168 protein-coding genes, 1 tRNA gene and 2 pseudogenes are annotated in these 180,948 nt (G+C 53.8%); 94 read left to right on the top strand and 77 right to left on the bottom strand.

From position 1 onward, the window contains the following. Positions 1 to 253 precede the first annotated feature (253 nt). Positions 254 to 961 (top strand): GntR family transcriptional regulator, encoded by a 708-nt coding sequence (locus tag HZU72_RS15080; RefSeq protein ID WP_180093503.1) that lies wholly within the window; start codon positions 254 to 256, stop codon positions 959 to 961. A 326-nt stretch (positions 962 to 1,287) separates the two neighbouring features. On the opposite strand, the gene HZU72_RS15085 is transcribed toward HZU72_RS15080, so the two are convergent. From HZU72_RS15085 to HZU72_RS15105, 5 genes are all read right to left on the bottom strand, one after another. Further along, positions 1,288 to 2,565, bottom strand: a complete 1,278-nt coding sequence (locus HZU72_RS15085; RefSeq protein ID WP_180093505.1) for a TRAP transporter large permease — start codon at positions 2,563 to 2,565, stop codon at positions 1,288 to 1,290. Then, positions 2,562 to 3,032, bottom strand: a complete 471-nt coding sequence (locus tag HZU72_RS15090) for a TRAP transporter small permease (RefSeq protein WP_180093507.1) — start codon at positions 3,030 to 3,032, stop codon at positions 2,562 to 2,564. Before HZU72_RS15090 ends, HZU72_RS15085 begins: the two co-directional genes overlap by 4 nt. A 59-nt stretch (positions 3,033 to 3,091) precedes the next feature. Continuing rightward, on the bottom strand, positions 3,092 to 4,066 hold the full coding sequence (locus HZU72_RS15095; protein ID WP_180093509.1) for a TRAP transporter substrate-binding protein: 975 nt from the start codon (positions 4,064 to 4,066) through the stop codon (positions 3,092 to 3,094). A gap of 72 nt (positions 4,067 to 4,138) precedes the next feature. After that, positions 4,139 to 5,065 carry a ketopantoate reductase family protein gene (locus HZU72_RS15100; RefSeq protein ID WP_180093511.1) on the bottom strand — a complete coding sequence of 309 codons (927 nt, stop codon included), beginning with the start codon at positions 5,063 to 5,065 and terminating at the stop codon, positions 4,139 to 4,141. Between the two features lie 13 nt (positions 5,066 to 5,078). Beyond that, positions 5,079 to 6,158: an isocitrate/isopropylmalate dehydrogenase family protein gene (locus tag HZU72_RS15105; protein ID WP_180093513.1), complete on the bottom strand. Its 1,080-nt coding sequence runs from the start codon at positions 6,156 to 6,158 to the stop codon at positions 5,079 to 5,081. A gap of 568 nt (positions 6,159 to 6,726) precedes the next feature. Between HZU72_RS15105 and HZU72_RS15110 the strand changes: the two genes are divergently transcribed. Together HZU72_RS15110 and abiEi are read left to right on the top strand one after the other, a co-directional pair. Further along, the gene (locus HZU72_RS15110; RefSeq protein WP_180093515.1) at positions 6,727 to 7,062 is read left to right on the top strand and encodes an MbcA/ParS/Xre antitoxin family protein; all 336 of its coding nucleotides are present in this window, start codon (positions 6,727 to 6,729) and stop codon (positions 7,060 to 7,062) included. A 457-nt stretch (positions 7,063 to 7,519) separates the two neighbouring features. Further along, a complete protein-coding gene (gene abiEi / locus HZU72_RS15115; RefSeq protein ID WP_180093517.1) occupies positions 7,520 to 8,059 on the top strand; it encodes a type IV toxin-antitoxin system AbiEi family antitoxin in 540 nt (179 codons plus the stop codon). Between the two features lie 39 nt (positions 8,060 to 8,098). Here abiEi and HZU72_RS15120 read toward each other — a convergent pair whose 3' ends face one another. From HZU72_RS15120 to HZU72_RS15130, 3 genes are read right to left on the bottom strand one after another with little or no spacing between them, the layout of a single operon-like run. After that, complete coding sequence (locus tag HZU72_RS15120; RefSeq protein WP_180093519.1) at positions 8,099 to 8,593, bottom strand: hypothetical protein; 495 nt, start codon at positions 8,591 to 8,593, stop codon at positions 8,099 to 8,101. Between the two features lie 2 nt (positions 8,594 to 8,595). Beyond that, the gene (locus HZU72_RS15125) at positions 8,596 to 8,850 is read right to left on the bottom strand and encodes a nucleotidyl transferase AbiEii/AbiGii toxin family protein (protein WP_180093521.1); all 255 of its coding nucleotides are present in this window, start codon (positions 8,848 to 8,850) and stop codon (positions 8,596 to 8,598) included. Then, the gene (locus HZU72_RS15130) at positions 8,843 to 9,052 is read right to left on the bottom strand and encodes a hypothetical protein (protein WP_180093523.1); all 210 of its coding nucleotides are present in this window, start codon (positions 9,050 to 9,052) and stop codon (positions 8,843 to 8,845) included. Before HZU72_RS15130 ends, HZU72_RS15125 begins: the two co-directional genes overlap by 8 nt. Positions 9,053 to 9,301: 249 nt before the next feature. Here HZU72_RS15130 and HZU72_RS15135 point away from each other — a divergent pair, with 249 nt between their 5' ends. The 4 genes from HZU72_RS15135 to HZU72_RS15150 all read left to right on the top strand — a co-directional run bounded on the left by HZU72_RS15135 (position 9,302) and on the right by HZU72_RS15150 (position 16,769). Then, complete coding sequence (locus HZU72_RS15135; RefSeq protein ID WP_180093525.1) at positions 9,302 to 9,613, top strand: hypothetical protein; 312 nt, start codon at positions 9,302 to 9,304, stop codon at positions 9,611 to 9,613. Positions 9,614 to 10,612: 999 nt separating this feature from the next. After that, a complete protein-coding gene (locus HZU72_RS15140; protein ID WP_180093527.1) occupies positions 10,613 to 11,020 on the top strand; it encodes a hypothetical protein in 408 nt (135 codons plus the stop codon). Then, positions 11,017 to 13,413 (top strand): hypothetical protein, encoded by a 2,397-nt coding sequence (locus HZU72_RS15145; protein ID WP_180093528.1) that lies wholly within the window; start codon positions 11,017 to 11,019, stop codon positions 13,411 to 13,413. The genes HZU72_RS15140 and HZU72_RS15145 overlap by 4 nt, the downstream gene beginning before the upstream one ends. Next, the gene (locus HZU72_RS15150; protein ID WP_180093530.1) at positions 13,410 to 16,769 is read left to right on the top strand and encodes a tyrosine-type recombinase/integrase; all 3,360 of its coding nucleotides are present in this window, start codon (positions 13,410 to 13,412) and stop codon (positions 16,767 to 16,769) included. Before HZU72_RS15145 ends, HZU72_RS15150 begins: the two co-directional genes overlap by 4 nt. A 94-nt stretch (positions 16,770 to 16,863) precedes the next feature. Here HZU72_RS15150 and HZU72_RS15155 read toward each other — a convergent pair whose 3' ends face one another. Genes HZU72_RS15155 through HZU72_RS15170 form a run of 4 tightly spaced genes read right to left on the bottom strand, consistent with a single transcriptional unit; the run spans position 16,864 to position 18,864 of the window. After that, a complete protein-coding gene (locus HZU72_RS15155; protein ID WP_180093532.1) occupies positions 16,864 to 17,151 on the bottom strand; it encodes a hypothetical protein in 288 nt (95 codons plus the stop codon). Beyond that, positions 17,142 to 17,462, bottom strand: a complete 321-nt coding sequence (locus HZU72_RS15160) for a hypothetical protein (RefSeq protein WP_180093534.1) — start codon at positions 17,460 to 17,462, stop codon at positions 17,142 to 17,144. The genes HZU72_RS15155 and HZU72_RS15160 overlap by 10 nt, the downstream gene beginning before the upstream one ends. 9 nt (positions 17,463 to 17,471) lie before the next feature. Further along, positions 17,472 to 18,635: a site-specific integrase gene (locus HZU72_RS15165; RefSeq protein WP_180093536.1), complete on the bottom strand. Its 1,164-nt coding sequence runs from the start codon at positions 18,633 to 18,635 to the stop codon at positions 17,472 to 17,474. Continuing rightward, a complete protein-coding gene (locus HZU72_RS15170) occupies positions 18,628 to 18,864 on the bottom strand; it encodes a hypothetical protein (RefSeq protein WP_071694560.1) in 237 nt (78 codons plus the stop codon). Before HZU72_RS15170 ends, HZU72_RS15165 begins: the two co-directional genes overlap by 8 nt. A 148-nt stretch (positions 18,865 to 19,012) precedes the next feature. Here HZU72_RS15170 and HZU72_RS15175 point away from each other — a divergent pair, with 148 nt between their 5' ends. From HZU72_RS15175 to HZU72_RS15185, 3 genes are all read left to right on the top strand, one after another. Then, a complete protein-coding gene (locus HZU72_RS15175) occupies positions 19,013 to 19,228 on the top strand; it encodes a helix-turn-helix domain-containing protein (RefSeq protein ID WP_180093538.1) in 216 nt (71 codons plus the stop codon). A 238-nt stretch (positions 19,229 to 19,466) separates the two neighbouring features. Further along, positions 19,467 to 20,903, top strand: a complete 1,437-nt coding sequence (locus tag HZU72_RS15180; protein WP_180093540.1) for an IS1182 family transposase — start codon at positions 19,467 to 19,469, stop codon at positions 20,901 to 20,903. 378 nt (positions 20,904 to 21,281) lie between these two features. Beyond that, on the top strand, positions 21,282 to 24,098 hold the full coding sequence (locus HZU72_RS15185; RefSeq protein WP_180093542.1) for an AAA family ATPase: 2,817 nt from the start codon (positions 21,282 to 21,284) through the stop codon (positions 24,096 to 24,098). A gap of 339 nt (positions 24,099 to 24,437) precedes the next feature. Here HZU72_RS15185 and HZU72_RS15190 read toward each other — a convergent pair whose 3' ends face one another. Continuing rightward, positions 24,438 to 25,412, bottom strand: a complete 975-nt coding sequence (locus tag HZU72_RS15190) for a chromate resistance protein ChrB domain-containing protein (protein WP_180093544.1) — start codon at positions 25,410 to 25,412, stop codon at positions 24,438 to 24,440. 80 nt (positions 25,413 to 25,492) lie between these two features. Between HZU72_RS15190 and chrA the strand changes: the two genes are divergently transcribed. Together chrA and dmeF are read left to right on the top strand one after the other, a co-directional pair. Beyond that, the gene (gene chrA, locus HZU72_RS15195; protein WP_180093546.1) at positions 25,493 to 26,869 is read left to right on the top strand and encodes a chromate efflux transporter; all 1,377 of its coding nucleotides are present in this window, start codon (positions 25,493 to 25,495) and stop codon (positions 26,867 to 26,869) included. A 200-nt stretch (positions 26,870 to 27,069) separates the two neighbouring features. After that, positions 27,070 to 28,047 carry a CDF family Co(II)/Ni(II) efflux transporter DmeF gene (gene dmeF, locus HZU72_RS15200; protein ID WP_180093555.1) on the top strand — a complete coding sequence of 326 codons (978 nt, stop codon included), beginning with the start codon at positions 27,070 to 27,072 and terminating at the stop codon, positions 28,045 to 28,047. Here dmeF and HZU72_RS15205 read toward each other — a convergent pair. Beyond that, a complete protein-coding gene (locus tag HZU72_RS15205; RefSeq protein ID WP_180093562.1) occupies positions 28,038 to 28,313 on the bottom strand; it encodes a metal-sensing transcriptional repressor in 276 nt (91 codons plus the stop codon). The two genes, dmeF and HZU72_RS15205, sit on opposite strands and share 10 nt — an antisense overlap. 128 nt (positions 28,314 to 28,441) lie before the next feature. On the opposite strand from HZU72_RS15205, the gene HZU72_RS15210 reads away from it, so the two are divergent. The 4 genes from HZU72_RS15210 to HZU72_RS15225 all read left to right on the top strand — a co-directional run bounded on the left by HZU72_RS15210 (position 28,442) and on the right by HZU72_RS15225 (position 32,355). Continuing rightward, entirely contained in the window at positions 28,442 to 28,807 is a 366-nt protein-coding gene (locus tag HZU72_RS15210; RefSeq protein WP_180093564.1) for a hypothetical protein, read from the top strand. 55 nt (positions 28,808 to 28,862) lie between these two features. Continuing rightward, positions 28,863 to 29,597: a HupE/UreJ family protein gene (locus tag HZU72_RS15215; RefSeq protein WP_180093566.1), complete on the top strand. Its 735-nt coding sequence runs from the start codon at positions 28,863 to 28,865 to the stop codon at positions 29,595 to 29,597. Between the two features lie 15 nt (positions 29,598 to 29,612). Then, positions 29,613 to 30,383, top strand: coding sequence for a hypothetical protein (locus HZU72_RS15220; protein WP_180093568.1), 771 nt, complete (start codon positions 29,613 to 29,615; stop codon positions 30,381 to 30,383). 262 nt (positions 30,384 to 30,645) lie between these two features. Next, a complete protein-coding gene (locus tag HZU72_RS15225) occupies positions 30,646 to 32,355 on the top strand; it encodes a class I SAM-dependent methyltransferase (protein WP_180093570.1) in 1,710 nt (569 codons plus the stop codon). A gap of 160 nt (positions 32,356 to 32,515) precedes the next feature. Here HZU72_RS15225 and HZU72_RS15230 read toward each other — a convergent pair. Then, positions 32,516 to 32,592, bottom strand: a tRNA-Arg gene (locus HZU72_RS15230). A gap of 189 nt (positions 32,593 to 32,781) precedes the next feature. On the opposite strand from HZU72_RS15230, the gene HZU72_RS15235 reads away from it, so the two are divergent. The 4 genes from HZU72_RS15235 to HZU72_RS15250 are packed head-to-tail and all read left to right on the top strand — an operon-like array spanning position 32,782 to position 37,828. Further along, positions 32,782 to 33,939: a tyrosine-type recombinase/integrase gene (locus HZU72_RS15235; protein WP_180093572.1), complete on the top strand. Its 1,158-nt coding sequence runs from the start codon at positions 32,782 to 32,784 to the stop codon at positions 33,937 to 33,939. Next, positions 33,932 to 35,548 carry a site-specific integrase gene (locus HZU72_RS15240; protein WP_180093574.1) on the top strand — a complete coding sequence of 539 codons (1,617 nt, stop codon included), beginning with the start codon at positions 33,932 to 33,934 and terminating at the stop codon, positions 35,546 to 35,548. Before HZU72_RS15235 ends, HZU72_RS15240 begins: the two co-directional genes overlap by 8 nt. Next, a complete protein-coding gene (locus tag HZU72_RS24130) occupies positions 35,545 to 37,401 on the top strand; it encodes a tyrosine-type recombinase/integrase (RefSeq protein WP_180093576.1) in 1,857 nt (618 codons plus the stop codon). The genes HZU72_RS15240 and HZU72_RS24130 overlap by 4 nt, the downstream gene beginning before the upstream one ends. Continuing rightward, positions 37,388 to 37,828, top strand: coding sequence for a helix-turn-helix domain-containing protein (locus HZU72_RS15250; RefSeq protein WP_180093578.1), 441 nt, complete (start codon positions 37,388 to 37,390; stop codon positions 37,826 to 37,828). The genes HZU72_RS24130 and HZU72_RS15250 overlap by 14 nt, the downstream gene beginning before the upstream one ends. A 2,440-nt stretch (positions 37,829 to 40,268) precedes the next feature. Here HZU72_RS15250 and HZU72_RS15255 read toward each other — a convergent pair. Next, entirely contained in the window at positions 40,269 to 41,162 is an 894-nt protein-coding gene (locus tag HZU72_RS15255; protein WP_180093580.1) for a LysR family transcriptional regulator, read from the bottom strand. A 134-nt stretch (positions 41,163 to 41,296) separates the two neighbouring features. On the opposite strand from HZU72_RS15255, the gene HZU72_RS15260 reads away from it, so the two are divergent. The 6 genes from HZU72_RS15260 to HZU72_RS15290 all read left to right on the top strand — a co-directional run bounded on the left by HZU72_RS15260 (position 41,297) and on the right by HZU72_RS15290 (position 47,885). Further along, positions 41,297 to 42,517, top strand: a complete 1,221-nt coding sequence (locus tag HZU72_RS15260; RefSeq protein WP_235976134.1) for an MFS transporter — start codon at positions 41,297 to 41,299, stop codon at positions 42,515 to 42,517. A 14-nt stretch (positions 42,518 to 42,531) separates the two neighbouring features. Beyond that, on the top strand, positions 42,532 to 43,566 hold the full coding sequence (locus HZU72_RS15265; RefSeq protein ID WP_180093582.1) for an alpha/beta hydrolase: 1,035 nt from the start codon (positions 42,532 to 42,534) through the stop codon (positions 43,564 to 43,566). 182 nt (positions 43,567 to 43,748) lie between these two features. Further along, positions 43,749 to 44,219, top strand: coding sequence for a (R)-mandelonitrile lyase (locus HZU72_RS15270; protein ID WP_235976135.1), 471 nt, complete (start codon positions 43,749 to 43,751; stop codon positions 44,217 to 44,219). A 139-nt stretch (positions 44,220 to 44,358) separates the two neighbouring features. After that, positions 44,359 to 45,576, top strand: coding sequence for an aldo/keto reductase (locus tag HZU72_RS15275; RefSeq protein WP_180093584.1), 1,218 nt, complete (start codon positions 44,359 to 44,361; stop codon positions 45,574 to 45,576). A gap of 30 nt (positions 45,577 to 45,606) precedes the next feature. Continuing rightward, positions 45,607 to 46,662, top strand: coding sequence for a PQQ-dependent sugar dehydrogenase (locus HZU72_RS15280; protein WP_180093586.1), 1,056 nt, complete (start codon positions 45,607 to 45,609; stop codon positions 46,660 to 46,662). Positions 46,663 to 47,120: 458 nt separating this feature from the next. Further along, entirely contained in the window at positions 47,121 to 47,885 is a 765-nt protein-coding gene (locus HZU72_RS15290; RefSeq protein ID WP_180093588.1) for an SDR family NAD(P)-dependent oxidoreductase, read from the top strand. Positions 47,886 to 47,993: 108 nt separating this feature from the next. Here the strand turns inward: HZU72_RS15290 and HZU72_RS15295 are convergent, their stop codons facing one another. From HZU72_RS15295 to HZU72_RS15305, 3 genes are all read right to left on the bottom strand, one after another. Next, positions 47,994 to 48,446, bottom strand: a complete 453-nt coding sequence (locus tag HZU72_RS15295) for a hypothetical protein (RefSeq protein WP_180093590.1) — start codon at positions 48,444 to 48,446, stop codon at positions 47,994 to 47,996. Next, positions 48,430 to 48,618 carry a hypothetical protein gene (locus tag HZU72_RS15300; protein WP_180093592.1) on the bottom strand — a complete coding sequence of 63 codons (189 nt, stop codon included), beginning with the start codon at positions 48,616 to 48,618 and terminating at the stop codon, positions 48,430 to 48,432. Before HZU72_RS15300 ends, HZU72_RS15295 begins: the two co-directional genes overlap by 17 nt. An 87-nt stretch (positions 48,619 to 48,705) precedes the next feature. After that, entirely contained in the window at positions 48,706 to 50,115 is a 1,410-nt protein-coding gene (locus HZU72_RS15305) for a hypothetical protein (RefSeq protein WP_180093594.1), read from the bottom strand. Between the two features lie 573 nt (positions 50,116 to 50,688). Between HZU72_RS15305 and HZU72_RS15310 the strand changes: the two genes are divergently transcribed. After that, positions 50,689 to 51,684, top strand: coding sequence for a TRAP transporter substrate-binding protein (locus HZU72_RS15310; protein ID WP_180093596.1), 996 nt, complete (start codon positions 50,689 to 50,691; stop codon positions 51,682 to 51,684). A gap of 107 nt (positions 51,685 to 51,791) precedes the next feature. Next, positions 51,792 to 52,757: a LysR family transcriptional regulator gene (locus HZU72_RS15315; protein WP_180093598.1), complete on the top strand. Its 966-nt coding sequence runs from the start codon at positions 51,792 to 51,794 to the stop codon at positions 52,755 to 52,757. A gap of 14 nt (positions 52,758 to 52,771) precedes the next feature. Here HZU72_RS15315 and HZU72_RS15320 read toward each other — a convergent pair whose 3' ends face one another. Further along, positions 52,772 to 54,163 (bottom strand): FAD-binding oxidoreductase, encoded by a 1,392-nt coding sequence (locus HZU72_RS15320; RefSeq protein ID WP_180093600.1) that lies wholly within the window; start codon positions 54,161 to 54,163, stop codon positions 52,772 to 52,774. A 298-nt stretch (positions 54,164 to 54,461) separates the two neighbouring features. Between HZU72_RS15320 and HZU72_RS15325 the strand changes: the two genes are divergently transcribed. The 3 genes from HZU72_RS15325 to HZU72_RS15335 are packed head-to-tail and all read left to right on the top strand — an operon-like array spanning position 54,462 to position 57,283. Continuing rightward, positions 54,462 to 55,499, top strand: coding sequence for a TRAP transporter substrate-binding protein (locus HZU72_RS15325; protein WP_180093602.1), 1,038 nt, complete (start codon positions 54,462 to 54,464; stop codon positions 55,497 to 55,499). A gap of 27 nt (positions 55,500 to 55,526) precedes the next feature. Then, on the top strand, positions 55,527 to 56,024 hold the full coding sequence (locus tag HZU72_RS15330) for a TRAP transporter small permease (protein ID WP_180093806.1): 498 nt from the start codon (positions 55,527 to 55,529) through the stop codon (positions 56,022 to 56,024). After that, entirely contained in the window at positions 56,021 to 57,283 is a 1,263-nt protein-coding gene (locus HZU72_RS15335; RefSeq protein ID WP_180093604.1) for a TRAP transporter large permease, read from the top strand. The genes HZU72_RS15330 and HZU72_RS15335 overlap by 4 nt, the downstream gene beginning before the upstream one ends. Before the next feature lie 99 nt (positions 57,284 to 57,382). On the opposite strand, the gene HZU72_RS15340 is transcribed toward HZU72_RS15335, so the two are convergent. Further along, a complete protein-coding gene (locus HZU72_RS15340) occupies positions 57,383 to 58,435 on the bottom strand; it encodes a GlxA family transcriptional regulator (protein WP_180093606.1) in 1,053 nt (350 codons plus the stop codon). A 554-nt stretch (positions 58,436 to 58,989) separates the two neighbouring features. On the opposite strand from HZU72_RS15340, the gene dctP reads away from it, so the two are divergent. The 3 genes from dctP to HZU72_RS15355 all read left to right on the top strand — a co-directional run bounded on the left by dctP (position 58,990) and on the right by HZU72_RS15355 (position 61,864). Next, positions 58,990 to 60,015: a TRAP transporter substrate-binding protein DctP gene (gene dctP / locus HZU72_RS15345; RefSeq protein WP_180093608.1), complete on the top strand. Its 1,026-nt coding sequence runs from the start codon at positions 58,990 to 58,992 to the stop codon at positions 60,013 to 60,015. A 62-nt stretch (positions 60,016 to 60,077) separates the two neighbouring features. Next, the gene (locus tag HZU72_RS15350) at positions 60,078 to 60,584 is read left to right on the top strand and encodes a TRAP transporter small permease (protein WP_180093808.1); all 507 of its coding nucleotides are present in this window, start codon (positions 60,078 to 60,080) and stop codon (positions 60,582 to 60,584) included. Then, positions 60,581 to 61,864 carry a TRAP transporter large permease gene (locus HZU72_RS15355; protein ID WP_180093610.1) on the top strand — a complete coding sequence of 428 codons (1,284 nt, stop codon included), beginning with the start codon at positions 60,581 to 60,583 and terminating at the stop codon, positions 61,862 to 61,864. Before HZU72_RS15350 ends, HZU72_RS15355 begins: the two co-directional genes overlap by 4 nt. A 279-nt stretch (positions 61,865 to 62,143) precedes the next feature. Here the strand turns inward: HZU72_RS15355 and HZU72_RS15360 are convergent, their stop codons facing one another. Then, the gene (locus tag HZU72_RS15360) at positions 62,144 to 63,928 is read right to left on the bottom strand and encodes a methyl-accepting chemotaxis protein (protein WP_180093612.1); all 1,785 of its coding nucleotides are present in this window, start codon (positions 63,926 to 63,928) and stop codon (positions 62,144 to 62,146) included. Positions 63,929 to 64,415: 487 nt separating this feature from the next. Here HZU72_RS15360 and HZU72_RS15365 point away from each other — a divergent pair, with 487 nt between their 5' ends. Then, positions 64,416 to 65,342, top strand: coding sequence for a YihY/virulence factor BrkB family protein (locus tag HZU72_RS15365; protein ID WP_027957892.1), 927 nt, complete (start codon positions 64,416 to 64,418; stop codon positions 65,340 to 65,342). A 59-nt stretch (positions 65,343 to 65,401) separates the two neighbouring features. On the opposite strand, the gene HZU72_RS15370 is transcribed toward HZU72_RS15365, so the two are convergent. Then, a complete protein-coding gene (locus tag HZU72_RS15370; RefSeq protein ID WP_180093614.1) occupies positions 65,402 to 66,109 on the bottom strand; it encodes a GntR family transcriptional regulator in 708 nt (235 codons plus the stop codon). Between the two features lie 335 nt (positions 66,110 to 66,444). Here HZU72_RS15370 and HZU72_RS15375 point away from each other — a divergent pair, with 335 nt between their 5' ends. The 3 genes from HZU72_RS15375 (at position 66,445) to HZU72_RS15385 (ending at position 70,232) form a co-directional block, all read left to right on the top strand. Continuing rightward, entirely contained in the window at positions 66,445 to 67,209 is a 765-nt protein-coding gene (locus HZU72_RS15375; protein WP_180093616.1) for an SDR family oxidoreductase, read from the top strand. Between the two features lie 83 nt (positions 67,210 to 67,292). Then, positions 67,293 to 68,285 carry a TRAP transporter substrate-binding protein gene (locus HZU72_RS15380; protein ID WP_180093618.1) on the top strand — a complete coding sequence of 331 codons (993 nt, stop codon included), beginning with the start codon at positions 67,293 to 67,295 and terminating at the stop codon, positions 68,283 to 68,285. 81 nt (positions 68,286 to 68,366) lie between these two features. Continuing rightward, positions 68,367 to 70,232: a TRAP transporter large permease gene (locus HZU72_RS15385; RefSeq protein WP_180093620.1), complete on the top strand. Its 1,866-nt coding sequence runs from the start codon at positions 68,367 to 68,369 to the stop codon at positions 70,230 to 70,232. A 60-nt stretch (positions 70,233 to 70,292) separates the two neighbouring features. Here HZU72_RS15385 and ureG read toward each other — a convergent pair whose 3' ends face one another. The 8 genes from ureG to HZU72_RS15425 all read right to left on the bottom strand — a co-directional run bounded on the left by ureG (position 70,293) and on the right by HZU72_RS15425 (position 77,406). After that, positions 70,293 to 70,949, bottom strand: coding sequence for an urease accessory protein UreG (ureG, locus tag HZU72_RS15390; RefSeq protein ID WP_180093622.1), 657 nt, complete (start codon positions 70,947 to 70,949; stop codon positions 70,293 to 70,295). A gap of 58 nt (positions 70,950 to 71,007) precedes the next feature. Further along, entirely contained in the window at positions 71,008 to 71,751 is a 744-nt protein-coding gene (locus HZU72_RS15395; protein ID WP_235976137.1) for an urease accessory protein UreF, read from the bottom strand. Continuing rightward, complete coding sequence (gene ureE / locus HZU72_RS15400) at positions 71,741 to 72,292, bottom strand: urease accessory protein UreE (protein WP_180093626.1); 552 nt, start codon at positions 72,290 to 72,292, stop codon at positions 71,741 to 71,743. Before ureE ends, HZU72_RS15395 begins: the two co-directional genes overlap by 11 nt. A 161-nt stretch (positions 72,293 to 72,453) precedes the next feature. Beyond that, positions 72,454 to 74,169, bottom strand: coding sequence for an urease subunit alpha (ureC, locus tag HZU72_RS15405; RefSeq protein WP_180093628.1), 1,716 nt, complete (start codon positions 74,167 to 74,169; stop codon positions 72,454 to 72,456). Then, entirely contained in the window at positions 74,166 to 74,486 is a 321-nt protein-coding gene (locus tag HZU72_RS15410; RefSeq protein WP_027957896.1) for an urease subunit beta, read from the bottom strand. The genes ureC and HZU72_RS15410 overlap by 4 nt, the downstream gene beginning before the upstream one ends. Before the next feature lie 106 nt (positions 74,487 to 74,592). After that, positions 74,593 to 74,895, bottom strand: coding sequence for an urease subunit gamma (locus HZU72_RS15415; RefSeq protein ID WP_022521353.1), 303 nt, complete (start codon positions 74,893 to 74,895; stop codon positions 74,593 to 74,595). A 37-nt stretch (positions 74,896 to 74,932) separates the two neighbouring features. After that, entirely contained in the window at positions 74,933 to 75,817 is an 885-nt protein-coding gene (locus tag HZU72_RS15420) for an urease accessory protein UreD (protein WP_180093630.1), read from the bottom strand. 227 nt (positions 75,818 to 76,044) lie between these two features. Then, a complete protein-coding gene (locus HZU72_RS15425; RefSeq protein WP_180093632.1) occupies positions 76,045 to 77,406 on the bottom strand; it encodes a diguanylate cyclase in 1,362 nt (453 codons plus the stop codon). 192 nt (positions 77,407 to 77,598) lie between these two features. Between HZU72_RS15425 and HZU72_RS15430 the strand changes: the two genes are divergently transcribed. The 6 genes from HZU72_RS15430 (at position 77,599) to HZU72_RS15455 (ending at position 82,551) form a co-directional block, all read left to right on the top strand. Then, positions 77,599 to 78,048 (top strand): Xre family toxin-antitoxin system antitoxin, encoded by a 450-nt coding sequence (locus tag HZU72_RS15430; protein WP_180093634.1) that lies wholly within the window; start codon positions 77,599 to 77,601, stop codon positions 78,046 to 78,048. Continuing rightward, a complete protein-coding gene (locus tag HZU72_RS15435; RefSeq protein WP_180093636.1) occupies positions 78,045 to 78,509 on the top strand; it encodes an RES family NAD+ phosphorylase in 465 nt (154 codons plus the stop codon). Before HZU72_RS15430 ends, HZU72_RS15435 begins: the two co-directional genes overlap by 4 nt. Positions 78,510 to 78,749: 240 nt before the next feature. Further along, complete coding sequence (locus tag HZU72_RS15440; RefSeq protein WP_180093643.1) at positions 78,750 to 79,718, top strand: metal ABC transporter solute-binding protein, Zn/Mn family; 969 nt, start codon at positions 78,750 to 78,752, stop codon at positions 79,716 to 79,718. Positions 79,719 to 79,741: 23 nt separating this feature from the next. Then, positions 79,742 to 80,524, top strand: coding sequence for a metal ABC transporter ATP-binding protein (locus HZU72_RS15445; protein WP_180093645.1), 783 nt, complete (start codon positions 79,742 to 79,744; stop codon positions 80,522 to 80,524). 3 nt (positions 80,525 to 80,527) lie between these two features. Next, complete coding sequence (locus tag HZU72_RS15450; RefSeq protein WP_180093647.1) at positions 80,528 to 81,634, top strand: metal ABC transporter permease; 1,107 nt, start codon at positions 80,528 to 80,530, stop codon at positions 81,632 to 81,634. Continuing rightward, entirely contained in the window at positions 81,631 to 82,551 is a 921-nt protein-coding gene (locus HZU72_RS15455) for a metal ABC transporter permease (RefSeq protein ID WP_180093649.1), read from the top strand. The genes HZU72_RS15450 and HZU72_RS15455 overlap by 4 nt, the downstream gene beginning before the upstream one ends. 97 nt (positions 82,552 to 82,648) lie before the next feature. Here the strand turns inward: HZU72_RS15455 and urtE are convergent, their stop codons facing one another. The 10 genes from urtE to HZU72_RS15505 form a co-directional block, all read right to left on the bottom strand. Further along, entirely contained in the window at positions 82,649 to 83,359 is a 711-nt protein-coding gene (gene urtE, locus HZU72_RS15460) for an urea ABC transporter ATP-binding subunit UrtE (protein WP_180093651.1), read from the bottom strand. Beyond that, positions 83,359 to 84,195 (bottom strand): urea ABC transporter ATP-binding protein UrtD, encoded by an 837-nt coding sequence (gene urtD, locus HZU72_RS15465; protein WP_180093653.1) that lies wholly within the window; start codon positions 84,193 to 84,195, stop codon positions 83,359 to 83,361. The genes urtE and urtD overlap by 1 nt, the downstream gene beginning before the upstream one ends. Beyond that, on the bottom strand, positions 84,192 to 85,361 hold the full coding sequence (gene urtC, locus HZU72_RS15470) for an urea ABC transporter permease subunit UrtC (protein WP_180093655.1): 1,170 nt from the start codon (positions 85,359 to 85,361) through the stop codon (positions 84,192 to 84,194). The genes urtD and urtC overlap by 4 nt, the downstream gene beginning before the upstream one ends. A 3-nt stretch (positions 85,362 to 85,364) precedes the next feature. After that, positions 85,365 to 86,984 carry an urea ABC transporter permease subunit UrtB gene (gene urtB / locus HZU72_RS15475; RefSeq protein ID WP_180093657.1) on the bottom strand — a complete coding sequence of 540 codons (1,620 nt, stop codon included), beginning with the start codon at positions 86,982 to 86,984 and terminating at the stop codon, positions 85,365 to 85,367. Positions 86,985 to 87,094: 110 nt separating this feature from the next. Continuing rightward, positions 87,095 to 88,456 carry an urea ABC transporter substrate-binding protein gene (gene urtA / locus HZU72_RS15480; RefSeq protein ID WP_180093659.1) on the bottom strand — a complete coding sequence of 454 codons (1,362 nt, stop codon included), beginning with the start codon at positions 88,454 to 88,456 and terminating at the stop codon, positions 87,095 to 87,097. A gap of 415 nt (positions 88,457 to 88,871) precedes the next feature. Further along, on the bottom strand, positions 88,872 to 90,374 hold the full coding sequence (locus tag HZU72_RS15485) for a tripartite tricarboxylate transporter permease (RefSeq protein WP_180093661.1): 1,503 nt from the start codon (positions 90,372 to 90,374) through the stop codon (positions 88,872 to 88,874). 54 nt (positions 90,375 to 90,428) lie between these two features. Then, positions 90,429 to 90,911 (bottom strand): tripartite tricarboxylate transporter TctB family protein, encoded by a 483-nt coding sequence (locus tag HZU72_RS15490; RefSeq protein ID WP_180093663.1) that lies wholly within the window; start codon positions 90,909 to 90,911, stop codon positions 90,429 to 90,431. A 105-nt stretch (positions 90,912 to 91,016) separates the two neighbouring features. Continuing rightward, positions 91,017 to 92,015, bottom strand: coding sequence for a Bug family tripartite tricarboxylate transporter substrate binding protein (locus tag HZU72_RS15495; protein WP_180093665.1), 999 nt, complete (start codon positions 92,013 to 92,015; stop codon positions 91,017 to 91,019). A gap of 191 nt (positions 92,016 to 92,206) precedes the next feature. Continuing rightward, on the bottom strand, positions 92,207 to 92,950 hold the full coding sequence (locus HZU72_RS15500) for a response regulator (protein WP_180093668.1): 744 nt from the start codon (positions 92,948 to 92,950) through the stop codon (positions 92,207 to 92,209). A gap of 45 nt (positions 92,951 to 92,995) precedes the next feature. After that, entirely contained in the window at positions 92,996 to 94,693 is a 1,698-nt protein-coding gene (locus HZU72_RS15505; RefSeq protein WP_180093670.1) for an ATP-binding protein, read from the bottom strand. 101 nt (positions 94,694 to 94,794) lie between these two features. Here HZU72_RS15505 and HZU72_RS15510 point away from each other — a divergent pair, with 101 nt between their 5' ends. Continuing rightward, on the top strand, positions 94,795 to 95,565 hold the full coding sequence (locus HZU72_RS15510; RefSeq protein ID WP_180093672.1) for a DUF481 domain-containing protein: 771 nt from the start codon (positions 94,795 to 94,797) through the stop codon (positions 95,563 to 95,565). A 14-nt stretch (positions 95,566 to 95,579) separates the two neighbouring features. Here HZU72_RS15510 and HZU72_RS15515 read toward each other — a convergent pair whose 3' ends face one another. Genes HZU72_RS15515 through HZU72_RS15525 form a run of 3 tightly spaced genes read right to left on the bottom strand, consistent with a single transcriptional unit; the run spans position 95,580 to position 98,273 of the window. Then, on the bottom strand, positions 95,580 to 96,350 hold the full coding sequence (locus HZU72_RS15515; RefSeq protein ID WP_180093674.1) for an ABC transporter permease: 771 nt from the start codon (positions 96,348 to 96,350) through the stop codon (positions 95,580 to 95,582). Between the two features lie 34 nt (positions 96,351 to 96,384). Then, positions 96,385 to 97,167, bottom strand: a complete 783-nt coding sequence (locus HZU72_RS15520) for an ABC transporter ATP-binding protein (RefSeq protein ID WP_180093676.1) — start codon at positions 97,165 to 97,167, stop codon at positions 96,385 to 96,387. A gap of 2 nt (positions 97,168 to 97,169) precedes the next feature. Next, a complete protein-coding gene (locus HZU72_RS15525; protein ID WP_235976138.1) occupies positions 97,170 to 98,273 on the bottom strand; it encodes an ABC transporter substrate-binding protein in 1,104 nt (367 codons plus the stop codon). A gap of 367 nt (positions 98,274 to 98,640) precedes the next feature. Between HZU72_RS15525 and HZU72_RS15530 the strand changes: the two genes are divergently transcribed. Then, complete coding sequence (locus HZU72_RS15530; protein WP_180093678.1) at positions 98,641 to 100,194, top strand: BCCT family transporter; 1,554 nt, start codon at positions 98,641 to 98,643, stop codon at positions 100,192 to 100,194. A gap of 19 nt (positions 100,195 to 100,213) precedes the next feature. On the opposite strand, the gene HZU72_RS15535 is transcribed toward HZU72_RS15530, so the two are convergent. Both HZU72_RS15535 and folK read right to left on the bottom strand, forming a co-directional pair. Beyond that, positions 100,214 to 101,035, bottom strand: a complete 822-nt coding sequence (locus HZU72_RS15535; RefSeq protein WP_286902443.1) for a flagellin N-terminal helical domain-containing protein — start codon at positions 101,033 to 101,035, stop codon at positions 100,214 to 100,216. A gap of 73 nt (positions 101,036 to 101,108) precedes the next feature. Next, the gene (gene folK, locus HZU72_RS15540) at positions 101,109 to 101,555 is read right to left on the bottom strand and encodes a 2-amino-4-hydroxy-6-hydroxymethyldihydropteridine diphosphokinase (protein ID WP_180093680.1); all 447 of its coding nucleotides are present in this window, start codon (positions 101,553 to 101,555) and stop codon (positions 101,109 to 101,111) included. A gap of 167 nt (positions 101,556 to 101,722) precedes the next feature. Here folK and HZU72_RS15545 point away from each other — a divergent pair, with 167 nt between their 5' ends. After that, the gene (locus tag HZU72_RS15545) at positions 101,723 to 102,469 is read left to right on the top strand and encodes an SDR family NAD(P)-dependent oxidoreductase (RefSeq protein WP_180093682.1); all 747 of its coding nucleotides are present in this window, start codon (positions 101,723 to 101,725) and stop codon (positions 102,467 to 102,469) included. A gap of 97 nt (positions 102,470 to 102,566) precedes the next feature. Here the strand turns inward: HZU72_RS15545 and ybiO are convergent, their stop codons facing one another. The 5 genes from ybiO to trhO all read right to left on the bottom strand — a co-directional run bounded on the left by ybiO (position 102,567) and on the right by trhO (position 108,439). Further along, entirely contained in the window at positions 102,567 to 104,978 is a 2,412-nt protein-coding gene (gene ybiO / locus HZU72_RS15550; RefSeq protein ID WP_180093684.1) for a mechanosensitive channel protein, read from the bottom strand. 158 nt (positions 104,979 to 105,136) lie between these two features. Next, positions 105,137 to 105,568 (bottom strand): YqaA family protein, encoded by a 432-nt coding sequence (locus HZU72_RS15555; RefSeq protein ID WP_180093686.1) that lies wholly within the window; start codon positions 105,566 to 105,568, stop codon positions 105,137 to 105,139. A 17-nt stretch (positions 105,569 to 105,585) separates the two neighbouring features. Further along, entirely contained in the window at positions 105,586 to 106,407 is an 822-nt protein-coding gene (locus HZU72_RS15560; RefSeq protein WP_180093689.1) for an IclR family transcriptional regulator, read from the bottom strand. 176 nt (positions 106,408 to 106,583) lie between these two features. Continuing rightward, entirely contained in the window at positions 106,584 to 107,390 is an 807-nt protein-coding gene (locus HZU72_RS15565; protein WP_180093691.1) for an enoyl-CoA hydratase, read from the bottom strand. Between the two features lie 98 nt (positions 107,391 to 107,488). Then, a complete protein-coding gene (gene trhO, locus HZU72_RS15570) occupies positions 107,489 to 108,439 on the bottom strand; it encodes an oxygen-dependent tRNA uridine(34) hydroxylase TrhO (RefSeq protein WP_180093693.1) in 951 nt (316 codons plus the stop codon). 211 nt (positions 108,440 to 108,650) lie between these two features. Between trhO and HZU72_RS15575 the strand changes: the two genes are divergently transcribed. Next, positions 108,651 to 109,340, top strand: coding sequence for a pirin family protein (locus HZU72_RS15575; RefSeq protein WP_180093695.1), 690 nt, complete (start codon positions 108,651 to 108,653; stop codon positions 109,338 to 109,340). An 85-nt stretch (positions 109,341 to 109,425) separates the two neighbouring features. Here the strand turns inward: HZU72_RS15575 and serA are convergent, their stop codons facing one another. Then, on the bottom strand, positions 109,426 to 110,670 hold the full coding sequence (gene serA, locus HZU72_RS15580) for a phosphoglycerate dehydrogenase (RefSeq protein ID WP_180093697.1): 1,245 nt from the start codon (positions 110,668 to 110,670) through the stop codon (positions 109,426 to 109,428). Positions 110,671 to 110,907: 237 nt separating this feature from the next. Here serA and HZU72_RS15585 point away from each other — a divergent pair, with 237 nt between their 5' ends. From HZU72_RS15585 to HZU72_RS15605, 5 genes are all read left to right on the top strand, one after another. Next, positions 110,908 to 111,198 carry an exodeoxyribonuclease VII small subunit gene (locus HZU72_RS15585; protein WP_180093699.1) on the top strand — a complete coding sequence of 97 codons (291 nt, stop codon included), beginning with the start codon at positions 110,908 to 110,910 and terminating at the stop codon, positions 111,196 to 111,198. Continuing rightward, positions 111,192 to 112,085 carry a (2E,6E)-farnesyl diphosphate synthase gene (ispA, locus tag HZU72_RS15590; RefSeq protein WP_180093701.1) on the top strand — a complete coding sequence of 298 codons (894 nt, stop codon included), beginning with the start codon at positions 111,192 to 111,194 and terminating at the stop codon, positions 112,083 to 112,085. Before HZU72_RS15585 ends, ispA begins: the two co-directional genes overlap by 7 nt. A 2-nt stretch (positions 112,086 to 112,087) precedes the next feature. Next, positions 112,088 to 114,013, top strand: a complete 1,926-nt coding sequence (gene dxs, locus HZU72_RS15595; protein ID WP_180093703.1) for a 1-deoxy-D-xylulose-5-phosphate synthase — start codon at positions 112,088 to 112,090, stop codon at positions 114,011 to 114,013. 32 nt (positions 114,014 to 114,045) lie between these two features. Beyond that, positions 114,046 to 114,810, top strand: coding sequence for a co-chaperone DjlA (djlA, locus tag HZU72_RS15600; protein WP_180093712.1), 765 nt, complete (start codon positions 114,046 to 114,048; stop codon positions 114,808 to 114,810). Positions 114,811 to 114,901: 91 nt separating this feature from the next. Beyond that, positions 114,902 to 115,525 carry a glutathione S-transferase family protein gene (locus tag HZU72_RS15605; RefSeq protein ID WP_180093713.1) on the top strand — a complete coding sequence of 208 codons (624 nt, stop codon included), beginning with the start codon at positions 114,902 to 114,904 and terminating at the stop codon, positions 115,523 to 115,525. Between the two features lie 74 nt (positions 115,526 to 115,599). On the opposite strand, the gene cheZ is transcribed toward HZU72_RS15605, so the two are convergent. From cheZ to ribA, 3 genes are all read right to left on the bottom strand, one after another. After that, on the bottom strand, positions 115,600 to 116,286 hold the full coding sequence (cheZ, locus tag HZU72_RS15610) for a protein phosphatase CheZ (RefSeq protein WP_180093715.1): 687 nt from the start codon (positions 116,284 to 116,286) through the stop codon (positions 115,600 to 115,602). 281 nt (positions 116,287 to 116,567) lie between these two features. Further along, positions 116,568 to 117,278 carry a PAQR family membrane homeostasis protein TrhA gene (gene trhA / locus HZU72_RS15615; RefSeq protein WP_180093724.1) on the bottom strand — a complete coding sequence of 237 codons (711 nt, stop codon included), beginning with the start codon at positions 117,276 to 117,278 and terminating at the stop codon, positions 116,568 to 116,570. A 36-nt stretch (positions 117,279 to 117,314) separates the two neighbouring features. After that, positions 117,315 to 117,950: a GTP cyclohydrolase II gene (ribA, locus tag HZU72_RS15620; RefSeq protein ID WP_009286177.1), complete on the bottom strand. Its 636-nt coding sequence runs from the start codon at positions 117,948 to 117,950 to the stop codon at positions 117,315 to 117,317. Positions 117,951 to 118,226: 276 nt separating this feature from the next. Here ribA and hemE point away from each other — a divergent pair, with 276 nt between their 5' ends. The 7 genes from hemE to HZU72_RS15655 all read left to right on the top strand — a co-directional run bounded on the left by hemE (position 118,227) and on the right by HZU72_RS15655 (position 125,212). Further along, complete coding sequence (gene hemE / locus HZU72_RS15625; RefSeq protein ID WP_180093726.1) at positions 118,227 to 119,339, top strand: uroporphyrinogen decarboxylase; 1,113 nt, start codon at positions 118,227 to 118,229, stop codon at positions 119,337 to 119,339. Further along, positions 119,339 to 120,205, top strand: a complete 867-nt coding sequence (gene speE, locus HZU72_RS15630) for a polyamine aminopropyltransferase (protein ID WP_180093728.1) — start codon at positions 119,339 to 119,341, stop codon at positions 120,203 to 120,205. The genes hemE and speE overlap by 1 nt, the downstream gene beginning before the upstream one ends. A gap of 243 nt (positions 120,206 to 120,448) precedes the next feature. After that, positions 120,449 to 121,474 carry an amino acid ABC transporter substrate-binding protein gene (locus HZU72_RS15635; protein ID WP_180093730.1) on the top strand — a complete coding sequence of 342 codons (1,026 nt, stop codon included), beginning with the start codon at positions 120,449 to 120,451 and terminating at the stop codon, positions 121,472 to 121,474. 101 nt (positions 121,475 to 121,575) lie between these two features. Next, positions 121,576 to 122,766, top strand: coding sequence for an amino acid ABC transporter permease (locus HZU72_RS15640; RefSeq protein WP_180093732.1), 1,191 nt, complete (start codon positions 121,576 to 121,578; stop codon positions 122,764 to 122,766). A gap of 15 nt (positions 122,767 to 122,781) precedes the next feature. Beyond that, the gene (locus HZU72_RS15645) at positions 122,782 to 123,882 is read left to right on the top strand and encodes an amino acid ABC transporter permease (protein WP_180093734.1); all 1,101 of its coding nucleotides are present in this window, start codon (positions 122,782 to 122,784) and stop codon (positions 123,880 to 123,882) included. A 108-nt stretch (positions 123,883 to 123,990) separates the two neighbouring features. Then, positions 123,991 to 124,719 (top strand): amino acid ABC transporter ATP-binding protein, encoded by a 729-nt coding sequence (locus HZU72_RS15650; RefSeq protein WP_035539314.1) that lies wholly within the window; start codon positions 123,991 to 123,993, stop codon positions 124,717 to 124,719. A 100-nt stretch (positions 124,720 to 124,819) separates the two neighbouring features. Next, positions 124,820 to 125,212, top strand: a complete 393-nt coding sequence (locus HZU72_RS15655; protein ID WP_180093738.1) for a RidA family protein — start codon at positions 124,820 to 124,822, stop codon at positions 125,210 to 125,212. 19 nt (positions 125,213 to 125,231) lie between these two features. Here the strand turns inward: HZU72_RS15655 and HZU72_RS15660 are convergent, their stop codons facing one another. Together HZU72_RS15660 and HZU72_RS15665 are read right to left on the bottom strand one after the other, a co-directional pair. Then, the gene (locus HZU72_RS15660) at positions 125,232 to 126,695 is read right to left on the bottom strand and encodes a sensor domain-containing diguanylate cyclase (protein WP_180093747.1); all 1,464 of its coding nucleotides are present in this window, start codon (positions 126,693 to 126,695) and stop codon (positions 125,232 to 125,234) included. Between the two features lie 50 nt (positions 126,696 to 126,745). Beyond that, complete coding sequence (locus tag HZU72_RS15665) at positions 126,746 to 127,345, bottom strand: histidine phosphatase family protein (RefSeq protein ID WP_180093750.1); 600 nt, start codon at positions 127,343 to 127,345, stop codon at positions 126,746 to 126,748. Between the two features lie 173 nt (positions 127,346 to 127,518). On the opposite strand from HZU72_RS15665, the gene phnD reads away from it, so the two are divergent. From phnD to HZU72_RS15695, 6 genes are all read left to right on the top strand, one after another. Then, positions 127,519 to 128,511: a phosphate/phosphite/phosphonate ABC transporter substrate-binding protein gene (gene phnD, locus HZU72_RS15670; protein ID WP_180093752.1), complete on the top strand. Its 993-nt coding sequence runs from the start codon at positions 127,519 to 127,521 to the stop codon at positions 128,509 to 128,511. A gap of 56 nt (positions 128,512 to 128,567) precedes the next feature. Beyond that, positions 128,568 to 129,365, top strand: coding sequence for a phosphonate ABC transporter ATP-binding protein (phnC, locus tag HZU72_RS15675; RefSeq protein ID WP_180093754.1), 798 nt, complete (start codon positions 128,568 to 128,570; stop codon positions 129,363 to 129,365). Beyond that, positions 129,352 to 130,164: a phosphonate ABC transporter, permease protein PhnE gene (gene phnE / locus HZU72_RS15680; protein ID WP_180093756.1), complete on the top strand. Its 813-nt coding sequence runs from the start codon at positions 129,352 to 129,354 to the stop codon at positions 130,162 to 130,164. The genes phnC and phnE (HZU72_RS15680) overlap by 14 nt, the downstream gene beginning before the upstream one ends. Continuing rightward, positions 130,158 to 130,967 (top strand): phosphonate ABC transporter, permease protein PhnE, encoded by an 810-nt coding sequence (phnE, locus tag HZU72_RS15685; RefSeq protein WP_180093758.1) that lies wholly within the window; start codon positions 130,158 to 130,160, stop codon positions 130,965 to 130,967. Before phnE (HZU72_RS15680) ends, phnE (HZU72_RS15685) begins: the two co-directional genes overlap by 7 nt. Before the next feature lie 91 nt (positions 130,968 to 131,058). Then, positions 131,059 to 131,487 carry a host attachment protein gene (locus HZU72_RS15690; protein ID WP_180093760.1) on the top strand — a complete coding sequence of 143 codons (429 nt, stop codon included), beginning with the start codon at positions 131,059 to 131,061 and terminating at the stop codon, positions 131,485 to 131,487. 127 nt (positions 131,488 to 131,614) lie between these two features. Beyond that, positions 131,615 to 133,474, top strand: a complete 1,860-nt coding sequence (locus HZU72_RS15695) for a methyl-accepting chemotaxis protein (RefSeq protein ID WP_180093762.1) — start codon at positions 131,615 to 131,617, stop codon at positions 133,472 to 133,474. A 4-nt stretch (positions 133,475 to 133,478) separates the two neighbouring features. Here the strand turns inward: HZU72_RS15695 and HZU72_RS15700 are convergent, their stop codons facing one another. Then, positions 133,479 to 134,405: a LysR family transcriptional regulator gene (locus tag HZU72_RS15700; protein ID WP_009286188.1), complete on the bottom strand. Its 927-nt coding sequence runs from the start codon at positions 134,403 to 134,405 to the stop codon at positions 133,479 to 133,481. 180 nt (positions 134,406 to 134,585) lie between these two features. On the opposite strand from HZU72_RS15700, the gene HZU72_RS15705 reads away from it, so the two are divergent. Then, positions 134,586 to 135,362, top strand: a complete 777-nt coding sequence (locus HZU72_RS15705) for a ferredoxin--NADP reductase (protein WP_133731876.1) — start codon at positions 134,586 to 134,588, stop codon at positions 135,360 to 135,362. Positions 135,363 to 135,522: 160 nt separating this feature from the next. Here the strand turns inward: HZU72_RS15705 and glnK are convergent, their stop codons facing one another. The 3 genes from glnK to HZU72_RS15720 form a co-directional block, all read right to left on the bottom strand. After that, a complete protein-coding gene (glnK, locus tag HZU72_RS15710; RefSeq protein WP_007112362.1) occupies positions 135,523 to 135,861 on the bottom strand; it encodes a P-II family nitrogen regulator in 339 nt (112 codons plus the stop codon). Between the two features lie 170 nt (positions 135,862 to 136,031). Next, entirely contained in the window at positions 136,032 to 137,279 is a 1,248-nt protein-coding gene (locus tag HZU72_RS15715) for an ammonium transporter AmtB (RefSeq protein WP_180093764.1), read from the bottom strand. Between the two features lie 45 nt (positions 137,280 to 137,324). Then, a complete protein-coding gene (locus HZU72_RS15720) occupies positions 137,325 to 137,663 on the bottom strand; it encodes a P-II family nitrogen regulator (protein WP_007112359.1) in 339 nt (112 codons plus the stop codon). A 344-nt stretch (positions 137,664 to 138,007) separates the two neighbouring features. Between HZU72_RS15720 and HZU72_RS15725 the strand changes: the two genes are divergently transcribed. The 6 genes and pseudogenes from HZU72_RS15725 (at position 138,008) to HZU72_RS15750 (ending at position 145,860) form a co-directional block, all read left to right on the top strand. After that, positions 138,008 to 138,349 carry an accessory factor UbiK family protein gene (locus HZU72_RS15725; protein WP_180093766.1) on the top strand — a complete coding sequence of 114 codons (342 nt, stop codon included), beginning with the start codon at positions 138,008 to 138,010 and terminating at the stop codon, positions 138,347 to 138,349. Between the two features lie 355 nt (positions 138,350 to 138,704). After that, positions 138,705 to 139,703, top strand: coding sequence for a helix-turn-helix domain-containing protein (locus HZU72_RS15730; RefSeq protein ID WP_235976139.1), 999 nt, complete (start codon positions 138,705 to 138,707; stop codon positions 139,701 to 139,703). A 158-nt stretch (positions 139,704 to 139,861) separates the two neighbouring features. Continuing rightward, positions 139,862 to 141,964 carry a TonB-dependent siderophore receptor gene (locus HZU72_RS15735; protein WP_180093768.1) on the top strand — a complete coding sequence of 701 codons (2,103 nt, stop codon included), beginning with the start codon at positions 139,862 to 139,864 and terminating at the stop codon, positions 141,962 to 141,964. Between the two features lie 182 nt (positions 141,965 to 142,146). Then, entirely contained in the window at positions 142,147 to 143,046 is a 900-nt protein-coding gene (locus HZU72_RS15740; RefSeq protein ID WP_180093770.1) for an ABC transporter substrate-binding protein, read from the top strand. Positions 143,047 to 143,161: 115 nt separating this feature from the next. Further along, positions 143,162 to 144,010 (top strand): annotated as a pseudogene (locus HZU72_RS15745) (YifB family Mg chelatase-like AAA ATPase); the annotation flags it as partial. Positions 144,011 to 144,090: 80 nt separating this feature from the next. Then, complete coding sequence (locus HZU72_RS15750; RefSeq protein WP_141440365.1) at positions 144,091 to 145,860, top strand: hypothetical protein; 1,770 nt, start codon at positions 144,091 to 144,093, stop codon at positions 145,858 to 145,860. A 110-nt stretch (positions 145,861 to 145,970) separates the two neighbouring features. On the opposite strand, the gene HZU72_RS15755 is transcribed toward HZU72_RS15750, so the two are convergent. Beyond that, on the bottom strand, positions 145,971 to 146,891 hold the full coding sequence (locus HZU72_RS15755) for a bile acid:sodium symporter family protein (protein ID WP_141440364.1): 921 nt from the start codon (positions 146,889 to 146,891) through the stop codon (positions 145,971 to 145,973). A gap of 253 nt (positions 146,892 to 147,144) precedes the next feature. Next, positions 147,145 to 147,552, bottom strand: coding sequence for a Cd(II)/Pb(II)-responsive transcriptional regulator (gene cadR, locus HZU72_RS15760; protein WP_004364961.1), 408 nt, complete (start codon positions 147,550 to 147,552; stop codon positions 147,145 to 147,147). Positions 147,553 to 147,647: 95 nt separating this feature from the next. Between cadR and HZU72_RS15765 the strand changes: the two genes are divergently transcribed. From HZU72_RS15765 to HZU72_RS15780, 4 genes are all read left to right on the top strand, one after another. After that, positions 147,648 to 148,544 (top strand): cation efflux transmembrane domain-containing protein, encoded by an 897-nt coding sequence (locus tag HZU72_RS15765; protein ID WP_004574643.1) that lies wholly within the window; start codon positions 147,648 to 147,650, stop codon positions 148,542 to 148,544. A gap of 3 nt (positions 148,545 to 148,547) precedes the next feature. Further along, positions 148,548 to 149,045, top strand: coding sequence for a signal peptidase II (gene lspA, locus HZU72_RS15770; protein ID WP_008958331.1), 498 nt, complete (start codon positions 148,548 to 148,550; stop codon positions 149,043 to 149,045). A 4-nt stretch (positions 149,046 to 149,049) separates the two neighbouring features. Then, positions 149,050 to 150,582, top strand: a complete 1,533-nt coding sequence (gene lnt, locus HZU72_RS15775) for an apolipoprotein N-acyltransferase (RefSeq protein WP_008958330.1) — start codon at positions 149,050 to 149,052, stop codon at positions 150,580 to 150,582. An 87-nt stretch (positions 150,583 to 150,669) separates the two neighbouring features. Next, a complete protein-coding gene (locus HZU72_RS15780; RefSeq protein WP_235976140.1) occupies positions 150,670 to 150,891 on the top strand; it encodes a hypothetical protein in 222 nt (73 codons plus the stop codon). Between the two features lie 468 nt (positions 150,892 to 151,359). Here HZU72_RS15780 and HZU72_RS15785 read toward each other — a convergent pair whose 3' ends face one another. Together HZU72_RS15785 and merR are read right to left on the bottom strand one after the other, a co-directional pair. Further along, positions 151,360 to 152,661: an ISL3 family transposase gene (locus HZU72_RS15785; protein WP_033988338.1), complete on the bottom strand. Its 1,302-nt coding sequence runs from the start codon at positions 152,659 to 152,661 to the stop codon at positions 151,360 to 151,362. A 78-nt stretch (positions 152,662 to 152,739) separates the two neighbouring features. Further along, positions 152,740 to 153,186 carry a mercury resistance transcriptional regulator MerR gene (gene merR / locus HZU72_RS15790; protein ID WP_006911920.1) on the bottom strand — a complete coding sequence of 149 codons (447 nt, stop codon included), beginning with the start codon at positions 153,184 to 153,186 and terminating at the stop codon, positions 152,740 to 152,742. 73 nt (positions 153,187 to 153,259) lie between these two features. Here merR and merT point away from each other — a divergent pair, with 73 nt between their 5' ends. The 5 genes from merT (at position 153,260) to merA (ending at position 156,135) form a co-directional block, all read left to right on the top strand. Beyond that, the gene (gene merT, locus HZU72_RS15795; protein WP_027965778.1) at positions 153,260 to 153,610 is read left to right on the top strand and encodes a mercuric ion transporter MerT; all 351 of its coding nucleotides are present in this window, start codon (positions 153,260 to 153,262) and stop codon (positions 153,608 to 153,610) included. Positions 153,611 to 153,623: 13 nt separating this feature from the next. Next, a complete protein-coding gene (gene merP, locus HZU72_RS15800; RefSeq protein WP_022519794.1) occupies positions 153,624 to 153,920 on the top strand; it encodes a mercury resistance system periplasmic binding protein MerP in 297 nt (98 codons plus the stop codon). A 2-nt stretch (positions 153,921 to 153,922) separates the two neighbouring features. After that, positions 153,923 to 154,180, top strand: coding sequence for a mercury resistance system transport protein MerF (gene merF, locus HZU72_RS15805; protein WP_033988342.1), 258 nt, complete (start codon positions 153,923 to 153,925; stop codon positions 154,178 to 154,180). Between the two features lie 73 nt (positions 154,181 to 154,253). Beyond that, positions 154,254 to 154,493, top strand: coding sequence for a mercury resistance system transport protein MerF (gene merF, locus HZU72_RS15810; RefSeq protein ID WP_027965777.1), 240 nt, complete (start codon positions 154,254 to 154,256; stop codon positions 154,491 to 154,493). After that, entirely contained in the window at positions 154,486 to 156,135 is a 1,650-nt protein-coding gene (merA, locus tag HZU72_RS15815; RefSeq protein WP_082051506.1) for a mercury(II) reductase, read from the top strand. Before merF (HZU72_RS15810) ends, merA begins: the two co-directional genes overlap by 8 nt. Before the next feature lie 156 nt (positions 156,136 to 156,291). Here merA and HZU72_RS15820 read toward each other — a convergent pair whose 3' ends face one another. The 5 genes from HZU72_RS15820 to HZU72_RS15840 form a co-directional block, all read right to left on the bottom strand. Beyond that, positions 156,292 to 157,068 carry a hypothetical protein gene (locus HZU72_RS15820; protein ID WP_235976141.1) on the bottom strand — a complete coding sequence of 259 codons (777 nt, stop codon included), beginning with the start codon at positions 157,066 to 157,068 and terminating at the stop codon, positions 156,292 to 156,294. Between the two features lie 518 nt (positions 157,069 to 157,586). Then, positions 157,587 to 158,675, bottom strand: a complete 1,089-nt coding sequence (locus HZU72_RS24230; protein WP_180093772.1) for a TniQ family protein — start codon at positions 158,673 to 158,675, stop codon at positions 157,587 to 157,589. Continuing rightward, positions 158,675 to 159,559, bottom strand: coding sequence for a TniB family NTP-binding protein (locus HZU72_RS15830; protein WP_141440362.1), 885 nt, complete (start codon positions 159,557 to 159,559; stop codon positions 158,675 to 158,677). Before HZU72_RS15830 ends, HZU72_RS24230 begins: the two co-directional genes overlap by 1 nt. Beyond that, complete coding sequence (locus tag HZU72_RS15835) at positions 159,556 to 161,484, bottom strand: TnsB C-terminal domain-containing protein (RefSeq protein ID WP_180093774.1); 1,929 nt, start codon at positions 161,482 to 161,484, stop codon at positions 159,556 to 159,558. Before HZU72_RS15835 ends, HZU72_RS15830 begins: the two co-directional genes overlap by 4 nt. Then, entirely contained in the window at positions 161,477 to 162,157 is a 681-nt protein-coding gene (locus HZU72_RS15840) for a TnsA endonuclease N-terminal domain-containing protein (RefSeq protein WP_141440360.1), read from the bottom strand. The genes HZU72_RS15835 and HZU72_RS15840 overlap by 8 nt, the downstream gene beginning before the upstream one ends. Positions 162,158 to 162,298: 141 nt before the next feature. Here HZU72_RS15840 and HZU72_RS15845 point away from each other — a divergent pair. Beyond that, positions 162,299 to 162,961 (top strand): annotated as a pseudogene (locus HZU72_RS15845) (ATP-binding protein); the annotation flags it as partial. Positions 162,962 to 162,982: 21 nt separating this feature from the next. Here the strand turns inward: HZU72_RS15845 and HZU72_RS15850 are convergent. Next, a complete protein-coding gene (locus HZU72_RS15850; RefSeq protein ID WP_180093776.1) occupies positions 162,983 to 163,561 on the bottom strand; it encodes an NADPH-dependent FMN reductase in 579 nt (192 codons plus the stop codon). A 219-nt stretch (positions 163,562 to 163,780) separates the two neighbouring features. On the opposite strand from HZU72_RS15850, the gene HZU72_RS15855 reads away from it, so the two are divergent. Then, a complete protein-coding gene (locus HZU72_RS15855; RefSeq protein ID WP_208458115.1) occupies positions 163,781 to 165,091 on the top strand; it encodes an esterase-like activity of phytase family protein in 1,311 nt (436 codons plus the stop codon). Positions 165,092 to 165,202: 111 nt separating this feature from the next. Here HZU72_RS15855 and HZU72_RS15860 read toward each other — a convergent pair whose 3' ends face one another. Continuing rightward, a complete protein-coding gene (locus tag HZU72_RS15860) occupies positions 165,203 to 166,186 on the bottom strand; it encodes an alpha/beta hydrolase (RefSeq protein ID WP_180093780.1) in 984 nt (327 codons plus the stop codon). 217 nt (positions 166,187 to 166,403) lie between these two features. On the opposite strand from HZU72_RS15860, the gene HZU72_RS15865 reads away from it, so the two are divergent. Further along, positions 166,404 to 168,590: a malate synthase G gene (locus tag HZU72_RS15865; RefSeq protein WP_180093782.1), complete on the top strand. Its 2,187-nt coding sequence runs from the start codon at positions 166,404 to 166,406 to the stop codon at positions 168,588 to 168,590. A gap of 85 nt (positions 168,591 to 168,675) precedes the next feature. Continuing rightward, positions 168,676 to 169,107: a PaaI family thioesterase gene (locus tag HZU72_RS15870; RefSeq protein WP_180093784.1), complete on the top strand. Its 432-nt coding sequence runs from the start codon at positions 168,676 to 168,678 to the stop codon at positions 169,105 to 169,107. Between the two features lie 19 nt (positions 169,108 to 169,126). Here HZU72_RS15870 and paoC read toward each other — a convergent pair whose 3' ends face one another. The 4 genes from paoC to HZU72_RS15890 all read right to left on the bottom strand — a co-directional run bounded on the left by paoC (position 169,127) and on the right by HZU72_RS15890 (position 173,533). Further along, positions 169,127 to 171,316, bottom strand: a complete 2,190-nt coding sequence (gene paoC, locus HZU72_RS15875; RefSeq protein WP_180093786.1) for an aldehyde oxidoreductase molybdenum-binding subunit PaoC — start codon at positions 171,314 to 171,316, stop codon at positions 169,127 to 169,129. 3 nt (positions 171,317 to 171,319) lie between these two features. Continuing rightward, positions 171,320 to 172,270 (bottom strand): FAD binding domain-containing protein, encoded by a 951-nt coding sequence (locus HZU72_RS15880; RefSeq protein WP_180093788.1) that lies wholly within the window; start codon positions 172,268 to 172,270, stop codon positions 171,320 to 171,322. Beyond that, entirely contained in the window at positions 172,267 to 172,833 is a 567-nt protein-coding gene (locus HZU72_RS15885) for a 2Fe-2S iron-sulfur cluster-binding protein (protein WP_180093790.1), read from the bottom strand. Before HZU72_RS15885 ends, HZU72_RS15880 begins: the two co-directional genes overlap by 4 nt. A gap of 253 nt (positions 172,834 to 173,086) precedes the next feature. Then, positions 173,087 to 173,533 carry a DUF411 domain-containing protein gene (locus HZU72_RS15890; protein ID WP_180093792.1) on the bottom strand — a complete coding sequence of 149 codons (447 nt, stop codon included), beginning with the start codon at positions 173,531 to 173,533 and terminating at the stop codon, positions 173,087 to 173,089. Positions 173,534 to 173,888: 355 nt separating this feature from the next. Here HZU72_RS15890 and HZU72_RS15895 point away from each other — a divergent pair, with 355 nt between their 5' ends. The 5 genes from HZU72_RS15895 to HZU72_RS15915 all read left to right on the top strand — a co-directional run bounded on the left by HZU72_RS15895 (position 173,889) and on the right by HZU72_RS15915 (position 179,052). After that, positions 173,889 to 174,392, top strand: a complete 504-nt coding sequence (locus tag HZU72_RS15895) for a cupredoxin domain-containing protein (RefSeq protein ID WP_235976142.1) — start codon at positions 173,889 to 173,891, stop codon at positions 174,390 to 174,392. Between the two features lie 13 nt (positions 174,393 to 174,405). Continuing rightward, positions 174,406 to 175,071, top strand: coding sequence for a response regulator transcription factor (locus HZU72_RS15900; RefSeq protein ID WP_180093794.1), 666 nt, complete (start codon positions 174,406 to 174,408; stop codon positions 175,069 to 175,071). 85 nt (positions 175,072 to 175,156) lie between these two features. Continuing rightward, positions 175,157 to 176,392, top strand: coding sequence for an ATP-binding protein (locus HZU72_RS15905; RefSeq protein ID WP_286901666.1), 1,236 nt, complete (start codon positions 175,157 to 175,159; stop codon positions 176,390 to 176,392). 68 nt (positions 176,393 to 176,460) lie between these two features. Continuing rightward, positions 176,461 to 178,278: a copper resistance system multicopper oxidase gene (locus tag HZU72_RS15910; RefSeq protein WP_180093798.1), complete on the top strand. Its 1,818-nt coding sequence runs from the start codon at positions 176,461 to 176,463 to the stop codon at positions 178,276 to 178,278. Between the two features lie 9 nt (positions 178,279 to 178,287). After that, positions 178,288 to 179,052, top strand: coding sequence for a copper resistance protein B (locus HZU72_RS15915; RefSeq protein ID WP_180093799.1), 765 nt, complete (start codon positions 178,288 to 178,290; stop codon positions 179,050 to 179,052). A gap of 44 nt (positions 179,053 to 179,096) precedes the next feature. On the opposite strand, the gene HZU72_RS15920 is transcribed toward HZU72_RS15915, so the two are convergent. Continuing rightward, entirely contained in the window at positions 179,097 to 179,273 is a 177-nt protein-coding gene (locus tag HZU72_RS15920) for a hypothetical protein (RefSeq protein ID WP_180093800.1), read from the bottom strand. Between the two features lie 20 nt (positions 179,274 to 179,293). Between HZU72_RS15920 and HZU72_RS15925 the strand changes: the two genes are divergently transcribed. The 3 genes from HZU72_RS15925 to HZU72_RS15935 form a co-directional block, all read left to right on the top strand. After that, positions 179,294 to 180,637: an APC family permease gene (locus HZU72_RS15925; RefSeq protein WP_180093801.1), complete on the top strand. Its 1,344-nt coding sequence runs from the start codon at positions 179,294 to 179,296 to the stop codon at positions 180,635 to 180,637. A 26-nt stretch (positions 180,638 to 180,663) separates the two neighbouring features. After that, positions 180,664 to 180,816: a hypothetical protein gene (locus tag HZU72_RS15930; RefSeq protein ID WP_235976144.1), complete on the top strand. Its 153-nt coding sequence runs from the start codon at positions 180,664 to 180,666 to the stop codon at positions 180,814 to 180,816. Then, the coding region (locus HZU72_RS15935) for a YHS domain-containing protein (RefSeq protein ID WP_180093802.1) at positions 180,809 to 180,948 on the top strand (140 nt) is incomplete at its 3' end. The genes HZU72_RS15930 and HZU72_RS15935, both read left to right, overlap by 8 nt.

The following is a 180,948-nucleotide window of genomic DNA, read 5'->3' on the forward strand; positions in this document are numbered from 1 at the left end:
TTATACACCATAACTTATGCGGATTCACTTATAAAACTAGGTTTTCCGCACCAGTATAATCTATTATTTATGAATAAATACTTCTAGCTCTTACTTACCACATTATATGACATTATAGAAGCAACTATATCAACTGTCACGCTAAGATCTCCTGATGTGCCGTCATAAATTTGTCCATATTCAAGAACCTGTGTTAAAATTGTATACATTTACTGTTGCTTATATCAATTAAGATTCTCAAAAGAACTCATACATGAAAAAATTGAAATCTTCTGAAAACATGCCATTGGCAGAAACTGCGTATCGCAAGATAAAGCAGGCAATAATTGAATGCCATTTCTCACCAGGATTACAAGCTGCGGAGCAGCAAATCGCTACTCAGCTAAACATGAGCAGAACTCCTGTTCATCAGGCTATCGTAATGCTTGAGCAGGAGGGCTGGGTTCGTTTGCTGCCTCGTAAAGGGATACAAATAGCGCCTATAACAACTAATCAAATGAAAAACGTTTATCAGGTACTTATGGCACTTGAAAGTGCGGCGGTACTTCAGTTAGCTTCCAAGGATATCAATGATACTAATGTCGACAAAATGCTTTACCAAGCTAGCCAAAAGGCTGAAATAGCATTCCTCAATGATGACATCAAAGGCTGGGCACAAGCTGACGACGAATTTCATTCAGTTTTAATAGAAGGTTGCGGCAATCCGTACTTATCAAAAATGGCCAGAAGCGTAATGGAACATGCGCACCGAGCACGTCTGTTAACTGTTGCGATTCGCTCAAAGGAAAGTATTGAAAAAGCCAATCAAGATCACAAAGAAATATTAACAGCTATCAAAGAAAGAAATTCTCAAGAAGCCCGCCTGGCACTAGAAAACCATCGTTATCGCGGCATGGAAGTTTTTATACCCATACTTGAAAAGGCTTCATGGTTAAGCTCCAACACCAACTCTCCGTTTTAAAAGGAAAGGTTAATTCTAAAAGTTTTTGTAAGATGCTCTACTTCTATATTCCTTCATTTAGATATTGCATAAAGACAAAAAAATTAATTAAAACTCTTTAATTTTCTAGACAATCGACTATCAGATTAATGGAAGACCTAATCTTTTATTAACATAAATTTAATCCAACTTTTACTGATATATTAAATTCTATCAATATAAAAATCAAATATATATTTATTTTGCTACTTGTTAAAACCTTGGCCTATCTTCAGATAGGCCCTTAGTATTAAAAAATTATCATATGCAAAATTAAGTCTATGTGCTACTACTAATAAAAAGTGATTTTAGTTTAGTAGAAGGTTAGGTAACCATAAAGATAGCTGTGGAAAAATCGTTAAAAGCAATATAACGATTAGGCTCACTAAAAAGAGAGGAAATACTGCTTTTGCTCCTGCCTCTAATGGTATTTCTCCTATCCTACAACCTAAAGCTAAACATAGTCCTATAGGGGGAGTTATCAAACCTAAGCAAAGATTAGCTGTGACTATTACACCGAAGTGGACAGGATCTACTCCTAAAGCAATAGCAGTAGGAAATAGAACTGGCACTAGCATCACCTTAGCAGCGTTAACTTCCATAAAAGAGCCTAAAATTAATAGAACAAAATTCACCATTAATAGAAAAACTAAAGGATTTTCTGAAATACCAGATACCCAAGCTCCTACTATATCGGTGATATTGGCATAAGCAAGTATCCACCCAAACAAGTTAGCGCTACCGAGAATTAACATTACTACAGCCGTCGTGCTAAATGAATCTTTTAAAGAGCCAATAATTTTTGTTATCGATAGCTCTCTATGTATGATGGTCCCTACAAAAAGAGCATAAACTACTGCAAAGGCAGAAGCTTCGGTTACAGTGAATACACCACTAAGTATTCCTGCCAGTACAATTAAAGGCATCAATAAAGATGTTAAAGCTTTGCCAAAACTTTTTGTTAATTCTTTAAAGGACACCTTATCATGTGTGGGAAAGTTATTTCTCCTCGCGGTCCAAATAATCATTGCAATGAGTCCTAGTGCCCATAATAGACCAGGAATAATACCTGCAATGAAAAGGCGGATAATAGAAGTATCTGTTAAAAATGAGTACACTATCCAAGCGATAGACGGTGGGATTAGGGGGGATAATGGTGACGAGGCTATAGTAACAGCCACGCTATATTCTGATGTGTAACCCAGCCTTTTCATTGCAGGTATAAATGTTCCACCTATTGCACTTGTATCTGCTACGGAAGAGCCAGAAATACCACCAAAAAATATAGACGTAATGACATTACTTATTGCTAACCCACCTTTAAACCTCCCTACTAAAGCATTCGCAAAATTAATTATACGATCGCTTAATCCACCTGCTGTCATTAATGAACCAGCAAGAAGAAAAAATGGAATTGCTAGCAGAGAAAAACTATCAATACCTGCGAATATACGTTGCGGGATGATGTACAGGCTAATCCCCCCATCGTACCAAAGTGCAAGGAAACTACTTAAAATGATAGCAAATCCAAGCGGCAAACCAATAACTATAAAAAATATAATCGCCAAAGAAAGGACAATAGTCATGTCTTAGCTCCCTTCTTAGTTAAAAGGTCTAATGTTAAAAAAAATGCGATTAGCGCCCCTCCTATAGGTATTGAGAAATAAGCGTAGTCCATTGTTATATTTAGCCCTGTTGATATTCTTCTTTCGCCTAATAATGCGTGTTGGTACCCATAGTATGTAAGAGCCGCCGCCATAATATAAGTTGATATACAGCGTATAACTGATAGAAAGGTTTGAAATTTTGGAGGAAGCATGTCTGCAAAGAAAGTTACGGCTATATGGCCATTTTTATCATGCATAACGTAAGCACTTCCCAACAAAGTGACCCATACAAGCATGTACCTTGTTAGCTCCTCTGACCAAACAGGAGCACTATCAAGAACAAACCGTGAGAACACTTGCCATATAATTACTATCACCATCAGCCCAAACATCAATAACAATATATTTAATAAACAGCGATGAAAAAAAAGTAATATTGACTGCATTTACCGCCTCCATATCAATAGGCGGGAGAACCGCCTATTGATTTTTTTATTTTTGGCTATTATTGACCTGCACTTTGAAAACGCTCAATCCAATTTTGCATATCCTGTGGATATTCATCTATAAGAGGCTTAAGTTTTTCTTGGAAAGCTTCCTTGTCAGGGTAAATAAATTCTGCCCCTTGCTCCGTTAGCATCTCAATGTAACCATCAATCTTACTTACGATCTGCTCACTCCCCCACTCCATTGCTTTATCACCTTCCTCAATAAGGATTTGTTGTACATCCTCGGGCAAACCATCGAAATAGTTAGCATCGAACAGGAAGGTATAGTAAGCATTGACATGATCAGTCATTATAATATAGGGAACAGCCTCATAATATTTTGACCGAATGTGTGCCTCAAGCGGGTTCTCAGCTGCATCAATAATGCCTTGTTGTAAGCTTGTATATACTTCACTGCTAGACATGGGTACAGGATTGGCTCCAAGCATGCTCCAAGTGTCACGAGCGATCTGATAGCTAGGCACGCGAACTTTCATCCCTTTAAGATCTTCAGGCGTATTGATCTCTTCGTTCGCTGCCATTTCGCGAGGCCCACGGAAACCTGAACCAATCAGTTTAAAGCCAGTCCGAGATTCAAGTTCGTCATGAAATTCTTGACCAACTTCAGTTTCGTGCATAATTTGATTAAAATGCTCATAGTCACGAATCAAGTAAGGATAAGTACCTAGCCCCGCTAAAGGATCATATCCATCAAGTTGAGTTACTTCTTGAATAACAATATTAGTTGTGCCAAAGGCCAAGCCTTCAATGGTCTCTGCTGCCGTGCCCAGTGCACCGGAGTAGGACATATTAATAACTACTTCACCATTGGTTCTTTCCTTAACCGCTTCTGCAAACCTTTCACCCGCGAGTCCCCATACATCTCCAGGAGGTGAGAGTGTTGCTGCACGCAGCTCTATAGTGTCAGCTTGTGCATTAAAAGCGAATAGTAGAGCTAAGCTAGTAGTAGCGGTAGAGATAAGTTTTTTCATATTATACTCCATTTACTTCAGGGTTTTGATTGTATTTGTATTGTTGTATCTACATGCATCACTGCTCTTGCATTAAATTAGATACGAAGATTCTCTTGCTTTAATAATGCTAACTACAGTATCGTTAACGGGTGTGTTTAAACCAATTTCTCTGGCAATCTTAGTAATTCCTCCATTTATATAATCTATTTCTGAACGTTTTTTGTCCAAATGATCTAAAAGCATAGATGGTTTTGCATTTGGAATTTTACTGCCTAATTTCTTCACATGCTCAATTGGATCACCAACATCTATCTTAATATTTAGCCGGTTAGCTACTTCTATAGCCTCGAGCGAGCACTTTCTAGCCAGATCCCAAGCATCTTTATTCGCTATGACCTCACCAATAGTCAACCCCGTACTGCAAGTTGTACCCGAAAAAGCCACATTCATTATTAGCTTTTCCCAAAGCATCTGTTGAACATCAGTAAATAACTGAGTTTTAAACCCAGATGATTCCCAGATGGCTGCTGACTGCTCTAAAAGCTCTCCTGATAGATTTGAATATGCACCAAAACGAATCATTTCCATGCCGTTGTGATGTACATGACCCGGCGCCTTAAATGATGCTCCAAAGCCTCCTACAACTCCAATTGCCAGTTGCTCTTCGCCAATTGTTTCAGCAACTTTTTCCTGCGCGCCAATTCCATTTTGTATCGTTTGCACCACCGTATTTTTACCGATTAGTGTGCGGGCACTATTTGATGCAGCCTTAACGTCAAACGCCTTTGTAGCGATGATGACTAGATCGTAGGTTGGAAGCCCTACGGTAGAATTGGTTGCCTTAATATTAACTGTCCTATTACCGCTAGCCCCCTCAACACGAAGACCATGTTGGTTAATAGCATCGACATGCTCTTGCCATATATCGATTGCGATTACTTCATGCCCAGAGTCAGCCATCAGTCCGGCATATACTGACCCCATGGCGCCGCAGCCTACAATTGCAACGCGAGACATATTGCTGCTCCTTTTAGTTGCTCTGAATTTCTTGGATATACGCTTGCGTAATATCAGTAGAGCTAGCGTTACCACCGATATCTGCGGTTTTAACTCCTTTGGCTAGAAGCTTTTCAGTCACTGCTCTTATCTCGTCGGCAGCAGCCTTGCACTTCTGGTCATCGTTACGCATTTCAAGCCAATCAAGCATCATTGCTGCAGACAGGACAGTCGCTACGGGATTAGCAATATTTTTCCCTTCGATATCTGGCGCAGTGCCGTGGCTGGGCTGGAATACACCGTGCTCTTCACTGACATCTCCCGAAGGCGCCACTCCTAAACCGCCAACGAGACCTGCCCCCAATTCAGAAACTATATCGCCGAATACATTCTCGGTAACAATTACATCGAAACGACTGGGGTCTTGTACCATCATCATTGCGGCTGCATCGATGTAAAGATGATCGGCTTCGATATCACTGTTTTTTTCAGCGACTTCATAAAAAATCTTTCTTAAGAAAGCATTACTGCGCAACACATTAGCTTTATCGAACAACGTTACCCGCCCCTCACTACCACCTTTTTTTCTGGCGCGTGCTTGAGCAAAAGCTAATGTGAAGAGCTTTTCGCTGGTGGCTCGGGTAATAGTTAAACGATCGCTTACAGTTTCATCACTTGGCTCTTGCTTGTCATGACGACCTGCAAATAGTCCTTCGGTAGTTTCACGAATAACAAGCATATTAGCCTTACCGGAGTTCAAGGGTGCTCCAACTCCTTCGAATAGCTTAACTGGTCGTAGGCTAGCAAAAAGTCCGTAATGCTCTCGGATATCAATTTGCGGAGCAATTTCGGTTCCATCAGACTTTCGAATATGAGGCAGCCCCATGGCACCCAATAGAACAGCATGGGCTTTGCCAATTGACTCCATTGTATGCATTGAAATCGATTCACCATTTTTTTCGTAATACTCTGCTCCTGCTTCGTAATGTTGGTAAAGAAGATTAATACCGTGTTTCTCGCTTGCAGCCCCCAACACCTTTAACGCGCTATCGATCACTTCAGGACCAATACCATCGCCAGAAAGCACAGCAATATTGTATGAATTATCAGCCACTTAACCACCCTCAATGTAAGTTTCATCTTGCATGCAAGCTTGCATGCAATAGATTACAAGGTAGTTAATATCTTCCACGATTGGCAATATCGACATTAGTCTAATGCTTGATAAAACATATCACTCATATTTGAGATGAAATATCGGCTGTAACTTAAATCACTTACATTATTCTTAGCTTTCTGGTTTAGCCTTAACAACAGCTCTAGCATGAATTCAGCTTTCTCATGTGGCAACAGGGAGCATTCAGGTGGACTCCATGGAGGGCTGTTTTACGGTTCCCACTATTAGGGCAGCATTAATTCTCAGAATGTCCTTTCCACCTTTGGAGCTGTGCTTAGGCCAGGGGGATTGTGAGATATACTTGATACAAGGGCTGCTAGAAACAAGGAGGGTGGTTTAATGACGTTACCTTATGAAAGGACGCGTGCAATTATACTGACTAAGCCTTTCTCATTGAGCTGAGTAAGGATACTTCCCTTCCTGATGAAAGAGGCCCGACGCTTGCTGCGCCATTACCCAAGCCGTGAAGACGTGCTTTTGGGCTGGCGAGATAGAGGAAATGCTTATGTCAGGCACTATTTTTACTCCTATGCTGTCTAGCAAAGAAGAATACGTAAAAACAACACCTATACCACCTAGTCAAATCGAACATACGGTTTCACAAAAAATTGCTAGGGATGATGAGAAGATGATTAGCGATGATGACTCAAAGCAGGAAATTACAGTCGCCATCTGGAGGGCGGCTATCGAGCTGTTTGGTGGGGATCGAACAGCAGCGGACAAGTGGTTACATAGTGAAGCATTGGCTCTAGGTTGGAAGCGTCCCATTGATGTCATACAGGAGGATGCTCAGCAGGTAATGGATCTGATTACTAGAATAGACAGAGGTGTATATACATAACCTGGCAAGCCAGAAAAACCATCGCTACCAAGCTGGTGAGGAAAACGGCCCCTAGCAAAATCCTCAGCATCGCGTTCATACAACCAACTCTTTTCCTTATTATTATATTTATGGGGCCGAGCCTTCTTACCCCTATTTGGCGCATCCCCCATCGCACAGCCTAATCGCCATTGCTGTTGTTGCTTGCCTAACGACAATATCGCTGCTGGAGGTCGTGTTTCTGAAGGCATTGGGAGTCGCTGTATCCTACGTCATATTCAGATTCCTAAAACGCTCGCTTTAGCGATCGTTGCTGCACTGGGTTCAAAACCTCCGGCCTGAGAGGTTGGTGTGAACCGCTCTCTCGGTACCGGATCGGAGCAATCGCTAAATGACGATAGCTCTGAAATCTTGATCAGTCGTTGCTTGCACATTTCTGTACACCTAGACTATAAATATATAGTCTAGGTGTATACTTGTGAAGAATCTGACAGCTCGGCAGCGACTGGACAGCTGGGACAAAATCGGGCGAAGCGTATTCACGCGAAATGACCTGGCAAAGATATTTCATGAAGACAACCCAAAAACTCTTCAGGAAGGGATCAACCGACTGCGTAAGAATGGCATCCTTGAAGGCGTAGCCCGGGGCATCTATTACTACGCCCTTTCGCGCACCCCCGACTCATACCGACTGGAACGAATTGCTCGGGCCATGCGCCGAGGTGAGTACAGCTACGTCTCACTGGAGTCAGCCTTGTCTGAATATGGGGCCATCTCACAAATCCCCATCGATCGCCTAACCATTATGACAACAGGCCGCAAAGGGACGCACCGCACCCCTTATGGCACCATTGAGTTCACTCATACGAGCAGGCCCATCATCGAGCTGCTGCCGCGCATGCGTGACATTGGACGGCCGCTCAAGATGGCGACGCCTGAGGCTGCCTGGGCAGATCTCAAACGTGTGGGGCGCAATACGTATCTAGTAGATGTGGAGGTGATCCATGGCCAGGATTGAGCCTGAGGGTTTTGCCAAGCTAGCTGTCATGCCCGGGGCTTACATTGATGGACCAGAATGCCCTTGGTCTGGTGGGGAAAATCCTTCTAGACCGAATCCATTTGATAACTGGTCTAGGGTGTTTATTAGTTCAGAGTGAAATGAAGCATCAATCTGTAGCTCATGAAAACATTTCTGGCGATAAGACTCATTGCACAGTAGGCGATTAGCTCCGGACTTAAGCGCATCCAGGGCACTATCGCCATAAGCCATAACCGCTTTGTTTTCGGCTTCTGTCGGGATCGCGCCCCATCCATTAATCATTGCCGCTATATCGAGGATCTCGCGACTTAACACTGCTCTATCACCCCAGCGATCTGCGTTTGCAAGCAGCTTCGCGGCGTAGGCATCATTTCTGGTAATCAAAGGAACGCCGTACAGGTGCTGCGTCGGAGCATCCAGGATAATATTGCCTTCTCTAACGATTTCAAACGTAATTGGTTGGCCCTCTATCTCTAGAACAGCGCGAATGCCATACCCGTCTGCCCGGGTCATCCTCAACTGGGTGCCGTCTCATCGAACAGAGCTGATAGTCCCGTCATGGAATACTGGCCCACGAGACCACGCAACTGGCGATATCCCTCTTGGCTTGAACAAAGGAAGGCGATATCAGTGCTTAGCCGGAAATCATTCATTTGTAACGCAATGGCCGTGCCGCCCGCAAAGACGCAGTGAGTGTCTGCCAACAATGTTCCATTCAGCTTCTGCAAAATGCTGACGATACGCTTATGGTGAGCGGCTTTGCTATGCATTGATCACCCCATTACCGTATGTATTTTTCAAACGTTCAATGAGGGCTTTTTCAGCGTCCGTCAGCATGTCTTGATCAACATAGCGCCAATTGCGTTCGTAGATGGCAAATGCTTCTTCTTCATCCATCGGATGATCGGAAGGCTTATGCCAGCAGATGAGGCGAAGCTCGGGATAGTCGTTTGGTATAAGACGGTCGACCATATAATCTCCTGGTGAGCTTTTTCCTATAACAATTCGTTTCGACTGATTGGGGCAAGGACAGAACTCACTAAGCATATCTCGAGCGTTGCAGCAATTACGGCACTATAGTGACCCATGATTACTGGGGACTCATAGTGAAAAATACGTTCATAATCCCTTTCGATACCTATTCCCTAATGGCACAAATCGAAGTACGGGGCTATTTGCTGGAGAAAGGTGTCAGTTGGTTGGGTCGGTCGGGAGATAGCGATGAAAGTTACTGAAAAGGTTGAAATGGAAACCGTCACCGACGTGCAGTGCGATGTATGTCTCTGTTCTACTCAAGTCACTTCTGGTGGGGTGGAATTCGCTACACTTCAAGCGCATTGGGGCTACGGCACCAAGCATGATGGTGAGCGATACGAACTGCACCTCTGTGAGGATTGTTTTTTCCTCACAATAGCGAACCTAAAACAGGAGCGTCGCATACAAAATTTATTCAGCGAAGATGACGATGTAGCTTCTACCAAGGCGAGAGACGAATTAGGACTAGTGGCACGTGATGACTACTTTCGCGACTAAGAAGGAAATAAACCTCCCTACATATTACGTTGTTCAGCTAGTATCAAGCGTCCGCTCCTGCCCCAGGCTATGTAAAACGTAGCTATCCTCTTTACTTTATCCCCTGTCAGATCGTGGAAAGTATCGAGGTAACGTTTTGTCACAGGTCTACCCCGATCCCAAGCTACGTTGTTTTCTGGGCTTCTGGATGGCTTCGTCTATGAAGTTCGTGCCTTTGATGATTGCGTTGTCGCTCCCGACCACAAATAGCTAGGCTTCAAAGGGATTAATCAAAAGACACAAACAATATTCGAACCGGAGCAGTAAGTGCTTTTCCACTTTTTAACAATAATTGATTACTATGAAAATAAGTCGGCGCACTCTGCACATCGGAGGGTGAACGCCGGACATGACAAACGTTGAATGACCTATTCTGTCTAGCATCGCCCCCGAAAGCACGGAATAGCCGTCATTAGCGTTTTTTTCGGCAAACCTAAATCAGCGCATTTAGTGTCGCAAGAAACTGATTCAAAACAGTTTTTTAGCGCTCTGTGGCGCGCAGCTTGGCACGTATAAAATGAGTGAGCAATTAAGCTGCTTTAAGTAGCATTGTATTTTATATTATTTTATAAAATACAGCGCGACCTAATAAAATAATTGAATACTATAATTATTCAAGAACTTAAATATTTGTATACTATTATATTTTAGTTAAAAAATAATAGTATACAAATTCTATTAGCTACTATAGCCCACCTCTAAAATTATATTAAATTATGCGAAATCAGGGGTTGCACTAATCAAAAAAAATAGTAAAAATAAAGAGAACATATCCTAAAAACTGAATCACTTAGTTAACATAGAGTGACTTTTAAAGCTATTAATAAAGGTATTTTAATGCTCCAGGACCGTGGCTCCAGAAGGGTTCCATTATCTCATATTGAAGTAAGTCACCATTTATCGGCCCCTACTCTACGAGTATTTCTAGCTCGCTCGTCGCTCTTACGAGACGTGCATCGCATGTCTGAAAAGGCGATAAAAATTTATATACTTCAGCATCCTCCGGTAGTTTATGAGAATAAAAGGGGTAAAAATCACACTCAACTCTTATGTATTGCTAACCTGCTAACTTTATATATCGCCAAACGCTGTCTTTCCGAGAGTGATAAAATTCGAGTCACTTTAGTTGATGCACCGCTCAGTAAAAACACAGATTCCCAAGCACTTTCGCTAGCGCTATCAGCAGAAACGTGCCATGCGATTTCTCCAAAAGAGTTATCTCACTACATCATGTCGTTATGGGAAAACCTTGCCTCTTCTGATCCCAAAGCGTTAATTACCCTGTCTGAAAAATTCAACAATAAATCTTCTTTTTGTGAGGCCGTTGGCATCAACAGGCGAAATTTTTATGGAGACGTTAAACCATGATAAACAATGAGGAGCTTAATGCGCTTTTAGAGCAGCTGATTCAACCCCGTAAAGACTATTTTTCTTTTGAAAAAATACAGGCTTTACTGCCGTTGGTGTGCACACAAGTTGCTAATATTGGTAAGGCTTCCTGGGATTCATTGGAGCTTTTAGCGCTAGCAGAGGCGCTCAGCAGTGGTCAATTATCGCTGATATCACAGCCAGGCCATGGCGAGAAAGGGATTCATGGTTCAAACCCTATTCATGGTGTTTTATATCAGTTCATTAAAAAACGCGACGATATAGCACAGCTTAATGAACGCCTGCTCCTGCTCGCCCACATCATTAATGCTGCGCGTCAGTGGCGTAAAGATATGCAAACTGCTGAATCCAGCGATAATTTCTTTGAACAACGCGATAAACGCCTCAAACAAACGACTTACCTTAAAAATCTGGAATCTGCATGCAAAGTGGTCCGCCGCATTGATGACGATTGGCTGTTCTTGTTATCACCGCCAAATCAATCAACGGAAATTCTGTACAAGCGCTGCGATGCTTTTATCGGGGATAATGACAAGAGCCAACAAGAAGGCTATATCAAAGAATTAGCGCTTTTTTTTGCTTATGCTCTTAATCATCGGCAACCATTACGCGGCTATCAAGAAACGAGCCCTAATGAACTCCATAAGAAGCCAATAGCACAGCGAAAGCGTCGCTTCGATGATGACCCTGATGAAAGCTGGCGCGAAACAGCCAACTCAGCTATCTCCCTACCACCCGATATTGACGAAAAAACAAAAGATACCCTGCGTACCTCCGGTTTATGTACCGTGGAAGAAAGTCCCGCGACTGAGCTGATCCAAAATGACGCCCCGATCCAAGCTGCGGCGGGCGACAGCTCGTTACAGGCGGTATTTCGCGCACGCAGCCAACAAATATTTCAAGATAAAGCCGCTCAACTACTACCTGGGCGCTGGGAGCAATTGAGTGCGTTTGACCTTCATCAATTAATGCAGCAATTGGAACAAAAAATACCCTCGCTACGTCCGTGGCTTCAGTGTGTGGTCGGACTGCTGTTAATGACAGGTCGTAGCCTCGACAGTGTGCTGGACACTCAAGTAATCAAACACATTGAAAGGATCCCAAAGCTCATTACAGACCAAGCAATTTACGTTTTACCCAGTGAGCAAGCGTGTTGGGTAACAGGGGTATTTCGACCAGAAAGTAGTCGCCAGTTGACAGGAGAGTGGCCCGCTCACATGCGCATCACAAAAGATCGCCTGACGCTGCCAGTCCCGCCAATGTTTTGGGGGCTCATAAAGCTAAAAGCACTCCACGTCGCATCAAGAGTTAATAAACGCTCTGTACCGCTGTTTCCAAAAGATTATCGGGAAGAGCTAAAAAATGAGTTGAAAGTTCTGCTCTCTGACATTAACCGTAAAACTGGGTCACGGTTAACTGTCCACCGCTTGGGTGCCCATCTTTTTAATACGCTCAACCACGGTGATGCAGATTTAACGGCGTCGTGCTTAATAACAGCGCGAGTGCCCTCATTCGGCCAGCAAGCATCCCTTTATTATTATGCACCGCACATAAAACGCCTGGAACAGCAATATATCCAAGCCATGGAGGCCATCGCACGGCAATGTTCTACTCATCCGTCATCAGAAGCCGAGCCCTCCCATGCTATCGCATGCGCTACTTCTCACTCTGATGCAGCCAACCATGTGGGGTCTAACCTCGTACCCAGAACAGCATACGTAAACGCTCTTGTCACTAATATGCAGCAGCAGATTAAGGAAGCTAAAATGGGGGCAAGGTCGGCCGCACTGTTCAGCATGCACAACGCTTATGTGGCATATACCGTGGCCATGCTGATGTTCTCGACCGGTTATCGAAGCGTTCGTGACCCACTGCCGAGCTGGAACAATATTTCGCTATCGCGGCGCATGATCGTCATTGCGGACAAAACCGATGATCAACAAAGCCATGCGCGTTTTTTGCCGCTGACGAGCCTTATGGTTGAGCAACTACAACACTATCAACGCCATCGCCAAGGTCTACTTGGCCGCTTAGCGTTTTATCTTCAACACCAGTGGGATACGCCGTTTATGTTCTTGGATCACTACGGCAATCCAAAAGAGGTCACACCGACTCGGCTACATGACCAGTTGCACTGGATCGACGCCCCGCCTTTAAATATCAACCGCCACTATCTGCATACGCAATTAAAAGAAAGTCACTTATCGTCGGAAGTTGTCGATGCATTTATGGGCCACTGGGACTCTGGCCAAGAGCCTTGGGCCAGTTACTCGACGTTTTGCCCGCGTGAATATCAGCACCTTATCGCTTCAGTTATACAGCCTCTGATGGTGAAACAGGGTTGGAAAGCACTGAAAGGAGCGGCGCTATGAGTGACCAGCCACTCTGGTCAGGGTGGCGACTGCCACGGCCTCAAAAAATGTCTAGTGATGGCCAAGAAAAACGCCGCTATCAACGCGATCGTGAACGCTATCAATTTCTGATGGGTATTCTCGAAACATTGGAACAAAAGGTTCCGGGTGTCATGGAAGGCAAACCGAACCTCTCTTTTTCAGACGCAGATACCTCTGCCGTGTTTGAGGCACTGCACCAAAACACGCCGCCCAAGGCACTGCGCAAAACGCACAATTTTTTAGTGAGAGGCTTGGAAAATGGCCATGAAAAGCTGAAATGGCGTGTGATGATCCCGAGTCCATTGGTCACTGTCGTCCGTAAGCCTCCAACAGTCACCACCTCTTCGTTCTCAGACCTGCATCGTTGGGATGCCCTCGTAGAAAAACATGACGCAATGTCTGGTGTGGAAAATCTTAGCGGCAATGCGCTGAGTAAATGGATGGTGGGACGATGGTTGTTTCAGTTGATCCGTGAAGGTGCTCTGCTGAATAAGCGCTACCTGGAACAGATGCCTCAAGCGTTTGAGCAAGGCACCTCCTTTGCTTCAGGCACAGGGTTTCTCACGTTAGCGGACTGCATTCAGTCGACTAATGCAGGCGAAGAAGAAAAGGAACAAGATGAAGCATCTGTTAATAACCTGTCTTCGAAATCACCCTCTGAGACACCGATCGAAAAAGAGCTGCGGTTTCATTATCGGCGACTATGTTTAAGCCCGATGAGCCAGTTGCTACTCTTAAACACCTACCAGGATATAGGCAACGCTTGGCCACGATCCGCTTCCAAAAGTATAGTGCCTGTCGAGCAGTGCCTGATGTTTTATATCAAACACATCGCTGTCGAAACACCTCCAGCAAGTATGTCAGCTCTGCTGACGATGGCAAAAACAGCGTCGGCTCTCGATATGCCACCGTTACTGACACACTACGCAAGCAAAGCCGACTCCTCGCTCTCGTTACGTCCATCCTCATGGCAGCGTTTATTTCACCGCAACGTATTAACCGCCACCTCAGTCGAGACTCACGACGAAGACGTCTACTTAGACTTCCAAACAACTCACCAGACCAGTACTACCCCTTCCGACCAGCTAAAACAGCTCCGCCAGTTACAGCAATGTTTTTCCCCTTCTATGGTGGGTCAAACGGGAAGACGTAAAGCAATCGACAATATCAACGCATTTCTAGCGGTTTCAAATAGTAACGGTGTCATCGTGACGATGCTCGCCAACTGGTGTAAAAAGCTGATGCAAAAAGGTGGCCGGGTTAAATCCAAACTCGTCGCAAGCACTGCAGAAACATATTTATCGACCATTGCCCGCCCGCTGGTAGCGCACAGTCAAACCTTTGGTGATGTTCGAGCTGCCAGTGCCGATCAGTGGGAAGCGTTGTATGAAGACGTGTTAAACAGTGCTAAAACCTCCTCTTCCAGAGCGAAAATGCGAAATCGTCTTTATGAATTTCATCATTTTCTCGTTGATTCGTACGCACTCCCGCACATCGACCTCGACAGTGCCAATGCAGAAAAACAGCGCGTTGATGTGAATATCATTACACCCGCCGAATTTCGCCGTGCCTTGGCACTAATTGACACCTCACAGCAGCCCGAGCGATTTCGCACGATGCAAAAGCTTTCTTTAATACTGGGTTACCGCCTTGGGATCCGGCGTAGCGAGTGTGCGGGACTGCAGATAAAAGATGTCACCTACCTATTTGATAACGACGCTTTCGATGGCGAGATCATCATTCGATCTAATGACTACCGAAAAGGTAAAAGCTATTCGGCAACACGACGGTTGCCGCTGTGGTTACTGATGCCAGAAGAGCGAAAGGATCTTATCGACTGGGTTAAACGTCGCAAAGGGGAAATCACTACCCAGCAGGTAACTAAACAACTGCTTTTCTGTCGCAGCGGAACTGGCCGTCTACTTCTGGAAGATAAAGTGCTTTTTAAACCGATACAAACTGCCTTAAAAACGGTCAGTGGCGACCATACTCTTCGCTACCACCACCTACGGCATTCCTTTGTGACCTTTACGCTACTGCGCCTGTTGGAGCGTATGCCTGGTGAACTACTGCCAGACGCCTGGGTACTGGATGACCAACGCAATATCGCAATGCCAAACACCGATGCCGATATTTCGGCCTTAGCCGGTCTTGCGCCGCAAGATAGGCCTTCGCGTAAACGGCTTTGGCAACTCGCACTTTGGGCGGGGCATGCAAGCCCCGATGAGACACTTAGCTCGTACACCCACTCTCTCGACTGGATCCTTGGGCAAGCCTTGCGTGAACGTTTTAACCCCACCCTCAATATCGATCAACAATTCGCACTACTTAATTTTCCGACTAAAACAGCGTTGAGCAGTTGGCGTAACCGTCGCGGGCTCAAAGGACAGACGCAAGCCGGCGTGCTATTGCAATATCTGCAGGATGAGTGGCAGCCATATCTGGCAGATGACCCTCTGGAGCAAGAATGGCAACCCTATCAACCGCCCACCGAGAATCCGCTCGATAACCCCTTGGAAGCCTCATTCGACTGGCCCGAAGCCACGACGATTTATCAAAGCCTGCGGCTTGTCGAACAACAAGAGATGCACGGCATACCGTTTGGCGACGCTATCCACCAGACAGCCAGCCGATTCGTACTCGACCCAGGGCAGCTTTCTCTTTGGTTGGAGCATGGCGAAGCATTAATGCAACGTAAAACGCGAAAAACCAATCAACAGTTTAGTCGCGAAGACAACCGCAATGACCGTTCTCGCCGCGTGGCATCGCAACGTATCTATATGCCAGAACTGCAACGCTGCATGGCACCGCCTATCAAGCCAGAGGTATTGAGAGAGGCCGGGCATTTTTTTCATCGCCTGCTCGACTGGCATCAGTCACAGCCCGATATCGCGGAAGAAAGCCTAATGACGTTACGCAATCATATGCAACGTAGCACCGGACAGATCGAGCTACCCAGTGTTGAGGCCATTAATAGTGTCCGCGAACTATTGCGGCCGCTGCGTTGTTATCAGCATGTTTACCTCGTGGTCGAAGTCGAGATGGCGGCCAAAGAAAAGAGCATCAAACGTTACTGGTCCAATTCGACCGACATTCCCCACGAGCGTATTGAGTTGATTCCAACGCCCTCTCCTTCTGGCCGGACACGCCACTGGCATGGGAATGCCAATCTCAAAATCACGCGGGGGAATTACAAAGACCGTCATCAACCTTTATGGGAAGCCTTGCGATTCGCTGCCTTTATGACAATGCTAGTTTTGGGTCTAGGAGTCGACGAGCAGCTATCAGTGTCATCATCATTAATCAACGGCGGTAAGGAAAACGTCGGTAATTAAAGAGCCCTGCTTAGCGATGACGCTTAAAAACTTATCCCCACCGCTTAGTTTTAAAGGGGTGGGGATAAGTAGGCTTTTAAGCAACGATATTAGCCTAGCTGTTCAGCACCTCGTACGCGTTAATAAAACAAAGCTTCTGGCTAACAAATTGCGCCCACTTGGTCGTCACCTGAACATGTTGGCCCATTTTAGGCACGCCCTGCCCCGTTAAGTGGCGGTCGGTGAGATAGAAGCGATAGTTGCCATTGGGGCCAATCAAGTAGAGCAACCAGACCCGATGCTGCATTAACCACTCGGGGCCTTCAACACCGGCCACATATAGCGCGCCCTCAAACTCACGCCCAGCTTTATTCGATGACACTAGCTGCTGTGTTACTGCCATGCTTGATCCTCCCACGCCCAAAGCGTGCGCTCTAATTCCGCAAGAAGACTCGGGATCGCTTGGCGATTAGCGTCAAGGCCAAGTTGTTGAAGGGTGCGCCCTACCCAGGTCGTTAACGCATCCAGGTTGCTGTTTTCTTGCCCATCACCAAGCCACATCACGAACGCGCAGCCAGAAGCTAAGCTGGTAGCAGCGGCCAAGGACTCTGCCAAGCGCCGTTCAAGGCGGCGCTGTGATTGGTGGGCTGCCGTAACGCGCAGGGAGTGTTCGATATCGTCGCGGTTCAATTTTAGAGTATTGTGCTGTTTCATCGTCATCTCCTAGGCGCGTTTCTGGTTAAGCATGCGCTCAAACGCAGAGCCGTCTTGGCGCGTTAGGTTGGGCACAAAGCGTGAGTAAACACGGAAAAGCATTTCCGTTGTGGTATGGCCCATCTGGCGTGCAATCCACTCGGGGCTCTCGCCTGCCGCCAACCATAATGTCGCCGCGGTATGGCGTGTCTGATAAGGCCGACGCTTATTCATCCCTAGTTCTTCTAGCAACGGATACCAGACGCGCTTAGTGACGTTATGATGCGATAGCGCGGTGCCTTTACGCGTGGTGAATACCAGACCTGTCTTCCCGGTGACTTCAAACTGAGCCTTCAAGGCATCGAAGACAGGCTGCGACATATCAATCGCACGAAAGGACCCATCGTTCTTAGTGGGCACAACCTTGCCGTTCACCACCGCTTGATGCACAAGAATCTGGCGTCGGGAGAAATCCACATGCTCCCAGGTTAAGCCGTCAATCTCACCGGTTCGCATGCCGGTGAAGAAGCGCACGGTGTAATACTGACGAAAATCGTCGCGGACGTTACTGATGATCCGCTGCACCTCATCTAGGGAAAACGGTTCCACATCGGTGCGTGGCACATTGAGCGATTTAATCCCGCGGTACGGTGAGCTAAACTCATAGCGGTCGGCGGCTTCATTCAACATCATGCGCAATGGCGTCATGATGTGGTTAATGCGACTGGCAGAGAGTTTCTTGCCGCTCCGGGTGTTTACTTTGGCGAGTGAGGCCCGGAACTCAAGAATTTCTGCACGGGTGATGCTGCCGACTTCTTTATGCCCTAACGCAGGCAAAATATGTCGATCCAGACATCCCTGCACGGTGACGATCTGTGACTCGCGCCATTCGATCTCTTTCTCCGCAAACCACGTCTCAGCAAAGCCGCGCAGTAATGGCGTCGCTTGATAACCTCCTAAGGTAGTCAGCGCACGTTTGCTTAACGTTTTTGCTCGCGGGCTATCCGGGAAGTAGCGTCCATAATCAAACGAGCCCAGCGTAATCTCCGCTTCAATTTTCTCCAGGATTCGCTCTAGCTTTTTCCGGTTAGCCGCCGTGTTATCTAGTGACGTTTGTTCGCGGCAGCGTTTACCTAGATACCGAAAATCAAAAAATAGCTTATTAGCATTCTCTCTAACTCGTATCTTACCCATAACAAAGACCTCCTCCTGCCATGGGTACGCCAACACTCTCCTCTTTAGAGTGCAGTTGCATATCCCGCTCGATCGGCTCCCACAAATAAAGGATCTTGCGCCCGCCAAACGGTCGGATGTAATGAATCCCCTCTAGCAACACGTTGTCCTTAAGGCGTTCACGAATAGTGCGCGCGTCGTACTTGATGCGGTCAGCAAGTTCAGATGTTGTTAGATAGCAATAAGACATTTTTCCTCTCCTCGTGATAAGGTCTCAGAAGCTCATTAAAACTTTCCAAGGCACTTAATGATCTTCTGAAGATCATATTAGACCAAAATAGGTCTTTTGCAAGCCTTTTAGATCTACAGAAGATCAAATAAACTTACAGAGAGACATTATGATCAAATGCCATCTATCTAAAATCATGGGGGAGAGAAAACTGAAAATCGTTGATGTGGCCCGTGATACCGGTATTAATCGGGGCACCATCACACGGCTCTATCACGAAACAGCAAGCCGGATAGAGCTCGAAGCTGTGGAAGCGTTATGTCGGTATTTTGACTGCCAGGTAGGAGACTTATTTGAACTTCAGGTGGATAACGATACAGATTAAAGTGAATGATAATTGGTTCAACCTAAGTAAAAACGAAATTTACCTCGGCCATGCAGAATGCAACAATTTTTAGGCTTACCAGGTCGGACCTTTTGCTAAGTCATGGTGATCCGAGCGCGCCGATTGAATAACCTTACCATAGCTTTTTCTGGTGGCATGGCTAAGGCAGATAACGACCGAGGCTGTGTGAAAACGTAGTGACCGCTATACTTTGCCCAGGCCCGTAGAGGAAATGGCGATGAAGCGATTCATGGTAGGCGAAGCCCGAGACCAAAGTACGTTATTCCCTGCGCTTTTGGACGACTTCATCGCCGAAGATAACCCAGTTCGTGCTATTGACGCATTTGTTGAGGGACTTGATCTTAAAGATATTGGCTTTAAAGGTGTCGATCCCCACGCCACCGGTAGACCTGCTTATCATCCTGCTGTTCTTCTGAAGCTCTACATCTATGGTTATCTCAATCGTATTCAATCAAGCCGCCGGTTAGAGCGCGAGCCCCAGCGTAATGTCGAGCTAATGTGGCTGACTGAGCGTTTAACGCCGGATTTCAAGACGATTGCCGATTTTCGAAAGAATAATGGCGAGGCCATTCGCCGTGTTTGTCGAGAGTTCATCGTGCTTTGTCGACGCTTAAACCTGTTCTCACAAGCTATTGTGGCGATCGATGGCAGCAAGTTTAAAGCCGTCAATAACCGTAATCGTAATTTCACGGCGACCAAGATGAAGCGTCGCCTTGAGCAAATTGAAGAAAGCTTTGAGCGGTACCTGGGCCAACTTGACGCGGCTGATCGCGAAGAGCCTGCATTGGCAGAGGCAAAGACCAGCCACCTAAAGGATAAAATCAGGAAGCTGAGAGAAGAGACGTCAAGATTACAAGCGGTTGAAGAGAAGCGCTTACAGTCACCCGACCAACAGGTCTCCTTAACGGATCCAGACGCCAGAGCTATGGCCACGAGTGGCAGAGGTACCGGAACGGTGGGATACAACGTGCAAACGGCGGTCGATAGTCAGCACCATCTGATTGTCGCTCATGAAGTTACCAACGTCGGCCATGACCGAGGCCAGCTGTTCAAAATGGCTAAGCACGCTCGGAAAGCCACCGGTAATAAAGAGCTTAAGGTTGTGGCTGATAGAGGCTACTTCAAAGGCGAAGAGATCCTGGCCTGTCATGAGGAAGGTATTACGACTTATCTCCCTAAGCCACTGACATCGCCAAGTCAGGCAAAGGGGCTTTTTCCCAGGTCGGCATTTCGTTATCTACCCGAGCGCAATGAATATTCTTGCCCAGCAGGACAACGGCTTACTTGGCGGTTTGAAACTGAAGAGAAAGGACAAAAGCTGCATGCTTATTGGAGTTCGTCATGTGCAAGTTGCTCCATAAGAGAGAAATGCACGACGGGAAAGCAGCGGCGGATAAAGCGTTGGGAACACGAAGATGTACTTGAAGCCGCGCAATCCCGACTGGATTGGAACCCTGCAATGATGCGGTTAAGGCGCCAAACGGTGGAGCATCCCTTTGGCACGCTGAAAGCTTGGATGGGGGCGACACATTTCATGACCAAACGACTTGAAAATGTGAGTACGGAAATGAGTCTTCATGTGTTGGCCTACAACTTGAAGCGTGTAATAACGATCTTGGGTGTGAATGGTTTAATAAGGGCTGCAAGGGCGTAATGGGCCCTTTTACCTGCGTTTTAAGAAGCCTTAAAAGCCAAGTAGGCACATTATACTGGCTTCATAACGCAAAGAGGCTGCTCCAGAATCAATTATTGAAACAGCGGATCAGTAGGCCCCACTGCGAAAAAGGAGGGGAATGTCGTGGGTCAGGGCATATTTCCTGTTTTCACACGGCCAGGACCCTGAGCGGACATTCCGGGAAATGCAGCAGGCGCGCGAGTTTTGGATATAGGCTTGAGAGAATATGGCAGGCTGCGTTTGCCGGAACAAAATGCCGGCACGTTCATTCAATTATAAAACGCGCAGTTTAATACGCTGTTAGGCATATGAATGGGATAGTTGTTGCTCTATGCCCATCATCAGGGAGAGAAAGGGATGAGCCAATACCTTTTGAGCTTTGCTAAAAGTCATCTTAATGGTAAATCGGACGCCTACCTAGCGCTCTTTTGGTGCCTTTACAAGGCCAACCAAAGTAAAGGTCGTTATTCTGAGCATATAAAAACCTACTTGACCACAGCAGCTGATGAACTTCTTCAGAAGGACTACCAGCGTATCGCATTACGCTTCAAGAGGGTCCTCGATGCTAAGCCTGAGCTTGATTGGGTGGCCCCCTCTGGCTTGAGCCCCTTGGCACATCTGCAGGTAAAAAACTTCAGGGGATTTGGTGAACTTGCTTCTGAGGACAAAGGAAGCCATCTCAGGTTTAGTAAGACCAAAAATATCTTTTATGCCCCTAACGGAGGCGGAAAGTCTTCGCTGTGTGAAGCCTTGGAGTATGGCGCCACGGGACACATAAAAGAGTCGGATCGACGTAAGACCAAGGTTAGGCAATACATCTCAAGAGGGGCGGGTAAGATGTCCCTGTCCCTAGTGGGGGCAGATGGTGCGCCCGTCACTCGCAGCATCGCCTGGGCAAGCTGCTTTATTGATCGAAATCGCTTACAAGAGTTTTCATTGCTTGGCTCCAAGGATACTGGCAGTCACGAGAGTGACGTCATTGCCACGTTGTTTGGTCTCGAAGAGTTCCAAGACGTCGTTGCACGGTTTGTGAAACCAGAAAGTTTCAACCTGAATATGTATCTTCGCCCAGATCAAACCGAGGCCCTGGCTAACGTTGCCAGCGAGAGAGCGACCTTAATTAAGGAGCGGGATTGCCTTGCCGAGAATATAATTGAGCTGAACAATCAAGTATGCACTCATCTTGATTTGACGACGGATCAGCAAGGCGCTGTGCGTGTCAGATTCTTGCGTCTAACGAAGCTGGCGGAGCTAAAAATCCGGAAAGCCGAAAGGCTAAAACTTTCAGAGGCTCCCACCATCATTTTGATGGAGCGAATTCGCCGTGCTGGCTGGATCGCAACTCGCTTACTCTCCAGGAAATCGAAGATTGAGGCTGCGTTTCTCCATAACGTGGCAGCAGTCAATTATCGCGCTATTTATGAAGCCCTCGAAGCTATTGAGAACACGGGAACAGGTGATGTCTGTCCTGCTTGCTCCACACCGTTACATAGTGTGACCGAAAACCCGTTCGAGAGAGCTCGGTGTGAGCTTCAGTCACTGGGTATGTTGGAACAACTCAAAATTTCTAAGCATCGCAACGATCATCGTATAGCTCAACTTGCCGCAATAATCTCCACTGGACTTGCTGAGATTGATAAAAATACGCGTTTAGGTGTTTCGTGTTCATTAAACTTGGGCGACCTACAATCAGCCATTTCTAATTTTCAAGCAGCGACAGATAGAGTAACGGCTGCGTCGCAGGTGCTTGATCATTTTACCCAGCTGCTAGCCGTCGACACCGCAGGCATTGAAGCCTATTTTAGCGCTTGTCAGCAGAAGTATGTGGAGGTTAAGCAGGCTGATGTGCGAATCGAGCACCTTGAAGAGCAGGCTTCAACTCTCAAGAAAAGAGAAGAGATCGTTAGAGGACTGTTCACTGAAAAGATTGCTTCGCAACGAGCGTACACCCGCGCGGGTGAGAGAATATTGAGTCTGTGTCTCCAAAGAAACGCCCTTCAGAATGAGGATACTGACAATGTGAAGTTTAATTCATTCATCCAACGACTACAGCTGGAATACAGCAATCTTTACAGCGATTTATTAGGCTATAAGCTTGCCTTAGAAACGTCGAGGATCGCTGGGATTGAGAAAAAGGCTGCCGATTATTACAAAGCGATCAATGACCACGATGATGAGCACGAGCGCATCGAGTCTATCCGTTTTGATAAAACCAGTGATGGCTACCGGATAAAGATTTCGAACGCTGATGGCACGTCCCTAGATGCTTTCTCTATTCTGAGTGAAGGTCATTTGCGGGCACTGGGTCTTTCGCTACTCTTGGCGATGGCCGAGAAGAATAAATTTCCGTTAATCGTTTTCGATGATGTGGTAAACGCTATCGACAGCGATCACCGTTCCAACATTATCGACTTGTTCTTTTCGGATCCGTACCTAAAGCGTACCCAAATGGTGGTCACGACACATGATCGTCTCTTCTGGGAGCGTTTCTGCATCATTGCAGAAAGGCATCCACAAGCTGACCAGCACTCCAGCTGCGTGCTTAGTTATACAAACAAGGGTATCGTGATTGTTGACTACGCAGGTGGGTTCCAGGCGAAGGTTCACGAGGCCCTGGCGGTGTATGACGTGAGGCAGGCGTTAATCTACTGCCGAATCTGGTTTGAGTCCATGGTGGTTGAATATTGCTTAGAGCATTCGGTCTCAATCACTGCCAAGTTTGGAAAATCCAATCTTAAGAAAAATATATATCTACAGATCAGTCTGGAAAAAACTTTTGCGCTAGTTGAGCCTCATATCTCCTACGATCTCAAACACTTCAATTTGATCAAAAATGATCTTGTTAACTGGAGCGGACAAAACCAGGAACATCATGCGTTTGATGAGGACAGTTTGAATTTCGTTCACTCTAAAACCAGTCAAGAGGTCATTAAAATATATGATGCAATCCGCTTACTGGAGTGCCAGCTTTTTCCAGACAAAAAGCAAGCCTCATGCCAAGCCCTTCTTCATGAAGTGAATGAAAAAATCGACGTGGTAACTGGAAAAATTGAAAGACTTGGAAGAGCCCCAATTGAGGTTCAACTGGCTGCTCAACAGAGATTAGACCTTTTGCGTAAACGTGCAACTGAACTTACACAGGAGCTCGCTTACGTTGAGACTTGTCTGGCTTAAATCTCAGCTTGATTTAAGTGTACGATTTGAGGTTAAGCCACCTTGGGAGTCTCTACACGCGTATTGAAGAAAAGAAAACGGTAAATTTATTTATATCGCTCGGACATCCGCTTTTGGCTGAATGTCGCGGCTAGCGACCCAAAGCAGTCATTCCGACACAGGCGACAATACATATGTATACATTTCTCAGCTTTACGAAATCCTGTTATCAACCGTTGGGTTAAAGTCTCTGGTGTCGAGCTTGTCAAAAGCGCCGCCATGGATAGGTCAGATATTGAAATGATTTGGTCACATCAGCCCACTGCTTTAGCTGTCAAAGCATATTCTTGAAGAGCACAGCTAACATGTGTTCCGGTCTGGGTCCCCCGCCAAATACGCCTGGTAAAGGTCATCAAACAACATGTCAGTATGTTGCAGCAGGGCATCATCGTCGTCACAGCGCTCTTTAGCCCCGGCCAGCATAAGTTTTAACCCCACGGCCTCCGGCAAGGGGGTGCCCCCCACATCCAAGTAGTGAACTAGCTCCGCAATCCTGCTCAAACCTGCCAGCGCCTCAAGGCTAAAACTCGCGAGCAGCACTTCAAACGTCACCTTGTCATCAACATGGGTAAAATGGGCTCCATCAAAATCAAACCCCAGCGCGTCTGGCGGACACTGGTTTGGATGCTCAAGCCACACGAAGCGAGCCTCGGGATCAATAAAGCGCTTGATCAACCAAGCCGATGCCAGCCGATCCACCCAAGGGCGTCGGCGCGTAGCCCACCGTTTTCCACGAAATGCAGCGTGATCAAGCCGTGGGATCTCGGCTTGGATCGGCTGGGGTTCGTCTGGCACAAAGCAACGATTAAAGACGGCCTCCGCCTCTGCCAAGGCCATAATGGCGCGCTCGCTTTCTGATCCTGGAAAAAAATCAATCTCCCCAATGCCTTGTAAACGTCGCTGCAGCTGGGTTAATTGACGCTGCGCGTCTCGCTCCTCCAACTGAGGGCATACCTGCTGCCAGTCAGCCACTGCCGCCCGTAAGGCCTGAAAATCTGGCGTTCGATCAAAGAGCGAAGGCAACACATCGATGCTATCTATGGCTGATTCTTCTACCTCAAGCAGCAGCGCGTTACCTCCCAGCTCTCGAATAGCGCTGACTTGCTGCTCTAGCGCTTCTCTTCGCCAGGGGCTAGCAGGCAGTAGGTAGACGCCATCTCTGAGTACCGCAGCACCTAAACCACGAAGTGCCCGCCAGATCCTCATACGGGGTGTGCCTGACCGCCCACTGAGGCGCATGATCAGGATTAACCAGTGTTGTTTGTTATCTGCCATACCGCCTCTTACGTTGTATGTATAACTTTACTGTTATAAATTCTACAAAATAATACCCTAACCTCGTTAGAGAGTGTGCCATGCCTCCCGTTATTGAGTCGCCCCATCAAGTACCGTTCCGTGAAGCCGTTAGGGTCTGGTTACGAATCGCACTATTGAGCTTCGGCGGCCCAGCGGGTCAGATAGCGGTGATGCATCGCATCCTTGTCGAAGAAAAAAAATGGATTGGCGAGCGCCGTTTTCTGCACGCGCTTAACTATTGCATGATGCTGCCGGGGCCAGAAGCGCAGCAGTTGGCTATCTATATCGGTTGGCTGATGCATCGTACCAAAGGTGGTTTAGTCGCGGGCAGCCTCTTTGTGCTGCCTGGCTTCATCGCCATTCTGGCCCTGAGCTACCTGTATGCCGCCTTAGGCAATGTGGGAGCCGTTGAGGGACTCTTCTTTGGCCTAAAAGCGGCGGTTCTGGCCGTGGTACTTAACGCTGTCGTACGTATCGGCAAGCGGGCACTGAAAAATCAGATAATGCTTGGCATCGCCGCTGCCGCGTTTGTCGCCATCTTCTTTTTTGAGGTGGCGTTTCCGCTGATTATTCTAGGCGCGGCTCTTCTCGGATATTGGGGAGGAAAGCGCGGCATGACGGCCTTTCAGGTAGGAGGTGGCCACGGTGATGCCGACGAGTCAGTGCTTAGCGACCGAGACTCCCTACTGGGAGAAGGGCTGCCTGCCCATGCACGCCCCAATCGCCAGTGGTCGCTTCGCATGTCAGGCACGTTACTCCTATTGTGGCTAACACCAGTGATGCTGTTATTGGTTCTATTTGGCAGCGAGAATGTGTTCAGTCAGATCGCATTCTTCTTTAGCAAGATGGCGGTGGTGACCTTTGGCGGTGCCTACGCGGTATTGGGCTACGTCACTCAAGAGGCGGTGCAAAACTATGGGTGGCTGGCACCGGGCGAGATGCTGGATGGCCTGGGCATGGCGGAGACGACACCGGGCCCGTTAATTCAAGTCGTGCAGTTTGTTGGGTTTATGGGCGCTTATCGTGAGGCCACAGGCCTTGATCCCATGTTGGCGGCAACGCTCGCCGCGCTGCTGACCACGTGGGTAACGTTCGTTCCTTGTTTTCTTTGGATATTTTTAGGGGCCCCCTATGTAGAGGGTCTACGTGACAACCGCGCCCTAAGCGCTGCTCTGTCCGCCATTACCGCTGCGGTCGTCGGGGTTATCCTCAACCTAGCCATTTGGTTTGGCGTTCACGTTATCTTCGCTGACGTAGGCGAATGGCACGTGATGGGGGCGCGTCTTTTAGCGCCGAACTTAGCGTCCCTCGATTTACTGGCGCTGTTACTGGCGGCAGGCGCCATGATCGCGATTTTTCATTTCAAGGTGGGCATGCTCAAAGTGCTGGCAGGGTGCGCGCTTCTTGGTGTCTTGGCGTCTCTTGTGGTTTTTTAGCCAGCAGTCCCCGCCGATGACGTTTCCGTCTCGATAGCGTCTTCTTTTATGGTTCTCTGCGCTTACTCTCACACGCTTGGTTGTGAACCCACCTGATCTCCACTAGTATCCCACCTATCCCCCCAGGGGGGATAGGTGGCGTCGCAATGCTCGATAGTGCATACGCTGAATATGATCTTCTTTCCTTAGGTACGCCCGTCATGCATCACCATCGCCTTGACCAATGGCAACACGATCATACGTTTGGCCAGAACCATAAACGCTCCGGTGAGTCCCGAACGCTCATTGTGGTTGGGCTGACCTTGGCCATGATGATTTGGGAAATCTCGGCTGGGGTGATCTACGGGTCAATGGCGCTGCTGGCCGACGGGTTGCACATGGGCTCTCACGCGGTGGCACTGGGCATTGCCGCCTTCGCGTATGCCTATGCCCGTAAGCATGCCATGAGTGACCGGTTCTCATTTGGCACCGGGAAGGTCAACGCGCTGGGCGGGTTTACTGGCGCGATACTGCTGGCCGTGTTCGCCCTGTACATGGTGATAGAAAGCGTGGGCCGCTTTATTGAACCTGTTGAGATCTCGTTCAATGGCGCTATTTTTGTCGCGTTTATCGGTTTGGTGGTCAACGGTATTTCTGCCTGGATATTAGGCGAGGCAGGCCATGACCACCATCATGGACACGGTCATGACCATGACCATGACCATGACCACAGCCATCATCATGATCATAATCGTCGTGCTGCTTATCTACATGTACTGGCAGATGCATTGACGTCAGTGCTCGCGATTGTGGCGCTGCTGGCGGGTAAATATGCAGGTTGGGGTTGGATGGATCCTGCCATGGGAATCGTGGGCGCTATCTTGGTCACCCGCTGGTCATGGCAATTGCTTAAAGAGACATCGACAGTACTGCTGGATCATCAGCATCAATCAATGGAAAACGCCATCAAGCAGGCTGTTGAGAACGATGATGCCCGTGTGAGTGATCTCCATGTGTGGTCGATTGGCCCCAATATTTATGCTGCTATCGTCTCCATCGTGGCCCATGAACCCGAGTCGCCCACGGCTTATAAACGCCACATCCAGGCCCATTGTTCTTCTCTCGTTCACATCACCGTTGAGATATTGCCCTGTCAGGAAGACCAAAGTACTGGCCTGGCGGTAGCTCCTCACAGATAACGCGCAATCGCTTTGAAATCGTCGACATGGTGTTGCTGTTCCGGTGAGAGCGGGCTAAGAGTGTCATCCAGACAGTGCTCAATATGGTCATGGATCAATACGCGCTTAGCCTGCTGGACAGCTTTCTCGACCGCGTGGAGCTGCTGCGCGATGTCGAGGCAGTGACGACCCTCTTCCATCATGTGCGTCACGCTCTGCAAATGGCCGCGAGCGCGATTGAGTCGCTTGATGATATCCGGATGCGACTGGTGGGTATGCGGTGTCATGTTCTTTTCCTTTTCATTGTTTCTATCCCCCTAGGGGGGATGTTAATCTATTGGTATCATGCTGCCAACGCTCGCGTTAAAGCAGCATGTATTGTTCGAATGTCACTTTCACTCTGGTTGTTTTTTCCATGCTCCATCGGCTTCGCCACCGTCTTGGCTATCTGATGTTTTTACTAGTTTTCTTGCCTAGCCTGGTCATTTCCAGCCTCGGCGAGGCACAAGCCCATGGGGCGGCGAGCATGGCGAGCGTTGCATCGCTTGACCACAAGAGTGATCTAAGCGGCCATGGGCATACCCATGGCCACATGCATGAAGACGGTCGCCAGCTCCCTCATGAGAGCGGCAGTCACTTCCACGAACAAGCGGATCGGTTGGGGGCGAGCATTGCCCTGGCACCCAGCGTCCGTCATGCCCTGCGGCTAGGCGAACGACGCGCTTTTCCCCTGCGTCGTGTCTACCGCTTGGAGCGGCCTCCACGGCCAGTCGTCGCTTGATGACTGGGGCCATCCATCCGATGGCCAAGACTAATGACAGACCCGTGGAGGTTGCATGTTTCCATCCCAAGTAAGGGGTGCGCTCGGCTTGCCTATGATGGCCCGACGCCACGCCTTAGCCTTTCTAACCCTGCTGTTAATGCTACTGGGCGCCAGTGGTGAGGTACTTGCTCACGCAGTTGCTGAAGGTGACAAGGGCTATATCCAAGAGATCTATGGCGTTCATCTGATCTCGTTTATGTATCTCGGTGCCAAGCACATGGTAACGGGGTATGACCACATTCTGTTTTTGCTAGGGGTTATCTTTTTCCTCTACCGAATGCAGCATATCGCTATTTACGTCAGCCTCTTTGCCATCGGTCACTCGACGACCATGCTGTTAGGGGTGTACTTCAATATCGGCATCAATAGCTATCTGATCGACGCCATCATCGGACTCTCCGTTGTCTACAAGGCGCTCGATAACATCGGTGCGTATCAGCGCTGGTTCGGCTTTCAGCCCAACACCAAGGTCGCCACGTTGGTGTTCGGTCTGTTTCATGGCTTTGGCCTGTCGAGCAAGATCATTGAGTACGATATCTCGTCCGATGGTCTCGTCCCTAACCTCCTGGCATTCAACGTAGGCGTAGAGATCGGCCAGTTACTGGCATTGAGCGCCATTCTCATTGTGATGGGCTTCTGGCGACGCACGACGGGCTTCTTACGCCACGCGTATACCGCCAACGTCGCCATGATGTGTGCTGGTTTTATGCTGGTGGGTTATCAACTGACCGGCTATTTCATTGCCTAATTGAGGGAGTCCCTAATGTATAACACTGATCTTCCAACCCGTGCCGAACTGCCGTCAACGGGTAAGTTACTTCGCTCTACGTTGATGGCAGTCGTCATTGCCGTCGCTTTGCTGATCACCGTAGTGCTGCCTGCTGAGTATGCCATTGACCCTACCGGCGCTGGACGCTTGTTGGGGCTGACTGAGATGGGAGAAATCAAAACCCAGCTGGCTGAGGAAGCCGAGCTTGACCAGGCTAATGACGAGGCCGCTGCCATGCAGGCATCACAAAGCAGCACACCCCAAGAATCAGCAAGTGATAACCAGCCCACGGCTGCAAATACTGCTGCTCAACAGGCTTCTGACGTAGAGCCGGAGCAAGTAGCCTCCTCGGTACCTGACCAAGAGATGGTGCAGCCCGAGGCTAGCGTAGCGCTTGCTGACGCTTTGGCCGCTGGGGAGGTAGCCTCCCAGGCAACTGAAGAAGCTGCCACATGGGGCGATGAAGTGAGCTTCACCCTCACACCGGGCGAGGGTACCGAGTATAAGCTAACCATGGAAGAAGGCGCTGTTGCGACATTCGCTTGGGCGTCCGACGGCGGGCCACTTAATTTTGACACGCACGGCGATGGCAATGGGAACTCCATCAGCTACGAGAAGGGGCGTGGAGTTCCCGAAGATGAGGGAGAGCTGGAAGCTGCTTTCACCGGCAATCACGGCTGGTTCTTCCGTAACCGCAATGACAACGACGTGACCGTGGTCTTGCGTGTTGGAGGGGACTATGGGGAGCTGAATAAGGTTCTCTAAGGTAGTGGCCCCTAGCGCTCTCCTGAGCGTTAGGGGCTTTTGCCATCAGCGTCGCTACATTGATGGGAAACCGTTTACAGAATTAGATGAGATAGTGATCGGTGGGTTATCTGATTTAATATAATATTTCGGCATATATGCGAAATATCTGAAAGTCTTCTATTGGCCGATAGCTGAAGTGCCCAGCATCTCACTCACCCCTGAGGTGCACAAAACTGGTAAGGTTAAGTGCTATCCCGTGGCTGCTTCCTAAGGATTTGGCATGGCGAATAACCATCCATTCATAGCGTCAATGCGTTTCTACGACGACCACGCTCATCGATTGTTTGACCAGTACCAGTCGCTGGGCTTTGAACATGCCCATGGTGAATGGCTGCATCAACTTCCTGAGCAGGCAGGTTTAGCACTAGATATTGGCGCTGGAAGCGGGCGCGATGCTAAGGCACTTGCGGAGCGGGGTTGGCAGGTGATGGCGGTAGAGCCAGCGGTAAAGCTGAGAACGCTAGGGCAAAGGCATACGCACGAACGGGATGTCAGTTGGATTGACGATACTTTGCCTGCCTTAAATTGCGTCCGCCAGCTTTCACAGCGCTTTCAACTAATTCTGGTATCAGCGGTATGGATGCATTTATCCCCTATTGAACAGCAACGTGCTTTGCGTGTGATTTGTTCACTATTGGCGCCCGGTGGACTTCTGGTGATTACCTGCCGCGAAGGCCCGAATAGCGATGAACGTCAGTTTCAACCGGTTAACGTGGCTGAATTAGATAGCTGGGCACAAGACTTGGCATTGCTGCCAATGCAGGCAAGCTTGAATAGCGATCAACTTGGCCGCAAAGCTGTTGCCTGGCATTTGCGAGTTTTTAAATTGCCTGATGATGGCACCGGTGCCCTGCCCTCTCTTCGCCATATTATCGTCAACGACGACAAGGCATCTTCTTATAAACTTGGATTACTTCGCACGTTGACGCGCTTAGCTGACAGTGCACCAGGAATTGTGATCTCACGCACAGAAGAGTGGGTTACGGTACCACTAGGTGCGGTAGGCCTTTTTTGGCTTAAGCTTTACCGTCCTTTGTTAATAGAACATCAATTACGTCAAGCACCCGGCATTAAAGGCTACGGGTTTGCTAAAGACGACTTTTATCGTCTTAAGCAGGTCTCCCCCCACGATTTGCGTATTGGGTCACCTTTTTACGATCCTAACGCCGCTGCCACGGTTATGCGCGCCATTCGTGATGCTTGTCAGACGATTCTCAAGATGCCTGCCCACTTTACTACCTGGCCCGGCAGCCTTCGCCCCATGTTTGACGGTAGTTATCAAGGGATACGTATTCGCGAGCAGGCCGTTCGACTCGATAGCGCTACGCTGGCTTCTTTTGGAAAATTTCGTATTCCTACCTCGCTGTGGGACTCGATGAGCCGCTATGCCTGCTGGCTGGAGCCAGCGATAGTGCATGAGTGGGTGCAACTTATGCAGCGCTACGACGCGTCTTACGATATCGGCAAACTACATCAAGCCTTACAGTGGCAGGAAAGTCGCCGGAATACACAGCAGGTTCGCCAACTGGTGAGTCAGCGCCTGAAAGACCCCTCGCCGCTTCCCTGTGTTTGGTCCCAGAAAGATTTACACCGTTGGACTTATGCAGTAGATCATTGCTTTCCTTGGTCGCGTTGGAACAATAACGATCTGTGGAATTTGTTACCTGCCACTGAAAAAGCCAATCATGCAAAGTCCGATCTCTTGCCTTCCGCGGGAGTTATGCAGAAAGCCAAGCAAGATATTTTGCACTGGTGGCACTACCTAGACGATGACAAGATAGTTCGTCAGCAGTTTCGTGACGAAGCTGCCGTTGCGCTTCCTCTTGCCACCTCATCTGCCACTCTGGATATGCTGTTTGATAGCGCTCTACTGCAACGCCAACGATTAAAGGCCAATCAGCAGCTAGCTGAGTGGATGGGCATTGCCTAATAATTATGGAGTGCCCATCATTGTGCCCTTGAAAGGCCGAAAGTCATTCATAAAAGATAAGCTTAATTGTGAGGACTGAACATAGCGGGCACAAGATGGGCACCATTTGGGCACACACACAAAAAAAGGGCCTACGCGTTAACGTAAGCCCTTGAAATTATGGCGCGCCCGGCAGGATTTGAACCTGCGACCCTCGGCTTCGGAGGCCGATACTCTATCCAACTGAGCTACGGGCGCTTGTGGGTGTGTATCGTAACTGTGCAGGGGCGCTGTGTCCAGCCGCATGGCGCTTGAGGACCTTTAGTCAATTGACCGTTTTCCCTGGTGTGGTGCATGCTTTGGGAGCACTTCTGCACCTTAGTCCATTGGGAACACAATAATATGATTCCCACTTGCCAAAGTGATACATGCTGTTAGAGTCTAAACATGGACCTCTTCTTCAGCAACAGCAAGTTCAAACTCAACGGCTTAAGCTACACAGGCTTTCCAATCCTTATTTCCGACGAGGGGAGGGTTGTTGAAGAAGCGCTGGACTTTTGTATAGCGCACCTGATCAAGCGTGGCAGGGTTCAATCTAGGAAGTCGTGGATAACCTACGGGAAAGCGTTATATCAGTTCTTTGGCTGGTGTGAGGTAAATGACATTGACTGGCGTGATGTGGGCAATGATCGAGAAGCTACGATACTGGCGGAGTTCCGGGACTGGAACCTAAGACCCGAGGGTGGAAGCCTTGCCGCCGCAACTGTGAATGCCCGGCTAAGACTTCTCTGCGCATTCTATCGGTATGCCGCCAACTGTGGATGGGTGACGGCTGTTCCGTATGCCATGGAAACGGTTACGGTGAGGCAACCGAAAGGTTTCCTGGCCCACGTCGATGCGAGTAGTGGGAAGCATACCGCTCCAGACATCATGCTTAAGACGCCACGAACCGTAATTCGGGTGCTGAGCAAGCATCAGTCAGTTGATCTCCTAAGTGTTATCACCAACCCAACGCACAAACTGATCGTCCGATTAGCGCTCACGACAGGGCTTCGCCGTGAGGAGCTGGCAACGTTTCCGCTGAAGTACGTAATCAATCCGGCGACTTACACCAAGCACCGTTCATTCATCCGAGTAAATCTTGATCCTCGTGACATGACTATAAAGGGCAATCAGCCCAGAGGGGTCGATGTACCCCGCACTGTCATGGAAGCTCTCTGGCAATACGTTCTGGATCGTCGCCATCAGCATGAAAGCATTTCGGGCCAGCACCAGTCCGCTTTGTTCTTGACGGAATCCGGCCAACCCTACGCGAACGACGGGGCAGCCTTTCTGGGCATTGTAAAGAAGGCTGGGACTGATGCTGGAATTCCTTACATCAACGTACATATTCTGCGCCATACCTACGCCACACACACGCTGTACGCAATGATGCAATCTAAGGCCCAGACCCATGCCTTGCTGTACGTGCGCGACCGCTTGGGCCATGCCTCGGTCACAACCACCGAAAAATACCTGCACTGTCTCTCAGAGCTTGAGGATGCGCTGATGAGCAACTACCAAAGCGAAATCGATCTGATCAGTAGAGAAATTGTCGATGCCTAGAAAAAAACTTCATTCAACAGCCTCACGCCCTGGCAAAGCCGCCAGTGACGCAACGCTGGATCTCACGAGCCTGCCTCCAACCAAGATGGCTGTGTATTTGCCCGAGCATGCGGGTAGTTTACGCAACCTAAATTTCGCCAAGCACTACGGGAACAGCTGCGATGCTGTGGTCTATGCCACACAACGGGCATTGGAGTACATGGCCAGGGATTGCGCCGAAAGCGGCGGGAAAACACTTAGCGCGAGTACTATCACCAGCTATTACCAAAACGGGCTGGCAGCTTTTCTGCCGTTTTGTGCAACGATGGCCTCCGCGCTGGGACGCAAGCTGCGACTGGATGATATTGACCGGCAGTTTATCGACCACTTCATTGCTCATTTGCGTCAATCGCAGGCCATCTTCGCGACCCAAAAATCTCGATACCAGGCCGCTAAGTCGGTATTGGTCGCGATGGAGCAATCAGGCTGGATTGCCAAAGACATTTTCCCACGCAATCCCTTTCCGAATTCCAACCGATCAATGAAGGGTCAGTCCCCCCTGAGTGAACCAGAGCGCCGCAGCGCTATGCAGGCGCTGAAAGCTGATATGAGGACAATCATCAAAAAAAGTGGGCCGCTAACCTCTGATGAACTTGTCGTCTGTCTGCTGGCCATTGCTGCGCGAACGGGTATCAACCCCACCCCCGCACAGGAACTCCTAATCGACTGTCTTCAACCTCATCCCATCAAGGCTGACCGATACGTGCTAGTCAGCTTCAAGCGTCGTGGCAACGCTACGCACATCCAGAGCCTGCGCCGTGCAGCTGACGTTACATCAATGGTTTCAGCGCTCCCTGATGTGGCCCGCATCATTGATCTCGTGCGCGATCGCAATGCCGCACAACGACAAGCGAGTAACTACCCGGGGTTGCTGTTTGTCTACGAGAGTAGATCCGTTAAAAGCGCCGGAGAAATGAGCCGTCTGACACGCTCCACTCTCACCTACGGCATTAAGGCATTTCTTGACCGACATCAGATAACCGATGCCGACGGCAAGCCTCTGAAGCTCAACTTCATGCGTCTTCGCAAGACGTTTGAGAACCGGCTATTCACCCTTTCCGGCCAGGATCCGTTCCTGACCGCAAGACTTGGCGGCCACACCCCAAAGGTGTCCAACAACCATTATCTGGAGGCCCCGGAAAGCGCCGAAAAAGACTGGCGTCTCATGGGTGAGGCCCGGACCGAAGAACTGCTGAACCATAGCAAGGTCGAGGCCCTGCCAGCGGAAAACACGCCGGTAGCCCGTTGTCGGGACACCCTGAACGGTGAGCGTGCGCCCAAAAATGGCGAGCACTGCCAAAAGTTTCTTACTTGCTTTCGCTGCCGGTCATTCGTTGTGACGGGTGATGATCTGTACCGTGTCTTCAGCCTCTACTGGGTGCTGATCCAGATGCGTCAAAAAATGGGGGCCAGCGCGTGGAAACGAGTTTACGGCCACATCATCAGGATCATCGACCAGGAGATCACTCCTCAATTTGATGCCGAACTGGTGAGCATTCAAAGGCAGCGGTCGAAGGTCGATCCGCACCCCTTTTGGCGCGATCCAGAACGGCTGGAGGGCTTAGCGTGAACGAAGCCGAATTCCGTGCAGAACAATTCAAAGCCCTCCATGCCGCCCATGCAGGGACGATCGACCCAAACGCTATCATCACTGGCATGCGTTTGGAAGACGGCTCCTACCACGTTCTGAGTCGCTTTGGCGATGATGTCTGGACTCTGCCCGACAGCCTTTTCCCTGCGGGAAAAAGAGATCACTTTAAGAAGCTCAATTTCTTAAATGTGCCTGTGCCGTTTCGGGAAATACTGCGAGCCTGCACGGCACATTACATCCTCAGCGGTATTGAAGGCCGCAGCCGCCCCAAAGGTGGCACGATATGCCTGTTCTTTATGAATACGACATCTTTCCTGACCTGGCTTCACGACCAGCGTATAGCCAGTCTGAGCGACGTATCGCCGCTGATCGGACACCAATATGTGGAATTCTGCAAAGGGCTGAAGGGCCGAAAAGGGCGGCCCCTTTCAGGTGCAACGCTGTCTAGCCGTTTCGGCGCTGTAGAAACGCTCCATATCCTAAGTCAGAAGTCTGGTGATTCTATGCGGCATCCCTGGCCGGAATCGTCTGCTAGCCATCTGTCAGGGGTGACGGGGCAAGCCTCCTCTCGACTCCAAGAGGCTAGGACCGAAATCATCCCGGATGACATCCTGGGGCCGCTGTTCCAGTCGGCGGTTGAATGGCTGGACAAAGCCGATGAAATCATCAATCTCCGCACTCAGGTGGAAGGCTGGAAGTCAGAGGGGAAGAGCTGGGTGTTCATCGGACCGAGCTTAAAAAAAATCGGCTGGACGTTAGGCGGCATGCGCACAGCAGAGCAACACCTGCAAACGGCGTGCATGTGCATCATCTTGATCACAAGTGGTATCCGCGTATCCGAACTGTGCTCACTGGAAAATGAGTGCGCGGTCAAAACGCTGGATGAACAGGGTGACCCCTTTCACTGGATGCGTGGAACCTCTTACAAGACGGGAGCAGGAACCTGTGAGTGGCTTGTGGCAGAGATTACTCACCGCGCCCTTGCAGTAGCTGAGCGCCTTGTGCATCCGCTGCAAGCCCGACTGGAGCAAAGTATTTTCGACCTCCAAACCGACAACCCGGAGCACCCCGATATCGTCAGAGTGAGGTGGCATTCTCATCGTTTATTCCTCGCGGTCTCAACGAATAAGGGAAACCGGATTAGAACGCATTCAAGCCATTCGATCACTAAACGCCTAAATATGTTTGCTGCCCAGTGTGGACTGGACTGGCGCTTTGCGTCGCATCAGTTCCGGCGCACTTTCGCGGTCTACGCGGCTCACAGCGCCTTTGGCGACCTTCGCTACCTGCGGGACCATTTCAAGCACTGGTCGCTAGACATGACCACGCTGTACGCTATGTCCCGGCTGCAAGATGCCGAGCTTTACGACAGCGTGGGTCTGGCTGCACTGAGCATCAAGACCGATCTTCTGGAGCACTGGCTGGAGCCCGACGCAATTTTGACGGGGGGAGCTGCTGACCCAATCCGAGCCTTCCGCACAAAAAACGAAGCGTTGGTCACTAAGGGGGACCGTGCCGAGATGGCCAAAACGATCAGCCCCTTAGTTCATCTGCGGGCTACTGGAGTCGCATGGTGTACCGCCGATACCGGAGGCTGTAACGGCGGGCAGGCCGTCGAAAAAACGCGTTGTGCTGACTGTGGCAATGCGGTCATCGATGACTCACGCAAATCTGTATGGCAGGATATTTATATCCAGCAGATTGAAATGCGCGACCTCATAGACATTGGACCTGGAGGAACTGAGCGGGTCGAGCGTGACATTAAGCGCTGCGAGTCGGTCCTAAAGGGTCTTGGGGCAACTGAAGAGGATCTGGCTGATGTCGCAACCTGAAGATACTTCCCAACCGCCTACGCGGGGCGAATTGACGGCAAAGGCCATACGCCAGGCCATTGTGCGGATAGAGAAAGGCCGCCCAAAGGTAGTAAAGCCGGGTCGCAAGCTCAGCATCCAGGCTGTGGCAGAAGAAGCAGGGGTCAGCAGAGCAACCATTCATAACAATCACCCTAATCTCGCAGAGCGTATCAGGGAAGCCGGAAATAAGGCTGTCCGGGCACAACGGGATGAAAAGAATATCGAAATCAAGGAGCTGAGAGCCAAGTACACCGCTCTCAGACAGGACTATATTCATACCCGCGAACTAAACCAAGATATGGCTTCTGAAATGGCCTCACTCGTCGCTGAAAACCAGCGTCTGAGAGTAATTGTGGAGAACGAGAAAGTAGTCGGGTTCCCTTCGAAAAAACCTAGGACATCCTGATCACCCTTAGTGTAATAAACACAATTGGGAGGCTGCTTTTGTCCGAAAGCGATAGCCAATTCGGCCAAAAGGAGCTGATATAAAAACGACCAAGAGCCAGAGCAGTAATAGGCGACTTGATCAGTGCCGTCTGAAACCACACAGTTGTGTGAATATGGTAAATTTTATAGGTAACCGCGACGAGTGGCTTAGAGCATCCAACTATGGTCGCGCTGGAAGTCTTTATCTAAACCAGGCGGTCTTAAATATAATCACCATCGTTTCGGAAGATTTTTATCTTAACGATACTAGTCACAAGGCGAACCCTAAACATCGAAGGAGTACCTATATATGCCATTTTTATCGCCTGATGCTTTGGCTATACTTCTCCCTCTCGGCATTCTTTTCGCCGCTCTCCTCTTGTTTGGAGCCGGCCTTGTATGGGCCCGCTACCGTGATCGTCAGATCGAAAGGCAAGACCGAGAAAAGTTGATTCAAGCTATATTGGATCAGATCGAACCTTGGGCAGGCTCTCGATCCTCCGCCTGGGCATGGTATAAAACACACCCCATTTCTGCCCTCGGTGGACAGACAGCTCAGCAACTAGTCTCTAAAGGGAGGACTCACGAGGTAATCGCTTACCTAGATCATATTCGCCAAGGCGGATATGCTTAATTCGGATAGAGATGCTAACGATTTACTTGAGTGGGTCTTAGCTTTTTTACACTCATCAATGAAGATAGCATCGCCGCTGCTGGGCCTGAGTATATACGACAACATAACGCAATCAGCATGATTGCTGCATTACAACGACGAATGAGTCTGTTCCCGCTGCTGTAATGTTCGTTTTGGGTTAATAGCAATTATGAAAGAGCATTCCTATTTCGGCCAGAGGCGATCTTTTAGTTAAAACCGATTTACCGTTACACTAATCGATAATTTTGGAGCGTAGTGGAGAATTAATCCGAATGCAGCGCTTTATTATGCGACCCCAAACCTCTCATATAGACCTTTAAGAGTGGCTTCAGTATGAGTCTCCTTGATGTAGCGCACGACCGGCTCAAATGGGTACCCCCATTGTTGAAAGTTGTACCGGGTAGAACAGCTATCCCTGCGTTCAACTGGGTTGAAGCACTTGAAAAGAAATTGAAATATCTCGTCCCCATGTAGGCACCAGCGCTGTGAGGTCTGAGCCGAAGCAGGTGGGCAGCAAACAAGCGGACGGATTCTCACATTAGCTTCCACTATCCCTGTCTTTGCACAATTTTGCTTCACTTCATCTTGCAGTAATGGGAGGAACCGATCTATGACATCATTCAGTCGTTCTTCTGGGAATAAACCAGATCTTCGCAATATGGAAAACAATGTCGATGGGTCTTCTTTTAAAGCCCTATTGAAGCCAATTGCATCAGTTTCACTCTTTACTTCGCATAAAATCAGGTCTGTTTCACCCTGTTTCATACCTAGGAATTCGGAAGGCTCAATCTGTCGTTCTGGCTCTGAATAGTATGGGTGGCGAACGGCAAGGCAGTCTACCTCAGTTCTTGCCTGTCCCCACTCGGGAGAATGAGCAATGAATCCAGTCGTAAAATACCCGTTCAACCTCAGGTATAACTGAGTAAGAATCTCGTCTACATCGGACCTGTTCATATTAATTCAATCACCAATATATAGGGCATAATGACGCCAGCACGCTCAGCTTTGTAGTGAAGGCGAAGCCGCAACGGAAAAGCTGTCGCTGTGTTTAGTCTTCTTAGCTACAACAATATGTATAAGCCAGCACCCAAACAAAAAATGCTAATTATCCGCTGCGTCCACAAAGTGGATGTTAACGAGTTTGGATCTCGACCAGCCTTCAATATTTCGTTTAATGTACCTTGCACACGAAATGACTGAACCCCGGCACTAAGACCTACAACTATCAAAATCACACCCAATATCGCCATGTTTCTTTACCTTTGAATCAAATAAATACCCAATGCAAATATGCCCAGCGAGAAAGCGAAGAGCCCAAGAAAATGCTCATTGATAACAGTTTTTGCAGACGGTTTATCAGAGGACATCTTGTTGATTTTTCGGAAAGTCATTAAGAATCGTAAGTTCTGGATCAGGCCAATACTTCCGAAAATCACCAAGAAAATTCCAATGACATTTAACTTATGCGCGGTGTCTCTGTTCATGAGTTTCGCCTTGAATAATAACCCCAGCTTTCACGATTCTTGGGTGTTATTGGTTCACCAAGGTGGTTCATATCACTAATTTTTCGGCATCTCATGAACTCAAGAATAAATAGCACTCCAATCCTTTCAGTGCTCCGAGAAAGCCGGAGACGGGGACTCACCTAATCCCGACTGCGAATGGAGGCCGTTGCTCGCTAGTACTTCCCGGCTTGGCTCAGGCTCAGCGCGCTTCTCTTAGAAGCGTGCGCAGTATCGATTTGACCTAGTCTCGCACCGTTCACCTAGCCCTTGTATTTGAAAGCCTCAACAAACGCCGAAAAGGCGGGTGAGGACTGTCGCCTGTTAGGGTAATACAGGTGAAACCCAGAGAAATATGGAGACCAATCCGTCAGTACTTTCCTGAGTCTGCCATCGGCCAGGTAGGGTTCGGCCAGATCCTCGGGAACGTAAGCCAGACCAATCCCTTCCACCGCTGCATTGAGTACGTGGACAGTGCTGTTGAAGACAAGCTGCCCCTGACCCTTTACGGTGAACTCCTTGCCGTCCTTTGCAAATTCCCACGCGTAAATCGCGCCATCGGGTCTGTGGCGAATGTCCACACAGGCATGATTTGTCAGGTCATAGGGCGTTTCGGGTTCGGAATATCGCTTGAAATAATCCGGTGAACCCACCACCACCAAACGCATATCCGGGCCGAGAGGAATGGCTATCATGTCCTGACTGATCGCCTCGCCCAGACGTATGCCGGCATCGAACCGTTCTCTCACCACGTTGGTAAACCCGTAGTCCACGTAAAGCTCGATGGTGACGTCTGGATAGTTTTCCAGGAACTCCGCCAGTCTGGGCCGCAGGCACAGCTCAATCTGGTCATCCGTGCAGGAGATACGGATGGTCCCCGCCGGCTTGTCACGCAGTTCGCCCAGTGCCTCCACCTCCATGGCAATCTGATCGAAGAGTGGCGTGAGAGACTGTATCAGCCGCTCGCCCGCTTCCGTTGGCGCGACATTCCGGGTCGTCCGTGTCAGTAATCGCAGTCCCAGCCGTTCCTCCAGTGCTTTCATCCGGTGGCTCAGCGCGGACGGCGTAATGCCGATCCTGGCGGCCGCTTTGGTAAAGCTCTGGTCTTGCGCAATGGCGAGAAAAGCCTGTAGGTCGTCAACTTTCGGATGTGTCATTACTGAATTTTTCTCACAAGTTCATAAACATTCTACCCACTAATCAAAACGGCAGCTCCGTGTCAACATTTGTTGGCTAAGAATAGGTCCTCCGAGATTGACCTGCACCATTGACTGCTTGAGGGAAGACGGTTTTGAGCACACAAGCCTTTGACAAACTCGATAGCGAAAGCCTCGTCCAGTATGAGACCCAGGCTCAGCCCGCTTATTGGAGCGGCGTTTTTGCGATGACCCTCTGCGTATTTGCGTTGATCGCCTCCGAATTCATGCCGGTTAGCCTGCTGACGCCAATTGCCGGCGAACTCCGCGTCACCGAGGGTCTGGCAGGCTATGGTATTGCCATCTCCGGGGCCTTTGCGGTCTTTACCAGCCTTTCGATTTCCAGGCTCGTCGGTGACATGGACCGGAAGACCCTGCTGCTTGGGCTGACGGCGCTGATGAGCGTGTCCGGGCTGATCGTTGGGCTGGCGACCAGCTATACGATGTACATGATCGGTCGGGCGCTGATTGGTGTGGTTGTGGGCGGCTTCTGGTCCATGTCGGCGGCAGTAGCCATGCGACTGGTGCCATCTGACAGTGTACCGAAGGCGCTTGCAATCTTTAACGGCGGCAATGCGCTCGCCGTTGTAGTGGCGGCTCCGCTGGGAAGCTATCTGGGCGGGGTCATCGGCTGGCGTGGGGCGTTCTTTTGCCTGATTCCAGTGGCGCTGATTGCCTTTGTCTGGCAGTGGATCAGTCTGCCATCCATGAAGGGCGCTAAACGTGAGAACGGTGCTGGCAACATATTTACGCTGTTGAAGAATCCATTGGTTCTTCTGGGCATGCTGGCTGTCGGTATATTCTTCATGGGCCAGTTCGCACTGTTCACCTATGTTCGCCCCTTCCTGGAAACCGTCACTGACGTTGATGTGCCGACGCTTTCATCGATCTTGTTTGTGCTGGGTATCGCCGGTTTGGTAGGCACCACGCTCATCGGGAGATTCCTAAAAGGGGGCATGTATCGAACCCTGGTTGTTATTCCGCTGTTAATGGCGGCCATCGCGTTGGTGTTGATCGCCTTCGGTGACTCGGTCGCCGTGGCATTTGTAATGCTGGGTTTCTGGGGGCTGGTGGCCACTGCGGCACCAGTGGGTTGGTGGGCGTGGCTCGCTAAATCAGTTCCGGAAAGCGCCGAAGCCGGCGGTGGCCTGATGGTGGCGGTTATTCAGTTATCCATCGCGCTTGGCTCAACCATCGGGGGCATTCTTTTTGATGGCGGCGGCTATCAAACCACATTTGTCGCCAGTGCTGCATTACTGCTGATCGCGTCGGTGATGGCATTTGCAGCCTCACGTGCGGCGCGATCGTTCATTTAACGAAACGAGAGGAAATGATTGTGAAGAAACTGCTTTTATTAGTTGGTCTGTTGACGGTTTCAGCCTCAACCCTGGGAGAAGACGCCATGCCAGCGGATGCCGACAATTTTTACCAAAGCGATAGCGTCACTGTCGAGAAGGTCAGGTTCGATAATCAGTACCAGATGGAGATCGTCGGGAACCTCGTTGTGCCAAACGACATGGACAAGAGTGACCATAACCCTGCCATTATCGTTGGCCATCCGATGGGCGCGGTGAAGGAGCAAAGCTCCATGCTCTACGCCCAGAAACTGGCAGAGCAGGGCTTTGTCACCCTGGCGATAGATTTGCCTTTCTGGGGCGAAAGCGAAGGGCAGCCTCGCAACCTCGTCGCGCCGGATATGTACGCCGATGCGTTCAGCGCGGCGGTGAATTACCTGGGTACACAGACCTTCGTTGATCGTGACCGTATTGGCGTGCTGGGCATCTGCGGCAGCGGTGGCTTTGCCATCAGTGCCGCCAAGATTGATCCCCGCCTGAAAGCCATTGCCACCGTAAGCATGTACGACATGGGCGCGGTCACCCGCAATGGGCTGGAACATTCGCAAACCTTGGAGCAGCGCAAAGCGCTGATCGAAACGGCAGCGGAACAACGCTACAGCGAGTTCACCTCCGGCGAGGGCCAGTTCCTGAATTACCTCCCGGAACAACTGGATGAAAACGCCGACCCCGTGACACGTGAGTTCTGGGAGTTCTATCGCACAGAGCGTGGCATTCACATCCCCGAAGGCCGGACACTGGAACTGACGCAAAACCGCATGCTCACCAGCGAAGTCCGGTTCATGAACTTCTATCCGTTCAACGATATCGAGACGATCTCTCCGCGCCCTTTGCTGTTCATCGCCGGCGACCAAGCCCATTCGCGGGAGTTCAGTGAGGACGCCTATGAGCGGGCGGCGGAACCGAAAGAGCTTTACTGGGTAGAAGGCGCCGGGCACGTTGACCTGTACGACCGCATGAGCCTCATCCCGTGGGACAAGCTCACGTCCTTTTTCCGGCAACACCTTTAATCAGCCCGTTCTCAAGGCATGGATCGAGCTAATCCGATCAGATCAGATCGATGAAATAATGAACCTTATCGTTGACAAGAAAGTCCGCTAACGCTTTGTCATCGACATGAACGCGGCTTGAGTGCCGCCAATTCGGGGCCGTGCACGGCGGCCTATTTCAACATCAGCAAAGGAGAGTCCCCATGAAAGTCCAGGCCTCTATCGTGATCGCGTCCCTGACCTTGGCCGGCAGCGCCTTTGCCCAAGACATGCAGGTTTTCGAGAACGGTAGCCGCGAAGGCAGGATCGGCTCGGAGGAATATTTCACCGGCACCGCCTACGTGGAGCCGGTCTTCTCGGCCAAAGAGCCCTTCCAGTCCAACGCCGGCAAGGTGATCTTCCTGCCCGGCGCGCGCTCGAACTGGCACACCCATCCCGCCGGACAGTTCCTGATCGTGACCGGTGGTACCGGCTGGGTACAGCAGGAAGGCGAAGGGAAGCAGGTCATGCAACCCGGCGACGTGGTCTGGACCCCACCGGGCGTGAGGCACTGGCACGGCGCGACTGATACCACGGCGGTTACGCATTTCGCTATCCAGCAACTCGAGGACGGCGAGAACGTCATCTGGATGGAGCCGGTCACCGACGAGCAGTATGCGGGAAATCTGGAGTGAAGCACTTCTCTCTCAAGACTTGGAGCCTCCGGTAATGCCAGAGCGGTCCATACCTTGATTGATTGGGGCCATGAAAATGTAGTTTGGCTCGATCCGGTTATGGATAGAAAAATATCAAACACTTTTTAAAGGAAAAATCATGGCCATAAAATCAGAGAAAGCGGAACAAAATCTACAGGACGGAAGCAATCAAACCGATTCCAATCCATTGAACCGTCGTAATTTCCTGAAAGCGGGAACACTTCTTGGCGCAGCCATGTGCGTACCGCCTGTCGTGGGGAGTGCCGCCGCAGCACAGCATATGCAGGAGCGGCGAACGGCGTCCCGCTCCACGGGGTTGAACCTGCCGTTGATCACCACACGGCGTACGCTGGGGACAGGACGATACGCGATGGAGGTCTCCGCGCTCGGCCTGGGCCTCATGGGGATGAACTACAACCGCGGCCCCCATCCTGATCGCCAAGCGATGATCGAATTGATCCGCCAGGCCGTCGAGCATGGGGTTACCCTGTTCGATACCGCTGAGGTGTACGGGCCGCTCATCAACGAAGAGCTGGCCGGCGAAGCGCTTTACCCGTATCGGAACCAGGTGGCCGTCACGACCAAGTTCGGACACCGCATCGTCAACGGGGAATACCAGACCGGCGAGCTGGACAGCCGACCCGAGAACATTCGCAGCGTTGCCGAGGCGTCGCTCAGGCGTCTCCGGGTCGAGGCCATCGACCTCTTCTATCAGCACCGGCTCGATCCCGACGTACCTATCGAAGACGTCGCCGGGACGGTGCGCGACCTGATCCAGGAAGGCAAGGTCAAGCGCTTCGGCCTTTGTGAAGTGAGGCCTGAAATCATCCGCCGTGCCCACGCCGTGCAGCCCGTCACCGCGATTCAGAGCGAGTACCATCTGATGTGGCGGGAGCCGGAACGGGAGGTGCTGCCGGTGTGCGAGGAGCTTGGAATCGGCTTCGTCCCCTACAGCCCGCTGAACCGCGCCTTTCTCACCGGGGCGATCAACGAACACACGGAATTCGATCCCAGCCAGGACATGCGTCAGACTTTGCCCCGGTTCCAGCCGGAAGCGATCCGCGCCAACCTAAGGATCGTGGAGGCTTTGAATCGTTTTGGCCGCACGCGCGGAATGCCGCCCGCCCAGGTCGCCCTGACGTGGCTGCTAACGAAGATGCCGTGGATCGTTCCCATTCCGGGGACGACCAAGCTGTCGCATCTGGAAGAGAACCTGAGGACGGCGGATCTCGAACTCTCGGATGACGAAATGAGCGAGATCGAGAATGCCATCTCGCAGTTCGAGATCGTGGGAGATCGCTATCCCGCAGAACTTCAGGAACAGGTCTCCCGCTAAGAAGCCGCGACCGCTCGAGGAGAACGCAACATGACACACGATCGCAGAGTATGGCCACTTCTGATCGTCGGCACGCTGATCGCCGGAGTCGTCGCTGTTCAGGGACACGCGGACGTTTCCAGTTCCGCTGATTGGGCAGTCGAGGTCGTCTCAAACGAGCTCGATTACCCATGGGACCTCGACCGCGCCGGCGACCTGATCGTGCTGACCGAAAAGGCCGGCTCCATCGTCATGGTCGAAAACGGTGAGATACGCCGATATGCACTTCAGACGACGGATCCGCTCCGAACAGAGGGCGGAGCCGGCTTGCTCGGCTTGACGCTAGCACCTGACTTCGCGGAAAGCGGGCGCGCATTCTTCTATCAGTCCTATACATCCGGTTCAGAACCGGCCAACAAGGTCATTGAAGCTCGGTTCGGCGGCGAGGCTTGGCGCGAAACCCGGGGCCTTCTCGAGGGCATCCCGGGTCATCGCCTCTACAACGGCGGGAGGATCGCCATCGGTCCCGACGGGCATCTTTACGTCACGACGGGCTGGACCGAGGATTGGGAACGCCCGCAGGACCTCGGAAGCCTGGCGGGCAAGGTCCTGCGCATGACACTGGATGGGCAGGTACCGCCAGATAATCCCTTCCCCGATTCCTATGTCTACTCTTACGGTCACCGGAACCCGCAGGGGCTCGCCTGGAACGAATCAGGGGATCTTTTCGTCGCCGAACATGGACAGTCGGCATTGGACGAAATCAACCTCGTCCGTCCCGGATTGAACTATGGTTGGCCCGTGATCTCCGGCAATGAGGAGCGCGAGGGAATGGAAACGCCCCTCATTCATTCGGGGCCCGAGACCTGGGCTCCGTCGGGTATCGCATTCGCGGGAAATGAACTCCTCGTCGCGGCGCTTCAAGATCGCGGGCTCTACGTCTTCGATGAGGCGCAGGGCGCCCTGGAGCTCGGTTTCACATCCGACGAGCGGTACCGAGGGGTATTGCCGGTCGGCGAGGACCTGTACGTTATCACGACGAACAGGTCCCCAAGAGGGGAGGGTCCTTCGAGTGACCGTTTGATCAGGCTTTCCCCCGGAAGTTAGTTCATCATCAGTAGGGTATCCGGATTATCTGGTTGATGCCTGGCTCAGCCCACTCATTTGCTAGTAATCGGTTAGCCACTCCTCCGAGCCAGTAACACTGAAAACAAGCAGCAGTAATTTAGGTGTGGCCGCCAAATAAGTAAGACGTTGCTGTCATCTTGGTGAGGCGTGGCCGCTGCATTAACTACCGCTGGCTACTTGCGATAACGTAGCGCATTGACCAGCAGAACCATGGCTCGCGATGAGTGCAGCCGATCACCGCCATTCAGAACGAGTACTCGCTCTGGACGCGCCACATCGAAGACGAAGTGCTGCCAACGATCGAGGAACTGGGTATCGGGATAGGCCCAAGGGCGCTGCTCCTAGGAGGAGATCACTACCCATGACGTCCTGAAGCCGGACCATCTCTATCGCCCCATCGTTATCCAAAATTTTTATCCAGAAAAGGAAATGACATCATGAAAATCTCCTTCGAGAACCAAGTGGCACTCGTGACGGGCGCGGCGTCGGGCATTGGCCTGGCAACCGCCAAGTCCTTCGCTAAAGCAGGCGCGTCCGTTGCGCTGGCGGACGTGAACGGTGACGGCGCACGCGCTGCCGCTGATAAAATGGTGGCGGCTGGATACAAGGCCATCGGCATTCGCTGCGACGCGGCCGACCTGAACGAAGTCGAGGCGATGGTCAAGGAAACCGTCTCCACGTTCGGTCGCCTGGACGTGGCATTCAACAACGCAGGTATTCAGAACGCGCTCGCGGAAACCGCCGACGCCACGCCCGAGGACTTCGACCGGGTGAACTCGGTCAACCTGCGGGGCATTTGGGCCTGCATGAAGTACGAATTGCAGCACATGCGGCAGCAGGGAAGCGGCGCCATCGTCAACTGCTCCTCCCTAGGAGGCCTGGTCGGCGGCGCCGAGCGCGGCACCTACCATGCCGCCAAGCATGGCGTTCTTGGCCTGACCAAAAGCGCGGCTCTGGAATACGCCACGCGGAACATCCGGGTCAATGCCGTGTGCCCCGGGCTGATCTGGACCCCGATGGCAGACCAGATGGTCGCCGCCGGCCAGAAGGAGGCACTGGACGCCATGCTCCCTGGCATCCCCATGCGTCGGCATGGCCGCGCCGACGAGATTGCTGACGTCGTGCTGTGGCTGTGCAGTTCGGCTTCCAGCTATGTGACCGGGCAATCCATCTCGGTGGATGGCGGACTCATCATGCGCTGATCGTGTCTCCGTGGACGAACGTTTTTGCCACACCGCGAACGTTCGTCAAGGACCCTGCAGAATTCTTAGCGTACGATTTTTTCCGTTTCGTGAGTTAGCCCCTATAACTCAAGGGTCGATCTCATCTGATTTATCCACGTAAGCTCTGACAAGGTGTGCCGCCAATAAACTCTCGACAGGTATCGGAGAAGTGGTTTCTATATACCGAACCAAGTTGATGATGGTTGAAATATTTCCATCCAACTTGCGCTTCAAAGTGCTAATTTCCGTCTGAGCCTCCTCATAGCGCTGTTTATAACCAGACCGAGTTCGGGCACTCCTGGAGTTTTCTTTCTCAATGCAAGTTTTAAAGCCTGCGCGCTCCATCTGAAGGTTGGCATAACGATCAATCAACTGTCTTCGACTACTCAGCGAGCTAAGCTTGCCCTTAATTGTTCCCTTTGTGATCAACCTCCTGTGAAGGGCCACAGGTGTAATCGGTGACTCGTCATAGCCGGATGCAAGCATCAGCATCAACTCTCGCTCAATAGCCTGAGTAAGCTTTTCACCTTGGAGTGACATTGCTTTTCCCTCGATACTGTTCAGAGTCGGGCAGGGCAGCGGCAAAACGGTCTGCCAGCGTTTCGACTCTTGTGACGTTATGCAGAAGGCCAGCAGGGAAGACCTGTAGTACCTGATTTTTACGACGGGCCTCTCTTGCACGATCAACTGTTATTTTCATCTGCTCGGTCATCTCGTGGCTTTCTTTCAGTGCCTCTTCATATCCCAGCGCCCCCAACCAACTCTGATGAGTGATTCGTTCCCTCGAGTTCCAATGGCTTCACGGTTGGCCACCTTCCTGCTGTTTAGGTTTTGATTGTTTGTGCAGACGACGCTGGGCGCTTATACGTCGAACATTGGCTGCGTTTGCACTTTTAGCTATGTACCGCGATGCATATTTTTGCGGCATTGGACTAGTGTCACTCCAGCCGCCAAGCTGCCGAAGCCGATCTTTTGCTGCTTCAAAATCACAGCCGTCTCTTTCTACCAGCGCCTCAAAAGTGTCTGTTGCCCAGGTAAACCGAAGCATATGTGCATTCAGCGTAGTCAACGTGCCACCCAAATTGACACAACAAAGAGCTGGAAAATGTTGATCTAGTGCGGCGTAGAGAGCATCGAACACGTTCTGCGCAGCACGCATGGACAATGGGGCGTGATTCTTCCGGGTATTGACCAATAAAAATGGGTGAGGGGGGTTACCTCTGAGATGATCGACGTAAAGCTCCCATAGCTTTACGTCCTCCGGTGCCAGTTCGATCAACCGCTCTGACCAGGCATTCTTGAGCTTCGGCGGCGCTTGCCGCGGATCTCCGGAGCCTTCAGAAGTAGTGATGGCCAAGGCGTTGCCAGCCCCAGACGCGTAAGGAACGAGGCTTTTTGTCTGTAATAACAATAACTCGCCCAGCCGCAGCCCATAGTTAAAGAGAATCCGGATCATAAGATGATTACGGATCTGCACGGCAGCCACCTGGGATTGGTCAACATGTCGTTGCCAGGGATTTAATGGATTGGTTTGCTTTGAGGTGGAGGGTCGCGCGCACACAGTAATCGCTTGAGTTTCCGCCGGCGTCAAACTTCTCTCTCGAACCACCAAATGACCTTGTGAGACTTGAGAAAACGTCGTGCGCTTTCGAATGTTGAGTCGGCCGCATACGTCACGGCGAGCAGCCTGAAGACGGAAGCGGTAACTGTCGAAAGTGGTTCTCTGTTCTTTCGAGGTCAGCTGTGTATAGCGACCTGAAACATACCGCCTCGCCAGAAACAGCAAAAACTGTGTCAGACACCCAAGGCGTACATCGTGGGTCGCATTCGCAATAACAGGCTTGAAACCAGGATCATCATTGGCATCAATGCTTTTTTGTCCGGAATCGATGTAGACGCAGAAACCGGTGTAATCGACCATGGCGGCGTCCAGAGCATTCAGTGGAGCGAGTGTTCGAAACCCATGCTGATCGGTTTCAAACAGCATCTCATCAAAAGATCGATGATGTTTGCATTGCCAATAGTTGTACCACTGACAAATCGAGACCATGTGCTGCTGAACGGTATTGATTGCTTTAGAGAGCCCCCAGGACTGCATATACAGAAGAGGCAATAAAGCTGGCAAGTCGGTGACATCATCAATGACGACGACTGAGAGCTGACCATGATAGGAAAACCTTTTCAGACGGAACCGTTCCTTGGCACTCATTCCCATGCTCCCAGTAGGTGGTTATGAACCAACTATAAAACGGCATGTAAGAAAAAGAGACTAAATTTTGGAATTTTTGGTGGGAGGGCTCAAACAAAGGGCTTGGTCAGTACTAATCCAAATCTCATGAACCAAAATGAACAGTGCACCTGGTTTAACATAATCACTAATCCTTGAAAATTGCGAATAAGCTTGAAAGAAACTATCGTAAATAATTATTTTCAATAGATTGCAAGATTTTTCTTCAGAAATATGAACACTCATATTACAAGCTCTATCAGAAAAATGCGCATTTGCCTTACAAATCCAGCCTAGCACAGAATAGTTAATTATACTGAGTATCGTAAGCTTAGATAATCAATTACCAACCTGCCAGACGAGTAGTATCTACTATGGGTAAGAAGTCCTACCCGAGCACCTGGAATTGCCCAAACCCCAGAGCATGGCGGTCTAATGATCAAATCCAACAGTGAATCAGGATACTAAAAAATTCTCAAAAATGTTATAAGAGCACTTAAGCAATAAAATCAATACTTTACTCAATTATAACATGATACATACTGAGGTAATGATATGAAAACATTTGCACGTAGCACGCTGGCACTGGGCATCTCACTGGCGCTGGTAAGCGCCGCGAACGCCGCTGATTTTGCTGATATGGATCCCGTTACCCTGCGCCTGGCCCACGTGGTCAATGAGCAGGATGGTTTCCACATTGCCGCCACCAAATTTGAAGAGCTGGTAGAAGAGCGCACCGACGGCAAGGTGGATATCGAGATCTACCCCAACGCCACCTTGGGTGACGAACGCACGTTGCTGGAAGGCATGCAGATCGGCACTGTAGATATGGGCGTGATTACCAACGGACCGGTGGCCAACTTTGTCGAAGAGATGGCGGTATTCGAACTGCCTTTCCTGTTCCCCTCCCCGGAAGCCGCTTACGAAGTGCTCGATGGCCCGATTGGCCAGGAGCTGCTCAATAAGCTTTCTGAGGTGAACCTAAAAGGCATGGCCTACGCCGAACGCGGTTTCCGCAACCTGACCAACAGCGAGCGTGCCGTAAACTCGCCGGAAGATCTGGACGGACTGCGCATCCGCGTGATGGAAAACCCGGTGTACACCGACACCTTCCGCGAGCTGGGCGCCAACGCGATTCCCATGGCGTGGACAGAAGCGCTCACCGCCATGCAGCAAGGCACTATCGACGGTCAGGAGAACCCGGTGAACGTGATTCACTCGTTCAACCTGGATGAAACCCAGAACTACATGACCCTCTCCCGCCACACCTATGCGCCGGCGATTTTTGTGATGGGTATGCCCGCCTGGAACCAACTGCCTGAAAACGCCCAAGAGGTACTGCTCGCGGCAGCACAGGAAGCCGCGGAGCATGAGCGCCAGGTAAACGCAGAAATGGAAAGCGAACAGCTGCAGGCCCTACGCGATGCAGGCATGGAGATAAACGACGATCCAGATATGGAGGCCTTCCAAGCCGCCGTCGCGCCGGTGTATGAGAAGTACGGCGAACAGTTCGGTGATTACCTGCCGCGCATCCAGGAGGCGCTCAAGTAACTCGCTTCCCGTCGAGGCAAGCCCGACATTAGATACAGTGCTTTTACAGCAGTGGCTGAGGGCTGTTCCCGCGCCGGAACGGCCCTTCCAACCAAGAGACACGCCTGATGGCTGACACCACCAATACGAAGCTGGCGAACAGGCTCAATAAGATAAATCTCAATTTACTATTGGTTTTTCACACGCTGTATTGGAAAAGGAGTTTGACGCTCACCGCACAAGCGCTCTGCCTGACGCAACCGGCTGTCAGCCATTCGCTAAAAAAACTCCGCCTGTTAATGGACGACCCGCTTTTCATCAAGACGTTGGACGGCATGCAACCGACTCCGCTTGCCCGGCAGATGGATGCCGCCGTAGCCAAAGGGCTGTTCTACCTCGATCAGGCAGTCCACAGCAATAACGAGTTTTCGCCCGCCACTTCAAAGCGGGAGTTTCGGGTCAGTTTGGTGGACTATGTCAGCCAACAGCTACAACCCAAGCTTATTCAGCACTGTTTAGAACACGCGCCAGACTTGTGTTTCAACATGCTCTCCACGCGTATCGCAAGTGCAGAGGGTGCCCAACAAGTCCTTCAAGAGCACGATATTGACCTGGCGGTGGTGCAGTTCGAAACCTTGCCGCTCACCTCTCATCATGAGTACCTGTTTGACGATGTGATTGGCTGTGTGGGTGATGCGGCATTTCATGGTGAGAACAGCGCCATTACCCTTGAGGCTTTTTTAAACTCCCCCCAGGTCGCTTTGTCGCATCGTGAAGACAGCCCGCTGTTAATCAATGAAAAACTGCGGGAGCTGGGGGTAGAGCGGAAAATCGTCGCCAAGACGCCCTACATCAATCCCCTGCAGGAAATATTGGTGTCCACAGCGCTGCTTTGTGTGGTGACAGAGAGCGCGGCCAGGGTCATTTGCCGCAACAACACCTTGAAGTTCTTCGCTCTACCCCTGGACGTACCGGCGTTCAAAGTCTGCCTGTGCTGGGATGAAAGAAAGGATCACGATCCTGGCATACACTGGTTACGGCAGTTAACCCGGGAGCTGATGACACCAGCCCCCTCAACCCTGGGCAACCCTTAATCAAACCGCCAAACTCAATCCACTGCCACGACCTTGCCTCGATTCAACAGCAGCTTGGGATCCAGAGCGACTTTCATGCGCTTCATTAAAGCGATCTCCTCGCTGGAGCGGGAAATACTTAGGTAATCGCGTTTTTCGAGACCAATGCCGTGTTCGGCAGAGATCGAGCCGCCATACTCTTTCAGGGGCGAGTAAACCAACTGCTCAACTTGGCGGCGGCTTTGCGGGCTGTCGTCGCGCACCGTGATCATGATGTGCAGGTTGCCATCGCCAAGATGGCCGAACACTATCATTTTTCCTGTTTGGGGAAACTGCGCCTTGAGGTTTTTCTCCAAGGTATCGACGTACGCGTCCATATGGGGAATCGGCAGGCTGATATCATAGGAGAACATCGGCTTCAGCTGGTGCACCAGCACTTCGATATCCTCTCGGATCGCCCAGATGCCCTGGCGCTGGGCACCGGAACTGGCTAGCGCGGCATCGGTGATCAAGCCCTCTTCCATCGCCTTTTGCAGGATCTCTGAGAAATGCTCCGCGTCCTGGGTGTCATCTAGTCCCAGGGTTTCGATGATCGCGTAGAAAGGCGAATCGTCGGCCAACGGGGGCGCGTGCTTGCCGCTCTCGGTGGTCACCAGCTTGTAGTGGCTATTCCACAACGCCTCGAAGGCGCTAAGGCTATTGGCGAGCGCTTGGGAGACCCTACGTAACAGCTGGGTCAAGGCATCGAAGGAGGGCACCGCGACCAGAGCGGTTTGCTCGCTGGGCATATGTGGCTGCAGCCGGAGCACTGCGCGGGTGACGATACCCAGCGTGCCTTCGCTACCGATAAATAGCTGTTTGAGGTCGTAGCCAGCGTTATTCTTGAGCATTTTGTTCAGCGAGCTAACCACGGTGCCGTCGCTAAGTACGGCTTCCAGCCCCAGCACTTGCTGGCGCATCATGCCGTAGCGAATGACCCGTATGCCGCCCGCATTGGTGGCGATATTACCGCCAATGGTGCACGAGCCCCGGGCGCCAAGGTCGAGCGGAAACTGCATATCGATCTCCGCCGCGGCTTCCTGCACACGCTGGAGCGTCACTCCGGCCTGAACCTGAATCGTAGAGCCGACCAGGTCAACCTCTTCAATCTGGTTCATTAGTTCCAGAGAAACCACCAGCTCCTCGGGGCGGGCTTCACCCCCGTGCACAATGCCGGTCATGCCGCCATGGGTCACCACCAGCTGGTCGGCCTGATAGCATAAGGCCATGACTTTGCTAAGCTGTTCGGTGTTGCGGGGCCTTACAATGGCCTTGGCACGACAGGGCGCCCCGGTAAACCAGTCGACGCTACGCTGCGAGACATCTTCACCGAGCAGCACGCCTTCTGGGCCGACTACCGCTACTAGGTCGTTAAGCAACTTATCCATTGGTTATTCCTGTTTTAGCTGGCGTTGCCATGGTTAGTAAGAACATGGTTAGCAAGAGCAAGGGCAGCAAGACTTAGCCACCGAGTAGGCCTTACAATTACCTTCCAAGGCATTTAATCAATCGTAATGCTTGCAGGCTAGCGCTAACCATCACCACTCTCAAGCCCTAGATCTATAAAGATTTTTTGGATTATTATCGCGAATAGTGGAATGAAAATAAGTAATTTGCCCTGTTAGTTCGATGTGATATAGATGAAGCCCAATAAGACAATAAGAACAGCCACCACTAGGAGATAATGTGAATCACAACGCCCGCTTCACCGCTTACGCCGCATCCTGTTATACAAGTAAATTCAAACAGTTACACTTGACATTGCTATGCGCTGGCCTGCTTGGTTTACCGCTCATGGCCCACGCCGAGGAAATAACCCCTACCAACCTGCGCTTAGCGACCGTGGTGAATACAGAAGATACTTACCATATCGCCGCCGAGCGCTTTCAGCAGTTAGTCAGCGAACAGACCGACGGCGCGGTCTCCGTTGAGATTTTCCCCAACGCCTCTCTGGGCGACGAGCGCACCATCCTGGAAGGTATGCAGATCGGCACCGTCGATATGGGCGTGATCACCAACGGGCCCGTGGCCAACTTCGTTGATGAGTTCTCGGTTTTTGAGCTGCCTTTCCTCTTCCCTACCGCTGAATCTGCCTACTCCGTGCTGGATGGTGAGATCGGCCAGGAAATACTGGGCAAATTAGAGGATGTGAACCTTAAAGGACTGGCATTTGCTGAGCGCGGTTTTCGCAATATCACCAATAGTCAGCACGCGATTAGTGCGCCCCAGGATCTCGAAGGCCTGACACTGCGCGTTATCGAGAACGAGGTCTATGTGGATACGTTCCGGGAACTCGGCGCCAATGCCGTGCCCATGGCGTGGACAGAAGCGCTGACCGCCCTACAACAAGGCACGATTGATGGCCAGGAAAACCCGGTTAACGCCATCCATGCCTTTAACCTGGCGGAGACCCAGGACTACCTCACCATGACGCGGCATATCTATGCGCCAGCGATCTTCATTATGAGCTTACCCGCCTGGAATGGCCTTCAAGAGGAGGTGCAGGAGATCGTACTCGATGCCGCCAGCGAAGCTTCTACCTATGCCAGAGAACAAAATGCCATCATGGAAGCCGAGCAGTTAGCCGAATTGGCTGAGGCAGGCATGGAAATTAATGAGTCGCCCGATATCGCCGCATTTCAGGAAGCCGTTGCCCCGGTGTATGAGAAGTACGGTGATCAGTTCGGCGACTATCTGCAACGCATCCAGGAGGAAGTGAAGTAAGTGCCCACTCACACACATCCATTGGTAATGTTGCTACAGCGTACTGAACGCTTTCTGGACGCCATTCTACAGCCCGTGGTCTTTGCGGGCATGGCGGCGCTGATTGGGGTGATTACCCTGCAGATCGTCTCCCGGGTGCTATTCACCGCGGTGGGCTGGACTGAGGAGGTCGCCCGCTTTCTGTTGGTGTGGATCACCTTTTTAGCCAGCACCTTGGCGTTTCAGCGCGGGCGGCATATTGCCGTCACCTTTGTGGTGGATGCCCTGCCCGGCCGCCTGCGCCAAATCGCCCGGCTTGCCGCCCTGCTGATTGTTTTGGCGTTTATGATCACGCTGATCATGATCGGCTACCGCTACATGCAAGTGCAGAGCTTTCAGAAATCCGCCTCGCTGCGGCTGTCGATGACCTACGTCTACGCGGTGATGCCGATCTGTGCGGCGATTATGGCGTGGTATGCGCTGGTCGATATCATCGAGCTCCTGATTAACGGCGAAACCTCCCAACCCCAGGAGGAGTCGCTATGACGCTGCTGCTGTTTGGGCTGTTCTTCCTGTTTATGCTGCTGGGCGTGCCAATTGCCTTTGCCATTGGCGCCAGCACGCTCTATGCGCTGTATCAATCCGGCGTGCCACTGATGGTCGTCACCCAGCAGATGTTCCAGGGCATCAACTCCTTTGCTCTGGTCGCGATCCCGATGTTTATCCTCGCTGGGGATTTAATGGCCCAGGGTAAGGTGAGCGAAAAGCTGGTCAGCTTTGCCGATTCGTTAGTCGGTTTTATGCGCGGAGGGCTCTCGGTGGTCTCGGTGATGGCGGGCATGTTCTTTGCAGCAATCTCCGGTTCTGGCGCCGCGACCACCGCAGCGGTGGGTTCCAGTCTGGTGCCGGAACTCAAGCGTAAAGGCTATGACCCGGCATCGGCAGCCAGCTTAATTGCCGCCAGCGGCACCATCGGGGTGGTGATTCCACCCTCGGTGCCGATGATCATCTACGCGGTGATCGCTCAGCAGTCGGTCTCTAAGCTGTTTCTAAACGGTTTTTTACCGGGTCTGGCGATGGGTTTAGGGTTAATGGCCATCGCCATTGCTCAAGCCTATAAGCGCCAATACCCCAAAGGCACACCGCTGTCGCTTTCGACCATCTGGACGACCTTTAAAGACGCCAGTTGGGGATTGATGACGCCGGTAATTATCCTCGGGGGTATCTTCTCGGGCATCTTCACCCCTTCAGAGGCGGCCGTGGTGGCGGTGAACTACGCCATGCTGGTGTCGCTGTTTGTGTATCGTGACCTGACCTTTCCGCAGGTGTATAAGCTGCTGATCCGTTCGGCGATGACCACCGCGGTGATTATGCTGGTGATTGCCATGTCGGCGGTGCTGAGCTGGACGCTCTCAAGCTGGCAGGTACCGGGGGCGATTGCCCAGGCCGTGCTGTCGCTCTCCACCAACCCCTACGTGATTATGCTGCTGATTGTGGGGATCATTCTGCTCACCGGGGTGTTTATCGAAACCGCCAGTGCGCTGATTATCCTCACACCGGTGCTGCTCCCGCTGGTGCTGCAGTTGGGGATTGATCCGATTCACTTTGGTTTGATTATCGTGGTGGGGCTCTCCATCGGCATGATTACCCCGCCGGTGGCGATCAACCTCTATGTGGCCTCATCGATCACCCAGCTACCGCTGGAGCGCATTACCCGCGCGATCATTCCTTACCTGCTGGGGTTGATCGGGGTGCTGCTATTAGTGGTTTACGTGCCGATTATGTTGGGTTGGTCGGGTGGTTAAGTCAGCGTTTGCACTTTTTAAAGAGAGCCTTATTGGCTCTCTTTTTAAGGTGACGCTTATCTAGCCTCAGCGCATTCATCTTGAACTCAAACAAGAAGTTCACATCGAATGTTCGCCAGCCTGGCACGACTTTCGAAACTGTCCCGGTGTTACTTCAAAGAGCTGGAAAAAACAGCTGCGAAAATGAGAAATACTCACAAAACCGGTGGCAACTGCCACTTCGGCAACGGGCTTGTTAGTTTGCTGAAGGAGCTGACGCGCACGCGTTAGACGAAGTTCCATATAGTATCGAGAAGGGCTAGCGTTAACGTAATTACCAAACATACGTTCTAACTGGCGTCTCGAAATATTAACCCAATTAGCTATCTCGGATATGGATAAAGGCTCTTCAATATTATTTTTCATCAATTGCAGTGATATTTTCAATTTTTCTGGCAGAGTGAGGTTTTGATCGACACCTATCGTTGAAATATCTGGGGAGTCTAAGCCCTTATCACAGCTAAGCATCTCTTCAACTGCACTGACCACCTCATTGCCACAATCAGTTCTGACTACTTCAAGCATCATGCTCAATGAGCTACTCGCCCCGGCACAGCTGATACGATTACGATCCACAATAAAGCTACGGCTAGCTACCGATACATCCCAGAACTGCTCTGCCATCATCGCGCGGCCATCAGGATGATAAGCACACTGGTAGCCGTTCAATAATCCCGCCTCTGCAAGGAAGTAGGCGCCGTTCCATAATCCTCCTAACATCATGTCTTTGCTGTCAGCATGCCTCAGTTTGCTGCGCAGTAGGAGGGTTGTTTTAGGAGGTACACGCAGGCCACCGCATACAATCAACACATCAATATTGAGGCTTGTAGCATCGAACTTGTCTAACGAATAATCCGCGGCCACCTCAATACCTAAGTCAGAAACCGTTGCAGGTGCCTCGCTACCCACCACCAAGACCTCATACATCGTAGTAGATTGCATTAAATTCGTTGCAACAAGTGCATCCACAGCGCCAGTGAAAGCCATCATTGAAAAATTCTCTAGCAGTATAAAAGCTACTTTTTTTGTTATCTGAGGCTTCCCTAAAGAGTCAGTCGAAGAAATGTAAGCCATGTTTTTATTTTTCAATATGCTTGAGAATCTATCCTTCATGATGAACCTCAATTTTTTGAACTATAGTTATTTTAAGCAAAAATCACGCCATTTTAAAAACAAGACATTGAAATCAGTATTATTAAAATTCACCAACACCACAAGACCTCAAACTCAATCATGTAAAACCTGCCCGACCTTGTGTCAAGTTGAACAATTTACACAAACCCTACGTGACTGGTTAAAAAGAAAAAAATAGTTATATTATTTAAAAACCTTATAGTAAAAGTACGAATTTCAGCCGTACTACCCAATGGAGTATTACATCAGTCGGCTTTCACTGGACTTTTCGATATCGCACTGGGTAGAGATGGCTTTGTCATTTTCACTCATGAGCCTACTACTAACACAACCTTAGCCTCTAGCGTCCCGCGGCGCGAACCTTCCTCTCGCCTTACTTCGCCAGATAACAAAAACATACCCATCGCCACGTACTTTTTAAAAGTTCATCAAATGTCGCTATTTAGGCCCTTAGTGTCGCAAAAAATACCTTTTCGAAAGTAGTAACTGATTCAAGATGAAAATCCACTTCCTCTCCTCTGAGAAATAAACTTATGAATAACCCTAAAAGCAAAAAAGTTACTCTGGGCGCTGCGACTCTTTTATCCTTAACAACCATCGGGAGTGTCCAGGCAGAAAACATCTCGTTGAAATTCCATAGCGGACTTTCACAATCTCGCCCTGAAGCAGAGCAGATCAACAGATTCGCTAGATTAGTGAGTGAAAAGTCAGATGGCGAGCTTGATATCGAAGTCTACCATGCAGGCGCCTTAGGCCTTAAAGAAGCCGACATGCTGAGAGTATTGCAGCAGGGCATGGTCGATATGGCACTACTGTATGGTGAATATTACACGCGTGATGCGCCAGCCTTGGCATCTGTATATGCTCAGGGCGCCATTACGGAATCTTCCCAACATGACGAAATTCTTGATGTAATCAGGGAACTCTATGAAGACGGCTTTTCAGATTGGGATATTCAAATCGTTGGTGGCGTCGTTGCTCCTATTTTCGATGTAGGTTTGCACTGCAAAGAGCCGGTAAACTCCTTGGCAGACCTAGAGGATAAAAAAGTCCGCGTCTGGTCCAGACACCTTGTGGATACTTTTGAATTATTGGGCATTTCAGCTCAAGTCATTCCGCAAAACGATATGTATATGGCACTTCAAACAGGCGTTGTAGATTGTGCCTATTACTTATCTACCGTGGCACCCACCGTTTCGCTTCAAGAAGTCACCGAGTACGAGTCTTACTTACACCCTTGGGCAGCCTCCCCATGGCTCTTTGGTATCAGTGAACGAGCGCTATCCCGCCTCAACGACAACCAACTTCAGGCTCTGGAAGAAGCCGGTGAAGAGATTTGGAACGAGACCCGCGCCACTGCGATTGATCCAGAGCGCGAAGCGCAGGCGCGTCAAGAGCGTAAAGAGTTGGGAATCACCATGCTTCCCGACTTCTCAGATGATGACGTTGAAACCTTTGTAGACGCCGCTTGGCAGGCGTGGCAAGCCATGGCGGAAAACGCAGGCGAGGACGGCACACGCTACTACGAAACAGTCACTCAAGCGATCTCCGAAGAGTAATGGGTACATAAACCAATCGAGAGCCAATACCTATTGGCTCTTTCTTCTTGGAGCTAGTCGTGATGATGAGAAAAATCAACACTGTACTGAACCATACCGCCTATGCCTCCTTTCTAGTGGGCGTCATGAGCGGTATCGCAATGACGGCACTGATATTCGTCAGCACCTTGATGCGCTATCTGGGTGGTCATCCTTTGCGTTTTTCCGATGAGCTGGCGGGGCTGCTGTTCTTAACATTGACCTTCCTTTGTCTGCCTTATGTACTCAATAAGGGCCGCCACATACGCATAGAGATACTCGTCAACCTGATGCCAGCAGGGATCGCAAGGATAATGGACTTTATTGGCGTCGTCGTATTACTCACGTTCTGCGCCATCTTCGCCTTTGAGTCCTGGAATTTCATGAACTTCTCGTTCTCGCTCAATTCGCGTACGGATATCAGTAGCATTCTCTTATGGCCGTGGATGGCCATCATGCCTTTTTCCATGATGCTGTGCATCTTGATTCAGCTCAGCCATGGTTTTAAACAGCCCACGACAGACACTGCCTCAGCGGAGGATGCGATATGAGCTGGTTACTCTTGAGCGGAGCGCTAGTTCTATTTTTAACCAGTGGCGCGATCCTAGGGGCTGCGCTGGGGCTTACGGGTCTACTCCTGCTTCACTTTCAAGCTAACGGCGCCACCCCCTTGGCGATTAACGCAACTTGGAACATGCTAACGGATTTTACGCTAAGCGCAGTTCCTCTATTCATATTTTTAGGTGAAATACTTCTCGCAAGCGGCGTGTCAAAACGCGTCTATAACGGCCTAACCCCTCTGTTCGCGCGTGTTCCAGGGCAATTACTCCATACCAACATCGCCGTCTGCACGCTGTTTGGTGCAGTTAGCGGGTCAAGCACCTCTACCGCAGCCGCCATAGGCGCAGTTGGCTATCCTGAACTGACAAAACGTGGGTATAAACCAAGTGTAGTGGTGGGCACGTTAGCTGCAGGGGGCACCCTTGGGCTTCTCATTCCCCCCAGTTTGGCATTAATCATCTACGGAGCGACTCAAAACGTCTCTATCGGGCAACTCTTTATCGCTGGCATGCTGCCAGGCTTACTCATTGCTGCCGCCTTTTCCACATGGATTATGATCCGCTCTAAAATTGGCGAATCAGTAACCCCTACGTTTAAAGAGAAAGTGACCTTCAAGCACGTAATAACTGGGCTCAAGGAGATATGGCCTCTTCCCGTACTTATTTTCTTCGTGCTGGGAACCATTTACCTGGGGATCGCGACGCCTACGGAGTCGGCGGCTTTGGGCGTAGTGGCCAGTATCGTTTTAGGTTTAAAATGGGGCGATTTAACCTTCAAAAGACTATGGCAGGCGTTTAAGCACGCCTCGATCATGTTTACCGCTATCGGTATGATTTTGATTGGTACAGTGATCCTTTCTCAAGCCGTCAGCCTACTAGGCATTCCCCGCACTGCAGTCGAAACGATTGGCAACTTTGGGCTAGGCCCGTATGGCATACTGCTGATGATCGTCATCGTCTATATCGTGCTAGGGTGTTTCTTTGATGGAATATCACTGCTACTCATGACACTTCCTATCACCTTCCCGATGATCACAAGCTTAGGGTTCGACCCCATCTGGTTCGGTATTATTGTCACGCTACTTATAGAGATCGGTATGATAACGCCGCCCGTAGGACTCAACCTCTTTGTTCTATCATCCATTTCTAAAAATGAAGTTAATTTAACATCTGCCGCAAAGGCCTCCTTTCCTTACTGGCTTATTTTACTGGGCGCCATAGGAGTATTTACGCTATTCCCTAACATCATTTTGTGGGTCACTACCTTTTAGAATAACCTCAACCCACTAAATGATATTGCTGAACTATAGGCCCTCTCTAGCTAAAGGGAGAGCATATAGTTTAAATGCCATACTCATGAGCCCCCTCCCGACGTAGCTACCCCTGGCGCGCATCACCCAGGCCATCGTGCCGTATTAAAGGGCCGGGGCTTGATCGGCCGTCCGGACAAGCATCACAGGCATTAACGCAACGGGGCTTGCCAAATGGCAAGCCCCGTTTTTATACCCATCTTTCCCAAGCGCTGATATCACAAGCACTGGTAGTGAGCGTTAGAACTCTTCCCACTCATCTGCAGCATGCTTGGCCGGTGATGGCTTTGATGATGGTTGTGATGCGGAGTGCGATGAAAGCGCAGGGCGCTTCATGGCGCCACTGCCACGTTGCTGAGGAGCCGGAGACGCTAACGCTTCGTGCCGCGACGTGGGCTCATCGTCACCAAGTACGAAGGAGTTGATTAACTGATTCAGGTGCTCCGCATGGCGGCGCATATTGGCAGCGGCGGTGGTGGACTCTTGCACCATGGCGGCGTTCTGCTGGGTCATGGTGTCCATTTCAGCCACGGCGATATTGATCTGGCCAATACCGCTGCTCTGCTCTTTAGCGCCAGCGGTGATCTCTCCGATCACATCGGTGACTTTCGCCACGCTGGAGACGATTTCGCGCATGGTATCACCGGCGCTGCGCACCAGCTTCGCACCGGAGTTAGTGTGCTGAACCGATGCATCGATAAGCGCACGAATCTCTTTGGAAGCATCGCTGGAACGACTGGCTAGAACCCTAACTTCTTGTGCCACCACGGCAAAGCCGCGGCCATGCTCACCTGCCCTTGCAGCTTCCACCGAGGCATTAAGCGCCAAGATATTGGTTTGGAAGGCAATCGAATCGATCATGCTGATGATGTCACTAATGCGCGACGCGGAGTCGTTAATATCGCGCATGGTGCTTTCCACCTGCCCCATCGAGGTCTCGCCTTCGCGGGCTACGTCAGCGGTAGACTGCACCAGCGTATTGGCCTGCTGGGCATTGTCGGCGCTGTGATTAACGGTCGAGGTGATCTCTTCCATGGAAGCTGAGGTTTGTTGCAGGTTCGCGGCCGCCTGCTCGGTACGGGTGGCAAGCTCATCAGAGCTTTGTGAGATCTCCCCCGCCGCCTGGTGCACGCTGAGCGTACTGCTGCGTACATCACGAAGCGTGTTCTGCATCCGCGCTACAAAGGCGTTGAATTGAACGCTAAGCTCGCCAATTTCGTCACCGCTTTCAACCGCCAAGCGACGGGTTAAATCACCGCGCCCCTGAGCAATATCTTGCATAGCAGCAGTAGTACGCTTGATCGGCCCCAGCGTGCGACGCACCAAGCCATACGCGATCAGTGCAATCACAACAAATAGACCCAGACCCAACAAGGAGGCAAAGATAATACCTTGGCGCAAATCAGCGGCAGCAACGGCTTCAAGTTCAGCAACAGCATCGTCAGCATCGGTGACGTAAACGCCTGCACCAATGAGCCAGTCCCACTTTTCAAGGCGGTCAACGAAGGAGTGCTTGGGTTCAATTCTGTCGGTACCTGGGTAATCCCACATATAGCTGTAGAAGCCACCGCCACTCTGGGCGACCTTAATGATCTCGCGAATCAGGTAAGTGCCATCGGGGGTTTGCGCATCGATCATGTTGGTGCCTTCACGCTCCGGTGCAGGCGCCGTGACGATATTGTTACCGTCATAGTCGTAGATAAAAATGTAGTTGTTATCTTCAAAGCGCATGGAACGCACCAGCTCGGCTACCTGCTGCTTGGCTGCCTCATCGTTGGCACCGGCTTGTTCATAAATGGGCTCGATGGCAGAAGTCGCCATCTGGACGATATCGCGCACCGCATGGCGGCGCTCTTCAATCAGCATTTCACGCTGGTTTGCCAACGTATCGCGGGTGTCTTGGGCGCTGCTGTAGGCTTTAAACCCGACCAACACAACCGTTAGTAACAAAAGAGGGAGCAGTACAAGCATCAGCACCTTGGTTTGTAAACCAAGGGCTCGTTTGGGAGCAGAAGGGGTGGACATATGTGCGCAAGCTCCAGAGTCAGTCGAGTGAAGAGTTTTTAGTAGTTATAGGAGCTTTATCGACCTAAAGTGCACAAACTTTAACCTTTTTTTAGTTTTTTTACTTAATATTCAATTAATTAGCAATTAATAATTAGCTTCATAACCTAAGTTAAGGTTATTCACAGATTAAACGTCCAAGGTGGAGATGTGGTGGCCAGGGACGGCCCGTTTTAAGCAAGTCGCTTAACCACAATCTTCGGTTGCCCTGACCTTTCCTACCGCCTGGTCAGGGCGACCTTTTTGTTTATAGAGCGGTTAGTTAGCTCCTGCCTCCTCGTTATTTTCTGTCTCGTAGTGCCGTGAACTGAATAGTGCCGTTAACTGAATACAGCTCAGCCAATTCGTGACTTCCTTGATATTTGCCCTTGTTACTGGCTTTTGTTACTTACTAGCGCCATCAGCGTATCATGGCGATAGGGCCTAATGTCCAAGGAGAAAAGCAAGCATGGTTCGAAACCACCCATTTGTTAGCGCTGTCTTGCTCTTGCTTCCACGGTTGGCTCACTTTGCTTGGCGCGTATTACGCAATTTCCTGAAAAATCACGGCGTCCTGCTGGCCGGCGGAGTGGGCTACAACATCCTGCTCTCTATCGTGCCGCTTTTTGCCGTGCTCGTTGTGCTGTTAACCCAAGTCGTCGATCAGCAGCACTTACTCAATGTGCTGGCCGTGCAGGCACGCCATATGGCGCCTGCCCACGCGGAGGTGCTACTGGAGGCCGTTCGCAGCCTGCTGGAATCGCGGGATGTGATTGGCATTCTGAGCTTTCCCATTCTGCTCCTGTTCAGCTCATTCGCCTTTCGTATGCTGGAAGATGCTCTGGCGATCATTTTCCATGCGCCGGATAGCCCGCATATCAAGCGCAGCGTTTGGGTTTCGGTAATGTTGCCCTACGCCTTTATGGTGGTACTGGGGGCGGCGCTTATGGTTCTCACGTTGGTAGTCACCCTGGCCAGTTCGCTCAATACGCTGGTAATGCTGCTATTTGAACGAGAACTGCCGCTGGCGGGATTTTCAGAGCCGGTGCTTAACCTGGCCAGTTTCACTGGTGTGTTCTTGCTGTTCAGCGCTATCTACAAAGTGCTGCCGGTGGTGCGCATCGCCTTACGCCGGGCAATCGTTGGAGGCTTTGTGGCAGCACTGCTGTGGGAGGGGGTTCGGCTATTGCTGGTTTACTATTTCGCCAATCTCTCTTTCGTTAACGCCGTCTACGGTTCGCTGGCAGCGCTGGTGGTCGTACTGATTAGCCTGGAAGTGGGCGCCATCATTTTACTGCTGGGCGCCCAGGTGATTGCCGAACTGGAACGCAATACCCGCCTTGGCCTGCCATGGCACGTCGACCCCAATCGTCAGCCGATTACGCGGGTGGATTGAGCAACCAGCATGGTTGGCGGCACGCCAAGGGCAGATACCCAGCCTGTAAAAAGCCCCAATTAAAAAGGCTTAATATTAACATCAAGATAGGAAGGGGCGAGATCCCGCTCGAGCGGCACGAACATCTCTTCCATGAAGTCCATCAGAAGATGGGTCGCGCTCAGTGCTTTAGGGGTGTCACGCTCTATGATCGCGTCGAGCATATCCACGTGCATCTGGATATTTTCCTGCACGGTGCGCTCGCTCCCCAGGTGACTCTGGTAAAGATACCCCAGCCGCCGAAACGTCGTGTGCAGTGGCCGCAATGTGCGCTCCACAAAGGGTTCGTCGGCAGCCTCCAGAAGGAGCTGATCCATTCGCTTGTCGAGCTCGTTAAAGGGGCGAATATCACTGCCCGACTTTAACTCCCGAAGCATGCGGGCCAGTTGATGCAATTGGCTTCTTACCAAACCACTGGCGTTATCAATGGCCAGTTCGACGACAAAACACTCGATATCGCGCCGAATTCTTAACAATCGCCGTTCACGATGTAAGTCAATGGGCGTGATGCGCACTCCACGCCCGGCACGTACTTCCAAAAGAGTGTCATCCGAAAGCTTGCGAATTGCTTCAAGTACAGGGGTGCGGCCCAGCGATACCCGCTCCTGCAGGTCGGCCATGGTCATTGTCTCACCAGGCTTGAGTTCCATATGGGCGATTAATGACTCAATTCTCTCGTAAGCCTGCTCTCCTTGTGACAATCCGTAAGCCGATGTTTTTGTGACCATTATTTTATAATCCCGATAAATTAGTGCCTCATTAGACATAAGTATCATGGTATATCAAGGTATATACCAATATATTTCTATTCAGAACACATGCCATTCATACGTCAATAGCGCTTAAGTAGAGTATCTCTCGCTTTCTTGATGAGCGTTTCCTAACAAGACGAAATTTCAATAAAGGTGGTAGCAGTGTGTTGTTAATAACATATCTGTATCGCTGCCTACTTTTAGCTTTCAACACAACGTTAATAGCTTTCATCGAAACGCTTAATTCACTCTGGAAAGTAGCTAAACCCTAAACTTCTTTTCACACAACAATGATACAAGAGGTGAGAAAGATGTCTTTGTTCGATCTAACCGGCCGCACAGCACTCATTACAGGTTCTTCCGGCGGGCTGGGTTTCGCCATGGCTCGCGGACTCGCTCAGTCGGGCGCCCAGATCATTATTCATGGTCGTAATGGCGACAAGCTCGAAGCCGCGCGGGGTATTCTCTCCAAGGAAGGCCATCATGTACTGACCACCTCGTTCGACATTACCGACGAAGCCGCCATCGAGCAGGCATTGGCAGCGCTTTCCGCCGATGGCGTCACTATCGACATCCTGGTCAACAACGCAGGCATGCAGCTTCGCCGCCCCCTGCTTGAGCTCAAACGCGACCAGTGGGACACCGTTATCAATACGAACCTGACCAGCACCTTCCTGCTGGGTCGCAACGTTGCCCGCCAAATGATCGAGCGCGGCAAGGGCGGCAAAATCATCAATATCGGCTCACTGATGAGCTCAGTCGCACGTCCAACAGTGGGCGCTTATACGGCGTCCAAGGGCGGCGTCCGTTTGCTGACCCAATCCATGGCTGCGGAGTGGGCTGAACATAACATTCAGACCAATGCCATCGGTCCAGGCTACATGATCACGGAAATGACCCAGCCTCTGGTCGACGATCCGAAATTCAATGACTGGATCGTTGGCCGCACCCCTTCCAAGCGCTGGGGTGTTCCCGAGGACCTCGTCGGCACGGTGGTCTACCTCGCATCCCCGGCGTCGAGCTACGTAAATGGCCAGATCATTTACGTTGACGGCGGCATGCTGGCCGTTCTTTAACGGCCATTTAAAAACCGAGAAAGATAACAACACCGGTATGACCGGATGAACGACCTATATAACAACATACAAGGACTAGGCTCATGCAAATCAAACACGCTTTAACCACAACACCCGCTTTGCTGACGGCATTGGCGCTCGCCATCAGCAGCACGTCCGCTCTAGCAGCAGATTTCAATGCCAAGCTCTCGCTGGATGTGCCCGAAGACAACACCAAGTATGAGGCGGCACAACAGTTTGCCGACCTGGTACGTGAACGCACGGACAATAATGTCGATATCCAGCTGTTCGCCAACAGTGTGCTGGGCGGAGAAAGCGAATCTGCCGAAGGTATCCGGCTGGGTTCGGTTCAAATGGGCATTATCACCAGTTCGGTGCTGACCTCTTGGGTACCCGAGGTTCAGGTGCTTGATTTACCTTACCTGATTGACGGCGAAGAGCAGGCAACAGCCCTCAGTCAACCGCTGACTGAAGCCCTTTCGGATACTTTCGAGGAACAGGGCTTCCACCTGCTGGGCTTCTCTGTCAACGGTATCCGTCAGTTGATGAGCAGCTTCCCAATTCACTCGATTGACGACATTCAGGGCAAGAAGATGCGCGTCATCCAGAGCCCGCTACATGTCGATGCCTGGCAGGCTGCAGGTGCCAACCCTACCCCTGTTCCCGCACCTGAAATCTACAACTCCATGCAGACCGGGGTCATCGATTTCTTCGACAACACGGCCACCAACTACCTGACCAACCGTTTCTATGAGGTCGCGCCCTACTACGTGAAGACCGACCACATCTTCGCCATGGGTACCTGGGTGGTGTCGCAGAGTTGGTGGCAGCGTCTGCCAGACGACTACCAGCAGGTCATCACTGATGCGGCACTAGAAGTGCAGGCGGAACTACCCGCCATGCGCAAGAGCGACGACCAGGCAGCGCTGGACGAAACCGTCGCCGATGGCGCGACGATCATCGAAATCGAAGATAAAGGGCCTTGGCAAGAAGCAATGAAGCCGATTCGCGAGGAGTACGTGGAAAAGATCCCGAATGGCGAATCCCTTGTTTCTCTGATCCAAAACGCGGAATAACAATCCTATCGGCCCCACCGTCGCGGTGGGGCCGAGTGTTTTTTGCGCCTTCACTGGCGCCGCCCTTCTGGAGCGTATCGGATGTCTGCCTACCGTTTTTCCCTTGCTACCCCCTCGTTGGGCATCGGCCGCGCCGCCACCGGGTTGGAAAGCCTGGTCCGTTTCCTCGTCTTTGGCATTTTGCTGGCCATGACCCTGGCGGTGCTCGCCGGTGTCGTTTCTCGCTATGTTTTCAACGACTCCTTTTCATGGACCGAAGAATTCGCGATATGGTGTTTTACCTGGTTGATTTTTCTCGGTGCGGCGCTGGGGGTACGCCAACAGCGCCATGTCGCTGGTGACTTTCTACCCAACGACCTACCAGCCTGGCTCGTAGGTGTATTGGGCTTCACCCAGAATCTTATCCTTTCGCTGACATTGATCATGATGCTGTTTGGCGGCTACCAACTAGCCGATATGGTGGGTGGCACCAGCGCCAGCTTACAGTGGCCCACCGCCATAAAGTACGCCGTCATTCCAATTTCCGGTGTCATCGCGCTGGTCTTCCTGCTCGCTCGCAACGCTGACAATACAGGTATTCTGATTCGCAATTTGGCGGCGATAGCCATCGCGGGATTGATCTATGTAGGACTGGATCAGGGCCTACTGGGCCCCTTACAAGGGATCTCACCGAGCCTGATCATGCTGGTGGTTTTCTTCATAGCGCTCGGAGTTGGTGTGCCGATATCATTTTCATTGATGTTCGGGGTATTTCTGGCCAGCTCAGCGTCGTTTATTCTGCCTGCTCCAGCGGTGGTCCAAAACATGGTCACCGGCTCGACTAAGTTCATCTTGCTAGCGATCCCCTTCTTTTTATCTACCGGTTACCTACTTAACCTCGGTGGGCTTTCGACTCGCTTGATTGATTTCGCCACAAGCCTAGTCGGTCACCTGCGCGGTGGCCTAGCTCACGTCAATATTCTCAATAGCCTCATGGTCGGCGGCATCTCAGGCTCTTCAAGTGCCGATGCTGCCAGTAGCACCAAAATTTTGGTGCCTGAGATGGTCAAACGCGGCTATTCGCCAGCGTTCTCCTGCGCGGTCACCGCCTCATCGGCTATTCTGCCCAACGTAGTACCTCCTGCCATCGCTATGTTGGTCTATGCCTCGGTCGCCAACGTTTCTATTGCCCGTTTGTTTATGGCCGGTATCGTGCCAGCAATCATGGCGGCTGGTGCGCTGATGCTGGTCGCTTACTGGATTTCCGTGCGACGTCAGTACCAAACAGCCACCGCGCGTGCACCAATGGCGACGATCTGGCATACCTTCGTGCGAGCGCTACCGGTATTGGTGATCACCGTAGGTGTACTTGGCGGGATCCGCTTTGGGGTTATTACCGCCACCGAGGCAGGCGTTGTGGCGTTGCTCTGGACTTTCGTGCTTGGCAAGCTGGTATTCAACGCGTACGACTGGAAACAGTTTTACCGCTCCTTCGTTGAGTGCGGTACGGACGCCGCACTGGTCGGTTTTTTGATCGCGGCCTCGGTACCGTTCGCATGGATATTGATTGCTGAGCAGGTACCCCAGGAAATAGTCGGCTGGGCGGGCACAGCGGCTGACAGTCAGTTCGGGTTGTTCATCATCCTTTTAGTGGTACTTGCCGTTGCCGGCATGTTTCTCGACCTGACGCCAGCGATGCTGATCATCGCTCCCCTGTTTTTACCGATGATGACCAATGCTGGCGTCGACCCGGTGCAACTGGGGATCGTGATGATTATTACCTTGCAACTAGGGGGGATATCCCCACCCGTGGGGCTGTTGGTATTTATCACATCGCAGATCGCCAAGGTATCGCCTTCCGCCGTGTTCCGTGCGGCGGTACCTTTCATCGCTGCGACCATGGTGATCGTCCTGCTACTGTGCCTGTTCCCCGCACTCACCATTGGCCTGTGGAACCTATTGGAATAATAAGTCGTTGAACAACAAAGGCCGCCAAACATTTGGCGGCCTTTGTACGCCGAGAACGTCCTAGATGGCACTTGTATCCGCGGAAGCCACTGTATCAGCCTGTGGGCGACGCTCATCCAGCATGCCTTTATCAAGAATAAAGCGGATGATCTCTTCCAGCCCTACCCCGTCATAAAGGTTGGTAAACACGAAGGGGCGTTCGCCGCGCATTTTCTTCGAGTCGCGCTCCATCACCTCCAATGAGGCGTGCACCTGTTCGGCGATGTCGATCTTGTTGATGATCAATAGGTCCGATTTGGTGATGCCCGGCCCGCCTTTGCGCGGGATTTTGTCGCCTGCCGACACGTCGATGACGTAGAGCGTCAGGTCGGAAAGCTCGGGGCTGAAGGTCGCCGAGAGGTTATCGCCGCCCGACTCCACCATGACCAGCTCTAGCTTCGGATGGCGCCCCTGTAGCTCATCGATGGCCGCCAAGTTCATCGAGGCGTCTTCACGAATGGCAGTGTGCGGGCAGCCGCCGGTCTCAACCCCCAGGATACGGTCCGCTGGAAGGGCGTCGTGCTTGAGCAAAAAGTCGGCATCTTCGCGGGTGTAGATATCATTAGTGACTACGGCGATATCGTAGTAATCACGCAGCGCTAAACAGAGCTGCTTGAGCAGCGCGGTTTTACCGGAGCCTACCGGGCCACCCACACCAACGCGTAAACAGTGAGTCATTGTCCTCTCCTCAATCGATAAGCTGATTAGCTTCTAAGCTCTTTGTCTTCTAAACCCGTTAACTTCTAAATAAGCGTGAATACTGGGTTTCGTGCAACGCACTAGCCAGGGCCAAGCCGGGTAGCACCGGGCCTAGTTCATCATCCTCAAGCACCAGCGCCTGATTAACGGCATTCACTAGCGCTGGGCGCAGTTGTTCAATTACTCGCTGGGCAGCGGTGTGACCAAGCGGCAAGGCTTTACAGGCCACCGCCAGCTGGTTCTCCAGCCAAGCCCAGGCAAACCCCAGCAGCGTTTGGCGTACGGACACGCCGCGGGCGTGTGCCGTGTAGGCAAACAGCGTTACATAACCTGCTTGGGGCGGAAGCAAGGGCAGGAGTATGCCCTCACTTTGCCACTGCTGTTCTTTCGGCAACAAGTCCAGGCTGCCCAGTAGTCGCTTGAGCGAGGCGCCCAAACGGCTGTCTTCTGCGGCCAGCTCGGCGGTTTCCCGGGTGGCCGCCAGCCACTCATCCCACGCGGCAATTGATTTACGACCTTCTGCCATGTCCGCCTGGCCAAACGCTTCATACAACCGCGCCAGCACTGGCAGTTCGCAGCGAGTTAAGCCATCTTCTAGCACACCGTTTAGCCACTCGGCGAGGCTGGCTTCATCACGCACCCAGTCCAGTTCAAAGGCGCTTTCCAGCCCTTGGGAAAAGGCAAAGGCGCCGATGGGCAACGCTGGGCTCACCAACTGCATCAACCCTAGCAGCGCCAGCTCATCGCTTTGGCTTTCTAGTGCGTTTAGCTCAGTGTGCATGGTGGTGCTCATGCGGGTGGTCGTGGTCGTGTGAATTTTCATGCCCGTGAGAATGGTCGTGTGAGTGACCATTCCCATGGGAGTGGCTATGCCCGCCCCCCACTTGGTTGTAAGCACCCGGCTCCGGGTCGAACGTTGCGTTGTGGTGCTCTAGTTCGGCACCTAGCAGCTCAGCGAGCTCTTCCAGCACGTGATCCGGCGGGAAGCGCACCCAGGCGCCCTTTTCGTCTTCACCCAGCGCCAGCTGCACGTGGCGGTTGCCTAAGTGGTAAGCCAGCCGCGCCAGCGGTAAGCCAGTACTTACTCGCGCAGTAACCACCGGTTCTACGGCGGCGCAGACGCGTACTATCTCACCACTTTCGGCCTTAAGGCCTTCGCCGCTGCGCAGCACTGGGCCGCGATCAAGAAACAACCCCAGCTCACGGCCACTATCGCTTTGGGCTTTTAAGCGCCCACGGATGCGTAGCTCAAAGGGCAGCGTGAGCGTATCGATAGCGGCGCTCTCCTCTATCGGCCCTAAGCGTTCTATTAGTTTCAGCATTGCTATCGTCCCGTTGAAATTTTCCGCGGCCTAGCCGGGGTAGCCCTGCGTGAGGGCGCTGTAAATACATCCTTGTAAGCTACTTTTGCCATCCATGGCAAAAGACCCTCACTCCGGGCTACCCCGGCTAATCTGGGTGTGGAGGCTGAAGTCCCGCCTGTTTAGAACAAATGATAACGCTGGGCCAGCGGCAGCTCGGTGGCAGGCTCGCAGGTTAAAATTTCGCCATCGCAGCGTACTTCATAAGTCTGCGGGTCGACGGTCAAATCGGGGCAGGCATCGTTCAGCTTCATATCCTGCTTGCGCACCTGGCGCACGTTTTTGCACGCCGCGAGTTCGCTATTTAGCCCCAGTTTCTCTTTGATGCCCGCATCCAGCGCGGCCTGGCTGACAAAGCTGAGCCGGGTTTGGCTGGCCGCACGGCCGAAAGCACCAAACATATAGCGGTAGTGCACGGGCTGGGGAGTCGGAATCGAGGCATTAGGATCGCCCATGGGCGCCGCCGCAATCATGCCGCCTTTGATCATCATGGCCGGTTTTACGCCAAAGAAAGCCGGTTTCCACAGCACCAGATCCGCCAGCTTACCAACTTCTATCGAACCCACTTCGTGAGCGATCCCGTGGGTAATCGCCGGGTTAATGGTGTACTTGGCGATATAGCGCTTGGCGCGCAGGTTATCGGCGCCCAGGGCCTCATCTTCCGGCAGCAGGCCGCGCTGCACCTTCATTTTGTGGGCGGTTTGCCAAGTACGGCAGACCACTTCACCGACCCGCCCCATGGCCTGGGAGTCTGAAGCGATCATTGAGATCACGCCCAGGTCGTGGAGGATATCCTCGGCGGCGATGGTTTCGCGGCGAATGCGTGAGTCGGCAAAGGCCACGTCTTCAGGGATATTGGGATCCAGGTGGTGGCACACCATCAGCATATCGAGGTGTTCGTCGATGGTGTTGACCGTGTAGGGCCGCGTTGGGTTGGTGGATGACGGCAGCACGTAGGCTTTAGAGCAGGCGGTGAGGATATCCGGGGCGTGGCCACCGCCCGCGCCTTCGGTGTGGTAAGTGTGAATACAGCGCTCTTTGAACGCGGCCAGGGTGTCTTCCACAAAGCCCGATTCGTTCAGGGTGTCGGTGTGGATCGCCACCTGCACATCGTAGGCATCCGCCACGTTGAGGCAGTTGTTGATTGAGGCAGGCGTGGTGCCCCAATCTTCGTGCAATTTGAGCCCCATGGCGCCCGCTTGGAGCTGGAGTTCCAGGGACTCAGGCAGGCTGGCGTTGCCCTTGCCCAGAAAGCCAATGTTCATGGGCATATCATCTACCGCCTGGAGCATTTTACCGATGTGCCAAGCGCCGGGGGTGCAGGTGGTAGCGTTGGTGCCGGTCGCCGGGCCGGTCCCGCCACCCAGCATGGTGGTTATGCCGCTCATCAGCGCTTCTTCGACCTGCTGGGGGCAGATAAAGTGGATATGGGAGTCGATACCGCCCGCGGTCAGGATCTTCCCTTCGCCGGAAATGATTTCGGTGCCGGGGCCTATGACGATTTCAACATCAGGCTGTACGTCAGGATTGCCTGCCTTGCCAATCGCGGCGATGCGGCCATTTTGAATGCCCACGTCGGCTTTGACGATACCCCACCAATCCAGAATCAGCGCGTTAGTGATGACGGTATCCATCACTGTGTCGTCGGCGCGCTGGCTTTGGCCCATGCCGTCGCGGATGACTTTGCCGCCGCCGAATTTCACTTCATCGCCGTAGTGGGTGGCATCCTGTTCGACTTCGATCCATAGCTCGGTATCGCCCAGGCGCACGCGGTCGCCCACCGTGGGGCCATACATATCGGCATAGGCTTGCCGACTGATCTTGTTAACCGGTTTCATTGTTTACCTCCGTCGAGCGCGCCCATTACATCGCCGCGAAAACCGTAAATTTCGCGCTTGCCGACAAATGGAATCAGTGTGACTTCGCGGGTCTGGCCGGGCTCAAAGCGAATCGCCGTGCCTGCGGCCACGTCCAGGCGAAAGCCTCGGGTTTTGTCGCGATCAAACACCAGCGCCGGGTTGGCTTCGGCAAAGTGGTAGTGGGAGCCAATCTGGATCGGGCGGTCGCCGGTATTGGCCACCTCGACGCTAATCCGCTCACGCCCCGCGCACAGCTCGATATCACCTTCTTTTAACTTGTACTCACCGGGAATCATCTACTTGCTCCTTCGTATTTGTGAGGAGTGAGACGTGAGGGGTGAGGTGTAATCCACTACTACTCACCCCTAACTATTCACTCCTCACCCCTCACAATTAAACCCCTCAAACAATAGGCGTATGGACAGTGACCAGCTTGGTGCCGTCGGGGAAGGTGGCTTCGACCTGAACCTCGTCGACCATTTCAGCGACGCCGTCCATCACATCCTCACGGCTAAGGATCTCGCGGCCATAGCTCATTAAGTCCGCCACGCTGCGGCCATCCCGGGCGCCTTCCATAATCTCAAAGCTGATCAGCGCCACCGCTTCCGGGTAGTTGAGCTTTAAACCACGTGCCTTGCGGCGCTCCGCCAGTTGGGCGGCTGAGAACAGCAGCAGTTTGTCTTTGTCTCTCGGGGTTAATTCCATGGAATGTGTCTCCAGCAGTGCATCACGGTGATGCCTATTAGGTTAGCCAAATTCGTGGTGTATGTACTTCCCGCTCGATCCACCGGGGGCGCAGAAGTTGCCAGGCCTGTTCGCATAACGCCCAGGCTTCGTTACGCGAGTTGCCTAAATAGCGCAGCAGCAGAACACCGTGGCGGACGGTAACCGCCCAGCGCGGATTATCCGGCAGCGCTTCACGCAAGGCTTCAATGGCAGCAAGCGCATCGGCAATCCCCACCGCCCAGAGCGTGGCCTGCACCGTGGCACCGCCCTGCCCCCAGCGCCCGGCAAAGCGTGGGTGGAGTGGGTCTAGCGGTTGGCGCTCAAGCCACAGCGGCTTGCCGTCCAGGGTTAAGCGGAAGTGCTGCTCAATACGCCCGGAAACATAGGGTAAGTCGCTGGCCGGGCGGCCTAGCGCCATCACCTCCCAACCCAGGCAGCAGGCGCTGCCGTGAAGGTCAATCTGGGTGCGCTGCTCACCCTTGGAACCATCAAAGGCGATGGTCTCTTGAGGCAGCCACTCCAGAGTTGCATTATCTTCCACACTTAACCGGGTGTGCTGAGACCATGCCACGCCCTGGCTGTCGGCTTTATAGAGCTTATTGGCGGCCGGGGTCGTCAGCAGCGCATGGGCACCGCTCTCTACATGGGCACTAATGGTGAGCGCATCACCGCTGACTAACCCGCCCGGCGGGTGAAGCACATAAACATGACAAGCCTCACTACGCCCTTCGGGATAGAAAGGGCGCTGCACCCGCAGTGGTCCCTGATGGCGCGCCTGCACCATGCGAGTAGCACTGTCGCGATGGGCGAAGGTGAGTGCTAACGAAGCCGCCCAATGGCGGCCTGCATCGAAGCGGTGGCCAGAGGCAACGTGTGGTTTGGCGAGTTCGCACAGGATCATGGGTTGCTATCGCTTCCTTTTCACTAAGCCTTTGACATAGGTAAGCAATTAATGCGCCAAAATGGTGAAAAGCCCTGCTGTGCGGGCAATGGTAGGGATGAACGGCGGTGACTTGCAGTGCCACGCATCTAGACGCACCAAAACAGCACGATACCAGGCCTCATATGCACCAAATAAATGCACTCACTGCTTATTTAGCACTCAGCTTGCACTCCCTCTTCACACCATTACTGCACAACAACCCGGTCACGCCCGCCGCGCTTCGCTTCATAAAGGGCTTGATCAGCCCGCTGCAGGGAGTGGTGATAGTCCGGGTGGCCATCGTGAAGCGTTACCCCCACGCTAATCGTCACGTTAAGCAGCATATCGGCACCAGCGAGCATCGGCTCTTTAGCCACCGATTGGCGTAAACGCTCAGCAAATAACCGGCTGCCGTCATGGTCAGTATTGACCAGCACAATCAAAAACTCCTCGCCACCCATGCGAAACACGTAATCACCCCCACGAGTAGAGCGATCAAGGATGCTCGCCACTTGCTGCAGCACGTTGTCGCCGGCGTCGTGCCCATGAGTATCGTTGATCGATTTGAAGTGATCGATATCTACCATCAACAGCGCAAAGCAGTGCTCCGAGTGGCGGGCAATGTCTATTTCGCGGCTAAGCACCACTGACAAAAACTTGCGGTTAAGCAACCGGGTCAAGCTGTCGCGCCCCGCGTCCAAACCGGAGGCACGCTCTAACACATTGTCGAGCAGCATCAACACCGTGCGGGCGGCATCACGAATCTCGCCCAGCGCCTTGAGCCGTTGGTTAATATCCTCATGCTGCAGGGCTTCCAGCCACTCACGATCCACTCGCTGAATATGGTGTGAAATAGTGGCAATCTCTGGCACACCCTCGAACGCATGGCACGCTTTATGGAAGTACCACAAACCAAAATCAGAATTGGATAACCGCGGCAGCGTGGCGACATTCTGCTGGGCGGCTATGGCAAACATCAGCGCATTCTCCCAATTTAACAGCGCCGAACGCTGGCGTTCACGCTCGTCGCCAATGCTCTGGGTGAGTGAAAATAGCTTGTACGCCTCTTCGGTGCGCGCATTACGGTCACTGGCCACCGAGTAGGCGTGACTCATGATCTCCATTGCCATATCGATATGGTCGGAGACGTACACCGAGGCATCCCCCGGCGATAGCGGGCTTTTGAACGTGGCGTTGATCTGCTCATAAAACGCTTGCTTCAGTTGCCGTGCTCCGTTTAGCACCAGGTTGACCGGAATATCGATGCGGGCATGCACTTGCCCCACTTTTTCCTGCTGCTCAACCAGGGACTCAAAGTCGGCGTGCTCGACGGCAAACATGGCCTTCAGCCAGCGCCGCATCGAGGGGTTTAAGCGCTGTGCCACTTGATCGTTGGAGAGAAACAGCGAGGCATGCGGGTCTTCCAGCATCACCTGATAAAAGTGGTCAGCAAATTTTTGGCAGTAGTGCTCTACCAATGTTTCGACTGCTTGCCGCAACGGTTTGGGCGTGCGCTCCAGAAGCGCTTGCCACTCGGCGGCGAGCTGATGTTTATCTTTATAGCGCATACCTCACCTGCTTCTTAATTGATCAACAGCCGATATTACACGCCAAGCAGTGCCGTCAACCGAACACAGAACAGGGTTTTAGCGATTAAGCACGCCAGATACCTTCTCTGCCATGTGCATCACTTGACGACGGCAAAAGCGTCATGCATATCAACTGATAGGCTTTTGAAGTATCAAATGAGGGTTAACGTTATGGATATCCACTTCACTCAATACCAGCCACCCAAAGCTTTGGCGTCCGGTTTCTGGCAACAAATTGGCTTGCCAGCCAGAGGTCGCAAGTTGCATGAGCTGTTGCATGAAGGGGTGGAGTATCGTGTTTATCCCCAGATTGCCAATGTATCAGGTATTGAGCAGAAGGCACTGGCGCGTTACGTGGATATTCCCTCTGCTACGCTTAACCGTCGCGCCAAATCAGGCCGTTTCAAGATGGCGGAAAGTGACCGGTTGTATCGCTTTGCTGAGCTTTTCAAGGCGGCGCTGGATCTGTTCGAGGGTGACGTAGAAGGGGCTCGCGCCTGGCTACTCAAACCCAATGCCGGGTTAGGCGGGCGTCGCCCCGTCGAAATGAGCGCCACATCGGCGGAGTATCAAACAGTGTTGAATCTGATCGGGCGGCTGGAGCATGGTGTCTCGGCATGAGCGAGGTCACCGCCTATCGGCTGGTTAAGCGTAAGTTTCAGGAAACAGTGTTTGATGGCGAGGCCGCACGGCTTTACGGTGGGCGCTGGAATAGCCCAGGGAATGCCTGTGTGTATGTGGCAAGCTCCGAGTCGCTGGCACTACTGGAAATTATGGTGAATCTGGAAAGCTATCGGCTGCTCAATGCGTATGCGCTGCTGCGCCTGACGCTATCAACCGACAGTATTCTAAGCGTTGGCGCAGAAGATCTACCAGAAAACTGGCAGGAAGCCCCAGCGCCAGCAGAGACCGCTGAACTTGGCGATGGCTGGTTGACCTCAGGCCAAAGTCTGGCACTGGCAGTGCCAAGCGTGGTCGTGCCGAGAGAGCTCAACTACATGCTCAACCCGGCACACCCCTTATTCGATCAAATCGTCGCGACAGCCGAGGCACGGCCATTTCAACCCGATCCAAGACTTTGAACCGGGTGTGGATAACTTAAACCGTTCTTAGCAGATTTCAAAGGCGCGTTAGTAGCCCGTCTTACGTTTATTCCCGCAATACTCAGATACCCTTTTCAACTCACCTCAGCGTCTTTTATCCGCTTGACATTTCATGAATAGCGTCACAAACTTAGCCAAGGCTATACTTATTTCCTTAGGGTAATCAGTTTACATAAAGCAATTTCAATCCATCTACCTCGTGACGAGTCTGGAGCTAAAATGGCAACAAAATATGCCGTGATTCTATTGGGAACGCTTCCTTTAAGTGCGTTGGCAACTGCCGATGAAACGCCCTTAAACGTGGTGGCAACGATTGGGATGATTGCAGATGTAGCGCAGGAAGTAGGCGGCGAATGCGTTAATGTGGAAGCCATGATGGGCCCCGGCGTAGACCCCCATCTGTACCAGGCAAGCGCTAGCGACGTGGCCTTGCTGCGGGGAGCCGAACACATTCTCTATTCAGGCTACTCATTGGAAGGACAGCTGGGGAGTGTGCTGGAGAATTTCTCGGCACGAACACCCACGCTTGCCGTGGCTCCCGCGTCCATTGATCCGGCGTCGTTGATCACCGCTCAGGATGTCTACGGGGTCGACCCTCACCTGTGGATGGATGTCTCTTTATGGGCCCAAACACTGCCCACCCTGAGCGATGCATTTAGCGAAGCACGCCCTGAGTGCGCCACGACGATTAAAACCAATACCGAGCGTTATCAGGCTCAGTTGCTAGCCTTGCATGAGTGGGTTAAAGAGAGCATTGCCAGCATCCCCGAAGAGCAACGTATTCTCGTCACCGCCCACGATGCATTCAACTATTTTGGCCGTGCCTATGACATTGAGGTGGAAGGGATTCAGGGGATTAGTACCGAAACCGAAACCGGGATCGCCGATATTCGCAGCATGGCGGATAGCGTTGTTGCCCGTAACGTACCCGCGGTATTTATAGAAAGCACGATCAACCCGCGCACCATTCAGGCAGTGATTGATGCCGCAAGGCAGCGCGGCCATGATGTGGCCATCGGCGGCCAGCTTTATTCCGACGCCATGGGGGATGAAGGCACGGTAGATGGTACCTATATGGGCATGATCTACCGTAACACCCAGCACATTGTCGAAGCGCTAGACGGTTCGCAGGCCCCGCTGCCAAAGGCACTAGATGACTGGGCCAGCGAGTGGCAACTCACTCAATAAGCATTCGATAAGGCAGTGCATCCATGGCGACATCCGACCTTACAGACACCGCACTGAGCATTAAAAACCTGACGGTGAGCTACCATAACCAGCCCGTGCTGTGGGATATCGATCTGGATATCCCCGCCGGTGTAATGGCGGGCATTGTCGGCCCTAACGGGGCGGGCAAGAGCACGTTGATCAAAAGCCTGCTTGGGCTGGTGCCGTCGTTGTCAGGAGAGGTGATGGTGCATGGGCGGCCCTACACCACGCAGCGTAAACGAGTGGGCTATGTGCCCCAGCGCTCAAGCGTTGACTGGGATTTTCCCACCACTGCGCTGGATGTGGTCATCATGGGGCTTTACGGGCGCTTAGGCTGGCTCAAAAGGCCAGGGCGAAAAGAGCGCCACGAGGCGCAGGAAGCACTTGAGATGGTCGGTATGAGTGCCTTCGCTGAGCGCCAGATTAGCCAGCTCTCAGGTGGCCAGCAGCAGCGCGTATTTTTGGCCCGTGCGCTGGTGCAGCAAGCCGATGTGTATTTTCTTGATGAACCCATGGCTGGCGTCGATGCCACCACCGAGCGGGCCATTATCGATATCCTGCGCCGCCTGCGCGACGCGGGTAAGACGCTGATTGTGGTACACCACGATCTGCAAACGGTTCGCACCTACTTTGACTGGCTACTGCTACTCAACGTGCGAGTCATCGCCAGCGGCAAGGCCGAGGAGGTGTTCAAGATCGATCACCTGCGCCAGGCTTACGGCGGCCAAATCGCGCTACTTAATGACAATGAATCGTTAATGTTTTCAGCCTCAAAGGTGAAGTGACCCATGGTATGGCTTGAGCTTTTATCTGACTACACCTTTCAGAATGTAGTCATGGGCGCCTCGCTGCTGGGGCTGATCAGCGGCCCGCTGGGCTGTTTTGCGGTGCTGCGTCGCCAAAGCCTTCTGGGAGACGCGATTTCCCACGCAGCCCTTCCCGGCATCTGTTTAAGCTTTATCATCACCGGCAGCCGGGATATTGGCGGGATTATTATTGGTTCACTGATCACCGGCTCCGCCGCCGCGCTGATTATGCTGATGCTGACGCGCTTAAGCCGCCTGAAAACTGACGCAGGCCTGGGCGCCTGCCTCAGTATCTTTTTTGCCGTGGGTATCGTTCTGCTCACCTATATCCAGAGTACCAATAACGCCTCCCAGGGCGGTCTTGAGGCCTTTCTTTTCGGCCAGGCCGCCGCGACGCTGCGCTCCGATTTATGGGTGATGGGCAGCATTACGCTTGTCACGCTGCTGCTGCTTGCCGTCTTCTGGAAACAGGCCAAGCTGGTCACCTTTGATGCGGAGTACGCCCGCACGCTCGGCATGCCTATCACCGTGATTGAAGCATCGCTCACCGCTATGGTTGCGCTAGCGGTCGTCGTCGGCCTGCAGATGGTCGGTGTGATTTTGATGGCCGCCATGATCGTGGCACCCGCGGCCGCCGCGCGACAGTGGAGCCGCCACCTGGGCGGCATGCTCACCATCGCTGCAGGCGTCGGTATTGTCAGTGGTGTTTCAGGGGCGACCATCAGCACCCTATCGCGTGGTCTGGCAACCGGCCCGCTGATTGTCCTTACTGCAACCGCCATCGTGCTTATATCGTTGGCCTTGGCGCCCGGCCGTGGCCTGCTGTGGGGTGTGATAAAGCACTATCGCCAGAAGTCAGCGCTGAAGAAACAGCAGCTACTTTATGCGCTATATAAACACTCGGCCGATCCCTCATGCGCCCCCTCAACACTCGGTTCACGCAGGATGTTCAACAAGCTTAAGCAGCAAGGCTACCTAACCCGCTCTCCTCGCGGTGCCACCCCAAGCGACGGCGGCTGGGGGCTAACGGCACAGGGCCAGGCGGAGGCTAGAAGAGTGGTCGCGGCTTTTGAGGAATTAGCATCATGATGGCAGAGCTACTGACCACAACTGCCCTGCCCATTATGCTAGTGGGCGCGATGGTAGGCATCGCCTCCTCGGCGGTGGGCACCTTTTTAGTGCTGCGCGGCAACAGCATGTTATCCGACGCAATCAGCCATTCGATTGTGTTTGGCATCGTCATCGTCTGGCTGCTGACCAAGCAACAGAGTGGGCCGGTACAACTGATCGGGGCCGCCCTCACCGGGCTGTTAACCGTCCTGCTCACCGAAGCCTTAGCGAGCACCAAACGGGTCAAGCAGGATACCGCTATCGGCCTGGTCTTCCCGGCGCTGTTCTCTATCGGCGTGCTGCTGTTGAATATTTATGCCAATGATGTGCATATCGACACGCATACCGTGCTGCTCGGTGAGATCGGTTTTGTCTGGCTGGATACACTCGACATCTTCGGCCTGCCCATCCCCCAGGCGCTGGTATCGATGAGCGTGATGACGCTGCTCAACTACGCGTTTATCGGACTCTTTTATAAGGAGCTAAAGCTGGCCACCTTCGATCCGGCGCTGGCCAAAACGTTCGGCTTTATGCCCTCGATTCTTTTCTATGTGCTGCTAATGCTAACTAGTTCCACTGCCGTGGCGGCCTTTGATGCGGTAGGCGCGGTGCTGTTTATCGCCTTTGCCATTGTTCCCGCCTCCGCCGCCTATTTGCTGACCGACCGGCTGTGGATGATGTTTATCATCGGTGCGCTAATTTCTATCGCCTCGAGTATTTCTGGCTACTACCTCGCAGTGTATCTCAACGTCTCCATTGGCGGCATGATGGCCGTCATGACCGGCGTATTCCTGATGCTCGCCTTTCTGGCAGGGCCACGCTACGGCGTGATTACCCAACTGGTCAAACGCCAACGGGCACGCCAGGCGCCGGTGGAGCCGCCGCCCAGCGTTTGAAGCCCAGCTTTTGGAAACACCGCTCATCCACGCGCAAAAAAACGACCGCCTTTCGACAACCGCTTGGCCGGGCAGGCGATAACCGGGTATGGGTAACTTAAACCGTCAGATGCTGCTTGATCAGCTCATTGGAGAGCTCGCTGATCTCGCCTTTGGCCACCGGGCGACCGCGATCCATGATCACAAAGCGGTCGGCGTATTTACGGGCAAAGGGCAGCTTCTGCTCCACTAGCAGCACCGTAAGGCCATCCTCATTGATCAACTGGCGAATCACCTGGCCGATCTGGGCGACGATATTGGGCTGAATGCCCTCCCCCGGTTCGTCTAGAATCAGCAGTTTGGGTTCGATGACCAACGCACGGCCAATCGCCAGCTGCTGTTGCTGCCCGCCGGAGAGGTCGCCGCCACGGCGATGCTTCATTTCCTTAAGCACTGGGAACAGCTCATAGACCCGCTCAGGAATCTTTTTCAGTCCGTCGCTGCGCGCAGCTAGGCCGGTGCGCAGGTTCTCTTCTACGGTCAGCAGCGGGAATATCTGCCGCCCCTGGGGCACGTAGCCAATCCCCAAGCGGGAACGCGCTTCGACAGCTTTTTTGGTGAGCTCTACCGTGCTTTGATCCCCACCGGTATAGCGCAGTTGACCGCTAGTGACGTTAACTTCGCCCATTACAGCTTTTAGCAGCGTGGTTTTGCCCACGCCGTTGCGGCCCATCACGCAGGTGCATTGGCCTGCAGGCACCTCAAGATCGAGATCCCAGAGGGTGTGGCTTTCGCCGTAAAACTGGTTGAGCTTCTCAATGGCTAGCATCAGGCGGCCTCCTCGTCATCGGCACCCAGGTAGACCTCGATTACTTTGGGATCGCTGGAAACCTGATCCATGGTGCCTTCCGCCAGCACGCTGCCCTGGTGCAGTACGGTCACTTGGCGGGCAATGGAGCGTACAAAGCCCATGTCATGCTCCACCACCACCACGGACTGTTTACCGGCCAGCCCGGTGAGCAACTCTGCAGTGCGCTCCATCTCCTGCTCGGTCATGCCCGCTACCGGCTCATCCACCAGCAGTAGGCGTGGGCGCTGCATCAGCAACATGCCGATCTCTAGCCACTGCTTCTGCCCGTGGGAAAGAATCCCTGCGGGCTGATGGCGCAGCTCAGTAAGGCCAATGGTTTCCAGCACTTCGTTGATGCGGTCTTTGATTTCGCCGGTGATACGCGCGGTAAGCGTGGGGAAAATCCGCTTGTCTGCCGCCATGGCCAGCTCAAGGTTTTCAAACACCGAGAGCGCTTCGAATACTGTGGGCTTTTGAAACTTACGGCCAATGCCCAGGCTGGCAATATCCGGCTCGTTCATATTCAACAGGTTATGACGGCTACCGAACCACACGCTGCCGCTGTTGGGGCGGGTTTTGCCGGTGATGATATCCATCATGGTGGTTTTACCCGCCCCGTTGGGGCCGATAATGCAGCGCAGCTCGCCGTCGTTAATGGTCAGGTTGAGGTTATTGATGGCTTTAAAGCCATCGAAGCTCACGGTGACATCTTCCATGTAAAGAATCGGCCCATGGCGAACGTCCACCGGCGAGGCTTGGGGCGCCATAAAATCGAACACCCGGTCACGCTGGCTCAGCGATTGCAGCAAACTCATGCGGAGGCCTCCTCGGGCGTGTGTTTATGGTCAGGATTAGCCGAATCGTCGCGCTTACGGCGTTTGAGGTAGCGAAACAATCCCGCCACGCCCTTGGGCAGGAACACCGTGACCAGTACGAACATCGCCCCTAACGCAAACAGCCAGGCATCGGGCATTACGCCGGTAAAGATGGTTTTGGCGTAGTTGACCAGAATGGCACCAATCACTGCGCCATATAGCGTGGCGCGACCGCCCAGCGCTACCCACAGCACAATCTCGATGGAGAAAATCGGCGAGAATTCGCTGGGGTTAATGATTCCCACCTGAGGAACATAGAGCGCGCCCGCCAGGCCTGCGAGCATCGCCGAGACCACAAAGACGAAGAGTTGAAAGCGCTCGACGCGGTAGCCGAGAAAGCGCGTGCGCGCTTCGGCGTCGCGGGTGGCCACGCTCACCCGCCCCAGCTTGCTGGTGACAATCGCACGGCACAGGATATACCCCAGCGCCAGCGCAACGCCGGTGACCAGGAACAACCCTAGGCGCGTGGCGTCGCTGCGCAGGTCAAAACCGACGATTTCGCGGAAATCGGTGAGGCCGTTATTGCCGCCAAAGCCCATCTCATTGCGGAAGAAAGCCAGCATTAAGGCAAAGGTAAGCGCCTGGGTGATGATCGACAGATACACCCCGGTGACCCGTGAGCGGAACGCCAAAAAGCCAAACACCAGCGCCAGTAGGCCGGGGGCCAGCAGCACCATGGCGAAGGCGAACCAGGCCATATCGAAGCCGTGCCAGAACCAGGGCAGGCTGTCCCAGTTGAGGAACACCATAAAGTCCGGCAGTACCGGGTGGCCGTAGGTGCCGCGGTCACCAATCTGGCGCATTAAATACATGCCCATGGCGTAACCGCCGATGGCGAAGAAGGCGCCATGCCCCAGGCTTAAAATGCCCAGATAGCCCCACACCAAGTCCACCGCCACGGCCAGCAGCGCGTAACTCAGGTACTTGCCAAACAGATTGACCGTGTAAGCCCCCACATGCAGCGGGTTATCCGGCGGCACTGCCACGTGCAGCAGGGTGACCAGTGCCAGCGCGGCCAGTAGCACGCCGAGAAAAATCTGCGTGGAGCGCTCGCTGAATGGGCGTGTTAGCCAAAAATTCGTCGATGATTCGGTCGTTAGTGACATCGTTTAGCCCTCCGCAGCCCGGCCCTTCTGCGGGAAGAGTCCACGCGGGCGTTTTTGAATGAATAGGATGATGAAGACCAGCACGATGATCTTGGCCAATACCGCGCCTGCCCAGGGTTCCAGCACCTGGTTGATCACCCCCAGCGATAGGCCAGCAACCAGTGTGCCCCATAGGTTGCCCACACCGCCGAACACCACCACCATGAAGGAGTCGATGATGTAGTTCTGCCCTAGGTTAGGGCCGACGTTGGTGAGCTGGGAGAGCGCGACACCGGCAAGCCCGGCCACACCCGAACCTAGCGCAAAGGTCATGATATCCACGCGAGTGGCGCGAATGCCCATGGAGCGGGCCATGGCGCGGTTCTGGGTAACGGCACGCACCTCAAGCCCCAACCGGGTGCGGCGCATAATCAGCATCAGGCCTGCAAACACCACCAGCGCAAAGCCGAGCACATACATGCGGTTGAGCGTTAGCGACAGCGCATCGTTCACCACCAATGAGCCACTCATCCATTCGGGGGTGATGACGGTACGATTGAGCGGTGAAATCACCGTACGTACCAGCTGCTGCAAAATCAGGCTGATACCAAAGGTCGCCAGCAGCGTCTCCAACGGGCGGCCCTTGAGGAACTGGATAACACCGCGCTCGATCGCCACACCCGCCAGGGCGGCGACCATAAAGCCTGCGGGAATCGATAGAATCAACGCCAGCCCCGGTTGGCCGGGCAGCAGTTGCTGCATCGCCCAGGTGGTGTAGGCGCCCAGCATCATCAGCTCGCCGTGGGCCATGTTGATCACGCCCATGACACCGAAGGTGATCGCTAGGCCAATGGCGGCCAGCACCAGCACCGAACCAAGGCTCAAGCCGAAATAGAGCGTTTCCAGACCGCGATTGATTTTGAGCTGCTGCTCAATGCCCGCCAGGGAAGCGGCAGCGGCATTGGCGACGACGGGATCATCGCTATTGGCTGCCCGGCTCAATGCCACGCGGGAGCGGGGGTGAAGGCTGCCGTCCAGCGCTTCAATACCCGCCATTTCACCTGCTTCGGCGCGATAGATCGCCACGGCCTGGGTCAGCCGATAGCGCACCTGCTCGTCCTCTTCCTGTTCGATCAAGTCGTCGAGTGTGGGCACCAGTTCCCCATCTACTTCACCTAACAGGCGCTCGGCCGATGTGCGGCGGCGCTCCACGTTAGGCGAGTAGAGGTCAACTACCGCGATGGCACTGCGCAGTTGATTACGCAGGTTGTTGTTAATGCCGATACGCTCCAGGTCACGACGAGACATTTCGCCCAGCGCTTCGCCGGTTAGGACATCGGCCACCGGCCAGTCGCGGCCGCGGTTCTCAAGCACCAGCACGAACCGACCGTCTTCGGTGCGCTGCAAACGGCCATCTAAAAGCGCCTGCAGCCAGTCACGGGCGCGTTCGTCGTCGCTTTGCAAAATCGCGGTTATGGCTTCGCCTTTGGCGGCGTAAGACTCAACGTCCAGCGCCTCCAACAGTTCGAGCGCGGCCGCATCATTAGTGGAGCTGCTGGCGGCGTCTGTTGATTGTGCCTGTGCTGTGAGGGTCATACCCAACAGCAGGAAGCAGAGCAGCGCCAAGGAAAGGAAACGCCTCATGGGGTTCTTCCTTTGGTTATCAGAAAGGGAAAGATAGCGTGCTCCTTCGCCACCCCTTAACTCTCAACGCTATGCGCCGGGGCGGCGAAGGGTAAGGTACTTACTCAGTTTTACTCAGCCAGTGCCGCTTCGGCTTCTTCTGCTGCGGTGCTGCCACCGCACGAGCCGTTAACGACGTTGAAGTTGCCGCACTCCATCGGCTTACGCCAATCGGCAATCAGGTCACGCGAGCCAGGCAGGTAGTCAGACCAGGCGTCGCCGGCCACGGTAGAGGGCGTCTGCCACACGATATCGAACTGGCCATTGTCCTGAATCTCACCGATCAGCACCGGCTTGGTGATGTGGTGGTTGGGCATCATGGCTGCATAGCCGCCGGAAAGGTTAGGCACGGTCACACCGATAATGGCGTCTTTAACCGTGTCGACGTCTGTCGTGCCCGCTTTGCGAACCGCTTCGGCCCACATGTTGAAGCCGATGTAGTGCGCTTCCATTGGGTCGTTGGTCACGGCCATATCGTCGCCGGTGTACTCGATCCAGGCATCGATAAAGTCGTAGTTGTCATCGTTATCGACGCTCATGAAATAGTTCCATGCCGCCAAGTGCCCCACTAGCGGCCCGGTATCAATACCGGTAAGTTCCTGCTCACCTACAGAGAAGGCGATGACAGGAATATCGGCAGCGTCGATACCCTGGTTGGAGAGCTCGGTATAGAACGGCACGTTCGCGTCGCCGTTAACTGTCGAGATCACCGCAGTGGGTTTACCCTCTTCACCGAAACGACGAATTTCCGCCACAATGTTCTGCCAATCGGAGTGACCGAACGGCGTGTAGTTGACCATGATGTCCTCATCCGCGATGCCGTGTTCATCCTTGAGGAAGGCTTCGAGGATACGGTTGGTGGTGCGCGGGTAGACATAGTCGGTACCCACCAGCGCAAAGCGCTCGATCCCGACTTCGTTGATAAGGTATTCAACCGCAGGAATCGCCTGCTGGTTAGGCGCTGCGCCGGTGTAGAAGACGTTTTCAGAGGACTCTTCGCCTTCATACTGCACCGGGTAGAACAGCAGCCCGTTGAGCTCTTCTACGACGGGCAGTACGGATTTACGCGAAACCGACGTCCAGTTGCCGAAAATCACGTCTACTTCTTCCTGGTCTAGTAGCTCCCGGGCGCGTTCGGCAAACAGCGGCCAGTTAGACGCCGGGTCAACCACCACTGCTTCTAACTGACGCCCCAGCAAACCACCGGCTTGGTTCTGCTGTTCGATAAGCATTTCGACGGTGTCTTTGAGGACAGTCTCACTAATCGCCATGGTGCCGGAGAGTGAGTGCAGGATACCGACTTTGATCGGGTCATCGTCTTGGGCGATGGCCTGGGTGCTGGCACTCATGATGGCAGCGGTGAGTAAAGCGGTCGCGAAACGGCCACTTGAAAGGAATGGGCGAGGGTGTGTCGAGCGTTTGAGAGTGTTCATTGTTAATCTCCTTGCACCCCTTATAATTGGGGCTTGATGGTTGGCTTCGCACTTGGGGTTGTTGTATTAGCTCCCCCAATACGTCCACTAGCCATTAACACTTGCAAGGGGTGCGCCAGATTGGCACAAAGTTTCTTTATAGCTATTTAATCAGCCACTTAATAATCGCCAGTAAATCTCAATATTCACCACATGCACCAAAATAAAGCACAACAAAGCGACTAAAGCACTCTCTCAATGCACCAATACGACCCAGTGCACCATCTAAGTACTTGAGCTTTTAAAATACAGAGTAGCAACTCAGTGCTTACTTATTAGTTACAAAACCACTCTTTGTTACCAGCCAAAAACGGAGATAAAAAAGGAGCCTTGGCATCACCAAGGCTCCTCGCTATTCACCCTTTAAGTAGTGGCGTTAAATAGCCACGTCGGGTGGAATTTTCTTACGGCGTTTTTTCAGTAACGGCAGACCAAGCGACAGCAGAGCGACGACCAGTAGACCAAGCGAGATAGGCTTGTCGATAAAAGTCATCCAGTCGCCACCGGAGATCTGCAGAGCCCGACGCATGGACTCTTCCATAATGTTGCCCAGAATCAGCGCCAAAATTAGCGGCGCCGCCGGGAAACCAAACAGCCGCATCCCAAGGCCTACGAGGCCAAAGCCGAGCAGTAGCAACAGATCAAACACACTGAAGCTCATGCCGTAGACGCCGATCATGCAGAAGATCAAAATCAACGATAACAACAGCGGCTTGGGCAGATCGAGAATCTTGGCGATCAGCGGTATCAACGGCAGGTTAAGCACCAGCAGGAAGATATTGCCGATATACATACTGGCAACCACGCCCCAGAACACGTCCGGACGCTCTGTAAGCATCATCGGGCCAGGGTTGACCCCCATGACCAGCAGTGCGCCCAGCAGTACTGCGGTGGTACCCGATCCCGGTACACCCAGCGTCAACAGCGGCACAAAGGAGCCGGTACAGGCGGCGTTGTTGGCAGCCTCTGGCGCAGCAACACCTTTGATATTACCCTGCCCAAAGGTGTCGCCATCTTTGGCGATGCGTTTTTCCATGCTGTAACCCAGGAACGAGCCGATGGTAGCGCCAGCCCCCGGCAGAACGCCGGTGAAGAAGCCCAACACCGAGCTGCGGCCAACGGGGCCAGCAATCTCTTTGACTTCGCTACGAGTCAGTTTCAGCGAGCCAATCGCATTGCGGGGAGCCTCTTTGCCGCCACCGCCGCGCAGCAGCATATAGAACACCTCGGCGAGTGCAAAGATACCCAGCGCCACCACCAGGAAGTCGATACCGTCGAGGAGTTGAACGGAGCCGAAGGTAAAACGCTCGGTACCGGTCTGCATATCGATACCCACAATCGAGATAATCACCCCCACCACGGCAGCAATCAGCCCTTTGATCAGTGATTTATCCGACAGCGAGACCACAGCGGTTAAGCCCAGCACCATCAGTGCAAAGTACTCGGAAGGGCCAAAGCTTACGGCCACTTTGGAAAGCAGCGGCGCTACCAGCATCAAGAAAATAACCGATACCGTACCGCCCACAAATGACGAGTAGGCGGCAATCGCCAGCGCTTTACCCGCCAGGCCTTTTTTGGCCATCGGGTAGCCGTCAAAGGAGGTCGCTACGGTACCTGCCACGCCGGGGGCGTTGAGCAGAATCGAGGAAGTAGAGCCACCAAAGATGGCGCCGTAGTAAACCCCTGCCATCAGGATCAAACCCGACGAGGGCTCCATGGCAAAAGTGATAGGAATCATCAGGGCAAGTGCACTGATAGGGCCAAGGCCCGGCAGCATACCGATAATGGTGCCAGCAAATACGCCGGCAAATACGTAGGCAATATTGATTGGCTCAAGCGCGATGCCAAAGCCGTACATCAAATTATTGAAGGCATCCATGGGAATTACTCTCTTAAGAACTGCTAGCGGAAAGACCTGCTAACAAGGCTTTGTTTAGAAAGGCAGCACGCCAGTGGGTAGGTAAACATCCATCACTCGCGTCATGGTCAGGTAGAGCGCGAGCACTACCCCCAGCGACGTAGCGAGGTTGACCCCATGGCGGCGATAGCCGTAGTAGGCCGTCAATCCAACGCAGAGCAGCGTAGAAGCGAGTACAAAACCCAGCGGCACCAGCAATAACGCGTAGGCGGCAATCGCCAACGAAGTCACGATGACCCGCGCCCAGGGTGTCAGTAGTAGCGGCCCGTGCTGCGCCTCTTCGTCGACTTCATCGGCACCGGCTATCGGGGTAGGCTTCTCAAAGAATAGAAACACCGACAGGATCAGTAGCGAGAAGCCTAATACTTTAGGAAATAGGTCAGAGTCGACCGGGCGCGGCAGAGGAAAGGTGGGGATTTGCCACGCCATCGCGATATAGCCAGCAGCCAATACCGCAAACACCAGTGCTAACCACTGATTGGTATTTAAACGAGTCATAGGAATCTCTCCGAAGGAGCCAACACGTCTCCACGGTTAACGCATATCGTTAACGACGGGAGACACCCAGCCACGCTTGGGCAACTGGGTGATACAGGAGTGGGATTACTGGCGCAGCAGGCCAAGCTCGCTCAGCACGTCGCTGAACTGCTCTTGCTGCTGATCCAGGAAGGCGCCAAATTCTTCGCTGTTTTGGTAGGCGTCGATCCAGCCCAGTTGGTCGCTCGCTTCGCGCCATGCATCGGTTTCAAGCATTTCGGCGAACAGGTCTTCGTAGTAGGCCACTGCCTCTTCAGGCATATCGGGAGCGCCCATCACGCCGCGCCAGATATCGAAGGTGTAGTCGAAGCCCTGCTCCTGGTAGGTGGGCACGTCGCTCAAACCGCCGCCCAAACGCTCTTCAGAAGAGACGCCCAGCGCACGCAGCTGGCTGCCTTCGCCCAGTTGGCCAACCGCTTCACCGGCACCGCCGACCACGGCTTCAATATGGCCGCCCATTAGGTTGGTCATGGCGTCGCCGCCACCCGAAAACGGGATATAGTTGACTGCCGAGGCTTCCATTCCAGCCGCAGAGGCAAGGCCTGCAATAGCGATATGATCCATGGAGCCAGGCGCACTACCACCGCCAACGCTCAAGCTGGGGTCTTCTTTCAGCGCATTGAGCAGGTCTTCGAGGTTCTGATACTCGGAGTCCGCTGCCACCAGGATGATCGAGTAGTCGGTATTGATCCGCGCGACCGGGGTAAAGTCGGTGTGGTCGTAGCGCGAAGCACCTGCCAGCGGCACCAGAATCATCGGCGGGCTGGTGGCAAACAGCTTGTGCGGGTTGCCACTATCACGGGCGACTTGGGCCCAGGCTACGGCACCGCCGCCTCCAGGTACGTTGATCGCGGCAAAGCTTTCATCGGCCAGCTCTTCTTGCTGAATCACCCGCGACATGGTGCGAACGAGGGTATCCCAACCGCCGCCTGGGTTAGCCGGTGCGACGAATTCGATGGAGCGTTCGGGTGTCCACTCTTGCGCCTGTGCGGCGGTGCTCATGCCTGCAAAGGCCGCGAAGGGAAGAGCAAATACAGATAAACGCTTGAGGGTAAGCGACGTCATGATGGCGTTCTCCACGTATCAGTTTTGTTGTGTGATGAGTTTGCTGTGTAGAGCTTCTTATTGTGAGACTGCACGCCGCGAACGTTAGAAGACCACTACCCTGACCGACAAGCTTGTGCGCATAAAAGACAAAAAGTTCTTTATGGCTATTTTGTTCATTTTGTTCACGCGCGCTTATTTACAACATTCCTTTATAGAGTGTTGATCCATTCGTGTGCGGCCTCCAATAGCCGATAGCGACGCTCAGGCCGCCCTACATCACCATAGCCCAGCTCAGCACTCACTGCCTGTTCAGCAACTAAAAACTCTAAATAGCGGCGGGCGGTTGAGCGGCTGGCACCCATGGTGCGCGCCATCTGCATAGCGGTGAGCGAGTCGGGGGCGTCGGCCAGGGCATCAATCACCCGGCGCAGCGTCAGCCGATCAATACCTTTAGGCAGGGCTTGAGACAGGGTTTGGCTTTTCGCACGCAACGGCTCGCCGGGCTTCAGGCGCGCGAGCACGGAGTCCAGTTCATCCTGATTCATCTCGGCGCGGTTGGCCAACGCTTCACGCTCGCGACGGAAGCGAGTCAGCATTTGCGTCATTCGCGCGGCTTCAATGGGTTTGATCAGGTAGTCGAATACCCCGCCACGCAGCGCCTCGCTGATGGTTTCCACTTCCCGGGCAGCGGTCACCATGACGATATCCACATGCACGTAGTCGCGGCGAATCGCCCATAGTAGTTCCAAGCCTTCCACATCGGGGAGATAGGCATCGAGCAAGATCAACTGAATGCTGGTGGCCTGCTCCGCCATGATCGCCTTGGCTTCACTGCCGTTGCGCGCCATGCCCACTACATAAAAGCCATCGCTTTGTTCAATGAAGGCTCTGTGGATATCGGCAATGCGAAAATCGTCTTCAATGACCAAAATGCCGTACTGCCCATCAGACATTGCGTTCCCCCCTAGCCGTCGTGGTCACTGTTTTTGAAATTGTTTTTAAAATTGTTGTTGAGACTGCTGTTGGTCTTGATGCGCACACAGCGAGCGGTCGAGCACCGCGATAAAGCATGCGCCCCCCAGCTCGCTCTCCTCCAGGGTCACGGCACCGCCGTGCTGGCGGCAGAGCCTGGCCACCAGCGCCAGGCCAATGCCCTGGTGCTTGCCTGTTTTGGTCGAAAAGCCTTCCTGGAAAATCGATTCGGCGAATTGGGCAGGTACTCCGGGTCCGTTGTCCTCCACTTCGATCAACAGCTGCTCGCCCAAATCGGTGAAAAACAGGCGTACTTTGGGCGCTTTACTCGGCCCATTCAGCGCAGCATGGCAGGCGTTGTCCAGCAAGTTACCCACCACGCTCATCAACACTTCTTGGCCGGTGGGCGTTAGCGGGCAGGAGAGCGAGCTTTGCTCATCGATTTCCAACGCTACGCCCAGTTCCCGTGCCCGGGTAAGTTTACCCAGTAGCGTACCGCTAAGCACGGCGTCGGCCACGTTGCGCATTAAAAAGCTCATCTGCGCCTGGGCGCGTTCGGTTTCCTGATGAATCAGCGCGAGGGCTTCCTCAATGCGCTCTAACTGTAGTAGCCCAGAGATGGTGTAGAGCTTATTGGAAAACTCGTGGGCCTGGGCGCGCAGCATATCCACGTCACGGCTGGCTTGGGTAAGCGCGTGGGATAGATCGACAATTTCGCGACGGCTACGGAAAGTGGCCACCGCCCCCTCAATCTCGCCTTCGTGCAGAATCGGCACGCGGTTAACCACTACCGGATGATCGCCCAGCCACATCTCCTGGTCGAACTCCTGCTCGCCGCGCCGGAGCACCTCCAGTAGCCGCGAATTGGGCACAACCTCGCGTATAGGCTGCCCCAGCAGCACATGCTCATCGTCCAGGTTGAGAAAGCGCCGCGCCTGCTGGTTGACCAAGGTAATATGACCTTCCCGGTTAACCGCCAAAATGCCCTCGTGGATCGACTGCAAAATGGCCTCTTTTTCCATAGCCAAGCGGGCAATTTCGTAGGGTTCCAGGCCTAAAATGACCTTTTTAAGATGCTGCGATAGCCAGTAGGCACCGGCAAAGCCGAGACAAATCATCAGCGCCACTAGCGCCCAGCCAAAGCTGTTGTAGCGGGCTACGTCCATGGCCACGCGATCCATCATAAAACCGACGGATACCAGACCAATGATATTGCCCTCTTCATCCCATATGGGCGCTTTGCCACGAATGGCGGTGCCCAATGACCCGGTTGCCTCGGATACATAGTATTGGCCATGAATCAGCGCCTGGTCATTATCGCCCCCCACCATCGGCTGCCCTAGCCGTTCCGGCAGAGGGTGGGAGTAGCGGGTACTTTGAGCGTTACCCACAACGACATAGCGCGCTCCCGTCTCATGGCGAACTCGCTCCGCCAGGGGCTGAATAATGAAAGAGGGGTCGGGGATTGCAAAGGCGTTGATAATTTGCGGCATCGACGCCACCGTTTTGGCCACCGCCAGCGCTCGCTCCCCCATCTGCTGGCTAATGATTTCTGCCTTGCGGTGATTGAGGTAGGTGCCCTGCGCCAGTAGCATGCCTGCCAACAGTAGCCCGACTAACAGCATCACCTGAAGGCGAAAACTGCGTTTATACCAGCTGCGCCTTGCGCGAGTGCGGCGCCAGCGCTGCAGGTCGGCTAACGTTCGGGGGCGAGAAGCGCTCATAGGTAGACTCAAAATGCGTGACCACGCCATTATGGCACGCGCTAGCCAACGGCGTTAATCGCCGTCACCCCAGAGTCATCGTTCGCTGATATAATTGCCTAATGCCGAAATCAAGGAGGGATGTAGTGGCGATCGTTAGATGGATACTCTTACTGGCCTGCTGGCCGCTATGGCTAACCGTGGCGTATGCCAGCCCGTTCTACGCTCCACCGCCTCCCCAGGAAGATGCTCCCGTATTCAGTGGCGATGCCGAACTGGGTTTTACCCGTCTCTCGGGCAATACCGATAGCCAGACGCTGATCGGTAAAACGCTGCTGACGTGGCTTACCGGTAACTTCACCTACTCGCTACGTGGTGAAGTGCGTAACGTCACCAAGGATGACGAAACCAGTGCCGAGCAGTACTTAGTCGCAGGACGCGAACGCTATGAACTGGATGGCCCCCACTACCTGTTTGGCTTTGCCCGCTGGGAGAAGGATCGCTTTGCCGGTTATGACCAGCAACTTTCTGCCATTGGTGGCTATGGGCGTCAGATTTTAGAGAACGATACCCATGTTTTTTCGCTGGAGGCAGGGCCTGGCTATCGTCATGACCGGCTACGCGAACACGGCGATTATCGGCTAGCAGTGGCCTATACAGCACTGGATTACCACTGGTTTTTTTCCGATTACGCCGATATTCAGCAGGAAATGTCGTTTGAGTACACCGACCAAAATACCACGTCTCGGTCGCTTACAGCGCTCACGGCAAGGCTCAATTCCAAGCTATCGCTGCGCTTATCTCACGAAATCAAGCACAACTCCCAACCGCCTGACGACACCAGCGAGCGCACCGACAACACCACCAGCGCTTCACTGCTTTACCGCTGGTGAGTTTTGCACTGGGGCTAGCGATTCTGACCACGGTGCGCCCAGCCGGTCATGCGTTTTTCCAGTTGCGCAAATAGCTCGTACATCACCATGGCCATGGCGCTGATCACCAGCAGTCCGGCAAAGACCAGCCCCATGCGCATTTGCGAACCGGCGCTCATCATCAGATAGCCAATACCCTGATTGGAGGCGACCGTTTCTGACACCACCGTGCCTACAAACGCCAGGGTAATAGCGACTTTTAGCGAGGCAAAGAAATACGGTAGCGAGCGTGGCAGGCCCACTTTCAGCAGCACATCCATACGCCGTGCGCCCAGCACTCGCAGTACGTCTTCCATCTCAGGCTCCAGCGTGGCTAAACCGGTAGCCACGTTCACCACGATGGGGAAGAAGCAGATTAAAAAGGCGGTGAGTATCGCCGGCACCGAGCCGATCCCAAACCAGACAACCAGGATGGGCACGAAAGCCACTTTGGGAATGGCATTAAAACCGACTAACAGTGGGTAGCAAGCGTTATATAGAAAGCGCGACGAGCCGATAATAAAGCCCAACACCAGCCCCACGGCCACACCCAATCCAAAGCCAATCAGCGTTGTCCAGAAAGTTTGCCAGGAGTGCATGGCGATAGGCCCGGAATAAGTTACCAGCGCCTGGGCCGTCTCCAAGGCACTGGGGAAGATAAAGCTGGGCACATCAAACACCCGCACCGTTACTTCCCAAATGATGACCAGTGCCACCACCGCTATCCACGGCGCCAATCGTTCGATTAACTGATTATTTTTCGTCATAAGTGCGCCTTTCATCAGGTGCTGCGTGCGTTTATCAATTGCTACGTACTTCGCCAATCTGAGCGCGCAACTCCTGGACCAGATCAATAAAGGGTTTTTGGTAGGTGGTTTCCAGTGCACGGGGTCTTGGCAGCTCGATTTGACGGCGCTCGATCACCCGGCCTGGGCGGCGGCTCATGATGTAGACGGTATCGGCCAGAAACGCCGCCTCGCGCAGGTCATGGGTTACGAGTACCACTGTAAAGCGCTGCGCTTCCCACAGGTCGCGCAGCACGCACCACAGCTCTTCGCGGGTAAATGCATCCAGCGCGCCGAAGGGTTCATCCAGCATTAGCAGGCGCGGCTGGTGAATCAGCGCCCGGCAGATCGATGCCCGCTGCTGCATGCCACCGGAAAGCTGCCAGGGGTACTGCTCTTCGTAGCCTTCAAGTCCCACGGTCTTGAGCAGCTTGCGCGCCCAGCCTACAAACTCTTCGCGCCGTTTACGAAACTGATGGCGGTAGGGTTTAACGATCTCCAGCGGCAGTAGGACGTTATCCAGTGTGGTGCGCCAGGGCAGCAGGTTGGCGTTTTGAAATGCCATGCCGGAGATTTTCAACGGCCCGGTGACCGGTTCTCCATCCACCCGCACGGCACCGGTGGTAGGCGCATGCAGACCGGTGCAGAGCTTCATAAAGGTCGATTTACCGCAGCCGGAGGGGCCCACGAAAGCGACGAACTCACCTTCGTGGATGCTCAGGTTGATATCCTCAATGGCGTTGCCCGACGCATCGTAGGCCAGGCTAACGTCATCAAAGGTAACGAATGCTGCCGACATGCTTATTCGCCCTCGGCCGGAAACAGCATGCGTTCTTCCTGAGCAGGTAAGTAGTTTGAACTAAACACCTGATCAGGCGAAGGAATTGACGTGAGGTCGTAAGCATCGGCAACCAGTTGAATCGCCTGAGACAGACGCTCGTCATCCACTCCGCCCACGCCATTTTCGCGCACTTCGGGAGTGTCGACGACGCCATCCAGAGCGAGTTTTAAGCGCCGAGTCTCCATTTCCACATCGATCAGGCCGTCGCGGTTTTTAACATACTCAATGGCCGCCTCGGGATCGGCAATAGTGTCGCCCAGGGCGCGGTTGAAGGCGCGCAGAAAGCCCTGCACGGCTTCCGGATTTTCTTCTGCGAAGGATTCACTGGTGATAATGGCGTTGCCGTACAGGGGCACGCCGTAGTCTGGGAACGGCATAATAGTCAGCTCGTCCTCACTCATTCCCCGCTCTTCAAGATTGAGTAGGCTGGTGAAGTAGAAGCCGGTGATTGCATCCACATCGCCCCGGGTTAGCAGCGTTTCGCGCAACGTAGGGTCGACGTTTTGCCACTCCACCGCGTCGGCGTCCAGATTATTAGCCGCGGCAAACACGCCCCAGGCGCGGTAGCCGGTATCGAAGGTGGGGGCGGCGATGGTTTTACCGGCTAAATCAGCCGGGCTCTCGATGCCGCGGTCTTTGCGGGCAAACACCGCCGCGGGGGTGCCGTCGTAGACGATATAGACGCCTTGGATACCGGGGCCATCGGGGTTTTCGGCGAGAAACTCGACCAGCGCATTAAGATCGCCAAAGCCCATTTCGTAGGCCCCGGATGCCACGCGATTAATCGCGCCCGCCGAGCCGCTGCCGGAATCAATCTGAACGTCCAACCCTTCTTCAGCGAAGTAGCCTTTCTCAGCGGCCATTAAAAACGGCGCGGAGGGACCTTCAAAACGCCAATCCAGCTGAAAACGTATTTGGGTATCGTCGGCGTAACTGATAGCCGGTATTAAAATCAGCCCTGCCGCGCAGCTTGTGAGCAGGCGCGCCATAGAAAAAACTGGTGTTGCAGTGGGAAAATCTAGTGCTGAAGTAGAAGAACGGCGTATCGAAGTGGAGGTCATCATCGTGAGCATACCTTGTATACAAAATATGCTTTAGCGTTGCAGCAATATTGCCATTATTGAATTTTTATTTAATTTTCATGCTGTTAGATAGGAAGTTAAGTTCTGACGCCCTCCGCAATATGGCCAAAACGGTGCATTTGCACCTGGGCAACGCACCAAGTTAAAACATGTTAGACGTTGGTCTAAATTGGCGATATACTACGTTCAGTTTCCTGTCTTGCGCCATTCCTTGAATGGCGCTTTTTTTTACCTGTAATTTCGCCTGCTTCAAACACCAACTTCTAAACGCTCATGCGGCGTTAAACCGCTTAACGGCACGCTTTAATAGGCTGCTATTTCAGTTCCCTGCTCCCCATAGGTATTTAACATGTCCCACTCCAGCCCCAACTCTGAGGGCTTCCAGAGGTTTTCGCTCGGCGACCCTATTGTATTGATATTAAGTATCGGCTTTATCGTCGCCTTTCTCGCACTGTCGCTTTACGACGTAACTCTGGTAGCTGACAGCATCAGCGCTGGTTTCGCCTGGACCGCGCTAGTGCTGGGCAGTTACTTTCAACTGCTGCTCCTGCTGACGTTCTTTATCGCCATCGGTTTGGCCATAACTCCAGCCGCTAAAGCCAAAATCGGCAATTTAGATGCACCAGAAATGAGCACGTTTAAGTGGCTATCGATCATTCTGTGTACGCTGCTGGCAGGCGGTGGCGTATTCTTTGCCGCCGGTGAGCCGGTATACCACTTTGTGGTAACGCCTCCTGCGTTTGATAGCGAAGCAGGCACCGCTGACGCCGTTTCCGGCGCCTTGGGGCAGTCCTTCATGCACTGGGGCTTTATGGCTTGGGCGGTACTGGGGTCGCTAACCGCTGTGGTGCTTGCCCATGCACACTATGTGAAAGGCCAGCCGCTTCAGCCCCGAACCCTGCTCTACCCAGTACTGGGTGAGCGACTAATGCGCGGCCCGCTGGGCAGCACCGTCGATGCCTGCTGCGTAATTGCTTTGGTTGCAGGCACTGTGGGCCCGATCGGTTTTTTGGCCACCCAGGTCAGCTTCGGCCTGCACGAGCTGTTTGGCTTACCGGAAGGTTATCCCGGCCAGTTGATCATTCTAGCCGTTCTCGGCAGCATCTACGTGCTCTCTTCCATGAGCGGCGTACACAAAGGCATTCAACTACTTAGTCGCTTTAACGTGCTGCTGGCGCTAGCTATTGGCGCGGTCATTATTGTTTTTGGCCCCACACTGTTTTTGGTCAATAGCTACGTTTCAGGCATGGGCGCGTATGTCAGCAAATTTTTTACCATGGCGACCATGACCGCAGAGACCGCTCCAGCGTGGTGGATGCAGTGGTGGACAGTATTCTTCTTTGCCTGGTTTATTGGCTATGCGCCGCTGATGGCGATTTTTGTGGCGCGTATTTCCCGCGGTCGCAGCATCCGCGAAATGATCATCGCGGTAGCAATCCTGGCACCCATTGCCACCACCGTGTGGTTTACCCTGCTGGGCGGCTCGGGCATTTATTATCAGCTCACCGGGGTGATTGATTTAACCGAGGCGCTGAACAACTTCCAGTTTGATGTAGCCACCTTAACCGTTGCCCAAGCACTGCCCGGCGGTACCTGGATGGCACTGGCGATCCTGCTTCTGACCACCATTTTCGTTGCCACCACCGGCGACTCAATGAGCTACGCCATTGCGGTAGTAGGGGCGGGGCACGATAACCCCAGCCCGGCCATGCGGGCGTTTTGGGGGATCGCCATGGCGCTGATGGCAGCGGTACTGCTGTATATGGGCGCAGGTCAGATTGGCGCACTGCAACAGTTCATTGTTATCACCGCGATCCCGGTTTCGTTGATACTGCTGCCGTCACTCTGGAATGGCCCACAGGCAGCCTACGCCATGGCCCGTGAACAGGGTATTATTGACTAGTTCGGCAGCCCTACCAATTTTATAACCCTTCCAGCAGGCGCAGAATCATCTGCGGCTGCTGGTTGGCCTGGGCCAACATAGCGATACCTGCCTGCTGCAGGATCTGGGCGCGAATAAGGTTGGAGACTTCCTTAGCGTAGTCGGCATCCTGAATACGCGACCGGGCAGCGGAGGTGTTAACAATGCTGTTATTTAGGCCATCAATGACGCTCTCAAAGCGATTCTGAACTGCGCCCAAATAGCTGCGATGGCGATCTAACCGCTTGATCGCCTCATCCATAATATCTATTGGTTTTTCCGACCCGGTACCATCATCCAGTACGCTCAGGTTCTCCAGCCCCAACGCCTGTAAATTCATGGACTCAAAACGCACCCCAATGCTATTGCCATCGTTAGCACCGACCTGGATATTTAGCGATTTTGACTCATCAATCAGCCCAATACCGTTGAATTTACTCTGCACCGCAACACGGTCAATTTCTTCCAAGCGTTGATCAATCTCGGCTTGGATAGAGACAAGGTCATTAGAGGAGTTAGTGCCGTTAGCTGCTCGAACACTCAGCTCACGGATGCGCTGCAGGTTGTCGTTAATCTGATTGAGCGAGCCTTCCGCCGTCTGCACCATTGAAATGCCATCATTGGTGTTGCGGATCGCCTGGGTCATGCCTTTGATTTGCGCCGTCATACGATTGGCAATCGCCTGACCAGCAGGGTCATCCTTGGCACTATTGATGCGCAACCCGGAAGAGATGCGCTGCATTGCAGTCTGCATGGCCTGCTGACTGCCGCGCAGATTGTTCTGCACGGTTAGCGACATCACATTGGTATTTAGGCTGAGCAACGCACGCCTCCCGGGAAGTTAGCGCGCCCGATTGATGGCGGCTACAACGTTACTATCGGCCTAAACACAAAAATCATGAACACTTTTGAGGCTCAAGACTGCGACCACTACTCGCCAGCACTTCATCAACGGGCTTTTTCACATAGTCGTGCAGGTAGTAACCGTCATCGACCACCTCTCCATCCCAAGCCACAATGTCTAGATCCATAGTACGTGGCCCCGATTTAATCGCTCCCCGAACACGGCCCAGACGATCTTCCACCCCTTTGAGGTAAGCACGAAACGCTTCACGCTCAAGCGGTGTACACACCAACAGCGCGGCGTTTAGGAAGTCGGGTTGCTGCTGGTACCCCACCGGCCGGGTGCGAATCGTTTTGGAACGGGCCAACAGATTGCACTCACGGCTAATGATATCGACCGCCTGAGCCACATAGTGGTCAGGGTCGATGTTAGAACCTAAAGAGATCAAGCACTCATGGAGCGCTTCAGATTGTTTGGTAGACAACGTCGTTGGTGGCATAGCGACATCCTGTTAAAAGTGACGTCTTCTTGAACGGCCCTGTAAGCAGGACTCATCTATCAATACCTCTAAGCACACACCACGTGCAAGCTGTGTATAAGTTATTGACAAACGCTACACTCACGCAGAAAGTCTTCCTATACCAAGAAAACAGTAGGGGACGCCTTATGCACCATCAAGCTGCTCTGGTAACCGGCGGAGCTACCCGCCTGGGTCGATTCTTCTCCGAAGCGTTGGCTGATGCCGGTTTTGATATTGCTCTACACGTTAATCGCTCCCGCGAAGAGGCCGAGGAGGTCGCCAGCAGTATCCGCGCTAAAGGGCGGGAGTGCGAAATATTTTCCTGCGATTTTTTAAACGATGACTTAAATGACTTACTCCGGTCGGCCAAGCAGCGCTTCCCAGGGCTTAATTTGCTGCTGAACAGCGCCTCTGCCTATGCACCAGCGCCGATCGCGGCGACCGAGCTAGCGATGCTGGAGGCACAGTTCAGGGTTAATATGTTTACCCCGCTACTGCTCACCCGTCACTTTGCCGAAACCGTTCAAGAGGGCCAGGTGATCAATATCATCGATAATAAGGTGGCCTATCACCAGTATCCCTATGCAGCCTATTTGCTGTCGAAAAAGAGCCTAGCGGAGATGACTCGTATGGCGGCTCTGGAGTTTGCACCGCGTATTCGCATTAACGGCATCGCCCCCGGCGTGGTACTGCCTGCTTCCCTGCGCACTAGCAACTATATTGAGTGGCGTATTGAAGGCATTCCACTCAAGCGCCAGGGCCATCCTGGCCACCTTGTACAAGCTTTACACTATTTATTGGAAAACTCCTTTGTGGCAGGGCAGATTCTGTTTGTCGATGGCGGGGAGTCAATCAATCTGGAGGGTCGGCACTCAGAAAACTATGCCCATTAAACATTAAATAAAAATACAGCCCATAAAACGCAACGAGGCCGCCCGAAGGCGGCCTCGTTGCAGCGATTGACAACAATCACTTCACGATAACGACAGTTTAAGTTTCATCGACGTCATCATGATCAGGCTTTTCGTGTTCAAAAGTATCAGAGTTTGTTTTACTACCGCGTGGGTCAAACCTGTCATCCGATGTAATATCACCCGACTTAGGCTGCCCTGCCGGGCTACCATCGATCGTAAAGGCTTGCTGCATAACACGCAGGTTTGCGGGGGGCGCAGAACCAGTCTTATCTTGTCCAAAGTAGAGCGTGGTGTGCGGGAAGGGTATTTCAATACCTGCTTCATCAAAGCGCAGCTTCACTAGACGGTTGTAAGCTCGACCCACGGCCCACTGATCTCCCGGCGTGGTCTTAATCACCACACGGATGTTCACAGAGCTATCCGCCAGCGCGATAACGCCCGCCACGGTTAGATCGGCCAACAGTTTATGACTATGCTCTTCACTGACCTTCAGGTCTTCAAAAGCCAATTGAAGCTGTGCAATGGCATCATCAATGCTCTCACGATAGGCAATACCATACTCCCCTACATGATTACCAAACTCGCGCATGTAGTTAGATACGGTGTCCACGCTGGAGAACGGCACGATGTGATAAGTACCGGACAGATCGCGAATCCCCACAGAGCGTATACTGAGCCGTTCGGCGGTGCCCGTCACGCCGCCTACTGTCACCACGTCACCGGTGTTCATGGCATTTTCAACCTGGATAAACACCCCGGTAATAACGTCCTGCACCAGTTTCTGGGCGCCAAAACCAATCGCTAAACCAAGCACACCGGCACCGGCAATCAGCGGGCCGATATTAATGCCAATTTCCGACAGCACGATCATGCCGGTAATCGTCACCATAGCGATTGCCAGGGCATTACGAAACAGGCTGAGCAGGGTTTTTGCCCGCGCCGAGGGTTCACCATAGCCGGTTTCCGGATTGAGCTTATGCTCGATCAGGCTTGCCAGGCCCAGCCACACGGCGAGCGCCACGATCAAAATTACCGCAACACTGGTCAGATTGCCGACCAGCACGGCGCCACCTTCAGAGGCATACCAGGCAGCTAGGTCAAAGGCGCCCCAAGCGTTCAGCACCATCATGATGACCACAATCAGAATGATCGTACGCAGCACGCGAAGCGCATTGGGCACGTAGCTGTTCAAGCGCTTTTCAAGTAGCGGTAGTTTGCGCCGCAGATCGTCCGACAGGGTAATCCGACGACCAATGGTCTGGGTAAGAAGCGAGGAGACCAATAACCCCACAACAATGGCAGCAAGGGACTTCAGAGTGGCAAACATCACAAACGGAAGCGCATCGCCGGGGCGCGTTAACGTCAGCACAAATACGATCAAGAAATAGAGCAGCGCGAACAGATGCCAGGTACGGGCAAATAGCTGCAGCGAGACGCGGCTGGCAGTCAGCGTTGATTTTGCCGCCATCTCATTCAGGTTATCTCGCAGACGGGCGCGGTTTCTTAGCACCACGACCACTGCGTAGATAAACGCCAACAGCATAATCAGCGTGCCGACCGCTTGCCCCAGTGAGGCCGCCACGTAGAAGTTAACCAGCGGCACTACCACCATCAAACCGTAACCGACCATGCCGATCAAACGGGCTAGCCAGCGATTCCAGTAGGAGGCCTCCTGGGCAGAAATAGGCAGTAGCCGTAGCCCTTCGTAGCGCGAAGAGAACAGCATCCGCACACCGGCTTTGAGCAGTTCAATAATCAAGAACGCATTTAAAAACAGCGAGGCGCGGGTCGAAAGCTCCCCGGCTTCACCAATCGCAAAGGTGGCCAGCAGATTACCGCCCACATAGGCCAAGCCCACAAGCAGCACATCGATGACCGCCGCAATCGCCACGCAGAAAACCAAACGTAAAACGGGGGTTAAATTTTTGCCATTCAGCGACCAGCCGCTGATTTTGGTAAACAGCGGCTTAGCTAACCGTCGAACAATCATAAACAGCGCAAAGGTGGCGACAATCACCATGCCCAGATTAATCGCCGCACTGGTGAACGCGGTCATATCAAAGACACTGTCGGCCTCTTGGCCAGAAAATAGACCGCCGACAATGCCTACCACTTGCTCGAATTGGCCACCCACATCGCTTACCACTCGACTGGTGAGCTCAGCTAGCTGGCGCGGCAGCGAGACATCCTCAGGCGCTATTTCACTGCCTTGAGCGGCCGCTTCCGGGGAGAGTTCAGTAGCAACGCCGTCAGGCAGTGCTGAGGCTTGATTGCGCAACATCTCAATCAACTCTTGTCGCGACTGCTCATCCTCTAGCAGGTTTGCCAGTGCCTCGTAGGACGTAGGCGCCGCTTCTTCAGAGGATGCTGCACCATCTGTGCTGGCCGACTCACTTGGCGCATTCTGCGCCATTGCTGGCGTGGCTATTAAGGCAATCATTGCCAATAGCCAGACACCTAGCCAGGGTAATAAACGAAGTGGCTTCACACCTAAACCTCCTTTTGGGTGAGTGTTCTGTTCAATCTAACGGCTGCCTGGTTTTACGCAAGCCAATAATAGGCAGCCCAAGTTGCTTACACTCTACACTGCCAACACCGCTTGTGAAAAAGTTGTACAGGGTAACATGACTTGATTCATAAGGCGTTTCACTGGCACAGCGGTAATAGCCACTGCTGTGCCAGCAGTAACACCACTGCGTAACGCGCACCTTTAGCGACCACAATCCACGCTAGCGCCCGCCACCAGGGCAGCCGAAAAACGCCGGCCAGTACAGTAAGGGGGTCACCAATAATCGGTGCCCAGGAAATCAGCAGGCTTAGCTCACCAAAGCGATGATACCAGCGCTCCGCTCGGGCTAAGCCGCGGGGCGAGGCCGGAAACCAGCGGCGCTCTTGAAACTGACGCGCATAGCGGCCCATCGCCACGTTGATCATGCTGCCGAGGGTGTTACCCGCCGTGGCCACCAACCACAGTGCTAACGTCGGCTCGCCGAGACACCACAGCCGCGCTAGCCACACTTCCGACCCGCCGGGAAGAAGCGTGGCGCTGACCAGGGCGACAAAAAACAGGCTTAGCATAGACTCAGTGAGCCACGTTAACGTGGCACCTGCCCACCCAACTGTTGGGTTATCTCATCGGCCGTTTGGCGAACCAGCGCTCCCAGGGTGAGTAAGCGAGCTTCCGGGATGCGCGCCACCGGGCCAGACACCGAGATCGCCGCCAACGGCGTGCCGTGCTCATCAAACACACAGGCGGCCACGCAGTGCAGGCCAATGGCATGTTCTTCACGGTCACAGGCAAAGCCTTGGGCGCGAATCTGCTCCGTTTCCATTTGCAGTGTATCGGATTGATAGAGCGTATTGGCGGTCACTCTTGCCAACTCGCTGCCATCCAGCAGTTTGGCGCGCTCATCATCGGGCATCCACGCCAGCAGCGCTTTACCTACGCCGGAGGCATGCAGCGGCGCGCGGGAACCTAGGCGGGTGATCATGCGCATCATCTGCGGTGATTCATGCTGCGCTAAAAAGACCGCCGTGGCCCCATCGCGAATGCCCAAATTAGCGGTCTCGCCGGTCTCCGCGGTTAAACGGCGCAGAAAAGGGCGACTTGTGGCCACCACGTCGCGGGCCTCAAGAAAGCTATTGCCGATACGGAAGGTTTTGACATCGATTCGCCATAGGCCCTGCTCGTTCTCCTGGGTCACAAACCCCTGACTCTGCAAGGCTTGCAGCAAGCGGTGGGTGGTAGAGGGCGCCAAATCGGCCATTTCCGCCACATCGGAAAGGGCCAACCCAAGCGGGCTGGCCGCAAGGTACTCCAACAGCGTTAAGCCACGCACCAACGACTGGCTATGGCCTCCGCTAGCTTTGGCGGTACTCGCCGGACGACCGACCGTCCTGCGTTTGGCTTCACTCACTTGGCTTTCTCCAAATAGGCACAACTAAAAGACGCTCCCAAAAGCGCTCCTACTACTCACTAAAAGCGCCCTTGCTGACGACGGCTTCCCTAAAATACAAAGGCGTCAGGATAACGTGACAACATGGCAATTGTCGCGTTTACGGAAACGAATTCCATTGATTCAGCGATGGCACCTCAGCGATGATTCCAGCGCGGTAGCCGCTTGGCTATAAACGCATCGATACCCTCACCCACATCCTCGGCCAACATATTGCAGGCCATGGTTTCCCCGGCAAAGGCGTAGGCTTCCTCGAGCGGCATGGCAAGCTGGCGAGTAAACATGGCTTTTCCGGTGCGCACGGCGACGGCGCTTTTAGCGCAGATACTGGACGTCAGCTGTTTAATTGCCTCATCCAGCGCATCGTCCTCTGCCACGCGGTTAATCAAGCCCCACTCGGTAGCCTGCTCGGCGCTGATAAATTCCCCGGTAAGCAGCATCTCCATGGCGTGTTTGCGCGCAACGTTTCGGGAAAGTGCTACCGCTGGAGTAGAACAAAACAGGCCAACATTGATACCGGAAACAGCAAAGCGTGCGCTGCGCGCCGCCACCGCCAGATCACAGCTCGCCACCAGTTGGCAACCCGCGGCAGTAGCGATGCCCTGCACCTTGGCGATGACCGGCACCGGCAAGTGCACAATAGCCTGCATCACTTCGCTACAGCGGGCAAACAGCGCTTGATAGTAGGCTTTATCGGGGTTGGCACGCATCTGCTTCAGATCATGCCCGGCGCAGAAGGCTTTGCCTTCGGCGGCAAGTACCACACAGCGCACGCTGCTATCGTCAGCAATATCGGCTAATGCGTCGTGAAGCGCTTCCAGCATGGCTTCCGAGAGCGCATTAAAGCGCTCCGGTGTGCTCATCGTCAGCGTTGTTACGCCCTGCTGGTCAAAGCGCTGTAGAGGGAAAGCCGTTGAAGATAGAACGTCAGAGGGGATGGGCATGGTGAAATCCTGGGTTTGAGTAACACTTTGCCCATCAGTCTAGCGCACAAGTTTTACGTTCGGTTCTTACTTACAAATCTTACCTACAGTGCGCTACTTCATTTTTTCATTAGGCGAGTGTCGCGGCCTAAGGGGTGCGGCTCGCCGCGCTGTTTGGCTAAATCGATTTGGCGTTGGCGCTCCCGAGCCGCCGCGCGGGTCTTCTCCGGCAACGAGTCGATGCAGTGAGGGCAGCTAATCCCCGGCTCGTAAGCAGAAGACTGCATATCCTCGGCGGAGATCGGCATGCGGCAAGCGTGGCACTGCTCGAACTCGCCTTTGCTTAAGTCGTGGCGAACCGTCACCCGGTTGTCGAACACAAAACACTCACCACGCCACAGCGACTGCTCTTCCGGGACTTTTTCCAGGTAGTTCAGCACGCCGCCTTTTAAATGGTAGACCTCTTCAAAGCCTTCTTTAAGCATAAAGCTGGAGGCTTTTTCACAGCGGATGCCGCCGGTGCAGAACATGGCCACTTTCTTATGCTTTTCCGGGTCGTAGTGTTCGCGCACGTACTCGGGAAACTCGCGGAAAGTGGTGGTTTTAGGATCGATTGCCCGCTCAAAGCTGCCAATCGCCACTTCGTAATCATTGCGGGTATCGATCACCAGTACTTCCGGGTCGGCAATGATGTCGTTCCAGTTTTCCGGCTCGACGTAAGTGCCCACAGTATCGTTAGGGTCGATATCAGGCACGCCGAGGGTGACGATCTCTTTTTTGAGTTTGACCTTGGTGCGATAGAACGGCGTTTCGTCACAATAAGACTCTTTGTGATCAATATCGGCCAAACGTGGGTCGGCGGTGAGCCAAGCCAGCAATCCATCAATGCCCTCGCGGCTGCCCGCCACCGTGCCGTTAATGCCCTCTTTAGCAAGCAGCAAAGTGCCCTTTACGTCGTTATCGAGCATGGTTTGGCGCAGCGGCTCGCGCAACGCTTCGAAGTCGTTCAGGGTGACAAATTTGTACAGCGCTGCGACCACAATGGGCGGCGTTTGAATGGGTACTGACATGTAAAGCTCCAGGTAGTCACCCTCGCAAAGGGCGGACCGGGTTAGAAGAGGCCAGGATTTTACTCGAAAGCTAACCAAAAGTTTAGCGCTGGCAATCACATTTAATACATCGATTTATTCGACAGGAACGTGCAGAAAGCTTCACCCCACGGGGCGTCAGCAAGGCTGTATATTGTCATTATTCAATCTCACGCAACCTGCGGAGCACACCATGATTATTCGTCGTTCAAACGAGCGCGGCTACGCCGACCACGGCTGGTTACGCTCACTCCATACCTTTTCATTTGCCAACTACGTTGACCGCAACCATATGGGGTTCCGCGCTCTGCGCGTGATCAATGAAGACCGCGTAGCGGGCGGCCATGGTTTTGGCGCCCATCCTCACCGGGATATGGAGATTATCTCCTATGTGCTTGAAGGTGAAATGGAGCACAAAGACAACATGGGCAATGGCGAGGTAATGCGCCCGGGCGATGTGCAGCGCATGTCGGCAGGCACCGGGGTGCTGCACAGCGAGTTCAATCACTCCAAGGAGAACGGGCTGCACTTCCTGCAGATCTGGATTGAACCCAAGCAGCTCGGCATTAAACCCAGCTATGAGCATAAGGCTTTTCCTAGCGCTGAGCGTCAAGGGCAATGGCGTTTAGTGGCTTCTGAAGAAGGCCGCGACGGGTCTGTGAGCATCAACCAGGATGTGAACCTTTACGCGGGTTTGTTTAGCGCTGGCGAACAGGCCACAACGCCGCCTTCGCGCTACGCTTGGCTGCATGTGGTGAACGGCGAAATGGAGGTCAACGGTGAGACGTTGAGCGCAGGCGACGCCGCGGCGTTCCAACCGGATGAGGCGATTAACCTTACCGGCAAGGAAGCAGGCGAAGTGCTGTTGTTTGATCTTGCTTAAATACCGAACCCACTAAACTGCCCAAATCGAAACGGCGCCTCGCAAGAGGCGCCGTTTTTACAGCCAACTTATTTAACCAATTGCGTTAGCTATTTTGCGCCGAGTAGAGCGCACGAATTTTCAGCGTGTGATCCACTTGCTTCAATGCTTCCAGCGCCTGGGGGCCGTAGGCTTTATCTACATCAATGACCACATAACCGACTTTTTCATTGGTCTGCAGGTATTGACCGGAGATGTTGATATCGTTTTCAGACAGCACGCGGTTAATCTGCGACAGCACGCCCGGTACGTTATCGTGAATATGCAGCAAACGGTGCTTGTCCGGGTGAGCGGGCAGCGCCACCTCGGGGAAGTTGACCGAGGTCACGGTGGTGCCATTATCAGAGTAAGTAATCAGCTTTTCTGACACTTCGATACCGATATTCTCCTGAGCTTCCAGGGTAGAGCCACCGATATGCGGGGTCAGAATCACGTTTTCCAATCCGCGTAGCGGGCTCTCAAACTCTTCATCGTTGCCTTTCGGCTCTACCGGGAAGACGTCAATCGCCGCGCCGTTGAGATTGCCCGCTTTAAGCGCTTCAGCAAGCGGTTCGATTTCAACGACGCTACCGCGGGAGGCGTTGATAAAGATCGCGCCAGGCTTCATGGCAGCGATCTCTTTTGCGCCGATCATCCAGCGGGTAGAGGCAAGGTCAGGCACGTGCAGGCTAATGACATCGGAACGACCCAGCAGCTCTTCAAGGCTTGCTACCTGGTTTGCATTACCCATACCCAGCTTGGCGATGACATCATAGTAAATGACGTTAAAGCCCAGCGATTCGGCCAGCACCGAAAGTTGCGCACCAATGCTGCCGTAGCCAACGATACCCAGCGTTTTACCGCGCGCTTCGTGGGAGTTCTTCGCTGACTTCAGCCAGCCACCCTGGTGAGCGCGGGCGTTTTTCTCTGGAATACCACGCAGTAGCATAATCGCTTCTGCCAGCACCAGTTCTGCCACCGAACGGGTATTGGAGTACGGCGCGTTAAATACCGCGATACCGCGGGTAAGGGCAGCGGTTAAATCGACCTGATTGGTGCCGATACAGAAACAGCCAACGCCGACTAGCTTCTCCGCCGCCTCGAACACGCGCTCCGTTAACTGGGTGCGGGAACGAATACCAATGAAGTGAACATCGCAGATCTTTTCGATCAGCGCATCCTCATCAAGGGACGTCGGCAGGTGCTCAATATTCGCGTACCCTGACGTGTGAAAATTGTCCACCGCACTTTGGTGGACGCCCTCGAGTAGCAGGATCTTGATCTTGCTCTTTTCCAGGGACGTTTTGGCCATGGCTGAATCAACCTCTATGGTCGGCGGCATGCGCCGTGTATCGGTTCACGGGAGGCGCATATCGTAGCACAGCCCGCATCGTTCAGGCCGGGTGTGAATGATGAAAAGTCTGCGTGGTGACAATGAATGGATCGCAAGTCGCGCAACAAGCTGTATTGAAGAGGGCAGACGCCGCCCCCCAGCCTCGGTGTATACTGTGGGCTTATTTTAAAAATACCGGTTTACAGGCACCCCCCAATGAGTGACACGACATCACCCCCACAGGACTTTGCCGCGACGGTTGAGCAACTCGAAACCATCGTTGAACGTCTCGAGTCAGGCGAGCTCTCATTGGAAGATGCACTGACCGCGTTTGAACAGGGCGTGCGACTGACCCGCGATGCCCAGCAGCGCCTGGATAGCGCCGAACTCAAGGTGCGGGCGCTGAGTGAAGATAGCGAAGGGCATTTAAACGTAACGCCCTTTACTGGCCCCGACGACCCTAAGGATGCGGCCGAGGATGAGAGCAAGGAGACGCCCCCATGGTAGCCATGCAGCCTAGCCAGCTTGCCACCCTGCGTCAGACCAGCAATGCCCGCGTAGATGCTACCCTAGCGGCGCTGTTTGATAACCGCCCAGCGGTGGCGCCACGCCTTGAGGCGGCAATGCGCCATGGCCTGCTGGCCGGTGGCAAACGCCTGCGACCGCTACTGGTGTATATGGCTGGTCAGGCACTTGGTGCTAAAGACGATGCCCTGGACGCCCCCGCAGCGGCCATTGAGCTAATCCACGCCTACTCGTTGATCCATGATGATCTTCCGGCCATGGATGACGACGACCTACGTCGTGGTCAGCCCACGGTGCATAAAGCCTTTGATGAAGCGAGTGCGATTCTGGCCGGAGACGCCCTGCAGGCGCTGGCCTTCGAAGTGCTGGCCAGCAATGCGCACCCGCGGCTGGGCCATTTGGTGCACACCCTGGCCTCCGCCTCTGGCCGTGATGGCATGGTGGCGGGGCAGGCGCTGGATTTAGACGCCGTCGGCGATCACCCAGATGTCGATGCCCTGGCCCATATGCACGCCCATAAAACCGGCGCACTGATCGTCGCTGCAGTGCGTTTGGGCGGCCTGGTAGCCGTCGACGACGATGACCCGCGCTTAGACGCGCTTACTCGCTACGCCCGCGCCATTGGTCTAGCCTTTCAGATTCACGACGACATCCTGGATGTGACCGGCGACACCGTTACCCTAGGCAAAACGTCAGGCGCCGATGCCGCACGCGCCAAGCCCACCTACCCCAGCCTGCTGGGGTTAGCGGGTGCTCAACGCAAAGCGCACAGCCTGATTGACGAGGCCATTGCCGCGCTCGCCCCATTAGGCGAGCGTGCTGCACCGTTGGCCGACTTAGCCCACTACATGATCGAGCGCGACCACTAAAGATGCCCATGAAGCTGTTCGACGAAATCCCCCGCGAGCGCCCAACGACGCCGCTGCTCGACTCCTTTGACCACCCCGCTGCGCTGCGGGCCATGAATGCCTCCCAGCTCGCCCAACTGGCCGACGAGCTACGCGCCTACCTACTCTATAGCGTGGGTGTTTCCGGCGGTCACTTTGGCGCTGGGCTCGGCGTGGTTGAGCTGAGCGTTGCCCTGCACCATATCTACCAAACGCCCCATGACCGACTGGTGTGGGACGTAGGCCATCAGGCCTACCCACACAAGATTCTCACCGGCCGACGCGAGGCAATGCTGAGTATTCGCCAGCACGGCGGTTTGGCGGCATTTCCACGCCGCGCCGAGTCCGAGTACGACACCTTTGGCGTCGGCCACTCCAGCACGTCGATTTCGGCGGCATTGGGTATGGCACTGGCAGCGAAGGCACAGGGCGATAAGCGTCGTGTTTGCGCGATTATTGGCGACGGTGCACTGACCGCCGGCATGGCCTTTGAAGCCCTCGCCCACGCTGGCCACGTGGATGCCAATCTATTGGTAGTGCTCAACGACAACGAGATGTCGATCTCTGAAAACGTCGGTGGCATGGCGACCTACCTAGCCCGGGTGCTCTCCAGCAAGCCCTACCTAAAAATACGCGAAGAGAGCAAAAAAGTGCTTTCGCACCTGCCAGGCGCCCTGGAACTTGCCCGGCGCACCGAAGAGCATATGAAAGGCATGGTCAGCCCCGCCACGCTGTTTGAAGAGATGGGTTTTAACTACGTAGGCCCCATTGATGGCCATGACCTCGACGCGTTAACCCATACGATCGAAAACCTGCGCGACCTCGACGGTCCGCAGTTTCTGCATATCAAAACGGTGAAAGGCAAAGGTTTTCTGCCCGCCGAAGCGGATCAGATTGGCTACCACGCTATTACTAAGCTGGAAAAACCCGAAACGTTAGCCAACGCGACTACGGTCAAGAAACCGGAGGTTACCCCGCCACCAGCGAAGAAAAAATACTGCAATGTGTTCGGCGACTGGCTGTGCGATATGGCGGCAAGCGACAAGCGCCTAATGGGCATTACCCCCGCCATGCGCGAAGGCTCCGACCTGATTCGCTTCTCCAAAGAGTACCCTCAGCGCTATTTCGATGTGGCGATTGCCGAGCAGCATGCGGTAACGCTCGCGGCGGGTATGGCCTGCGAAGGCATGAAACCCGTGGTGGCGATTTACTCCACCTTTATGCAGCGCGGTTACGACCAGTTGATTCATGATGTTGCCGTGCAGAACCTGGATGTCACCTTTGCTATTGATCGCGCTGGCTTGGTAGGCGAAGACGGCCCCACGCACCACGGCAGCATGGATCTCTCCTTTCTGCGCTGTGTGCCCGGCATGGTGATTCTGGCTCCGGCTGATGAAGCCGAGTGCCGCACCATGCTCAGTGCCGCCTATCACCACCCTGGCCCTGCTGCGGTGCGCTACCCCCGTGGCACCGGCCCAGGTGCGGACATTGCCACGCACCTTGAACCACTCGCCATTGGCAAAGCGGAAGTGCGCCGCCATGCCGACAACGATGGTGTGCGTATTGCGCTGCTCGCCTTTGGCAGCCTCAACAGCGCCGCAACTGAAGTCGCCGAACGACTCAATGCAACCCATATCAATATGCGCTCCATCAAACCGCTGGATCGCGATGCGGTGCTGCACGCAGCTGACGAGCACGAACTATTGGTGACCTTGGAAGAAAACGTGGTTGCCGGTGGCGCAGGTAGCGCCGTGAATGAGCTGCTCCACGCCGAAGGTGTTCAGGTGGAAGTGCTCAACCTAGGTCTACCGGACGCCTTTGTAGAACACGGCACTCCCGCGCAGCTGCTTGCCGACTGCCACCTGGATATCGAAGGCATTGAGCAGGCTATTCGCGCTCGACTGCCATAAGCCATTATTTTTTAAATTACTTTGAGACTAATATGCTATTTCTAATTATTATTTTCGCCTTGATTGGCCTTGCGTTTGGAGGCCCGGTGGGTCTGCTGATTGGCGGTGGCCTGGGCTGGTGGCTAGGCAAGCGCCTTACCCGTCGCCTGAATATCGCGCGGATGCGCATTCAGGAAGGCTTTTTGGAGTCGATCTTCTCGGTGATGGGCTGCCTATGCCAAGCCGACGGCAAAGTGACCGAAGGCGAGCTGGACATTGCCGAGAAACTGTTTGACCAGATGCACCTCCAGGGCGAACAGCGCGCCAAGGCCCGAGCCGCCTTTGAGCGTGGTCGCGCCGATGACTTCGATCTAAACGCCGAGTTGGCCGCCGTTAACCGCTTAACCCAGCGCCAGCCGGTACTGCGCCAGGTATTTATCCAGGTTCAGCTTTCTGCTATCGCCGCAGATGGCGTTCTTCACCCCGCCGAGCACGAGATGATTCTACGCGTCGCCCGGAGCGTAGGCTGCAGCGACGCCGAAGTTCAGCAGATCGAAGCGATGTTGCACGGCGCGGCCGCGAACTCTCAGGGCGCCAGCGAAGAGGCTCTCAAGGACGCTTACCGCGTATTGGGGGTTTCTGATGACGCCAGCGATGCTGAAATCAAAAAAGCCTACCGTCGTCTGATGAGCCAAAACCACCCGGACAAACTGGCCGGCAAAGGCTTGCCCGAGAGCATGCGTGATATCGCACAGGCACGCACCAGCGAAATCGGCAATGCCTACGAGCGGATCCGCGAGGCGAGGGGGAGCGCGTAGAGGTAGCTCTTATAGAGAGCGTTTAGATAATCGACAGCGTCGCTAACGCCCGCTAGATTGAAGAACCGATTATTATCGCCAGGAGTACGCCATGATCACGCTGTACAGTTTTCCCCAATCCCGCTCACTACGAGCAGCGTGGACGCTTGAAGAGTTAAGCCTAGAGTATCAGTGCCAGCATGTGGCACTGGATAAAGGCGAGGGGCAAACAGCCGAGCATTTGGCGCGCCATCCAGATGGCAAGGTGCCAGTTCTTGAAGATGGAGAAGTATCGCTATTTGAATCAGTGCCGATTTGCCGTTATCTAGCGGAACAGTATGGCGATGGCACCCTACTACCCAGTAACCCTGCCGCTCGCGCTCAGGTCGACCAGTGGCTCAGCTTTATTATCACGGAAATGGAGCAGCCATTGTGGAATCAGGCCAAGCATAAGTTTGCCCTGCCCACAGATAAGCGCGTTCCCGCTATTTTGCCGGTCTGCGCATGGGAGTTTCAGCGTGCGCTAAGCGCGCTAGAGCGCCGCTACAACGGGCAAGAAAACTTGGTGGGTAACACCTTTACCCTTGCGGATCTGTTTTTAACCCATACCTTATCGTGGGCAGTCAACATGAAGCACCGTTTACCCGAACCGCTAATGGCCTATCGCGAACGCCATATTCAGCGCGCCGCGATGGCTAGAGCAATCGAAAAACAGCAAGCAGCAGCAGAGAGTTAATCAACATCTAAACGCTTTCAAAACCGTTGCTGGCAGGTATGTGGCAACGGTTTTTTTAACGAGTCTGGCTTTGCTTAAAAGCCAAGGTCATCGAGCAAATCGTCTACTTGATCCTGACCTGCCACCACATCCGCCTTATTCTGGTTCACCTGCGGCCCGTTACGCAGCTTGGCATGTTCATCGCGGTCATCTGCCACCTTAACGCCGTCGGTGACGTTAGGAACATTATCCACTAACACCTGAACAAGCTGCTCTTCGATTAGCTTGATGACTTCCATCATTTTTTTAATCACCTGACCGGTGAGATCCTGGAAGTCTTGCGCCATCATGATTTCAAGCAGCTCTTTTTGAGTAGCACCGGTTGCGGTGGGAAGCTTACTGCTCAAAAAGTTCTGCGTATCCTCGACGAGCTTAGCGTCACCTTCTACTGCCGCGAGCTTAGCTGCCGCCGCCTGCCAGCGCTTATTAAGCGCAGCGCCTTCTTCTTCAAGACTGTCTTGCAGCGGTTGCGCGCGCTCAACGGCATTCAATGCCCGCTCTGCTGCCTGCTCCGTCATTGAGGCAACGTAGTTGAGCCGGTCATTAGCATCCGGTATTGCCTGCGCTGCCTGGCTAATCTGCTGATCTAGGCCCAGCTCTTTCATGCTGTCCCGCAGTAGGCGCGTTAAGTGACCTATGCGATGCACCATCTCATCAGTACTGTCTTTTTTGCCCAGTACCGACGGCATCGTCGTGTCGTGGGCGTTGTTAACAGTGCTCATGACAATCCTCTTGTTGGAAAAACTTATTAAATATCGTTTTGGGTGTGGCAATAGACATCACTATACGAACCCACTGTGTTTTTTCAGGATGCGCGGCGTTAAATACATCAAGGTCTGCATCTAAACCTGATACTACTTTCGGCTCAACATCCTAAAACTTAAGTTTAACGTTTAGTCTACAGTGGGAAATTGCGAGTTACAGGTATTTTTAACCCCTTAAAAACCATCTAATTTACATGCGGGTTCAAGCTGGCAATGATTCGAAGTCGAGCGAATAACCATTAGGCAGCCGAAATGTGCGGTAGAACGGCGCTATAAACGGCGAAGTAGTGACAGGTGCTGCCAGCCACTACAAACAGATGCCAAATCGCATGGTTGTAGGGGATCGCACGCACGGCGTAGAAGACCACCCCTAGCGTGTAGGTAATTCCTCCTGCGGCCAGCAGGGCAATGTCGGTCGTTGAAAGACTTGCCGCCATCTCTCCTGATGCCAGCACGATCATCCAGCCCATGAGTAGGTAAATCGCCACACGTAATATCGAAAAACGTTGAGGCCATAGCAGTATGCAGGCGATCCCCACCAACGCCAGCGACCACACGGCGGCAAACAAAACCCAGCCGGTAGTGCCACGCATATTGACGAGTAAAAAAGGCGTGTAAGTACCCGCGATGAGTAAATAAATCGCGCAGTGATCAAGTAACTGAAAGCGCTGCTTCCAGCGCCGATGAGGGATGCCATGGTAAAGGGTCGAGGCGGTATAAAGCAGAACTAGCGTGGTGCCGTACAGGCTCAGGCTGACAATTTTCCACGGGTCGACAGAGGCAGCGTAGCTCGCGGCCATCAGCAGCACGACCATTCCCACCAGGCTTAGCACGGCACCAATACCGTGAGTGATGCTGTGCAGGTACTCTTCAACGACGCTGAATTCGCCCTGCTCTTCGGGAGAGTTTTCACGCTGCTGCTTGTACTGCTCCTTACGGACGGCGTTCATCCTGGGGCGCTCCTGGCATGCTATCCCCCACTCATATCACCCCTTGCGCTCAATATCCACATCGCTGGCGTGGGTGAAGTCATCCAGAGCCATCATATGGCCAAGCTTGCCCGCTTTGGTTGAGAGATACTGCTCGTTATGAGGGTTGAGACCGGTGGTGATCGACAAACGTTCGACAACATTCACGCCATCGCGGGTGAGGGCATCTACCTTGCGCGGATTGTTGGTCATAAGCCTTAACGCTGTGATGCCCAAATGGTTAAGCATCGGCACGCACAGATCATAGCGGCGCATGTCGGCGCCAAAGCCGAGCTGCTCGTTGGCCTCGACCGTATCAGCACCTTGATCTTGCAGGTGGTAGGCACGAATTTTGTTTAACAGCCCAATTCCCCGCCCCTCTTGGCGCAGGTAAAACAGCACGCCGCGGCCCTCTTCAGCGATGCGTTTCAGCGCTTCCTGGAGCTGATAGCCACAGTCGCAGCGCATGGAGAAGAGTGCATCACCGGTCAAACACTCGGAGTGCACCCGCCCCAACACCGGCTCACCGCCGGTCACATCACCTAACGTTAAGGCGATATGATCCTTGCCGGTAGCCTCATCTTCGAAGCCATGCATAGTAAACGTTGCCCAGGGCGTGGGCAGCCGGGAAGCGGCAATGAAGCGAATGGTCACAGGTTACCTCGCTGATTGACCAAACCAGTTAACCACACCAGTGTTGGCAAAGTGGGCCAGTATTCTAACAGGAAGCGGCGCCCGCCTCACGCTGACAAGGCGACTAAATAATGGAGAAAAATTGGCCGGGTGCGACGATTTTTGCCATCGAGTACGCCGCCCTAACGCCTATCTTCAAGTACAATTGCCCTCATATGATCCCCAAAACGGTTTCAAGTACGCTCCCAAGTACGGTTTCCAATACAATGCGGGCAAATTTCCTAAGAGCAAGTGTCTATGACCACTACACCTTTGCAAAATGATCGCTTTCTTCGTGCACTAGCGCGCCAGTCCGTTGACCGCACCCCGGTGTGGATGATGCGTCAAGCGGGCCGCTATCTGCCGGAATACCGTGCCAGCCGGGCCGATGCGGGCAGTTTTATGGATCTGTGCCGCAACCATGACTTGGCCTGCGAAGTCACCCTGCAGCCCCTGGAGCGTTATCCGCTGGATGCGGCCATTCTGTTTTCAGATATTTTGACCATTCCAGATGCCATGGGCTTGGGGCTCTATTTTGAAACCGGCGAAGGCCCAAAATTCCGTAAAACCGTACGTACACAGGAAGAAGTCGCCGCGCTAAGCGTGCCCGACGCAGAGCGCGACCTTGATTACGTGATGCGTGCAGTTTCAACCATTCGCCGCGAGCTGAACGGTCGCATGCCGCTGATCGGCTTCTCCGGCAGCCCCTGGACACTGGCGACCTATATGGTGGAGGGCGGTTCCAGCAAGGACTTCCGTCATCTGAAAACCATGCTTTACGACACGCCAGATACCATGCACCAGTTGCTGGATACGCTGGCACATGCGGTGACTGACTATCTGAACGCCCAAATTCGCGCGGGTGCCCAAGCGGTGCAGATTTTTGATACCTGGGGCGGCGCACTCTCTACCCCTGCGTACCTTGAGTTCTCACTGCGCTACATGGAGCAGATCGTTTCGGGACTGATCCGCGAGCACGATGGTCGCCGCGTACCGGTGATTCTCTTCACCAAAAACGGCGGCCAGTGGCTTGAGCATATCGCCTGCGCCGGTGCCGATGCGCTGGGTATCGACTGGTCTACCGAGCTTTCCAATGCTCGCGCTCGAGTTGGTCACAAAGTGGCGCTACAGGGCAATCTTGATCCCAACGTTCTGTTTGCCCGCCCCTCGGCTATACGTGCTGAAGTAGCCCGCGTGCTGGAGAGCTACGGCCATGGCCCTGGCCACGTGTTTAACCTGGGCCACGGAATCAGCCAGTTTACCAACCCCGACAACGTCACTGCCTTTATGGAGGCGCTGCACGAATTAAGCCCGCAGTATCACCGCGATATTCCAACGCATACAAATGCACAGCACTCAGGAGCCAATTGATGAGCGATTTACGCGACGACCAATGGTTTACCGAAGTCTTTGATAGCCACGGCAGCGCTTTCTCACTGAAGATCTCTGAAAAACTGCTGGATGTGCAGAGCCAATACCAGCATCTAGAGGTCTACGCCACCGAGACCTACGGCAACCTGATGGTGCTGGACGGCTGCGTGATGCTGACTGATCGCGATAACTTCCTCTACCACGAGATGATCGCACACCCGGCGCTGTTTACTCACCAAGAGCCCAAGCGTGTGGTGATTATCGGCGGTGGTGACTGCGGCACCTTAAAAGAGGTTCTCCGCCACCCAGGTGTGGAAAAAGTTACCCAAATTGATATCGATGAAGAGGTCACCAAGGCCTCTAAGCGCTTTTTCCCGTCGTTGGTAGCGTCGAATAACGACCCCCGCGCCGAGCTGCTGTTCGCCGATGGCGTGAAGTGGGTGGACGATGCACCTGATGAGAGCATCGATGTGCTGATTATCGACTCCACCGACCCGGTTGGACCCGCTGAAGGGCTGTTTAAAACTGATTTTCTCAAGCGCTGCCACCGTATTTTGAAACGCGGCGGCGTAATGGTGCAACAGAGCGAATCACCGCTTTACCACAGTGGCTCAATCATCCGTGAGTTGCGCAGCGACATGTTAAAAGCCGGTTTTGACAGCGTTGCCACGCTGCCCTTCCCGCAGCCAGTATATCCCTCAGGCTGGTGGAGCGTAACATTGGCGGGTAAAGCCGCCGACGTGAATACGTTCCGCGAGCAGGCAGCCGCCAACCACGAATTGCCGCTTGAGTACTATAGCGTTGACGCCCATCGCGGTGCGCTCGCCCTTCCGCCGTTTATGCGCAAGGCATTCGCGGCCGAATAAACCACGCCTAATAACTGCCTTTGTGTTACCGCCCACCTCAGCTTGCCCTATAACGGTGCAATGCGAGGTGGGCGGTAACCTTTTTTGCACCTAGACGTTCGTCTCGAATTCGCTGAGTAGCGTTGAAAAGCGCTGAATTAACGCCTGTACCCTTGTTGGCATCTTCCTTGCTAGGTTTAGTTACATGCTACGGCATGCATAACTATTTCAATTACTGATTTCAATAACTTCGAGGGAAACTAAATGTTCAATAAAAAACACCTAGCGCTTCTGGCGTCCGCTGGCTCACTTAGCCTGGCGGGAATGGCGACTGCTCAAGCCGACACCTTGGAAGATACCATTGAGCGTGGCGCTGTTCAGTGTGGTGTGAGCGATGGCTTGCCGGGCTTCTCAGCACCGGATGACGACGGTAACTGGCAAGGCCTGGACGTTGATGTTTGCCGCGCAGTAGCGGCAGCGGTACTCGGCGACTCAGAAGCCGTCAACTATATTTCGCTCAACGCCGTAGAGCGCTTCACCGCTCTGCAGTCTGGTGAGGTCGATGTACTTTCACGTAACACCACCTGGACGACTACCCGCGATACCACTCTGGGCCTGAACTTCACCGGCGTAACATTCTATGATGGTCAGGGCTTCATGGTTTCACGCGATCTAGGTATTACCGGTGCCGATGAGCTAGACGGCGCTTCTATCTGTATTCAGTCGGGTACTACCACGGAATTGAACTTGGCCGACTACTTCCGTGCTAACGACATGGAATTCAACCCGATCGTTTTTGATACCTCTGAGCAAACCGTGGGTGGCTATCAGGCCGGCCGCTGTGACGTGCTAACCTCCGATACCTCTCAGCTAGCGGCGCTACGTATTCAGCTAGACGATCCTTCAGCCTCAATGATCCTGTCTGACGTTATCTCCAAAGAGCCACTAGGCCCTGTGGTTCGTCAGGGTGACGATCTTTGGTTCAACATTGTGAAATGGACACTGTTCGCCATGATTAACGCCGAAGAGTACGGCGTCACCAGTGAAAACGCTGAAGAAATGCTTAACTCTGAAGATCCCAACATCGCTCGCTTGCTAGGCCAAGACGGCAACTACGGTGAAGGCATGAATCTAGAAGCAGATTGGGCTTACAACATTATTAGCCAAGTGGGTAACTACGCTGAAAGCTTCGACCGCAACGTGGGCATGGACTCTCCGCTTGAAATTGAGCGCGGTGTTAACGCCCTATGGACAGACGGCGGCTTCCAGTACGCTCCCCCGATTCGCTAAGCGTCTCGCTTGACCCCGGCCCGCCACCCTCTTCACAGGTATCTGTTTAAAGGTCGTGGCGGGCCATTTGATTGACCTTCCGTGTAGCGGAGACGCCATCCATGTCTGTAAGACCCAACGTTCGCCCCGCCGGCCACAAGCCGCCGTTTTGGCGAGACCGCGCTAAGCGCGCACTTATTTTTCAGCTCATATTGGTCGCCGTTGTCGCGGCTTTCCTGATCTATATTATCGGCAATACCCAAGCCAACCTGAATGCTCGCGGCATTACCACTGGCTTTAGCTTCCTGGGCAACACAGCCGGCTTTGGTATTGGTCAAAGCTTAATCGAGTACTCCTCCCAAAGTACCTACGGCCGCACTTTTGTGATTGGCTTACTCAATACGCTGCTAGTCGGTGGATTGGGGGTGTTAGCTGCCTCAATTATTGGTTTTATCGTCGGTATCGCGCGGCTATCGCCCAACTGGTTGATCGCTCGGCTAGCCAATGCGTATATCGAAACGTTTCGTAATATCCCGCTGCTGCTGCAAATTTTCTTCTGGTACTTCGCGGTACTGCGGACGTTACCCAGCGCTAGAGAGAGCATGGCCTTTGGTGAAGCCATTTTTCTGAACGTGCGCGGGCTGTACCTGCCTCAGCCGCTGTTCGAGTCAGGATTTGGTCTTATCCCAGCCACCTTCGTGGTGGCCATTATTGCCAGCATCGCACTGGTCATGTGGAACAAGCGCCGCCACGAAGCCACCGGCAAGCGCCTGCCGGTTTTCTGGATGTCGCTGGTGATTATCTTTGGCCTACCGCTGCTGGTACTGGTCGCTACCGGTGTACCGGTTACCTGGGAGATGCCGGTACTGCGCGGCTTTAACTTCGGCGGTGGTATCACCATTATTCCTGAATTTTTGGCTCTGTGGCTGGCGCTTTCTATCTATACTGCCTCCTTCATTGCGGAGATTGTGCGCTCAGGCATCCAAGCCATCCCCCATGGCCAAACGGAAGCCGCCCAGGCATTGAGCTTGCCGCGCAAGCTAGTGCTGCGCCTAATCATCATTCCCCAGGCTATGCGCGTCATTATTCCGCCGCTCACCAGCCAATACCTCAACCTGATTAAAAACTCGTCACTGGCCACCGCCATCGGCTACCCCGACCTGGTATCGGTTTTTGCCGGCACCACGCTCAACCAGACCGGTCAGGCAATCGAAGTCATTGCCATGACCATGGCGGTTTATCTGATCATCAGCTTGCTGGTGTCCATGTTCATGAACTGGTTCAACGCTCGCGTTGCGCTGGTCGAACGCTAGGCCGGAGGCGACCCCATGATTCACAATAAAGAAACCATACCTCAGCGCCCGGCTCCTAAAGGCACCATTGGGCCGGTTGCTTGGCTACGCGGCAATCTGTTCAACGGCCCCATCAATAGCATTTTTACGCTGTTGGGCCTCTACGTGCTGTATCTACTCGTGGTGCCAACGATTCAGTGGGCATTCATTGATGCCGACTGGGTGGGCGATAGCCGTGAAGATTGCTCCCGGGTGGGCGCCTGCTGGGTATTCGTTAATGCACGCTTTTCCCAGTTCATGTACGGCCTCTACCCGAGTGAGGAGTATTGGCGCGCCAATATCGTGTTTGCCATGTTCGCTGGCATTATTGCCTGGATGGTCATTCCGCGCCTGCCGTTTAAGCGCTGGATGACACTATTTGCGCTGCTGATCTTCCCGGTGATCGCCTACGTGCTGCTACACGGCGGCTACTTTGATCTACCGCGTGTTTCCACCCACCGCTGGGGCGGTTTGATGCTGACGCTGCTACTGGCTAGCGTGGGGATGATTGGCGCACTGCCTATTGGCATCGTATTAGCCCTTGGGCGACGCTCGAACATGCCCATCGTCAAAACCTTCTGCGTGATTTTTATCGAGTTTTGGCGCGGTGTGCCGCTAATCACCATTCTGTTTATGGCCTCGGTGATGCTGCCGCTGTTCCTGCCGTCTGAACTTAACGTGGATCGCCTTATACGTGCGCTAATCGGCCTGACGCTGTTCCAAAGTGCCTATATGGCCGAGGTTATTCGCGGTGGTTTGCAGGCGATTCCTAAAGGGCAAGATGAGGCCGCCGCGGCACTAGGGATGACGTATTGGAAGCGCATGGGGCTAATCGTGATGCCCCAGGCACTGAAAATGATGATTCCTGGCATCGTCAATACGTTTATCTCACTGTTTAAAGACACCACCCTGGTCATGATCATCGGGCTGTTTGACCTGTTGGGCATTGTGCAAGCGGCGCTTTCCGACTCGCGCTGGCTGGGCTTCTCGGTAGAGGGTTATGTATTTGCCGCGTTCGTGTTCTGGATATTCTGTTTCAGCATGTCGCGCTACAGCCAGTACTTGGAGCGCAAGCTAAACACCGGCCATAAGCGCTAGTTCAAGTACAAGCTTAAGTACGAGTGCCGAATCTCTTTACGTTTTAAGTAGGATTTCAACATGACACAAGCAGCCACCAATACCTCTGACACCAGTACTTCTGACCTGATGGTCGAGATGCACAACGTTAACAAGTGGTACGGCGATTTTCACGTACTGCGGGATATCTACCTTGAGGTAAAACGCGGCGAACGTATCGTGGTTTGCGGCCCCTCAGGTTCGGGTAAATCAACGCTGATTCGCTGCATTAACCACCTTGAAGAGCACCAAAAAGGTGAAATTGTGGTGGGCGGTCTACCGCTGACCCAAGACGTTAAGCGCATTGAGCAGATTCGTCGCAGCGTCGGCATGGTGTTTCAGCACTTCAATCTGTTCCCGCATTTATCAGTGCTGGAAAACTGCTGTATTGCGCCAATGTGGGTACAAAAGAAGCCCCGCAAAGAGGCTGAAGCGCTAGCCATGGAGTACCTAGAACGGGTACGCATTGCCGAGCAGGCGACTAAGTACCCGGGGCAGCTCTCGGGCGGGCAACAGCAGCGTGTAGCGATTGCCCGCTCGCTGTGCATGCACCCCGACGTCATGCTGTTTGACGAGCCCACCTCCGCTTTAGACCCCGAGATGATCAAAGAGGTGCTGGACGTTATGGTGGAACTGGCGGAAGAAGGCATGACCATGATCTGCGTGACCCACGAAATGGGCTTCGCCAAAACCGTCGCCGACCGGGTGATCTTTATGGATCAGGGGCAAATCATTGAAGAGAACGCGCCTGAGCCGTTCTTCAATAATCCCCAGTCTGAACGTACCCAGCTGTTCTTAAGCCAGATTCTCGGGCACTAATACACAGACTCAGCGACAAAGCGGCTGTGGATAAGTTCGTCATCATGGGCCTCACTTGAGGCCCATGATGTTTTAAAAACATTCAAATAAGGATAAAAGCATGATTGAAAAGCTATTTATCGACCGCGCCCCGCAACCGATTGCGCCTTTTTCCCACGCCTGCCGCGTAGGTGATCTGGTCTTTATCACTGGCCAGATGCCGACGGTACCAGAGACTAATGAAATGCTTTTGGGCACCTTTACCGAACAGACCCATCGGGTGATGCAGAACCTGGCGATTGTGCTGGAAGAAGTCGGAAGTGCCTTCGAGTATGTGGTCCAGTCTCGGGTGTTCATTACCAATATGGGCCACTTCGACGAAGTGAATAAGGTCTACGCCAGTTACTTTCCCCAGCCTCTACCCACCCGCACCTGTATCGGGGTAACCGGCTTGGCTGGCGGCGCTGATGTGGAAGTCGATATGATTGCCTGGATTCCACCGTCGCATCAATAAATCTTATCAGTAGTCGTCATCACGGCTGCCAGTGAGCCACAACGCGATTTCGCCCAGCCTCTTTGGCAGCATAGAGCGCTTGGTCGGCCTGGGCAACGGCTACTGCCTGACTGTGGTCTAAATCACTGGTGAGCGCCAGAGGTGCAATTCCCACGCTGACGGTGAGTGTCACCATCATCGGCGTTTGCGAATCACCCGCCGTCAGGTAAAACGGTTGCTGGGCTACTGTTTGGCGAATACGCTCACCCAGTTGGACTACCTGTTGGTGCGATAAATCACCCGCCGTAACGGCAAACTCTTCACCGCCGAACCTTGCCAGACAATCCTCGGGCCGCAGGGCCTCATACACCCGCTTTGCCATCTCCACCAGCAGCGTATCCCCCGCAGGGTGACCGTAGCGATCATTGATATGTTTGAAGTAATCAATATCAATCATCAGCAAATAATAGGCTGCCGCTTCAGCTTGCCCATTGAGTTGTGCTAAGTGGTTAGCCAAGCCACGTCGGTTGCGTGTGCCGGTCAAGGCGTCAAACTCCGCCGCCGCCCAGGCCTGCTCTTCGCTTTTTTTACGTTGGCTAATATCGATGACTAGGCCACCAATACGCGCTAAATAGCCATCATCGGAGTAGTAGCTTTCCATCACCAGCTCATGCCAACGCCACTGCCCGGATGCGACCCTGAGCTGGACATCAATACGGCATTGGGTTTGCAGCCGCTGATGGCACTCGCGAATCAAACCAAACACCCGTAAGCGGTCAGTGGGCATGGTGTGGGCCAGTAAGCGACGCAACGGGAGCCTTGCATAATCGCCAGGATAACCCAGCGAAAGCAGCAACGCCGAAGAGCACCAGGTGGCGCCACTGCGAGTGTTGATCTCCCAGGTACCGCAGGCGGCGACCTGCTGCAGCAGATCAACCTGCCGCTGCCTGCGGGTAAGCTGCTGACGATAAATAGCCGAAGCGATTAGTTCAGCGCTGATCACTAGCGCCTGCAACCCCGCTCCCTCCCAGTCAACTTCGCGTTCACAGTCATCAAAGCCCAGAGTCCCCCACCACTGACCATCCACCATAATCGGAACGGTCACCATCGATAGAATCGACTGGCTTTCCAAATTGTCGCGCAGCGATCCCGGATCCACCTTCGAGGTAATACAGGTGTGCGAGTCACCACGCTCCCGACGATTAACCATTTCCTCATACTCGGGATCGTCGATCAGCGTGGTAAAAAAGCGAAAGCGTTTTTGCGTTCGCTCACGATAGTGTGATGAAGATGCCCACTCAAAAACAAAATCCTGCAAGACACCGTTTGGGTTGCGCTCTATGGTTTGAAATATCCACACCCGATTGACACCCGACGCTTCCCCTAGCGCCGCCAATAGCTGATCGACGCCTTCACTCCAAAAGTGCGCGTCGATTAGCGCACGGCTGCCCAAAGCAAGGGCATTCAGCAGGCTCGGCGCATCCGGCGATAAAGGAGCAGGCATAACAGGTTCTCTTTACTTTTCTTAGAGACTACCACACAGCTTTCAGTGGATTACACGCCATGCCCATAAAGAGTAATGCTAGCGGGTGCTAACGGGGTTTGCTCACGGTGGGACGTCAGCGGCTTCCCGGCCAGGGCAGTCAGCAGGATTTGCAGTGGATCACCGTGACTGACGAACAGAATGATTTCCCCGCTTACCTGTTGTTCCCAATCACCGATCACCGCCTGCATACGGCTCGCCACCCGGCTCAACGCTTCTACTCCTTGGTGCTGGTGTTCAGCATCCTCGGCATCGAACGCCCATATACTGGGATAGTGCTCGTCACTCAGTCCCTCTAGTTCGCCAAAATTTCGTTCCCGCAAGCGCGTATCCACGCTGGGTACTAACCCGAATCTGGCCGCCACATGAGCAGCGGTTTGAGTGGTACGCAAAAAGTCTGAATGCACCACGCGGGTCGGCACAGGCCACTGCCAGTCGGCAACAAGCTGGGCAAGTTGTTGCTCACCATGCTCGGAGAGGCCAAAGTGTTCCACCCCCCGCCCCGGCGAGCTGACAATTACCCTCTGTTGATTAGCCTGACTATGGCCGTGGCGCATGAATAAATAGCGGTTGCGCCAATGGTCGGAGAGCGGCTGTAAAGTATTTGACATAAGTTTGTCACAAACCCTAGATTGAAGGTGTCTGCTTTCGAAAATAACCATCCTTGACGCGGAATGTCCACTTACGAAACAGTTCCCGCTTTCAATAGTGGCAAAACGCAGCCAAGGAAATACAGCCTGCCCCATAGCAAGAACACAACAATAACGCACAAACGAGGCTCACCATGACAACTTCGCTCTTCCGCCAGCGCCCGCTTGCGATGCTTATCGCTGCATCTCTACTACCGCTCACCCTGCTCTCTACCCATGCCTTCGCAGAGTGCGAACGTGGCGACCTGGATACCATCTATTGTGATGACGATGGCGATATGGTCGCGGATCGCCCTGCCGATGAGTCGCAGTGGGTTAATCCGGACACGCTGATTTTTGCTTATACGCCCGTCGAAGACCCGGCTATCTATTCGGATATCTGGCAGCCGTTTATCGATCACTTGGCCGAGGTTACCGAACGGGATGTGCGTTTCTTCGCTGTACAGTCAAACGCTGCCCAAGTTGAAGCCATGCGCAGCGGTCGGCTGCATATCGCTGGTTTCTCCACAGGCCCTACGCCGTTTGCGGTGAATTTGGCCGGTGCCGTGCCGTTTGCCTTGATGGGTTCTGATGACGGCCAATTCGGTTACACCCTGCAGTTATTTACTCATGTCGACTCTGATATCCATGAGGTCGAGGATCTCAAAGGCAAACGCGTTGCCCATACCTCCCCCACCTCAAACTCGGGCAATTTAGCCCCTCGTGCACTGCTGCCGGAACTCGGTATTACCCCCGATGAAGATTACGAAGTGGTCTACTCGGGTAGCCACGACCAATCCATGCTGGGCGTGGTGGCCAAGGATTACGATGCGGCCCCCGTGGCCTCAGAAGTCGTCGAGCGGATGGCAGCACGCGGTCTTTATGATGAAGAGGACGTGCGTCTGATCTACGAATCCGACCGTTTCCCGACTACCTCCTATAACTACGCGCACAACTTGCATCCCGACCTGGTCGAGAAAATAGAGGAAGCCTTTTTTAGCTTTGATTTTGTCGGCACCGAACTTGGTGAAGAGTTTGAGGGCGTCGAGAAATTCATACCCATCAACTACCAAGACAACTGGCAGGTCATTCGCACCATCCAAGCGGCCAATAACGTGAGCTATACGCCAGAAAACTTGGAAGAGTAAACGTAGCGCACCGCCACCGGCGGTGCGGTTATTGTCTCGACGATGGAAGCTGACACATGCTGGAAATTACCAATCTGGTCAAACGTTATGGCCACGATGAAGCCGTGCTGAAAGGGCTTGACCTCAAGGTAGAGGGAAACAGCGTTGTTTCTATCGTAGGCGCCTCGGGTGCAGGGAAAAGCACCATGCTGAGATGCATCAATCGCCTGGTCGAGCCAACCTCAGGTTCGATCAAACTCAACGGCAATGAGCTGGTGAACCTGAAAGGTGCCGAGCTGCGCCGTGCTCGCCGCAAGATCGGCATGGTGTTCCAGGGTTTTAACCTACTGGATCGCTTGACCGTGATGGAGAACGTGTTGGCCGGGCGGTTGGGTTACGTCAATCTCTATCAAGCGATCTCGCGACGCTACCCACAAGCAGATATTGAGCGTGCGTTTGTATTGATGGAGCGGGTGGGAATCGCTCACTACGCCAACAAGCGCGCTGATGAGCTATCCGGTGGCGAGCGCCAGCGGGTAGGCGTCGTGCGAGCCCTGATGCAGGAACCTGAAGTGCTGTTGGCGGACGAACCGACTGCCTCGCTCGACCCACGCACCTCCGAGCAAATCATGATACTGCTGCAAAGCCTGGCCAGCGAGCTGTCGCTGCCGGTGCTGATCAATATCCACAATGTCGCACAGGCCAAAACCTATACCGAGCGCATCGTGGGCCTGCGCCACGGCAAGATGATATTTGATGGCTTACCCGCCGACTTCAATAAAGACGCGTTAGACGCCATTTACGGCGGCATTGAAGCGCCGGACGACGCGATCACCGATACGCCAGCGGAGGAGCACACTCATGACTCCGCGTGACGCCCATTCCACCGCGCCCCACACCTGGAAAAAGCCGCCGTTTATTGCTAACCCCGTGCTGCGCTATGGGCTGATCATCGTCACGGTCATCTACTTGGTCTGGGCCTTCGGCTCGCTGCCATTCAACTGGGCGCGTATCTCTGAAGGGCTGCCCCGCGCAGCGCGTATTTTTAGCGGCGGCTTCCCCCCCAACTTAGAGCGCTACGAGCTACTGATTACCGGTTTTAAAGAGAGCTTCCAAATCGCCATTTTGGCGACTTTGATGGGGGTTTTGCTCTCTATTCCGTTTGCCGTGATGGCAGCGCGCAATATCGCTCCAATGCCTATCTATGTGATTGGCCGGTCGGTGATTATCGTATCGCGCAGCTTTCATCCGGTAATCGTTGCCATCCTGTTTGTCGCCGCCGTTGGATTTGGCCCACTCGCAGGTATTCTAACCCTGACGCTCTACTCCATCGGCTTTGTGGGCAAGTTACTCGCCGAAGAGATCGAAGAGATTGATTGGGGCCAAGTAGAGGCGATGAAAGCCGCCGGCGCTGGCTATGTGGCCATTCTGTTTTATGCGGTCTTTCCGCAAATTCTGCCACGCCAGGTAGGGCTATCCATGTACCAATTGGATAGTAACTTGCGCGCATCAGCGGTGGTAGGAATCGTTGGGGCAGGCGGCATTGGCGGCACCTTGATGAATGCCTTTGGGCGTTACGACTACGATTTCGCCTTTGCGATTCTGCTCATTATCATCGCGGTCATTTTGCTCAGTGAAGGTGTCAGCGGCTGGGTAAGGAAAAAAATATGGTAGATCACGCACAGCAGCTTGCCGATCGTATTTGGCAACGCTATGACCGCAAACAGCGCCTTATTCGTTACGCCGTTCTGCTAGCTACCTTGATGTTAGTGGTTTGGGCGGTGCGCGATATTGATATTTTCTGGCCGTGGGTGTGGGATGCGCCAAACCAAATCTCCGGGCTTGCCGCACGCATGTGGCCACCCAGTGCGGCGGGGCTCAATGGCATTATCGGAGCACTGATCGAGACCGTGCATATCGCTACGCTGGCTACCTTTCTGACGATTTTCCTGGCGCTTCCGGTGGCATACATCGCCGCCCAGAACACTACTCCCAACCGCGCCTGCTTGTGGCTTGGTCGCTTCATTCTGGTCTCAAGCCGTTCGGTGAACACCATTATCTGGGCGCTGCTGTTCGTGGCCATTTTTGGCCCTGGAGTATTAGCGGGCATACTCGCCATCATGTTTCGCTCGATTGGCTTTATCGGCAAGCTGATGGGCGAAGCGATAGAGGAGATTGACCGGCGCCCCGTAGAGGCCATGGAAGCCGCCGGGGCCTCCAAGGCCAAAGTGGTGGCCTATGCAATCGTGCCCCAGGTCATGCCCGCGTTTTTTGCCATCGTCATACTCCGCTGGGATATCAATATCCGCGAATCGACGGTACTTGGGCTGGTGGGCGCCGGGGGTATCGGGGTTATTCTGCAAGGCGCAATTGACACCTTTGCCTGGCCTACCGTGGCGACCATTTTGATTGCCATTATTGTGCTGGTGCTGATTGGTGAAGCCGTCACCAGCTTGCTGCGTAGCAAGGCGCTGTAACCACGTTGCTTAAGCTGAGGCAAGCGTTTGACCTAACGCCAAACGATTGCCATGGTTAGATGACCATCAACGACATGGAGTATGCACAGCGATGACAACCTATATCGTGGTAGCCGACGCCGCTCGCGCACGTATTTTTACCCGAGATGCCTTAACGTTGGCAGAGCAAGAAAGCATGGTTCACGCTGAAGGACGTCTACACGAAGGTGACTTGGTCACCGACGGTCGAGGCGATGTGCATGAGTCGATGTCCACTACCTCTCGCTCGGCTGGCGAAGAGGGAACGGCTACTAAGCACGAAAACGAGCTGTTTGCGAAAGAGGTCGCTCAACGACTTTACAGCGCTCGAGTAGGCAACAGTATGGAGAAGCTCATTATGGTGGCGCCGCCTAAATTTTTGGGACTTTTACGCGATAAACTCGATGCCCCTACCCAAAAGCTGGTGATTCATTCCCTATCAAAAGATCTAAGTAAAGCGTCACTGGCCGATATCCAACAAGCAGTTAGTGATTTACGCTAGTAATATCCGAAACTTAACTATTATTCAACACTAAAGAAAGGGTCGTTCTCGCCGATAGCTTAGAAGACATTACAAGCGGTACCTCCCCCCCCGAGTACTGACATGCACTTCTACGTCGAGAGCGACCATGCTATCTACCCTCCGAGCACGCATCCTATTGGCTGCATTAGTGGCGATTACCCTCGCTCTAGTGGTTAACGGCATTGCCAGTTACACCACCGTAAAACACCATAATAGCCAGCAAATAACGCGCAATCTTAGCGCCGTGGTTAACGGCAATACGCAAGCTATTAACGAGTGGTTTAGCGCACGCTATACCATGCTTTCCAGCATGGATGATGCAGTCAATAGCGATGACCCGCTTGCCGCACTGCGCCAACTGGCTGGCTCAGGCAGCTTTATGACGGCCTACATTGCTTACCCTTCCACACCAGACGCTATTTTTTCCGATGGTTGGCAACCGCCCAGCGATTACGACCCTCGCCAGCGGCCCTGGTTTCAAGGCGCAGCCGAAGCGCAAGAGACCATTATTACGGCGCCTTACACGGATGCCCAAACGGGTGGGTTAATCGTTACCTTTGCACGCCCTTTCTATCGTAATGGACAGCTGGCCGCAGTCATTGGTGCGGATATTACCATCGAGGATGTGATCGAGATTGTGACTGGCATTGCTCCGACGCCGTCCAGTTTCGGCTTTTTAACCACTGAAGACGGCACCCTGATCGCGCATCCTGACGCTGACATGACGCTCGAACCTTCCACACGTTTGAGCGATGAACTGACCAACACCCGGCTTAGCGAAATCGCCCAAGCCGATGAACCCCAATCACTTTCACTGCAAAACAGCGATACGTTGCTAATGGGCAATAACGTGGGCGGTAGCAGTGGCTGGCAGTTGATTGTTGCACTAGACGAACACGAGGCGACGGCAGGTCTGCGTGGCATCGCCACTACATCGATAGTCACGCTGCTGATTGTGGCCGCAATCACGGCGGTAGTCTTTGGCTTACTGCTTTCACTGCTGCTGCGCCGCTTGTTGGTTGCACGTAACGCGATGGATGACATCGCCTCAGGAGAGGGTGACCTAACACAGCGTTTGCCTGAAGAGGGCAATGACGAGATCACACAAATTGCCAAGGCTTTCAACCGTTTCGTAGGCAAAATGGAAGCCGTATTAATCGATGTGCGCACCAGCAGTGAATCGGTTCACCACGCGGCCAATGAGATCGCCATGGGAGGCCAGGACTTATCCCGTCGCACCGATAATGCTGCCGCTAGCCTGCAGCAGACCTCTGCATCGATCGAGGAAATCACCAGTACGGTTCAACACACGGCGGCATCCGCAAAAGAAGCCAACAAGCTCTCCCAAACCGCCTCAAAGGTAGCCAACGAAGGGGGGAAGGTTGTAGCAAATGTGGTGACCACCATGGAAGACATTACCCACGCTTCGAATAAGATCGGTGAGATTGTCACCTTGATGAACAGCATTTCATTCCAGACCAACCTGCTGGCGCTTAACGCCTCAGTGGAAGCCGCTCGGGCTGGCGAGCATGGCCGCGGTTTTGCCGTGGTGGCCGATGAAGTACGCAAGCTGGCTGGGCGTAGCAGTGATGCCGCCAACGATATTCAAAAGCTGATTGAGGACTCTCAAACTAAGGTTAACAATGGCACCACTTTAGTGCGTAATGCGGGATCTACCATGCAAGACATCGTCGCGCATATTACCCGCGTTACCGATGTTTTGGAGGAGATCAATGCGGCCACCAGCGAGCAAAGCGATGGCATCAATCAGGTCAACATTGCCGTCGCAGAACTGGATCGCATGACTCAGGAAAACGCGGCCATGGTGGAAGAGTCCACGACTGCCGCCGAGCAGCTAAAAGAACAGGCCGATCATCTGGCAGGCACTATCAGCAGTTTTAAGCTTTCCCAGCGCCCACCTGCGCCCCTAACATCAAACTCACCCAAGGCGTTGACATCATTTTGAGAGATTAAGGAATCGGCGGCAGCGCAATATCGTCGCTGCGCTTGGCCCCGGCGGTCATTTCACGGCATAGGCGCAGGAACTCGCGCACACCGGTGGTGAGGTATTTGTGCCGGTGCCAAATAAACGTAAACTGACGCTTTAAGTCCAACTCCGGCGTAGGCAGCGGCACCAAGCTGCCGCGCCGGAAGGCATCACGCAGCGCCAGGCGCGAGACACAGCCAATCCCCAGTCCTGACTCCACGGCACGCTTAATACCTTCCGTATGCTCTAGCTCTAGCAGAGTGTTAAACCGGCTGCGGCGGTGACGGGCGGCGTGCTCCAGAGTCATGCGGGTGCCAGAGCCCTCTTCGCGCATAATCCAGTCCTCACGCAGCAGCTGTTCAAGTTCAAGGTGCTCGCGGCCTGCCAGTGGGTGTCGCGGCGAGCAAAACACGCACAGCTCATCTTCCACCCAGGGTTGGCTGATGATCATGTCATCGTCGCACTGCCCCTCGATCAAGCCTAAATCCAGCGAGTGCTGGCGCACGCCTTCGATAATATGGCGCGTATTGCGCACCGCCAAGCGCACCCGGCTACCAGGGTGGCGCTGCATAAAATCGCTAATCAGCAGCGTGGCCAGGTAGTTGCCAATGGTCAGCGTAGCCCCTACATCTAGCGACCCAACCCCTTTCTGACCACGTAGAAGCTCTTCAATCTCTTCGCCGCGATCCAGCAGCGCCACCGCTTTGGGCAACAGCTGAAAACCCAGTGCGTTGAGTTTTAAGCGTTTTCCGATCCGATCCAGCAGTTGGCAATCGAACTGCCGCTCAAGCTCCGCCAGCGCCGTGCTGGTTGCCGACTGAGACATGGCCAGCGCCCGCGCAGCATGGGAGACGCTCTCATGCTGAGCAACCGCCACAAAGACTTCCAACTGCCGCAGGGTGTAGTGCATAGAGTCTGACCTTTATTTGATCTATATCTATTTTTCAGATAACCGTTATCAATATAATTCGCTTAACAGATATACCACCCTTTGCTTAGACTTGCTGGCAACATATTTAATCATTTTTATTCTTTTTAAGAATATAACCGATGCGGACTAGCGCCAGCATCGACTAATGGAGAAAACGGCATGAGTAAGTTTGCTCTGGAAGAAGTGCTTAGCGTCCATCACTGGAACGATACCCTGTTCAGCTTCCGCACCACCCGCGAGCGCAGCCTGCGCTTCAAAACCGGTCAGTTTGTGATGATTGGTTTGGAAGTGAATGGCAAGCCGCTGATGCGCGCTTACTCCATTGCCAGCCCCAACTACGAAGACCACCTTGAGTTCTTCAGCATTAAAGTACCCGACGGCCCACTCACTTCACGCCTTCAGCACCTGAAAGTAGGCGATCAGATTATGGTCAGCCGCAAGCCCACCGGCACGCTGGTGTGCGATGACCTACTGCCGGGCCGCAACCTCTACATGCTCTCCACCGGCACCGGCTTGGCGCCGTTTATGAGCCTGATCCAGGATCCTGAAGTGTACGAGCGCTTTGAGAAGGTAGTGCTGGTTCACGGTGTGCGGGAAGTTTCTGAATTGGCCTACGCCGACTTTATCACCAAAGAGCTGCCAGCCCATGAATACCTGGGCGAAGACATCGCTGAAAAGCTGGTCTACTACCCCACCGTTACTCGGGAAGAGTTCCACACCATGGGACGCCTGACCGACCATATCCGTTCGGGCAAGCTGTTTGAAGATACCGGCCTGCCGCCCATCGACCCACGCCAGGATCGCGCGATGATTTGCGGCAGCCCCGCCATGCTGGACGATACCAGCGCACTGCTAGACGAGCTGGGCCTGAATATTTCGCCGCGCATGGGCGAGCCAGGCGACTACGTCATTGAGCGTGCGTTTGTCGAGAAGTGAGTGGTGAGTGGTGAGTGGTGAGTGGTGAGTGGTGAGTGGTGAGTGGAAAAATTTTAGCCGCTATTGTGATGCATCATTAATACAAAGCCCCTGCTGGAGATGATCCACAGGGGCTTTGTGCGACTTACGCCTCACAATTCACAATTCACAATTCACAAACTTAAACCGCGTCTTTGCCCGTTTCGCCAGTACGGATACGAATCACCTGCTCCAGCGGCATCACAAAGATTTTGCCGTCGCCAATTTTACCCGTGTTCGCCACCTGGGTGATGGCATCAATCACCTGCTCGGCCATGTCGTCGTCCACGGCGACTTCGAGCTTCACCTTGGGCAGGAAGTCCACCACATACTCAGCACCACGATACAGCTCGGTATGCCCTTTCTGGCGCCCAAAGCCCTTCACTTCCGTTACCGTAATACCCTGTACGCCGATATCAGAAAGCGACTCGCGCACATCGTCGAGCTTGAACGGCTTGATAATCGCTGTAATCAATTTCATTACCATATCCTCTAACTGGGTGGCCGTGATGGGGTCGGGTTGAACAGCTGCGAATGTTGCAGCCGTTAACCGCTAACTACCAGCATACACCGCTATCGGCAGAGAATAAAAAAGCCTCCCACTAAGGGGAGGCCAGAAGGAGCACGCCAGCTCACTAGGTCAGCATTAAATTATTTCTTAATGCCAAATTCTGGGTAGGCTTCGAGACCGCACTCAGCGATATCCACGCCTTCATACTCATCTTCTTCGCTAACCCGGATGCCCATGATGGCTTTCAGGATGAGCCATACCACCAGGCTGGCCAGGAATACCCAAGCGAAGATACCTACGATACCGATGATCTGGGCACCGAATGATGCGCCGTCATTGTTCAGCGGCACTGCCAGCACGCCCCAGATACCGACAACACCGTGAACCGAGATCGCACCGACCGGATCATCCAGCTTCACTTTATCGAGGGTGACGATGGCTGCGACCACGATGATGCCGCCAATCGCGCCGATAATGGTAGCGCTCAGTGCGGTCGGAGAGAGCGGATCAGCGGTGATTGCCACCAGGCCAGCCAGCGCACCGTTCAAGGCCATGGTCAGATCCGCTTTGCGGAACCACAGTTTGGCCAGGATCAGTGCAGCAATAACACCACCCGCCGCTGCTGCATTAGTGTTTACAAACACCTGTGCCACGTTGTTAGCAGAATCGACGGCCGCAAGTTTGAGCTCAGAACCGCCATTGAAGCCGAACCAGCCCATCCACAGGATGAAGGTACCCAGCGTTGCCAGCGGCATGTTGGCACCGGGAATAGCGTGGATAGAACCGTCTTTGCCGTATTTGCCTTTACGTGGGCCGAGCACGATCACACCCGCTAGCGCAGCCGCCGCACCGGCAAGGTGCACAATGCCTGAACCCGCATAGTCAGAGTAGCCCACTTCAGACAACCAGCCGCCACCCCAAGTCCAGTAGCCAGACACCGGATAGATAAACGCGGTCATTACCACAGCAAAGGCCAGGAAGGCCCACAGCTTCATACGCTCAGCGACGGCACCCGACACAATCGACATGGCGGTTGCCACGAACACGACTTGGAAGAAGAAGTCAGAACGCATGGAGTAGTAGGGCGCGTCATCACCGCCAGCGGTAACTGCATCCACACTGTTTTCAGCGCCAATCAAGAAGCCCAGATTGGGTAAGAAGCCGCCAGCGCTGCTGGAGTACATGATGTAGTAGCCCACCAGCAGGTACATGGTGCAGGCAATGGCAAACAGCGCGATATTCTTGGTCAGGATCTCAGCGGTGTTTTTGGAGCGTACTAAGCCCGCTTCTAACATGGAGAAGCCTGCCGCCATCCACATGACGAGCACACCGCAAATTAGAAAGTAGAACGTATCGAGCGCGTAGCTCAGATCAGTCAACTCATTCATTGTATGTTCCCCGTTGAACTATAGAAATGATCCGAAAAAACAGCGTTAAACGGCGTCTGCACCGCGTTCGCCTGTCCGAATCCGAATAACGTCTTCAAGCGGTGTCACAAACACCTTGCCGTCACCGATCTTGCCGCTGTTAGCCGCGCTACAGATCGCATCCAATACGCTCTCTAACCGGGCATCGTCTACGGCCACTTCCACTTTCACCTTGGGTAGAAAGTCGACGACATACTCCGCGCCACGATACAACTCGGTATGCCCTTTCTGACGGCCAAAGCCTTTAACTTCAGTGACCGTAATGCCCTGAACGCCGTTGTCGGCCAATGCCTCACGAACGTCGTCGAGCTTAAATGGCTTGATGATAGCGGTGATGAGTTTCATCCCGGATCTCCCCTGCTGGATAAGTCCTGCTAGATTGGTAGCGGCACAGCCGCCAGAATAAGCACCTGAACCGATAATGCGCATACTGTGCCAGCTGACTTTTTTTTATTAAAAATCAGATAATTATCTAGAGTCACAAATGCACTTCAGCGCTAAATCTGAGCAAATCCATTCTCATACCACCACTATTGCACCAAAAAAGGGCGTAAGCAAAAGTAGCCTGCTCTATTTCGATGCACACCCTGGGTTAAGCAGTAAAAGCACGCGATACATGCGAATTCGCCAACTGTTGCGTATCCTTACCGGTAAGCAATATTTAAAGCAGGTTTATCTAGGAGAGAACAATGGCGCCTCAAGACCGTATTAGCCGCTTGGCCCAGCAGATTGGTGACCGTTTACAAAACGCCTCCCAAGCGCCGGAAGATATTCAAAAGGGCGTGCAGCAAGTCGTGCGTGGCGCCTTCGACCGCCTGGAGCTTGTCTCACGGGAAGATTTCGACATTTTAATGGATGTACTGCAGCGCACCCGTTCACGGGTAGAGGCGTTAGAGCGTCAAGTCGCTAACCTTGAAGCAGCCGTTGAAGCCTCCACGGAGCCCACTGACACGCCAATGGAAGCAGAAGCACCCCCGACGCCCACTCCAGAGCCGACGAGTCACCCAGATGAAGATGACAAACCCGCCTAACCGGTAGGACTGATATCGGCAATAGCCTGCCTTCATCTATTGCCGGTACCTCAAGGTGCAGCGGTGCTGCCTCTTAATGACTTCTCGCGTATGGTTACTAGTGACGTCATCCAATCGGTAAACACGAATCAATATCATTGACTTTTTTTCTGCCAGTGTTACCTTCCTCGTATCACAGCCCTCTTCAAGCTCACTGCTATCTTGTGAACGGCTGCCCCAAAAAGCCACTTCGACAAAGATAGCGTGTAAGCACCAATACAGGGCAATCCTGCGTTGACTCAGCCACGCGATGGTAGTTGCCAGCACAGAACCTTTCTTACTGACTAATCACCTTGAGCACCGATGCGCCAATTTGATGCACATCCATAAAAGCGCTAATCCCATGACCTCCATCGCCGCTCATCCAATTTCAGGCCCAACGCCGCAACTCCTTACCTCCCAAACGTTGCAGCAGTTGGGGCTGCGCTTCGGCATCGATTACCAAATCGATGGCGCTTGTGCTGGGTTGGCGCCCGTCGCTCAAGGCAGTGTTCACGATGTCAGCCTTCCCAATTCACTCCACCTAACACTCTCCGATTTACAGGTAGAGCGCACCTACTGGTCAGCCTCGCGTCGATCAGTGCCCTGGTTTATTTGTGTGGTGTTGGAGGGCCATATTAATGCCACCGTGGGTAGCCAGTGCTTTGCATTAACAGCAGGTGATGGGCTTTGCGCACACTTTAATCCCCAACACTCGCTCACCGTATGCCAGCCCGCGCAGCCGCGTCTGCGTACAGTAAACCTCGCGGTGCTCGCCACACATCCCCATGGGCTCCCCTTGCCACCCGCTAAGCCGCTGCTGCATCACTGGCGGCTGCCTGAATCGCTCATTAATGCCCTGCGCGACACTATTGATCAACCTCCCAATGCCTGCCGACAGCTGCTGGTATGGCAAGGGTTAGCGCTACAGCTACTCGGTCACGGCTTGCCATCAGGCCCACAGCCACCGCAGAAAGCACACGCCGAACCTCAGCGCCCGGAAACTCGCTTAACCCCGCGTGACCGCCAGTGTCTTGAACAGTTGCATCAGCGCATCGCCGAACAGCCAATGCTTACCTATTATTTGCACGACTTGGCTCGCGATGCCGCTATGAGTCCCAGCAGTCTACGCCAGAAATTTCGCGCCTGTTACGGCTACTCTGTGTTTGATCATCTTCGCCAGTGCCGCTTGGCGCAGGCGTATCGTGATTTGCAGCGCGGCTACAGCGTGCAGCAAACCGCTCACGCCTGTGGCTACCGCCACGCCACCAATTTTGCCACCGCCTTTAAGCGCGCTTTTGGCATTGCGCCCCATGAAGTACACCATCGCCATTAAAAGCCGCAGGGTTGTTTTTGGAGCGGTAAGTTCCTCTGCTGGACGTTTTTTGGCAGCACGCATACTCCCTTTGTCATTGCGCATACCTTTCAGCAGCCATTAAGCGCAATAATTCTCATTAACACATTGGTTAATTGATGCTTATTGCAGGTGCCTCCATGCTCATCCCCCATCACCGTTTTCTACGCTCTCCGCTTAGCGCCGCCATGCTCTCGGCACTGGCCGTTTCCCCGGTATACGCTCAAGAAAGCACCGAGTTAGCCACCGTCACAGTCACTGCCCAGCAGGCTGCCACCAAAGTGGAAACGCCGACGATCGAAATACCCCAGAGCGTTTCCACGATCACCCGCGAACAGATGGATAACCGCGGAGTAAGTACCGTGCAGCGCGCCACCGACTACACGCCCGGTGTTTACAGCAATCAGGTAGGCGCCTCCAATCGCTTCGACTACCTGGTACTGCGCGGTTTTTCTGACGGCAGCTTGAGCAATACCTTCCTGGATGGCCTGAAAGTCATGGGCGATGCCAACTCCCATAGCAGTATGCGCATCGATCCGTGGTTTTTGGACAGCATAGAAGTCGTCCGCGGGCCCGCCTCGGTGCTCTATGGGCGCGCCTCACCTGGCGGGGTGGTCGCCCTGAACAGCAAGCGACCAGAATTTGAACAGGGCGGTGAGCTGCGTTTTCGAGTGGGTAATAAAAACCAGCGCAGCGCCGCTTTTGACCTCACCGGCCCTATTGGCGAAGAGCAGCGGATGGCCTTTCGCCTAACCGGGATTGCCAGCGCCGCGGATACCCAGTTTGGCCCGGCAGAAGAGGAGCGCTACGCCATTGCGCCCCGGCTCACCTGGGATATCACCGATGACACCAGCCTCACCGTAGAAGCCTACCTACAGGATGAACCCGAAGGTGGCTACCACTCCGGCGTACCCTATGAGGGGGCCGTGGTCGCCCATAATGGCCGCAAGATCAGCAACAACTTCTTTGATGGTGAAGAGGATTACGACACCTACGAGCGCACCCAGCGCATGTTCGGATACGCCCTGGAACACCGCTTTAACGATCAGGTGACCGGCCGTCAACTGATGCGCTATCTCAATTCCGACGTAGTGCTCAATCAAGTCTATGGCTATGGTTGGACATCCCCTACGTCTGACGAGCTCACCCGCTACTACTCCGGCAGCAATGAATCTCTGGAAGCCTGGACACTCGACAACCAGTTAGAAGCCACCCTCAGCAGCGGCTTTATGGATCACACACTGCTTGTCGGGGTTGATTACCAGCAGCGGAAAAACGACGTATCGTGGCCCACTGGGTATTTCCCGCCGCTCAATGCGTTTGACCCGGTTTATGGCAGCGACCCCATCGAGTTTTACGCCCCGGTGCGCGAACGCCATGAGATCGACCAGACCGGGGTTTACCTGCAAGACCAGATAGCCCTCGATAACTGGCGCTTCACCTTGGGTGGCCGCTACGACTGGGTCAATATCGACAATGCCAACCGCGATAGCGGTGATACAAGCTCCCTCAGCGACACCCAGTTCAGTGGCCGCGCCGGGGTAGTCTACCTGTTCGATAACGGCGTAGCGCCCTACCTGAGCTACTCCACCGCGTTCACCCCCACCAGCTTCGTGGATGAGCGTGGTGACCTGCTGAAGCCCATGGAGGGCGAACAGTGGGAAACCGGCGTTAAATACCAGCCTAACGGTAGCCAAAGCCAGTACAGCGCGGCGCTGTTCCATATCGGCCAGGAGAACGTCGCCACCAAAGAGCAGCCCACCGACCCATACCGCGCCGTGGGGGAGATCGAATCCCAAGGGCTGGAGCTGGAAGCGCAAACCCAGCTAACGGATACCCTCTCGGTTCAGGCAGGCTATAGCTTCACCGACATCACCTACGCCAAAAGCGATGATGGTAACCAGGGCAACAACGCGATTTACTCCCCACGGCATCAAGTGCAGCTCTGGGGCCACTACGAGGCCAACAAGGGCTGGCTAAACGGCGTAGATATGGGTGTCGGCGTGCGTCACTACGCGGATATCGCCGCTGACCGGGCCAACACCGCAACCGTGCCCGATTACACCCTGGTGGATGCCACCATTGGCTACGACCTCAGCCAACTCGGCGTAGATGGTGTCGAAACACGTTTAAACGTGAACAATTTATTGGATAAAGAGTACGTGGCCTCCTGCAACTCCCTGGAGTACTGCTACTTCGGTGCCGAGCGCGGCGTGACCGCTAGTGTTCACTACCGTTTCTAAACACTAGTGCTGAGTGACGTTCCAAGCCCGTATCTAAGCTCTTATCTAAGCATTGTTAATTTATTGTAACCCCATTTGTCCAGGCCACTGTACCTGGGCATTTTTCCTTGCATACAAGTTTGCAAACAATAAATATTATCGTTTAAATACAGCCCTTATTTTCTGGATGGCCTCTCACCACCATGCGCCACACCAACCTGTTCTCTTTGCTCGCGCGCTGCGGGCTGTTCGCCGTTTGTATGCTGAGCGTTTCTACTGCCCAGGCGCAGTGGGCCACGGTGGACTGGACCATTGCTGAAACGCTGTTGGCGATTGATGCGCCGGTGAGCAGTGTCGCCCAGCAGAGTGACTACCAGGAGTGGGTAGGCGAGCCACATATTCCCGATAGTGCCACCGATATGGGCCTACGCACCCAGCCCAATATGGAACTGCTGGCCCAGGTGCCGCCAGAACAGACGCTTATTTCACCTATGTTCGCCGGTTTAACGCCGCGTCTGGAGCGAATAGCGCCCGTCACATCGTTCTCGCTCTACTCCCCCGGCACCGATACCTGGCAGGAGATGCAAACCCTGACCCGTGAGCTGGGTGAGTTAACCGAGCACCAGCCCCAGGCCGAGCAGCTTATTGAAGACACCCAAGCCTTGATGACCACACTGCGCGAATCCCGGCCACTCTCTCAGTCAGAAATCGCGCCGCTGCTAATGGTGCAATTCATGGATGCCCGCCACGTGCGGGTGTTTGGGGAAAACAGCTTATACAACGCCGTGCTGGAACAGCTCGACCTCCCCAATGCCTGGGATCAAACCACCAATGCCTGGGGATTTGCGCTGGTAGGGATTGAAGCGCTGGCGCGCTACCCAGAAGCAACGCTGGTGATCATCGACCCGCTGCCCGCCGGAGCCGAGGAGAAGCTTGCAAAAAGCGGCCTATGGCAGCAACTCCCCAGCGTCAGGCACGACAGGATAGTTCGCCTGCCGCCGGTATGGAGCTTCGGCGCACTCCCCTCCGCTCAGCGCTTTGCCCGAAAGCTGACTACGGCGCTAGAGGCAGTGCCAGCGGTTAGCCATCAGGGCAATGAGTAGAAGAACGTGAAGCTACCAAAGCGTTCTTAATTACGATAGGTTAAGCACTTAAGATAAAGTAGAGTTCGCTTACATTAGGGTTAGGGCTTTTAGCAAACGACAGCGAGGGAATGCAATGACGCTAGCCATTGTAGCCACGCGGGCAGGAGTAGGTTTAGATGCACCGGCGGTGCATGTTGAGGTGCATCTGGCCAACGGCTTGCCGGGCCTAACGCTAGTGGGCTTGCCGGAAACGGCGGTAAAAGAGAGCCGCGAACGGGTGCGCAGTGCACTGGTTAATGCAGGCTTTGATTTTCCCAATACCCGCCGTATTACCTTAAACCTCGCCCCCGCCGATCTGCCTAAGGAGGGTGGCCGTTTTGATCTGCCCATTGCCCTGGGCATTCTTGCCGCCTCCGGGCAAATTCCCGTGGAAGCGCTAGAGGGCATGGAGTGCGCTGGCGAGCTGGCCCTGGACGGTAAGCTGCGCGCGGTGCCGGGAATACTGCCCTTTGCCCTGGCCACCCGGCGGGCAAAAAAAGCACTGATCATTCCCCGCGACTGCGCCGATGAGGCCGCCCTGGCAGGCGATTTGCCGGTGCTGCCTGCCGATACTCTCTGGCAGGTAGTGGCGCACTTACTCGCTCAAGAGAAGATACCCCCGCACAAACTCAGCGCTTCGGTGAAAACCACCGCCCCAGTGGAAGACCTCGCCGATGTGCGCGGCCAGCAGCAGGCCCGCCGTGCGCTGGAAGTCGCGGCGGCCGGAGGCCATAACCTGTTATTTGCAGGTCCGCCGGGCACCGGCAAAACCATGCTGGCCAGCCGCCTGCCGGGCATTCTGCCGCCGCTTTCTGAGGAGGATGCCTTGGAAGTCGCCGCCGTGCGCTCGGTTTGCGGGTTACCGCTGGAAGCGGACTGGGGAAAAAGGCCATTTCGACAACCCCATCACAGTGCCAGCGGCGCCGCCCTGGTAGGTGGCGGCTGTCATTTTCAACAATTGTTGCGACTAAACAATAATTGCTGCGACAATCTCTATGTCGAGTTTACATAGAGCGCGCCCTAGTGACCGTTTCTCTCAAACAATCCAGAACCTTTAGCTTCCGGGATGGCACCCTAAAAGACGAGGCAGAGCGCTTGGTCGTTTGGTGGTACGGGCCTATATTTAAAAACAATCGCTTACGAAGCGTCCCTAAAATCCATATCTTCTTAAGAACTATCGACCATGAAAATAACTTAGGAGGCGTGATGAGACGTGAGACTGTCTTAACGCATCTTGGGCTATTGAGAATAGGGTCAGTATGGGAAAAGGGCGTGAGTAGCTCTCGTATTGCCTACGAGGAAAGAAAATTCTCCGTTTCTTTTTCTCCAGGCGGCTGGCGAATTGTCACCTTAGATGATTTACGACAATCAGGACGAAGCCTCTATACCACTTTTCATGACTCGAACTACTTACCCCAGAAAAATCAGCACAAAACATACCTGATTGAATTTGACCTTCCAGATGGCAAACACTTGCTCATCCCTTGCACAGAATTTTTTATTCGCGTTTACGGTCGATCCTCTGAAATCAAGCGAGTGCTCGCCACTTACTCTTGGGAAGAAGTCAAAAAACGTCTTTATCGACCGCTTGATGCGCCTGTATCCCCAGGTACGTGGCCTGTCAAATTTACGTATCATGTTCATAGACACGATGCCATTTTGCTCGCGCATATGTTGTACGATCCGTATGCCAAGCGCGCTGCAAAATATATATATTCACAATTTGAAACCAGCTCCACGCCAGATGAAATGCTTTTAAAAGCCACCCCATGGTTTCAAGGCAGCGGGGAAATCTCTGTTTCTGGCGTTCCAATTGATGGTGGCAACACATTTCTAGGATTGCAGATATTAGGCTGTACGCAGCCCGACGGTGCCACGATCCACCGCGAAAGAGAGAAGTCAACGACAGTACCAGCCACCGATGGCGATGATGCTCCCACTCAATTTCCCTATCATCAGCTTCAAGACATCCCCGATGTCATTGACCTGACGGATGATGAAGAGCCCGACCATGGCTCTTCTTGGCTAGACCTTCCTGAGGACGAATTCGTTATTTTAGGTAAGCCTCGCGCCGTCTTGGATAAACGATATACTCGAAAAAATGTGCCCGATACACGAGGCGTCCCCGTTCCGGGTGACGAAACCATTTTCTCCACTGGGGAGCCACATGGATCAGGAAAAGGGGTCGGACAGGCCTCTATTCATGCTCCTATTACACTGGAATCACAGGGCTTTCTACGTGATATGTGGAATGCGCTTCTCTATTTACAATCGGCCTATCCCGCAACGATTCGTGGCGTTAGCTGGTTTACCTTTGAAGACGGCTTTAGCACTTCCCCCGACCCTCGGTTGATCAGCCTCGAACCTTTCGAAATAGACGAGGAGGTGAAAACGACAGTCGCCAATTGGGTTTACGTTGATACTCAGACCAAGGTACCTCGCGGGGTGCTCGTCATTCGGGTGCATGTGTTAGATCAAACGCTCTATCTCATGGAGATCCAACGACGCCCTCCAAAACCCAGAGCTGGTGGTAGCGAGGAGGCATCCAAGCCTCCTTCCTATAAAGGTTTAGTCTTCACGCTGAGCCACCAAGGCAGCTTCGAGCAGTGGTTACGCCAAGTGCTGTCTAACGTGCGGCACGTAGAAGGTGTTGTCCAAAAACTAGTTCGTCACTGCCCAGGATTCGCCGATACGTTTAAGCACCCTAAATCCAAAAAGGAACAGATACCCTGCGAAGCCTCTGTGTTAAATGCTTTTAGCAAGGTCAGTATTGGTCGCAGTGACTTAGCGTAGCTACTATTTGCAACCTTATAAGTAGGCGGTATCTGTTTTGTCGGTAAGAGCAACCTGTACACACCGTGTGCAGGTTGCTCTTCTGACGGAGAACCGATACGGCCATCCCTTCAGTGGCGGGCGAGAATCTTCGCTGCGATGGGCGAAGTGATCATTTGAATCACGGCAAAAAAAGCGGCTGGAATCGCGATTTCTGATGGCAAACCGGAAGCAGCGACAAACGCTGCGGCGATGCTGAATTCCTTTTTACTGACCGTGAAAAGATAGGTAATCACCTCTTTGCGATCAGAAGTGAGTAACCGTGAGGACATACCTACCAGGTACCCAATCAAATTGAGGCACAGGGCCGCCCCCGCAATCACAAACGCATACCCACCATAGCCAATGATCGTGGCGGCATTCGGCCCGACCACAGCGAGTAGGATCAGCAGATACAAAATTGACCCTATCCCTGCATACGCTGAATCATGCCGTGCAAAGAAAGTCGAGAACTTTGTCCGCAAGCTGACCCCAATCACGGTAGGAACAAGCACGATCAGTGTTAATTCAAGAATAATTGAGCCCAGCGGTACGTCTAACTGGAGGCCAGTGAGCCATAAAAACAGGAAGGGAACAATAAACGGACATAACGCAGTGTTGACTGCGTTGAAAACAGCGGCAAGCGCCACATTGCCTTTCGCCATCAGTACCAAAAGAGGAGAGGACACATCCGTCGGCAGAGTGCCGAGCAAGGTTTGGCCAGCAGCCAGCGGGCCGCTTCCAAAAAATAGACGGCCCGTTAGCCACCCGGCAATCGACATCGGCCCATAGACCAGCCCCAATGCCAACAACTGCCGTGACGGCTTACGGAACACGATGCGCACTGCATGCGCATCGAATGTGAGGCTGATGATCAACATCAGTAATGCCAGTAATGGCCCAATCGCGAACTCAAGTATTATTCCGGTGGCCGGAAAGAGTAAGCCTACCCCCGCGACGAACATCACAAACCAGACAAGGTGCGCCTCGACAAAATAAATGAATCTACTCATGGTGGATTGGACGTTACCGGTTGAAGTGGATTGAGCTCCGTACCTAAAACATGATCACTTCGGCCCAGCACGCCATGACTTGCTTGGGAGCAAGGGACGCTCTTCCCAATCCAGGGGTGCAAATAGACAATGCTCAAGGGTTGAAGCTTTAGTTGCTAGAGGTTTTGGGTATACGGATTTAATGGTTGATCTTACCTTTGCATGAGAGTGAGACAGACCGGCATCTCATCGGATTATCTGGTTGATGCTTCACCTACTGCTGGTGCATGTTTCCTTCGCTAATTCCAGCAAGAACCCCACACGCCTCAACTTCCCGGTCATCGTTGCAACTCGCTCTCAGTGAAACGAGTTGTTTCTCAAGCGCTTGCAGAGCGGTTATCTGCGACCGCACATGAGAGATGTGATCATCGAGCAAGGCGTTGACGGCGGTACAAGGCTGATGAGGGTCGTCCTGATAGCTCTGTAGTTCGTGAATCTCAGCCAGTGACAGGCCCAGGATTCTGCAGCGACGGATGAAGGCCAGCCCCTCACCATGCTTCTCGGTATAGACACGGTAACCGTTGTCCTGCCGATCAGGCGGCGGCAACAAGCCCTGCTGTTCATAGAAGCGGATCGTCTGTGTTTCGACCCCTACCAACTGCGCCAACTGACCAATGCGCATCAGCCTCCTCCCCAACGGATTCTTTACTCTATTGACCTTATAGTAGCTTTATAGTTTTAAATGGTACCACAACATTGTTCAAGTGGAGTCGTATCATGAGCAAATCCTGTGGTGGCGCCTGTGGCGGTGATGCAACGTCCGCAGCGGATACCGATATACAGGCCTCCTCCGAGGCGCCAGGGAGATGGGTCAGTGTTTATGCCGTGCCGAAGATGGACTGTCCATCAGAAGAACGAATGATTCGCCTAGCCCTGAACGGCTTTGAGGAGATTCGGGCGCTGTCCTTCGACTTGTCGAACCGCCGGCTGAAGGTCGTGCATGACGGCGAGGTCGAGCCCGTCACCTCGAAACTGAAGACCTTGGGGCTAGGCGCCTCGCTTCAGGAAACCGTCGCTGCAAATCCGGAGACCATCAAGGCCGCCGAGTTTTCGGCAGCTTCTGCTAAGCAAGAATCCGGGACCCTGCGCTGGTTGCTCGGCATCAATGCACTTCTGTTCGTGGTGGAAATGACTGCCGGTCTGATCGCCCAGTCCACCGGCCTGATTGGAGAATCCCTGGACAATTTTGCCGATGCGGCGGTGTACGGGCTTGCCCTTTATGCGGTTGGACATAGCGTGAAAATGCAGGTACGTGCCGCGCATCTTGCTGGTGTACTGCAACTGATCTTGGCTGTGGGCGTGCTCGTAGAGGTGGTGAGACGCTTTGTATTCGGTAGTGAGCCTGAATCGCTGGTGATGATGGCTATCGCATTCGTCGCATTGATTGCCAATACCAGTTGTCTGCTGCTCATATCCAAACATCGGGAAGGCGGGGCGCACATGAAGGCAAGCTGGATATTCTCGGCCAACGACGTGGTGATCAACCTGGGGGTCATCACCGCCGGCGCCTTGGTCGCGTGGACCGGTTCCAATTATCCGGATCTGATTATCGGCACCATCGCGGGGGGCATTGTACTTAACGGTGCCAGACGCATTTTGGCGTTGAAGGGTTAAATAATGCTCATTATTGGCAAAAAGCTCTCGCCGTATGCCCTATTGTCCATATCGGGCCTGCTGGCAGCGTCTGATCAGGCTGTAAAGTGGCTGGTGCAGCAATCAATGGCCTATGGCGAGTATGTTTCGGTGACCCCGTTCTTTAACTGGGTGCACCTATGGAACACCGGTGCCGCATTCAGTCTTTTTGCGAATGGTGGAGGCTGGCAGCGCTACTTTTTTATCGGAATCGCGGTAGTGGTCTCGATTTTTCTGATCAAGCTGATCCTTGAAAATCGTCATAAAGGAGAAGCCATCGCTTACAGTCTTATCCTCGGTGGCGCCATGGGCAACCTGATTGACCGGGTCTTTCGCGGCTATGTTGTGGATTCCTTTGATTTCTATTGGCGAGACTGGCATTGGCCGGCCTTCAACCTGGCTGATATCGCGTTATTGGCAGGTGTCGTGGTATACGCAGTGGCGCTATGGCGTGAGCGGCCTACATTTAAGCGCACTGAGTAACGCTATGGATGTGGTCGATAAAGATAAAGAATATACGTTTTTTGCTGGGCGACGCTCACCAATAGTCGATTGCGTTGTAGCGCTCGCCGCTGGGGTACTGACTACCTTGAGTGCCGCCCCTTTTTCCCTATGGTGGCTTGGCCCAGTGAGCGTGGCACTGGTCTATTGGAGAATAGCGTCGCTAACGCCCGCCATGGCCACCCTGCGAGGGTGGTGTTATGGGGTAGGCCTGTTCGGTTCAGGCACGTCGTGGGTCTTCGTTGCTATTCACGATTTCGGTGGCACCGGGGCCTTGGTGGCGATGTTCCTCACCACGCTATTTGTTAGCGTCCTGGCGCTCTTCTTTGCAGTCCCCTTTGGGCTCTATCGACGCATCACGGGGCCACGGTTCGCCTTTCTTAGCTTTGCCGGTATGTGGGTGGTGAGCGAATGGCTACGCACCTGGTTGCTCACCGGCTTTCCCTGGTTATTGCTGGGCACCTCTCAGATAGATTCTCCACTAGCCCCATGGGCGCCCGTTGGTGGTGTGTACTTGCTGTCACTCATGACCGCGCTGACAGGTACGTTAGGGGTAGAGGTACTGCGTCGCCGCTGGATTTTCCTCGTCCCAATGGCCGCCCTGTGGATCGTTCCATTCCTATTGCCCGCCCAATGGACAACCCCGGCTGGCAAGCCCATCCAGGTGGCATTGTTGCAAGGGAATCTTGATCAGCGCATTAAGTGGACTGCCCAAGGGCAGCGCGAAGCGATCAGTATCTACACGACGATGACACGGGTGCAAGCAAGGGATATCGACCTCATCGTTTGGCCTGAGGCAGCCCTTCCCATGCTTGAGCAGGAAGCACAGCAAATACTGGAACAAGTAGCGTCCGACCTGGGGCCTGACACCGCCTTGTTGACCGGCATTTTGCAACGCGACAGTGAAGGGCGCTCTTATAACAGCGTCATAGGGCTAAATGATGTGCAAGGCGAATACCAAAAAGCGCACTTAGTGCCCTTTGGCGAGTATTTGCCATTCCAAAGCCTCCTCGCTGACACCCTTGCTTTTTTCGACTTGCCAACACCCCGGCTGACCCCTGGTTCAGACGTACAGGCTCCGTTACACGTGGCTGGAACCACCATTGGCAATGCTATCTGTTACGAGATCATTTTCGCCGACCATGTCGCCCAACAGGCGCGTAATGCCGAGCTGCTATTAACGGTTTCCAACGACACGTGGTTTGGGCGTTCCATTGGCCCACACCAACATCTTCAAATGGCGCGTCTACGTGCCCTTGAAAATGGTCGTCACCTACTTCGAGCTACCAGTAATGGCGTGACGGCCATCATCGATTCACAAGGTCACGTCACAGCCCGTGCCCCACAGTTTGAACAGGCCAGTTTAACTGGCGAGGTGACCCCGATGCAGGGCCTAACTCCTTTCACACGCACCGGTAGTGGCCCCGCTTGGATACTCGCTGCCTTACTGACGCTGCTCGGGTTAAAACTGAACTTATCTCGATCAAAAAACGACGCATTAGATGAAAAAGGAACCTAGCGATGCTCCTGGCAAATCAAGATAGGTTGGGAAGGCGGTCAGCCGCTGATTCAAGCCTTTCCGCCGCTTGGAGAAGAAGAGCACAGTATGACCGCACTCACAGAGACCATGACACGCCTTAACCAATACAATGTCGATAACGTAAACCTCGATTACGAGCAGCTCAGCGATGTCCTGTCACTCTCTAACGGGCTTATAACCCCACTACATCCAAAGCAGGAACAGGAGCCACAGCGCCACAGCCCAGAAGAGAAGGCTATCAAGGGCATTTATGAAGACCTGGTTTTGACGTCATCTCAACGGTCATGACACGCCTTTTGGCACCCCCTTGAGCCCTGGCATATAGGTAGAGAGCCATAGCCCCGTCCAAACGGCGGGGCGACATTCGCCTACAGAGTCGCGGGGCCCTCCAAGTGACTGCACGCTATCAGTGTCTTAGCACTCAATATCCAGAGGCAGCCAGTAGGTAACGCCACCCACTACCACCTGTATCCCGTCTGTCGTCCGCTCTACGGTCTGTTGTCGAAGCATTTTCTGCGTTACTTTTGTGTCATGGAAATACTCCATGGCAGCAACGATCCATGCCTCTCTCCAGGCCTCTCCTTGATCAGCACACCGGGCCATCGTCATCAGAGTGCGGGCTAGTGTTTCTTTTCGCCGCTTTCTTGCCCGTTTTACATCCACCCGAGGAGCCAACGTGGTGGCATGTTGGCGATTTAAGAAATTAGGGGTATCCGGATTAAGTGGTAGATGGAGCCCCCTTGCTCCTTCGAACCCTTAACTCTCCCAGAAGGTTGATAGATCGACGCCGTAGTTTTTCTCAGGCTCGGGAAGACCCATGCTGTAGGTCATGGTGGCCTTGCCCAGGAAGGGGGATTCCTTGATCTGCGGCACCTTCTTCTTGTGCTTGGTGGTGTAGAGCATCCGGGCCCGCATCACCTCGAATGAGTAGCCCCGGCCATCGCGGTTCTTGTCCTTGGCCAGCCGATTGATCGACTCCGTGAAGGCGTTGGTGATTGGGGTGTCGGTTTCGAAGTAGGCCAGCACCTCCTCGCGCCATCCGCTGACGGCGCTGACGAGATCCTTCCACACCTCTTTCTGCCCCTGTGGAATGTCGTCAATCCAGCGGGCCAGCGCCTTTTCGGCATCACGCCGGGTGGTGCTGTCCCAGATGTGGTAGAACCGCTCCTTGTGCTCGTAGGCCGCCAGGAGCTGAGGGAAGGCCCCTGTCCATGTCTCCATGATAAGCCGCTCGCGATCTGAAACGTCGTGGGCACGCTTCAGCAGGATCTTCCTATCGCCCTTGAGGGTCCGCCGCTGGTTTGGCTTCAGATCCTTCCTGAGTCCCTTACGCACCTTCTCCAGGGCTTCGTTGGCCATCCGCACCACATGGAACTTATCGACCACAATGCGAGCCTGCGGCAGTACCGCCTGGACAGCACGGCGGTAGGGTTTCCACATATCCATGCTGACGATCTCGACCTGGTGGCGCTCGGTCATGCTCATGAGGCGCCTCGTCACCGCGTCCTGCTGGCGACCGGGCAGCAGGTCCAGTAGGGTACGCTCCTCCAGGTTGGTCAGGATGCAGCGGTAGCGGCGGTTCAGGTACAGCTCGTCGATCCCCAGGCAGCGGGGTGTCTCGAAACGATGCCAGGCTGCCAGGAACTCAGCCTTCTTCTTGAATATCTCGCGGACAGTCTTCTCGTCGAGGCCCGTGGTATCAGCCACGTAGGCGTAGGGGTGATTGAAGGCTTCCTTCTCGACGTGGTTGTAAAGCCTCCGCGTCATGCGGTGATCGTCTACCATTTCCGGAAGAGCTGGCCGGAACGTCCTTCCACACGCCCGGCAGGTGTAGCGGCGACGGACCACCCAGAGGGTGACCCGCTTTCCGTGGATGGGTAGGTCGCGATAGGCCACATCGCGCTTGCCGAACCTGACAAACTCACTCTCAACGCCGCATTCCTCGCAAGCTAGAGGCTCAGGAGCTTCGACCTGGTAGTGGAGATCATGCTCTTCCATCTTGGTGCCTAGGACGTGGTACTCGGGAAGGTGAAGGATGTTGTCAGGCAAGCTAGTCATGCAAACTTTCCTTGTCGACATGGTCCATAGATGATCGCGACTCTTTGACCGCGTTGTTTTCAACGAACTGAAGGTGAGTTACTCCCTTGGGTCTTCTGCTTCTCTGAGCCCTTCATGCAATGACGCAATTAGCGGGCAAGTGATATTGCCTTGTTGTGCATGGCATCTGTCGACCATTTCGCTCAGCACCTTCTCAATTCTTTCAAGCCTGTCGATCTTCTCGCGAACGTCCCCTAACTTGTGCTCTGCGAGAGCACTGGCTTCTTGACAGTGGGCGCCATCTTCCAGCCGAAGTAGGTCACTGATCTCATCCAGACTAAAGCCCAGCTGCTGCGCCGTTTTCACGAACGTCAACCTGTCGATATCGGCGGCACTATAGCGTCGAATACCTCCGGGAGGGCGTTCGGGCTCCGATAATAGCCCTCGTCGCTGGTAATAGCGGATTGTCTCGACATTGACGCCGGCCGCCTTGGCCAGGCCGCCAATGGTCATGGTGTCCGCCACTTTATCTGCATGTCTCTTCATGATGCTTGACTCCGTACCAAGCTACGGAAGTAACCTTATCGTAGCTCCCCCCATCCCGAAAGGAGAATCGTCAATGCGGACATCTAAAACGGGGCGAGGGCCCCTGGCCGCCGGAGGAGTCGCGGCCCTCCTGGCCTCGGCGTGTTGCCTCGGCCCGCTGGTGCTGATCACGCTGGGCGTTTCCGGCGCCTGGATCAGCAATCTGGCGGCGTTGGAGCCCTATCGCCCGCTCTTTATCGGCGTCGCGCTGGTGGCGATGTTCTTCGCCTGGCGTCGCGTCTTTCGGCCAGTGGAAAAGTGCCAGCCGGGAGAGGTGTGTGCCGTGCCACGGGTCAGGACGGGCTACAAGGCGATCTTCTGGCTCGTATCGCTGCTGGTGCTAATCGCCCTGGTATTCCCCTACATCTTGCCCCTGTTCTATTAAAAGGAGATCTACCATGAAAGCTCGTTTCGCCTTCATCGCGCTACTCGCCCTGCTCAGCACGCCCGCCTTAGCGGCCCTGCAGACCGTGACGCTGTCGGTGCCGGGCATGACCTGTGCCGCCTGCCCGATCACCGTCAAGGCCGCCCTCAACAAGGTGGACGGCGTCTCGCAAGTCGACGTGAGCTACGCGGATCTCGAGGCCGTGGTCACCTTTGACGACGCCCGAACGTCGGTGGAGGCATTGACCGAGGCCACCATCAACGCTGGGTATCCATCAACCCCGACATCCTCGCAAGCGGATCGAGAGTGATCATGAAGAATCCCAAGCCCCTGCTGCGCGTGAGCGTGATCGGCACCGTCCTGGTGGCATTGTGCTGCTTTACGCCGATCCTGGTGATCCTGCTTGGCACGGTGGGCCTGGCGGGGCTGACGGGCTATCTCGACGTTGTGTTATTGCCGGCCCTGGCCTTCTTCATCGGCCTGACCATTTATGCGATTTGGCGTAAGAAGCAGTTCGACGCCTGTTGTGACAACGGCTCTATCAAATCAAGGAATACGCCCCCTGAGTGACATCAAGCAGCTGCACATCGCGGTCATCGGGTGAGTTGTTTACGAGCTTGCCCGCCACGGTGAAGGAATAAGCGTGAAAGATTCGCAGAAATTTTTAAGCGTCGTGCTTGGCACCGGGTTGATGGTGCTGTGTTGCGCCGCGCCAATCGCCCTGGTGCTATTCGGTACGGCGGGCCTGGCCGCGTTGGCAGGCTATCTCGATTACCTGCTGTTTGCCGCCCTGGCCATCGGCTTACCTCTCTACGCGCGATACCACAAGCGGAAGCAGGATGCCGGCTTTACTAATGAAGACTCGGAGAAACGTGATGATTGAACTCAACGTGAGTGGCATGACCTGTGACCGCTGTGCGGATCATGTCAGGGAAGCCCTGGAGAAGCTGCCCGGCGTGCAGTCGGTGGAGGTATCCTATCCTCAGGGGACGGCATCGGTAGCCGTTGATCCGGAGACACCGGCCTCGGCGTTGACGTTTGCCGTGACCCGACTTGGCTACCAAGCTCGACTGGCCAACAGTGGGCCCACTTCCCCGGCAGGCGCATCGGTGTCCAAGGGCCGTGATGAAGACGCCCCGCACATCGCGGTGATCGGCAGCGGCGGCGCCGCCATGGCGGCGGCCCTGAAAGCCGCCGAGCGCGGCGCCCGGATCACCCTGATCGAACGCGGCACCGTCGGCGGTACTTGTGTCAATACAGGCTGTGTGCCTTCGAAGATCATGATTCGCGCGGCCCATATTGCCCACTTGCGTACGGAAAGTCCCTTCGATGCAGGCCTGAGCGCCCAGGCGCCGGTGGTGGATCGGGCCAAGCTGCTCGAGCAGCAGCAGCGACGTGTCGAGGAACTGCGTGACGCCAAGTACGAGGGGATTCTGCGCGACCACCCGGCCATCACGGTCCTGCACGGCGAGGCCCGGTTTATCGATGCCCATAGCCTGATGGTCAAGCTGAACGAGGGCGGCGAGCAGGTCGTCCACTTCGACCGCGCCTTAATCGGTACTGGCGCCCGACCGGCAGTACCGCCGATCCCGGGTCTTGCCGACACCCCCTACCTGACCTCTACCAGTGCGCTGGCCCTGGACACCCTTCCCGAGCGGCTGATTGTGATCGGCGCCTCGGTGGTGGCCCTGGAACTGGCCCAGGCCTTCGCCCGGCTGGGCAGCCGGGTCACGGTGCTGGCCCGCAGCCGCCTGCTCTCCCAGGAAGACCCGGCGGTAGGGGATGCGGTGGAGGCGGCGTTTCGCCGCGAGAGCATCGAGGTCCTCAAGCAGACCCAGGCGAGCCGCGTGGACTACACCGACAATGAATTCATTGTCGACACCAACGCCGGCACCTTGCGGGCGGATCAACTGCTGGTGGCCACCGGACGGACACCCAATACCGAGGCCCTGAACCTGGCGAGCCTCGGCGTGGAAACCGCACGTGGGGCGATTCTGGTCGATGAGCATCTGCACACCACGGTGCCGGGGCTCTATGCCGCCGGTGACTGCACCGATCAGCCGGAGTTCGTCTATGTCGCCGCCGCCGGGGGCAGCCGGGCTGCCGTCAACATGACCGGGGGCGAAGCCACCCTGGACCTGAGCGCCATGCCGGCGGTGATCTTCACCGACCCCCAGGTGGCCACCGTCGGCCTGACGGAAGCCGAGGCCATCGAGCAAGGCTTCAGCGTCGATACCCGCGAGCTGGACCTGGAAAACGTGCCGCGTGCGCTGGTGAATTTCGACACCGGTGGTTTCATCAAGCTGGTGGCCGAACGCGACTCGGGCCGGTTGCTGGGGGTGCAGGCGGTGGCGGGGGAAGCCGGTGAGCTGATCCAGACGGCGGTGATGGCGCTACGCGCACGCATGACCGTACACGACATCGCCAATGAGCTATTTCCCTACCTGACCATGGTGGAAGGGCTCAAGCTCTGTGCCCAGACTTTCACCAAGGATGTGACGCAGTTGTCCTGCTGTGCCGGGTGAACGATATGAGCGCGACCGTGGTGCCACTGGGCGGCGGCACCACGGGTTTTGGGCATGGACACCACAGGGAGCTCTGTCACGATGAACACGACACTACCCGATTGCGGGATGATGGGGGCGATGGGCTGGATAATGCCAGTGATCGGAATTGCCCTACTATTGCTGCTGGTCCTGGGCATCGCCTGTTTGGTGAAGTATCTGCTCTCTAGCAAGTGAGCGTACTGAGCGAGCCATCAACCAGCTAATCCGTTGTGGGTTGAGTTTGTCGGCCACCTTTCTCTCTCGCATACCAACCAGATAATCCGGATACCCGAAATTAGTAAACCCCGTCACCGAGGCTGCTTGTCCAGGCACCGCCTGCAAATAGTTGTCCACATCGCCCTGTTGTGGAAGTCGCTGCCCCTCCCGGTCAGTAGCGAGTAGCAATGCGGCTGCCGCTCTTAGTGCAAGTCGTGCGGAGGTGTGGGACGTTTTGCCCGCCTCTATACGGGTTTCTAATTGCTGCCAATAAGCATGCAGCGCTTTTTCTGATAAAGAAGCGGACGGCATAGACCTGAGACACGCTTTGATACGTCGTTTCTCTGAGTCGATCTTCTTTGCTTGGAGATCCGGCTCTACCCCTTGCTCTTCATGCAGCCATCGCATAGGAAGTCTTACACGCCGCAACCCCTCCGCCCCGAAGTGATGAAGCAGCTCCGAATAGCTCGGTATCCGTGACCATGCCTGGTCGACCTCAAGGAAGAACGAGAAGAAATGATTGATCTTGAGAGCAGCCTTATGCGGCCCTGTGGTACGAATTAGCCATTCACCAAATTCCCCAAAGGCCTCACGTAACGCTTTGGTGGTGATACCGGCTTGGCCAATGATGATCCGCTTACGACATGTACGCGTCCAATAGCAGGGCTCACAGGCATCGCCTCGACCCGCTGGCATGGGATTACCACACGATGGGCAGGCAATTTCCCCTCGCTCATTACAGGCTTTGCACAACACATCCCCGTTGGGTGCCACCACCAATAAGCGATGTCGACGACACGCAGAACAGGTACCGTGATCAGCCGTCGCACAGCGTGGACACAAGCGATGAGCATGCCCCATACGCGTCACTCGGGTAAGACGTTGAGAGGATTCCCCACACTCCTCGCAGGACTCTGGCTCTCTGAAATAGGGAGCGCAGGCGATACAGACAGGGCCGTAGGGAGTGACCTTGCCGATGTTGTAGTCTGAACTGGCTTTTCCACATCGTGCACACGGTTTGTCGACGTCGCACTGACGACAGACGGCGTCTGGGTCATTCTTAGGCAAACGAGCTAACTCACCACATCGTGGGCATATCCGCCGCTTAAACTCACGAGCATAGCAAGTTGAGCAGTAACCATGCCCCTTATGGCGTCGCCACAATTTGGAGACTTCTCGACCACACTCATCGCAGTCTACCGTTTTGTGTTGCTTCAAGAGGTTGGCTCCGCTTTCATTCTGCGCTTTAAACGCGCCCAAGAGGCTCTAACAGCACGTTCCGATGCAGGGCGATGATCCGGTTGAACACGGCGGCGATGTGGCCCATGAGGATGATGAGATAATCGTGATAGCATCGGTAACAGTGCAACGGGAGGTGACTTTCGAGGATCAAATAGCGCGCTCGTTTTCACATTGAACGCGACAAACGTCCTGAACGCCTCCTCAACACCTATGCTCATTAACCGCTCAACCGCCGTCAATAAAGCACTCCGCTCGCTAATAGGCAACAGCTCAAACGCCAATCCAGATATAGGCATTCGGTTATTCACGACGGGAATACCTAACGACAGAAGCGCTCCCGCGAGGGGTGACGTAGGCCGCCGACTGGCGCGCCGCATAACGCCAACCAAGAAGCTCGCCATAGAAAACCAATCCGCGAGTGTGATAGAGGTGTTCCCAAATGCCGCCCTATCCCCTTGTAAAACACGATCAGCCAGCACTTGGAAACTGAACGCTTCAGGTAAAGGTGACGTGCATACTGCCTTTCTAAAATTCTCATGGCACCGGCTGCATTGAGCTAAATGTTGATCTTCCGCTGACAGGCGATGAGGCTCTATAGGAGCCTTGCATACCGGGCACTCATCTATCAGTTGCACCCCATGAAAGCGGCACCCAGTGTGCCAAGCGAATCGCCAGTGTCGGCGCAAGTAGGGGGCTGAGTCCTCTGCCAAACACAATGCACAAATCTGTTGTCCTCCATGGCGAGTTCGATTTCGGCTGCCGAGTGCCAACAACCAGGGCCAAGTCCGCGTTTCCAGTAATGAGTAACCGGCCACTTTCTCGCAATCGTCCCGCATCCCAGCTTTCTGAAACTCAGCGGACGATATCCCCGATGCATTGACTAATGGGCGCATTCTTACGAGGGGAATTTCCCTATCAATATCCCTTGTCCATATACGCCATGTTGGCCAGATAGCCCCGGTGAGTGACAAGGGATCACACCCCTGTCTCAACGCCGCCCGTACCAGCCATGAAGAAAGCGACTCTTCAGGCAACAGAGGCACACTCAGTGCCCAGGGCATTACAGCATCACTTCCCTAATGCCACGGGTAGGTCGCACCCATGATTTACTTTGAATAATTTTCTCATCAATGCGCTCAGCCCCGGACAAAATAGCGGCATTAGCACACTCAATCAGCAGCCGGTGCAGGTCGCCAAAGTTGCCGCCAGAGATCGCGTGAAGCTGGGTCGCCAATTGTGGCTCATGTAACTGGGAGGGGTGTTTGAGCGGCAGGATCTTCTCAAAGCCAGCGAGCAGCTTCTGAAACTCCTGATTGAGCTCCCACTTCGGTAATGCAACCACATCAAAGCGACTCGCATGCTGCGGGTCTGAATGCAGCACACGCACAGCATCCTGCGTACCCACACCAACGATGGGAATCATTAGCTCATTGCATAAAAGCTTAATGGCATTCATCGTTTCGCGCTGCTTGACGGCACCACCGGTTAACAGTGAGTGGAACTCATCAATGATCAACAAGCGGGTATGGCAAGCCCGCAGTTGATGAATCACTTGGTAGCGCAGCTTAGGTACCGGGTCTGAAGGCCGATAGGGAGCCCAAAAGCTCTCTAACACTGCGATATACAGACTTTTCTCATCGGCACTCGGTGGGGCTTGAGTGACGATCACTGGTTTCACCGGTTCTACGTCTTCATTCACGTAGCCCTCACCGTACTGTTTACGAAACCGTTGAACGATGGTTGTCTTTCCGTTGTTGGAGTCACCCACGAGCAAGAGGTTAGGCATACGAGGACGACTAGGCTTCTCCATCAGCCCACGCATAACCTCAATGACACGATTGGCCAATGGATAGCCCAACCAGCGCGGTTGATCCATAAACTCCATTCGCTCTTTAGCGGACAGCCCCAAGACATGACGAAGATCAGGATGAAGGTGTGTGCTCATGCTATGTCCCAGTTCACATCGATATCACCCGATAAGAGACCGTCTCCCTGGGCGGGTGATTCTTTGGGGGCCGCGGTTGAGGGCGCATGTAAAAGGGGATCAGCAGGCGTCACCTTCTTCTCATGCTCTTTACGTCGTTGCGCCTGGCGGCGACTTCGCTTGGTACGTGCTTGCGACTCCTCTACATGGGTTCGCAGCTCACTAATAGCGCGTAGGATTTCAGACTCATTGACCGAACTCCTGCCTTCCTGGCGAAGTCGCGCTTTGGCCTGGGCATACTCCCAAACGCTCATCGAGGGGAGGGCGAGATTGGCAAAGGGAATGCGAAAATAGTGCCCGAGCTCCGGGTCTTTGAACCAAATAACGCTAATGTCGCGAGGGTCGCGCCGGAATACAAAGGTGCGTTTCTTGTCTTGCATGTCTGGATCTTTGGCATTGATCCAAGGTCTTAGCGCTTCATCGTAATAGTTCATACCATCGATGGTCACACCAAAGGTCTGGATCGTGCGCTGAAAGCTGGGCAAAAAATCGAGCAATACAGAAAGTCTATCAGTAGGTCGTGGTGCTAAGCCCACTCCCTGCACATCCGCATTGCCAAACACACCAATTTCCCACTTCTTCATCGGCGACATACCAATCCCAGAATGAAGGCGCTGGTGGTAAACCTTACAGATCAACGTCACCAGCCACTCTTCAAACTCACTTTTCGTCATGGCTGCGTGTTTCTCTGGATCGTACCCCTCTTTCTGTTTAATGGAGGAAAAGGTCGTCCCAGGCAGGTTATGAATTTCTTTGAGAAGAGAGCCCAGCACCCGCTCAATGTGGCCACCATAACGAGGCTGCTTAACAGGCCGAAACTCAAGATTAATCCCATAGGCTAGGCATGAGCGCCTAAACGTCTCTGAGCGAAAATCTGGGCCGTTATCCACATGAATCGTGGCGGGTGTGCCCCATACCGGCCACTCAGCCTCCACATTATGCAGTAGCAACCACTCATCTTTAGGAAGCATGGAGTGTGCCACACACATGCCGACAGATGTTTCAGAGGGCGGGTCAAACGACAAGTAATACCCCGTGACTATGCGAGTAAACACGTCCATGGCCAACGTAATCCATGGGCGACCAATCGGCTTGCGATACACGTCATCGACCAAAATAATATCGGCAGGCGTGTGGTCAATCTGCATGACGGCTAACGGATAGTCCGCATTGGGAAATTTTCCGGCAGCCGGCTGAAACTTATTAATCGCTTTCTCTCTAAAGCCATGACCACGCAACCGATCACGCTCTGGAATGTCACGCAGACGAGCACGAACGGTACCAGGGCTCGGCGGGTCGATGCGCCGCTCATGGCAACGCCGCATGACTTCCTGTACCGCCTTTTGTGCAGACGGACGCTGCAGCGTCAAATACACCTCTTTGATGACTTCCTGAATCACTGCCTCGGCATGCGCGGGAATACGCGACTTTCCCTTCTTCCACCCTGGCTTTTGAGGAATCAATGCGAGCACCGAGCCCGTCGCTTTATACCGCTTTAACCAACGGTAAATCGTAGCCGTATCAACCCCCGTTTGTTTCGCACGCTCCTCCGCTGCATCCCGCCCCACCGTATGGCGATCCACCAAGGGCTTAATGATGGAAAAGCGATGCTCGGCCTCTTGCCAATCGGAATCCCCAATCTCGGATATATCCTGCTCAGGGAGCACAGACCCGCTATTGAGAGGCGCTAGTTCTTTGATGCGCAGCGGACAACTACGCCCGGACTCAACGGCAATACCAATGACCGTCTCAAAATCTAGTACCTGAGAAATTCGGTAAACGGTGCCATCTTTCTGAACCTGCTCGCCCACCGTAATCTGCAAGTGCTGGCGTGTTTGGGCGACGCCGCTACTAGGTTCAGCTGTGTTGTCACGATGATTATTCATAATCGGGTACCCACACCTCTGATAGAGGACTGAAAGATTGAGCCATATCGCAATCTAGCTGTCGGGTCGCCAGCAGATGCCATAAATGCGCAATCCCCTCTGCCCGATAAAGATCGCCCATGAAGTGCCGAGATAGCAGGTAATCCAAGGTCGCCACCCCCATCTCCCTCACCGTGTTGAGCACTGCCTGGCTTTCCACAGAGGGAAACACCATTCGTTTGTAACGCGCCAAGAAAGTGATGTTGTCGAGGGTCTTATCACGAATGCGGCTCTCATCATGAATGCTAAACGACCATCCCTCGTTGCTGGCATGCCGCATCGCCGCCTTCCATTTAGGCGACCATTCACGCCAATGTGCTTGCCACTTTTCCCGTGGTTTGACCTCCACCAGGAGAGGTTTTGGGTAATCCCTGTAATGACGGTTACCGAGACGGTAATAAACCAAATAATCCGGCGTGTAGGTGTAACGCCTACCGGTCACGGGATGATGAAACGGAATCTCGCACGGCTGGGAAATCACACCAAGGACGCTCACATCAAAGTCAGCCTTGATGAGGAAATCACGTTCGAGCGTCGACTCGAACGCAATAGACTCCTCCCCGCGAAAGGCATAGTAGCCAGACACACTTCGTCGGGTAGGGCCGATTTTACGAACGGATGTAGGCAGTGGCATGAGCAGTCGCACCAAATGTTGAATAAAACAAGACCTGTCGCATCAATTGCTATTAATTCTGTCGCACTCAATACTGTACAGACTACCATAATAGCCCGATATTACTCGCTGAGGGTCGCACTAATTGCTGAAAATGACAGCGGCTCAAAACCAAAACCCGGCGAGATATCGCTGGCCCATCACGGCGTGCTCTTTTTGGATGAGCTGCCGGAGTTCTCTCGCCATGTGCTCGAGGTACTTCGGCAACCGCTGGAAACAGGCGAAATCCATTTAGTCCGCGCCAGTCATGAACGTCGCTACCCTGCTCAATTTCAGTTAGTAGCCGCAATGAATCCCTGCCCCTGCGGCCACTTGGGCGACCCACGCCAACGCTGCCAGTGTACCGCCAGTCAAATCCAGCGTTATCAAGCGCGGCTTTCCGGGCCGCTGCTGGACCGTATCGATCTACAGGTAGAAGTGCCCGCACTGCCGCCAGAGCAGCTTACCGCACAAACCCAAGGCGAGTCGTCAGAAGCCGTGCGTGAGCGGGTGATGGCCGCCCGAGAACGCCAAATGGCCCGTGGCGCGCTGAATAGCCAGCTAAGCGGCAAAGCCCTGGAGGCCGCCTGCGCGCTTAACGATGAAGAGCGCACTTGGCTTGCGGGCGTGCTGGAAAAGCTCAAGCTCTCCGCCCGCGCCTATCATCGCGTACTGCGCGTAGCACTGACCCTTGCCGACCTTCAGGGCGAACCCAAGCCCACCCAGCCACATCTAATTGAGGCCATTGGATACCGCCAGTTGGATCGGATGCTAAAGGGGGCGTAAGTCCCGAAAGCCACTGGGCGGTTAGTGCGTGGCGGCCAGTGAATCCACTAGGCGTTGACACAGCGCATCCAGCTTCTGCCCCGTGGTTTCATCGTGTAACGCGCCACTATCATTGAAGGCGCTGCCAGCTTTCGCCAGCGACAATGGCTGTGGCAGCACGACCAACCCCAGATTGGCTAACAGTTGCTGACCAAGGGGCAGCGCACGGATGCCACCTAGCCCACCAGGGGAAGCCGACACCAGCGCTGCCCACTTGCCGGCAAATAACTTGAGCCCCGGCGTATCCTGATAGGGTCGTGACAGCCAGTCCAGTGTGTTTTTCAGCAGCGGCGTGATAAAGCCGTTGTACTCTGGCGAAGAGATCATCACTGCTTGGTGATCCGCCAGAATCTCACGCAGCTTCAGCACATTCTCCGGCACGCCCCGGGCTTCAATATCTTCATCAAACAGTGGGCAGGGGTAATCTTTTAAATCGATAAAGGTTGCTTCCCCGCCAAGCGCCTCAATACGCTTGGCGGCCAGCTTGGCTAGCTGCTTGTTCAGTGACGCTTCTCGGGCACTGCCTGCAAAGACCAGTACCTTTTTGACCGATGATCCCATTGTCATTTCCTCTTTGAATAATGTATTTGAAAGCCACACTATTTATTAACATTTACGCCTGTTGAGCAAGACGTATTTTACGACTCAGGGCCAGACTCGACGTGAAACCCTGCTGCCATTAAAACGTCTGCACTTTGTCATTCAACTATCACTATTACGGATGAAAATTAGCAAAAGCTGCACCTGCTCTAATTTTTCTTCCTAAATGGTGAAATAGTGATGACAAAGCCGTTACTAGCGACTGCTCTACTCGCCTTTGCGTTTACCAGTGCGGCACACGCCCAGCAGAGCTTTCCCGCCACATTGTCCGGCCATGCCCAGCTACCCGGCAGCACCTTTGTGGCAGCTCCTTCCGGCGCCGCTGAGCACTACAACGTCTCAGGCCGTTTTGCTGGCCAAGAGGGCCGCGTTGAGCAGTTGTATACGAACATGCAAGCCACCGGCTTAGCGCTACCCTTCCCCAGCCAGCCTCTGCAAGGTTTTTCTGGCATTCGCTCACTTGGCGATAACCGTTTCCTGGTGTTGACCGATAACGGCTTTGGCTCCAAGGCGAACTCCTCCGACGTCATTCTGATGTTTAACATCATAGAGACTGACTGGGACACTGGGCGTGTCATCATTGAGGAGACCATTCAACTATCGGATCCAAACCGCAAGGTGCCCTTCCCGATTATGAATGAAGCCACTCCTGGTCGTTTTTTAACCGGGGCTGATTTCGATATTGAATCGATACAGCCGGTGGGCGATAGCTACTGGATTGGCGATGAGTTCGGCCCCTGGATTATCCAGGTCGATAATCAGGGCGAAGTGCTGCAAGTGCTGGCCACCAATCCTGGTGGGACGCTGATGCGCTCCCCCGACAATGCCTTTGCCCTCACCCCGAACCCTGGCGCGCCTCTCGCTGATGATGTGAGGGTGTTTCGCTCCGGTGGCTACGAGGGCATGGCGCTCTCCGAAGACCAAACAACCCTTTACCCCTTATTGGAAAAGCCAGTCTGGAACAGCAACGCCAACGCCCCGGAAACGATTGATGGCACCCCCGTATTAAGAATGTTCGAGCTCCATACTGAAACCGGCGAGTGGGGCGACACAACCCGCTACTACCCCTTGGAGTCAGCGGATCATGCGATTGGCGATTTCAATCTGATTGGCGGAACTCGCGGCTTGATCATCGAGCGTGATAGCCGCCAGGGCGACCCGCGAGAAGAGTGGGCAGACAACCCTGCCGAGTTCAAACGCATCTATCTCGTCGATCTCAACCGCACAAATGAGCAGGGTGTGCTTGAAAAAATCGCCTATATCGACCTGATGGACATCCAGGATCCAGACGGTATCGCACCCCGTGGCACGATCAACGGCACCTTTAGCTTTCCCTTTGTGACCATTGAGAACGTGGATCGTGTCGATGAGAGCACCATCGTGGTCGCCAATGACAACAACTTCCCTTTCTCGATTGGCCGCCAGCAAGGCCGCGCCGATGATAATGAGCTAATACTGCTCAATGTAGAGGACTTCCTGAACGCCCAGTAATGAAAGTAAGTATGAACATAGAAAGGTAAAAGCACTGAATAAATCCGTAGCGGGATTTATTCATTGCCCGTGACGTATAGGGAGTAATCTCGCCAATATATTTTATAAAAACTATTGGCCATCACTCTCGACAAACCCATCTACAAAGTTATCCAACGCTTCAAACAGCACTTCACGTATGGGGTCTGCCTCATTTACCAAGTGGTGGCGAGCTTCCGGGTGGCGGTGAATTTCGGCATTAGGAAACTTCTTCGCCAGAATCGCTAAATTCCACTCCCAATCGACGGTCAAATCCTGCTCGCCTTGGAGTATCAGGGTAGGCAGTGGGTTGGGCCCCTGCGCAAGTAAGCGAGGCATCCAGCGGCGCATAGCGCTCACCCAGGCAACGCTCAAACGCTCGGGCTGCAGCGGATCACCCTCACGTAGAAATTCAGTGAACTGCTCATCGGTAGAGTTGGGACGATATTTACGCGGCAACTCTTTTAAAAACGGGCTGGCAATCAAGTGCAGCCAGCTGGTTTGGCTCCATCCCCAAGGCCGCACCAGGGGCGCCAGCAGCACCAAACCCGACCAGCCGGAAGCCTCACGGCGGGTGAGTGCATCGGTGGCTAGAATCGCCCCACCGGTACTCTGGCCCACGCCTAGCCACGGCTCAGGCGCCATGCCTTGGCTCTTTAGGGTCATCTGCAAATGGGCCAGGCAGTGCTGATAATCAGCGAAATCTTCTATTGCCGCCCGCGCACCGCTGGAAAGGCCGTGGCCGGGAAGATCCCACAGCACCACTCGCCAGCCCTTAGCCAGCAGGCGTTCAAGCAAATGGCGATATAGCCCCATATGATCGAAATAGCCGTGTACCACGAAGGCAGTGCCCACCGGCTGCGGGGGGCTCCACACTTGGCACCACAGCGCAAAGCGCCCCGTATCGATAAAGCCTGCATGCACTTCACTGGTATCTAACAGCAGTGCTTCTAAGCCATAGTGGTGAAAATAGCCTTGCATGGCATCTGCCAATACTTCCCCTGGCAACAGGCGGCTAAGGGCGGTATCGCCCGAGGCGTGGCGAAACAAGCCTTCCAGATGTTGGAAATCACGCATCGTTGTTTCTCCATAACGCCATTTTCCGTTGGCCTAGACGCGGCTGATGAGTCGCGTTCCCAAAACCTAATACCTAGTCATTTGGTCGAGCATTTTAGCGCATTAGGGTCTACGCTGTTTACATGCCCGAGCAGGTGTGGAATTATTTTCCATAAATACATTTTACTCTGACCGTGGCAAACACATTCCCCACGGGCATCCTCACAGGAGAAACCCCATGAGCGAGCGTATCACGCGCCACCGTTTACAAGTGGCAGCCGATTTAGATCGTTTTATAAATGAGCAGGCGCTACCGGGAACAGGTGTTGATGAAAACGCCTTTTGGGCCGGTGTGGATGGTCTGTTTCATGATTTGACCCCTAAAAACCACCAATTGCTGGAAGAGCGCGACACGCTGCAAGAAAAACTTGACGTGTGGCACCGGGAAAACCCCGGCCCGGTCACCGATATGCCGGGATACCGTCGCTTCCTGAAAGAGGTCGGCTATCTGGTGGAAGCACCGGCTAACGTCAAAGCGACCACTGCCAACGTTGACCGTGAAGTAGCCGTTCAGGCAGGCCCTCAGTTGGTTGTACCAGTGAGCAATGCACGCTATGCGCTGAATGCGGCTAACGCGCGCTGGGGCAGCCTTTACGACGCCCTGTACGGCACCGATGCGATATCCGAAGAGGATGGCGCGGAAAAAGGCACCAGCTTCAACCCGAAACGTGGCGCCAAAGTGATTGCCTACGCCCGTGGCGTGCTTGACCGCGCGGCACCGCTGGCGACTGGCTCGCACCGTGATGCGGTGAACTACGCCATTCGTGATGAGCACTTGGTGGTGTCGCTGGAAGGCGGTCGTGAGACGGGCCTTAAGGATTCCGGCAAGTTGATTGGTTTTACCGGCGAAGCGGCCAAACCCGACGCGATTCTGTTGGGTAACAACGGCCTGCACCTGGAAATCCAGATTGATCCCAACGACGCCATCGGCAAAACCGACCCGGCAGGCGTTAAAGATGTCGTGGTGGAAGCCGCTCTGACCACCATCATGGATTGCGAAGACTCCGTTGCCGCCGTAGATTCAGAAGACAAAGTGGGTGTTTACAGCAACTGGCTGGGCCTGATGAAGGGCGATCTGGAAGAGAAGATCGAAAAAGGCGGCAAGACGTTTACCCGCAAGCTGAACGCCGACCGCACCTGGCAAACCACCGATGGCAGCAGCGTCACGCTACCCGGCCGTTCGCTGATGTTCGTGCGTAATGTGGGTCACTTAATGACCACACCGGCGATTTTGGATGAGAAAGGCAACGAGCTACCGGAAGGTATCCTGGATGCGGTGGTCACCTCGCTGCTCGCGTTACATGATCTGAAGAAAGACGCTGACCAGCCGCGCAACTCGCGCACTGGCTCTGTTTATATCGTCAAGCCGAAGATGCACGGTCCTAAAGAAGTTGCCTTCGCTAACGAGCTGTTTAGCCGCGTTGAAGACATTTTGGGCATGAACCGCGACACCCTGAAAATGGGTATCATGGACGAAGAGCGCCGCACCACCGTCAACCTCAAGGCGTGTATCGCTGAAGCGGCTTCACGGGTGGCGTTTATCAATACCGGCTTCCTCGACCGTACCGGCGACGAAATGCACACTGCCATGGAAGCGGGTCCCATGGTGCGCAAGGGCGACATGAAAAGCGCCGCTTGGATTCAGGCCTACGAGAAGAGCAACGTGCAAGTGGGTCTTGCCTGCGGTCTACGCGGTCGTGCCCAGATCGGTAAAGGCATGTGGGCCATGCCTGACCTGATGCACAACATGTTGGAGCAGAAAATCGGTCATCCGAAAGCGGGTGCCAACACCGCTTGGGTGCCATCCCCTACGGCCGCTGCGCTGCACGCGCTGCACTATCATCAGGTCAACGTCACCGACGTTCAGCGCGAGCTGGAAGAGTTGGGCGAGCCCGACTACCTGGACGACCTACTCACCGTGCCGGTAGCGGAAAACGCCAACTGGTCAGATGAAGAGAAGCAGCAGGAGCTGGATAACAACTGCCAGGGTATTCTCGGCTACGTAGTTCGCTGGGTAGAGCATGGCGTCGGTTGCTCGAAAGTGCCGGATATCCACAACGTAGGCCTGATGGAAGACCGCGCCACGCTGCGCATCTCCAGCCAGCACATTGCCAACTGGCTACATCACGGCATTGTCGATGCACCGCGAGTGGAAGAGACCCTCAAGCGCATGGCCAAGGTAGTCGACGAGCAGAACGCTGGCGATCCTACTTACACCGCCATGAGCGCCAACTTTGAAGGCTCCACGGCTTTCAAAGCCGCCTCCGACCTGATCTTCAAAGGCCGTGTACAGCCTTCCGGCTACACCGAGCCGCTACTGCACGAGTGGCGTCAGGTGCATAAGGCCCAGGTGCATAAGGCATAGGTGCATAAGGCATAGTAAGTTCGTTTTATGGTGTAATCAGCCTCGAGGTTCATTCCTCGGGGCTTTTTTATAAAGGAAAACAATAATGACCGTAATGACTGCCGAGCAAATCGAACACTTTCTGGATGAAGTCTTTCCCCAGCGGATGGGCAAGATAGAGAGCGTGGGCGACATGACAGCCACCATGCGCTTGAAAATCGGCAACGAGCATCTGCGCCCCGGCCCGCGGGTTTCCGGGCCCACCATGATGGGTTTTGCGGATGTGGCTATGTATGTGGCGATATTGGCGCAAATTGGCCCCGAACCCATGGCCGTGACCAGCGACTTAAACTGCCACTTCCTCCGCGCAGCGTCAGGTGATCATGACATTATCGCCCACGCCAAGCTGATCAAACTCGGCCGCCGCTTAGCGGTGGGCGAAGTACAGTTATTTTCAGCCAGCGACGAAACGCGACCTGTGGTGCATGTCACCGCCAGCTATGCGCTGCCTCAAAGACCTGATGACGTTTCAGCTTGAGCCATTCCGCGTCAGGCCATCAAGGTGCAGCGTTAGAGAGTTGGTCGATCATTCGATCCAGGGTTATGGGGTACTCACGCACCCGAACGCCGGTGGCATTATAGATAGCGTTGGCGATAGCCGCCGCCACGCCACAGATGCCAAGCTCACCGACCCCCTTGGATTTCAGGGGTGATGAAGCTGCATCCGTAGTATCCAGAAAAATAACCTCCTGCTCAGGGATATCAGCGTGAACCGCCACCTCGTAACTGGCAAGGTCGTGATTAACAAAAAAACCGCGCTCGAGGTCGACGGTTAGCCCCTCCGACAAAGCAGCGCCCACGCCCATCGTCATACCGCCGAGCACTTGGCTGCGCGCGGTGATCGGATTTAGGATGCGGCCCGCATCACACACTGCGAGCATACGCCGAACACGTGTTTCGCCGGTATAGGCATGCACCCCTACCTCGATGAAATGTGCCCCAAAGGTGCCAATCTGCATGTCGTCTTTAAAGTCGCCAAAGTGGATCGTATCTTCAGCGACAAACTCTTCGCCGTTTGCCACTTCTGAAAGTGCCAAATCAGTATCCCCGGCTAGCACGCGGCTGTTTTCAAAACGCGGCGTTTCGACATCTAAGTGCTTGGCTATTTGCTCTTGAAGCGCCAAACAGGCGGCGTACACACCGGCGGTAGAACTAGTAGCGCCAAACTGCCCGCCCGACCCGGAAGAAGTGGGATAGGCACTGTTGCCTAACCGAATCTCCACGTCCTCCATGGCCATCCCCATTGTCTCCGCGGCTGTCTGAGCGAGAATGGTGTAGGAGCCGGTGCCAATGTCGGTCATATCGGTTTCAACGATCAGCCGCCCGCCCTGTAAACGCACGCGGGCCCCGGAATCCAACGTGGGCGCTCCGCGATAGGCCCCTGCCATACCGTGGCCGATCAACCACTCCCCTTCGCGATTTTCCCCAGGCGTGCGATTACGCGCTTCCCAGCCAAAGGCTGCTGCGCCTTGGCGTAAACATTCGACATAATGGCGCTCGCTAAAGGGCTTCGAGGGATCTTCCGGGTCGACTTGGGTGTCGTTGAGTATCCTGAACTCGACGGGATCCATGCCCAACTTCTGCGCCATTTCATCCATGGCAATTTCCAGCACGGCAAGCCCTGAGGCTTCCCCAGGAGCGCGCATATCCGCTGACTCGGGAAGGTTCATGTCGATCAGCTGATGAGCAACGCGACGACTCGCGCCGGCATAAAAAGTGCGGGTTTGATTAACCGGGTTCTCGCCGCTACCGCCGGGCAGGGTATGCGAAACCGCAGCATGATCGAAGGCGGTTATCTTGCCCTGGGCATCGGCAGCGATTCGCAGTCGTTGAAGGGTGCCAGAGCGGTGGGTCGCATTGTTGAACACCAGCGGGCGAGGCAAGGCCAGCTTGACCGGCCGCCCTGAGGCGCGTGAGCCGAGTGCAGCGAGTACCGCGTCAGCGCGTAGCCACAGTTTTCCGCCAAAGCCACCGCCGACGTAGGGGCTTTCGACGCGAATCGTGTCGGGGTCGATATTGAAGGAGGTCGCCAACGCCTGTTTATTCATTTCGATCATCTGGTTCGACGTCCACACCGTCATTTTCCCGCCATCAGACCAGTCAACAATCGACGCGTGGGGTTCCATCATGGCGTGGCTTTGAGAAGCGGTGCGATAAATTTCATCTAGCGTGAAGTCCGCCGTTTGAAACGCCGCGTCAACGTCACCCACGTCTGACAGTGGTTCGCCGGTGTTATCAAGTTTTTCCCAGGCAGCCTCAAGGTCGAAGACACCCTGCTCTTGCTGGTAGCTGACATCAATCAGCGCCGCGGCGCTACGTGCCTGCTCCAGGGTATCCGCCACCACTACCGCGATCGCCTGATGATAATGCTCGATCAAATCTCCTCCGAAAAGCCGGGCAACGTTATTTTCCGAGCGATCAAGCGGCTCAATCTCCAGCGTTGTTACCACTGATACTACGCCCGGGGCGGCGCGGGCAGAAGACGCATCCATGTGGGTAATTCTACCCTTGGCAATAGTCGCACACAGGGGATAGCCCACCAGTTGATCCGCCGCCACGTCATTACGCTCGTAAGCATAGGGCGCACGCCCCATCACCTTAAGCGTGCCGTCGATTCGCGCATGGGGTTTACCGACAATACGGGCACGGTCAAACAGGTTATCTTCCGCTGATTGATTAAAGTCCATGGGTCACTCCTGAGCCAGCAGCGCGGCAAGCGTTCGCTCTGCCAGGGTAAGCTTATAAGCGTTGTCTTGCGTCGGGCGGGCGCCGTCCAGTAATTGGCTCATGACCGCTGATGCGCCCTGGGGCAGCGCCGCATCGGCGTCGTCACGGCGCCAAGGCTTGGGGGCCACGCCGCCAAGCGCGACACGTCCTTTGCCCTCCGGCGTTTGGATAAGTGCAACGGAGACCAGCGCAAAGGCGTAAGAGGCCCGGTCGCGCACCTTAAAATAGGCGTGGTGGCCTTCGACCGGCGCGGGCAGCTCGACGGCGGTAATCATCTCGCCCGCCTCCAGGGTGTTTTCTACCTCGGGAGTGTCACCGGGCAGTTGGTAAAACGCATCAAGCGGCTTGCGCCGCGTCTCCCCACTAGACGTGACGGTTTCCACTTCGGCATCTAATACCCTGAGCGCAACGGCCATGTCCGAGGGATGCGTGGCAATACACGCCTCTGAGGTACCGATAACGCCCAACCCACGCGAGCTGGCGCCTTTGCCGAGTGCCGCACAGCCAGCCCCAGGCGAGCGCTTGTTGCAGGGCATGCCGGTGTCGTAAAAATAGGGGCAACGTGTGCGCTGGAGCAGATTACCGCCGGTAGTGGCTTTGTTGCGAAGTTGGCCCGATGCGCCCGAGACAAGGGCTCGGCTGAGCACCGCATAATCACGACGAATTCGGTGGTCGGCGGCTAGCGCACTGTTACTCACCAATGCCCCCACACGCAGACCGCCGTTGCTGGTCTCGGTAATAGCGTTGAGCCCGGTACCCGTTACATCAACCAGGTGCAGCGGGGTTTCAATCTCGTGCTTCATTAAATCCAGCAGGTTGGTGCCACCGGCAATAAATTTGGCGCCAGGCACTTCGGCGGCACGGGCGGCCGCCTGGGCGGGATTAGACACGCGTTCATAGGAGAAGGCTCTCATGCGCGCTCCTCCGCCACCTGATGAATGGCTTTTAGAATATTGGCGTAAGCGCCACAGCGGCAAAGATTGCCCGACATGCGCTCGCGTATCTCGGCGTCGGTCACCTCAATAGGTGCGGTCAGATCCTTCGTTACATGGCTGGGCAGTTTCGTTCGAATCTCCTCTAGCACTGCCTTTGCCGAGCAAATCTGGCCCGGCGTGCAGTAGCCGCACTGGAAGGCATCATGATCGAGGAAAGCTTGCTGCATGGGATCAAGATGATCCGCTTCCCCTAATCCTTCGATGGTCGCCACGTCATCACCTTCATGCATCACCGCCAGCGTCAGGCAGGCGTTAATCCGCTCGCCATTCACCGACACCGTGCAAGCGCCGCACTGCCCGTGGTCGCAGCCCTTCTTGGTGCCGGTGAGTTTTAAATGTTCACGCAAGGCATCCAGCAGCGTCGTTCGGTTATCCAGTTCAAGCTGGTGCCTTGCTCCATTGACCACTAAAGAGACGTTCGAGCGCTCCGCGCCATTCTGTGCGGTTTCGCGATGCCTTTCAGCGCTATTAGGTGGGTTCATAACTATGCGCCTTCCCTGCTCATTGCTGTCGTTTTATGAATGTCGTAACGACTTCAGCATAGTCATGATTGAGGTGAGCAACCCGGCTATTGGGTATAAAGGTTTTGAAAAACTCTATGGCACCCTCTGTACACGCTGTTGCTACGCGATGCTATACGTTTTATATCCACGCCAAAAAAGCATGAGGGAGGCCTTACGTGCGCCCGCTTTCGCAAAAAAGCGCCATCAGGTAACGAGCCTGAGGCGCACAGCATCACGGCGCCAGCGTCATGAACGGCTCATCTTGCTGATCGCTAAACGCGTAGACGTTATAGGGTTCATCCTGAGGCCCCGGCATACCCGGTGTGCCAATGGGCATACCCGCCAAACCAATTCCGTCAACATCAGGCTGTTGCTCAAACAACGCCTGCACGGCTTCCATCGGAACATGGCCTTCGATCCAATACTCGCCCATCTCAATGGTATGGCACGACCCCAGACCATAAGGCACGCCCGCTTGCTGCTTGATGTCGCCTAACTCTACGTCATCAATAATCGTTACTTCTACGCCGAGTTCTTCAAGATGGCGCGCATAAGCGTCACAGCAGCCGCACTGGGGGTTCTTATACAGTGTGGCCTCGTCAGGCAGTGCCGCATGGGCCGAGGTCGCCCCCAGAACCAGTGCACCAGATAAAAATAGTGATGTCGTTAAACGGCTCATGCATGACCTCCTTGATGAGAACGACTAAAAAGATATTTAGTAAGCGACGCGATCCCAAGCCCCGTCAACAATAAAAATGCCAGAGGCATTAACCAGCCTACCCAGCCCAAAGAGCTCATAAAGGCAAAACAGTCTGCGTTCATCATGGCAAAACTCCTACGAGCATTAAAGCAATGAAACCAACATGCTTATTACACAGCTGAAGCTTACAACCTGTGTGTGACACAGAGGTCAAGTTAGCCATCATGTTTAACAATGTTTTTTTGATGCAGGTCATTAGAAGACCCTCGGTTCAGGCTCATTTCAGGTTGACGCGATATAACTAACGGGTAAATACCATTGCGAGGCAAATATAATGCGCACGAATTACCTGATGCTTGGCTTACTAACGATATCGCTTAGTGCCTTAACCTTCACTGCATGGGCCGCTGGTCAGCACGAGGACAGTCAGCACAGCGCGAACAATGCCGAGGCTGACCGCACGATTAGCGTAGAAGCGGGTGATATGTGGTTCGATCCTGAAGACATCCAAGTCACAGCAGGTGAAACTATTCGGTTTGAAATTATCAATAATGGCAGCCTTGAACACGAATTTGTAATAGGTGATAAAGCCGCCCAGGAAGAGCATCGGATAATGATGCAGGAAATGAGTGGTGGCCATGGTGACGCTCATGGCGGGCACGGTGGCCACGACATGGCAGAAGGTGAGCACGGCGGGCAGATGCCATCTATCACCATCGGGGCAGGTGAGACCAAAACACTGGTGTGGACTGCCCCTTCGAATGTTGAGAGTTTGGAATACGCCTGCAATATCCCTGGTCATTATGAATCAGGGATGTATGGTGACATTAATTTCTAACGCGATGTAACCTATGAAACTGTTGCTTTTAGAAGACGATGACCTATTAGCTGAAAGTTTGGCTGAAAGTCTGAAAGACAACGGTTACCTCGTCGACATAGCCGACTCCGTTAAGTCGGCTATGTCGTTCATGGCAACCGAGGAGTACGAGCTTGCCATCCTGGATATTGGGTTACCCGATGGTTCGGGTCTTGAGCTAATCACGCGTTGGCGCAAGCAAAAACGCACGATCCCTGTCCTGATACTCACTGCGCGCGATACCTGGGAAGACAAGGTCATTGGCTTGGAAACAGGGGCCGACGACTACCTCACCAAACCCTTTCACGAAGCCGAACTGATGGCGCGTTTGAAGGCCCTGCTGCGCAGGCAGTCTGGCCAGCTATCCCACGTCATCACCCTCAACGGGGTGTCCCTGGATGAAGCAGGCCAGCGCGTTTCCAGCGAAGGGGCAACATGGCGTTCGCTTACCGCCACCGAGTTTCGACTACTACGCTACCTGATGCTCCACCCTGACCGTATCCACTCCAAGGAGCGACTACTGGAACAGCTTTACGCGTTAGAGCAAGACGCCGCCGCACCCAACTTGGTAGAGGTATACGTGGCTCGTTTGCGCCGCTATCTTGGCAAATCGATTATCCAGACGCGCCGCGGCCAGGGGTACGTTTTTGTTTCACGTTAATAAACGAAGCTTACGGTTTCGTCTGCTAGCTTGGCTGGGAGGCGCTGCGCTCCTAGTCGTTGGTTTGACATGGTTGCTGCACGGCGTGTTTTTGCAAAATCTTGCTAAGGATTTTCTCGGTGAACGCCTCAAGCGCGAAGCCGAACACGCAGTATCGCAGTTGGAAAATGATCAGTTAGCCATACCCTCTTCACTCACATCGACAAGTCAAAGTTATCAGGTTTTTCATCACCTTTACGTGCTGCGACTTAATGGTGAGATCAGCGCCTCACACCCAGAATGGCAACGTCAGTTGGCAACATTACTTGAGGAAACGGGTGATGCGCTAGTCGAGGTAAAGCGCGGCGAGCGCCACTTACTGGTGTATCGCCAGCAATTCGATTGGCAAGGCACCAGCGGCGTATTGTTAATTGGTGAAGATTTTTCTCAGGTAGAAAAAGGTTTAGCCACTTTGCATTGGTGGGTAGGTGGTATTGCTGCAGGTCTGCTCTCGGTGCTGGTTGCACTCAACATGCTGGCCGTTAATCGTGGCCTGAAGCCCTTGTGGCAACTGCGACAACAACTTGAAGAGCTGCAGGCGGGTGAGCGTCAACGACTTTCCCTTGCCGCCCCTTCAGAGCTTGATAGCTTGGTCGCACAGCTCAATCGCTTTATGGATGACATCGACTTGCGATTGCAGCGCTCACGAGAGTCGGTAGCCAACCTTTCTCATGCGCTTAAGACACCGTTGGCGGCGATCACCCAAGTGCTTAGAGGCGGCAGACCCATTGATGAAATCCGCCGCCACAAGGTACTGATGCGATTGGAGGATATCAACGCCCAGTTAGATGCTGAGCTTCGCCGCGCGCGTATTGCAGGCCCCCATGCGGGGCGCATGGCCCACCTCACCCGCGACACTCAGCGCCTGATGGGCATGTTTCAGAGTCTCTATCCTCAGCAGGTGTTCGAGCTAACGCAAGCGGTCAATCAACGCGACCAGGTACCTATCGAGGCCCACGATTACGCCGAGATGTTGGGCATTGTGTTGGATAACGCTGGCAAATGGGCCACCAAAGCGATTCGTTGCCATATCAGCACTTCTGAATTCGCTCTAACACTAACGATTGACGACGACGGCCCCGGCGTTGCTGAAAGCGATATAGCACGCCTGGGCGAGCGCGGTACCCGGCTGGATGAACGCCGTCCTGGTTACGGCCTGGGGCTTGCCATACTTGCACAGCTAGTGGCGCGTTACGCAGGGCACTGCCAGTTCGAACGCAGCCCGCTGGGTGGTCTGCGGGTCATTACCACGCTGCCATTAACAGGTATTAATACCTGTTAGCGGTTATTCAGCATTGATTCAGCTTGCTCCCCCAAGATGATGGAATTCATCAGCGATGGGAGTTTTAGATGACGCGTTCAAATTTTATCAGCCACCCGCTTTCACGCCGACAGGTGCTGAAAGGCAGTGCGGCGTTGGGGTTGGGCTCTGCCATGGGTTTGAGCCCCGCCTGGGCCAACCCCTGGGGGCGTACAAACGTCTATTCCAAAGGAGTGGAAGAAGGCCCGGAAGTATCGCTGGCCATTCGGCGTGAATCCATTCCTATTGATGGCCAGGAGGCCAGCGCCTTTAGCATCAACGGTACCAGCCCCGGCCCGTTGATTCGCCTGAAGGAAGGCCAGGACGCAGTGCTGCGCGTAACCAATCTGCTTGATGAGTCCACCTCAATTCACTGGCACGGCTTGATTCTGCCCCCGGAAATGGATGGTGTACCGGGGGTCAGCTTTGCCGGTATCGAGCCCGGTGAAACATTCACCTACCGCTTCCCTGTGCGCCAGAACGGCACCTATTGGTACCACAGCCACTCCGGCATGCAGGAGCAGCTAGGCCACGTGGGGCCGCTAATTATCGACGCCGCCGAGCGCGAGCCCTTCCGCTATGACCGCGAACACGTGCTGTTGCTGACGGACTGGACGTTTGAAGACCCCATGTCGGTATTTCGCAATCTGAAAACCATGGAGGGTTATTACAACTTCCAGGAACGCACGATTGCCGATTTCTTTGCCGATGTGCGGCAAAATGGTTTAACCCCCACCGTCGAGATGCGCAGCATGTGGGCCAAAATGCGCATGAGTTCGCGGGATATTGCCGACGTTACCGGCAGTACCTACACCTACCTACTCAACGGCCACTCCCCAGAAGAAAACTGGAACGCCCTGTACAAGCCGGGTGAGCGTGTTCGGCTACGAGTGATCAACGGCTCGGCGATGTCCTACTTCGATGTACGTATACCCGGCCTCAAATTGACCGTAGTGGCCGCCGACGGCCAACCGGTTCAGCCCGTTCCTGTCGATGAGTTCCGTATCGGCGTTGCCGAAACCTACGACGTCTTGGTGTCACCCGAAGACGATCAAGCCTACACCATCTTCGCCGAATCAATGGATCGCAGCGGCTACGCCCGTGCCACTCTAGCTCCGCGCGAAGGCATGCAGGCAGAGACTCCTGATCGTCGTCAGATTGCCGACCGCGGCATGGAAGCGATGAGTGTCCACATGGACGGTATGGATCATTCGGGAATGTCGAACATGCAGGGGATGGATCACTCAGGCATGTCCAATATGGACGGTATGGATCATTCCAACATGGAAGGCATGGATCATTCCGCCATGTCAGGTATGAGCGGCATGGGTCACCCGACTGGCATGACCGGAGAGCAGCGCAACACACTCGCAAACGGCATGCTGGCGTCTGGGGAAGCCCAGCCAGGTTCACGTTATGGTCAAGTAGGCATTGGCATTGATCCCAATGAGCGCCGTGTACTGGTTTACCGAGACTTGAAGGCCTTCACTCCATGGCCCGATCGACGCGAGCCCGGACGCGAGCTTGAACTACACCTCACCGGCAATATGGAACGCTACATGTGGTCGTTCGACGGCAAGAAATTCAGTGAGGTGACCGGGCCGATCCACTTCGAGAAGGACGAGCGGCTACGCCTGATCCTGATCAACGACACCATGATGGAACACCCCATTCACCTACACGGCATGTGGATGGAACTGGAAAACGGTCAGGGAGAGCTGATTCCACGTAAACACACCCTGAATATTAAGCCCGGCGAGCGTGTCTCGGCGCTGATCACGGCAGATGCCGAAGGCAGCTGGGCCTTCCATTGCCATCTGCTTTATCACATGGATGCCGGCATGTTCCGCGTTGTTCAGGTTTCTTAAGGAGGCAGTATGAAAGCCAAGCTCTACTTCACTGGAATTAGCTTAGCGTTTGTCATGACCACCGCTGCCCATGCAGAAGATGGATACGACGCGCCGAATGATTGGCCAGCCCCGATGATGGAACACAATATGGGGATGGCGCTCTTTGATCGTCTTGAATATAGCGTGCCTGATAACGGTGAAGAGGCCGTTGTGTGGGACTTTCAAGGCTGGTACGGCGGTGATATTAACCGTGTATACCTTAAGTCGGAAGGCGAGAACGTCCAAGGCGATAGTGAAGATGCTGAGTTCGAATCCCTTGAACTGCTGTACAGCCGCCTGGTTGCCGACTTTTGGGAGTTACAGGGCGGCCTGGGTTACCAGGGTGGCGTCTTTTCCGATGACCACGCCGAGCGAACCTATGCTGTAGTGGGCCTGCAAGGCGTGATGCCTTATGGCATCGAAACCGATGTCTCCCTACAACTGAGCGAGGACGGCGATCTGGCCGCCAGTTTTGAGGGTGAATACGACCTGCGCCTGACACAACGCCTTTATATTCAGCCACGTACTGAAATAGCCGTTGCTGCCAGTGAAGTAGAGGAGTTTGGTGTGGGCGAGGGGCTTAATTCAGTGCGTGTGGGTATGCGTCTCGGCTATGAGGTGACCCGCCGCTTCGCTCCTTACGTGGGCGCTTACTGGGTAAAAGAGTATGGCGATACCGCCGACCTTACTCGAGCTAGTGGAGCTAGTAGCGAAGACACCGGCGTGGTTGCGGGTGTCAGGTTAATGTTTTAAATCGTTAAGCACTTTATAACTCGCGCCACCGGAAGGTGGCGTTTTTACAGCAGCAAGACTGGCTGGTTTAAAGTAAAAGCTACTTGCCTGTTGCCCCGCAAAATCAGCCCTTTCATGAGCCATTTGCCATGTGGCTGCACATAGGTTCTATCTTTAATATCTATAACATCAAAAAATATTGCACAGGAGTCTTTGGCAGCCACCGCTGCTGTCGTTGCCATTAATATAAGGAGTCGTTTTCATGGCTGATCAGGATAGAACGCCACAATATAAAGAAAACAGTCTTTCGCTGGTCGGTGCCGTTGCATTAGGCACCGGCGTAATGATTGGGGCCGGCATCTTCGCCCTTACCGGCCAAATGGCCGAAATGACTGGCCGCCTATTCCCTCTGGCCTTTCTGGCCGCTGCGGTCATCGTAGCGTTTAGTGCGTATTCCTACGTCAAAATATCCAATACCTACCCATCGGCAGGTGGGATTGGCATGTATTTACAGAAAGCATACGGCCCGACACTTCCCACCGCTTTTCACGCGCTCCTGATGTATTTTTCCATGGTGATCGCACAGAGTTTTCTGGCGAGAACGTTTGGCTCTTATACGCTTGAGCTGTTTGACCTGGGGGATCGTTCGCTATTTGTGCCCCTACTTGGGGTCGGCTTATTGCTAACAGCCTTCTTGATCAATTTATCCGCCAACCGTTTGATCGAGGGTGTCGCCTCGGTGCTCGGATTTATCAAAATAGGCGGCATTGTGGTATTCGGTATTGTCGGCGTATTTATCGCCGACTCCCTGGAAATGGGCTCCAGCTCTGGTAGCGACGCCCCCACACCGACATTAGCTGGTTTTCTAGGTGCCACGGCGCTCGGCATCCTGGCTTTCAAAGGCTTCACCACCATTACCAACAGCGGCTCTGAACTTAAAGATCCCAAACGCAACGTCGGCAAAGCCATCACAATTTCGATTGCTCTGTGCGTGGTGATTTATGCGTTGGTCGGTTTTGCCGTTGCCAGTAACCTTTCCCTGCCTGAAATAATTGAAACACAGGATTATTCCCTGGCTGCTGCGGCCCGGCCCGCGCTTGGTGAAGCCGCGGTTGCGTTTACCGTGGTCCTCGCCATGCTGGCAACGGCGGGCGGGATCATTGCCAGCGTCTTTGCCGTTTCACGCATGCTCGCCATGCTGACGGGGATGAAGCTGGTTCCTCACCGCCATTTTCACATGCCCGGCAGTGTGCAAAAGCACACACTGGTGTACACCATCGTGTTTGGCTTAGTGCTCACCGCTTTTTTTGACCTCAGCCGCATCGCGGCACTCGGCATCATTTTTTACCTGATCATGGATATTGCCATTCACTGGGGTGTGCTTCGTCATCTTAAAGAGAGTGTAGGGGCTAACCCTGTCATTCCTAGCATTGCCATACTGCTGGATGCCATCGTGTTAATCGGCTTTGTATGGGTAAAAGCCACCTCTGATCCGTTAGTGCTCATCGTTGCCAGCGTAGTAATGGCCACTCTTTTACTCGGCGAGTGGGTTTTCCTATCCAAACGCGACACTTCAAACGATAGCGATCACTCTCACACCCATTAACGTTATTCGCGTTATAGGAGCGACCCATGGACGTCAGAACCGTTGGTGAATTGGCCGATTGGACGCGTCGGCTACACAAACATCTTGCGGATTGCCTTGCCCACTGTGCCAATCAACACGAAGAAGAGCACGAAGCCATACGCCTTGTTCGCCAAATGGGGAGAATGAACGATGTCTGAAGACCATAACGAGACAAAGGTGAAAGACCCTGTTTGTGGCATGGACGTTGATCCTCATACTTCCCGTCATCGTGCCAATCACGCGGGTAAGACGTGGTATTTCTGTTCAGAAAAGTGTCAGGATAAGTTTGC

It is taken from the genome of Vreelandella sedimenti, assembly GCF_013416325.1.
Classification (GTDB): domain Bacteria; phylum Pseudomonadota; class Gammaproteobacteria; order Pseudomonadales; family Halomonadaceae; genus Vreelandella; species Vreelandella sedimenti.

Coding starts and splice junctions, on each gene's coding strand:
- HZU72_RS15605 (WP_180093713.1), top strand. CDS start 114,902: ATGATCACGCTGTACAGTTTTCCCCAATCCCGCTCACTACGAGCAGCG.
- HZU72_RS15495 (WP_180093665.1), bottom strand. CDS start 92,015: ATGACGTCGCTTACCCTCAAGCGTTTATCTGTATTTGCTCTTCCCTTC.
- HZU72_RS15360 (WP_180093612.1), bottom strand. CDS start 63,928: ATGTCCACCCCTTCTGCTCCCAAACGAGCCCTTGGTTTACAAACCAAG.
- HZU72_RS15350 (WP_180093808.1), top strand. CDS start 60,078: ATGATGAGAAAAATCAACACTGTACTGAACCATACCGCCTATGCCTCC.
- HZU72_RS15445 (WP_180093645.1), top strand. CDS start 79,742: ATGGCGACATCCGACCTTACAGACACCGCACTGAGCATTAAAAACCTG.
- glnK (WP_007112362.1), bottom strand. CDS start 135,861: ATGAAATTGATTACAGCGATTATCAAGCCGTTCAAGCTCGACGATGTG.
- HZU72_RS15290 (WP_180093588.1), top strand. CDS start 47,121: ATGAAAATCTCCTTCGAGAACCAAGTGGCACTCGTGACGGGCGCGGCG.
- HZU72_RS15160 (WP_180093534.1), bottom strand. CDS start 17,462: ATGAAACAGCACAATACTCTAAAATTGAACCGCGACGATATCGAACAC.
- cheZ (WP_180093715.1), bottom strand. CDS start 116,286: ATGAGCACTGTTAACAACGCCCACGACACGACGATGCCGTCGGTACTG.
- HZU72_RS15145 (WP_180093528.1), top strand. CDS start 11,017: ATGATAAACAATGAGGAGCTTAATGCGCTTTTAGAGCAGCTGATTCAA.
- HZU72_RS15235 (WP_180093572.1), top strand. CDS start 32,782: ATGGACCTCTTCTTCAGCAACAGCAAGTTCAAACTCAACGGCTTAAGC.
- HZU72_RS15165 (WP_180093536.1), bottom strand. CDS start 18,635: ATGGGTAAGATACGAGTTAGAGAGAATGCTAATAAGCTATTTTTTGAT.
- HZU72_RS15375 (WP_180093616.1), top strand. CDS start 66,445: ATGTCTTTGTTCGATCTAACCGGCCGCACAGCACTCATTACAGGTTCT.
- HZU72_RS15520 (WP_180093676.1), bottom strand. CDS start 97,167: ATGTCGGCAGCATTCGTTACCTTTGATGACGTTAGCCTGGCCTACGAT.
- HZU72_RS15455 (WP_180093649.1), top strand. CDS start 81,631: ATGATGGCAGAGCTACTGACCACAACTGCCCTGCCCATTATGCTAGTG.
- phnD (WP_180093752.1), top strand. CDS start 127,519: ATGACAACTTCGCTCTTCCGCCAGCGCCCGCTTGCGATGCTTATCGCT.
- HZU72_RS15450 (WP_180093647.1), top strand. CDS start 80,528: ATGGTATGGCTTGAGCTTTTATCTGACTACACCTTTCAGAATGTAGTC.
- HZU72_RS15190 (WP_180093544.1), bottom strand. CDS start 25,412: ATGGCAGATAACAAACAACACTGGTTAATCCTGATCATGCGCCTCAGT.
- HZU72_RS15640 (WP_180093732.1), top strand. CDS start 121,576: ATGTCTGTAAGACCCAACGTTCGCCCCGCCGGCCACAAGCCGCCGTTT.
- HZU72_RS15510 (WP_180093672.1), top strand. CDS start 94,795: ATGCCGAAATCAAGGAGGGATGTAGTGGCGATCGTTAGATGGATACTC.
- HZU72_RS15215 (WP_180093566.1), top strand. CDS start 28,863: ATGTTTCCATCCCAAGTAAGGGGTGCGCTCGGCTTGCCTATGATGGCC.
- HZU72_RS15665 (WP_180093750.1), bottom strand. CDS start 127,345: ATGTCAAATACTTTACAGCCGCTCTCCGACCATTGGCGCAACCGCTAT.
- HZU72_RS15505 (WP_180093670.1), bottom strand. CDS start 94,693: ATGAGCGCTTCTCGCCCCCGAACGTTAGCCGACCTGCAGCGCTGGCGC.
- HZU72_RS15250 (WP_180093578.1), top strand. CDS start 37,388: ATGTCGCAACCTGAAGATACTTCCCAACCGCCTACGCGGGGCGAATTG.
- dmeF (WP_180093555.1), top strand. CDS start 27,070: ATGCATCACCATCGCCTTGACCAATGGCAACACGATCATACGTTTGGC.
- HZU72_RS15330 (WP_180093806.1), top strand. CDS start 55,527: ATGTTGCTACAGCGTACTGAACGCTTTCTGGACGCCATTCTACAGCCC.
- HZU72_RS15265 (WP_180093582.1), top strand. CDS start 42,532: ATGATTGTGAAGAAACTGCTTTTATTAGTTGGTCTGTTGACGGTTTCA.
- hemE (WP_180093726.1), top strand. CDS start 118,227: ATGACCACTACACCTTTGCAAAATGATCGCTTTCTTCGTGCACTAGCG.
- HZU72_RS15835 (WP_180093774.1), bottom strand. CDS start 161,484: ATGAATAATCATCGTGACAACACAGCTGAACCTAGTAGCGGCGTCGCC.
- HZU72_RS15140 (WP_180093527.1), top strand. CDS start 10,613: ATGTCTGAAAAGGCGATAAAAATTTATATACTTCAGCATCCTCCGGTA.
- phnE (WP_180093758.1), top strand. CDS start 130,158: ATGGTAGATCACGCACAGCAGCTTGCCGATCGTATTTGGCAACGCTAT.
- HZU72_RS15840 (WP_141440360.1), bottom strand. CDS start 162,157: ATGCCACTGCCTACATCCGTTCGTAAAATCGGCCCTACCCGACGAAGT.
- HZU72_RS15295 (WP_180093590.1), bottom strand. CDS start 48,446: ATGTCACTCCAAGGTGAAAAGCTTACTCAGGCTATTGAGCGAGAGTTG.
- HZU72_RS15820 (WP_235976141.1), bottom strand. CDS start 157,068: ATGCCAGCGGGTCGAGGCGATGCCTGTGAGCCCTGCTATTGGACGCGT.
- HZU72_RS15110 (WP_180093515.1), top strand. CDS start 6,727: ATGTCAGGCACTATTTTTACTCCTATGCTGTCTAGCAAAGAAGAATAC.
- cadR (WP_004364961.1), bottom strand. CDS start 147,552: ATGCGCATTGGTCAGTTGGCGCAGTTGGTAGGGGTCGAAACACAGACG.
- HZU72_RS15365 (WP_027957892.1), top strand. CDS start 64,416: ATGGTTCGAAACCACCCATTTGTTAGCGCTGTCTTGCTCTTGCTTCCA.
- HZU72_RS15915 (WP_180093799.1), top strand. CDS start 178,288: ATGAAAGCCAAGCTCTACTTCACTGGAATTAGCTTAGCGTTTGTCATG.
- HZU72_RS15430 (WP_180093634.1), top strand. CDS start 77,599: ATGGATATCCACTTCACTCAATACCAGCCACCCAAAGCTTTGGCGTCC.
- HZU72_RS15525 (WP_235976138.1), bottom strand. CDS start 98,273: ATGATGACCTCCACTTCGATACGCCGTTCTTCTACTTCAGCACTAGAT.
- HZU72_RS15335 (WP_180093604.1), top strand. CDS start 56,021: ATGACGCTGCTGCTGTTTGGGCTGTTCTTCCTGTTTATGCTGCTGGGC.
- HZU72_RS15575 (WP_180093695.1), top strand. CDS start 108,651: ATGATTATTCGTCGTTCAAACGAGCGCGGCTACGCCGACCACGGCTGG.
- lnt (WP_008958330.1), top strand. CDS start 149,050: ATGGATGTGGTCGATAAAGATAAAGAATATACGTTTTTTGCTGGGCGA.
- HZU72_RS15310 (WP_180093596.1), top strand. CDS start 50,689: ATGAAAACATTTGCACGTAGCACGCTGGCACTGGGCATCTCACTGGCG.
- HZU72_RS15650 (WP_035539314.1), top strand. CDS start 123,991: ATGGTCGAGATGCACAACGTTAACAAGTGGTACGGCGATTTTCACGTA.
- HZU72_RS15880 (WP_180093788.1), bottom strand. CDS start 172,270: ATGAGAGCCTTCTCCTATGAACGCGTGTCTAATCCCGCCCAGGCGGCC.
- merP (WP_022519794.1), top strand. CDS start 153,624: ATGAAAGCTCGTTTCGCCTTCATCGCGCTACTCGCCCTGCTCAGCACG.
- HZU72_RS15860 (WP_180093780.1), bottom strand. CDS start 166,186: ATGCGTGATTTCCAACATCTGGAAGGCTTGTTTCGCCACGCCTCGGGC.
- HZU72_RS15655 (WP_180093738.1), top strand. CDS start 124,820: ATGATTGAAAAGCTATTTATCGACCGCGCCCCGCAACCGATTGCGCCT.
- urtB (WP_180093657.1), bottom strand. CDS start 86,984: ATGAGGCGTTTCCTTTCCTTGGCGCTGCTCTGCTTCCTGCTGTTGGGT.
- HZU72_RS15175 (WP_180093538.1), top strand. CDS start 19,013: ATGATCAAATGCCATCTATCTAAAATCATGGGGGAGAGAAAACTGAAA.
- HZU72_RS15780 (WP_235976140.1), top strand. CDS start 150,670: ATGACCGCACTCACAGAGACCATGACACGCCTTAACCAATACAATGTC.
- HZU72_RS15240 (WP_180093574.1), top strand. CDS start 33,932: ATGCCTAGAAAAAAACTTCATTCAACAGCCTCACGCCCTGGCAAAGCC.
- HZU72_RS15320 (WP_180093600.1), bottom strand. CDS start 54,163: ATGGATAAGTTGCTTAACGACCTAGTAGCGGTAGTCGGCCCAGAAGGC.
- HZU72_RS15545 (WP_180093682.1), top strand. CDS start 101,723: ATGCACCATCAAGCTGCTCTGGTAACCGGCGGAGCTACCCGCCTGGGT.
- HZU72_RS15725 (WP_180093766.1), top strand. CDS start 138,008: ATGGCGCCTCAAGACCGTATTAGCCGCTTGGCCCAGCAGATTGGTGAC.
- HZU72_RS15300 (WP_180093592.1), bottom strand. CDS start 48,618: ATGACCGAGCAGATGAAAATAACAGTTGATCGTGCAAGAGAGGCCCGT.
- HZU72_RS15225 (WP_180093570.1), top strand. CDS start 30,646: ATGGCGAATAACCATCCATTCATAGCGTCAATGCGTTTCTACGACGAC.
- HZU72_RS15415 (WP_022521353.1), bottom strand. CDS start 74,895: ATGGAATTAACCCCGAGAGACAAAGACAAACTGCTGCTGTTCTCAGCC.
- HZU72_RS15150 (WP_180093530.1), top strand. CDS start 13,410: ATGAGTGACCAGCCACTCTGGTCAGGGTGGCGACTGCCACGGCCTCAA.
- HZU72_RS15135 (WP_180093525.1), top strand. CDS start 9,302: ATGAAAGTTACTGAAAAGGTTGAAATGGAAACCGTCACCGACGTGCAG.
- HZU72_RS15220 (WP_180093568.1), top strand. CDS start 29,613: ATGTATAACACTGATCTTCCAACCCGTGCCGAACTGCCGTCAACGGGT.
- HZU72_RS15555 (WP_180093686.1), bottom strand. CDS start 105,568: ATGCTAAGCCTGTTTTTTGTCGCCCTGGTCAGCGCCACGCTTCTTCCC.
- urtE (WP_180093651.1), bottom strand. CDS start 83,359: ATGCTAGCCATTGAGAAGCTCAACCAGTTTTACGGCGAAAGCCACACC.
- merT (WP_027965778.1), top strand. CDS start 153,260: ATGCGGACATCTAAAACGGGGCGAGGGCCCCTGGCCGCCGGAGGAGTC.
- HZU72_RS15355 (WP_180093610.1), top strand. CDS start 60,581: ATGAGCTGGTTACTCTTGAGCGGAGCGCTAGTTCTATTTTTAACCAGT.
- HZU72_RS15925 (WP_180093801.1), top strand. CDS start 179,294: ATGGCTGATCAGGATAGAACGCCACAATATAAAGAAAACAGTCTTTCG.
- ureE (WP_180093626.1), bottom strand. CDS start 72,292: ATGCTGAAACTAATAGAACGCTTAGGGCCGATAGAGGAGAGCGCCGCT.
- HZU72_RS15585 (WP_180093699.1), top strand. CDS start 110,908: ATGAGTGACACGACATCACCCCCACAGGACTTTGCCGCGACGGTTGAG.
- HZU72_RS15380 (WP_180093618.1), top strand. CDS start 67,293: ATGCAAATCAAACACGCTTTAACCACAACACCCGCTTTGCTGACGGCA.
- HZU72_RS15155 (WP_180093532.1), bottom strand. CDS start 17,151: ATGGCAGTAACACAGCAGCTAGTGTCATCGAATAAAGCTGGGCGTGAG.
- HZU72_RS15170 (WP_071694560.1), bottom strand. CDS start 18,864: ATGTCTTATTGCTATCTAACAACATCTGAACTTGCTGACCGCATCAAG.
- phnE (WP_180093756.1), top strand. CDS start 129,352: ATGACTCCGCGTGACGCCCATTCCACCGCGCCCCACACCTGGAAAAAG.
- merR (WP_006911920.1), bottom strand. CDS start 153,186: ATGAAGAGACATGCAGATAAAGTGGCGGACACCATGACCATTGGCGGC.
- HZU72_RS15385 (WP_180093620.1), top strand. CDS start 68,367: ATGTCTGCCTACCGTTTTTCCCTTGCTACCCCCTCGTTGGGCATCGGC.
- HZU72_RS15095 (WP_180093509.1), bottom strand. CDS start 4,066: ATGAAAAAACTTATCTCTACCGCTACTACTAGCTTAGCTCTACTATTC.
- HZU72_RS15340 (WP_180093606.1), bottom strand. CDS start 58,435: ATGAAGGATAGATTCTCAAGCATATTGAAAAATAAAAACATGGCTTAC.
- speE (WP_180093728.1), top strand. CDS start 119,339: ATGAGCGATTTACGCGACGACCAATGGTTTACCGAAGTCTTTGATAGC.
- HZU72_RS15690 (WP_180093760.1), top strand. CDS start 131,059: ATGACAACCTATATCGTGGTAGCCGACGCCGCTCGCGCACGTATTTTT.
- HZU72_RS15885 (WP_180093790.1), bottom strand. CDS start 172,833: ATGAACCCACCTAATAGCGCTGAAAGGCATCGCGAAACCGCACAGAAT.
- trhA (WP_180093724.1), bottom strand. CDS start 117,278: ATGAACGCCGTCCGTAAGGAGCAGTACAAGCAGCAGCGTGAAAACTCT.
- HZU72_RS15180 (WP_180093540.1), top strand. CDS start 19,467: ATGAAGCGATTCATGGTAGGCGAAGCCCGAGACCAAAGTACGTTATTC.
- HZU72_RS15085 (WP_180093505.1), bottom strand. CDS start 2,565: ATGACTATTGTCCTTTCTTTGGCGATTATATTTTTTATAGTTATTGGT.
- HZU72_RS15705 (WP_133731876.1), top strand. CDS start 134,586: ATGAGTAAGTTTGCTCTGGAAGAAGTGCTTAGCGTCCATCACTGGAAC.
- serA (WP_180093697.1), bottom strand. CDS start 110,670: ATGGCCAAAACGTCCCTGGAAAAGAGCAAGATCAAGATCCTGCTACTC.
- merA (WP_082051506.1), top strand. CDS start 154,486: ATGATTGAACTCAACGTGAGTGGCATGACCTGTGACCGCTGTGCGGAT.
- HZU72_RS24230 (WP_180093772.1), bottom strand. CDS start 158,675: ATGCCCTGGGCACTGAGTGTGCCTCTGTTGCCTGAAGAGTCGCTTTCT.
- paoC (WP_180093786.1), bottom strand. CDS start 171,316: ATGGACTTTAATCAATCAGCGGAAGATAACCTGTTTGACCGTGCCCGT.
- HZU72_RS15700 (WP_009286188.1), bottom strand. CDS start 134,405: ATGCACTACACCCTGCGGCAGTTGGAAGTCTTTGTGGCGGTTGCTCAG.
- HZU72_RS15515 (WP_180093674.1), bottom strand. CDS start 96,350: ATGACGAAAAATAATCAGTTAATCGAACGATTGGCGCCGTGGATAGCG.
- HZU72_RS15420 (WP_180093630.1), bottom strand. CDS start 75,817: ATGATCCTGTGCGAACTCGCCAAACCACACGTTGCCTCTGGCCACCGC.
- HZU72_RS15490 (WP_180093663.1), bottom strand. CDS start 90,911: ATGACTCGTTTAAATACCAATCAGTGGTTAGCACTGGTGTTTGCGGTA.
- dctP (WP_180093608.1), top strand. CDS start 58,990: ATGAATAACCCTAAAAGCAAAAAAGTTACTCTGGGCGCTGCGACTCTT.
- HZU72_RS15785 (WP_033988338.1), bottom strand. CDS start 152,661: ATGACTAGCTTGCCTGACAACATCCTTCACCTTCCCGAGTACCACGTC.
- HZU72_RS15890 (WP_180093792.1), bottom strand. CDS start 173,533: ATGAGCCGTTTAACGACATCACTATTTTTATCTGGTGCACTGGTTCTG.
- HZU72_RS15210 (WP_180093564.1), top strand. CDS start 28,442: ATGCTCCATCGGCTTCGCCACCGTCTTGGCTATCTGATGTTTTTACTA.
- HZU72_RS15090 (WP_180093507.1), bottom strand. CDS start 3,032: ATGCAGTCAATATTACTTTTTTTTCATCGCTGTTTATTAAATATATTG.
- HZU72_RS15125 (WP_180093521.1), bottom strand. CDS start 8,850: ATGCATAGCAAAGCCGCTCACCATAAGCGTATCGTCAGCATTTTGCAG.
- HZU72_RS15870 (WP_180093784.1), top strand. CDS start 168,676: ATGACCGTAATGACTGCCGAGCAAATCGAACACTTTCTGGATGAAGTC.
- HZU72_RS15185 (WP_180093542.1), top strand. CDS start 21,282: ATGAGCCAATACCTTTTGAGCTTTGCTAAAAGTCATCTTAATGGTAAA.
- HZU72_RS15130 (WP_180093523.1), bottom strand. CDS start 9,052: ATGGTCGACCGTCTTATACCAAACGACTATCCCGAGCTTCGCCTCATC.
- ureG (WP_180093622.1), bottom strand. CDS start 70,949: ATGACTCACTGTTTACGCGTTGGTGTGGGTGGCCCGGTAGGCTCCGGT.
- HZU72_RS15275 (WP_180093584.1), top strand. CDS start 44,359: ATGGCCATAAAATCAGAGAAAGCGGAACAAAATCTACAGGACGGAAGC.
- HZU72_RS15120 (WP_180093519.1), bottom strand. CDS start 8,593: ATGACCCGGGCAGACGGGTATGGCATTCGCGCTGTTCTAGAGATAGAG.
- urtD (WP_180093653.1), bottom strand. CDS start 84,195: ATGAGTTTGCTGCAATCGCTGAGCCAGCGTGACCGGGTGTTCGATTTT.
- HZU72_RS15255 (WP_180093580.1), bottom strand. CDS start 41,162: ATGACACATCCGAAAGTTGACGACCTACAGGCTTTTCTCGCCATTGCG.
- ispA (WP_180093701.1), top strand. CDS start 111,192: ATGGTAGCCATGCAGCCTAGCCAGCTTGCCACCCTGCGTCAGACCAGC.
- urtA (WP_180093659.1), bottom strand. CDS start 88,456: ATGAACACTCTCAAACGCTCGACACACCCTCGCCCATTCCTTTCAAGT.
- HZU72_RS15695 (WP_180093762.1), top strand. CDS start 131,615: ATGCTATCTACCCTCCGAGCACGCATCCTATTGGCTGCATTAGTGGCG.
- HZU72_RS15425 (WP_180093632.1), bottom strand. CDS start 77,406: ATGCGCTATAAAGATAAACATCAGCTCGCCGCCGAGTGGCAAGCGCTT.
- HZU72_RS15830 (WP_141440362.1), bottom strand. CDS start 159,559: ATGAGCACACACCTTCATCCTGATCTTCGTCATGTCTTGGGGCTGTCC.
- HZU72_RS15370 (WP_180093614.1), bottom strand. CDS start 66,109: ATGGTCACAAAAACATCGGCTTACGGATTGTCACAAGGAGAGCAGGCT.
- HZU72_RS15530 (WP_180093678.1), top strand. CDS start 98,641: ATGTCCCACTCCAGCCCCAACTCTGAGGGCTTCCAGAGGTTTTCGCTC.
- HZU72_RS15755 (WP_141440364.1), bottom strand. CDS start 146,891: ATGAGTAGATTCATTTATTTTGTCGAGGCGCACCTTGTCTGGTTTGTG.
- merF (WP_033988342.1), top strand. CDS start 153,923: ATGAAGAATCCCAAGCCCCTGCTGCGCGTGAGCGTGATCGGCACCGTC.
- HZU72_RS15635 (WP_180093730.1), top strand. CDS start 120,449: ATGTTCAATAAAAAACACCTAGCGCTTCTGGCGTCCGCTGGCTCACTT.
- HZU72_RS15930 (WP_235976144.1), top strand. CDS start 180,664: ATGGACGTCAGAACCGTTGGTGAATTGGCCGATTGGACGCGTCGGCTA.
- HZU72_RS15850 (WP_180093776.1), bottom strand. CDS start 163,561: ATGGGATCATCGGTCAAAAAGGTACTGGTCTTTGCAGGCAGTGCCCGA.
- HZU72_RS15485 (WP_180093661.1), bottom strand. CDS start 90,374: ATGGATGCCTTCAATAATTTGATGTACGGCTTTGGCATCGCGCTTGAG.
- HZU72_RS15395 (WP_235976137.1), bottom strand. CDS start 71,751: ATGCACACTGAGCTAAACGCACTAGAAAGCCAAAGCGATGAGCTGGCG.
- HZU72_RS15765 (WP_004574643.1), top strand. CDS start 147,648: ATGAGCAAATCCTGTGGTGGCGCCTGTGGCGGTGATGCAACGTCCGCA.
- HZU72_RS15100 (WP_180093511.1), bottom strand. CDS start 5,065: ATGTCTCGCGTTGCAATTGTAGGCTGCGGCGCCATGGGGTCAGTATAT.
- lspA (WP_008958331.1), top strand. CDS start 148,548: ATGCTCATTATTGGCAAAAAGCTCTCGCCGTATGCCCTATTGTCCATA.
- HZU72_RS15080 (WP_180093503.1), top strand. CDS start 254: ATGAAAAAATTGAAATCTTCTGAAAACATGCCATTGGCAGAAACTGCG.
- HZU72_RS15660 (WP_180093747.1), bottom strand. CDS start 126,695: ATGCCTGCTCCTTTATCGCCGGATGCGCCGAGCCTGCTGAATGCCCTT.
- HZU72_RS15205 (WP_180093562.1), bottom strand. CDS start 28,313: ATGACACCGCATACCCACCAGTCGCATCCGGATATCATCAAGCGACTC.
- HZU72_RS15720 (WP_007112359.1), bottom strand. CDS start 137,663: ATGAAACTCATCACCGCTATCATCAAGCCATTTAAGCTCGACGACGTT.
- chrA (WP_180093546.1), top strand. CDS start 25,493: ATGCCTCCCGTTATTGAGTCGCCCCATCAAGTACCGTTCCGTGAAGCC.
- HZU72_RS15730 (WP_235976139.1), top strand. CDS start 138,705: ATGCACATCCATAAAAGCGCTAATCCCATGACCTCCATCGCCGCTCAT.
- djlA (WP_180093712.1), top strand. CDS start 114,046: ATGCTATTTCTAATTATTATTTTCGCCTTGATTGGCCTTGCGTTTGGA.
- phnC (WP_180093754.1), top strand. CDS start 128,568: ATGCTGGAAATTACCAATCTGGTCAAACGTTATGGCCACGATGAAGCC.
- HZU72_RS15735 (WP_180093768.1), top strand. CDS start 139,862: ATGCTCATCCCCCATCACCGTTTTCTACGCTCTCCGCTTAGCGCCGCC.
- HZU72_RS15410 (WP_027957896.1), bottom strand. CDS start 74,486: ATGATTCCCGGTGAGTACAAGTTAAAAGAAGGTGATATCGAGCTGTGC.
- HZU72_RS15270 (WP_235976135.1), top strand. CDS start 43,749: ATGAAAGTCCAGGCCTCTATCGTGATCGCGTCCCTGACCTTGGCCGGC.
- HZU72_RS15565 (WP_180093691.1), bottom strand. CDS start 107,390: ATGCCCATCCCCTCTGACGTTCTATCTTCAACGGCTTTCCCTCTACAG.
- dxs (WP_180093703.1), top strand. CDS start 112,088: ATGCCCATGAAGCTGTTCGACGAAATCCCCCGCGAGCGCCCAACGACG.
- HZU72_RS15715 (WP_180093764.1), bottom strand. CDS start 137,279: ATGAATGAGTTGACTGATCTGAGCTACGCGCTCGATACGTTCTACTTT.
- ureC (WP_180093628.1), bottom strand. CDS start 74,169: ATGAAACCGGTTAACAAGATCAGTCGGCAAGCCTATGCCGATATGTAT.
- HZU72_RS15740 (WP_180093770.1), top strand. CDS start 142,147: ATGCGCCACACCAACCTGTTCTCTTTGCTCGCGCGCTGCGGGCTGTTC.
- HZU72_RS15645 (WP_180093734.1), top strand. CDS start 122,782: ATGATTCACAATAAAGAAACCATACCTCAGCGCCCGGCTCCTAAAGGC.
- folK (WP_180093680.1), bottom strand. CDS start 101,555: ATGCCACCAACGACGTTGTCTACCAAACAATCTGAAGCGCTCCATGAG.
- HZU72_RS15910 (WP_180093798.1), top strand. CDS start 176,461: ATGACGCGTTCAAATTTTATCAGCCACCCGCTTTCACGCCGACAGGTG.
- HZU72_RS15900 (WP_180093794.1), top strand. CDS start 174,406: ATGAAACTGTTGCTTTTAGAAGACGATGACCTATTAGCTGAAAGTTTG.
- HZU72_RS15855 (WP_208458115.1), top strand. CDS start 163,781: ATGACAAAGCCGTTACTAGCGACTGCTCTACTCGCCTTTGCGTTTACC.
- HZU72_RS15920 (WP_180093800.1), bottom strand. CDS start 179,273: ATGGCAACGACAGCAGCGGTGGCTGCCAAAGACTCCTGTGCAATATTT.
- HZU72_RS15280 (WP_180093586.1), top strand. CDS start 45,607: ATGACACACGATCGCAGAGTATGGCCACTTCTGATCGTCGGCACGCTG.
- HZU72_RS15440 (WP_180093643.1), top strand. CDS start 78,750: ATGGCAACAAAATATGCCGTGATTCTATTGGGAACGCTTCCTTTAAGT.
- HZU72_RS15305 (WP_180093594.1), bottom strand. CDS start 50,115: ATGAGTGCCAAGGAACGGTTCCGTCTGAAAAGGTTTTCCTATCATGGT.
- urtC (WP_180093655.1), bottom strand. CDS start 85,361: ATGTCACTAACGACCGAATCATCGACGAATTTTTGGCTAACACGCCCA.
- HZU72_RS15315 (WP_180093598.1), top strand. CDS start 51,792: ATGGCTGACACCACCAATACGAAGCTGGCGAACAGGCTCAATAAGATA.
- trhO (WP_180093693.1), bottom strand. CDS start 108,439: ATGTCAGTACCCATTCAAACGCCGCCCATTGTGGTCGCAGCGCTGTAC.
- HZU72_RS15895 (WP_235976142.1), top strand. CDS start 173,889: ATGCGCACGAATTACCTGATGCTTGGCTTACTAACGATATCGCTTAGT.
- HZU72_RS15500 (WP_180093668.1), bottom strand. CDS start 92,950: ATGTCTGATGGGCAGTACGGCATTTTGGTCATTGAAGACGATTTTCGC.
- HZU72_RS15435 (WP_180093636.1), top strand. CDS start 78,045: ATGAGCGAGGTCACCGCCTATCGGCTGGTTAAGCGTAAGTTTCAGGAA.
- HZU72_RS15865 (WP_180093782.1), top strand. CDS start 166,404: ATGAGCGAGCGTATCACGCGCCACCGTTTACAAGTGGCAGCCGATTTA.